The 230,686-nt window shown below is 56.3% G+C and carries 213 protein-coding genes, 5 tRNA genes and 1 other RNA gene (2 of these 219 only partly in view); 135 read left to right on the top strand and 84 right to left on the bottom strand.

Going from position 1 to position 230,686, the window contains the following annotated elements; translation table 11 throughout:
- Nucleotides 1–2,427, bottom strand: the 5' portion of a protein-coding gene (gene pgaA, locus L463_RS00590; RefSeq protein ID WP_032673322.1) for a poly-beta-1,6 N-acetyl-D-glucosamine export porin PgaA. 12 nt of this gene lie to the left of the window's left edge; 2,427 of the gene's 2,439 nt are visible here — the first part of the coding sequence; its start codon is at nt 2,425–2,427; its stop codon lies off the left edge, out of view.
- Nucleotides 2,428–3,095: 668 nt separating this feature from the next.
- Between pgaA and L463_RS0123025 the strand changes: the two genes are divergently transcribed.
- On the top strand, nt 3,096–3,623 hold the full coding sequence (locus L463_RS0123025) for a helix-turn-helix transcriptional regulator (RefSeq protein WP_045324834.1): 528 nt from the start codon (nt 3,096–3,098) through the stop codon (nt 3,621–3,623).
- Nucleotides 3,624–3,684: 61 nt separating this feature from the next.
- Here the strand turns inward: L463_RS0123025 and L463_RS00595 are convergent, their stop codons facing one another.
- Together L463_RS00595 and L463_RS00600 are read right to left on the bottom strand one after the other, a co-directional pair.
- Entirely contained in the window at nt 3,685–6,732 is a 3,048-nt protein-coding gene (locus L463_RS00595; protein ID WP_032673321.1) for an autotransporter family protein, read from the bottom strand.
- Nucleotides 6,733–6,848: 116 nt separating this feature from the next.
- A complete protein-coding gene (locus L463_RS00600) occupies nt 6,849–7,163 on the bottom strand; it encodes a lipoprotein (protein WP_017382737.1) in 315 nt (104 codons plus the stop codon).
- 175 nt (nt 7,164–7,338) lie between these two features.
- Here L463_RS00600 and L463_RS00605 point away from each other — a divergent pair, with 175 nt between their 5' ends.
- On the top strand, nt 7,339–7,971 hold the full coding sequence (locus L463_RS00605; RefSeq protein WP_017692678.1) for a response regulator transcription factor: 633 nt from the start codon (nt 7,339–7,341) through the stop codon (nt 7,969–7,971).
- Complete coding sequence (locus L463_RS00610; RefSeq protein WP_023304413.1) at nt 7,968–9,752, top strand: hybrid sensor histidine kinase/response regulator; 1,785 nt, start codon at nt 7,968–7,970, stop codon at nt 9,750–9,752. Before L463_RS00605 ends, L463_RS00610 begins: the two co-directional genes overlap by 4 nt.
- Nucleotides 9,753–9,828: 76 nt before the next feature.
- Here L463_RS00610 and L463_RS00615 read toward each other — a convergent pair.
- Both L463_RS00615 and L463_RS00620 read right to left on the bottom strand, forming a co-directional pair.
- Nucleotides 9,829–9,904 (bottom strand) — tRNA-Phe (locus L463_RS00615).
- Nucleotides 9,905–9,999: 95 nt separating this feature from the next.
- Nucleotides 10,000–10,713, bottom strand: coding sequence for a DUF554 domain-containing protein (locus L463_RS00620; protein WP_017692680.1), 714 nt, complete (start codon nt 10,711–10,713; stop codon nt 10,000–10,002).
- Nucleotides 10,714–10,894: 181 nt separating this feature from the next.
- Here L463_RS00620 and L463_RS00625 point away from each other — a divergent pair, with 181 nt between their 5' ends.
- A complete protein-coding gene (locus tag L463_RS00625) occupies nt 10,895–13,033 on the top strand; it encodes an ornithine decarboxylase (protein ID WP_032103880.1) in 2,139 nt (712 codons plus the stop codon).
- A 76-nt stretch (nt 13,034–13,109) separates the two neighbouring features.
- On the opposite strand, the gene L463_RS00630 is transcribed toward L463_RS00625, so the two are convergent.
- Together L463_RS00630 and L463_RS00635 are read right to left on the bottom strand one after the other, a co-directional pair.
- Nucleotides 13,110–13,802, bottom strand: a complete 693-nt coding sequence (locus L463_RS00630; protein ID WP_015571854.1) for a response regulator — start codon at nt 13,800–13,802, stop codon at nt 13,110–13,112.
- Nucleotides 13,792–15,429, bottom strand: coding sequence for an ATP-binding protein (locus tag L463_RS00635; RefSeq protein ID WP_017382937.1), 1,638 nt, complete (start codon nt 15,427–15,429; stop codon nt 13,792–13,794). Before L463_RS00635 ends, L463_RS00630 begins: the two co-directional genes overlap by 11 nt.
- 345 nt (nt 15,430–15,774) lie before the next feature.
- Between L463_RS00635 and L463_RS00640 the strand changes: the two genes are divergently transcribed.
- From L463_RS00640 to citG, 8 genes are read left to right on the top strand one after another with little or no spacing between them, the layout of a single operon-like run.
- Entirely contained in the window at nt 15,775–17,136 is a 1,362-nt protein-coding gene (locus tag L463_RS00640; protein WP_015571852.1) for a 2-hydroxycarboxylate transporter family protein, read from the top strand.
- Nucleotides 17,137–17,153: 17 nt separating this feature from the next.
- Entirely contained in the window at nt 17,154–18,017 is an 864-nt protein-coding gene (locus tag L463_RS00645; RefSeq protein ID WP_015571851.1) for a fumarylacetoacetate hydrolase family protein, read from the top strand.
- 13 nt (nt 18,018–18,030) lie between these two features.
- Complete coding sequence (gene citC / locus L463_RS00650) at nt 18,031–19,053, top strand: [citrate (pro-3S)-lyase] ligase (RefSeq protein WP_023295419.1); 1,023 nt, start codon at nt 18,031–18,033, stop codon at nt 19,051–19,053.
- A 16-nt stretch (nt 19,054–19,069) separates the two neighbouring features.
- Nucleotides 19,070–19,363, top strand: coding sequence for a citrate lyase acyl carrier protein (gene citD / locus L463_RS00655; RefSeq protein ID WP_023295418.1), 294 nt, complete (start codon nt 19,070–19,072; stop codon nt 19,361–19,363).
- A complete protein-coding gene (gene citE / locus L463_RS00660) occupies nt 19,360–20,235 on the top strand; it encodes a citrate (pro-3S)-lyase subunit beta (protein WP_023295417.1) in 876 nt (291 codons plus the stop codon). Before citD ends, citE begins: the two co-directional genes overlap by 4 nt.
- A 10-nt stretch (nt 20,236–20,245) precedes the next feature.
- Nucleotides 20,246–21,769 (top strand): citrate lyase subunit alpha, encoded by a 1,524-nt coding sequence (gene citF / locus L463_RS00665; RefSeq protein WP_023295416.1) that lies wholly within the window; start codon nt 20,246–20,248, stop codon nt 21,767–21,769.
- The gene (gene citX, locus L463_RS00670) at nt 21,766–22,305 is read left to right on the top strand and encodes a citrate lyase holo-[acyl-carrier protein] synthase (protein ID WP_022651835.1); all 540 of its coding nucleotides are present in this window, start codon (nt 21,766–21,768) and stop codon (nt 22,303–22,305) included. Before citF ends, citX begins: the two co-directional genes overlap by 4 nt.
- A complete protein-coding gene (citG, locus tag L463_RS00675) occupies nt 22,283–23,086 on the top strand; it encodes a triphosphoribosyl-dephospho-CoA synthase CitG (protein ID WP_017382931.1) in 804 nt (267 codons plus the stop codon). The genes citX and citG overlap by 23 nt, the downstream gene beginning before the upstream one ends.
- 79 nt (nt 23,087–23,165) lie before the next feature.
- Here citG and L463_RS00680 read toward each other — a convergent pair whose 3' ends face one another.
- From L463_RS00680 to mutY, 4 genes are all read right to left on the bottom strand, one after another.
- Nucleotides 23,166–24,422 carry a nucleoside permease gene (locus tag L463_RS00680; RefSeq protein ID WP_015571846.1) on the bottom strand — a complete coding sequence of 419 codons (1,257 nt, stop codon included), beginning with the start codon at nt 24,420–24,422 and terminating at the stop codon, nt 23,166–23,168.
- Nucleotides 24,423–24,705: 283 nt separating this feature from the next.
- Nucleotides 24,706–25,782 (bottom strand): membrane-bound lytic murein transglycosylase MltC, encoded by a 1,077-nt coding sequence (mltC, locus tag L463_RS00685; protein WP_017382930.1) that lies wholly within the window; start codon nt 25,780–25,782, stop codon nt 24,706–24,708.
- 124 nt (nt 25,783–25,906) lie between these two features.
- Nucleotides 25,907–26,179, bottom strand: a complete 273-nt coding sequence (locus L463_RS00690; protein ID WP_003862425.1) for an oxidative damage protection protein — start codon at nt 26,177–26,179, stop codon at nt 25,907–25,909.
- A gap of 26 nt (nt 26,180–26,205) precedes the next feature.
- Complete coding sequence (mutY, locus tag L463_RS00695) at nt 26,206–27,258, bottom strand: A/G-specific adenine glycosylase (protein WP_169802915.1); 1,053 nt, start codon at nt 27,256–27,258, stop codon at nt 26,206–26,208.
- Between the two features lie 144 nt (nt 27,259–27,402).
- Here mutY and trmB point away from each other — a divergent pair, with 144 nt between their 5' ends.
- From trmB to L463_RS00710, 3 genes are read left to right on the top strand one after another with little or no spacing between them, the layout of a single operon-like run.
- Nucleotides 27,403–28,122: a tRNA (guanosine(46)-N7)-methyltransferase TrmB gene (trmB, locus tag L463_RS00700; protein WP_015571843.1), complete on the top strand. Its 720-nt coding sequence runs from the start codon at nt 27,403–27,405 to the stop codon at nt 28,120–28,122.
- Nucleotides 28,122–28,448, top strand: coding sequence for a YggL family protein (locus L463_RS00705; RefSeq protein WP_003862421.1), 327 nt, complete (start codon nt 28,122–28,124; stop codon nt 28,446–28,448). Before trmB ends, L463_RS00705 begins: the two co-directional genes overlap by 1 nt.
- Nucleotides 28,449–28,505: 57 nt before the next feature.
- Entirely contained in the window at nt 28,506–29,222 is a 717-nt protein-coding gene (locus L463_RS00710) for a YggN family protein (protein WP_015571842.1), read from the top strand.
- 159 nt (nt 29,223–29,381) lie between these two features.
- Here the strand turns inward: L463_RS00710 and L463_RS00715 are convergent, their stop codons facing one another.
- The 6 genes from L463_RS00715 to L463_RS00740 are packed head-to-tail and all read right to left on the bottom strand — an operon-like array spanning nt 29,382 to nt 33,121.
- On the bottom strand, nt 29,382–29,744 hold the full coding sequence (locus L463_RS00715; protein WP_023295414.1) for an endonuclease domain-containing protein: 363 nt from the start codon (nt 29,742–29,744) through the stop codon (nt 29,382–29,384).
- Between the two features lie 56 nt (nt 29,745–29,800).
- A complete protein-coding gene (gene hemW / locus L463_RS00720; protein WP_017382926.1) occupies nt 29,801–30,949 on the bottom strand; it encodes a radical SAM family heme chaperone HemW in 1,149 nt (382 codons plus the stop codon).
- Nucleotides 30,942–31,535 carry an XTP/dITP diphosphatase gene (locus L463_RS00725; RefSeq protein ID WP_023295413.1) on the bottom strand — a complete coding sequence of 198 codons (594 nt, stop codon included), beginning with the start codon at nt 31,533–31,535 and terminating at the stop codon, nt 30,942–30,944. Before L463_RS00725 ends, hemW begins: the two co-directional genes overlap by 8 nt.
- Before the next feature lie 3 nt (nt 31,536–31,538).
- Nucleotides 31,539–31,835 carry a DUF167 family protein YggU gene (yggU, locus tag L463_RS00730; RefSeq protein WP_003860023.1) on the bottom strand — a complete coding sequence of 99 codons (297 nt, stop codon included), beginning with the start codon at nt 31,833–31,835 and terminating at the stop codon, nt 31,539–31,541.
- Complete coding sequence (locus L463_RS00735; protein WP_015571838.1) at nt 31,832–32,398, bottom strand: YggT family protein; 567 nt, start codon at nt 32,396–32,398, stop codon at nt 31,832–31,834. The genes yggU and L463_RS00735 overlap by 4 nt, the downstream gene beginning before the upstream one ends.
- A gap of 21 nt (nt 32,399–32,419) precedes the next feature.
- Nucleotides 32,420–33,121, bottom strand: a complete 702-nt coding sequence (locus L463_RS00740) for a YggS family pyridoxal phosphate-dependent enzyme (protein WP_015571837.1) — start codon at nt 33,119–33,121, stop codon at nt 32,420–32,422.
- 17 nt (nt 33,122–33,138) lie between these two features.
- Here L463_RS00740 and L463_RS00745 point away from each other — a divergent pair, with 17 nt between their 5' ends.
- Nucleotides 33,139–34,119: a type IV pilus twitching motility protein PilT gene (locus L463_RS00745; RefSeq protein WP_023295411.1), complete on the top strand. Its 981-nt coding sequence runs from the start codon at nt 33,139–33,141 to the stop codon at nt 34,117–34,119.
- Between the two features lie 9 nt (nt 34,120–34,128).
- On the opposite strand, the gene ruvX is transcribed toward L463_RS00745, so the two are convergent.
- The 8 genes from ruvX to metK form a co-directional block, all read right to left on the bottom strand.
- Nucleotides 34,129–34,545, bottom strand: coding sequence for a Holliday junction resolvase RuvX (gene ruvX, locus L463_RS00750; protein WP_006811925.1), 417 nt, complete (start codon nt 34,543–34,545; stop codon nt 34,129–34,131).
- Nucleotides 34,545–35,105, bottom strand: coding sequence for a YqgE/AlgH family protein (locus tag L463_RS00755; RefSeq protein ID WP_006811924.1), 561 nt, complete (start codon nt 35,103–35,105; stop codon nt 34,545–34,547). Before L463_RS00755 ends, ruvX begins: the two co-directional genes overlap by 1 nt.
- A 74-nt stretch (nt 35,106–35,179) precedes the next feature.
- Complete coding sequence (gshB, locus tag L463_RS00760) at nt 35,180–36,127, bottom strand: glutathione synthase (protein WP_023295410.1); 948 nt, start codon at nt 36,125–36,127, stop codon at nt 35,180–35,182.
- Nucleotides 36,128–36,158: 31 nt separating this feature from the next.
- A complete protein-coding gene (rsmE, locus tag L463_RS00765; protein ID WP_017382923.1) occupies nt 36,159–36,890 on the bottom strand; it encodes a 16S rRNA (uracil(1498)-N(3))-methyltransferase in 732 nt (243 codons plus the stop codon).
- Nucleotides 36,891–36,941: 51 nt separating this feature from the next.
- Complete coding sequence (gene endA / locus L463_RS00770; protein WP_003860034.1) at nt 36,942–37,649, bottom strand: deoxyribonuclease I; 708 nt, start codon at nt 37,647–37,649, stop codon at nt 36,942–36,944.
- A 94-nt stretch (nt 37,650–37,743) separates the two neighbouring features.
- A complete protein-coding gene (locus L463_RS00775; protein ID WP_015571833.1) occupies nt 37,744–38,241 on the bottom strand; it encodes a SprT family zinc-dependent metalloprotease in 498 nt (165 codons plus the stop codon).
- Nucleotides 38,242–38,299: 58 nt separating this feature from the next.
- Complete coding sequence (galP, locus tag L463_RS00780) at nt 38,300–39,697, bottom strand: galactose/proton symporter (RefSeq protein WP_015571832.1); 1,398 nt, start codon at nt 39,695–39,697, stop codon at nt 38,300–38,302.
- Nucleotides 39,698–40,113: 416 nt separating this feature from the next.
- Complete coding sequence (gene metK / locus L463_RS00785; RefSeq protein WP_003860037.1) at nt 40,114–41,268, bottom strand: methionine adenosyltransferase; 1,155 nt, start codon at nt 41,266–41,268, stop codon at nt 40,114–40,116.
- 660 nt (nt 41,269–41,928) lie between these two features.
- Here metK and yqgB point away from each other — a divergent pair.
- From yqgB to speB, 3 genes are all read left to right on the top strand, one after another.
- Entirely contained in the window at nt 41,929–42,060 is a 132-nt protein-coding gene (yqgB, locus tag L463_RS23875) for an acid stress response protein YqgB (RefSeq protein ID WP_057979949.1), read from the top strand.
- An 8-nt stretch (nt 42,061–42,068) separates the two neighbouring features.
- Nucleotides 42,069–44,045, top strand: coding sequence for a biosynthetic arginine decarboxylase (gene speA / locus L463_RS00790; protein WP_017382922.1), 1,977 nt, complete (start codon nt 42,069–42,071; stop codon nt 44,043–44,045).
- Between the two features lie 286 nt (nt 44,046–44,331).
- Entirely contained in the window at nt 44,332–45,252 is a 921-nt protein-coding gene (gene speB, locus L463_RS00795; protein WP_017382921.1) for an agmatinase, read from the top strand.
- Between the two features lie 3 nt (nt 45,253–45,255).
- Here speB and L463_RS00800 read toward each other — a convergent pair whose 3' ends face one another.
- Nucleotides 45,256–46,467, bottom strand: coding sequence for an MFS transporter (locus tag L463_RS00800; RefSeq protein WP_023295408.1), 1,212 nt, complete (start codon nt 46,465–46,467; stop codon nt 45,256–45,258).
- A gap of 415 nt (nt 46,468–46,882) precedes the next feature.
- Between L463_RS00800 and L463_RS00805 the strand changes: the two genes are divergently transcribed.
- The 14 genes from L463_RS00805 (at nt 46,883) to L463_RS00870 (ending at nt 59,577) form a co-directional block, all read left to right on the top strand.
- Nucleotides 46,883–47,206 carry a Rieske (2Fe-2S) protein gene (locus L463_RS00805; RefSeq protein ID WP_003860044.1) on the top strand — a complete coding sequence of 108 codons (324 nt, stop codon included), beginning with the start codon at nt 46,883–46,885 and terminating at the stop codon, nt 47,204–47,206.
- Nucleotides 47,203–47,511 (top strand): recombinase-like helix-turn-helix domain-containing protein, encoded by a 309-nt coding sequence (locus L463_RS00810; RefSeq protein ID WP_017382919.1) that lies wholly within the window; start codon nt 47,203–47,205, stop codon nt 47,509–47,511. Before L463_RS00805 ends, L463_RS00810 begins: the two co-directional genes overlap by 4 nt.
- A gap of 10 nt (nt 47,512–47,521) precedes the next feature.
- Entirely contained in the window at nt 47,522–48,544 is a 1,023-nt protein-coding gene (locus tag L463_RS00815) for an aromatic ring-hydroxylating oxygenase subunit alpha (RefSeq protein WP_017692695.1), read from the top strand.
- Nucleotides 48,544–49,293 carry an SDR family oxidoreductase gene (locus L463_RS00820; protein WP_017382918.1) on the top strand — a complete coding sequence of 250 codons (750 nt, stop codon included), beginning with the start codon at nt 48,544–48,546 and terminating at the stop codon, nt 49,291–49,293. Before L463_RS00815 ends, L463_RS00820 begins: the two co-directional genes overlap by 1 nt.
- Before the next feature lie 12 nt (nt 49,294–49,305).
- Entirely contained in the window at nt 49,306–50,094 is a 789-nt protein-coding gene (locus L463_RS00825) for an IclR family transcriptional regulator (protein ID WP_032103879.1), read from the top strand.
- Between the two features lie 78 nt (nt 50,095–50,172).
- Nucleotides 50,173–51,099: a VOC family protein gene (locus tag L463_RS00830; RefSeq protein ID WP_015571827.1), complete on the top strand. Its 927-nt coding sequence runs from the start codon at nt 50,173–50,175 to the stop codon at nt 51,097–51,099.
- The gene (locus L463_RS00835) at nt 51,096–52,283 is read left to right on the top strand and encodes an NAD(P)/FAD-dependent oxidoreductase (protein WP_023295406.1); all 1,188 of its coding nucleotides are present in this window, start codon (nt 51,096–51,098) and stop codon (nt 52,281–52,283) included. The genes L463_RS00830 and L463_RS00835 overlap by 4 nt, the downstream gene beginning before the upstream one ends.
- A 25-nt stretch (nt 52,284–52,308) precedes the next feature.
- The gene (locus L463_RS00840; RefSeq protein WP_015571825.1) at nt 52,309–53,565 is read left to right on the top strand and encodes an MFS transporter; all 1,257 of its coding nucleotides are present in this window, start codon (nt 52,309–52,311) and stop codon (nt 53,563–53,565) included.
- 10 nt (nt 53,566–53,575) lie between these two features.
- A complete protein-coding gene (locus L463_RS00845; protein WP_015571824.1) occupies nt 53,576–54,106 on the top strand; it encodes a cupin domain-containing protein in 531 nt (176 codons plus the stop codon).
- Between the two features lie 9 nt (nt 54,107–54,115).
- A complete protein-coding gene (locus L463_RS00850) occupies nt 54,116–54,886 on the top strand; it encodes an alpha/beta fold hydrolase (RefSeq protein ID WP_032103877.1) in 771 nt (256 codons plus the stop codon).
- The gene (locus tag L463_RS00855) at nt 54,870–55,664 is read left to right on the top strand and encodes an SDR family oxidoreductase (protein ID WP_015571822.1); all 795 of its coding nucleotides are present in this window, start codon (nt 54,870–54,872) and stop codon (nt 55,662–55,664) included. The genes L463_RS00850 and L463_RS00855 overlap by 17 nt, the downstream gene beginning before the upstream one ends.
- A 9-nt stretch (nt 55,665–55,673) precedes the next feature.
- Entirely contained in the window at nt 55,674–56,444 is a 771-nt protein-coding gene (locus L463_RS00860) for an aspartate dehydrogenase (protein ID WP_032673320.1), read from the top strand.
- Between the two features lie 9 nt (nt 56,445–56,453).
- A complete protein-coding gene (locus tag L463_RS00865) occupies nt 56,454–57,923 on the top strand; it encodes an aldehyde dehydrogenase (protein ID WP_032673318.1) in 1,470 nt (489 codons plus the stop codon).
- Nucleotides 57,924–57,936: 13 nt separating this feature from the next.
- Complete coding sequence (locus L463_RS00870) at nt 57,937–59,577, top strand: thiamine pyrophosphate-binding protein (RefSeq protein WP_032102952.1); 1,641 nt, start codon at nt 57,937–57,939, stop codon at nt 59,575–59,577.
- 139 nt (nt 59,578–59,716) lie between these two features.
- On the opposite strand, the gene L463_RS00875 is transcribed toward L463_RS00870, so the two are convergent.
- Together L463_RS00875 and L463_RS00880 are read right to left on the bottom strand one after the other, a co-directional pair.
- Nucleotides 59,717–60,985, bottom strand: a complete 1,269-nt coding sequence (locus L463_RS00875) for an OprD family porin (RefSeq protein WP_032102951.1) — start codon at nt 60,983–60,985, stop codon at nt 59,717–59,719.
- Nucleotides 60,986–61,195: 210 nt separating this feature from the next.
- Nucleotides 61,196–61,954, bottom strand: coding sequence for a metalloprotease LoiP (locus L463_RS00880; protein WP_017382909.1), 759 nt, complete (start codon nt 61,952–61,954; stop codon nt 61,196–61,198).
- A gap of 272 nt (nt 61,955–62,226) precedes the next feature.
- Here L463_RS00880 and tkt point away from each other — a divergent pair, with 272 nt between their 5' ends.
- The 7 genes from tkt to L463_RS00915 all read left to right on the top strand — a co-directional run bounded on the left by tkt (nt 62,227) and on the right by L463_RS00915 (nt 70,617).
- Complete coding sequence (gene tkt / locus L463_RS00885) at nt 62,227–64,218, top strand: transketolase (protein ID WP_017382908.1); 1,992 nt, start codon at nt 62,227–62,229, stop codon at nt 64,216–64,218.
- Between the two features lie 356 nt (nt 64,219–64,574).
- Nucleotides 64,575–65,594: an erythrose-4-phosphate dehydrogenase gene (gene epd / locus L463_RS00890; protein WP_015571810.1), complete on the top strand. Its 1,020-nt coding sequence runs from the start codon at nt 64,575–64,577 to the stop codon at nt 65,592–65,594.
- Between the two features lie 49 nt (nt 65,595–65,643).
- A complete protein-coding gene (pgk, locus tag L463_RS00895; RefSeq protein ID WP_032102947.1) occupies nt 65,644–66,807 on the top strand; it encodes a phosphoglycerate kinase in 1,164 nt (387 codons plus the stop codon).
- 92 nt (nt 66,808–66,899) lie between these two features.
- A complete protein-coding gene (gene fbaA, locus L463_RS00900) occupies nt 66,900–67,979 on the top strand; it encodes a class II fructose-bisphosphate aldolase (protein WP_017692704.1) in 1,080 nt (359 codons plus the stop codon).
- A 187-nt stretch (nt 67,980–68,166) separates the two neighbouring features.
- A complete protein-coding gene (gene mscS, locus L463_RS00905; RefSeq protein ID WP_032102946.1) occupies nt 68,167–69,021 on the top strand; it encodes a small-conductance mechanosensitive channel MscS in 855 nt (284 codons plus the stop codon).
- 145 nt (nt 69,022–69,166) lie between these two features.
- On the top strand, nt 69,167–69,802 hold the full coding sequence (gene argO / locus L463_RS00910) for an arginine exporter ArgO (protein WP_003860085.1): 636 nt from the start codon (nt 69,167–69,169) through the stop codon (nt 69,800–69,802).
- Nucleotides 69,803–69,894: 92 nt separating this feature from the next.
- Nucleotides 69,895–70,617, top strand: a complete 723-nt coding sequence (locus L463_RS00915; RefSeq protein ID WP_017382904.1) for an oxidative stress defense protein — start codon at nt 69,895–69,897, stop codon at nt 70,615–70,617.
- Between the two features lie 42 nt (nt 70,618–70,659).
- Here the strand turns inward: L463_RS00915 and argP are convergent, their stop codons facing one another.
- Nucleotides 70,660–71,553 carry a DNA-binding transcriptional regulator ArgP gene (gene argP, locus L463_RS00920; protein ID WP_003860089.1) on the bottom strand — a complete coding sequence of 298 codons (894 nt, stop codon included), beginning with the start codon at nt 71,551–71,553 and terminating at the stop codon, nt 70,660–70,662.
- A gap of 127 nt (nt 71,554–71,680) precedes the next feature.
- Here argP and rpiA point away from each other — a divergent pair, with 127 nt between their 5' ends.
- Entirely contained in the window at nt 71,681–72,340 is a 660-nt protein-coding gene (rpiA, locus tag L463_RS00925) for a ribose-5-phosphate isomerase RpiA (protein WP_032102945.1), read from the top strand.
- Between the two features lie 266 nt (nt 72,341–72,606).
- Nucleotides 72,607–73,839: a phosphoglycerate dehydrogenase gene (gene serA, locus L463_RS00930; protein WP_015571805.1), complete on the top strand. Its 1,233-nt coding sequence runs from the start codon at nt 72,607–72,609 to the stop codon at nt 73,837–73,839.
- A gap of 107 nt (nt 73,840–73,946) precedes the next feature.
- On the opposite strand, the gene L463_RS00935 is transcribed toward serA, so the two are convergent.
- The 3 genes from L463_RS00935 to zapA all read right to left on the bottom strand — a co-directional run bounded on the left by L463_RS00935 (nt 73,947) and on the right by zapA (nt 75,122).
- Nucleotides 73,947–74,543 carry a 5-formyltetrahydrofolate cyclo-ligase gene (locus L463_RS00935; RefSeq protein ID WP_032102944.1) on the bottom strand — a complete coding sequence of 199 codons (597 nt, stop codon included), beginning with the start codon at nt 74,541–74,543 and terminating at the stop codon, nt 73,947–73,949.
- Nucleotides 74,544–74,567: 24 nt separating this feature from the next.
- A non-coding RNA gene (ssrS, locus tag L463_RS23865) (6S RNA) lies at nt 74,568–74,751 on the bottom strand.
- Between the two features lie 41 nt (nt 74,752–74,792).
- Nucleotides 74,793–75,122 carry a cell division protein ZapA gene (zapA, locus tag L463_RS00940; protein WP_003860096.1) on the bottom strand — a complete coding sequence of 110 codons (330 nt, stop codon included), beginning with the start codon at nt 75,120–75,122 and terminating at the stop codon, nt 74,793–74,795.
- A gap of 167 nt (nt 75,123–75,289) precedes the next feature.
- Here zapA and L463_RS00945 point away from each other — a divergent pair, with 167 nt between their 5' ends.
- The 8 genes from L463_RS00945 (at nt 75,290) to L463_RS00980 (ending at nt 85,320) form a co-directional block, all read left to right on the top strand.
- Nucleotides 75,290–75,868 carry a YecA/YgfB family protein gene (locus tag L463_RS00945; RefSeq protein ID WP_003860099.1) on the top strand — a complete coding sequence of 193 codons (579 nt, stop codon included), beginning with the start codon at nt 75,290–75,292 and terminating at the stop codon, nt 75,866–75,868.
- A 31-nt stretch (nt 75,869–75,899) separates the two neighbouring features.
- Nucleotides 75,900–77,213, top strand: a complete 1,314-nt coding sequence (gene pepP, locus L463_RS00950) for a Xaa-Pro aminopeptidase (protein ID WP_086626100.1) — start codon at nt 75,900–75,902, stop codon at nt 77,211–77,213.
- Nucleotides 77,210–78,388: a 2-octaprenyl-6-methoxyphenyl hydroxylase gene (gene ubiH, locus L463_RS00955; RefSeq protein WP_017382900.1), complete on the top strand. Its 1,179-nt coding sequence runs from the start codon at nt 77,210–77,212 to the stop codon at nt 78,386–78,388. The genes pepP and ubiH overlap by 4 nt, the downstream gene beginning before the upstream one ends.
- Nucleotides 78,389–78,400: 12 nt before the next feature.
- Complete coding sequence (ubiI, locus tag L463_RS00960) at nt 78,401–79,603, top strand: FAD-dependent 2-octaprenylphenol hydroxylase (protein ID WP_023304392.1); 1,203 nt, start codon at nt 78,401–78,403, stop codon at nt 79,601–79,603.
- Between the two features lie 397 nt (nt 79,604–80,000).
- Nucleotides 80,001–81,095, top strand: a complete 1,095-nt coding sequence (gene gcvT / locus L463_RS00965; protein ID WP_003860107.1) for a glycine cleavage system aminomethyltransferase GcvT — start codon at nt 80,001–80,003, stop codon at nt 81,093–81,095.
- A 23-nt stretch (nt 81,096–81,118) separates the two neighbouring features.
- Nucleotides 81,119–81,508 (top strand): glycine cleavage system protein GcvH, encoded by a 390-nt coding sequence (gene gcvH / locus L463_RS00970; protein WP_006811885.1) that lies wholly within the window; start codon nt 81,119–81,121, stop codon nt 81,506–81,508.
- 124 nt (nt 81,509–81,632) lie between these two features.
- Nucleotides 81,633–84,506, top strand: coding sequence for an aminomethyl-transferring glycine dehydrogenase (gene gcvP / locus L463_RS00975; RefSeq protein WP_032102940.1), 2,874 nt, complete (start codon nt 81,633–81,635; stop codon nt 84,504–84,506).
- A gap of 70 nt (nt 84,507–84,576) precedes the next feature.
- Complete coding sequence (locus L463_RS00980; RefSeq protein ID WP_017382896.1) at nt 84,577–85,320, top strand: SDR family oxidoreductase; 744 nt, start codon at nt 84,577–84,579, stop codon at nt 85,318–85,320.
- Between the two features lie 2 nt (nt 85,321–85,322).
- On the opposite strand, the gene L463_RS00985 is transcribed toward L463_RS00980, so the two are convergent.
- The 6 genes from L463_RS00985 to L463_RS01010 form a co-directional block, all read right to left on the bottom strand.
- Nucleotides 85,323–85,823, bottom strand: a complete 501-nt coding sequence (locus L463_RS00985; RefSeq protein ID WP_017382895.1) for a protein disulfide oxidoreductase — start codon at nt 85,821–85,823, stop codon at nt 85,323–85,325.
- Nucleotides 85,813–86,415, bottom strand: coding sequence for a DsbA family protein (locus L463_RS00990; RefSeq protein WP_032102939.1), 603 nt, complete (start codon nt 86,413–86,415; stop codon nt 85,813–85,815). Before L463_RS00990 ends, L463_RS00985 begins: the two co-directional genes overlap by 11 nt.
- Before the next feature lies 1 nt (nt 86,416).
- Entirely contained in the window at nt 86,417–88,426 is a 2,010-nt protein-coding gene (locus tag L463_RS00995; RefSeq protein ID WP_032102938.1) for a protein-disulfide reductase DsbD family protein, read from the bottom strand.
- A gap of 48 nt (nt 88,427–88,474) precedes the next feature.
- Nucleotides 88,475–88,834 carry a hypothetical protein gene (locus tag L463_RS01000; RefSeq protein WP_003863427.1) on the bottom strand — a complete coding sequence of 120 codons (360 nt, stop codon included), beginning with the start codon at nt 88,832–88,834 and terminating at the stop codon, nt 88,475–88,477.
- 124 nt (nt 88,835–88,958) lie between these two features.
- The gene (gene bglA, locus L463_RS01005) at nt 88,959–90,392 is read right to left on the bottom strand and encodes a 6-phospho-beta-glucosidase BglA (protein ID WP_017382891.1); all 1,434 of its coding nucleotides are present in this window, start codon (nt 90,390–90,392) and stop codon (nt 88,959–88,961) included.
- Between the two features lie 116 nt (nt 90,393–90,508).
- Nucleotides 90,509–91,240, bottom strand: coding sequence for a MurR/RpiR family transcriptional regulator (locus tag L463_RS01010; protein ID WP_032673317.1), 732 nt, complete (start codon nt 91,238–91,240; stop codon nt 90,509–90,511).
- Nucleotides 91,241–91,506: 266 nt separating this feature from the next.
- Between L463_RS01010 and L463_RS01015 the strand changes: the two genes are divergently transcribed.
- A complete protein-coding gene (locus tag L463_RS01015) occupies nt 91,507–92,166 on the top strand; it encodes a PAQR family membrane homeostasis protein TrhA (RefSeq protein WP_003863433.1) in 660 nt (219 codons plus the stop codon).
- A gap of 111 nt (nt 92,167–92,277) precedes the next feature.
- Here L463_RS01015 and ygfZ read toward each other — a convergent pair whose 3' ends face one another.
- On the bottom strand, nt 92,278–93,258 hold the full coding sequence (ygfZ, locus tag L463_RS01020; RefSeq protein WP_022649306.1) for a tRNA-modifying protein YgfZ: 981 nt from the start codon (nt 93,256–93,258) through the stop codon (nt 92,278–92,280).
- Nucleotides 93,259–93,552: 294 nt separating this feature from the next.
- On the opposite strand from ygfZ, the gene sdhE reads away from it, so the two are divergent.
- On the top strand, nt 93,553–93,819 hold the full coding sequence (sdhE, locus tag L463_RS01025; RefSeq protein ID WP_003863437.1) for an FAD assembly factor SdhE: 267 nt from the start codon (nt 93,553–93,555) through the stop codon (nt 93,817–93,819).
- The gene (locus tag L463_RS01030) at nt 93,800–94,210 is read left to right on the top strand and encodes a protein YgfX (RefSeq protein WP_017382887.1); all 411 of its coding nucleotides are present in this window, start codon (nt 93,800–93,802) and stop codon (nt 94,208–94,210) included. Before sdhE ends, L463_RS01030 begins: the two co-directional genes overlap by 20 nt.
- 1 nt (nt 94,211) lies before the next feature.
- On the opposite strand, the gene fldB is transcribed toward L463_RS01030, so the two are convergent.
- Nucleotides 94,212–94,733 carry a flavodoxin FldB gene (gene fldB, locus L463_RS01035; RefSeq protein ID WP_015571793.1) on the bottom strand — a complete coding sequence of 174 codons (522 nt, stop codon included), beginning with the start codon at nt 94,731–94,733 and terminating at the stop codon, nt 94,212–94,214.
- A gap of 101 nt (nt 94,734–94,834) precedes the next feature.
- On the opposite strand from fldB, the gene xerD reads away from it, so the two are divergent.
- The 5 genes from xerD (at nt 94,835) to lysS (ending at nt 100,928) form a co-directional block, all read left to right on the top strand.
- Nucleotides 94,835–95,731 carry a site-specific tyrosine recombinase XerD gene (gene xerD / locus L463_RS01040; RefSeq protein WP_003863442.1) on the top strand — a complete coding sequence of 299 codons (897 nt, stop codon included), beginning with the start codon at nt 94,835–94,837 and terminating at the stop codon, nt 95,729–95,731.
- A gap of 28 nt (nt 95,732–95,759) precedes the next feature.
- The gene (gene dsbC, locus L463_RS01045; protein ID WP_003863443.1) at nt 95,760–96,473 is read left to right on the top strand and encodes a bifunctional protein-disulfide isomerase/oxidoreductase DsbC; all 714 of its coding nucleotides are present in this window, start codon (nt 95,760–95,762) and stop codon (nt 96,471–96,473) included.
- 5 nt (nt 96,474–96,478) lie between these two features.
- Nucleotides 96,479–98,212: a single-stranded-DNA-specific exonuclease RecJ gene (gene recJ, locus L463_RS01050; RefSeq protein ID WP_017382886.1), complete on the top strand. Its 1,734-nt coding sequence runs from the start codon at nt 96,479–96,481 to the stop codon at nt 98,210–98,212.
- 90 nt (nt 98,213–98,302) lie between these two features.
- Nucleotides 98,303–99,401 (top strand): peptide chain release factor 2 gene (prfB, locus tag L463_RS01055; protein WP_096147815.1). Its coding sequence is split into 2 segments (ribosomal slippage): nt 98,303–98,377 and nt 98,379–99,401, totalling 1,098 coding nucleotides; the frame shifts between segments, so codons are not numbered across the junction.
- A 9-nt stretch (nt 99,402–99,410) separates the two neighbouring features.
- Nucleotides 99,411–100,928, top strand: a complete 1,518-nt coding sequence (gene lysS / locus L463_RS01060) for a lysine--tRNA ligase (protein WP_003863452.1) — start codon at nt 99,411–99,413, stop codon at nt 100,926–100,928.
- Between the two features lie 48 nt (nt 100,929–100,976).
- Here the strand turns inward: lysS and idi are convergent, their stop codons facing one another.
- Nucleotides 100,977–101,519: an isopentenyl-diphosphate Delta-isomerase gene (idi, locus tag L463_RS01065; protein WP_003863454.1), complete on the bottom strand. Its 543-nt coding sequence runs from the start codon at nt 101,517–101,519 to the stop codon at nt 100,977–100,979.
- Between the two features lie 163 nt (nt 101,520–101,682).
- Here idi and actS point away from each other — a divergent pair, with 163 nt between their 5' ends.
- Nucleotides 101,683–102,423, top strand: a complete 741-nt coding sequence (gene actS / locus L463_RS01070) for an amidase activator ActS (protein ID WP_022651807.1) — start codon at nt 101,683–101,685, stop codon at nt 102,421–102,423.
- Between the two features lie 80 nt (nt 102,424–102,503).
- Nucleotides 102,504–102,577, top strand: a tRNA-Gly gene (locus tag L463_RS01075).
- Between the two features lie 251 nt (nt 102,578–102,828).
- Here the strand turns inward: L463_RS01075 and L463_RS01080 are convergent.
- A complete protein-coding gene (locus L463_RS01080) occupies nt 102,829–103,254 on the bottom strand; it encodes a hypothetical protein (RefSeq protein ID WP_032102932.1) in 426 nt (141 codons plus the stop codon).
- Nucleotides 103,232–103,414, bottom strand: a complete 183-nt coding sequence (locus L463_RS24390; RefSeq protein WP_072134569.1) for a hypothetical protein — start codon at nt 103,412–103,414, stop codon at nt 103,232–103,234. The genes L463_RS01080 and L463_RS24390 overlap by 23 nt, the downstream gene beginning before the upstream one ends.
- A 374-nt stretch (nt 103,415–103,788) precedes the next feature.
- Here L463_RS24390 and L463_RS24440 point away from each other — a divergent pair, with 374 nt between their 5' ends.
- The 5 genes from L463_RS24440 to L463_RS01105 all read left to right on the top strand — a co-directional run bounded on the left by L463_RS24440 (nt 103,789) and on the right by L463_RS01105 (nt 107,662).
- The gene (locus tag L463_RS24440) at nt 103,789–103,932 is read left to right on the top strand and encodes a hypothetical protein (protein ID WP_017382882.1); all 144 of its coding nucleotides are present in this window, start codon (nt 103,789–103,791) and stop codon (nt 103,930–103,932) included.
- A 258-nt stretch (nt 103,933–104,190) separates the two neighbouring features.
- Complete coding sequence (locus L463_RS01090; RefSeq protein ID WP_023295377.1) at nt 104,191–104,859, top strand: isochorismatase family protein; 669 nt, start codon at nt 104,191–104,193, stop codon at nt 104,857–104,859.
- 222 nt (nt 104,860–105,081) lie between these two features.
- Nucleotides 105,082–106,257 (top strand): OmpP1/FadL family transporter, encoded by a 1,176-nt coding sequence (locus L463_RS01095; protein ID WP_032102930.1) that lies wholly within the window; start codon nt 105,082–105,084, stop codon nt 106,255–106,257.
- Between the two features lie 63 nt (nt 106,258–106,320).
- On the top strand, nt 106,321–106,950 hold the full coding sequence (locus L463_RS01100) for a winged helix-turn-helix transcriptional regulator (RefSeq protein WP_017692717.1): 630 nt from the start codon (nt 106,321–106,323) through the stop codon (nt 106,948–106,950).
- Nucleotides 106,951–107,050: 100 nt separating this feature from the next.
- On the top strand, nt 107,051–107,662 hold the full coding sequence (locus L463_RS01105; RefSeq protein ID WP_023295375.1) for an outer membrane beta-barrel protein: 612 nt from the start codon (nt 107,051–107,053) through the stop codon (nt 107,660–107,662).
- Nucleotides 107,663–107,721: 59 nt separating this feature from the next.
- On the opposite strand, the gene L463_RS01110 is transcribed toward L463_RS01105, so the two are convergent.
- Nucleotides 107,722–108,120 (bottom strand): hypothetical protein, encoded by a 399-nt coding sequence (locus tag L463_RS01110; protein WP_032102929.1) that lies wholly within the window; start codon nt 108,118–108,120, stop codon nt 107,722–107,724.
- Between the two features lie 171 nt (nt 108,121–108,291).
- On the opposite strand from L463_RS01110, the gene L463_RS01115 reads away from it, so the two are divergent.
- On the top strand, nt 108,292–110,274 hold the full coding sequence (locus tag L463_RS01115; protein WP_032102928.1) for an alkyl/aryl-sulfatase: 1,983 nt from the start codon (nt 108,292–108,294) through the stop codon (nt 110,272–110,274).
- A 102-nt stretch (nt 110,275–110,376) separates the two neighbouring features.
- Here the strand turns inward: L463_RS01115 and L463_RS01120 are convergent, their stop codons facing one another.
- The gene (locus tag L463_RS01120) at nt 110,377–111,261 is read right to left on the bottom strand and encodes an SDR family oxidoreductase (protein WP_017382876.1); all 885 of its coding nucleotides are present in this window, start codon (nt 111,259–111,261) and stop codon (nt 110,377–110,379) included.
- 61 nt (nt 111,262–111,322) lie between these two features.
- Nucleotides 111,323–111,712, bottom strand: coding sequence for a YdeI family stress tolerance OB fold protein (locus L463_RS01125; RefSeq protein WP_003862868.1), 390 nt, complete (start codon nt 111,710–111,712; stop codon nt 111,323–111,325).
- A 139-nt stretch (nt 111,713–111,851) separates the two neighbouring features.
- Between L463_RS01125 and L463_RS01130 the strand changes: the two genes are divergently transcribed.
- Genes L463_RS01130 through L463_RS01145 form a run of 4 tightly spaced genes read left to right on the top strand, consistent with a single transcriptional unit; the run spans nt 111,852 to nt 114,344 of the window.
- Nucleotides 111,852–112,355 carry a hypothetical protein gene (locus L463_RS01130; RefSeq protein WP_015571782.1) on the top strand — a complete coding sequence of 168 codons (504 nt, stop codon included), beginning with the start codon at nt 111,852–111,854 and terminating at the stop codon, nt 112,353–112,355.
- Nucleotides 112,356–112,364: 9 nt separating this feature from the next.
- A complete protein-coding gene (locus L463_RS01135) occupies nt 112,365–112,811 on the top strand; it encodes a DUF421 domain-containing protein (RefSeq protein ID WP_006811854.1) in 447 nt (148 codons plus the stop codon).
- 11 nt (nt 112,812–112,822) lie between these two features.
- On the top strand, nt 112,823–113,341 hold the full coding sequence (locus L463_RS01140) for a 2-oxo-tetronate isomerase (protein WP_017382875.1): 519 nt from the start codon (nt 112,823–112,825) through the stop codon (nt 113,339–113,341).
- 16 nt (nt 113,342–113,357) lie between these two features.
- A complete protein-coding gene (locus L463_RS01145) occupies nt 113,358–114,344 on the top strand; it encodes an SDR family oxidoreductase (RefSeq protein ID WP_017382874.1) in 987 nt (328 codons plus the stop codon).
- Here L463_RS01145 and L463_RS01150 read toward each other — a convergent pair whose 3' ends face one another.
- The 7 genes from L463_RS01150 to L463_RS01180 form a co-directional block, all read right to left on the bottom strand.
- The gene (locus L463_RS01150; RefSeq protein ID WP_032102927.1) at nt 114,345–115,970 is read right to left on the bottom strand and encodes an alpha-amylase family protein; all 1,626 of its coding nucleotides are present in this window, start codon (nt 115,968–115,970) and stop codon (nt 114,345–114,347) included.
- 8 nt (nt 115,971–115,978) lie between these two features.
- The gene (gene cydB / locus L463_RS01155) at nt 115,979–116,989 is read right to left on the bottom strand and encodes a cytochrome d ubiquinol oxidase subunit II (RefSeq protein ID WP_015571779.1); all 1,011 of its coding nucleotides are present in this window, start codon (nt 116,987–116,989) and stop codon (nt 115,979–115,981) included.
- Nucleotides 116,989–118,392: a cytochrome ubiquinol oxidase subunit I gene (locus L463_RS01160; RefSeq protein WP_032102926.1), complete on the bottom strand. Its 1,404-nt coding sequence runs from the start codon at nt 118,390–118,392 to the stop codon at nt 116,989–116,991. The genes cydB and L463_RS01160 overlap by 1 nt, the downstream gene beginning before the upstream one ends.
- A gap of 70 nt (nt 118,393–118,462) precedes the next feature.
- Nucleotides 118,463–119,335: a manganese catalase family protein gene (locus L463_RS01165; RefSeq protein WP_015571777.1), complete on the bottom strand. Its 873-nt coding sequence runs from the start codon at nt 119,333–119,335 to the stop codon at nt 118,463–118,465.
- Nucleotides 119,336–119,352: 17 nt separating this feature from the next.
- Complete coding sequence (locus L463_RS01170) at nt 119,353–119,859, bottom strand: ferritin-like domain-containing protein (RefSeq protein WP_017382870.1); 507 nt, start codon at nt 119,857–119,859, stop codon at nt 119,353–119,355.
- 61 nt (nt 119,860–119,920) lie between these two features.
- Nucleotides 119,921–120,418, bottom strand: coding sequence for a YciE/YciF ferroxidase family protein (locus tag L463_RS01175; RefSeq protein WP_003862851.1), 498 nt, complete (start codon nt 120,416–120,418; stop codon nt 119,921–119,923).
- Nucleotides 120,419–120,508: 90 nt separating this feature from the next.
- The gene (locus L463_RS01180; protein ID WP_015571775.1) at nt 120,509–120,697 is read right to left on the bottom strand and encodes a con-10 family general stress protein; all 189 of its coding nucleotides are present in this window, start codon (nt 120,695–120,697) and stop codon (nt 120,509–120,511) included.
- A 453-nt stretch (nt 120,698–121,150) separates the two neighbouring features.
- Here L463_RS01180 and yjdI point away from each other — a divergent pair, with 453 nt between their 5' ends.
- Together yjdI and L463_RS01190 are read left to right on the top strand one after the other, a co-directional pair.
- Nucleotides 121,151–121,381 carry a 4Fe-4S mono-cluster protein YjdI gene (yjdI, locus tag L463_RS01185; RefSeq protein WP_015571774.1) on the top strand — a complete coding sequence of 77 codons (231 nt, stop codon included), beginning with the start codon at nt 121,151–121,153 and terminating at the stop codon, nt 121,379–121,381.
- A 10-nt stretch (nt 121,382–121,391) separates the two neighbouring features.
- Nucleotides 121,392–121,664, top strand: a complete 273-nt coding sequence (locus L463_RS01190; protein WP_003862848.1) for a GNAT family N-acetyltransferase — start codon at nt 121,392–121,394, stop codon at nt 121,662–121,664.
- A 33-nt stretch (nt 121,665–121,697) separates the two neighbouring features.
- Here L463_RS01190 and L463_RS01195 read toward each other — a convergent pair whose 3' ends face one another.
- Nucleotides 121,698–122,927, bottom strand: a complete 1,230-nt coding sequence (locus L463_RS01195) for an amino acid permease (RefSeq protein WP_003862847.1) — start codon at nt 122,925–122,927, stop codon at nt 121,698–121,700.
- 116 nt (nt 122,928–123,043) lie between these two features.
- Nucleotides 123,044–123,508 (bottom strand): multidrug/biocide efflux PACE transporter, encoded by a 465-nt coding sequence (locus tag L463_RS01200; RefSeq protein ID WP_017382868.1) that lies wholly within the window; start codon nt 123,506–123,508, stop codon nt 123,044–123,046.
- A 101-nt stretch (nt 123,509–123,609) separates the two neighbouring features.
- On the opposite strand from L463_RS01200, the gene L463_RS01205 reads away from it, so the two are divergent.
- The 3 genes from L463_RS01205 to L463_RS01215 all read left to right on the top strand — a co-directional run bounded on the left by L463_RS01205 (nt 123,610) and on the right by L463_RS01215 (nt 126,748).
- Nucleotides 123,610–124,476 carry a LysR family transcriptional regulator gene (locus tag L463_RS01205; protein WP_015571771.1) on the top strand — a complete coding sequence of 289 codons (867 nt, stop codon included), beginning with the start codon at nt 123,610–123,612 and terminating at the stop codon, nt 124,474–124,476.
- 92 nt (nt 124,477–124,568) lie between these two features.
- Nucleotides 124,569–125,747 carry an acetyl-CoA C-acetyltransferase gene (locus L463_RS01210; protein WP_017692722.1) on the top strand — a complete coding sequence of 393 codons (1,179 nt, stop codon included), beginning with the start codon at nt 124,569–124,571 and terminating at the stop codon, nt 125,745–125,747.
- 317 nt (nt 125,748–126,064) lie between these two features.
- Nucleotides 126,065–126,748, top strand: coding sequence for an oligogalacturonate-specific porin KdgM family protein (locus L463_RS01215; protein ID WP_003862842.1), 684 nt, complete (start codon nt 126,065–126,067; stop codon nt 126,746–126,748).
- Between the two features lie 112 nt (nt 126,749–126,860).
- On the opposite strand, the gene L463_RS01220 is transcribed toward L463_RS01215, so the two are convergent.
- Entirely contained in the window at nt 126,861–128,036 is a 1,176-nt protein-coding gene (locus tag L463_RS01220) for an oligogalacturonate lyase family protein (RefSeq protein ID WP_032102925.1), read from the bottom strand.
- A gap of 300 nt (nt 128,037–128,336) precedes the next feature.
- On the opposite strand from L463_RS01220, the gene kduI reads away from it, so the two are divergent.
- From kduI to L463_RS01235, 3 genes are all read left to right on the top strand, one after another.
- Nucleotides 128,337–129,173: a 5-dehydro-4-deoxy-D-glucuronate isomerase gene (kduI, locus tag L463_RS01225; protein WP_023304358.1), complete on the top strand. Its 837-nt coding sequence runs from the start codon at nt 128,337–128,339 to the stop codon at nt 129,171–129,173.
- A 63-nt stretch (nt 129,174–129,236) separates the two neighbouring features.
- A complete protein-coding gene (gene kduD / locus L463_RS01230; protein ID WP_003862835.1) occupies nt 129,237–129,998 on the top strand; it encodes a 2-dehydro-3-deoxy-D-gluconate 5-dehydrogenase KduD in 762 nt (253 codons plus the stop codon).
- Between the two features lie 312 nt (nt 129,999–130,310).
- Nucleotides 130,311–131,726 carry an arabinose-proton symporter AraE gene (locus L463_RS01235; RefSeq protein ID WP_023295370.1) on the top strand — a complete coding sequence of 472 codons (1,416 nt, stop codon included), beginning with the start codon at nt 130,311–130,313 and terminating at the stop codon, nt 131,724–131,726.
- Nucleotides 131,727–131,812: 86 nt separating this feature from the next.
- Here L463_RS01235 and L463_RS01240 read toward each other — a convergent pair whose 3' ends face one another.
- Genes L463_RS01240 through L463_RS01255 form a run of 4 tightly spaced genes read right to left on the bottom strand, consistent with a single transcriptional unit; the run spans nt 131,813 to nt 136,038 of the window.
- Nucleotides 131,813–133,099 (bottom strand): ABC transporter substrate-binding protein, encoded by a 1,287-nt coding sequence (locus tag L463_RS01240; protein WP_017382862.1) that lies wholly within the window; start codon nt 133,097–133,099, stop codon nt 131,813–131,815.
- A gap of 13 nt (nt 133,100–133,112) precedes the next feature.
- Nucleotides 133,113–134,240, bottom strand: coding sequence for an ABC transporter ATP-binding protein (locus L463_RS01245; RefSeq protein WP_023295369.1), 1,128 nt, complete (start codon nt 134,238–134,240; stop codon nt 133,113–133,115).
- A 12-nt stretch (nt 134,241–134,252) separates the two neighbouring features.
- Entirely contained in the window at nt 134,253–135,155 is a 903-nt protein-coding gene (locus L463_RS01250; RefSeq protein ID WP_017692724.1) for a carbohydrate ABC transporter permease, read from the bottom strand.
- Nucleotides 135,148–136,038, bottom strand: coding sequence for a carbohydrate ABC transporter permease (locus L463_RS01255; RefSeq protein WP_023304356.1), 891 nt, complete (start codon nt 136,036–136,038; stop codon nt 135,148–135,150). The genes L463_RS01250 and L463_RS01255 overlap by 8 nt, the downstream gene beginning before the upstream one ends.
- A gap of 544 nt (nt 136,039–136,582) precedes the next feature.
- Here L463_RS01255 and wzz(fepE) point away from each other — a divergent pair.
- Nucleotides 136,583–137,719 carry an LPS O-antigen length regulator Wzz(fepE) gene (wzz(fepE), locus tag L463_RS01260; protein ID WP_017382859.1) on the top strand — a complete coding sequence of 379 codons (1,137 nt, stop codon included), beginning with the start codon at nt 136,583–136,585 and terminating at the stop codon, nt 137,717–137,719.
- A gap of 33 nt (nt 137,720–137,752) precedes the next feature.
- Here wzz(fepE) and L463_RS01265 read toward each other — a convergent pair whose 3' ends face one another.
- Nucleotides 137,753–138,076 carry a cupin domain-containing protein gene (locus L463_RS01265; RefSeq protein WP_015571763.1) on the bottom strand — a complete coding sequence of 108 codons (324 nt, stop codon included), beginning with the start codon at nt 138,074–138,076 and terminating at the stop codon, nt 137,753–137,755.
- A gap of 135 nt (nt 138,077–138,211) precedes the next feature.
- On the opposite strand from L463_RS01265, the gene L463_RS01270 reads away from it, so the two are divergent.
- Nucleotides 138,212–138,904, top strand: coding sequence for an aspartate/glutamate racemase (locus L463_RS01270; RefSeq protein ID WP_017382858.1), 693 nt, complete (start codon nt 138,212–138,214; stop codon nt 138,902–138,904).
- On the opposite strand, the gene L463_RS01275 is transcribed toward L463_RS01270, so the two are convergent.
- On the bottom strand, nt 138,899–139,825 hold the full coding sequence (locus tag L463_RS01275; RefSeq protein ID WP_017692726.1) for a LysR family transcriptional regulator: 927 nt from the start codon (nt 139,823–139,825) through the stop codon (nt 138,899–138,901). The two genes, L463_RS01270 and L463_RS01275, sit on opposite strands and share 6 nt — an antisense overlap.
- A 120-nt stretch (nt 139,826–139,945) precedes the next feature.
- Here L463_RS01275 and lysA point away from each other — a divergent pair, with 120 nt between their 5' ends.
- Nucleotides 139,946–141,208 carry a diaminopimelate decarboxylase gene (gene lysA / locus L463_RS01280; protein ID WP_032673316.1) on the top strand — a complete coding sequence of 421 codons (1,263 nt, stop codon included), beginning with the start codon at nt 139,946–139,948 and terminating at the stop codon, nt 141,206–141,208.
- On the opposite strand, the gene L463_RS01285 is transcribed toward lysA, so the two are convergent.
- Nucleotides 141,178–142,215 (bottom strand): LacI family DNA-binding transcriptional regulator, encoded by a 1,038-nt coding sequence (locus L463_RS01285; RefSeq protein ID WP_003862814.1) that lies wholly within the window; start codon nt 142,213–142,215, stop codon nt 141,178–141,180. The genes lysA and L463_RS01285 overlap by 31 nt on opposite strands.
- 299 nt (nt 142,216–142,514) lie before the next feature.
- Here L463_RS01285 and L463_RS01290 point away from each other — a divergent pair, with 299 nt between their 5' ends.
- From L463_RS01290 to L463_RS01305, 4 genes are all read left to right on the top strand, one after another.
- A complete protein-coding gene (locus L463_RS01290; RefSeq protein ID WP_032102923.1) occupies nt 142,515–143,840 on the top strand; it encodes a PTS sugar transporter subunit IIC in 1,326 nt (441 codons plus the stop codon).
- 7 nt (nt 143,841–143,847) lie between these two features.
- Complete coding sequence (locus L463_RS01295; RefSeq protein ID WP_032102922.1) at nt 143,848–145,275, top strand: glycoside hydrolase family 1 protein; 1,428 nt, start codon at nt 143,848–143,850, stop codon at nt 145,273–145,275.
- 78 nt (nt 145,276–145,353) lie between these two features.
- The gene (locus L463_RS01300) at nt 145,354–146,127 is read left to right on the top strand and encodes a GntR family transcriptional regulator (RefSeq protein WP_003862809.1); all 774 of its coding nucleotides are present in this window, start codon (nt 145,354–145,356) and stop codon (nt 146,125–146,127) included.
- On the top strand, nt 146,124–146,600 hold the full coding sequence (locus L463_RS01305; protein WP_023314773.1) for a GNAT family N-acetyltransferase: 477 nt from the start codon (nt 146,124–146,126) through the stop codon (nt 146,598–146,600). Before L463_RS01300 ends, L463_RS01305 begins: the two co-directional genes overlap by 4 nt.
- Here the strand turns inward: L463_RS01305 and galR are convergent.
- Complete coding sequence (gene galR / locus L463_RS01310; protein WP_003862806.1) at nt 146,555–147,577, bottom strand: HTH-type transcriptional regulator GalR; 1,023 nt, start codon at nt 147,575–147,577, stop codon at nt 146,555–146,557. The genes L463_RS01305 and galR overlap by 46 nt on opposite strands.
- Before the next feature lie 617 nt (nt 147,578–148,194).
- On the opposite strand from galR, the gene aas reads away from it, so the two are divergent.
- Nucleotides 148,195–150,354, top strand: a complete 2,160-nt coding sequence (aas, locus tag L463_RS01315; protein WP_032102920.1) for a bifunctional acyl-ACP--phospholipid O-acyltransferase/long-chain-fatty-acid--ACP ligase — start codon at nt 148,195–148,197, stop codon at nt 150,352–150,354.
- Nucleotides 150,347–151,540 (top strand): lysophospholipid transporter LplT, encoded by a 1,194-nt coding sequence (gene lplT / locus L463_RS01320; RefSeq protein WP_032102918.1) that lies wholly within the window; start codon nt 150,347–150,349, stop codon nt 151,538–151,540. Before aas ends, lplT begins: the two co-directional genes overlap by 8 nt.
- A gap of 93 nt (nt 151,541–151,633) precedes the next feature.
- On the opposite strand, the gene L463_RS01325 is transcribed toward lplT, so the two are convergent.
- The 3 genes from L463_RS01325 to mutH form a co-directional block, all read right to left on the bottom strand.
- Nucleotides 151,634–152,674 carry an NADP(H)-dependent aldo-keto reductase gene (locus L463_RS01325; protein WP_032102917.1) on the bottom strand — a complete coding sequence of 347 codons (1,041 nt, stop codon included), beginning with the start codon at nt 152,672–152,674 and terminating at the stop codon, nt 151,634–151,636.
- A 132-nt stretch (nt 152,675–152,806) separates the two neighbouring features.
- Entirely contained in the window at nt 152,807–153,025 is a 219-nt protein-coding gene (locus L463_RS01330) for a YgdI/YgdR family lipoprotein (RefSeq protein ID WP_003862794.1), read from the bottom strand.
- Between the two features lie 128 nt (nt 153,026–153,153).
- Nucleotides 153,154–153,846 (bottom strand): DNA mismatch repair endonuclease MutH, encoded by a 693-nt coding sequence (mutH, locus tag L463_RS01335; RefSeq protein WP_032102915.1) that lies wholly within the window; start codon nt 153,844–153,846, stop codon nt 153,154–153,156.
- A gap of 683 nt (nt 153,847–154,529) precedes the next feature.
- On the opposite strand from mutH, the gene rppH reads away from it, so the two are divergent.
- The 12 genes from rppH to recD all read left to right on the top strand — a co-directional run bounded on the left by rppH (nt 154,530) and on the right by recD (nt 172,895).
- Nucleotides 154,530–155,060, top strand: coding sequence for an RNA pyrophosphohydrolase (rppH, locus tag L463_RS01340; protein ID WP_003862791.1), 531 nt, complete (start codon nt 154,530–154,532; stop codon nt 155,058–155,060).
- A gap of 12 nt (nt 155,061–155,072) precedes the next feature.
- A complete protein-coding gene (gene ptsP, locus L463_RS01345) occupies nt 155,073–157,319 on the top strand; it encodes a phosphoenolpyruvate--protein phosphotransferase (RefSeq protein ID WP_015571752.1) in 2,247 nt (748 codons plus the stop codon).
- 228 nt (nt 157,320–157,547) lie between these two features.
- The gene (gene lgt / locus L463_RS01350; protein ID WP_003862787.1) at nt 157,548–158,423 is read left to right on the top strand and encodes a prolipoprotein diacylglyceryl transferase; all 876 of its coding nucleotides are present in this window, start codon (nt 157,548–157,550) and stop codon (nt 158,421–158,423) included.
- A 6-nt stretch (nt 158,424–158,429) separates the two neighbouring features.
- Nucleotides 158,430–159,224 carry a thymidylate synthase gene (gene thyA / locus L463_RS01355; protein WP_015571751.1) on the top strand — a complete coding sequence of 265 codons (795 nt, stop codon included), beginning with the start codon at nt 158,430–158,432 and terminating at the stop codon, nt 159,222–159,224.
- 184 nt (nt 159,225–159,408) lie between these two features.
- Nucleotides 159,409–159,873 carry a prepilin peptidase-dependent protein gene (locus tag L463_RS01360; RefSeq protein WP_017692737.1) on the top strand — a complete coding sequence of 155 codons (465 nt, stop codon included), beginning with the start codon at nt 159,409–159,411 and terminating at the stop codon, nt 159,871–159,873.
- Nucleotides 159,864–160,424 carry a prepilin peptidase-dependent protein gene (locus tag L463_RS01365; RefSeq protein WP_015571748.1) on the top strand — a complete coding sequence of 187 codons (561 nt, stop codon included), beginning with the start codon at nt 159,864–159,866 and terminating at the stop codon, nt 160,422–160,424. Before L463_RS01360 ends, L463_RS01365 begins: the two co-directional genes overlap by 10 nt.
- Nucleotides 160,421–160,819: a DUF2509 family protein gene (locus L463_RS01370; RefSeq protein ID WP_023295357.1), complete on the top strand. Its 399-nt coding sequence runs from the start codon at nt 160,421–160,423 to the stop codon at nt 160,817–160,819. The genes L463_RS01365 and L463_RS01370 overlap by 4 nt, the downstream gene beginning before the upstream one ends.
- Nucleotides 160,804–161,127 carry a prepilin-type N-terminal cleavage/methylation domain-containing protein gene (locus tag L463_RS01375; RefSeq protein ID WP_023295356.1) on the top strand — a complete coding sequence of 108 codons (324 nt, stop codon included), beginning with the start codon at nt 160,804–160,806 and terminating at the stop codon, nt 161,125–161,127. The genes L463_RS01370 and L463_RS01375 overlap by 16 nt, the downstream gene beginning before the upstream one ends.
- 12 nt (nt 161,128–161,139) lie before the next feature.
- Entirely contained in the window at nt 161,140–164,514 is a 3,375-nt protein-coding gene (gene recC / locus L463_RS01380) for an exodeoxyribonuclease V subunit gamma (protein WP_023295355.1), read from the top strand.
- Between the two features lie 139 nt (nt 164,515–164,653).
- Entirely contained in the window at nt 164,654–167,536 is a 2,883-nt protein-coding gene (ptrA, locus tag L463_RS01385) for a pitrilysin (RefSeq protein ID WP_032673314.1), read from the top strand.
- A complete protein-coding gene (recB, locus tag L463_RS01390; RefSeq protein ID WP_032102912.1) occupies nt 167,533–171,075 on the top strand; it encodes an exodeoxyribonuclease V subunit beta in 3,543 nt (1,180 codons plus the stop codon). The genes ptrA and recB overlap by 4 nt, the downstream gene beginning before the upstream one ends.
- Complete coding sequence (gene recD / locus L463_RS01395; protein ID WP_023295352.1) at nt 171,072–172,895, top strand: exodeoxyribonuclease V subunit alpha; 1,824 nt, start codon at nt 171,072–171,074, stop codon at nt 172,893–172,895. The genes recB and recD overlap by 4 nt, the downstream gene beginning before the upstream one ends.
- Before the next feature lie 29 nt (nt 172,896–172,924).
- Here recD and argA read toward each other — a convergent pair whose 3' ends face one another.
- Entirely contained in the window at nt 172,925–174,256 is a 1,332-nt protein-coding gene (argA, locus tag L463_RS01400) for an amino-acid N-acetyltransferase (RefSeq protein WP_015571744.1), read from the bottom strand.
- A gap of 227 nt (nt 174,257–174,483) precedes the next feature.
- On the opposite strand from argA, the gene amiC reads away from it, so the two are divergent.
- Entirely contained in the window at nt 174,484–175,737 is a 1,254-nt protein-coding gene (gene amiC, locus L463_RS01405) for an N-acetylmuramoyl-L-alanine amidase AmiC (protein WP_017382840.1), read from the top strand.
- An 89-nt stretch (nt 175,738–175,826) separates the two neighbouring features.
- Here amiC and L463_RS01410 read toward each other — a convergent pair.
- From L463_RS01410 to L463_RS01420, 3 genes are all read right to left on the bottom strand, one after another.
- Nucleotides 175,827–175,903: transfer RNA gene (locus L463_RS01410), tRNA-Met, on the bottom strand.
- 44 nt (nt 175,904–175,947) lie between these two features.
- A tRNA-Met gene (locus L463_RS01415) sits at nt 175,948–176,024 on the bottom strand.
- Between the two features lie 44 nt (nt 176,025–176,068).
- A tRNA-Met gene (locus L463_RS01420) sits at nt 176,069–176,145 on the bottom strand.
- Between the two features lie 208 nt (nt 176,146–176,353).
- Here L463_RS01420 and mltA point away from each other — a divergent pair.
- Both mltA and tcdA read left to right on the top strand, forming a co-directional pair.
- Nucleotides 176,354–177,451 (top strand): murein transglycosylase A, encoded by a 1,098-nt coding sequence (gene mltA, locus L463_RS01425; protein WP_015571742.1) that lies wholly within the window; start codon nt 176,354–176,356, stop codon nt 177,449–177,451.
- 75 nt (nt 177,452–177,526) lie between these two features.
- Nucleotides 177,527–178,333 carry a tRNA cyclic N6-threonylcarbamoyladenosine(37) synthase TcdA gene (gene tcdA, locus L463_RS01430; RefSeq protein ID WP_015571741.1) on the top strand — a complete coding sequence of 269 codons (807 nt, stop codon included), beginning with the start codon at nt 177,527–177,529 and terminating at the stop codon, nt 178,331–178,333.
- Here the strand turns inward: tcdA and csdE are convergent.
- Nucleotides 178,324–178,770 carry a cysteine desulfurase sulfur acceptor subunit CsdE gene (gene csdE, locus L463_RS01435; RefSeq protein WP_015571740.1) on the bottom strand — a complete coding sequence of 149 codons (447 nt, stop codon included), beginning with the start codon at nt 178,768–178,770 and terminating at the stop codon, nt 178,324–178,326. The genes tcdA and csdE overlap by 10 nt on opposite strands.
- On the bottom strand, nt 178,770–179,975 hold the full coding sequence (gene csdA / locus L463_RS01440) for a cysteine desulfurase CsdA (RefSeq protein ID WP_023295350.1): 1,206 nt from the start codon (nt 179,973–179,975) through the stop codon (nt 178,770–178,772). Before csdA ends, csdE begins: the two co-directional genes overlap by 1 nt.
- Before the next feature lie 191 nt (nt 179,976–180,166).
- On the opposite strand from csdA, the gene L463_RS01445 reads away from it, so the two are divergent.
- The 4 genes from L463_RS01445 (at nt 180,167) to rlmM (ending at nt 183,190) form a co-directional block, all read left to right on the top strand.
- Nucleotides 180,167–180,394 (top strand): YgdI/YgdR family lipoprotein, encoded by a 228-nt coding sequence (locus L463_RS01445; RefSeq protein ID WP_015571738.1) that lies wholly within the window; start codon nt 180,167–180,169, stop codon nt 180,392–180,394.
- A gap of 350 nt (nt 180,395–180,744) precedes the next feature.
- The gene (gene gcvA / locus L463_RS01450; RefSeq protein ID WP_003862758.1) at nt 180,745–181,662 is read left to right on the top strand and encodes a glycine cleavage system transcriptional regulator GcvA; all 918 of its coding nucleotides are present in this window, start codon (nt 180,745–180,747) and stop codon (nt 181,660–181,662) included.
- A gap of 39 nt (nt 181,663–181,701) precedes the next feature.
- Nucleotides 181,702–182,097: a DUF423 domain-containing protein gene (locus L463_RS01455; RefSeq protein ID WP_003862756.1), complete on the top strand. Its 396-nt coding sequence runs from the start codon at nt 181,702–181,704 to the stop codon at nt 182,095–182,097.
- Nucleotides 182,090–183,190 (top strand): 23S rRNA (cytidine(2498)-2'-O)-methyltransferase RlmM, encoded by a 1,101-nt coding sequence (gene rlmM, locus L463_RS01460; protein ID WP_003862754.1) that lies wholly within the window; start codon nt 182,090–182,092, stop codon nt 183,188–183,190. The genes L463_RS01455 and rlmM overlap by 8 nt, the downstream gene beginning before the upstream one ends.
- A 57-nt stretch (nt 183,191–183,247) precedes the next feature.
- Here rlmM and xni read toward each other — a convergent pair whose 3' ends face one another.
- The 5 genes from xni to queF all read right to left on the bottom strand — a co-directional run bounded on the left by xni (nt 183,248) and on the right by queF (nt 189,663).
- Nucleotides 183,248–184,003 carry a flap endonuclease Xni gene (xni, locus tag L463_RS01465; protein ID WP_032673312.1) on the bottom strand — a complete coding sequence of 252 codons (756 nt, stop codon included), beginning with the start codon at nt 184,001–184,003 and terminating at the stop codon, nt 183,248–183,250.
- Between the two features lie 112 nt (nt 184,004–184,115).
- Nucleotides 184,116–185,483 (bottom strand): L-serine ammonia-lyase, encoded by a 1,368-nt coding sequence (locus L463_RS01470; RefSeq protein ID WP_015571736.1) that lies wholly within the window; start codon nt 185,481–185,483, stop codon nt 184,116–184,118.
- Between the two features lie 62 nt (nt 185,484–185,545).
- A complete protein-coding gene (locus L463_RS01475; RefSeq protein ID WP_003862749.1) occupies nt 185,546–186,835 on the bottom strand; it encodes an HAAAP family serine/threonine permease in 1,290 nt (429 codons plus the stop codon).
- Between the two features lie 504 nt (nt 186,836–187,339).
- Nucleotides 187,340–188,704 carry a nucleotide 5'-monophosphate nucleosidase PpnN gene (ppnN, locus tag L463_RS01480; RefSeq protein WP_003862748.1) on the bottom strand — a complete coding sequence of 455 codons (1,365 nt, stop codon included), beginning with the start codon at nt 188,702–188,704 and terminating at the stop codon, nt 187,340–187,342.
- Nucleotides 188,705–188,820: 116 nt separating this feature from the next.
- A complete protein-coding gene (gene queF / locus L463_RS01485; protein WP_032102910.1) occupies nt 188,821–189,663 on the bottom strand; it encodes an NADPH-dependent 7-cyano-7-deazaguanine reductase QueF in 843 nt (280 codons plus the stop codon).
- A 69-nt stretch (nt 189,664–189,732) separates the two neighbouring features.
- Between queF and syd the strand changes: the two genes are divergently transcribed.
- The 8 genes from syd (at nt 189,733) to L463_RS01525 (ending at nt 198,067) form a co-directional block, all read left to right on the top strand.
- On the top strand, nt 189,733–190,278 hold the full coding sequence (syd, locus tag L463_RS01490) for a SecY-interacting protein (RefSeq protein ID WP_032102909.1): 546 nt from the start codon (nt 189,733–189,735) through the stop codon (nt 190,276–190,278).
- A gap of 632 nt (nt 190,279–190,910) precedes the next feature.
- Nucleotides 190,911–191,240, top strand: coding sequence for a YqcC family protein (locus L463_RS01495; protein ID WP_032673309.1), 330 nt, complete (start codon nt 190,911–190,913; stop codon nt 191,238–191,240).
- Nucleotides 191,237–192,022, top strand: coding sequence for a tRNA pseudouridine(65) synthase TruC (gene truC / locus L463_RS01500; RefSeq protein ID WP_023295347.1), 786 nt, complete (start codon nt 191,237–191,239; stop codon nt 192,020–192,022). Before L463_RS01495 ends, truC begins: the two co-directional genes overlap by 4 nt.
- Nucleotides 192,023–192,037: 15 nt before the next feature.
- The gene (locus L463_RS01505; RefSeq protein WP_023295346.1) at nt 192,038–192,487 is read left to right on the top strand and encodes a flavodoxin; all 450 of its coding nucleotides are present in this window, start codon (nt 192,038–192,040) and stop codon (nt 192,485–192,487) included.
- 308 nt (nt 192,488–192,795) lie between these two features.
- Complete coding sequence (gene gudP, locus L463_RS01510; protein WP_003862734.1) at nt 192,796–194,151, top strand: galactarate/glucarate/glycerate transporter GudP; 1,356 nt, start codon at nt 192,796–192,798, stop codon at nt 194,149–194,151.
- Nucleotides 194,151–195,491: an enolase C-terminal domain-like protein gene (locus tag L463_RS01515; RefSeq protein ID WP_032102955.1), complete on the top strand. Its 1,341-nt coding sequence runs from the start codon at nt 194,151–194,153 to the stop codon at nt 195,489–195,491. Before gudP ends, L463_RS01515 begins: the two co-directional genes overlap by 1 nt.
- A gap of 15 nt (nt 195,492–195,506) precedes the next feature.
- A complete protein-coding gene (gudD, locus tag L463_RS01520) occupies nt 195,507–196,844 on the top strand; it encodes a glucarate dehydratase (RefSeq protein WP_032102906.1) in 1,338 nt (445 codons plus the stop codon).
- A gap of 77 nt (nt 196,845–196,921) precedes the next feature.
- Nucleotides 196,922–198,067 carry a glycerate kinase gene (locus L463_RS01525; RefSeq protein ID WP_032102905.1) on the top strand — a complete coding sequence of 382 codons (1,146 nt, stop codon included), beginning with the start codon at nt 196,922–196,924 and terminating at the stop codon, nt 198,065–198,067.
- Between the two features lie 50 nt (nt 198,068–198,117).
- Here the strand turns inward: L463_RS01525 and barA are convergent, their stop codons facing one another.
- Nucleotides 198,118–200,877, bottom strand: a complete 2,760-nt coding sequence (barA, locus tag L463_RS01530; RefSeq protein ID WP_003862726.1) for a two-component sensor histidine kinase BarA — start codon at nt 200,875–200,877, stop codon at nt 198,118–198,120.
- 57 nt (nt 200,878–200,934) lie between these two features.
- On the opposite strand from barA, the gene rlmD reads away from it, so the two are divergent.
- From rlmD to eno, 5 genes are all read left to right on the top strand, one after another.
- A complete protein-coding gene (gene rlmD, locus L463_RS01535; RefSeq protein ID WP_032102903.1) occupies nt 200,935–202,233 on the top strand; it encodes a 23S rRNA (uracil(1939)-C(5))-methyltransferase RlmD in 1,299 nt (432 codons plus the stop codon).
- 51 nt (nt 202,234–202,284) lie between these two features.
- Complete coding sequence (relA, locus tag L463_RS01540; protein ID WP_003862722.1) at nt 202,285–204,516, top strand: GTP diphosphokinase; 2,232 nt, start codon at nt 202,285–202,287, stop codon at nt 204,514–204,516.
- A 67-nt stretch (nt 204,517–204,583) separates the two neighbouring features.
- Nucleotides 204,584–205,375, top strand: coding sequence for a nucleoside triphosphate pyrophosphohydrolase (mazG, locus tag L463_RS01545; protein WP_017382826.1), 792 nt, complete (start codon nt 204,584–204,586; stop codon nt 205,373–205,375).
- A 223-nt stretch (nt 205,376–205,598) separates the two neighbouring features.
- Complete coding sequence (gene pyrG, locus L463_RS01550) at nt 205,599–207,236, top strand: glutamine hydrolyzing CTP synthase (RefSeq protein WP_003862718.1); 1,638 nt, start codon at nt 205,599–205,601, stop codon at nt 207,234–207,236.
- Between the two features lie 82 nt (nt 207,237–207,318).
- Nucleotides 207,319–208,617 (top strand): phosphopyruvate hydratase, encoded by a 1,299-nt coding sequence (gene eno, locus L463_RS01555; protein WP_006811784.1) that lies wholly within the window; start codon nt 207,319–207,321, stop codon nt 208,615–208,617.
- A gap of 52 nt (nt 208,618–208,669) precedes the next feature.
- Here eno and L463_RS01560 read toward each other — a convergent pair whose 3' ends face one another.
- Nucleotides 208,670–209,494: a MurR/RpiR family transcriptional regulator gene (locus L463_RS01560; RefSeq protein ID WP_015571725.1), complete on the bottom strand. Its 825-nt coding sequence runs from the start codon at nt 209,492–209,494 to the stop codon at nt 208,670–208,672.
- A 166-nt stretch (nt 209,495–209,660) separates the two neighbouring features.
- On the opposite strand from L463_RS01560, the gene L463_RS01565 reads away from it, so the two are divergent.
- The 3 genes from L463_RS01565 to queE are packed head-to-tail and all read left to right on the top strand — an operon-like array spanning nt 209,661 to nt 212,653.
- Nucleotides 209,661–211,220 carry a maltose/glucose-specific PTS transporter subunit IIC gene (locus L463_RS01565; protein ID WP_017382825.1) on the top strand — a complete coding sequence of 520 codons (1,560 nt, stop codon included), beginning with the start codon at nt 209,661–209,663 and terminating at the stop codon, nt 211,218–211,220.
- Nucleotides 211,220–211,927 (top strand): N-acetylmannosamine-6-phosphate 2-epimerase, encoded by a 708-nt coding sequence (locus L463_RS01570; protein WP_017692753.1) that lies wholly within the window; start codon nt 211,220–211,222, stop codon nt 211,925–211,927. The genes L463_RS01565 and L463_RS01570 overlap by 1 nt, the downstream gene beginning before the upstream one ends.
- Nucleotides 211,928–211,981: 54 nt before the next feature.
- Nucleotides 211,982–212,653, top strand: a complete 672-nt coding sequence (gene queE, locus L463_RS01575; protein WP_006811780.1) for a 7-carboxy-7-deazaguanine synthase QueE — start codon at nt 211,982–211,984, stop codon at nt 212,651–212,653.
- 17 nt (nt 212,654–212,670) lie between these two features.
- Here the strand turns inward: queE and L463_RS01580 are convergent, their stop codons facing one another.
- Together L463_RS01580 and L463_RS01585 are read right to left on the bottom strand one after the other, a co-directional pair.
- On the bottom strand, nt 212,671–214,068 hold the full coding sequence (locus L463_RS01580) for an MFS transporter (RefSeq protein ID WP_032102901.1): 1,398 nt from the start codon (nt 214,066–214,068) through the stop codon (nt 212,671–212,673).
- A gap of 27 nt (nt 214,069–214,095) precedes the next feature.
- Nucleotides 214,096–215,265 carry a M20 aminoacylase family protein gene (locus tag L463_RS01585; RefSeq protein WP_023304334.1) on the bottom strand — a complete coding sequence of 390 codons (1,170 nt, stop codon included), beginning with the start codon at nt 215,263–215,265 and terminating at the stop codon, nt 214,096–214,098.
- A gap of 171 nt (nt 215,266–215,436) precedes the next feature.
- Here L463_RS01585 and L463_RS01590 point away from each other — a divergent pair, with 171 nt between their 5' ends.
- Nucleotides 215,437–217,791 carry a helix-turn-helix domain-containing protein gene (locus tag L463_RS01590; RefSeq protein WP_032102900.1) on the top strand — a complete coding sequence of 785 codons (2,355 nt, stop codon included), beginning with the start codon at nt 215,437–215,439 and terminating at the stop codon, nt 217,789–217,791.
- Here the strand turns inward: L463_RS01590 and queD are convergent.
- A complete protein-coding gene (gene queD / locus L463_RS01595; RefSeq protein WP_006811776.1) occupies nt 217,776–218,141 on the bottom strand; it encodes a 6-carboxytetrahydropterin synthase QueD in 366 nt (121 codons plus the stop codon). The two genes, L463_RS01590 and queD, sit on opposite strands and share 16 nt — an antisense overlap.
- A 303-nt stretch (nt 218,142–218,444) precedes the next feature.
- Here queD and cysJ point away from each other — a divergent pair, with 303 nt between their 5' ends.
- From cysJ to cysH, 3 genes are all read left to right on the top strand, one after another.
- A complete protein-coding gene (gene cysJ, locus L463_RS01600; protein ID WP_032102899.1) occupies nt 218,445–220,250 on the top strand; it encodes an NADPH-dependent assimilatory sulfite reductase flavoprotein subunit in 1,806 nt (601 codons plus the stop codon).
- The gene (gene cysI / locus L463_RS01605) at nt 220,250–221,962 is read left to right on the top strand and encodes an assimilatory sulfite reductase (NADPH) hemoprotein subunit (RefSeq protein ID WP_015571717.1); all 1,713 of its coding nucleotides are present in this window, start codon (nt 220,250–220,252) and stop codon (nt 221,960–221,962) included. The genes cysJ and cysI overlap by 1 nt, the downstream gene beginning before the upstream one ends.
- Before the next feature lie 99 nt (nt 221,963–222,061).
- On the top strand, nt 222,062–222,796 hold the full coding sequence (gene cysH, locus L463_RS01610; protein WP_015571716.1) for a phosphoadenosine phosphosulfate reductase: 735 nt from the start codon (nt 222,062–222,064) through the stop codon (nt 222,794–222,796).
- Nucleotides 222,797–222,889: 93 nt separating this feature from the next.
- Here the strand turns inward: cysH and L463_RS01615 are convergent, their stop codons facing one another.
- Nucleotides 222,890–223,933, bottom strand: coding sequence for an aminopeptidase (locus L463_RS01615; RefSeq protein WP_015571715.1), 1,044 nt, complete (start codon nt 223,931–223,933; stop codon nt 222,890–222,892).
- A gap of 237 nt (nt 223,934–224,170) precedes the next feature.
- Here L463_RS01615 and cysG point away from each other — a divergent pair, with 237 nt between their 5' ends.
- The 9 genes from cysG to truD all read left to right on the top strand — a co-directional run.
- Nucleotides 224,171–225,529 carry a siroheme synthase CysG gene (cysG, locus tag L463_RS01620; protein ID WP_032102898.1) on the top strand — a complete coding sequence of 453 codons (1,359 nt, stop codon included), beginning with the start codon at nt 224,171–224,173 and terminating at the stop codon, nt 225,527–225,529.
- A 9-nt stretch (nt 225,530–225,538) separates the two neighbouring features.
- Nucleotides 225,539–226,447 (top strand): sulfate adenylyltransferase subunit CysD, encoded by a 909-nt coding sequence (gene cysD / locus L463_RS01625; RefSeq protein WP_006811770.1) that lies wholly within the window; start codon nt 225,539–225,541, stop codon nt 226,445–226,447.
- A 9-nt stretch (nt 226,448–226,456) separates the two neighbouring features.
- Nucleotides 226,457–227,881: a sulfate adenylyltransferase subunit CysN gene (gene cysN, locus L463_RS01630; RefSeq protein WP_015571714.1), complete on the top strand. Its 1,425-nt coding sequence runs from the start codon at nt 226,457–226,459 to the stop codon at nt 227,879–227,881.
- Entirely contained in the window at nt 227,881–228,486 is a 606-nt protein-coding gene (cysC, locus tag L463_RS01635; RefSeq protein ID WP_023304329.1) for an adenylyl-sulfate kinase, read from the top strand. The genes cysN and cysC overlap by 1 nt, the downstream gene beginning before the upstream one ends.
- Before the next feature lie 58 nt (nt 228,487–228,544).
- A complete protein-coding gene (locus tag L463_RS01640; RefSeq protein WP_023304328.1) occupies nt 228,545–228,871 on the top strand; it encodes a DUF3561 family protein in 327 nt (108 codons plus the stop codon).
- A gap of 79 nt (nt 228,872–228,950) precedes the next feature.
- Nucleotides 228,951–229,262, top strand: a complete 312-nt coding sequence (ftsB, locus tag L463_RS01645; RefSeq protein ID WP_003862095.1) for a cell division protein FtsB — start codon at nt 228,951–228,953, stop codon at nt 229,260–229,262.
- Nucleotides 229,263–229,281: 19 nt separating this feature from the next.
- Entirely contained in the window at nt 229,282–229,992 is a 711-nt protein-coding gene (ispD, locus tag L463_RS01650) for a 2-C-methyl-D-erythritol 4-phosphate cytidylyltransferase (protein WP_017382818.1), read from the top strand.
- The gene (ispF, locus tag L463_RS01655; protein WP_015571711.1) at nt 229,992–230,471 is read left to right on the top strand and encodes a 2-C-methyl-D-erythritol 2,4-cyclodiphosphate synthase; all 480 of its coding nucleotides are present in this window, start codon (nt 229,992–229,994) and stop codon (nt 230,469–230,471) included. Before ispD ends, ispF begins: the two co-directional genes overlap by 1 nt.
- Nucleotides 230,468–230,686, top strand: partial view of a tRNA pseudouridine(13) synthase TruD gene (truD, locus tag L463_RS01660; RefSeq protein ID WP_032102897.1) — the start only. The gene runs 831 nt beyond the window's last position; the window shows 219 of its 1,050 coding nt (coding positions 1–219); the start codon lies at nt 230,468–230,470; its stop codon lies off the right edge, out of view. Before ispF ends, truD begins: the two co-directional genes overlap by 4 nt.

The following is a 230,686-nucleotide window of genomic DNA, read 5'->3' as shown; positions in this document are numbered from 1 at the left end:
AGTCGCATCTAACGTGACGGAGAGATTGCTCTCGCGTTTGCCGTCGTAAGGGCGCTTATCCCAGTTCAGCATCACGCCAGTATCGACAACGTTGTTCCACTGGATGCGTTGCCCGTAACCCAGCAGGGTAACGGCACCCGCGGACTGATTTTTCTGCCAGTAGCTGCCCCCTCCTGCCACGAACTGCTGGCTCCAGAGGGTGTCGTAGTGGCGGTACATCTCATGGTCAACGGACAGGGCAGCCGTCACGGACAGATCCCGTGCCGGGTTGTAATAGAGCGTATTCCGCAGGCTGTTTTTACTGGCGGCGATCCCCGGTTCGAGATCCAGCGTCAGGGTCGGGGTCTGCCAGAGACGCTCTTTCCCGGAGAGGGTGTATTCCTGACGGCGGTTGTGGTCTGAGAAGCGGCTGACGGCAGCGTTGAACTGGTATTCACGTCGCTCGTTTTGATACCAGCGAACCCCACCTTCACCCCGGTTGGCGCTGATCCCATTGCGTAATGCCCGTAAGGGTGTGGCGCGTGACAAGCGTTCGAGGTTACCGCTGACCTGCCAGTTATCACTCAGGCTGTAGGTTGTTGAGAGCCGTGCGCCCGGCCTGTTTGTACCGTGATAGCGGTTGCTGGAGAGCTCGGCTTCGAGCGTGAGGTCACGGGGGCGCCACTCAACGCCGCCCAACAGGTGGCGGCTGATGCCTTTACCTTCGTCGAAATTCCCCTGGGCATAGCGGGCGCCGGCAAACAGCCGCCAGTTATCCGCCACGGGCGGGCCATAGAGCGTGGCGTCCCAGTTCATGTCGTGGCTACCGCTAACGGGGTTATCTGAGTGCAATCCTTTACCCGCGTTCAGACGCAGCTCAGACATATGGTGGACCGCTCTGAGTCTGTCCAGGCGACGGGCGCTGCGATCGGCGGGGGCGCGAGCAATTACGTCATCAGCCAGTAAATCCATCTGGCGCCACTCCTGAAGGTCCATTGCGACGTAAGCCTGCTGTTTTTCAAGCTCCAGATTCGCAGGTTCAAGCGCCTCTGCTCGTTTAAGCTTTTGCTCGGCCGCGCGCGGCAGGCCTCTGGCCTGAAGCAGGGCGGCATAATCAATCTGTAACCCCTGATTTCCCGGCGCCGTTGATGCCAGACGATACGACAGCTTTTCGGCCTCCGGCAGGGCGTTGGTCGCCAGCAAATAGTTAAGTTTGAGAGACTGTCCGGTGAGCCACCGATCGTTCGGCTGAGCGGTCGGGGATCCGAAATCGTAGCGGGTCCAGGGAACGCTGCGGGTCTCGCGCTCAACGTAGCGGCGGGCGGTCTGATACTGCCCCGTATCCAGCCAGGCGTAGAAAAGCGCATGCTCCTCATCCTGCGGATCGGAGGCGTAGTGTGGATAGCGTTGCACAAGCGAGAAGGCGGCGACGGTGTTTTTCTCCTGCAAATATGCCGAGATCACCCAGCCGATGGCCCAGTCCGGTATCGGATGCTGTGCGGCCGTCAGCGCCTCATATTCGCTAATGACCTGCCGGTAATTACCCTGCGCATACAGGGCGCCAAGCCGATCGATACGGGCAAGGATGACGTCTTCAGCCGCCTGCGGGTCGTTTTGCCAGCGAGAAAGCAGGGCCTGGTAACGATCTAATGCGTTTTGTGCCAGCCGCAGGCGCTCTTTCTCCGTTCTGCCAGGCACATCCGCCAGGCGTACCCTTTCAGCCGCGGCGTTACGCTCAAGGCGGCGGCGCTCCGCGGGAGACATCGCCACACTTTGCGACAGCCAGAGTGCGGGCGTGCTTACCCGGTTTTCCGTTAACGCATCGATCGTCTCGCGAAGAAGGGCATTATTCCCGGGTGCGGCGTTCAGCGCGCGCATGTCCGCCAGCAGCCGGTCCCCGTTTTTTCCCTGGCGCATCCAGACATAGGAGAGCGTCTCAAGGTGCGCGGGAGAAGGAGCGTCCTTAACCAGCTGCCGGGCTTCCGAAAGCGCGAGGCGATCTCTGCGGGCATCGGCCAGGGTCTTAACATAGCCGATGCGGTAATCGTCGTTATCCGGCGCAAGGCTGAGCGCCTCTTTCCACAGCGATAAGGCGGATGGCCAGGCTTTTTGGTTTCTTCTGGACTGGGCGACGGCAGCGATGGCGCGAGCGGGCAGCGGCATATAAATACCATAACGCTGCCAGACCCGGATAACCTCATCATCGCGTCCTGCCCAGGAGGCTACCTGTAACCAGTCCGCAACCTGTCCGGGTGTTAAAGCATGCTGTTGCTCATAGCGCTGTAGGTAATCAAGAAACAGAGCGTAATTACCGTTACGTGCCTGTTGTATCTGATGCTCATAAACGGATTCATCAGCCTGAACCAGAACAGGAAAGAGTAAAAGCAGGAGCAATAATATTGTGGTGCGATAAAAGAATAACGTAGTGAAGCTAAGCGATCTTTCCATATCTATTTGCCATTTGTTTATCGTGAATCCATTGCATAACACGGCCGCCTTTTAACTCTGTGTTAAAGGGCATAAAGGAGAACATTAAATCTGAATGATGCTACGTTATGGGGTACTTACTTAAAGGTAATTATGAGCCCTCATCTCAGTGGTCTGATTGGGCTTAATGTACACCCGATATGTTGGGGGATAAATAAGTTGAAAAGCGGCTGAGAGGTTTTGGGATAATTCTGGAAGAAGTAAGTTTTTTAGATAATTCAGTGCAGGATTGTTCTTTTTAACTGATTGATGTTAAATGATTTTTCTTTCTCTGCTTCCTGTTTTGTTATATTCGAAATGAAGTTCTGCTGAGTTAATTAAAGTACTTTCTGGTACATGTTTGGGAAGTTTCATGACAAAAATTCTTAATGTTCAGAGAAGTGACTTTTCTGAAATTCTTTTTTATTTATAATTAACGACAGACATTGAGTGATAGTCTGCAAAAAGTCTAGCTCACCAATGTCATATTGAGGGATGATCAAAGCCAGAAAACATTTGCCGTAAATGTAAAGCGCTATAAACGAAAGCGTTCTTGTTTCTTAAGAGGCGGGCTTGCTTTAATCTAAAAGGGATGGTTAGTGGCGACTTCAATAGTGTTAGTGACTCAGGATTGTTTCCTTGTCAGGGGGATGCGGCTATTTTTCCCGGATATAATTTGCCTCAGTTCGATAGACAGAAACATATTTGATACCGACGCAAATGAATATACTGTACTGATTGATAGCCGTACGCCGCTCCGTTTATATGATTACCTGATACGCCATCCGGCCAGAACGAGAAAAACGATCTGCTGCGTTATGCTGGATATGCGTCCTCGAGAGGAGGATCTTCTCAGTATGAAGCTGTTTATGAACACGTCGCTTACGGCTCCGGATATGGCGTCGTTATTCAATCTGGTGCTTGATATGAAAGGCAGGCGTCTGACAACCAAATGGCTGCTTAACTTACGGCTGAGTCGACACGAAGCGATAATGATCAGGTTGCTGAAGGCAGGGAGGTCAATGGAAGAGATTGCAGATAAGCTGAATATGTCGGTTAAAAGCCTCTATCGCAAGCGAACGGTGCTGTCGGAGCGGTTAGGAGCAGGTAACTTCAACGAGGCGTGTTTGTTTATCTTTAAAAACAAACTGCTGGACGTGGTTGGGAACGATCCCTAGCTTCGTCAGAAGCCAAAAGCAGAAACCCGCCACGAGGGCGGGTTCTTTTAATGGAAATAATTCAGAACGACCAGCGCAGATTGGCGTTAACAGAGTTGACGCGGGTATCCGCACCATATTGTCCCTGGTAACCCACATCCAGCGTCGCAGCACGCGACAGCTGTACGCTCACGCCGATATCACCGACCATCACATCCTCATCCACGGCCTGTCCCTGAGTAATGAACGCGTCGCTGCCCGCAAACGCCATGCGCGAAGAGGTATTCTTATCGCCATAGGCGTGCTGCCAGCCCAACGAACCGTAGAGGTTAACGTGCTTCGGCAACTCGGTCACACCGCGCAACCCGAGTGTCGTATAGAAGGTGTTCATCGTTTCGTTACGGACGCTCAGCGCAGCGGCACCGCCGTCTTCCCTGAAGCTGTCGGTATGCAGCCGGATGTACGATAAATTGACGAACGGCTCAATATTCCTGTCTGGCTGGCCGAAACGGTAGCCCGCTTCGGTGAACGCCAGCAGGGAGTTCGCGTCGTAATCTGACTTCAGCCGATCCGAGAAGCCGCTGAAATCAACATTGCGCTCGCCTTCGATCTTGTGCCAGGTGTAACCCAGCGCGCCGCGAAGGGAGAACGCATCCTGTTGACCCGCCGCATACAGACCAAGGTGATAGTTGTCGGTATCCGTTGAGGAGCGACGGCTGTCGACGTCATAATCACCCCGGCTGTAGCCGAAGTAGCCGCCGACACGCACGTTATGGTCCGCCAGTTTGCGATCTGCCCCCAGCAGGAAGCCGGTGGTGTTGCCGTCCAGCTTGCCCACGTTACCGTCGCCGCTGTTTCGGCTCCAGGCGCTGAAGGTCTGGCCCCAGACGCCATTGTTTTGCGGCTCCGGCTGCTGCACCAGCGACATGGCTAACGGTGGTATCGGCAGGCTGTCGTTATCAAACGCGCGCTGCATCCGCTGGTTTAACACGTTAAACACCTGCGTGCTGCCAGCGATCAGGTTGGACTGCATTGACGGATAAACTTCACCAGAAAGCTGGTTGAACGCCTCGCGCGCTTCCGGTGCGCTTAGCAGAAGCAGCGAGTTATACAGCGCCAGCGACGGGCCGCTTTGCGTCAGCGTGGAGAGCGCGCCAGCGGTATTCCACTGGTTGCTGCTTTGGGCCACGGTCTGGAAAATGCCCGGCTTGCCGCTTCCCGGGTTTTCACCGCCAGGATTCTCACCGCCCGGGTTTTCACCTCCGGGGTTTTCACCGCCAGGATTTTCGCCTCCGGGGTTTTCACCGCCAGGATTCTCACCACCAGGATTTTCGCCTCCGGGGTTTTCTCCTCCAGGATTCTCGCCACCGGTTTCTTTCTGCGCGATGGTCAGATCGACGGCGTTGGTGCTTTGCTTAAGCGCCACGTCGAGGAATGCGGATTTGGAGATCGCTCCGGCGAACTCACCGTCGATTCCCCCGTCGGAGGTCAAAATGCGGTAGCTTTGGCCCGTTTTATAGCTGGTTTGCGGATCCAGCGCGGTGACCTGTACCTTAGCCTGATTGCTGATGGTGGTTTTACCCGATACCAGTAGCTGGTCGCTGCGGCCATCTCCTGCGATATCCACGTCATAGAAGGATTCGCCGATAAAGTTCAGATAGCGTTTCAGCGTCAACGTACCGATATTGCCGTCGCCGGGCGAGATATGTCCGCCGGACAGGATCTCGGTCTGGCCCAGCGTCCCGTTGCCGCCCAGCGTGCCGCCGGACTTGATTGACGCGGCGCTGCTATAACCCACCCCGTTGCTGACGTCTGAACCCGCCGTCGCGTTGAGGATCAACGTGCCGCCGTTCTCCGCGCTAAGGGTCTGGACGTCAAAGATATCGTCTTCTGGCTGGGTATTAATATTGCTGGCAATGATGACTTTACCGCCCCGCGCGGTTACGTTCGCCTTGAGTGCGGAAAGATCGCCGTTCAGCGTCGTCTGCCCGGAGGTGTTGATCACATCACCTTCACCGCTCATCGTGTTGCTGAAGAGGTAATTTCCGTCGGTATGGTTGAAGTAGACATAGCTGCCGAACAGTCCGCCACGAAGGCTGATTGCCGTCTTCGCATCGAGGGTACCTGCGCCGCCCGCCGTGCCAAGCGTTGGCTCAGTTAAACCCGTGCCGGTGTCCATATTGCCGCGGCTGCCGATGATGAGCGCACCCCGGTTCGAGCCGGAACCCGATGTCCCCACGATCAGCGCATTGCTGCCAGCGGAAAATGAACCGCCGTCAATCACAGACAGCACGCCATTGCCGTAATCGCCCACGCTCACGCTGCTGCCGCTGGTAAAGCGCGAGTCCTTGCCTGCAATAACCAGTTCGGCAGTTTTCCCTGCGCCGGAGACGCCCGCCACCTGCACGCCGCCAACGTTAACCGTTCCGCCGTTCACCACATCCAGGTCGCCATATAGCGTCAACGTACGGCCAACGTTCCACTGTGACCCGCTCCCCGTGACGGTGGCTTTCGGGCTCAGCGTGTCGGTTTCACCCGGCCCGGTACCGTTGCCGATGCGCGCATCGTAAGCGGTGCTGAGCGACGCGCCGTCTTCAATCGCAAGCGTGGAGCGTGCGCCCAGATCGGTGCCTACACTGAGAAAATTACTGGTCACACGAGAGCCGGCACCCGTGGCGATTAGGTGGCTGTCGTAGCCGCGGGTGGTGCCGACAACGATCTCCTTTGCGCTCGCCAGCGCGCCCTCTTCGACTCGCAGGGTGCCGAGGCCAAGATTCAGGTCGCCGCGAAGGACGTACCGATCGTTCACCGCGTTAAGCTCAGCGTCTGGCCCACGGACCGTGACCACGCTTTCATAAATTTTGCCGTCGAACAGCCGACCGATATTGATGTTATAGGCGGTGATTTTGCCATTATCGATCAGCAGGTTTCCGCGTTGGTTACGTCCAACATAAACATCTCCGGTGTAACCCAGCGTTTCGGTAATACGCGACTCGCCATCAAAAAAGGCATCGGCTGCACGCGCGACATCGGCAGGTAAAAAAAGTAACAGCGGCGCGGAAAATAGAGCGAGGTAAAGTCTGGAAAGCGGTGTCTTAACCGCTAAAGAATGTGATGTAGAGTTATTCACGGGCTATCTCCGTACTCATTAGCATGATGTCAGGAACATCGTTTTTATATGAAAACTCAGATACGTCAGATAACGTAAAAGGCGTTATTTCAGTACGCCTTTTAATGCGGTGCTAATTATTTATGTGTGACAACTGGTGTACAGGTTGGCGCGCTCAGCGTCGGTGCAGATCCTAAAATTCCCGGCATCATCATCGATGAACAATCGAAAATACGCCCTTTTTCTGTCGTGGCGCGATAAGAGAGTTTTTGTCCTCCCAGTGCGTCCGGCTGGGCGCCATTAACGTTGGATACGGTTATTTCATCCGATGAGCCCAGTCCCAGCATTTTAGCGGTCTCCGCCTGTAGGAGTGGAATAGCCTGATCGGTTTTCAACGTGGAACAACCGGCTAGCATCAACGTAACGGTTAAAACGATGAGTGGTTTTTTCATAAATTATCCTTGATATCCAACCAGTTAATTTCACTGATTGTATTTATGTTTTCTTTTACCCAAATCAGCGAATAATATATTTCTCTTTCCTAATCGAAAAAACCCTCCTAAAGTAGGGTGGGTAGATAATAATTCATCTGTACTCTAAGATATGCGAAGGTAAAAGGAGGCTCCTTTGGGACAGAATTATGCGTTAGTCGTTGATGACCATCCATTGGTAGCAAGCGGCATCGCCAATTTTCTGATTACACATTGCCAGTTTAAGCAGGCGTGTGTGGTGACGAATGAAGATGATTGCTACCGCCAAATTAGGGATCATGGCCCGCCACGTTTGCTGGTAATCGATTTTTGGCTCTCTTCCGGAACGGCCCTGAAATTACTCAAAGAAGTAAAGCAACTTTACCCACAGGTACGACTCCTGGTGGTCAGCGGGGATGACAATAATGATATCTGGCGCAAAGTTAATGCCGCCGGGGGACACGGTTTTGTATTGAAAAGCGAGCCACCTGAGATGTTCTCGCGGGCCGTTTTCGCACTCACTGATAATCAGACCTGGTTTCCTGAGGGAAACGAAATTTCCGTTAAGACGAATAATGAGAAGTTAAGTAAATTTAACTTAACACCGCGACAAATAGACGTGTTAAATATGATTATGCGCGGCCTGCCAAATAAACGCATCGCCGCCCAGCTTTCAATTTCTGAGCCCACGGTCAAAGAACACATCAGCAATATATTGAAAAAGATAGGCGTTAACAGCCGGGTCGAAGCCATCACGCTTCTGCATGGCAAGCAGGAACCGTCGGAATGAGGTTTTTCCAGAGCTTACAAAATGATGGTATCTCTGCTCCGGCGCAGATCCGTTTGCTAAACAACACCTTTCTGCGGCTGGTATTTAGCTTTAGTGCGGTGCCCTTTGTTGGTATTCCTTTCGCCATCTGGATTTATATGCTTGGGGATGAACTCGGCCCAACGATTATCTGGATAATTATTTATCTGCTATGTGCCGTGGCGATACGAATATTGCACCGACGCTATCAGCGTGAAGCGAAAGAAAACGGTGAAAGGGACGTTCTGCGACGCTGGCTTCCGCGTATTAATAATATTGCCTTTATTCACGGGCTGGGAATTTCATCACTCTATTTAATTACGCCACAGACGCAGAATTTTGACTTTTTCCTGTTACTTAATATCAGCATTGCCGCCATCGTCGCCGCCAATGCGACGCATCTGACGCCTGTCATCAGTACCTTTACGCGTTTTTTCTTCGCCTCCTGGGGGGTGCTGAACCTCGGTATTATCTGGCGGCTGGATGAGTTGATGTTCATCGTGCTCATGCTGAATCTGCTTTACGGCTTCGCGATTTACCGCCATGCGTTAACTTCCCATGCGTTCTTTATTCAGCAAGCGCTGCTTGAGGAAAAAAGCTCACGCCTTGCGGAACAGTTTCGTCAGGCCAAAGAGGACGCGGAGCAGGCACTGCTGGATAAAAATCAGTTTCTGACCACCGCCAGTCACGATCTGCGCCAGCCCGTACACGCAATGGGCTTTCTGATCGAAGCCATCCTCCACCGAAACCGGGACGACAGCCTGACGCCGCAACTCCTTGACCTTCAGCAGAGCGTTCGCTCGGTGCATTTAATGCTCAATTCTCTGCTCGATCTGAGCAAAATAGAATCCGGGAATGCCCTCTCTGCCCCGACCAAAGTGGATATCGGTGCTCTGCTCGACTCGGTCATCACGCTGTTTCGTGAAGAGGCCAACAGCCGCGCGCTTAGGCTGTGTATCCGGCGGCCTAAACGCCGTATCGACGTGATGGGCGATCCGCTGCTGGTGCGACAGTCCCTGATTAACCTGATTCAAAACGCCCTTCGCTACACGCTCCAGGGCGGGGTGCTGGTCGCCATCCGACCGCGCGGTGACGAGTGTATGGTGGAGGTGTGGGACACGGGAGTCGGTATCGCCGATGAAGAGAAGGGCAAAATCTTCTCACCTTACTACCGCCCCGAGCTGGCATGGAAGATCGACAGCGCCGGACACGGGCTGGGACTGGCCGTCGTTGCCCGTTGTGCCAAGCTGATGAAGGTGAAATACGGAATGCAATCCATTGAAGGGAAAGGCTCCCGCTTCTGGATGCGCTTTACCCAATATGCTGGCGAAGACATCGCGCCGGACATCCCGCCCGCCGCTGACAACACCGCCACGCCGGTACGCTATGCGCCGCTGCACGGTTCCTGCCTGGTCGTCGATGACGACCCGCTGGTGACGTCTGCCTGGGAGAGCCTGATGAGCGTCTGGGGAATCGACGTACGCTGTGCGGCCTCGGCTGAAGAAGCGTTTGCCATCATCGACGACGGCTTTACGCCGTTCGCCGTGCTGTGCGACCAGCGCCTGCGATCCGGCGAAAGCGGCTTCGATATCCTGAAGGCGCTTTTTGAACGTCTGCCGGATATGAGCGGCGCGATAGTCAGCGGCGAATTTAATTCACCGGTTCTGCTGGAGGCGGAGCAGGAGGGGTACCTGGTGCTCCGCAAGCCTCTTGAGCCAGCTAAACTGCATGCGCTGCTGACGCAGTGGTCGGGATGTCATTAAGGGAATGCAGAAGTGTCGATTCTGGCGGGTTCAGAATGCAAAAACGGACCTCCGTGGAGGTCCGTTAATATAAATTTGGTGCCCGGACTCGGAATCGAACCAAGGACACGGGGATTTTCAATCCCCTGCTCTACCGACTGAGCTATCCGGGCAACGGGGCGCATTAAACCCGATCCTCCCTCCGGCGTCAACGAAATTTGTTGCTTTCGGTGCAGACTGCACACTCTCTCACCATTTCGTCGCAAACTTAAGCGAAAAAGCGCGTCCAGAGCGCGGAAAGCGGCATCGCGAGCAGCAGGGCAGGGAGCATGTTCACCACTGCAAACATCTTAATGCCACAGATGCGCAGCCCTGTCGCCAGCAGCAACAGGCCGCCGACGGCGGTAAAGTCTGCCATCATCGCTGGCGTTGTCAGCGGTAGGATCAGCGTGGCGCAGGTGGCCAGCGCCAGCTGAATAAGCAACATCGGCACACAAATCGCGGCGACGGCGATGCCTAGGGTGGTGGCAAAAATGGTGGCAGTAAAGAAATCCAGAAACGCTTTCGCAATCAATATGCTGGGATCGCCGGTCATCCCTTCCTGCATCGAACCGAATATCCCCGTGCCGCTGGCGCAGAACAGAATAATGATCGCAACGTAGTTCTGAATAAACGACTCGTGCGTGCCGTGCTTTGCCTTGCCTGGTCGGGCAATCAGATTTTTGGCTTTGCCTACTGCGTGATTAATACCTTTTTCCAGATAGCAAAACTCGCCGATGAGCGCGCCGAGCAGCGTCGCCAGTACCATCACCGGCAGGTTGGCGCATTTCACCACTAAAAGGATACCAATCCCTAACGACGCCAGGCCAAAAATAGAAGGCATGGAGACGCGAATACGCTCCGGCAGGCGCTGACTTAATACTGCCCCAAGTACACCGCCCAGCAATACGGCTCCCGCATTGATAAAGGGTCCAATTACCACGTTTAACTCCTGTTATTTAAGCACTGGCATTGCATGATTATGACACGTCCGTCCCTGATTACGCTTAGCTTTGGGAGGCGTAACGCATACTGATTCCTTCTTGCACCTGAAAATAAAAGGTGACATGATTGCGCGAATTTTCTCCTTCCTGTCTCGCCGTTCGGTGAGGGTATTTGCGCCTATGAAAACCATGAAAATTGCCGTCAGCCGTGAGCTGGTATCCAAAGTTTCTACGCATCGCGAAAAAGTTATGCTGGATAACACTGATTTCACCGATGTGGCGGCAGTCGTCATTACGGTTGTTGAAAGCTACAGCGGCATTCTCGCATTGCTGAAGCGTACGGGCTTTCAGTTACCGGTATTTTTGTTCTCAACAGAGCCAGGAGAGGTGCCAGAGGGTGTCACGGCGATCATCTCGGGTAAAGCACAGGAATTGCTGGAACTGGAATCTGCCGCCTGCCGGTATGAAGAGAACCTGCTGCCACCCTTTTTTGACACCCTGAGCCAGTATGTGGCGATGGGAAACAGCACCTTTGCCTGTCCGGGTCACCAGCACGGTGCCTTTTTCAAAAAACACCCGGCGGGGCGGCAGTTCTATGATTTCTTCGGTGAGAACGTTTTTCGCGCCGACATGTGCAACGCCGACGTTAAGCTGGGCGATCTGCTGATCCACGAAGGCTCCGCCAAGCACGCGCAAAAGTTCGCGGCGAAAGTATTCAACGCGGACAAAACCTACTTTGTGCTGAACGGCACGTCGGCGGCCAACAAGGTGGTGACCAACGCGCTGCTGACCCGCGGCGACCTGGTACTGTTCGACCGCAACAACCACAAGTCCAACCATCATGGGGCGCTGATCCAGGCCGGGGCAACGCCTGTCTATCTTGAGGCAGCCCGTAATCCGTTTGGTTTTATCGGCGGGATTGATGAGCACTGCTTTGATGAGGCCTGGCTGCGGGAACTGATCCGTGACGTCGCGCCGCAGAAAGCCGCCGAGGCGCGCCCGTTCCGTCTGGCGATCATTCAGCTCGGCACCTACGATGGCACGATCTACAACGCCCGTCAGGTGATCGACAAGATCGGTCACCTTTGCGACTACATCCTCTTTGACTCCGCCTGGGTCGGCTACGAGCAGTTTATCCCGATGATGGCGGAAACGTCTCCGCTTCTGCTGGAACTGAACGAGAACGATCCGGGAATTTTCGTGACCCAGTCGGTGCACAAGCAGCAGGCCGGGTTCTCGCAAACGTCGCAGATCCATAAAAAGGATAACCATATTCGCGGTCAGTCGCGCTTCTGCCCGCACAAGCGGCTGAACAACGCGTTCATGCTGCATGCCTCCACCAGCCCGTTTTACCCGCTGTTTGCTGCGCTGGACGTGAACGCCAAGATCCACGAGGGCGAGAGCGGACGCAGGCTGTGGGCGGAGTGCGTCGAGCTGGGCATTGAAGCGCGCAAGGCCATCATCGCCAACTGTCATATGATCAAACCGTTTATCCCACCGGTGGTGGCGGGGCGGCCATGGCAGGATCACCCCACGCAGGCCATCGCCAGCGAGCGTCGCTTCTTTAGTTTTGAACCGGGTGCAAAATGGCACGGTTTTGAAGGCTATGCCCACGAACAGTATTTCGTCGATCCGTGCAAGCTGCTGCTGACCACGCCGGGCATTGATGCTGAAACAGGTCACTATACCGATTTCGGCATTCCGGCGACCATTCTCGCCCACTACCTGCGCGAAAACGGCATTGTGCCGGAGAAGTGCGATCTCAACTCCATCCTGTTCCTGCTGACGCCAGCCGAGAGCGCGGAGAAGCTGATGCAGCTGGTGGCGATGCTGGGGCAGTTTGAACAGCATATTGAAGACGACACACCGCTCGCGGATGTGCTTCCGACTATCTATCAGAAATACCCGGTGCGTTACCGCGACTACACGATCCGTCAGCTGTGCCAGGAGATGCACGATCTCTACGTCAGCTTTAACGTGAAGGATTTACAGAAGGCGATGTTCCGTCAGGAGAGCCTGCCGGCCGTGGTGATGAACCCGCAGGATGCCAACCAGGAGTATATTCGCGGGAACGTCGAACTGGTGCGTATTCGTGACGCCGAAGGACGCATTGCCGCCGAAGGTGCGCTGCCATACCCGCCGGGCGTGCTGTGTGTGGTGCCCGGGGAAGTCTGGGGTGGAGCAGTACAGCGCTATTTCCTGGCGCTGGAAGAGGGCATTAATATGCTGCCGGGTTTCTCGCCAGAGTTGCAGGGCGTTTACAGCGAGAAAGATGCGGACGGGATTAAGCGGCTGTATGGATACGTATTGAATGTCTGAACGTAGGCCGGGTAAGCGTTAGCGCCACCCGGCGAGTTGCCCGGTGGCGCAAGCTTACCGGGCCTACAATACTGCGTCAGGCTTCTGCGCGGCGGTACATCCTTCTCGGATGCCCAATCTTCCCGTACAGCATCTCCACTGTCAGAAAACCCACCTCCACGCAGTGTTCCAGATAGCGCCGGGTGGTGGTTTTACTCAGGCCCGTCTCGCTCACCACCTCATCCACCGTAAAACAGTGCGCCGCCTTGTTGTTAAACAGCATTTGCACCCGCGCCAGCGTGTTCTCCTCTATCCCTTTGCTGCCGTTGTCCAGGCGATAGTTTTTCGCCTGCAATTGATAGAGTGAATCTACGTTCTGCTGGTCGACAATCTTCCAGACGCGCTGCTGTTCGGCAAACTGCACAAAACGTTCCAGCGACTGGCTCAGGCGCTTCCAGGAAACCGGCTTGAGGATGTAGTCGAACGCGCCGTTACGAATTGCCTGGCTACAGGTGTCCATATCGCTGGCGGCGGTGATGAAAATCACCGAGCAGTTGGCGCGGGTGAGCATCGGGTTGCTGATAAGGGTGATGCCTTTGCCGTCCGGCAGGTAGTTATCCAGCAGCATCAGCTTCGGCTGTTTGCTCTCCAGTTGTACCTGCGCGTCGGCCAGCGACGCGGCAATCCCCACCAGCCTCAGGCGCGGATGTTTACCGATAAGCTCCGCGTGCAGTTGCGCCAGTTCGTTCTCGTCTTCAACAATCAGTACGTCGATAAGTTCATGTTGCATAGTCGGTATCTTCCAGTTCCTGTACGGGGTGCCGGGCCGTTCCCGTGGCGGGAATAAACAGTGAGAAAATGGCACCGCGTGGGGTGTTATCGGCAACTTCAATTGCACCGCCAGCCTGTGTGACATAGCTTTCAATCAGATACAGGCCAATACCATGATCGCCGCGCGTTTTGGTGGTGATGCCGCGCTCAAAGATCCGGTCGCGGATCTCCGGTGTGATGCCGACGCCCTGGTCGGCGACTTCAATAATCAGTTCCTGCTCGTTCAGCTTTATCAGCACGTCCACCGGGGCATGCGGGAGCGGTGCACGCTGGGTCGCTTCAATGGCGTTATCCAGCAAGTTCCCGATGATCGAGATAAGTTCCGATTCGAGCAGCGGCAGGAACGGTTTATCCACCCGGCAGGCCGGGTCGAAACTCAGCTCAACGCCTTTTTCACGCGCGCGGGCGGCCTTTCCAAGCAGCAAACCACACAGCGTCGGAGAGCTAAAGCGGGACGAGATAAAGTCCAGCAGCTCCTGAGCGTGTTCCGACTGCGCCTGTATGTAGCGAATCGCTTCGTCATAACGGCCCATATGCAGCAGGCCGGACAGCGTAGTCATGCGGTTCAGCTGTTCATGGCGCATGATGCGCAGGTTATCAACGTAGCGCTTCACCTGGCTGAGCTGGGCGCTGAGCGAGTCGATCTCGTTGCGATCGCGAAAGGTGATCACCCAGCCCTGCAACGCATCTTCCAGCATGATCCGCACCCGGCTGGCAATAACTGTGAGATCGTTAAAGCGACAGATCTCATCGTGGGTGTCTTTCGCAAGCATGGTTTGCGCGTTGAAGAACGGGACGGGCGCGATCACCTGGCTGATGAGCTGACCCCGCAGTTCGCGGGCGGGCTGGCGTAAGCCTAATAATTTACGCGCCGCCTGGTTGATCACCTCAATGCGGAGATCGTCGTCGATGGCAATCACCCCTTCATAAATGGATTCCATCATCGCCTTTTGCTGGCGCACCAGCAGGCCGATTTCGCGCGGCTCCAGAGAGAATATCTGCTTCTTGATGCTGCGGGTGAAGAACCAGGAGAAAATAAACAGGGCGATAAGCAGCAGCACGGCGGCAATCAGGATATTAACCACCTTGTTGACGGTGATGGTGTCCAGATAGCTCGTGAGATAGCCTACCGAAACAATCCCCACCACCTGCCCGGCATCATTAAAAATGGGCGCTTTGCTGCGCAGCGAAATGCCTAACCCGCCCTTGCGGATGGTGATGGTGCTTTTGCCGTGTAATACCTCGTCGTTATCTCCGCCAACCAGCGTTTTGCCTACCCGGTCGGCAAACACGGAGTGGAAAAGATGCAGCCCCTTATTGTCACCAATCACAATAAAACTGGCGTCGCTGCGGGCGGCTATTTTCTGCATAAAGTCATGGATACCCAGGATATCCTTTTGTTCGACTTCTTTTCGCAGGGTAGGAATAAGCGCAATTTCTTCGGCCTGTATTTTTGCGCGCGCGCTCATTTCCTGATAAAGCTGCCTGCCGACATCGACATAATAATATCCGCCCAGTAATGCGAACAGCACTGAGAAAAAGGCGACCAGCGAAATAAACAGCTTGATCTGAAACGATACTTTCATAACTATCACGCGAGATATCAACAGGTCGGCTGAATATATCATCTTTTAAAGCCAGGATGCCCGCTTTGCCGAAAACTTGTGATCCCTTGCACAGCGCAGCCTGTAAAAGATTTTTCCGAAAGTCTCATCCTCTTAAGGTTAAATGAATAAATGTTATTTCTTTGTTCAGTTAAGAAAAGAAACCATAAAAACCACGGCAATAAATAAGGCGTAAATCACATTAAATAAAAGAAACCATTAAAACCATAGCGTCCATTAAAACTTCGCTTTTAATATGCCATCCCTCACATAAAGTAAGCCTTTGTGACTCTAAGCTGAACGCACAAAATAACTAAGGGGCTTATTATGAGCACAACTGACGATTCATTCTCTGTTACCCACGACCCGATTGATATTCAGCGGCCATCGCTCAAAGAGCGCTGGTGGCATATTATGGATACCTGGAAAATCGGCATTATTCCTCTGCCGCTGTTCGTTCTGGCGGGCGCGCTGATTGCGATTGATTGCCTGGGCGGAAAACTGCCGAGCGACATTGTGGTCATGGTGGCCACGCTGGCCTTCTTCGGCTTTGCCTGCGGTGAGTTCGGCAAACGCCTGCCGATTGTCGGCAAGCTCGGTGCGGCGGCAATTTGCGCCACCTTTATCCCTTCCGCGCTGGTCTATTACGGCCTGCTGCCGGACGTGGTGGTTGAGTCCACGACCAAATTCTATAAATCCACCAATATTCTCTACCTCTATATCTGCTGCATTATCGTCGGCAGCATCATGAGTATGAACCGCACCGTGCTGATCCAGGGCTTCCTGCGCATCTTCTTCCCGATGCTGTGCGGTGAAATCGTCGGCATGATTGTCGGCATGGGTGTTGGGCTGGCGCTGGGCCTCGAGCCGTTCCAGATCTTCTTCTTTATCATTCTGCCGATCATGGCGGGCGGCGTCGGGGAAGGGGCGATCCCGCTCTCTATCGGCTATGCCACCCTGCTGCATATGGATCAGGGCGTGGCGCTCGGCCGCGTGCTGCCGATGGTGATGCTCGGCGGCCTGACGGCGATCATTATCTCCGGCTGCCTCAACCAGCTCGGGAAACGCTACCCGCACCTGACCGGTGAAGGCCAGCTGATGCCGAATCGCGCCAACGCTGATGCCACTGTTTCCCAACCTGCGTTCTCCGGCAAAGCGGACGTGACGACCATCGCCTCGGGCGCGCTGCTGGCGGTGCTGCTGTACATGCTGGGCATGCTCGGTCACAAGCTGATTGGTCTGCCAGCGCCGGTGGGCATGTTGTTTATGGCGGTGCTGGTGAAGCTCTGCAACGGCGCCTCTCCGCGTCTGCTGGAGGGTTCCCAGGTGGTGTACAAATTCTTCCAGACCTCCGTGACCTACCCAATCCTCTTCGCTGTCGGCGTGGCGATTACCCCATGGCATGAACTGGTGGCGGCGTTCACCGTCAGCAACCTGCTGGTGATTGTCAGCACCGTTTCCGCGCTGGTGGCGACCGGATTCTTCGTTGGCAAAAAGATTGGTATGCACCCGATTGATGTCGCCATCGTCTCCTGCTGTCAGAGCGGGCAGGGCGGCACCGGTGACGTGGCGATCCTGACCGCAGGCAACCGCATGAGCCTGATGCCATTCGCCCAGATTGCTACCCGTATCGGCGGCGCGATTAACGTCTCTGTCTCACTGCTGATTCTGGGCAACTTCCTCGTTTAAGTTTTCAGGAAAGAACAATGAAACTCGCAAGCTTTTTATACCAGGGAAAACGCAGCTACGGCATCGTACAGGCCGAAGGCGTGATTGATTTGGGCCGCCGCCTGGGCGACCGCTATGGCGACCTTAAAGCGCTGTTGCAGGGGAACGGGCTGGCGCAGGCCACCCGTTTTCTGAACGACGCGGTGGATGTACCGCTGAACGCCATCACCTTCTTACCGGTGATTGTCCAGCCGGAAAAAATCCTCTGCGTGGGCATGAACTATGCCGACAAGCGCAAGGAGTTTGACCAGCACAACCCGGCCCCGACGCTGTTTGTCCGCTTCCCGGACTCACAGACCGGCCACAACGAGCCGGTGCTGAAACCGCGCCACTCCAGCGAGTTCGACTACGAAGGCGAGCTGGCTGTGATCATCGGCAAAGGCGGGGAGAACATCAGCCGCGACGACGCCCTGCGCCACGTGGCGGGCTACAGCTGTTACATGGACGGCTCCGCCCGCGACTGGCAGCACACCTGGTTCACCGCCGGGAAAAACTGGCGGCAGACCGGGGCGTTCGGCCCGTGGATGGCGACGGCGGATGAGATCCCGGACCCGCACAGCCTGGCGATCCGCACCTGGCTGAACGGCCGCATGGTGCAGGAGGACAACACCAGCAGCATGATCCACAAGGTGGCGGAACTGATCGAGTATATCAGCACCTTCACCCGTCTCAGCCCGGGCGACGTGATCATCACCGGCTCGCCTGGTGGCGTGGGTAAAAAGCGCAACCCGCCGCTGTTTATGAAGGAGGGGGATCGCATTGAGGTGGAGATCGAGCATATCGGTCATCTGAGCAACGTGATCGTGGAAGCGCCAGCCGTCGGGCTCGCGGCAGCGCACTGAGTAAGGCGGCAGCATGCAATCGCAACCCATTGATTTTCGGCACACCGTTGTGGCGAAACACCCGGAACGCTTAAGCCAGATCCGCTACCTGCTGGCAGACAGCGGCCTTGGCCTGGACAACGACATCACGCTGTTTGTCGAAGCCTGGTCCGGCGCGCAGCTGGTGGGTTGCGCCGGGCTGGCTGCCAACGTCATCAAATGCGTGGCGGTCAACGAGCAGCTTCGTGGGGAAAACCTCAGCGCGCGTCTGCTGGCAGAGGTGGAAAACGCGGCGCTGGAGCGCGGCCATTTTCACCTCTTCCTCTGCACCCGTCCGTGCAATAAGGAGCGCTTTGGCCGCAGCGGTTTCTGGCCGATTGCCCAGAGCGGGAACAACGCGGTGCTAATGGAGAACACTCCGCAGGGGATCGCGCGCTACTGCCGATCCCTGCGCGCGAAGCGCCGGTGTGGGGAAAAAACGGGCGCGATCGTGATGAACGCCAATCCCTTCACCCTCGGCCATCGTCATCTGGTGGAGCAGGCGGCGACGCAGTGCGATGCCCTGCATCTGTTTGTGGTGCGTGAAGACGCCTCGTTCTTCCCGTTCAGCGCGCGCATTGAGATGGTGCGTGCGGGCGTGGCGCATCTGCCGAACGTGGTGGTGCATGAAGGCTCGCAGTACATCATCTCCCGCGCCACCTTCCCGGCCTACTTCCTGAAGGAGACCGGCAAAGTGCAGCAGGCGTGGAGCGAGATCGACGTGCTGATCTTCCGGGACTATATCGCCCCGGCGCTGGGCATCACGCACCGCTTCATCGGCTCGGAGCCGTTCTGCGACATCACGCGGCAATACAACCAGACGCTGCACGACCTGCTGGCCTCGCACATCGACGTGGTGGAGATGCCGCGCATCAAAGCCACCGGCAACGCCATTTCGGCCTCGGAAGTGCGCCGTTTACTCAAGACACAGCAGTTTTCCCGGATCCGGGAGATTGTCCCGGACTCCACCTTCGCGCACCTCGAAGCACATTATCGTGCGAGTGCGGAAGTCGCATAACTATCAGGAATTTATCATGAATATTGTAAGGGAGGCGCTGGCCGGAACGCAGGAGTCCAGCGACCTGATGGTGAAAATCGCCCCCGCTCACGGTGAGCTGGAGATTGTCATCCACAGTGAAGTGATTAAGCAGTTTGGCGAGCAAATACGCCAGGTGGTCAACGACACATTGCGCGCCATGAACGTGCACCAGGGATTAATCATTATTGAAGACAAAGGGGCGCTGGACTGTGTGATCCGCGCTCGCCTGCAAAGCGCGCTTCTGCGTGCCGCCGATGAACAGGTCATCAACTGGGGGGCGCTGAAATGAGCAAACTCCGCCGCAGTATGCTGTTCCTGCCAGGCGCCAATGCCGCCATGCTCTCTACCGCCTTTATCTACCGCCCCGACTCCATCATGTTTGACCTTGAGGACGCCGTGGCCCTGCGCGAGAAAGACACCGCACGCATGCTGGTGTTCCACGCGTTGCAGCATCCGATGTATCAGGATATCGAAACCGTGGTGCGCATTAACCCGCTGAACACGCCGTTTGGCCTGCTGGATCTGGAGGCCGCCGTGCGCGCGGGCGTGGACGTTATTCGTCTGCCGAAAACCGACACGCCGGACGACATCTACGAGCTGGAAGGCCACCTCGATCGCATTGAGCAGGAGTGCGGGCGCGAAGTGGGTTCCACCCGCGTGATGGCGGCGATTGAATCGGCCATTGGCGTTATCAACGCCGTGGCGATTGCCCGCAGCTCCCCGCGCCTGATCGGCATTGCGCTGGCCGCCTTTGACTACGTGATGGACATGCAGACCGAGCGCGGCGACGGCACCGAGCTGTTCTATGCCCGCTGCGCCGTGCTGCACGCCGCACGCGCCGCCGGTATCGACGCCTTCGACGTGGTGTGGTCCGACGTTAACGACGAAGCCGGGTTCCTGCGCGAGGTCGACCTGATCCGCAAGATGGGCTTCAACGGCAAATCGCTGATTAACCCGCGCCAGATAGACCTGCTGCACAACGCCTACGCCCCGACTCAGGAAGAGGTGGATCATGCCAAAAGGGTGATTGAGGCGGCAGAAGAGGGAGAGCGTAACGGCCTGGGCGTGGTGTCGCTCAACGGCAAAATGGTGGATGCACCGATTATTAACCACGCGCAGGTGGTGCTGGAGCGCGCGGCGGCCTCTGGCGTGCGTCGGTAAGGATGACATAATGAATCAGACAGAACTTCTCCATGTAAATTTCCCCCATCTGCGGGATCTGAAACCCTTTGATACCGCCCACAGCGCGACGCCGTGGCTGGCGGACAGCGAGGCGAAGCACAGCCGCAAGCTCTGCGCCTCTATTGAAGAGGCGGTTAAGCGCAGCGGCTTGCAGGACGGGATGACCATCTCCTTCCACCATGCCTTTCGCGAAGGCGACCGGGTGATCAACACCGTCGTGGCGCTGCTGGCGCGGATGGGCTTCAAAAATCTGACCCTGGCTTCCAGCTCGCTGATGACCTGCAATGACGCGCTGATCGAGCATATCGAGAGTGGCGTCATCACCCGGATTTACACCTCCGGCATGCGCGGCAGGCTGGCGGATGCCATCTCCCACGGGCTAATGGACGAGCCGGTACAAATTCACTCCCACGGCGGGCGCGTGAAGCTGCTCCAGGACGGCGAACTGAGCATCGACGTGGCATTTCTTGGCGTGCCGTGCAGCGATGAGTTTGGCAACGCCAACGGCACGCACGGAAAATCGTGCTGCGGTTCGCTGGGCTACGCCATGGTGGATGCGCACTTTGCCCGTAAGGTGGTGCTGCTGACCGAAGCGCTGGTGCCATTCCCCAATATGCCCGCCAGCCTGGTGCAGGATCAGGTGGACTACATCGTGCAGGTGGAGAGCGTGGGCGACCCGGCGAAAATCAGCGTCGGCGCGGCGCGCGTCACCAGCAACCCGCGCGAGCTGATGATCGCCCGCTATGCGGCGGACGTGATTGAACACTCTGGCTATTTCAAACCAGGCTTCTCGATGCAGACCGGCTCCGGTGCAGCGGCCACCGCCTGCACCCGTTTTATGGAAGAGAAGATGGAGCGCGGCGGCGTGAAGGCGCGCTTCGCCCTTGGCGGCATCACCGGCAGCCTGGTGGATCTGCACGAGAAGGGGCTCATCGAAAAGCTGCTCGACACCCAGTGCTTTGACGGCCAGGCAGCGGCCTCGCTGGCGCGCAACCCGAACCACGTGGAGATCTCCACCAACGTCTACGCCAACCCCGGCAGCAAGGCGGCAAGCTGCGACCAGCTCGACGTGGTGATCCTCAGCGCCCTGGAAATCGACGTCGACTTTAACGTCAATGTCATCACCGGCTCCGATGGCGTGATGCGTGGCGCATCCGGCGGACACTGCGACGTGGCGGCGGCAGCCAACCTGACCATTGTGGTCGCGCCGCTGCTGCGAAGCCGCATCCCGACCGTCGTGAAGCGCGTTACCACCCGCCTCACGCCGGGGGAGAGCATTGACGTGCTGGTCACCGACCACGGTATTGCGGTCAACCCGGCGCGCCCGGAGATCCGCGAACGACTTATGGAAGCAGGGCTGAAGGTTGTAGATATCAACGCGCTGTATGAGCGAGCGATTTCGTTGACAGGCGTACCGAAACCGATTGAGTTCACCGACAAAATCGTCGGGGTGATCCGCTACCGCGACGGCAGCGTGATCGACACCGTTCGACAGGTAAAGGAGGAAGTGTGACTATTGCGACACCCGTGCGGACGGGTGTCAGCCTGGACGAACTGCTGGCGGCGAAAGAGCGCCGCGCAGCGCGCCAGGCTGACATGCTTGCGCACTATCAACAACCGGTGATCTCCCTCACGCTGGTTACGCCCGGGGAAATCAAAGACAGCCTTCGCTATCGCAACACCATGGGCGTGGCGCTGCAAATGTGCGACCAGCTGCTGTGGGAAAACCGCTGGCAGGTGCTGGACCGTAAGGTGCTGTGGCTACCCACCGGACCTGAAGCCTTGTGGTGCATCGCGCATCCGGCGGCGGAAATTAAGGCGCACTGTGCAGAACTGGAGCAGACGCACCCACTCGGCAGGCTGTGGGATCTGGATGTGATCTGCCCTGAAAACGGCCACGTCGGGCGTCAGTCGCTGGGGGCGAATCTCAGACGCTGCCTGATCTGTGACGAGCCCGCTCATGCCTGTTCCCGTTCGCGCAATCACCCCGCTGAGCAGGTGGTTTCCCGCGTGGAGAAGATGATCGATGACTGGTTTGCTCGCGACTGAACCGCGCCCGGTTGATCTCCCTGCGCTTGCCGCAGATGCGCTGTGGCAGGAGCTGGAGCTGACGCCAAAACCGGGGCTGGTGGACAGGCTCAATAACGGCTCCCATCGCGATATGGACCATGCCTTGTTTGTCCGCAGCATTATGGCGATTACGCCGTGGTTTGCCCGGTTTGCGGAACTGGGTGAAGCACATGCGGCCAAACCTGCCGATCGGCAGTTGCGGATTCTTCGCCCAATGGGAATGGCCTGCGAGCAGGCAATGTACGCCGCCACGGGCGGGGTAAATACCCACAAGGGCGGTATTTTTGCCCTCGGTTTGCTCTGCTTCGCCGCCGGGCGTGTGAAAAATATCTCTGCGGATAGCCTCTGTTGTGAGGTAAGTAACATCTGTCGTGGGCTGGTGGCGAGGGAGCTGGCCGGGCGCAGCGGGCAGGCAACGGCGGGGGAGCGGCAGTTTCAGCTGTACGGTTTAACCGGCGCGCGTGGCGAGGCAGAAAGCGGCTTTGCCACGGTGCGTAAGGCTTTGGATGCGTGGAACGGTCAGTCGCTTCACGGCCTGCTGTTGCGCCTGATGGCGGTAAATCAGGACAGCAATCTCGTTTCGCGCGGCGGCATTGAGGGGCTGCGCTACGTTCAGGGCTATGCGCGGGAACTGCTGGCTAACGGCTGGGACTGCGAGGCGTTGCTGAAGATGGATAAGGCATTGATTGAACGCAACCTGAGCCCGGGCGGCAGCGCGGATTTGCTGTCGGTGGGGTGGGTGCTTTCTGGAATAAAATAGCCGGGTGGCGGCTACGCCTTACCCGGCCTACGGTCTGGTTTTCCAGGCCCGGTAAGCGCAGCGCCACCGGGCACAACAATCAATGCGCGATCGGCTGTGCACCGTGCGGCTCGCGCACGTGCTTGTACTTGAACAGCGCGATGAACGCGAAGAACAGCACCAGCGAGTACCCGGCGAAGATCAGCCACACTGGTTGCCAGTTGGTGATGCCGTTAGTGGTATACATCTCAACCACTTTGCCGCTCACCACGCCGCCCAGAATACAGCCGAAGCCGTTGGTCATCATCAGGAACATGCCCTGCGCACTGGCGCGGATTTCAGGTTTCACCTCTTTTTCCACAAACACCGAGCCGGAGATGTTGAAGAAGTCGAAGGCACAGCCGTAAACAATCATCGACAGAACCAGCAGCACGGTGCCGAACGCGCTTGGGTCGCCATAGGCGAACAGACCGAAGCGCAACATCCAGGCGGCGATACTGATCAGCATGACGTTCTTGATACCGTAGCGGCTCAGGAAGAACGGGATAGTCAGGATGAACAGCGTCTCGGAGATCTGCGAGATGGACATCATCACCGACGCGTGTTCGACGATAAAGCTCCCGGCAAACAGCGGATCGTTATCGAAGCTGTGCAGGAAGGTATTACCGAACATGTTGGTGATTTGCAGTTCCGCGCCCAGCAGCATGGAGAAGATAAAGAAGATCGCCATGCGCTTGTTTTTAAACAGTGCGAAGGCGTCCAGGCCAAGCATGGTGCTCCAGCTCTGGTTTTTCTGCTGATTAGATACCGGAATGGTGGGCAGTGTCAGGGTGAACAGCGCCAGCAGTACGGAGAGCGCCGCGCCGATGTAGAGCTGCATATGGCTCAGCTCGAAGCCCGCGAAGCTCACGCCCCACATCGCCATGATAAAGCCGATGGTGCCCCAGATACGGATTGGCGGGAAGTCGGTGACGATATCCAGACCGGCAGATTTCAGGCGATAGTAGGAGATGGTGTTGATCAGGCCAAGCGTTGGCATATAGGCCAGCGAGTTAAGCAGGATCACCATGAACATCGCCCCCGGCGTGGTCACTTCGGCCGCCATAAACAGCGTCCCCGCACCCACCAGGTGGCAAAGCATATACAGCCATTTCGCGCTTAGCCATTTATCCGCCACGATACCGAGCAGCGTTGGCATGAAGACAGCCGCAATACCCAGCGAGCTGTAAACGGCACCGATCGACGCACCATCGAACTTGAGCGTCACAAACATATAGGAGCCGAGTGTAGTCAGCCAGCTACCCCACAGGCAGAACTGCAGAAACGACAAGATTTTAAGCTGCAGCTTAAGGTTCATGTTACTTTCCTCACAAGTGAGCGGGAGATATGTTGTTTTGGGAACATTCAGGGTTGTTATTTGATGCAATTCTATCAGTTGGCAACGATATGTTTTGTTACCTCCCGCAAAAAAATGCAATCCACATTAATTTGCAGTCTGGATTGTGATGCAAATAGCATTTTCGTATGGGTGGGATGAGATGGGTGCGGTCTGATGTCCCCTCACCCTAACCCTCTCCCAGAGGGAGAGGGAACTTGAATACCCTCTCCCTCTGGGAGAGGGCAGGGTGAGGGGTAGTTTTCTAGCGGCGACGGTAGTTCTTCTGCGCCGTATTCACCTTATACAGATAGCGGCGTGATTCCGCAGACGGGTGGCGGGTGGTGAGGGTTGAGTAGACATCCCCCGGCGCCATGCTGTTGATGATGTTCGCGGCCTGCACTTTGTCATTTGAGAAGACGCGCAGCACGCTGCCCGCGCCACCGTTATAGGCGGTGATCACCGCATAGCGGCGTGAGGTTGGGTTATCAATCCCGCCCAGGTAGACATTGTTCAGCATCGCCAGATAGGCCGTACCGGTATCAATGTTGCTTTGCGGATCGAACAGGTAGCTGCGGCTCGGTGTGCCGGATTTCCCCTGTGCGCGGAACACGTCTTTACCGGCGCTGTGCTGTACAACCTGCATCAGCCCCAGCGCGTCGGAACGGCTTACCGCGTAGGGGTTGAACGAGGACTCGGTCTGCATAATCGCCAGGATCAGCGACTCATCCACGCCATACTTACGCGACGCCTGACGCACCATGCCCAGATACTTATGCGCACGCTTGTCGAGGTGGTTCGGCACCAGGTTGATCGTGACGCTGTAGATCACTTTCAGGCCGTTGGTGCGGCTTTTCAGGCGCGTTTGCAGCAGGTAGTCGGCAAATTTCGTGGCGCGGCCTTCCCAGCGGATCGGCTGACCGGTCTGGTCAACGACCTGGCCATACAGAAACGGCTCTTTGGAGATGGTGATGTCATCGGCATCAGAGTAGAGGTCGATAGACCCCGGATCGTCGCCCATCAGCAGGGTTTTGATGATGGCCTGACGTAAATGCGCCGCAGGTTCAGTCCCTGCGATGGTTTCAACCGTAATCGTACCGTCATCGAAGTTGATGTGGCTACGGGTCTGATAGGCGTCAGTGTACTTAACGTAGTCCTTCGGTCCGGCAATAAGAACTTCGTTAAATCCCCATATGTTCTCGATGTTGTGGGCAAACTGCCCCATCAAAATGTCAAAACCGTTGGTGTCCTTTACCCAGGCTTCGTTGTATTCATCGCCTTTTTTGGAAGAACAAGACACAAGCAACGGCGCAACAAGGGCTAGCGCTAAAAGTTTTTTCATCATTCCGGGAGTGCGTGTTGTGTTTGCTTTGGGGTTGCTGTTGCCGGGTGGCGCTGCGCTTACCCGGCCTACAAAACCGTAGGCCCGTGCAAGCGCAGCGCCGCCGGGCAGCAGCCGCAGAGTATTATTTTTCCGGTGGCGTATAGCCTTCGATATGGACGTCTTTACCCTCGAACAGGAAGTTCACCATCTCCTGCTCCAGCAGTTTGCGGTGTTCCGGGTTCATCATGCTGAGCTTTTTCTCGTTGATCAGCATGGTCTGCTTCTTCTGCCACTGTCCCCAGGCTTCTTTGGAGATCTCGTTGTAAATGCGCTTACCCAGGTCGCCCGGGTAGAGCTGGAAATCCTGGCCTTCAGCGTCGCGCTGTAGGAAAGTACAAAAAATGGTTCTGGCCATACTCATTCCTCTTTGTCTTGCCGATGCTAAACCATTGCACCGACACGTAATTGCTGTAACAGGCGCTCCACGGGAGCCGCCAGCCCGACTGATGGCGGTTGCGCTAAGTTATACCAGAGAGCGTTGCCTTCATCCATGCACGACGTGAATGAGGACACGGGAAGCCACATCGGCACAATATCCAGATGGAAATGGCTGAAGGTATGACGGAACGCGTTGAGTTGCGTCAGGGTATCGGCCGCAATGCCGCGCTGTTCAAGCCATGCCCGAAGCGAGGCTTCATCCTCAAACTGTGGGAAGCAGTATAGACCACCCCACAGGCCACTCGGCGGGCGCTGAGCGAGAAACACCTCGTCGCCATGCTGCATCAGCAGCATGTACCCGGTGCGTTCAGGCAGCGTCTGCTTCGGTTTTTTCCCCGGATACTGCGCCCAGGTGTGGTTCGCATACGCCACGCAGAGGTTGTTTACCGGGCAAAGTTCGCACTTCGGTTTTGAACGGGTGCAGACCATCGCGCCCAGATCCATCATCGCCTGGTTAAAACGCTCCACCCCTTTCGCCGGAGTGACCGCTTCACTGATCTCCCACAGGCGTTTCTCAACCTCTTTCTTGCCCGGCCAGCCATCTATGGCGTAGCAGCGTGCGAGCACGCGCTTGACGTTGCCGTCGAGAATAGGGAAATGTTTGCCTAAAGAGAGGGAGAGGATTGCGCCTGCGGTTGAACGCCCGACGCCGGGCAAATCCGCCACCTCGTCAAAGGTCTCCGGGAATTTACCGTTGTGGCGGGTGGCGACCTGCTGTGCGGCTTTGTGCAGGTTGCGCGCGCGGGCGTAATAGCCGAGGCCTGTCCACAGGTGCAGTACCTCGTCCAGCGGCGCGTTGGCCAGATCGGTGATTGTCGGGAAGCGCGCCATAAAACGCTCGAAGTAAGGAATGACCGTCGCGACCTGCGTTTGTTGCAACATCACCTCGGAGAGCCATACTTTGTACGGCGTTTTTTCAATTTGCCAGGGCAGGGTTTTACGCCCGTATTTGTCGTACCAGTCCAGCACCTGGGCTGAAAATTGAGAGGCTTGCATGGTCATCGATTCGCTTAATCAGGGACGCAGATTGCAGCACAGCGTCAATCTGCTGTAAACCGGATCTTTCCCATGCTTGCATAGAAGCCTTAACTTTGGATAATGCCCGTTTCCCGAACATTCTCACAAGCAGACAACTCTTTTATGAAAAACGACGTCATTTCACCGGAATTTGATGAAAACGGTCGCCCGCTGCGCCGTATTCGCAGCTTTGTCCGCCGTCAGGGGCGCCTGACAAAAGGGCAGCAACACGCGCTGGACAACTACTGGCCGGTGATGGGCGTTGAGTTCAGCGAGCAACCGCTCGACTTCACCGACCTGTTTGGCCGCGACGCGCCAGTGACGCTGGAGATTGGTTTTGGCATGGGCACCTCGCTGGTGACCATGGCAAAAGCGCGCCCGGAGCAGAACTTCCTCGGTATCGAAGTACACTCGCCGGGCGTCGGCGCGTGCCTGGCAACGGCCCACGAAGAGGGCGTTGAGAACCTGCGCGTCATGTGTCACGACGCGGTGGAAGTGCTGCACAAAATGATTCCTGACAATTCTTTGAACATGGTTCAGCTCTTTTTCCCTGACCCATGGCACAAAGCGCGTCATAATAAACGCCGTATCGTTCAGGCACCGTTTGCCGAGCTGGTGAAAAGCAAGCTTAAGCTGGGCGGCGTCTTCCACATGGCGACCGACTGGGAACCTTATGCGGAACATATGCTGGAAGTGATGTCGTCCCTGGACGGGTATAAAAATCAGTCTGAAAGCAACGACTACGTACCGCGTCCGGATTCACGTCCGGTGACAAAATTTGAACAACGTGGCCATCGTCTTGGTCACGGCGTATGGGACTTAATGTTCGAGAGGGTGAAATAATGGCAAAGAATCGTAGCCGTCGTCTGCGTAAAAAGATGCACATCGAAGAATTCCAGGAAGTGGGCTTCTCCGTTGCCTGGCGCTTCCCGGAAGGCACCAGCGTTGAGCAGATCGATCAGGACGTTGATGCGTTCATCAACGAGGTGATCGAGCCAAACAAGCTGGCCTTCGACGGTAGCGGCTATCTGGCGTGGGAAGGTCTGATTTGCACCCAGGAAGTGGGGAAATGCACCGAAGAGCATCAGGCGCTGGTACGCAAATGGCTTGAAGACCACAAACTGGAAGATGTCCGCGTTAGCGAACTTTTCGACGTTTGGTGGGACTAATAAAGCAAGAACGGGGCCAGCATTAGCTGGCCCATTTTGTCTGAGGGAGTGTTAAAGATGCGCAAAACGTTGCTGGCTGTTGCTTTACTGGCAATCGGAACCACCGCCCATGCGGAGTATAAATGTAGCGTCACCCCGCGTGATGACGTGGTGCTGAGTCCGCAAACCGTGCAGGTTAAGGGCGAGAATGGCAATCTGGTGATTACGCCGGATGGCAACGTGACCTTTAACGGCAAACCGCAAAACCTGACGGCCGCCCAGCGCGAGCAGGCGATGGACTACCAGGCCGAGTTGCGTACCGCGCTGCCCTGGATCAACGATGGCGCGCTGACCCGCGTTGAAAAGAGCCGCGTGGCGCTGGATAAAATCATCACCAAAGAGGTGGGGGAGAGCAGCAATATGCGCACCCGCCTGACGAAGCTGGATAAACAGCTGAAAGAGCAGATGAACCGTATTATCGAGACGCGCTCTGATGGCCTGACGTTCCACTATAAGGCGATCGATCAGGTGCGTGCCGACGGTCAGCAGCTGGTGAACCAGGCGATGGGCGGCATTCTCCAGGACAGCATCAACGAGATGGGCGCCAAAGCGGTGCTGAAGGGTGGCGGTAATCCGTTGCAGGGTGTACTGGGTAGCCTGGGCGGACTGCAAACCTCGATTCAGAACGAGTGGAAGAATCAGGAAGCCGATTTCCAGCAGTTCGGCAAAGACGTGTGTAAACGCGTGGTGTCGCTGGAAGACAGCCGGAAGGCGCTGGTGGGGACGCTGAAGTAATTCACTTAGCCCCTCACCCTAACCCTCTCCCCAAAGGGGCGAGGGAATAGTTTGCTCCCTCACTTTAACCCTTTCCCTAAAGGGGCGAGGGAATAGTTTGCGCCCTCACATTAACCCTTTTCCTAAAGGGGCGAGGGGATGGTTTGCCCCCTCTCCCTTTCAGGGAGAGGGCCGGGGTGAGGGTTGCAGCGCTTGCAGCGTTTCAAGGATCCTTTCTAACACCGCCTCTTCGTTATTCCAGAGTTCGTTGTTCCAGAATCGAATAACGTGCCAGCCCTTATGGTTTAACCACAATGTCCTTTGTCGATCGTATTCCAGCTTTTCATCATGTTGTCCGCCATCTAGCTCAACGGCCAGCCGAGCCGCGCAACAGGCGAAATCCAGAATGTAGTGACCTACCGGGTGCTGTCGGCGAAATTTATAATTTTCGAAACGGCGGCTGCGCAGTAAATACCAAAGCCGCCTTTCTTCCTGTGTCAGCTCGCGTCTGAGCTGTTTTGCATAAGAACGAGTAATTTCCATCCCCACACTCTGCCAGCCTTTCCCTCAGCCAGCAGAACGGGATGTAAAATTCTGAATCAGCCTTCAGGATTTTCAGCGAGGAACAGCTCAAGAAGGGAGTTTAAGAACAGCTTGCCGTGCTCGGTGATCTGCCAGGACTCATCACACTCGGTCAGATACCCCTGCGCCAGCGCCTCGTCAATCTGCGGACGAATCACTGACTCCGGCAGCCCGGTATAACGCGTAAATTCCGCGCGCGGTGCGGCTTCCAGCAGACGGAAGCGGTTCATAAAGAACTCAAACGGCTTATCCGCCGCCTCGACGTCGTGCTGACGCTCCAGGTAGCGGCCTTCCATATACCCGCGCGGGTGACGCGTTTTGGCGGTACGCAGAATGCGTCCGTCCGGGAAGGTCACTTTGCCATGTGCGCCGCAGCCAATTCCCAGATAATCACCAAAACGCCAGTAGTTCAGATTGTGCTGACACTGATAGCCCGGCTTCGCATACGCCGACGTTTCGTATTGCTGATACCCCGCCGCGGTCAAAAGCTGGTGGCCCTGCTCGAAGATATCCCACAGCGCGTCATCGTCCGGCAGCACCGGAGGACGGGAACCAAACAGGGTGTTAGGCTCAATGGTCAGCTGATACCACGACAGATGCGGCGGATTCAGTTCAATCGCCTGACGCAAATCGTCCAGCGCTTCTTCGAGCGACTGATCCGGCAGGCCATGCATCAGGTCGAGGTTAAAGCTGCGCAGCCCAAGCCCCGTTGCCAGGTTTGCCGCGCGCTTTGCCTCTTCCGGGCCGTGGATACGCCCCAGACGCTTCAGCTTTGGCTCGCTAAAGCTCTGCACGCCGATAGAGATACGGTTCACGCCCGCACGCTGATACTCGACAAAACGGTCGGCCTCAACGGTACCGGGGTTGGCTTCCATCGTAATTTCAGCATCCACTGCCAGGTTCAGGCGTGCGCGCACGCCATCCAGCAGCGTCTGCATCGCCGGGCCTGAAAGCAGGCTCGGTGTACCGCCACCAATAAAAATGGTCTTCACTTCACGTCCCTGTGCGTACGATACATCGGCATCCAGATCGGCCAGCAGATGCGCGACGTAATCATCGTGCGGCACTTCGCCCTTCAGCGCGTGCGAGTTGAAATCGCAGTACGGGCATTTCTGCACGCACCATGGGATGTGAATATAAAGACTCAGAGGCGGCAAATTAGCCATTACGCAGTGCTTCCAGTAACAGTTTCAGGGCGCGTCCACGGTGGGAGATCGCGCTTTTCTCTTCGCGGGTGAGTTCCGCAGCGGTTTTTCCCTCGGTCGGGACAAAGAAAATTGGGTCGTAACCAAAGCCGCCGTTGCCCGCCGCTTCAAGGGTGATCACGCCCGGCCAGCTGCCGTGACAGACAATCGGCGTGGGATCTTCCGCGTGACGCATGTAGACCAGCACGCAGTGGAACTGCGCGGTACGCTGTTCGTCAGGGACGTCTTTCAGGGCCACAAGCAGCTTTTCCAGATTCTGCTGGTCGGTGGCGTCCACCCCGGAATAGCGGGCGGAGTAAATCCCCGGCGCACCGCCCAGAAAATCCACGGCCAGACCGGAGTCATCAGCAATCGCGGGCAGGCCGGTGATCTGCGCCGCATGGCGCGCTTTCAGAATGGCGTTTTCGATAAACGTCAGGCCGGTCTCTTCGGCGGAGTCCACGCCCAGCTCGGTCTGAGCGACCACGTCCAGCCCAAAATCATTTAATAGCGAGGCCAGCTCGCGCACTTTACCGGCGTTACCGGTGGCGAGAACAACTTTCTGCATGGTTTAGTCCTGTTCTGTCAGAGCCGCGACTTCCGTCGGGATAGATTGCGGGTTAAGGATTTTTACCTGTTTATGCCGGCCAAGTTCACCTTTCTCAATGATGACCTGGCTTTTAGCGACGCGAAACTGTTTAGCCAGATATTTGGTCAGATGCGCATTCGCCTGGCCGTCAACCGGCGGGGCAGTGATGGCGACTTTTAGCTCGTCGCCATGCAGCCCAACAATACTGTCGCGGCTGGCTTTCGGCTGAATGTACAGCCGTAAAACCAGCCCGTCGGCGCAGGGGCTAACTGCACTCATAACGCCATCCACAGCCCCGGCAGCAGCATATTACCCGTCGCCTGTAACAGTTCCGCGATACCCATATTCAGCACGTACAGCAGCAGAACGAGAAGCATCGGGGAGAAGTCGATTCCGCCCATTGCAGGCAGCAGGCTACGAATCGGACGCAGCAACGGTTCAGTCAGCTGAATCAACGCGTACTCCACCGGGCTACGGCCCCGGCTTACCCAGCTCATGATCGCCATCACCAGCAGGACCCAGAAGATCAGCGAGCCGACGGTTTTAACCAGGATCAGAACGGCTGAAATCCAGATAATCGGCTGGAAAGTGATGACCATAAACAGCACGATCGCTTTGATAACGCTCAGAATAAACGCCATCAGCAGAGATGAACTGTCAATTGGCCCCATTGCCGGAATGACGCGGCGAAGCGGCCCCACAACGGGCTGCGTGATTTTCACGATAAATTGTGAGAATGGATTGTAAAAATCACAACGGGCCCACTGCATCCAGACGCGCAACAGCAGCGCCATCGTATACAGTTCAATGACCGTTGAAAGCAGGAAAGTCAACGTCTTCATGGCGTTCCTCAGGTTTCCTTATTATTGGGGGTAATCGCGCGCACCGAAAATTGCCGTGCCGATGCGCACCATGGTGCTGCCTGCCGCGATGGCGGCTTCCATATCGTCCGACATGCCCAGAGAAAGCGTGTCTACCGTGTCATAGCGCGCCTTAAGCGCCTCAAATGCTACAGCCATTTGCTGTGCCACGGCAAACTGCCTTTCATAACTTGACTCTGGCGCCGGGATAGCCATCAGCCCGCGCAGGGTTAAGCGCGGCAGCGCCGCCACGTCCGCCGCCAGCGCATCCAGTTCGCCCAGCGTAATGCCGGACTTGCTGTTTTCATCGCTGATGTTGATTTGAATCAGCACGTTAAGCGCTGGCATCTCCGCCGGGCGCTGGTCGCTAAGACGGGTAGCGATGCGCAGACGATCGATGGTGTGGCACCAGTCAAAGTGCTCTGCTACCAGACGGCTTTTGTTCGACTGTAGCGGACCGATAAAGTGCCATTGCAGGTCTGTATTTCCCCGTTCCCGGAAAGCACGAATTTTATCCACGCCTTCCTGCACATAGTTTTCACCAAAGGCACGATGACCGGCGGCTATCGCTTCTGCGATGGCGCTCGCAGGCTTAGTTTTGCTGACTGCAAGCAACGTAATTTCTTCTGGAGCACGGCCGCAACGCGTTGCCGCGGCTGAGATTTTGTCCCGGACCTGTGCCAGGTTATGCGCAATGTCGTTCATTTTCCGAGGAGTAGTCTATGGATGTGGAAGAAATTGTGGCCCTTAGTGTAAAGCATAACGTCTCCGATCTACACCTGTGCAGTGATTCGCCACCGCGCTGGCGCAGGTCAGGCCGTCTTGAACCTGCGCCGTTTCCGCCCCCGGATGTGGAGGCGTTATTAAAAGCGTGGCTCAACGACGAACAGCAGGGCGCATGGTGGGCAAACGGGCAGGTGGATTTTGCCGTTACCCTCGCAGGCCGTCAGCGGCTGCGCGGCAGTGCGTTTAACCATATGCACGGCGTTTCGATTGCGCTGCGGCTGTTGCCGCTGACGTGCCCGCAGCTCTCTGCGTTAGGTGTGCCGCGAGCGATCCCGGAGCTGCTGTCCAATGACAATGGCCTGATTCTGGTCACCGGCGCCACCGGCAGCGGGAAATCGACCACCCTGGCCGCGATGGTCGATTTCCTCAATCACCAGACGGACGGGCATATTCTGACCCTGGAAGATCCGGTGGAGTTTATGTTCCAGAGCGAACGTTGCCTGATCCAGCAGCGGGAGATAGGCCAGCACAGCCCGTCCTTTGCCGAGGCGCTGCGCAGCGCGCTGCGTGAAGATCCGGATGTGATTCTGCTTGGTGAGCTGCGCGACAGCGAGACGATACGCCTGGCGCTGACGGCGGCGGAAACCGGCCATCTGGTGTTAGCCACGCTGCATACGCGCGGCGCGGCGCAGGCGATCGAGCGCCTGGTCGACACCTTTCCAGCGCAGGAGAAAGATCCGGTGCGTAATCAGCTGGCGGGAAGCCTGCGTGCGGTCCTGGCGCAGAAGCTACGTCAGGATGTCCAGGGCGGGCGCGTGGCGCTGTATGAGCTACTGGTGAATACCTCGGCGGCGGCAAACCTGATCCGCGAAGGCAAAACCTGGCAACTGCCGGGCATTATTCAAACGGGGCAGCAGGCGGGAATGCAGAACTTTGAGCAGAGTCTGGCGGAGCGACGGGCGCAGGGGCGGCTGTAGCCCCGGCGCTCAGTAACCCTGTTCGAAATAGCTTTCGAGAATAATGACGGCTGAAGCTGAATCCACGCTGCCTTTGTTCAACGCCCGGAAGCCACCGTGCTCGAACAGGCCAGCGCGTGCCTCGACGGTGCTCAAACGTTCATCGTGCAGCTTAACGGAGACGCCAAAGCGGCCATGGATTTTGTTCGCGAACTTGCGCGCGCGGGCGGTAAGCGGTTGCTCGGTGCCGTCCATGTTTAGCGGCAGGCCGACAATCACGTCGTCCGGCTGCCACTCTTTGAGCAAGCGCTCAATAAGGTTCCAGTCCGGCGTGCCGTCGTTAGCTTTCAGCGCCGTGAGCGGGCGGGCGGTGCCGGTGATCCGTTGACCCACAGCGACGCCGATGCTTTTGGTGCCGAAGTCGAAGGCGAGAAGGGTGCCGCTCATTACGCGTGCCCCGCAACGCCAGGCATGGTCAGAATATCAATGCCAATCAGTTTTGCCGCGTCACGCCAGCGATCGGCGATAGGGGTTTTAAACAGGATATTCATATCCGCAGGGGCTGTCAGCCAGGCGTTGTCCAGAATTTCTTGTTCCAGCTGCCCTTTTTCCCAGGAGGCGTAGCCGAGCGCAACCAGCACCTCAGAAGGCTGACTGGCAGTGCCCAACGTTTCAAGCACGTCGCGAGAGGTGGTGACGACGGTGTTATCGGAGATACGAATGCTGGACGAGAAAACCGGCGGGGTATGCAGGATAAAGCCACGATCTTCTGCAAGCGGGCCGCCGAGCATCACCGGTTTATCGAGACGGATTTCCGGCAGCCGCGCTTCAGCAGGGATTTTCAACTTGTCCAGAATGCCTTCCACCTGGAGGTTTTCCAGCGGCTTATTGATGATAATCCCCATCGCGCCGTCTTCGTTGTATTCGCAAATATAGACCACGGAGCGGCGGAAAATCGGATCCTGGAGAGCAGGCATGGCAATAAGAAAGTGATGCTGTAAATTCATTGTCAGAGGTACTGTTTCCTGGTTTAAAAAGCGACAGCGCCCAGTATGGGGATAAACACAGGCGCTGTCACAGGTTATTTCTGTAAACGTTTTTCGATAGCGTCCATCAGCATTCCGGTGATCGAGATCGGGAATTCCGCTTCGATTTCACGAATGCAGGTCGGGCTGGTGACGTTCACTTCGGTCAGGCGATCGCCGATGATATCGAGGCCGACGAAGATCAGGCCTTTGGCTTTCAGCGTAGGGCCGACGCGGCGGGCAATTTCCCAGTCGCTTTCGCTTAACGGACGCGGTTCGCCACGGCCGCCAGCCGCCAGGTTGCCACGGGTTTCCCCTCCCTGCGGGATACGCGCCAGGCAGTAAGGCACCGGCTCGCCGTCTACGACCAGCACACGCTTGTCGCCGTCTTTAATGGCCGGCAGATAGTTCTGCGCCATGCAGTAGCGGGTTCCCAGCTCGGTCAGCGTTTCGGCAATCACGCCAATGTTCGGATCGCCCTCTTTCACGCGGAAGATCGACGCGCCACCCATGCCGTCCAGCGGCTTCATGATGATGTCGCCGTGCTTCTGCCAGAATGCTTTCAGCTGCGTTTTGCTGCGGGTGACGAGCGTTTCCGGCGTCAGGTCAGAGAACCATGCGGTATAGAGCTTCTCGTTGCAGTCGCGCAGGCTCTGCGGCTTGTTGACGATTAGCGTTCCTTTCTCTTCGGCACGCTCAAGGATATAGGTGGCGTAAATGTATTCGGTGTCGAACGGCGGATCTTTACGCATCAGGATCACGTTAAGGTCGGCCAGGGCAATATCCTGCTCGGTACCGAATTCGTACCATTTTTCGTAGTTCTGCTCGACGTTAACGATGCGGGTGCGTGCGCGGGCTTCACCGTTGATCAGGTAAAGATCGTTCATCTCCATATAGTGGAGTTCATAGCCGCGACGCTGCGCTTCCAGCAGCATAGCGAAGCTGGAGTCTTTCTTGATGTTAATGTTTGCGATGGGGTCCATCACGATGCCGAGCTTAATCATCTTCTTCTCCGGTTATGGGTCAGGCTTTGCTTCAACCCAGATCGCCAAATCGCACCTGTAGCGCGGTAATGGCGGTGAGTGCCGTTGTCTCAGTGCGCAGAACGCGAGGTCCCAACAGAATATCAGTAAACTGGTAACGCGCCGTCATGGCAATTTCGTCAGCCGACAGGCCGCCTTCCGGGCCAATCAGCAGGCGTACACGCTCAACGGGCAGCGGCAGCGTATTGATGCTGGCGCTGGCGCGCGGATGAAGATTGAGCTTAAGCCCGCTTTCCTCTTCTGCACACCAGTCCTCCAGATCCATCGCCGGGCGGATCTCAGGGATACGGTTGCGGCCGCTCTGTTCGCAGGCCGCAATGGCAATTTTTTGCCACTGCTGGATCTTTTTGTTCAGACGTTCCGCATCCAGTTTAACGCCGCAGCGCTCAGAAAAAAGTGGCGTAATGAGGCTTACACCCAGTTCAATGGATTTCTGAATGGTGAACTCCATCTTTTCCCCACGCGACATCACCTGGCCCAGGTGAATGTGCAGCGGGGATTCCCGGTCGTCCACGTCGCCACGCAGCACCTTCACGTGCACGCTTTTTTTATCGGCGCGCGTAATTTCAGCGTCGAAAACCTGATTAGAGCCGTCAAAGAGCTGAATCGCCTGGCCTGCCCCCATGCGCAGCACGCGACCTACATGGTTTGCGGCATCATCAGACAGGGCGATTTCGCCGCCTGGGGTAATCAGTTCAGGGTGATAGATGCGAGGGATGCGCATAGTCAGAAATTCCATGTGTCATGCGATATAAGCGAATTGCCGTAGTGTAGGTTAGCTCTTTTGCGCCTGGCAAGCCCGCTGGACGTAAGGGTTATGATTCCCCTGGACTTTGGCGATACGTTCGTCGCGCTGGCATTCCCAGTCCGTTACCGGGTAGAGCTTGTCCCAGGCATTGAAGAGCTGCGTCTGCTGGCGGGAAAGATTGAGATCGTAGCGGTCGCGCATATAGAAATAAGTGCGGGCGATGCTGCCGCGCGCGCGGGCAGGCGGTTCGGCGACTTTCTCTTTGAAATCGACCTTCATGGCGCACTGACCGTACTGGCCTTCGCCACCGTTCCACTGGCTGTACATGAAGTTTCCGCGGTCGCCATTGACCTCACCCACGGCGGGTTGCAGGTTGTGCATATCGCTTTCCATCTGGCGGTAGACCGGATCTTTGGCGCAATTTTTACGTCCACCGTCCTGCCAGCACTGGCGCTGGTGGCCAAACTGCCAGGCCGGAACAACGTGTTCCCATTCGATTCGGCTGGCGCGATTCTCGTTCTTGCGCACCTTATAGCCGCAGGATCCCAGATCCACGACCCCTTTCTTACCCTGCCAGTTAATTTTACAGCCGCAGTAGAAATCACCCGGTACGTCGGCGTTAATCTTTACGCCCGCGGTTTTTGCCTGAGAGAAACTGTGAATACCGTCGGCCAGAGCATGGCCGGAGAGCGCTGTCGCCAGAAAAGCGACCGCGAGAGAAACATTACGGGACATCTTACACTCCGTGTCAAAACGAGCCCGCAACGTAACGAATGTTGTTCCCGTATGCAATCAGTCAGATCAGGAAAGTTCCTGAAAGTTCAGTTGATTATTCCGCAACCAGCGGTTCGCCGCATTTAACGCAGCGATAGGTCGCCTCGCCGCGCACCACGCGGTTATGGCGGCGGACGGTAAGCTGGTGCTGCTGACACTGGCAGCGGTAGGGGAAGGTATTGCGGCGTACCGATTCCAGCTCGAACTGATGGGTGCGGCGAGCCGGAACCCCGAGCACCGCCTCCATCATCCATTTCCACTCTTTGCCGTGCGGCGCGACGCGGCCAAAGTGTTTCCACACCAGCAGGTGCGCCAGTTCGTGCGGGACGACTTCGTCGATAAACGCCTGCTGGTTTTCCATCATCAGCACCGGATTCAGGCGGATCTCATACGATTCCAGCCAGGCGGTGCCTGCCGCGGTACCACGCTGCTGATAGACCAGCTTCGGTTCAGGATAATTGCGGCCGAGCTTCAGGTTGGCCTGGGCGAGTTTTTCCCGCAGGCTGCGCATGACGGCTTGCTGAATGGCGATGGGGAGACGGGGAGCTTTCATAGGGGCAGAGCATAAAGCGGGAAGCGGGGAGGCGCAAGAGGCGCCTCCCGCAGGAGGATCAGTCGTGTGCGCCGATTTCGCGCAGAGGACGACCTTTCATCAGGTTACGTTCAATGTGTTCCAGTGAAACATGTTTGGTTTCAGGAACCAGCCAGATAGTGAGAACGATAAAGAACAGGTTCAGACCGGCGTAGACCCAGAAGGTATTGGCGTTACCCAGGGTATTGAGCATGGTCAGGAACGTTGCGCCGACGATCATGTTGGCAATCCAGTTGGTTGCGGTAGAACAGGTGATACCAAAATCACGCCCTTTCAGCGGCTGGATCTCAGAGCACAGCACCCAAATCAGCGGACCGGCGCTCATCGCAAACCCAATGATAAACATCAGCAGCATCGCCACGGCGAAGTACTGTGCCGTTGGGGAATGAATGCCCATGTGCATCATGGTACCCAGCACGCCCATCCCGACGGCCATCACCAGGAAGCCCAGCGTCAGGGTTGGCTTACGTCCCCAGCGGTCCACCAGACCGATAGCGATAAAGGTCGCCAGCACGTTGGTCAGGCCGACGATCACGGTGCCCCACATCTGCTCGGTGGTGTTGGTGTAGCCCGCCAGTTCGAAGATTTTCGGCGCGTAATACATGATGACGTTCATCCCGGTGAACTGTTGCATGATCTGTAACAGCACACCGAGGAACACCGCGCGGCGGAAGTTGCTGTTCTCTTTGAACAGCGCCCAGCCGGACTGTTTGACCTTCAGGCTTTCGCGGATCTCTTCCAGCTCGTTTTTGGCTTCGGCGCTGGTATCACGCAGGCGTAAGAGCACGCGTTCGGCATCATGGAAGCGGCGTTTGGCGGCAAACCAGCGCGGGCTGTCTGGCAGGAAGAAAACGCCAATCAGCAGCAGGATGGCAGGAATGATGATTACGCCCAGCATCCAGCGCCATGCGCCGCTGTAGCTGAATGCGGTATCCGAGAGATAAGCCCCCAGAATACCGATGGTGATCATCAGCTGATACATGGAAATCATGCTGCCGCGGATTTTTTCCGGCGCGATTTCAGACAGGTACAGCGGGGCAGTATAAGACGCCACGCCCACTGCCAGACCGAGCAGCACGCGGGAGATGATCAGCACTTCAACGTTAGGCGCAGCGGCAGAGAACAGTGAGCCGGCAACGAACAGGATCGCGCCGATCATCAGGCTTTTTTTACGCCCGAGCTTAAAGGAGAGCCAGCCGCTGCCGACCGCGCCGACGGCGGCACCGAACATCATGGAGCTAACCACCCATTCCTGAGTGTGTGCGCTAATCTGGAACTCATCGGTGATGAAAGGTAATGCACCGGCAATTACGCCAATATCCAGGCCAAAGAGTAATCCTGCCAGAGCGGCGAGGAAGCAGACGAAGAACGTCATTGCCTTATTGGACGTACGCCCCTGTTTATTATTGTCAGGCATTATGCCCTCCAGTTGGGTTATCAGTTTTTACGATATTAAGAGTAGGTGAGCGGCTCATAAAAATATGTGAGTCAAATCACAACGGTGTAATCGGTTACACTGGCTTGTAACCGTAAAAATAATTAAAGCTTTGAAAATATAGAGGTAAATTAATTGATGTGCATCGCGTTTGCACAAATTTCAGACTTAACTGAAAGGGAATGTAACAGCAGAAGAAATGCGATCATGCAAAGAGAATATTCTGAAAGCGGGGTATAGAGAGTGAGGTGTAAACGGTTCCAAACATTGCCGGGTGGCGGCTGCGCCTTACCCGGCCTACAAAAACTCACTACTCGTTAGTCGGGTAAGGCATAGCCGCCACCCGACATAAAAAAGGCCAGCACAACGGCTGGCCTGTTTAAGCTACTGGCAGTCGATTACTTCAGACCGGCAGCATCACGCAGCAGGGCGGCTTTGTCGGTTTTTTCCCATGGGAAATGTTCGCGGCCAAAGTGACCGTACGCTGCGGTTTCCTGGTAGATTGGGTGCAGCAGATCCAGCATCTGAATCAGACCGTATGGACGCAGGTCGAAGAACTCACGCACCAGCAGGGTCAGCTGTTCAGAAGGCACTTTTTCAGTACCGAAGGTTTCCACCATGATGGAGGTTGGCTCAGCCACGCCGATGGCGTAGGAAACCTGGATCTCACAGCGGTCAGCCAGACCGGCAGCAACGATGTTTTTCGCCACATAACGTGCAGCGTACGCCGCAGAACGGTCAACTTTAGACGGATCTTTACCGGAGAATGCGCCGCCGCCGTGACGTGCCATGCCGCCGTAGGTATCTACGATGATTTTACGACCGGTCAGACCGCAGTCACCCATTGGGCCGCCGATAACAAAGCGTCCGGTTGGGTTGATGAAGAATTTGGTCGCAGAGCTCAGCCATTCAGTTGGCAGAACCGGCTTGATGATCTCTTCCATCACCGCTTCTTGCAGGGATTTCTGGTCAATCTCTTCCGCATGCTGCGTGGAAAGAACCACTGCATCGATACCGACGATTTTCCCGTCGTCATACTGGAAGGTCACCTGGCTTTTCGCATCCGGACGCAGCCACGGCAGGGTGCCGTTTTTACGCACTTCAGCCTGACGCTGCACCAGACGATGGGCGTAGGTTACCGGCGCTGGCATCAGCACGTCGGTTTCGTTGGTTGCGTAGCCGAACATCAGGCCCTGGTCACCCGCGCCCTGTTCCAGCGGATCGGCACGGTCAACGCCCTGGTTGATATCCGGAGACTGTTTGCCAATCGCGCTCAGTACGGCGCAGGAGTTGGCATCAAAGCCCATATCAGAATGTACATAGCCAATCTCACGCACCGTGTTACGGGTGATCTCTTCGATATCAACCCATGCGCTGGTGGTGATCTCACCGCCAACCAGAACCATGCCGGTTTTGACATAGGTTTCACACGCTACGCGCGCCTTTGGATCCTGCGCGAGGATCGCATCCAGCACCGCATCGGAGATTTGGTCAGCAATTTTATCAGGATGTCCTTCTGATACGGACTCGGACGTAAACAGGTGTTTTGCCATGTTTTATTTCACCTAAGAGGAATTTGGTTAGCTCAAGCTGCTGTGTGGAATAGCCATAGGAGATAATTCTACCAAGGCCTACAGGATTTTGACACTGGCAGTCTGAGTGTTAATCGGTATGGATGGATTAACATCTGGACGTCTATTTTAGGTCACTTCTTCACCTGATTTCCAGTTTTTTTTGACTCACCTCTCACTGTGTTGAAAACGCTGCTGGAAATTTTTCCTGACGACGCTGGCAACATGCGCATTTTTGTTTTGCTTTTTAGCGACCTTCTCGGTATAAAACGCGGCGCGCGGCTCATATAAAATAAGCGCTCGATGAACACATCGTGTCGCCACTTCCAGCCGGGTTAAGCAGTGAACTTTTAGCTTTGGCTTGTGGTCCGTTTCAGCAGAGGCGGCCGTGGAGGTGATACGAGATAATGAACCATCGTTTTCCGCTCATTCAGCGCAGCCGTTCTGGCGCGCATTTGATTCCCACCCGCACTTCTGGTCTAAACACCTGCCGATGTTATACCCATCTCGGTGCTTCTCAGGATTCCAGAGCCGGTCACGCTTTGTGAAAACTGAACAAGGGCGCTCTTGTTAATACAGGAGTTTTCTCGTGGTTTCGCCGAACCTTGTCATACAGAGTTCGGATACGTGTTTTACAATGATATGAATAAGAAACCGGTCGCACGGTCTGGATTTCAGCATACTCTGCTGGGAAATGGAGCCGTTAATGGGTTGTTATCGCCGTATAACGCTGCGATAGTAGTCAACTGTTTTACACTTAATACAAAGAGTTGAGGTTCGCTATGTCTGACGACATGTCTTCGCTTTCGCCTTCGTCAGCAGGCGAACAGGGTGTACTACGTTCTATGCAGGAGGTTGCGATGAGCTCCCAGGAAGCCAGCAAGATGCTGCGCACTTACAATATTGCCTGGTGGGGCAATAACTACTACGACGTTAACGAGCTGGGCCACATCAGTGTCTGCCCGGATCCGGACGTCCCGGAAGCGCGCGTGGATCTCGCTAAACTGGTGAAAACCCGTGAAGCGCAGGGTCAGCGCTTGCCTGCACTGTTCTGCTTCCCGCAGATCCTGCAACATCGCCTGCGTTCTATTAATGCCGCGTTCAAACGCGCGCGGGAATCGTATGGTTATAACGGCGACTATTTCCTCGTTTACCCGATCAAGGTCAATCAGCACCGTCGCGTGATTGAGTCCCTGATCCACTCCGGCGAGCCGCTGGGCCTGGAAGCAGGCTCTAAAGCGGAGCTGATGGCGGTTCTGGCGCACGCGGGCATGACCCGGTCGGTGATCGTCTGTAACGGCTATAAAGACCGCGAATACATTCGTCTGGCGCTGATTGGCGAGAAGATGGGCCACAAGGTCTATCTGGTGATCGAGAAGATGACCGAAATCGCGATCGTGCTGGAAGAGGCCGAGCGTCTGAACGTGATCCCACGCCTTGGCGTGCGTGCGCGACTGGCGTCGCAGGGTTCCGGTAAATGGCAGTCTTCCGGCGGTGAAAAATCCAAGTTTGGCCTCGCGGCGAACCAGGTGCTTCAGCTGGTGGAAATTCTGCGCGAGCGCGGTCGTCTGGACAGCATTCAGTTGCTGCACTTCCACCTCGGCTCGCAGATGGCCAATATTCGCGACATCGCCACTGGTGTGCGTGAATCCGCGCGTTTCTACGTTGAGCTGCATAAGCTCGGCGTGAATATTCAGTGCTTTGACGTGGGCGGCGGCCTGGGCGTGGACTACGAAGGGACCCGCTCGCAGTCTGACTGCTCGGTAAACTATGGCCTGAACGAATATGCCAACAACATCATCTGGGCGATTGGCGATGCCTGCGAAGAGCACGGCCTGCCGCACCCGACGGTAATCACCGAATCCGGCCGCGCGGTCACTGCACACCATACGGTGCTGGTCTCTAACATCATCGGCGTTGAGCGTAGCGAAATCACCGAAGCCACGCCTCCGGCAGACGATGCTCCACGTTCCCTGCAAAGCATGTGGGAAACCTGGCAGGAGATGCACGAGCCGGGCACGCGTCGTTCCCTGCGCGAATGGCTGCACGACAGCCAGATGGACCTGCACGATATTCACGTCGGCTACTCGTCAGGCACCTTCAGCCTGCAAGAGCGCGCGTGGGCGGAGCAGCTCTATCTGAATATGTGCCACGAAGTGCAGAAACAGCTCGATCCGAGCAACCGCGCGCACCGTCCAATTATCGACGAGTTGCAGGAGCGTATGGCGGACAAAATGTACGTCAACTTCTCCCTGTTCCAGTCGATGCCGGATGCCTGGGGTATCGACCAGCTGTTCCCGGTTCTGCCGCTGGAAGGGCTGAACCACGCCCCGGAACGCCGCGCCGTGCTGCTGGACATCACCTGTGACTCCGACGGCGCAATTGACCACTACGTCGATGGCGACGGTATCGCAACGACGATGCCAATGCCGGAGTACGATCCGGAGAACCCGCCAATGCTGGGCTTCTTTATGGTGGGGGCGTATCAGGAGATCCTCGGCAACATGCACAACCTGTTCGGTGATACCGAAGCGGTTGACGTGTTTGTCTTCCCTGACGGCAGCGTGGAGGTTGAGCTGTCCGACGAAGGGGACACCGTGGCGGACATGCTCGAATACGTTCAACTGGATCCGAAAAAACTGCTCACCCAGTTCCGCGATCAGGTGAAAAACACCGGTCTGGACGATGCCTTGCAGCAGCAGTTCCTGGAAGAGTTTGAAGCGGGTCTGTACGGGTATACGTATCTGGAAGACGAGTAAGAAAACCCCCCTCTCCCTGTGGGAGAGGGGCGGGGTGAGGGCATCAGGCCGCTGTGCCGCCGATGCCCGGTGGCGCTGCGCTTACCGGGCCTACGAATGTACGCCGGAGAAGGCGAAGCCGCCATCCGGCAGAATGCTATACTCACTTGAACCCGTATGAATTAACGGCGATAATTCGCCCCAATATGCGATTTACGAATCAATCCCTTCCTCGTCGGGTTTAACGACGCGGAGGGGATTTTTTTTCATCTGTTTTTAATGTATCGACTTTATAAGAGGTCAGGACATGAGCACTTTAGGTCATCAGTACGATAACTCTCTGGTATCTAACGCGTTTGGTTTTTTACGCCTTCCGATGAACTTCCAGCCGTACGACAGCGATGCGGACTGGGTGATCACCGGCGTACCGTTCGACATGGCAACGTCCGGTCGCGCGGGGGGACGTCATGGCCCGGCGGCGATCCGTCAGGTTTCCACCAACCTGGCCTGGGAGCACAACCGCTTCCCGTGGAACTTCGACATGCGCGAGCGCCTGAACGTGGTGGACTGCGGCGATCTGGTGTACGCCTTCGGCGACGCGCGTGAGATGAGCGAAAAATTGCAGGCGCACGCCGAGAAGCTGCTGGCGGCCGGTAAACGCATGCTCTCCTTCGGCGGTGACCACTTCGTGACCCTGCCGCTGCTGCGCGCCCACGCGAAGCACTTCGGCAAAATGGCGCTGGTGCACTTCGATGCGCACACCGACACCTACGCGAACGGCTGTGAATTCGACCACGGCACCATGTTCTATACCGCGCCGAAAGAAGGCCTGATCGATCCAAACCACTCCGTGCAGATCGGCATCCGCACCGAGTTCGACAAAGACAACGGCTTCACCGTACTCGACGCGGGCCAGGTGAACGATCGCGGCGTGGACGATATTCTGGCTCAGGTTAAGCAGATCGTCGGCGACATGCCTGTCTATCTGACCTTCGATATCGACTGCCTGGATCCGGCATTCGCACCGGGTACCGGTACGCCGGTGATCGGCGGCCTGACATCAGACCGCGCCATCAAGCTGGTGCGCGGCCTGAAGGATCTGAACATCGTCGGGATGGACGTGGTGGAAGTGGCTCCGGCCTATGACCAGTCCGAGATCACCGCGCTGGCCGCGGCGACCCTGGCGCTGGAAATGCTCTACATCCAGGCGGCGAAAAAAGGCGAATAAGCCTTACGCGCTGATTGCTGCTGCGCGCCGCATGCGCAGCAGCAACATTCCCCCGGCAAGCAGGGTGACAACCTGCGAGACGACCAGCACCGAAAAGCCTGAACTGACCGACCCCACCGATCTCATCACCATCCCCATCAGCAGCGGAATAAACGCCGCGCAGATATTGCCGATCCCATTGATTATGCCGTAAGCGCTGCCCACGGCGTCCCGGGCGGCGTGATGCTGGATTACCGCAGGAATAGCCGCTCCCTGAAGCCCCCAGAACACGTTGGCAGACAGCATAAAGAGCGCCAGCCATGCGGGCTGATGGCTGAGCATCAGTGCGATCACGGAGAGTGCCGTCAACGTACCGCCCACCACAAACAGTACCGGTGCCTGTTCCGGACGCATTTTATCGAGCAGCACGCCACCCAGAAACTTTGACCCCAGACTGAGCAGGAAGGGGATCGCCGCAAGCCAGCCCGTGGCATGCAGCGAGAAGTGGTGCTCGTCACGCAGCCACGCGGGTAACCAGGCGCTGCTCCCCCAGAGATAGCTCAGGGTGGCGATTTCAACCACCATGATCCAGCCCAGCAGCGGCGTCTGCCAGGCCAACGTGAAGGTGTGAACAAACCCCGGCTTTTTCGCGGTCGGGAGCTTGCGCGGCGCGGGCAGAAAACGCCAGATTAAGCCGCCGCCGAGGAGAAGGTTGATTGCCGCCAGTGCATAAAACGATCCGGCCCAGCCCAGATGCGACATCAGCCAGGTCACCAGCGGAAAGCCCACGGCCAGCCCGAGCGAGACGCCCAGCGCGGTCACGGCGTTGGGTTTGCCGATCTCTTGCGCGCTAAAGTTATCGCTGATAAAGCGCGTTTTCAGTGAAAAAAGCGGTCCCTCCGCGATCCCCAGAATCACGCGGGCGAAGAGCATTCCCGTCAGCGAGCCGAGCAAAGGTGAAGCCGCGCAGACCGCGGCCCAAATCGCAATGCTGCTTAATAATCCCTGCCGATAATGAAGTTTGCTTTCAATAACCGGCGTTAATAATAAAGCGGAAAATCCATAACCCAGAAGAAAGCAGGTCATGAGCAGGCCCTGTAACATTCTGTTTTCATTTAACTGAAAATGTTCGGCAAATTCCGGGTTTAAAATCATTACCGAGATATTTACCCGATCGACGTAGGAAATAATAATGAGTAATAAAAGCGCAATCGTGCCTTGCCATCTTGCCGTCATCATGTCCGCCTTACGTTTTTTGTAACTTATATTTTTCATCAATGTGATTGTCACGGGGCTAAAATGATTCACCTGTGAAACTCTTTGTTTATTAAAGATAAATTAAAAATTCGTTTCACAGGTGAAACGCGAAAGAGGTGACGTTCATTTATTTTTAGAGAGTAAAAAGAAAAGAAGTCAATATCTTTTATTGAAAATAAGAGACCATTAAAAAAACGTATTTCTCACGCTGCAATAATGAAAATTTCATATCGCTGCATTTTTTCGTGATCCCTTGCACACTTAGTTAATTAATTGCCGATCGATTAACAAATTCGTCACATTGTCGCTTGACGAAACATTCATCGCTTTTATATTGACCGTATTAAATAAGAAACAGAGTTTCATATATGAAACAAAAGCCTGGAGGATCGTGATGAGCTGGATAGGCGTATGTGACGCAGAGCAAGTACAGGAAGATTTCCCTTTTAGCGGCAACGTCGACGGTAAAGAGATCGGCGTTTACCTGATCGACGGTGAATATTACGCGCTGGAGGACGTATGCCCGCACGCCTATGCCCTGCTGAGTCAGGGCTTCGTGGAAGACGGCAAGGTGGAATGCCCGCTGCACGAGGCGGTGTTCGACGTCAAAACCGGCCAGTGTCTGCACGGCCCCGGTGGTCGCAACCTCAATCGTTACCCGGTTCGGGTTTTTGAAAACCAGATTCAGATTACCTTCGTTGAGGAGACCGTGGCATGAGCGACACGCTGAACTACAACCCGGCGCTGCCGGAAAGCCGCCAGTTTACCCCGCCGGCAGAGGGCGGTAATGGCGCCATTCATAAGCCGGGTGATTACACCAACCTGATCTGGCAGACCCGCAGCCGCGAGCCGGAAAGCTGGGAAGTGAAGCTGATTGCGACGCTGGAAGATCTCTTCGAGCAGGGCGTTGAAACTTTGCCGGAGCTGGTAAGCGGGCTGAACGCGGTGCGTATGCACGACCAGCAGGGCGAGCCGTGGAGCGACGCCAGCTTCCAGGCATTCTTACAGGTTAACGGCTACTGAGGGCAACGCGATGACGACGACCGTACAACATTATCTGGATAAAGGCCTGCGCGGCCTCTGGTATCCGGTGCTGGCGAGCTGGGAAGTGCAGTCTGCGCCGGTGGGCATCACCCGCCTGGGCGAGCAGATTGTGGTCTGGCGCAATAAAGATGGCCAGGTTCAGGCGCTGGAGGACCGCTGTCCGCATCGCGGTGCGCGCCTGTCGATGGGCTGGAACCTCGGGGACCGCATTGCCTGCTGGTATCACGGCGTTGAGGTGGCGGGCAACGGCGAGGTGAAAGACGTGCCCGCCGTGGACAAATGCCCGCTGGTCGGCCAGCAGTGCGTGCGCAGCTATAACGTGCAGGAGGCGCACGGCGCCATCTTCCTCTGGTTTGGCGTCACCGCGGACCAGCAGCCGGACGAACTGACCTTCCCGGATGAACTCGCCGACACGGAAAACTTCAGCAACTTCCTCTGCACCGCCGCGTGGAAATGCAATTACCAGTACGCGCTGGAAAACGTGATGGACCCGATGCACGGCACCTATCTGCACTCCTCGTCGCACTCGATGGCGGAAGGGGATCGCAAGGCCGACATGGTGCTCCAGCCGACCAAAACCGGTTTTATTTTCGAGAAGAAAGGGCAGAGCGGCGTCAATTTTGACTGGGTGGAGCTGGGCAACAGCGGCACCTGCTGGATGCGCCTCTCTATTCCTTACAAGAAGCGCTTCGGACCGGGCGGCCACTTCTTTATCGTCGGCATGGTGGTGCCGGAAGATAACGACAACTGCCGCGTCTTCTTCTGGCGCATCCGCCGCGTGCAGGGCTGGCAGCGCGATATGTGGCGCTTCATGTACCGCAACCGTCTGGAAAAACTGCACTGGGAAGTGCTGGAGCAGGACCGTGTGGTGCTGGAAAGCCTGGCGCCAAACGCGCGCGATCATGAATACCTGTATCAGCACGACGTTGGCCTCTCGCGCCTGCGCCGCATGATGCAAAAGGCCGCCAAAGAGCAGCTGGCGATGCGTGAAGCACAGCAGGGAGCCGCCTGATGAATGGGCTGCTAAGCGGCAAGCGCATCGTGGTGACCGGCGCCGCGCGCGGGCTGGGCTACCACTTTGCCCAGGCCTGCGCGGAGCAGGGCGCGGCGGTGGTGATGTGCGACATCCTCAAAGGCGAGCTGGCCGAGAGTGCCCACCGGCTGCGCGAGCAGGGCTATGCGATCGAATCGCACGTTATCGATCTGGCCGATCAGCACTCTATCGACCAGGTGTTCAGCGCCATTGGCGAGCAAGGGCAGATTGACGGCCTGGTCAACAACGCGGCGATGGCAACGGGCGTGGGCGGCAAAAACATGCTTGATTACGATCCGGATCTCTGGGATCGGGTGATGAGCGTCAATGTCAAAGGCACCTGGCTGGTGACGCGCGCCGCCGTGCCGCTGCTGCGCGAAGGGGCAGGCATTGTGAACGTCGCGTCCGACACCGCGCTGTGGGGCGCGCCGCGCCTGATGGCCTACGTCGCCAGCAAGGGGGCCGTGATTGCCATGACCCGTTCAATGGCGCGCGAACTGGGGGAAAAACGTATCCGGATCAACGCCATCGCACCGGGGCTAACCCGCGTCGAGGCGACGGAATATGTCCCCGCCGAACGGCATCAGCTCTACGAAAACGGACGCGCGTTAACCGGCGCGCAGCAGCCGGAAGATGTCACCGGCAGCGTGGTCTGGCTGTTAAGCGATCTGTCGAGGTTTATCACCGGACAGCTGATCCCGGTCAACGGCGGTTTTGTCTTTAACTAAGGTAGGGCGATGATGGCAAACGATCAGGAAGTGAAGTATCTGGTGCCGGGGCTGGAGCGCGGTTTACAGCTGCTGTTGGCCTTTGGCGAGCAGCATCGCGATCTGACCTTTGCCGAACTGCACCGGCTGGTGGATATGCCGAAGGCTACCGCCTATCGCGTGGTCCAGACGCTGGAGTACATGGGATTTCTGGAGCGCAACACGCGCACCAATACCTTTTCGCTGGGCATGAACGTGCTGCGTCTTGGCTTTGAGTACATCGCCTCGCTGGACGTGGCGCAGGTCGGCCAGCCGGTGATCGAGCAATTGCGCGACGTGAGCCAGTGCAGCAGCCATCTGGCGATCCGCGACGGGCGCGACATTATCTACATCGCCCGCGTCAGCGCCGCCGGGTCGCGCATCAACCAGGTCAGCATTGGTACCCGCCTGCCGGTGCACTGCACCTCGCTCGGCCGCATGCTGTTGACCGATATTTCCCGCGCTGATTTCGAACAGCTGTTCCCGCATGAGCGTCTGCCGGGCAACACGCCGGGGCAGCTTTACGACCGTGAAGCCCTGTGGCAGATGGTGCAGCAGGACAAAGCCTGCGGGTATGTCATCGGCGAATCCTTCTTCCGCCACGGCATCTCCTCCATCGTCTACCCGGTGTATGACCGAAGCGGCCGCGTGGCGGCGGTGGTCAGCATTCTGGTGCCGTCGGAGGAGATCCCGCAGAGCGACCGCGAGCGCCTGCAAAACGAGGTTCGCCTCGCGGCGGATAAAATTTCTGGCTTCTTAGGGTATTTGTCACAGGCCAGTTAAATCAGTGAGTTAACGTCAGGCGCTTGACTGCGTCGGGCATGTTTTACGCCCAATCTGGGCCAGATGAGGCAACGAACGATGAGTGTAACCGGAATTGAAAAGCTGGAATTTGGTGTGGAAGACCTGACGCACTGCGCCAAATTTATGCGTGATTTTGGCCTGACGGGCGATGCCAGCGGCCAGCGTTTCACCACCCTGAGCGGCGCGCGCGTGGAGCTTAACCCGATCGACAGCCCCGACCTGCCGCCCGCGTTTGAAGCGGGTAACACCCTGCGCCGCATGACCTGGGCGGTTGCCAGCCAGTCAGATCTGGATGCGCTGCGCCCGAAGCTGGCGCAACAGCCAGGTTTTCGTGAAGTGGGCGACGCGCTGGAGTGCCTGGACCCGAACGGCATGACGCTGCGCGTGCAGGTGACCCAGCAAACTGACGTGGAACTGAACGTCGAGCCGATTAACCAGTGGGGCGATGCCCGCCGTATCGACACCCCCAGCCCGGTTTACGATCGCGCCCAGCCGATCAACGTGGGGCATGTGGTGTTCTTCGTGGAAGAGCTGGCGGCAGTGGAGAAATTCTACCGCGAGGTGCTCGGCTTCCAGGTCTCGGACCGCTATATCAACCGCGCCGTGTTCCTGCGCTGCGGCGTGCGCGGCGGCCATCACAACCTGTTCCTGCTGCAACTGCCGAACCGCAAGCGCGGCCTCAACCACGTGGCCTTCACCGTGCGCGACATCCACGAGGTGATCGGCGGCGGTATCGCGATGAATAAACATGACTGGAGCACCTTTATCGGGCCGGGCCGTCATCCGGTGTCGTCGGCGTACTTCTGGTACGTCAACAGCCCGACCGGCGGGGCGTTTGAGTATTACACCAACGATGATTACCTGACGGAAAACTGGCAGCCGCGTGAGCTGGAGCATTCCCTGGTCTCCTTTACCGAGTGGGCGGTGGAAGGCGGGATTGACCATGACACACGCCGCCAGCAGAAAAAGCCGGAGGCGGTATGACATCGCGCATTGTCATTATCGGCGGCGGTCAGGCGGGCGGCTGGGCGGCGAAAACCCTGCGCGATGAGGGTTTCGACGGCGAGATTTGCGTGGTAGCGGAAGAAGAGTGGGATTTCTACGAGCGCCCGCCGCTGTCAAAAGCGTCTTTGCTGGAGCCGGACGCGGCGCTCCCAAGGCTGTTTAGCGACGAGGTGCAGCAGGCGCTGAACCTGGCCTGGTACCGGCCGCTGCGCGCTGAATCTGTCGATCGCGATGAGAAAAAAGTTGTTCTTAGCAATGGCGAGCATCTTAGTTACAACATCCTTTTAATCGCTACCGGCGGTCGGGCGCGCCTGCCTTCGCAGGCGTGGGCCAGCCATCCGCAGGTCTACACCCTGCGCCACTGGCAGGACGCGCAGCGTCTGAAAGGGCGGCTGGCGGAAAGCCAAACCCTGGCGATTGTCGGCGGCGGCTGGATCGGCCTGGAAATTGCCGCGTCCGCGCGCAAAAGCGGCGTGGCGGTCACCCTGTTCGAGCAGCAGCCCGCGCTGTGCATGCGCTCGGTGAGCGGCGAGGTGTCGCAGCGCTTAGAGGCCCTTCACCGCGAGCAGGGCGTGGATATCCGTACCGGCTGCGGCGCGCTGGAGCTGGAGGACGATAACGGCCTGCCGGTTATCCACTGCGACGGCCAGCGTGAAACCTTTGATGCGGTCGTGGTTGGGATCGGCGTCGATCTCAATCTGGAGCTGGCGCGCGATGCGGGGCTGAAAACCGGGCGCGGGATCGTGGTGGATGCCCAGGGACGCACGTCGGATCCGTTCATCTTTGCCGCAGGAGATGTCGCCCAGCACCATCACTACGGGCTGTGCATCCAGTCCTGGGCCTTCGCCCAGAATCAGGCTGCGGCGACGGCGAAAGCGATGCTCAACCCCGATGCGCCAGGCTACGACGACGCGCCGTGGCTGTGGTCGGATCAATACCAGCACAACATTCAGATCCTCGGCATTCCGCAGCCAGGCAGCAGAACGGTAGTGCGTGAAGAGACGCTGTACTTCTCGCTGGACGACAACGGGAGGCTGACGCAGCTGGTGGCGTTCGACGATGCGCGTACCGTCAAGCTGGCGAAGCGCTGGATGGCGGCGGGGCGGGATCTGTCCGACGTGCCGCTCGCCGACCCGACCTTTTCACTGATGTCACTGCGATAGCTAACCCGCACCCGTAGGGGGAGAGATGACCACACTCGAGACTAACACCGCACCGGTTGAGGCGAGCGGTGAGGGGACCCGCACGCCCGAAAAAGCGGTGCGCTGGGCCATCCCGCTGTCGCTGCTGGCCTGCGTGCTGCTGGCGTTTTTCGACAAAATCAGCATCGCGGCGCTCTTTTCGGATACCCATTTCCAGCAGGCGATGGGCATTGATTTCGACACCACGCGTCTCGGCATTTTGATGAGCGCTTTCCTGCTGAGCTATGGCTTCTCATCGGTGTTTTTAAGCGGTTTAGGCGACAAAATCGCGCCGCTGCGCCTGCTCACCGGGATGATGGCGGTGTGGTGCGTGCTGATGGTGGCGATGGGCTTTACCCATAACTACACGCTGATGATCGTCCTGCGTATTCTGCTGGGCGTGGCGGAAGGACCGCTGTTCCCGCTGGCCTTTGCCATCGTACGTCACAACTTCCCGCAGCATTTACAGGCACGCGCCACCATGCTGTGGCTGCTGGGTACCCCGGTGGGCGCGGCGATTGGTTTCCCGCTCTCCCTCTGGCTGCTGAACACCTTTGGCTGGCAGAGCACTTTCTTTGTGATGGCTATGCTTACCGTGCCGGTGCTTATCTTTGTGCGCATTGGTCTGCGCGGGATCCGCCTGGAGGCAAAACCCGGCACCTCGCAGGCGTCCCGGGACGAGCGGCGCGCGGCGCGGCGTGAGCTGTTCGTCAGCCCGCACTTCTGGATCATCTGCATCTTTAACATCGCTTTCCTGACCTATCTGTGGGGCATCAACGGCTGGCTGCCGGGCTACCTGATCAAAGGCAAAGGCATTCATCTGGAGCACGCGGGCTGGCTGTCGTCGATGCCGTTCATCGCCATGCTGGCAGGGGAAGTGATTGGCGCGTGGCTCTCGGACAGGGTCGATAAGCGCGCGGCGGCATGCTTTATCTCCATGGCGGGGGCGGCCGTCGGGCTGGCGGCGGTGATGCACCTTGATACCCCGCTGGCCGTCATCGCGGCGATGAGCTTCAGCACCTTTATGTGGGGCACCGGCGCACCCAACATTTTCGCCCTGCTGGCGAAGGCCACCCATCCCCGGGTGAGCGCCACGGCGGGCGGTATCTTCAACGGGCTGGGAAACTTTGCGGGCGCGCTGTCGCCGGCGGTGATGGGCGCGCTTATCGCCTTCACCCACAGCATGGATTCCGGGCTGATTTTTCTGGCGGTGATGGCGGCGGTGGGCTGCGTCCTGTTACTGCCGCTGCTGAGACGTTACTGAGGAGAGTGTCATGACTGATTCAACCGTAACCAACACAACAGGCATCAAACCTGACCATCTGACGATGGAAGAGTGGGTCGAGTCGCGCATCGCGCGCTTCGAAGGCCGTAAATACGACTGGAACGCGCTGAAGTTCCAGGCCGATTTTGACCCGAAATACCGCCGGGCGCAGATGCGCTACATCGGCACCGGCGCAACGGGCGTCGCGAACGACACCAACACCGTGCAGGCGGACCATTTTACCTTCTCCACCATGGTGCTGCCGTCGAAGTGCGAAGGACCGCTGCACCTGCACGACGACGTGGAAGAGGTGTTCTTCATGCTCAAGGGGCAGATCACGCTGATGATCCAGGACGGCGACAACTACACAGAAACCGTGCTGCGTGAGCGTGACCTGATCTCCGTTCCGCCGGGCATCTATCGCGGCCTGTTTAACCACGGCGAAGAAGAAGCGCTGATGTGCGTGATGCTGGGGACCAACAAGCCGGAAATCCCGACCTATCCGTCCGACCATCCGCTTTCAAAAGTGAAGCGGAACTAAGGGGGCACCATGACGGGTTTTCGTGAACAGGGAAGCGGCATTCCGCTGATGCTGCTGCACGGGATCAGCTCCGGCGCCGCTTCCTGGCACAAGCAGATGGCGCTGAACGGTTTTCGCGTGCTGGCGTGGGACATGCCCGGTTACGGCGAAAGCCCGATGCTGGCCGTAGCGCGGGCAGACGCGGGGGATTACGCCGACGCGCTGGCGGCGATGCTGGATCGCGCCGGTGTCTGGCAGGCAGTGCTGGTCGGCCATTCCCTGGGGGCGCTGGTGGCCAGCGCCTTTGCGGCAAAGTTCCCGGATCGCGTCATTCATCTGGTGCTGGCCGACGCCGCGCAGGGGTACGGCAATGCCGCGCCGGAGCAGCGGGAGCAGGTCTGGCGCAACCGCGAGCAGCAGATGGCGCTGGGGGGCGACATCCTCGCCCAGACCCGCGCCGCGAAGCTGCTGCGCCCCGGCGCGCGCGCGGAAGATATCGCCACCGTCGCGGCGGGCATGCGGGCGCTGCGCCCGGAAGGCTACCTTGCCGCCGCGTGGATGCTGGCGCATGACGATATCCACGGCTGGCTTAAACGCTACTCCGGCACGTTTGAAGTCTGGTGCGGCGAGCAGGATGCCATCACCCAGCCGGAACTGGTTCAGGGTCTGGCGCTGCGCTACGGCATGCCGTTTATCGCCATTCCGCAGGCCGGGCACGCCAGCTATCTCGATAACGACGCGTTTTTCAACCAACAGCTTTTACGCATTAACGAAGAGGTGCGCGATGAATGCACAAATTGACGGGCGCGTAGCGGTCGTTACCGGCGGTTCTTCCGGCATTGGCTTTGAAACGCTGCGCCTGCTGCTGGGTGAAGGGGCGAAAGTCGCCTTCTGCGGCCGTGACCCGGATCGGCTCGCCAGCGCCCATGCGACGCTGCAAAACGAATTTCCCCACGGGGAGATTTTCGCTTACCGCTGCGACGTGCTGAACGCCGACGAAGTTCAGGCCTTCGCGGATGCGGTGCAGGCGCGTTTTGGCGCGGCGGATATGCTGATCAACAACGCCGGGCAGGGCTACGTGGCGCACTTCCATGACACCCCGCGCGAGGCGTGGCTGCACGAAGCCGAACTCAAACTGTTCGGGGTGATTAACCCGGTGCAGGCGTTTCAGCCTCTGCTGGAGCAGTCCGACATTGCCTCTGTTACCTGCGTCAACTCCCTGCTGGCGCTACAGCCGGAGGAGCACATGATCGCCACCTCTGCCGCTCGTGCCGCGCTGCTGAACATGACGCTGACGCTGTCGAAAGAGCTGGTGGGCAAAGGTATTCGCGTCAATTCCATTCTGCTCGGCATGGTGGAATCCGGCCAGTGGCAGCGCCGCTTTGAAAACCGGGCGGACAAAAGCCAGAGCTGGCCGGAGTGGACGGCGGATATCGCGCGCAAGCGCGGCATTCCGATGGCGCGCCTCGGCAAGCCGCAGGAGCCCGCGCAGGCGCTGCTGTTCCTCGCTTCGCCGCTGGCCTCGTTTACCACCGGCGCGGCGCTGGACGTTTCCGGCGGCTTCTGCCGCCATTTGTAAGGACACATCATGAAAAAGGTAATGTTGATTGGTTTTGGCGCCATGGCGCAGGCGGTGATTGAGCGCCTGCCCGCCGGCGTGGCTATCGGCTGGATCGTGGCGCGCGCGTCTCACCATGCCGCCATTCACGACCAGTTTGGCGATGCGGTTGAGGCGCTGACGTCGCCGATGGCGTGCGCACAAACGCCGGATCTGGTGCTGGAATGCGCCAGCCAGCAGGCGGTGGCCCAGTACGGGGAAGAGATCCTGCGTCGCGGCTGGCATCTGGCCGTCATTTCCACCGGCGCGCTGGCGGACAGCTCGCTGGAGCAGCGTCTGCTCGCTGCGGGCGGAAAAATGACCCTGCTTTCCGGTGCGGTGGCCGGTATCGACGGGCTGGCGGCGGCGAAAGAGGGCGGCCTTGAGCGCGTTACCTATCAGTCGCGCAAAAGCCCGGCCAGCTGGCGCGGCAGCTATGCCGAGCAGCTTATCGATCTGAATGCGGTGTCAGAGGCAAAGGTCTTTTTTGAAGGCAGCGCCCGCGAGGCGGCGCGCCTGTTCCCGGCGAACGCCAACGTGGCGGCGACCGTGGCGCTCGGCGGCGTCGGGATGGACGACACCCGCGTGCAGCTGATGGTTGACCCGGCAACGAAACGCAACACCCACACGCTGCACGTCGAAGGATTATTCGGCGAGTTTCATCTGGAGCTGAGCGGACTGCCGCTGGCATCGAATCCTAAAACCTCCACCCTGGCGGCACTGAGCGCGGTGCGCGCCTGCCGCGAGCTGGCCCTGAGCTGAGGAGTGACGATGGACGATCTGAAGATTTTTATCGGCGGCCAGTGGCGACACGGCGGCGGCAACCCGATGCAGAGCCACTTCCCGGCAGACGGGTCGATCAACGCGACGCTGAATGCCGCCAGTCTGGATGACCTGGAGGAGGCGGTAGACGCCGGAGAGCGCGCCTGGTGCGATCCCGCCTGGCGTAACAGCCTGCCGCATATGCGCGCGAAGATCCTGCATAAGGTTGCCGATCTCATTGAATCCCGCGTCGACGCGCTGGCGCAGATGCAGAGCCGTGATAACGGCAAGCCGCTGGCGGAAGCGCGCGGACTGGTGATGAGCGCGGCGGGAACGGCGCGCTACTTTGCCGCTGCCTGCGAGCTGCTGGAAGGGGAACTTCCGACGCCGCGCCAGCCGGATCTGCTGACGCTGAGCCGCTATGAGCCGCTCGGCGTGGTGGCGGCCATCACGCCGTGGAACTCGCCGATTGCCAGCGAAATGCAGAAGGTCGCACCGGCGATTGCCGCCGGGAACGCGGTGATCCTCAAGCCCGCCGAAGCCACGCCGCTGATGGCGCTGGAGCTGGCGCGGATTTTTGAACAGGCCGGGCTGCCCGCCGGGCTGCTGAGCGTGCTGCCGGGCAAAGGCTCGGTGATTGGCGATGCGCTGGCGCGTCATCCTCGCGTGCGCAAAATTTCCTTTACCGGCGGTACCACCACGGGCCGTCATCTGGCGCACGTGGCGGCGGAAAAACTGATCCCGGCCTCGCTGGAGCTGGGCGGCAAATCGCCGACCATTGTGCTGGAGGATGCTGATATCGAACAGGCCGCGCGCGGGATCTGCTATGGCATTTTCAGCTCGGCGGGGCAGGCGTGTATCGCCGGATCGCGGCTGTTTATCCACGAGAGCATTTACGCCCCGCTGATGGCGAGGCTGCTGGAATTAACTCGCGGGCTGCGCGTCGGACACCCGTTTACCGAAGGCGTGCATGTCGGACCGTTGATCGGCGAAAAACATCGCCAGAGCGTGATCGAGTACGTCGAACTGGCGAAGCGTGAAGGGGGCCGCGTGCTGTGCGGCGGCGAGATCCCCGCCGATCCCGCTCTGGCAAACGGCAGCTTTTTCCTGCCCACGATTATCGAAGGGTTGAGCAACAGCGCCCGCGCCTGTCAGGAAGAGATCTTCGGCCCGGTGCTGGTGGCGATGCCGTTTGCCGATGAAGCCACGCTTATCCGCGAGGCGAACGACTCGGTTTACGGCCTGGCAGCGGGGATCTGGACACGCGATACCGGTCGCGCCCTGCGTCTCAGCGAGCAGCTGGAGGCAGGCACGGTGTGGATCAACACCTACAAAGTCTTTGCGATTTCGACCCCGTTCGGGGGCTTTAAAGAGAGCGGTCTGGGCCGCGAGAAGGGTATCCAGGGGCTGAAAGCCTGGATGCAACAAAAGAGCATTTATCTGGCGACGGGTAACAGCGTCAACCACTGGTGCGACTGAGAAAGGGTGAGCAATGAGCGAAATGATAACCGTCGGCGACGCCATCGCCAGAACGCTGGAGCAGTATCAGGTTGAGGCCATCTATGGCGTCATCTCCATTCACAACCTGCCGATCGCGGATGCGGTTGGGCAGCGGGGCAATATCCGCTTTGTGCCCGCGCGCGGTGAAGCCGGTTCCGTCACCATGGCCGACGCCCACGGGCGCTTTTCCGGCCTCGGCGTGGCGCTGACCAGCACCGGCGCGGGGGCGGGCAATGCGGTAGGCGCGCTGGTGGAAGCCATGAATGCCTGCACGCCGCTGCTGCATTTAACCGGGCAGGTAGAGAAAGCCTGGCTGGACGCCGACACCGGGTTTATCCATGAAACCCGTGACCAGCTGACCTTCCTGAAGGCCAGCTCAAAACGGGCGTACCGCATCAGCAATGCGAATCAGGCGATAGCGATTCTGCATAAAGCTTTCCAGGACGCGCAGACCCCGCCGTGCGGACCGGTCTCGGTGGAAATCCCGATTGATATTCAGGGCGCCAAGATTCCGCTATCGCTGGTGACTAAACCGGTTAAACCGGCATCGGTTCCAGCCGTGGATACCGGAATGGTTGACGCGCTGTGGGCGCAGCTAAAACAGGCGAAACAGCCGCTGCTGTGGCTGGGGGGCGGGGCGCTGGGCAGCGCAGACGCGGTTAAAACGCTGGCGGATGCGGGCATCACCGTGATTTCCAGCACCCACGCGCGCGGCGTGCTGCCGGACAGCCACCGCGCCAGCCTTCGCGCGTTCCACAACTCGCCGTCGGTTGAGGCCCTGATTGCGCAGTGTGATTTTACGCTGGTGGCCGGTTCTCGCCTGCGCAGCAACGAAACCCGATCCTGGACGCTTGAGCTGCCTTCCCCGCGGGTGCAGATCGATATCGACCCGGCGGCGGCAAGCCGTAACTACCTGATGGATAGCACGTTGATAGCCGATTGTTCAGCGGTGCTTGGCGCGCTGGCTGAAAAAGTACAGGGCCGCGAGTGGGGCAGTCCCCAGTGGGATATGCAGGTGCAGCAGGCGGTCGGGCAAGCTGAGCAGGGGCTGCGCGAGCAGTGCGGCGCCTATGCGAAGCTTAACGACGCCATAGCAAAAGCCCTGCCGAAAGACGGCCTGCTTGTGCGCGATATCACCGTGTCCGGCAGCCTGTGGGGTAGCCGCCTGTTCAGGGCTAACGGTCCGCTGATGAACATTCACTCCCTCGCCGGGGCGATTGGTATGGGGCTGCCGATGGCCATCGGCACCGCGATTGCCAACCCGCAGCGCAAGGTGGTGGGGCTGGTGGGCGACGGCGGCCTGAGCCTCAATTTAGGCGAGCTGGCGACGCTGGCGCAGGAGAAAGCCAACGTGACGCTGCTGGTCATGAACGACGGCGGCTACGGGGTGATGCGCGGTATTCAGGATAAGTATTTCGGCGGGCGTCAGTATTATAACGCGCTGCATACGCCGGACTTTACCCTGCTGGCGCAGGCGATTGGCCTACAGGCGTGGAGCGTTGAGCGGGCAGAGGATTTTGATGCGGTGATGACGGAGGCGCTGGCGATGCCGGGGCCGTCGGTTGTGGAAGTGCGGATGGGGCAGATTGGCGCCCTTAAGTTTGCGGGGCCGCCGCAGAAGACGCTTTACTAGAAGTGCAGTGCGGTCTGAAGCCCTCACCCCAGCCCTCTCCCAAAGGGAGAGGGTGACAGCGTTCCCTCTCCCTTTGGGAGAGGGTTAGGGTGACAGCGTTCCCTCTCCCTTTGGGAGAGGGTTAGGGTGAGGGGGTAAATCAGAACACGTTAAACGGGTATTCCACGTAAGCGCGGATCTCGTCCCCGCCCACGTTGTACTCGCTGGCGTTGCTGGAGACGCGCAGTACGGAGTAGCGCAGCTTCAGCTTCAGATCTTTCGCCGGGCCATCCTGCACCTGGTACTGGATCTGGTTAAACCACTCGTGCTCTTTGCCATTGCTGGTTTCAGAGGTTTTGATGTTATCGCCGCGCACGTAGGCGGTGGTCCAGCTCAGGCCCGGTAAACCAAGGCCGCCAAAGTCCAGACCGTAGGATGCCTGCCAGGAACGTTCATCTTCGCCATTGAAATCAGACCAGTAGGAGTTCGCCAGCCAGATGGTGTTACCGCCGTCACCCACTCCGCCTTTGTCGCGATAGCCGCCGTAGTTGTAGCCGGTACTGCCGCTGCTCTGCTGGTACGCCACTTTGAACGTGTGAATGTCCCAGATATAGCTCGCCGCCAGGCTCCAGATGGTGTTGCTGCGGCCCGTGTCGAGGCTGTCCGCGTAATGCTGGTCGAGACGGGAGTTATAGCCGTTGAAGTCGAGCACCAGCTGCTGCCCGGTACTGAACGGCTGTTTGAAGTTCATGCCCAGGTACTGCTTGTTCATCACCTCTTCGTTATGAGAGGCGTACAGCGCGCCGCTGAACTGGTCGTTAAACTGATAGCTCGCACCGCCGAAGGAGAGGCTCTTCAGTCCGCTGTCGTGGCGGTCATCGCTTTTACGCTGCTCGTCGGTGAAGTAACCGGCGTTGACTTCCAGACCGTCGATCTCTTTCGAGGTCAGCAGGGTGCCGGTGTAGCTTTCAAACAGCAGGCGGGAGCTGTCGGATGTAATGATTGGCAGTTCAGGACGCTGGTTCCCGTAGCTCAGCACGGTATTGGAGATGCGCATTTTGGCCGTCGCGCCAAACTTTGCCAGATCGGATTTTGCCCGGCCGTCGTCTTCCTGCTTAAAGAAGTCGATGCCGTCCGCGCCGCTCTTGCCGCGGCCACCGTCCAGACGCACGCCATACTGCGCGATACCGTCCACGCCGAAGCCCACCAGCCCTTCGGTATAGCCGGATGCAAACGTGGCGATGATCCCCTGACCCCATTCGGCTTTGTCCTGCTGGCCCTGATGGTAGTCGCGGCTGATATACGCATTGCGTAAAAACAGATCCAGATGGCTGTCGTCAATAAAACCCTTGCTGTCGGATTGCTGGCTTGCGGCGGCAGGTAATGCGGCAAATAAACTTAAAGCAATTAATGATAATTCTTTTTTCACGGAGGGAACGTCTCTGTCTGGATATATTAATTTGAATAACTGCGGAAGAGATAATTACCGGAAAAAGTAACCTTTGCAATAATTATGTGACCAGACATTTCAGAGTGGCAGGGTAGATTTGGCGGGGCTTTCAGGGGGGTTATCGATACGTGCTTTTAAGTTAACAATTCATGCGAAATAAAAAGGAGGCAAAACTGCCTCCTTCTGAAATTATTTAATTCCGTCTGCCGCCATACGGTCGCGAATATGCTGTGCACGCTCTTCCGAAGCCGGGTGATCGTCAAACATGGAGCTTTGACGGCCCTCCTCCAGTTTCGCCAGTTTTTCGAAGCTGGTAGCTAAACCCGATGGATTGATGCCGCGTTTGCGCAACAGATCGTAAGAGTAGTCATCCGCTTCCGACTCCTGACGCTGGGAGAACTGCGAGTTCACCAGTTTTTCGCCCACGTCGCCCAGCTGCGACTGGGACAGGCTGCCGACGATGCCGCCCGCAGAGGCCGCCGCTGCACGCACGGCATTGGTGCCCAGCGCAACCTGCATCCCTTTCTTCACGTGACCCAGTGCAACGTGACCCATTTCATGGCCGATCACCGCTTCCACTTCGTTGTCGGTCATCATGTCCATCAGGCCGCTGTAAACGCGAATACAGCCGTTCGCCATCGCAAAGGCGTTGACGTCTTTCGCCATATACACCTTGTAGTTCACCGGCTGACCGTTAATGTTGTCGCCCAGCGCGGAAGCAATCTTGTTCAGACGCTGCGTGTAGGTGCTGTTTGCCGGGGCAAGCGTAGCTTTTCCATCCATATCCTTACAGGCCTCGTCGCTCAACGCTTTCACCTGCGCATCGCTCAATGAGTAGGCCTGAAAAGCTTCTGCGCCTGAGGTCATCAGGCCGTTAGAATCCATATTCTGACAGCCGCTTAGCAGGAGCGTTGTTCCCACAGCCAGCCCGATTGCACGCATTTTCATGATGTTGCTTCCGTACTCGTTAATCTGAATTAATTCCGAAAAATGCACCGTCAACGAAGCCGGTGTCGGGCTAAGTATAAGGAATATCGACAGAGGCGGGCGAGCAGATTGCGCAACATGCGAGCATGATCCAGAGATTTCTTAAGCTGCAAAAGAATGGTCCATGTACATGCCCTGCGGCTTGGGTTACATTGTTGGCACTTTTTTCCGGCGTAGCCCAAAACGCGCTGTCGTCAAGGGCATGGCCTTTAACAGTCCGATCTGGAGTTAAAATGTCCTCACGTAAAGAGCTTGCTAATGCTATTCGTGCGCTGAGCATGGACGCAGTACAGAAAGCCAAATCCGGCCACCCGGGCGCCCCTATGGGCATGGCTGACATCGCCGAAGTCCTGTGGCGTGATTTCCTTAACCACAACCCGCAGAACCCGGCATGGGCAGACCGCGACCGTTTCGTGCTGTCTAACGGCCACGGCTCTATGCTGATCTACAGCCTGCTGCACCTCACTGGCTACGATCTGCCAATCGAAGAGCTGAAAAACTTCCGTCAGCTGCACTCCAAAACTCCAGGTCACCCGGAAGTGGGCTACACCGCTGGCGTTGAAACCACTACCGGTCCGCTGGGTCAGGGCATCGCTAACGCCGTAGGGATGGCGATTGCAGAGAAGACCCTGGCGGCGCAGTTTAACCGTCCTGGCCACGACATCGTTGACCACTTCACCTACGCCTTCCTGGGCGACGGCTGCATGATGGAGGGCATTTCTCACGAAGTGTGCTCCCTGGCAGGCACCCTGAAGCTGGGTAAACTGGTTGCGTTCTACGACGACAACGGCATCTCCATCGACGGTCATGTTGAAGGCTGGTTCACTGACGACACCGCCGCACGTTTCGAAGCCTACGGCTGGCACGTTGTGCGCGGCGTTGATGGCCACGATGCTGACTCGATTAAACGTGCAGTAGAAGAAGCGCGCGCTGTGACGGACAAACCGTCTCTGCTGATGTGCAAAACCATCATCGGCTTCGGTTCGCCGAACAAAGCGGGTACGCACGACTCCCACGGCGCGCCGCTGGGCGACGCGGAAATCGCACTGACCCGTGAAGCTCTGGGCTGGAAACACCCTGCATTCGAAATCCCATCTGAGATCTACGCTCAGTGGGATGCAAAAGAAGTGGGCCAGGCGAAAGAAGCGGCCTGGAACGAGAAGTTCGCGGCATACGCGAAAGCCTTCCCTCAGGAAGCGGCTGAATTCACCCGTCGTATGAAAGGCGACATGCCGTCTGACTTCGACGCGAAAGCGAACGAGTTCATCGCGAAGTTGCAGGCGAACCCAGCCAAGATCGCCAGCCGTAAAGCATCTCAGAATGCGATCGAAGCGTTTGGCCCTCTGCTTCCAGAATTCCTCGGCGGCTCCGCTGACCTGGCGCCATCAAACCTGACCCTGTGGTCCGGATCTAAGCCAATCAACGAAGACACTGCCGGTAACTACATCCATTACGGTGTACGTGAATTCGGGATGACCGCGATTGCCAACGGTATCGCTCTGCACGGTGGCTTCCTGCCGTACACCTCTACCTTCCTGATGTTTGTGGAATATGCACGTAACGCCGTGCGTATGGCTGCGCTGATGAAACAGCGTCAGGTGATGGTCTACACCCACGACTCCATCGGTCTGGGCGAAGACGGTCCTACCCACCAGCCAGTAGAGCAGGTGGCTTCCCTGCGCGTGACCCCGAACATGAGCACATGGCGTCCATGTGACCAGGTTGAATCTGCGGTGGCGTGGAAATACGGCGTTGAGCGTCATGATGGCCCGACCGCACTGATCCTCTCCCGTCAGAACCTGGCGCAGCAGGAGCGTACCCCAGAGCAGCTGGCAAACATCGCGCGCGGTGGTTACGTGCTGAAAGATTGCGCAGGCCAGCCTGAGCTGATCTTCATCGCGACCGGTTCTGAAGTTGAACTGGCCGTTGCCGCATGGGAAAAACTGACTGCTGAAGGCGTGAAAGCGCGTGTGGTTTCTATGCCATCTACCGATGCGTTCGACAAGCAGGATGCCGCGTACCGCGAATCCGTACTGCCTAAAGCGGTCTCCGCTCGCGTGGCAGTGGAAGCGGGTATCGCTGACTACTGGTTCAAATACGTTGGCCTGAACGGCGCTATCGTCGGTATGACCACGTTTGGTGAGTCTGCGCCAGCTGAACAGCTGTTTGAAGAGTTTGGCTTCACCGTTGAGAACGTTGTCGCTAAGGCGAAAGAACTGCTGTAATTGCCGTTTTGCCCGGTGGCGCTAACGCTTACCGGGCCTACAAATGGCATAAAATGTAGGCCGGGTAAGCGTTAGCGCCACCCGGCTTTTTTGTATGCACGATTCCTCAGACATGTAACTGCTCTGTAAATTATTCCACCGAAAATGTGATGCAAGTCATATAGCTCGCTTATTCATCTGGACAGAGATTCCTTTTATTCCCCGATTCGCTTATTCTTGCTGAAGCGTTTCAGTCGATTAAATGTGCGACAATTGACCAATCAATCGCAGTTTGTGACAGCAAGGATTCCCCTTCGGGCGTCGCTGGATTACTCTTTCAGCCACCTCAAACTCAGGGATAGCTTTGCAGGAGATCTATGACCGTACGCGTAGCGATTAATGGCTTCGGTCGCATCGGACGCAACGTGGTTCGTGCTTTATATGAATCCGGGCGTCGTGCGGAAATCACCGTGGTGGCAATCAATGAACTGGCGGATGCTGCGGGCATGGCGCATTTGTTGAAATATGACACCAGCCACGGTCGCTTTGCCTGGGACGTTCGCCAGGAAAGGGAACAGCTGTTCGTCGGTGACGATGCCATCCGCGTGCTGCATGAGAACAGTATTGAAGGGCTGCCCTGGCGCGAACTGGGTGTGGATGTGGTGCTGGACTGTACCGGCGTGTACGGTAACCGTGAACATGGCGAAGCGCATCTGAATGCTGGCGCGAAAAAAGTGCTGTTCTCCCATCCCGGCAGTAACGACCTCGACGCCACCGTCGTGTTTGGCGTCAACCAGCACGAGCTGCAAGCTGAACACCGCATTGTCTCCAACGCCTCCTGCACCACCAACTGCATTATTCCGGTCATTAAACTGTTAGACGATGCGTATGGCATTGAATCCGGCACCGTGACCACGATTCACTCCGCCATGCACGATCAGCAGGTCATCGACGCCTACCATCCGGATTTACGGCGCACTCGCGCGGCGAGCCAGTCCATCATTCCGGTGGATACGAAACTGGCTGCCGGGATCACCCGTATTTTCCCGCAGTTTAACGACCGTTTCGAAGCGATTGCCGTGCGCGTGCCGACGATAAACGTCACCGCAATCGATCTTAGCGTGACGGTGAAAAAACCGGTAAAAGCCTGTGAAGTCAACCTGTTGCTGCAAAAAGCGGCACAGGGAGCATTTCATGGTATAGTTGACTATACGGAATTACCGTTGGTCTCAGTAGATTTTAACCACGACCCGCACAGCGCCATCGTGGATGGCACGCAGACGCGAGTCAGTGGTGCGCACCTTATCAAGACGCTGGTCTGGTGTGATAACGAATGGGGCTTTGCTAACCGAATGCTCGACACCACGTTAGCCATGGCCGCAAAAGGTTTCAGGTAGAGCGCACCTTGCGCTTGCAAAACTTTAAGAATCAACGAGAGGATTCACCATGTCTGTAATTAAGATGACCGATCTGGATCTGGCAGGTAAACGCGTTTTCATCCGTGCCGATCTGAACGTACCGGTTAAAGATGGCAAAGTGACCAGCGACGCGCGTATCCGTGCATCTCTGCCAACCATTGAACTGGCTCTGAAGCAGGGCGCTAAAGTGATGGTCACCTCCCACCTGGGCCGTCCAACTGAAGGCGAGTACAACGAAGAGTTCTCTCTGCTGCCGGTTGTTAATTACCTGAAAGACAAACTGTCCAGCCCGGTTCGCCTGGTGAAAGATTACCTGGACGGCGTAGACGTTGCCGAAGGTGAGCTGGTTGTTCTGGAAAACGTTCGCTTCAACAAAGGCGAAAAGAAAGACGACGAAACCCTGTCCAAAAAATACGCTGCGCTGTGCGACGTATTCGTGATGGATGCATTCGGTACGGCTCACCGTGCGCAGGCATCTACCCACGGTATCGGTAAATTCGCAGACGTCGCCTGTGCAGGTCCGCTGCTGGCTGACGAACTGGAAGCGCTGGGTAAAGCACTGAAAGAACCTGCTCGTCCAATGGTCGCTATCGTTGGTGGTTCTAAAGTTTCTACCAAACTGACCGTACTGGATTCCCTGTCCAAAATCGCTGACCAGCTGATCGTTGGCGGTGGTATCGCGAACACCTTCGTTGCTGCGCAAGGCCACAACGTGGGTAAATCCCTGTACGAAGCGGATCTGGTTGACGAAGCCAAACGTCTGCTGAGCACCTGTGATATCCCGGTTCCAACTGACGTTCGTGTAGCTACCGAGTTCTCCGAAACCGCTACCGCAACCCTGAAATCTGTTAACGACATCAAAGATGAAGAGCAGATTCTGGACCTGGGCGACGTTTCTGCACAGAAACTGGCTGAAATCCTGAAAAACGCAAAAACTATCCTGTGGAACGGTCCTGTCGGCGTGTTCGAATTCCCGAACTTCCGCAAAGGGACTGAGATCGTGGCTAATGCTATCGCAGACAGCGAAGCGTTCTCTATCGCAGGCGGTGGTGACACCCTGGCAGCTATCGATCTGTTCGGTATCGCTGACAAGATCTCCTACATCTCCACTGGTGGCGGCGCATTCCTCGAATTCGTGGAAGGTAAAGTCCTGCCAGCAGTAGCAATGCTCGAAGAGCGCGCTAAGAAGTAAGCCATTCAGGGGCAGGGAAACCTGCCCAATTTTCAGCGCGCTTATCAGAGCTCGCACCTTTTCTAACGGCCGAAGATACAGGACTAAGCAACATGTCTAAAATTTTTGATTTCGTAAAACCTGGCGTTATCACTGGTGATGACGTACAGAAAGTGTTCCAGGTAGCTAAAGAAAACAACTTCGCTCTGCCAGCAGTTAACTGCGTAGGTACCGACTCCATCAACGCCGTACTGGAAACCGCTGCAAAAGTTAAAGCACCGGTTATCGTTCAGTTCTCTAACGGCGGCGCTGCGTTCATCGCAGGTAAAGGCGTGAAAACTGACGTTCCTCAGGGCGCTGCTATCTTGGGTGCTATCTCTGGCGCACATCACGTTCACCAGATGGCTGAGCACTACGGTGTTCCGGTTATCCTGCACACTGACCACTGCGCGAAAAAACTGCTGCCGTGGATCGACGGTCTGCTGGACGCAGGTGAAAAACACTTCGCAGCAACCGGTAAGCCACTGTTCTCTTCTCACATGATCGACCTGTCCGAAGAGTCTCTGGAAGAAAACATCGAGATCTGCTCTAAGTACCTGGCGCGTATGTCCAAAATGGGCATGACCCTGGAAATCGAACTGGGTTGCACCGGCGGTGAAGAAGACGGTGTGGACAACAGCCACATGGACGCTTCTGCTCTGTACACTCAGCCAGAAGACGTTGATTACGCTTACACCGAGCTGAGCAAAATCAGCCCACGCTTCACCATCGCAGCGTCCTTCGGTAACGTACACGGCGTATACAAACCAGGTAACGTGGTTCTGACCCCGACCATCCTGCGTGATTCTCAGGAATACGTGTCTAAGAAACACAACCTGCCGCACAACAGCCTGAACTTCGTCTTCCACGGCGGTTCCGGTTCTTCTGCTCAGGAAATCAAAGACTCCGTAAGCTACGGCGTAGTGAAAATGAACATCGATACCGACACCCAGTGGGCAACCTGGGACGGTATCCTGCAATACTACAAAACCAACGAAGCTTACCTGCAAGGTCAGCTGGGCAACCCGAAAGGCGAAGACCAGCCGAACAAGAAATACTACGATCCACGCGTATGGCTGCGCGCTGCCCAGACTTCTATGATTACTCGTCTGGAGCAGGCATTCAAAGAACTGAACGCGGTTGACGTTCTGTAATTTGAGCTGTTCATAGCCTCAAGAAGGTCCGCATATGCGGGCCTTTTTTTATGCCTTTTCAATAGCCTGATGCCTCTGTTTTTGTGATCTGTTTGGCAATATCATGGCTTTTTGTTTACCCTTTACTGACCTGCCTGTCTCCGTGTGGGATAGATTTTGTGGTTTTTATGAGCATAAGGAAAGATAAATGGAAGATCTCGGTGTTGTAGATAGCATCAATAACGCTGGCTCCTGGCTGGTGCGCAACCAGGCGCTCCTGATTAGTTACGCTGTGAATATTGCGGCGGCAATCGCCATTATTATTGTGGGGATGATCGTTGCCCGCACGGTTTCCCGGGGCGTTAATCGCGTAATGCTATCCCGTCATATCGATGCAACCGTTGCTGATTTCCTTTCTGCGCTGGTGCGTTACGGGATTATTGCGTTTACCCTCATTGCGGCAATGGGGCGGGTCGGTGTACAGACCGCTTCGGTCATTGCCGTACTTGGTGCCGCTGGTCTGGCCGTAGGTCTCGCTCTTCAGGGCTCGCTGGCTAACCTTGCAGCTGGCGTACTGTTAGTGACGTTCCGTCCTTTCCGTGCCGGAGAGTATGTTGATCTCGGTGGCACTGCGGGCACCGTGCTGAACGTGCAGATTTTTTCTACCACGCTGCGTTCGGCAGACGGCAAAATCGTCATTGTGCCAAACAAGAAAGTGATTGATGGCAACATTACTAACTTCTCTCGTGAGCCGGTTCGCCGTAATGAACTCATTATCGGGGTTGGCTATGATTCAGATACTGAGTTGGTGAAAAAGCTGATTACCGATATCATCGAATCAGATGACCGCATTCTTAAAGATCGCGAAATGACCGTTCGCCTGAACGAGTTGGGCGCGTCATCCATTAATTTTGTGGTGCGCATCTGGAGTAAAAGCGGCGATCTGCAAAACGTTTACTGGGACGTGCTGGAGCGCATTAAGCGTGATTTCGATGCCAACGGCATCAGCTTCCCGTACCCGCAGATGGACGTAAACGTCAAAAAAATCAAAGAAGCAGAGTAACGTCTCTCGTAGGCCCGGTAAGCGTCAGCGACACCGGGCTTTTCTTTTATTAGCCCGGCTAATCCCCAATTAATATTATCAATTTCCTCTAATGCCGTTCCCGCAGTATAGTCTGCCTCCAGGACAACTCTGCGAGAATTACGTCATGTTATCTTATTATTTTCAAGGGCTTGCATTAGGTGCGGCCATGATCCTTCCCCTTGGTCCACAAAATGCGTTTGTGATGAACCAGGGCATTCGCCGTCAGTATCATCTGATGATTGCCCTGCTGTGCGCGGTGAGCGATTTGCTACTGATTTGCGCCGGGATTTTTGGCGGCAGCGCCTTGCTGATGCAGTCGCCGTGGCTGCTGGCGCTGGTTACCTGGGGCGGCGTAGCGTTTCTGCTGTGGTACGGGTTTGGCGCCCTGAAAACGGCCATGAGCAGCAATCTTGAGCTGGCGAGCGCCGAAGTGATGAAGCAGGGGCGCTGGAAGATTATCGTCACCATGCTCGCCGTGACGTGGCTTAACCCGCACGTTTATCTTGATACGTTCGTGGTGCTCGGCAGCCTGGGTGGACAGCTGGACGTTGAGCCCAAGCGCTGGTTTGCGCTCGGTACGGTCAGCGCCTCCTTCCTCTGGTTCTTTGGTCTTGCGATCCTGGCGGCATGGCTGGCGCCCCGTCTGCGCACCGCTAAAGCGCAGCGCATTATCAATACCCTGGTTGGGCTGGTGATGTGGTTTATTGCCTTCCAGCTGGCGAAAGAGGGCATTCATCACGTACAGGGATTGTTCAACTAAGCGTTGTCTTATGGACATCTGAACAAGACCCGCTAAGCTTGCTGGCATGAGCCCTGTTGATGGGGCACTCTTCGCAACATGGAGGAATGACAGTGAAGTTTAAGGTGATGGCCCTGGCGGCATTAGTAAGTTTAGGTGCGGTGTCGGTGCAGGCGAATGAACTGCCAAACGGCCCGCACATTGTCACTTCAGGCACGGCAAGCGTGGATGCGGTACCGGATGTTGCAACCCTGGCAATTGAAGTGAACGTGGCGGCGAAAGATGCTGCTTCCGCCAAGAAACAGGCAGACGATCGTGTTGCGCAATACCTCTCTTTCCTGGAACAGAACGGTGTCGCGAAAAAAGACATCAGCTCTGCGAACCTGCGTACCCAACCGGATTACGACTACCAGAACGGCAAAAGCATCCTGAAAGGCTATCGCGCCGTGCGTACTGTGGAAGTGACTGTACGCCAGCTTGATAAGCTCAACGGATTGCTGGATGGTGCGCTGAAGGCTGGGCTGAACGAAATTCGTTCCGTCTCGCTGGGCGTTGCGCAACCGGAGAAATATAAAGACGAAGCGCGTAAAGCGGCGATTGATGATGCCATTCATCAGGCGCAGCAGCTGGCATCCGGCTTCAAGACCAAGCTCGGTCCGGTTTACAGCGTGCGCTACCACGTTTCAAACTACCAGCCAAGCCCGATGGTTCGGATGATGAAGGCGGACGCCGCGCCGGTTTCTGCTCAGGAAACCTATGAGCAGCCAACCATTCAGTTCGACGATCAGGTTGATGTGGTGTTCCAGCTGGAGCCGACTGAAAAGCCCGCTCAGTAACCCGTAGGCCGGGTAAGGCGTAGCGGCCACCCGGCTTTTCTTTTAATCCTGCCTCAAAACCTTATGCCCAAACGCCAGCAGTGCGTCAGTGACGTTGCGCATCATGCGGCTTTCCGGCGCAAAACGGTGCCAGTACAGCATCCGGCGCTGATACAGCCCCGGGGTTAAATCAATCAGCTCACCGCTTTTCAACTCTTTCTCAATCTGCAAATGCGGGATCATGCAGCAGGTGGTTCCCTGACGCGCGAGCTGTACGAAGGCTTCGGACGAGTTAACGATATGACACGGCACGCTGCCCGGCGGCAGATCGAAGTTTTGTTGCAGGAAGGCCTGATGCATATCGTCCAGATGGTCGAACGCGACGGCAGGCGCTTTCAGCAGCGCGGCGCGGGTCACACCGTTCGGGAAGTAGCGCTCGGCAAAGGCTTTTGAACCGACAAACAGGTAATCCAGCGCGCCCAGCTGATCCACCAGACAGCTTGGCAACGCCTGAGGCTGAATACTGACCGCACCAACCACTTCGCCACGGCGCAGGCGCTCCTGGGTGCGGGTCTCGTCTTCAACCTGGAGATTCAGGCGGATAGGGGAGTCGGCCAGCACCGGCGCAAGGGCCGGCAGCAGCCAGGTTGCCAGACTGTCGGCGTTCACCGCCAGCGACAGCAGCAGCGGCGTGGAGCCGGTCTGTTCATCGCCCAGCCACTCATCTTCCAGCAGTTCAACCTGCCGCAGCAGGGCGAGGAGCTTTTGTCCTTGCTCCGTCGGACGCGGCGGTACGGTACGCACCAGCAGCGGCTGCCCGAACATGTTTTCAAGCTGTTTGATACGCTGTGATACGGCGGACTGGGTGATGCACAGCTTTTGCGCCGCGCGCTCAAAACCGCGTTCACGAATAACTGCATCAAGTGCCTGTAGTGTTCTGTAGTCCGGACGTTTCATTGCTCTGGCTGACTCCTTAATTTTGCTTAATCTGCACTATGACACAATTTTCCCTTCGTGGCAGACGAAATCCATTCGACGTGTTCTATAATGCGCCCTGAGTTTTCACACCACAGGCAAAACGATCATGACGCAGGATGAACTGAAAAAAGCAGTAGGATTGGCCGCTCTCCAGTACGTACAGCCGGGTACCATTGTCGGTGTTGGTACGGGGTCGACGGCGGCGCACTTTATCGATGCGCTGGGCACGATGAAGGGGCAGATCGAGGGCGCGGTTTCCAGCTCCGATGCTTCCACGGAAAAGCTGAAAAGCCTCGGCATTACCGTTTTCGACCTCAACGAAGTGGACCGTCTGGGCATTTACGTTGATGGCGCGGATGAAATCAACGGCCACATGCAGATGATCAAAGGCGGTGGCGCGGCGCTGACCCGCGAAAAAATCATCGCTTCCGTGGCGGATAAGTTCATCTGCATCGCGGACGCCTCCAAGCAGGTCGACATTCTGGGGAATTTCCCGCTGCCGGTCGAAGTGATCCCGATGGCGCGCAGCGCCGTGGCACGTCAACTGGTGAAGCTGGGTGGTCGTCCGGAATACCGTCAGGGTGTGGTGACCGACAACGGCAACGTGATCCTCGACGTTCATGGCCTTGAGATCCTCGATGCCATTGCGCTGGAAAATGCGATCAACGGCATTCCAGGCGTCGTTACCGTAGGGTTATTTGCCAACCGTGGCGCGGACGTGGCGCTGATCGGCACGGCTGACGGTGTAAAAACCATCGTAAAATGATCTGACGGGGGGAGCGCTCCCCCCGCTAAAAAAATTTTGAAAAGCTAAATTCGGTGACTTGTGTCACGTTTTTCCGCCTCTTTTGCCGATCCTGCCACGTTCGTAATTATCCGCAGCATTTTCCTCTGCCATTTTGCTCTGTATGACTTTTCTTCAGAGTGCCGACGCAAACGTTCATATTGCTGCAATAGTTTTTTTTGATATGTTGGCTGCACGGGATTTATATCCAGCACAACATCAGTTCAGATAAAAACAGGGTCGGGTAAATGGCAAAGGTATCACTGGAGAAAGACAAGATTAAATTCCTGCTGGTTGAAGGCGTGCACCAGAAAGCGCTCGATAGCCTTCGCGCAGCAGGCTACACCAACATCGAATTTCACAAAGGCGCGCTGGACACTGAAGAGCTGAAAGCGTCCATCCGTGATGCCCATTTCATTGGCCTGCGATCCCGTACCCAACTGACTGAAGACGTTATTGCTGCGGCGGAAAAGCTGGTGGCGATTGGCTGTTTCTGCATCGGCACCAACCAGGTTGATCTGAATGCCGCCGCAAAACGCGGTATCCCGGTCTTTAACGCGCCGTTCTCTAACACCCGTTCCGTGGCGGAGCTGGTGATTGGCGAGCTGCTGCTGCTCCTTCGCGGCATTCCGGAAGCTAACGCCAAAGCGCACCGTGGCGTATGGAATAAGCTGGCCGCGGGCTCCTACGAAGCGCGTGGTAAAAAGCTCGGGATTATCGGTTACGGCCACATCGGTACGCAGCTCGGTATTCTGGCGGAATCCCTCGGCATGCACGTGTTTTTCTACGATATCGAAAGCAAGCTGCCGCTGGGTAACGCGACGCAGGTGCAGCATCTCTCTGATCTGCTGAATATGAGCGACGTGGTCAGCCTGCACGTGCCGGAAAATGCGTCCACCAAAAACATGATGGGGGCGGAAGAGCTGGCGCTGATGAAGCCGGGCGCTCTGCTGATCAACGCCGCGCGTGGTACGGTGGTTGACATTCCTGCGCTGTGCGACGCGCTGAAGCGTAAGCATCTGGCGGGTGCGGCGATTGACGTGTTCCCGACGGAACCAGCCACCAACAGCGATCCGTTCACCTCTCCGCTGTGCGAGTTCGACAACGTGATCCTGACGCCGCACATCGGCGGTTCTACTCAGGAAGCGCAGGAGAATATCGGCCTGGAAGTGGCGGGTAAACTGAGCAAATATTCCGACAACGGTTCAACGCTCTCTGCGGTGAACTTCCCGGAGGTGTCTCTGCCGCTGCACGGTGGGCGTCGTCTGCTGCACATCCACGAAAACCGTCCTGGCGTGCTGACCGCCATCAACCAGATTTTTGCCGAGCAGGGCGTTAACATTGCCGCGCAGTATCTGCAAACTAACTCGCAGATGGGTTATGTGGTGATTGATATTGAAGCGGATGAAGATATCGCCGAGAAAGCATTGCAGAGCATGAAGGCCATTCCGGGGACGATTCGCGCGCGCCTGTTGTACTGATGGTGCGAGGTAAATGCAAAACGGTAACGATAGTTACCGTTTTTTATGTTTTCACCCTCTCCCTGTGGGAGAGGGCTGGGGTGAGGGCATCTGGCCGCACGCTTGGTTCACCACTCCCACAACTTCGATGGCGTCACCACCGCCGGCAACGGCACATCCCATTTCTCTACGGGTAATGCCTCCACGCCCTGGCAATCATGCGCATACCCCACCGGCTGCAATCCGTACTGCTGCCAGTTTTGTAGCGTCCTGTCATAGAATCCCCCGCCCATGCCCAATCGCTGGCCCTGCTCGTCAAACGCCACCAGCGGCGTAATCAGCACATCCAGCCCGGAAAGCGGGAGCACGTCGCGCACGTCGAGTTTGGGTTCGGTGATTTTCAGACGATTCACCACCAGCTCGCTGTGCGGATGGTAGTGCAGAAACAGCAGATTGCCCGGGCTAAAGGGATGCAGAACCGGCAGGTAAACTTTTTTCCCGGCGCGCCAGAGCTGGTCGATAAGCGGTTGGGTATCCAGCTCACCATCAAACGAGAGAAACAGCGCGACGGTGTTTGCCATCACCACAGGCGGATAGGCCATCATGCGGGCGGCGGCCTGCTGGGCAAACTGTGCCTGTTGCTCGGCGCTTAGGGCGCGACGACGCTGGCGAATAAGCTGACGGATGTCCTGGCGTGAAGCAGAAACTTCAGGGAGTTGAGTCATGGTAGTCGGTAGAAGAAAAGAGAGGGAATCTCCGAGATGCCGCCGCAGGCTGTAACCCTTGAACCCTTGGTTCAAGGTGAATGTGTCGTCATAGTTTTAAGGCTTCTCGGACGAACCGAGCATGCTCACCAACCATGGAGCGCCACATTCTTGTGGTATGAAATATCGGCTCAGGGGACTGGCCCGCTTGCGAACATCTCAGAGAAATTTTGTCTTCACAGTTACTCTACCATAGTCAACTGAGAAGTGTTATTCAAACTTTGGTCCCGGTCTTTCGGGACTGCGACCTTGATCAAGCAATGCCTGTTCTATGGTCTGCTGGAGCATTTTAATGCGCTGCTCCATGCTTGCCGCGTAATCGCGGGTCTTCGCTTTTTCCTGAGTCAGTTCATAGCTGATGTTCAACGCGGCGATGAAAACCAGCTGCTCAGTATTTGTGACTCTAGTGCGTTCTTTTAGATCTTGCAACCGCTGATTCAAATCGTCCGCAGCCTGATTCAAGGCATCCCTTTGTTCAGGCGGACAATTCACTCGCAGTGAACGGCCAAAAATCTGGAGATCGACGGGTTGTGCAGACATGCCACCTTCCTGCTGATTGACTGCGCTGCCTTCGCATACTGCCCCGGGGGCTGCGAAGGGGCGACACTATAGCTACCCTGATGTGAAGATACAAGCCCTTTTCTGGTATCACCAGGGTCCAAAGTGGTAGCATATCATGAATATCCTCCCTTTGATGACGAATGCGTATGTCTATACAGAACGAAATGCCTGGTTACAAGGATTTAAACCAGTTACTGAACCAGCAGGGAGTCGGTCTGACCCCTGCCGAAATGCACGGTCTGATCAGCGGCATACTGTGCGGCGGAAACAGCGACAGCTCATGGCAGCCGCTGATCCACGACCTCACCAACGAAGGGCTGGCGTTTGGCCACGAACTGGCGGAAGCGCTGCGTAAAATGCACGCCGCAACCAGCGATTCCCTGGAAGACGATGGCTTTCTTTTTCAGCTTTATCTGCCTGAAGGCGACGATGTCAGCGTCTTCGATCGCGCTGATGCGCTCGCGGGTTGGGTAAACCACTATCTTCTTGGCCTGGGCGTAACCCAGCCTAAACTGGATAAAGTGACCGGCGAAGCGGGTGAAGCGATCGACGATCTGCGCAACATCGCCCAGCTCGGCTACGATGAAGACGAAGACCAGGAAGAGCTGGAGATGTCTCTCGAAGAGATTATCGAGTACGTACGCGTGGCGTCTCTGCTGTGCCACGACAACTTTACGCGCTCGCAGCCGACCGCGCCGGAAGTTCGCAAGCCAACATTACACTAAGAAAAATAACGCACAGGAGGGTGTCATGGTTATCTCCAGTCAAGAGTATTCTCGCCGTCGTCAGGCGCTGCTGGCAAAAATGCAGCCGGGAAGCGCTGCCCTGATTTTCGCCGCGCCGGAAGTGACGCGCAGCGCCGACAGCGAATACCCCTATCGCCAGAGCAGTGATTTCTGGTACTTCACCGGGTTTAACGAGCCGGAAGCGGTACTGGTGCTGATTAAAAGCAATGACACCCACAACCACAGCGTGATTTTTAACCGCGTGCGCGATCTGACCGCGGAAATCTGGTTTGGCCGCCGCTTAGGGCAGGAGGCGGCGCCAGAAAAACTGGGCGTGGACCGCGCGCTGGCCTACAGCGAAATCAACCAGCAGCTCTACCAACTGCTGAACGGTCTGGACGTGCTCTATCACGCGCAGGGCGAATACGCGTATGCGGATGACATTGTTTTCACCGCGCTGGATAAGCTGCGTAAAGGCTCACGTCAGAATTTGTCTGCACCTGCCACCCTGACGGACTGGCGACCGATGGTGCATGAGATGCGCCTGTTCAAGTCTGAAGAAGAGCTGAACGTGATGCGCCGCGCGGGCGAAATCAGCGCCCTGGCGCATACCCGCGCCATGGAAAAGTGCCGTCCCGGTATGTTCGAGTACCAGCTTGAAGGGGAAATTCACCATGAATTTAACCGTCACGGCGCGCGCTTCCCGTCCTATAACACCATCGTAGGCGGCGGGGAAAATGGCTGCATTCTGCACTACACCGAAAACGAAAGTGAACTGCGCGACGGCGATCTGGTGCTGATTGACGCTGGCTGTGAATATCAGGGTTACGCGGGCGACATCACCCGTACCTTCCCGGTGAACGGTAAATTCACCACCGCGCAGCGTGAAATCTATGACATCGTGCTTGAGTCTCTGGAGACCGCGCTGACGCTGTTCCGCCCTGGCACCTCCATCCAGGAGGTTACGGGCGAGGTGGTGCGCATCATGATTACCGGGCTGGTGAAGCTCGGCATTCTGAAAGGCGATGTGGACACCCTTATAACCGAAAACGCCCATCGTCCGTACTTTATGCACGGCCTGAGCCACTGGCTGGGGCTGGATGTGCATGACGTCGGGGCATACGGTCCGGAACGTTCGCGCGTGCTGGAGCCTGGCATGGTGCTGACCGTTGAGCCGGGGCTGTACATCGCGCCGGATGCCGACGTGCCGGAACAGTACCGCGGGATCGGCATTCGTATTGAAGATGATATCGTCATCACGGAAACCGGTAACGAAAACCTGACCGCGACCGTGGTGAAAAAAGCCGACGACATCGAGGCGCTGATGGCGGCGGCACGCGGATGAGCGTAATCATTGTTGGCGGAGGCATGACCGGCGCTACTCTGGCGCTGGCTATTTCGCAGTTAACCCAGGGCCAGCTTCCGGTGCATCTCGTTGAGGCGGTCGCGCCGCAGGCTGCCGATCATCCCGGTTTCGACGCCCGCGCTATCGCGCTGGCGCAGGGGACCTGTCAGCAGCTTGCGCGTATTGGGATCTGGCAGGCGATAGCGGATTGCGCAACGGCGATCGGCACCGTTCACGTCAGCGATCGCGGGCATGCCGGGTTTGTGACGCTGGATGCCCACGATTACCGGATCGAGGCGCTGGGGCAGGTTGTCGAGCTGCATGATGTAGGGCTGCGGCTGTTCCGTCTGTTACAGGACGCGCCTGGCGTCACGCTGCACTGTCCGGCGCGCGTCGCCAGCTTTAGCCGTCGTGACGAGGCCGTCAGCGTGACGCTGGACAACGGCACCACGCTGGAGGGGCAACTGCTGGTGGCGGCAGATGGTTCACGCTCCGCGATCGCCACGCAGTGCGGCGTCGAATGGCGCTCTGAACCCTATGGGCAGGCGGCGGTCATCGCTAACGTCTCTACGGCTGGCGCGCATAACGGCAGGGCATTTGAGCGCTTCACGGAGCACGGCCCGCTGGCCATGCTGCCGATGTCGAACGGGCGCTGCTCGCTGGTATGGTGCCATGCGCAGGATCGGGCCGATGAGGTTCTCTCCTGGTCCGACGAACGTTTTTGTTCCGAGCTGCAAAAAGCCTTCGGCTGGCGGCTTGGGCGCATCACCCATGCCGGAAAACGCGTGGCCTATCCGCTCGCGCTGACGACCGCATCGCAGACTGTCTCCCATCGCGTCGCCCTGCTCGGCAACGCCGCGCAGACGCTGCACCCCATCGCCGGGCAAGGCTTCAACCTTGGCCTCCGTGACGTGATAAGCCTGGCAGAGCTACTGGCCCGGACGTGGAGCGAACAACAGGATTGTGGCGCATACTCGGTGCTAAGCCATTACCAGAAACGACGCCAGGCGGACAAAGCGGCGACCATTGGCGTCACCGACGGTTTAGTCCACCTGTTTGCCAATCGCTGGGCACCGCTGGTTGCGGGTCGCAACCTTGGGCTGATGGCGATGGAACTGTTCATTCCGGCACGTGACGTGCTGGCGCAGCGGACCCTGGGTTGGGTCGCGCGTTAAGGAGTATTGACCGTGCAAAATGTTGATGTCGCCATTGTGGGTGGCGGAATGGTAGGACTGGCGCTGGCCTGTGGTTTACAGGGCAGCGGCCTGCGCGTGGCCGTGCTTGAGCAAAAAGCGCCGCAGCCTGTGGCGCAGGATGCACCGCCGGAGCTGCGCGTCTCGGCGATCAATGCCGCCAGCGAAAAGCTACTGACGCACCTTGGCGTCTGGTCTGAAATCGTGGCGCTGCGTGCCAGCTGTTACCATGGCATGGAAGTGTGGGACAAAGACAGCTTCGGCCATATCGCGTTTGACGATGAAAGCATGGGCTATAGCCACCTTGGACACATCGTTGAAAACGCGGTGATCCACCACGCGCTGTGGCAGAAAGCACAGCAGTGCAGCGACGTCACGCTGATCGCACCGGCGAAACTCCAGCAGGTGGCGTGGGGCGAAAACGACGCGTTTATCACTCTTGAAAGTGGCGACATGCTGACCGCGCGTCTGGTGGTGGGTGCCGACGGCGCCAATTCCTGGCTGCGTAACAAAGCGGATATTCCGCTGACCTTCTGGGATTACCGCCATCACGCGTTGGTGGCCACAATCCGCACCGAAGAGCCGCACGGCGGCGTGGCGCGCCAGATTTTCCATAATGACGGCATTCTGGCCTTCCTGCCGCTTGCCGATCCGCATCTCTGCTCCATCGTCTGGTCCTTAGAGCCGGAGAAAGCGCAGCAGATGCAGGAGGCGACGCCGGATGCCTTCAGTCAGGCGCTATGCGTGGCGTTTGATAACCGTCTGGGCCTGTGCATGCTTGAAAGCGAACGCCAGACGTTTCCGTTAACCGGTCGCTACGCGCGTCAGTTTGCCGCGCACCGTCTGGCGCTGGTGGGGGATGCGGCGCATACCATTCATCCGCTGGCCGGGCAGGGGGTGAACCTCGGCTTTATGGACGCGGCTGAGCTGGTTGAAGAGCTGCGTCGCCTGCATCGGGAAGGCAAAGATATTGGCCAGCATCTGTATCTGCGTCGCTACGAGCGCAGCCGCAAACACAGTGCGGCGATGATACTGGCGGGGATGCAGGGTTTCCGCGAGCTGTTTGCCGGAGCGAATCCGGCGAAAAAACTGCTGCGCGATATTGGCCTCAAGCTGGCCGACACTCTTCCCGGCGTAAAACCGCAGCTTCTTCGTCAGGCAATGGGCCTCAACGATCTTCCCGACTGGTTACGTTAATCTCGATCCCCGTCACACTTTATTTTCCCGGCCTCCGCGCCGGGGAAATTTCCTCGTTTGAAATAATCTAATTTCACGTCATTTTTCGCATTAGAAAATCTAAACTTACTATTTTTATGTTACGGAAATTCGGCCCGTTTTTCCGCACGAAATATCACCATCTGCTAAATTCTGTTAGATCATTGTTAATTTTATGCGGGTTTAATCGCATTTTCCCAGTGAATAACTCTGTAGGCTTTTCAGCGATTTTTGGTCATAAGCTAATGTGATGACCCGTTTTACCTTATGGTTAACCGCCGGTTTCGGTGGTAAGTTCAGGTAAAAGAGAACGTTTGCGTCGGCCCCCGATCGCGAGGCCGACACCGGGTTTCACGGTGAATTTTTCAACGAGGAAAAGATGGCTCAACAGACTCCTTTGTACGAACAGCACGTGTTGTGCGGCGCCCGCATGGTGGACTTCCACGGCTGGATGATGCCGCTGCACTACGGCTCGCAGATTGATGAGCACCACGCGGTGCGCACCGATGCCGGTATGTTCGACGTGTCTCATATGACGATTGTCGACCTGCGCGGTAGCCGCACCCGGGAGTTTTTGCGTTATCTGCTGGCAAATGACGTCGCCAAACTGAAGACGCCGGGCAAAGCGCTCTATACCGGCATGCTGAATGCCTCGGGCGGCGTGATTGATGACCTTATCGTCTATTACTTCACTGAAGATTTCTTCCGCCTCGTTGTAAACTCCGCCACCCGCGAAAAAGACCTCTCCTGGATTTCCCAACACGCTGAACCTTACGCCATCGACATCACCGTCCGTGACGATCTGTCACTGATCGCCGTGCAGGGGCCGAACGCGCAGGCGAAAGCCGCCTCTCTGTTCAGCGACGAGCAGCGCAAAGCCACCGAAGGCATGAAGCCGTTCTTCGGCGTGCAGGCGGGCGATCTGTTTATCGCCACCACCGGCTACACCGGTGAAGCGGGCTACGAAATTGCCATGCCAAACGAGAAGGCCGCTGATTTCTGGCGTGCGCTGGTGGAGGCGGGCGTGAAGCCTGCGGGCCTGGGCGCGCGCGATACGCTGCGTCTGGAAGCGGGGATGAACCTCTACGGTCAGGAGATGGACGAAGGCGTCTCTCCGCTGGCGGCCAACATGGGCTGGACCATTGCGTGGGAACCGGCTGACCGTGATTTTATTGGCCGTGAAGCGCTGGAGATGCAGCGCGAGAAGGGCACTGAACAGCTGGTAGGCCTGGTGATGAAAGAAAAAGGCGTTCTGCGCGGCGAGCTGCCTGTACGCTTCACCGATGCCGATGGCAATCATCGCGAAGGCGTGATCACCAGCGGAACGTTCTCCCCGACGCTCGGCTACAGTATTGCCCTGGCACGCGTGCCGGCGGGGATTGGCGAAACGGCGGTGGTGCAGATCCGCAACCGCGAAATGCCGGTCAACGTGACCAAACCGATTTTTGTTCGCGCCGGTAAGCCGGTCGCCTAACTATTTTTATCAGGAGAACTTCAATGAGCAATGTGCCAGCAGAACTGAAATACAGCAAAGAACACGAGTGGCTGCGCAAAGAGGCGGACGGCACTTACACCGTTGGGATCACCGAGCACGCGCAGGAGCTGCTGGGCGACATGGTGTTTGTTGACCTGCCGGAAGTGGGCGCAACCGTGAGCGCAGGCGACGACTGCGCGGTGGCGGAATCCGTTAAAGCGGCCTCTGACATCTACGCCCCGGTAAGCGGTGAAATTGTTGCCGTGAACGACGCGCTGAGCGACTCCCCGGAGCTGGTCAACAGCGAACCGTATGAAGGCGGCTGGATCTTCAAGATCAAAGCCAGCGACGAAGCGCAGGTTGCCGCGCTGCTGGATGCGACCGCGTACGAAGCACTGTTAGAAGACGAGTAATCAGTAATCCCCCTCTCCCTTTGGGAGAGGGCAGGGGTGAGGGTGCCAATCTTCCCCTCACCCTAACCCTCTCCCAAAGGGAGAGGGAACTTAAATTCACTGCACGTTTCAGGAACCATCGCTCATGACACAGACTTTAAGCCAGCTTGAAAACCGTGGCGCTTTCATTGAACGTCACATTGGGCCGGATGCTCAGCAACAGCAGGAGATGCTGAAGACAGTTGGCGCGGATTCATTAAACGCACTGATCGGCCAGATCGTGCCAAAAGACATCCAGCTTGCCACGCCGCCACAGGTAGGCGAGTCCACGACGGAATTCGCCGCGCTGGCGGAGCTGAAGGCCATCGCCGGCCTTAACAAGCGCTATAAGTCTTATATCGGCATGGGCTACACCAACGTGCAGTTACCGCCGGTGATCCTGCGTAATATGCTGGAAAACCCGGGCTGGTACACCGCTTACACCCCATATCAGCCAGAAGTCTCCCAGGGCCGTCTGGAAGCGCTGCTGAACTTCCAGCAGGTGACGCTGGATCTGACCGGTATGGATATCGCCTCTGCCTCGCTGTTGGATGAAGCCACTGCCGCCGCCGAAGCGATGGCGATGGCGAAGCGCGTGAGCAAGCTGAAAAACGCCAACCGCTTCTTCGTCGCGGCGGACGTGCATCCCCAGACGCTGGACGTGGTGCGCACCCGTGCGGAAACCTTTGGCTTTGAGGTGATTGTCGACGACGCGGAAAAAGTTCTGGATCACCAGGACGTCTTCGGCGTGCTGTTGCAGCAGGTGGGCACCACCGGGGAAGTGCACGACTACGGCGCACTGATCGCCGAGCTGAAATCCCGTAAGGTTATTGTTAGCGTCGCCGCTGATTTTATGGCGCTGGTGCTGCTGACGGCGCCAGGCAAACAGGGCGCGGATATTGTCTTCGGCTCAGCCCAGCGTTTCGGCGTGCCGATGGGCTACGGCGGCCCGCACGCGGCGTTCTTTGGCGCGAAAGATGAATTTAAACGTTCCATGCCAGGCCGTATTATCGGCGTATCGAAAGATGCCGCCGGTAACACCGCGCTGCGCATGGCGATGCAGACCCGCGAGCAGCATATCCGCCGCGAGAAAGCGAACTCCAACATCTGTACCTCGCAGGTGCTGCTGGCTAACATTGCCAGCCTGTACGCGGTGTTCCACGGTCCGGCTGGCCTGAAACGTATTGCCAGCCGCATCCACCGTCTGGCCGATATCCTGGCCTGCGGTCTGCAACAGAAAGGTCTCAGGCTGCGTCATGAACACTATTTCGATACCCTGTGCGTCGAGGTGGCAGACAAAGCGGCCGTGCTGGCGCGCGCCGAGGCAGCGCAAATCAACCTGCGCAGCGACATTCACAATGCGGTCGGCATTACGCTGGACGAAAGCACCACCCGTGACGATATCCTGACCCTGTTCAACGTATTGCTGGGTGACGCACACGGTCTGAACGTTGATACGCTCGACAAAGAGGTTGCGCTCGACAGCCGCTCCATTCAGGAAAGCATGCTGCGCGACGACGCGATCCTGACTCACCCGGTGTTCAACCGCTATCACAGCGAAACCGAGATGATGCGTTACATGCACTCTCTGGAACGTAAAGATCTGGCGCTAAACCAGGCGATGATCCCGCTGGGCTCCTGCACCATGAAGCTGAACGCCGCGGCTGAGATGATCCCAATTACCTGGCCTGAATTCTCTGAGCTACACCCGTTCTGCCCGGCTGAGCAGGCGGAAGGTTATCACATGATGATCAACCAGCTCTCCGACTGGCTGGTGAAGCTGACCGGGTACGACGCGCTCTGCATGCAGCCGAACTCCGGTGCGCAGGGTGAATACGCTGGTCTGCTGGCGATCCGTCACTATCACGAAAGCCGCAATGAAGGCCACCGTGATATCTGCCTGATCCCAAGCTCTGCCCACGGTACCAACCCGGCTTCTGCCCAGATGGCAGGAATGGAAGTGGTGGTTGTGGCGTGCGACAAAAACGGCAACATCGATCTGGCCGACCTGCGCGCCAAAGCCGAGCAGGCGGGCGACAAACTCTCCTGCATCATGGTGACCTACCCATCCACCCACGGCGTGTACGAAGAAACTATCCGTGAAGTGTGTGATGTGGTGCATCAGTTCGGCGGCCAGGTTTACCTCGACGGCGCAAACATGAACGCCCAGGTGGGCATCACCTCTCCGGGCTTTATTGGCGCGGATGTGTCGCACCTGAACCTGCATAAAACGTTCTGCATTCCGCACGGCGGTGGCGGCCCGGGCATGGGTCCTATCGGCGTGAAGGCGCACCTGGCACCGTTTGTGCCGGGCCACAGCGTGGTGCAGATTGAAGGCATGCTGACCCGTCAGGGCGCAGTCTCCGCGGCACCGTTCGGCAGCGCCTCTATCCTGCCAATCAGCTGGATGTACATCCGCATGATGGGCGCGGAAGGGCTGAAGCAGGCCAGCCAGGTGGCGATCCTCAACGCCAACTACATCGCAACGCGTCTGAAGGACGCCTATCCGGTGCTCTATACCGGCCGCGACGGTCGCGTGGCGCACGAATGCATCCTCGATATTCGTCCTCTGAAAGAAGAGACGGGCATCAGCGAGCTGGATATTGCCAAGCGCCTGATCGACTACGGCTTCCACGCGCCAACCATGTCCTTCCCGGTAGCGGGTACGCTGATGGTTGAGCCGACCGAATCTGAAAGCAAGGTGGAGCTTGATCGCTTTATCGACGCCATGCTGGCGATCCGCAGCGAAATCGACCGCGTGAAAGGCGGGGAGTGGACGCTGGAAGATAACCCGCTGGTGAACGCGCCGCATACACAGAACGAACTGGTGGCAGAGTGGAACCACGGTTATACCCGCGAGCTGGCTGTCTTCCCGGCAGGTGTGGCAAACAAATACTGGCCAACCGTGAAACGTCTTGATGATGTTTACGGCGACCGTAACCTGTTCTGCTCCTGCGTACCGATGAGCGAATACCAGTAACGTTGTTCCTGTAGTAACGTAGGCCGGGTAAGGCGAAGCCGCTACCCGGCTTTTTTATTGGGAGAAAAGAATGGCAATTGCACTGGTCACCGGCGCCAGCCGGGGTATTGGTAAAGCCACCGCGCTACAGCTGGCAAGCGAAGGCTACACCGTTGCGGTGAATTTTCATCACAACATCAAAGCCGCGACGGACGTCATTAATCAGATCGTGGACGCGGGCGGTAAAGCCTTTGCCGTACGCGCGGACATCAGCGATGAAGCGCAGGTGATGGCGATGTTCGACAGCATCGATCGCGAAGGTGAGCCGCTCGCCGCGCTGGTGAACAACGCCGGGATTTTGTTTGAACAATCCACCATCGAAAACCTCTCCGCTGAACGTATTAACCGCGTGCTGGCTACCAACGTCACCGGCTATTTTCTCTGCTGCCGTGAAGCGGTTAAGCGCATGTCGCATAAACACGGCGGCAAGGGCGGCGCGATTGTGAATGTCTCCTCGGCGGCATCACGGCTGGGCGCGCCGGGGGAATATGTGGATTATGCCGCCTCAAAAGGGGCGGTGGATTCCCTGACCACCGGCCTCGCGCTGGAGGTGGCGGCGCAGGGCATTCGCGTTAACTGCGTGCGGCCAGGCCTGATTTATACCGATATTCACGCCTCCGGCGGCGAGCCGGGGCGTGTGGATCGGGTGAAGTCGATGTTACCGATGCAGCGTGGCGGTCAGCCGGAGGAGGTCGCCCAGGCCATTGTCTGGCTGCTGAGCGACAAAGCCTCCTATGTCACCGGTAGCTTCCTGGAGCTGGCTGGCGGGAAGTAACGCTACGACGCCAGCCACAGCCGCAGGCGCATTCCCCAGCCGCTGGTCCAGCCGGTGGTGATCGACTTCACCTCACCGTGAGAGATCACCACCAGCGTTGGCGTAACCTTAACGTCCCACTCACGCGCCAGTTCTCCGCTGGCGTCGTTGACCGTGGGCATCGTCGCCTTCTTCTTCCTCATCCAGGTTTCGAGCGTCGCGTTATCGCCCGAGCGCAGCGCAACCGACATCACGTTACCCCCGTCCGCGGCAAGCGCCGCCACCGACGGCGTGGTGTAGCGGCAGACGCCGCACCATGTCGCCCAGACGTAGACCAGCAGCGGTCGCTCCTTACTCATGGCGATAAGATCGACGGGCTGGCCGTCGAGGGTGTGCAGTGCCGTCGCGGAGAAATTCTGCGGCAGCGCGGGCTGGCGGAAATAGTCCACCGCCAGGCTCACGGCTACGCCAATCAGCAGCCATACGCCCAGCTCGCGCAGCAGGCGCGGAAGCTTACTTGCCACGGGCGTTTGCCAGCTGTTCTTTGACCAGCCCCTCCAGGTCGTCATACGGAATTGCGCCCGCCACCATCTGGTCGCCGATAATGGTCGCCGGGGTACCCTGAATATTCAGCACCTGCGCCAGGATGAGGTTCATCTTTAGGCTGTCCATGGTTTTATCATCCGTTTTAATGCTGTCCGTTCCGGTCTTGACCTGCGCGGCGGCGATGCTGGCGTCATCGTGATAGCCCTTTTTCATCATCAGCCGCTGGTGCAGCGCCCAGAATTTATCCGGCGCCTGCTGCCACGTTGAGAGTGCCGCTTTCGCGGCATTTATCGAGCTTTGTCCCTTGAACGGCAGCAGTTTGACGATGAGCTGCACGTCGGGATTTTCCTGCACGATTTTCTCAAGCATTGGGTCGAACTGCTTGCAATACGGGCAGTTGTAGTCAGTGAAGGAGACGATGGTCAGCTTCGGCGATGTCGCGCCGGTTCGCGGGCTGTTGGGGTCGTTAAACAGCAGTTTTGCCAGCTGGTCGCTGGAAGCGTCATCAGAAGGTGCGGCGAAACCGAACGTTGATAACGACAGCAGAAGTAAGGCAACGAAGGCTCTCATGTTATTTTCCTTTTGCATCGGACAGGTTGCTCAGCACCGCTTCGCGGCTTAACAACGCAGGCAGCACGTGGCCCTGCGGTAATCCCGGTCCGTAGATCTGGTTAAACGGCACGGCGGCGCTGCCGCGCGTGGTTAAGAACTGGCTGATGGTATCTGAGGGGCGGCTCCAGTCGCCGCGCAGGGCGACAACGTCCGGGGCGGAGAGCGCATCCTGCACGTCGTCGCGCAGCAGCACGTTGTATTTATTGGCTTTACAGGTCACGCACCAGTCGGCGGTCACGTCGACGAACACCCGTTTGTTCTCCGCCAGCGCGCGGGCAATGGCCTGCTCGCTGAGCGGCTGCCAGTGAATACGATCGCGGCGGGAACCCTCGCCGCCGGAACCGGATACAAACGCGACCGCCCCGGCCACCACTACAGCTAATACCCCGGCGCGCAGTGCCGTTTGCCAGCGGTAGCGCCAGGCGGTGACCAGCAGCAGCGTAAGGATCAGGAGCACGCCCAGCGTGATGACGGGCAGGCTGCCAATGTGCACCGTCAGCAGGCTCAGCAGCCACAGCGATGAGCCGAGCATCATCATCCCCAGCGCTACGCGTACGACGTTCATCCAGCGTCCCGGACGCGGCAACCGCTGGGCCAGCCCCGGCCAGGCCGCCACCAGCAGCCACGGCAGGCTCATGCCGATACCCATCGCCAGGAAGATCCCCCACAGCAGGGGAAGCGGCGCCGCCAGCGCGACCGAGACCGCCGTACCCAGGAACGGCGCGGTGCAGGGTGTCGCCAGCAGCGTGGCAAACGCGCCTTGCCAGAAATGACCCGCAAGCCCGTTGCCGCCGCGCGTGGCGAGGAAGGTGCTGGCGCCGGAAGGGAGACGGATTTCAAACAACCCCAGCAGGCTGGCGCTGAAAAGCACCATCACCAGCGCCATCGCGCCAATAAACCACGGATTCTGGAACTGGATCCCCCAGCCAAGCGCCTGATTGCCTAAGCGTAAAACCGTCATCATCAGCGCCAGCGCGAGGAACGACATCACGATCCCGGCTACCGACGCAAGAAACTGCCTGCGCACCTGACCGCGCGCCTGCCGTTCGGTTTGCATCAGCGTGCCCAGCTTCATGGCCAGCACCGGCAGCACGCAGGGCATAACGTTGAGGATCAGGCCGCCAGCCAGCGCCATCAGCAGCACCCAGCCTAGCGAGAACGCGGGGGCGGCGCTGCCCGGCTGGATCTCCACGCGGGACTCCTGCGCCTGGCCGCTGTCGGCGAGCACCAGCGACAGCGTTTTCCCGCTGAGGCTGGGCGCGGCCTCGCCCCAGCTGTCCGTCACGGGCACGGTGGCGACCAGCGAGTCACCGCGCACGGTGAGGGCCGGTTTGCCGAAATCAACATCATCCATACCGTCGATAAACAGGGACGGCGCCTGCCAGCCTGCGTCACGCTGCGCCGTTACGGTCAGCTTGCCGGGGGCATAGGTGGCGTTAAGTGTTGAGGTCAACCCGCCGCTGAGCGGAAGGGTGCCCATGGCCCGACTGAAATCGTAATCAAAACCGGCACCTGCGGATGCGGTCATGTTCAGCGAAAACGGGTAGTCGGTAAGAATACAGACGTTGCTACAGGTGGAGAGCGTCAGTACGCCGCTCAGGATCTTCGGGACGTCGCCCCGCAGAGTGATGGGAAAGCTGACATCGCCGTGGTAGCCCTGCGTGGTGATGCCCGCGACGTCGAAACGCTGCGGCACAGGCCAGCGCCAGATCGCCTCGACGGGCTGATGCCATTTAATCGCGGGTGCGACGCCGCCTTCGCCCGGCGAGCGCCAGTAGGTTTTCCAGCCTTTTTGCAGGGCGACGTCCAGCAGCAGGCGGGTTTCGCCAGTGCTTTCGGGTTGCGCACGCAGCCTGACGCTGGCGTGCTGATTATCGGCGGCGCGCAGCCAGCCGCTGTCGGCAGCCTGGCTGAGGGGCAGCCATAGCCAAAGCAGGCAGACCAGCAGTCGCCTGAATACAGTAAACATAAATTTTCTCCGTAAATAATGAATTAACCTGAAGTAACAGGCGAAGGCTCATTCACGGAAGACGCATAATCGCAGATGCACCCTTAACCGGGGCGGGGAGATAACGCGGGGAGGCCACTGCCGTTCGCGGCGCGGTGGACTGGCTGCCAGCAACGCCAGCAGCAGGGTGACGGCAATCAGGGCGCCTTCAAACAAAACAGGCGGGACCGACATCAGCGACTTAGCGCTAAGCTCACACGGGGTTACCGGTGCGTCGGTACTCTCCTGCCCCTGCTGGACAGACTGGCTCGTGGCGGTGACGTTCATGACAAGCGCGTGCATCCCGGCCATCCGCTGGGCGGTGCATATCAGCACCACCAGGCAAGCCAGGGCTACAAGCAGGATAGCGTTGCGTTGTCGCTTGATCATGTTCGCCTCAAATATTCAGGACGCCTATATTATCGGGCGAACATATTTTGGCAACGCAAAAGCTGTAAAGAAGTGTCTGGAAGATAAGCGGTTTGCCCTCTCCGCTTGCAGAGAGGGCGAGCCATTACAGCGTTTCGCCGTTGCTGGCAATGACGGTTTTATACCACTCAAAGCTCTTCTTACGGGAGCGGGACATGTCACCGGTACCGTCGTCGTGCTTGTTGACGTAGATAAAGCCGTAGCGCTTACTGTACTGGCCGGTGGTGAAGGAGACGCAGTCGATGCAGCCCCACGGCGTGTAGCCCATCAGATCCACGCCATCCCAGGTCACCGCCTTCATCATCTCTTCCACGTGGGCGCGCAGGTAGTCGATGCGATAGTCATCGTTGATGCTGCCGTCCTCTTCCACGGTGTCGTAGGCGCCGAAACCATTTTCCACGATAAACAGCGGCTTCTGATAACGTTCGTACAGTTCACACAGCGAATAGCGCAGGCCTACCGGATCAATCTGCCAGCCCCAGTCGGACGCCTTGACGTGTGGGTTCGGCACGCTGCCCTCGAAGCCGGAAATGGCGTCACCGGTACCGCCTTCCGCTTTGACCGCGTTGGTCATGTAGTAGCTGAAACCTAAGTAATCGCAGGTGCCTTCACGCAGGATCTGCTCGTCGCCCGCTTCCATTTTGATGGAGAAGCCACGGCGCTCCCACTCGTTCAGCACGTAAGACGGGTAGTAGCCGCGCAGCTGTACGTCGGTAAAGACGTAGCGCTCGCGCATGGATTCCTGAGCGAACATGACATCTTCTGGCTTGCAGGAGTACGGATAGAGCGCCACCATCGCCAGCATGCAGCCGACTTTCATTTCCGGGTTAATGCGGCGTGCGGCTTTCACCGCCAGCGCGCTGGCCACGAACTGGTGGTGCAGCACCTGGTACATGGTCTCTTCCGGGTTGTCGTGCTCGGTATAGACCACGCCAGAGCAGCAGTAGCCGAACAGCGGCGCACGCCAGTTGCGCTGGTTGTTGATTTCGTTGAAGGTCATCCAGTATTTGACCTTATTTTTGTAGCGCTCAAATACCACTTCCGAGAAGCGCACAAAGAAATCGACCACTTTACGGTTGGTCCATCCGCCATATTCCTGAACGAGGTGCAGCGGCATTTCAAAGTGGGAGAGGGTGATCACCGGCTCGATGTTGTACTTCAGCAGTTCATCGAACATGTCGTCGTAAAACTTCAGCCCCTCTTCGTTTGGCTGAGTTTCGTCGCCTTTCGGGAAGATGCGCGTCCAGGCGATGGAGGTACGGAAACATTTGAAGCCCATCTCGGCAAACAGCCTGATGTCTTCTTTGTAATGGCCGTAGAAGTCGACGGCTTCGTGGTTCGGGTAATATTTGCCTTCAATCACTTCCTGCGTGATTTCTCGCGGAACGCCGTGTGCGCCGCCGGTGAGCACGTCGCAGATGCTTGGCCCTTTGCCGCCTTTGTTCCAGCCGCCTTCAACCTGGTGCGCCGCTACCGCGCCGCCCCATAAAAAATCTTTCGGTAAGGTGAGTTTTTTCATCTTTGCTATTCTCAATTCAGGACTTATTGATTTCGAGTCTAGCAAAGCGGAATTAAATGTCACGATATAACATTTTGCGGAAATTGTAATTTGTCACATCAAAAAAACAGGATGTTTTATTCTGTTAATTTCTTCGCCAGTTTCCGGCCTAATGATTCCAGAATATAGATGACGGGAATTTGCGTGGTGATATCGTAAACGCCGCCAATGCGCGTTTGCGGTACGTGCCAGGAGAGGTTAAAGTCCGCCAGCTTTGCGAGACGTGAATGTTCGTGGCTGGTGACTGAGAGCACCTTGCAGTGGTGCAGGCTGAACTGGCTGGCGAAGCGCAGGATCTCCTCGGTTTCGCCGGAGACGGAGAGTACAATAGCCAGCGCATTTTTAGCCATATCGTTAGTGACCGGGAAATAAGGATCGTCGATATGGTTGCTGAATTTCCCGATATTTGAAAAGAAACGTGCGCCATATTTTGCCAGCGATCCGGAGGTGCCCGCACCGACAAAAATAATTCGTTCAGATGATAAAATAATATCGACGGCGTTATCTAATAGCGCATCAAACTCTTCGTTATTTACGCTTTTAAAGAAGCTGATGATTTCACTGGCACCAAAATTCGCCTGCTGCGGCTCGTTCTGCTCCAGATAGAGTTTAAAGCGCACCCGAAATTCCGTGTAGCCATCGCAGTTAAGCTTGCGGCAGAAGCGCAGGATGGTAGTAGTGGAAACGCCCGCCGCATCCGCCAGCTCGCGGATGGTCATGTACATCACTTTATCGCGGTTCTTAATGACATAGTTGTAGACCATCATTTCCAGATTGTTGAGGCTGGCAATGGCGGAATGGCTGAACATACTCACAATGGCTAAACTCGCTGTCGGACACTATTCCTGAAGCATACCATGATGACGAAGGGCGGGAGACGGATTTATCTCCTTGATTACTCGGGTGTTAATGAAATCATTTACACCTGTGCGGTGGATTGTTTTTACATTATACTGATTTATAAGGATAAATCTTGAATGTGGATTTATTTTAGCTAACAGGTGTTCACTGGAATCATTCTCAGTTAGCATAGACTGGCGATGAATAATCATCTTTTGTTTTCCCGGAGTTAAGTATGGTGAGCAGACCATTAATCGCACAGGGATATTCGCTGGCTGAGGAAGTAGCCAACAGTATAAGCCACGGCATTGGCCTGGTTTTTGGGATTGTCGGCTTAGTGTTATTGCTGGTACAGGCAGTGGATACCAACGCCAGCGCGATGGCCATTACCAGCTACAGTCTGTATGGCGGGAGTATGATCCTGCTTTTCCTGGCCTCAACGCTGTATCACGCTATTCCGCATCAACGGGCGAAGATATGGCTCAAGAAATTTGACCACTGCGCTATCTATCTTCTTATTGCGGGTACCTATACGCCGTTTTTGCTGGTGGGGCTCAACTCACCGCTGTCGCGTGGCCTGATGATTGTGATCTGGAGCCTGGCGCTGCTGGGGATCCTGTTTAAGCTGACTATTGCGCACCGGTTTAAAGTGTTGTCGCTGGTTACCTATCTGACAATGGGCTGGCTGTCGCTGATTGTGGTGTATCAGTTAGCCATTAAGCTGGCGGTGGGGGGCGTGACGCTTCTGGCGGTGGGCGGGGTGGTCTACTCGCTGGGCGTGATTTTCTACGTCTGCAAGCGTATCCCGTATAACCATGCCATCTGGCACGGCTTTGTGCTGGGCGGCAGCGTGTGCCACTTCCTGGCAATTTATCTGTATGTTGGGCAGGTGTAGTTTTTTTGTAAGGTGCGGTCTGATGCCCTCACCCCGACCCTCTCCCACAGGGAGAGGGAGAATATCAACACCGTAGGCCCGGTAAGCGCAGCGCCACCGGGCGATACAGCATCAATCTTCCAGAGAATACGGTAGCGGCTCAATGCTGAGCGTGTTTGCATCATCCCGCACGCGGAACACGCTGTCGGGCTCCATATCATTATTCATGACAACCTGCACCAGCAGGCGGCCATCATCGAGCTGGACGGCGGCTAACACGGTGCCGGTACGGCGCCAGTTTTCGCCCATCTTCATCTCAAGATCTTCACCCGCTTCCGGCACACGGCTGGCGTGACCAGCCAGTGTCCACAGGGCGCGTTTGTTCGCGCCGCGGAATTTCGCACGCGCCACCATTTCCTGACCGGTGTAGCAGCCCTTCTTAAAGCTGATACCACCCAGCGCCTGGATGTTTGTCGCCTGCGGGATAAACTGCGCGCTGTTTGCCGCGTCAATCACCGGCAGGCCCGCTTCGATGTTCAGCGCCAGCCACTGCTGGCTGTTGTTGAGCTGTGCTTCACCGCGCAGGGCGTCAGTGACGCGTTCCGCCGTTGCTTCGTCGGTTACCAGCAGGAAGCGCTCCGCCGGGTGTTCGAACCACAGAATGGAGGTCGCTCCCTCGCTGACCAGCTGTTTTTCAGCATCCGGCAGCTCGGCAAACAGGTTTTTCAGCGCTGCACGCGCCTGGAAACCCGCGACCCCCAGCAGAACGTGTTCATCGTCCGGGGCGATGGTGACTTTAGAAAAGACCGCGTATTTTTTCAGCTCTTTAAGCTGGGCGTCACGCAGGCTGCGGCGCTCAATAAAGGCGAATCCGTCCTGACGGCGGAACAGACGCAGGTTGCTCCACATTTTGCCTTTTGGATCGCAATGCGCGGCCAGCAGATGCTGGTGCTCAGTCAACTGCGCCACGTCCGCCGTGACCTGGCCTTGCAGGTATTTTTCACTGTCCGCACCGGTCAGTGTCGCCAGTGCCCAGTCATCAAGAGTAATCAGCGTCAGCGGCAGACGCGCAGAGGCGGCGGGCTGGCGAGGAGAAAATGGTGTAAATGCCATAGTGATGTCCTGAATTGCTTAACGCTTTGATAATACCTAATGGTAAAAGAGACTGTATTCAATGCAAGCGCTTTCAGCAGGCCATTCGTGCCATTACGCGGTTATGCGTGGCGCTACGCAAAATAGAGTAATCCGCTGTCTTTATAAGGATTATTCAGGGAGCCTGCTCGAGGTTCGCAATATTCCAGTAAAGAAACGGTCAAAAACACGTTACACTAGCAGGTGTTCCCGGAGAGCAATAATGAATACCAAGCGGGATACCGACTGTGCCAAACGTAATGCAGGAAACAGAACATGGATATTAACAACAAGGCCCGTATTCACTGGGCGTGCCGTCGCGGCATGCGTGAACTTGATATCTCCATCATGCCTTTCTTCGAGTATGAGTACGACAGCTTAAGCGATGACGATAAGCGCCTGTTTGTCCGTCTGCTTGAGTCTGACGATCCGGATTTATTCAACTGGCTGATGAATCACGGCAAGCCCGCCGACACCGAGTTGCAACGGATGGTGCAATTAATTCAAACACGGAATCAGGAACGTGGTCCTGTGGCAATCTGATCTTCGCGTCTCGTGGCGCTCACAGTGGATGTCCTTACTGCTCCACGGGCTGGTGGCGGCACTGGTGTTATTGGTGCCGTGGCCGCTTAGCTATACCCCTCTGTGGTTGCTATTGCTGTCGTTTGTGGTGTTTGACAGCGTGCGCAGCCAGCGTCGAATCAACGCCCGTCAGGGTGAAATTAAGTTGCTGATGGATTCTCGCCTGCGCTGGCAGGGAAAAGAGTGGGAGATGATGGGGACGCCGTGGATGCTTAATACCGGGATGATGCTACGGCTGCGTCGGGTCGAGGATAACCGTCGCCAGCACCTGTGGCTGGCCGCAGACAGTATGGATCCCGCGGAGTGGCGAGATCTGCGCCGGTTGATCGTGCAACAGCCGACGCAGGAGTAAATCAGCTGAACTGCTCGGCCATCTCACCCAGAATCTGCTCGCACCAGCTCTGGAGGCGCTCGTCGCTAAGATCGTACTGGTTGGTTTCATCCAGCGCGAGCCCGACAAACAGCTGACCGTCGGCAATAATCGGTTTTTGACTGGTGAACTCATAGCCTTCCGTAGGCCAGTAGCCGATAAAGGTCGCGCCCTTTGGCGCCAGTTTGTCGTGCAGCATGCCGAGTGCGTCAAGGAACCACTCCCCGTAGCCCAACTGGTCGCCCATGCCGTACATCGCAATGATTTTGCCTTCAAAATTGACTGAATCGAGCTGATCCCAGATGGCTTCCCAGTCTTCCTGAATCTCACCAAAGTCCCAGGTAGGGATACCCAGAATGAGCACATCGTACTGCTCCATCAAGGCAACCGCGTCATCTTTCAGGTTATGCAGCGTCACCAGTTCCGGGCCAATGATGTCACGAATTTTCTCCGCCGCCATTTCGGTGTAGCAGGTGCTGGAACCATAGAACAGACCAATATTCATCGCGTAACTATCTCAATTCTTGCTATGACTTTGCGCGTAGTGTACCAGAAACCGATGGCAATCAGGCATAATGGCCAGATTGCAGAACCAAAGGGGCTGATGTGGAAAAGGATCTCGCACTCATCGAACAGTTTCTCGACGCGCTGTGGCTGGAGAAAAACCTCGCTGAAAATACGCTCAGCGCCTATCGTCGGGATCTCACGCTGCTGGTCGAGTGGCTGGCACATCGTGGGCTGACGCTTGAAAGCGCGCAAAGCGATGACCTGCAAGGGTTACTGGCTGAGCGGATGGAAGGGGGGTACAAAGCCACCAGCTCTGCACGTCTGCTGAGCGCCATGCGCCGCCTGTTCCAGCACCTGTACCGCGAGAAGATCCGCGCGGATGACCCCAGCGCACTGCTGGCATCGCCTAAACTGCCTCAGCGGCTGCCAAAAGATCTCAGCGAAGCACAAGTTGAGAGATTATTACAGTCGCCCGCAGTTGACCTTCCGCTGGAGTTACGCGATAAAGCCATGCTTGAACTATTGTATGCCACGGGCTTGCGCGTTTCCGAGCTGGTGGGCCTGACGATGAGCGATATCAGCCTGCGTCAGGGCGTGGTGCGCGTTATCGGTAAAGGGAACAAAGAACGGCTGGTGCCGCTGGGTGAAGAGGCGGTCTACTGGCTGGAGACGTATCTGGAACACGGGCGTCCGTGGCTGCTGAACGGCGTCTCCATAGATGTATTGTTCCCGAGCCAGCGCGCGCAGCAGATGACGCGACAAACGTTCTGGCATCGCATTAAACATTACGCCACACTGGCGGGTATTGACAGTGAGAAGCTGTCGCCGCACGTTTTGCGTCACGCCTTCGCGACGCATCTGTTAAACCACGGCGCTGATTTACGCGTGGTGCAGATGTTGCTTGGACACAGCGATCTTTCAACGACGCAAATATACACCCATGTCGCGACGGAACGCCTGCGGCAGCTACACCAACAGCACCACCCTCGCGCGTGAGTGCCGACGAATTGTTACAGGAACAAATATGAAAAAGTCTTTAGCGCTGTTCACCCTGCTGGCAGCTTCGGTTTCCGGTTTTGCCCATGCGGACGATGCCGCCATTAAACAGTCTCTGACGAAACTCGGCGTCGCCAGCAGCGAGATCCAGCCAGCGCCGGTGGCTGGCATGAAAACGGTGCTGACCAACAGCGGCGTGCTGTACGTGACCGAAGACGGCAAGCACATCATTCAGGGGCCTATGTACGACGTGAGCGGCGCGCAGCCGGTGAACGTCACCAACCAGCTGCTGATGAAAAACCTGAACGCGCTCGAAAAAGAGATGATTGTCTACAAGGCGGCGCAGGAAAAGCACGTTATTACCGTCTTCACCGACATCACCTGCGGCTACTGCCACAAGCTGCATGAAGAGATGAAAGACTACAACGCGCTGGGCATTACCGTGCGTTACCTGGCTTTCCCACGCGCCGGCGTGCAGAGCCAGCCTGAGCAGGATATGAAAGCGATCTGGTGTGCGAAAGACCGCAACAAGGCCTTTGATGACGCGATGAACGGCAAAGGCGTGAAGCCCGCGTCCTGCGATATCGACATCGCTAACCACTACGCGCTGGGCGTGCAGTTTGGCGTGAGCGGTACGCCAGCCATTGTGCTGAGTAACGGCTACGTGGTGCCGGGCTACCAGGGTCCAAAAGAGATGAAAGCGTTCCTCGACGAGCACCAGAAACAGATGGGTGGTAAATAATTCGCGTGAAAGCCCCGATAAAACTGCGCCGCCGCGATGCGGGTGAAACCGCGGATTTACCAGACACGCTTCCGCTGCTGCTAAAGCGGCTGTATGCCAGCCGTGGCGTGCGTACGGCAAGCGATCTTGAGCGCAGCGTCAAAGGCATGCTGCCCTGGCAAGCGCTGAGTGGCATCGAAAAAGCGACTGAAATGCTCTACGACGCGTTCCGTGAAGGCACGCGGATTGTCGTGGTGGGCGATTTCGATGCCGACGGCGCAACCAGTACCGCGCTGAGCGTGCTCAGCCTGCGTGCGCTGGGCTGCGATAACGTGACTTACCTGGTGCCGAACCGGTTTGAAGACGGCTACGGCCTCAGCCCGGAAGTGGTCGATCAGGCCCATGCCCGTGGCGCACAGATGATCATGACCGTGGATAACGGGATCTCCTCTCATGCGGGGGTCGATCATGCCCATGCGCTGGGGATCCCCGTACTGGTCACCGATCACCACCTGCCAGGCGAAACTCTGCCTGCCGCCGAAGCCATCATTAACCCGAACCTGCGCGACTGCGATTTCCCGTCGAAATCGCTGGCCGGGGTAGGGGTGGCGTTTTATCTGATGCTGGCGTTACGCACGTTGCTGCGAGATAAGGGCTGGTTCGAATCGCGCGGGATTGCCGTGCCGAACCTCGCGGAGTATCTCGATCTGGTGGCGCTGGGAACCGTGGCGGACGTGGTGCCGCTCGATACCAATAACCGTATTCTCACCTGGCAGGGCTTAAGCCGCATTCGGGCAGGTAAATGCCGTCCGGGGATTAAGGCGCTGCTGGAAATTGCCAACCGCGATCCGCTGAAGCTTGCGGCAAGCGATTTAGGCTTTGCCCTCGGCCCGCGCCTGAACGCGGCGGGGCGGCTGGATGATATGTCGGTTGGCGTTGCGCTGCTGCTGTGCGACAACATCGGCGAAGCGCGCGTGCTGGCCAGTGAGCTGGACGCACTCAACCAGACCCGTAAAGAGATTGAGCAGGGCATGCAGGCCGAAGCGCTGACCCTGTGCGAAAAGCTGGAGCGCAGCGGCGATACCCTGCCGGGCGGGCTGGCGATGTATCACCCCGAATGGCACCAGGGCGTGGTGGGCATTCTGGCGTCGCGCATTAAAGAGCGTTTCCACCGCCCGGTGATCGCGTTCGCCCCCGCCGGGGACGGCACGCTGAAAGGCTCCGGTCGTTCCATTCAGGGTCTGCATATGCGCGATGCGCTGGAGCGTCTGGATACGCTGCATCCGAACCTGATGATTAAGTTCGGCGGTCACGCGATGGCGGCAGGCCTGTCGCTGGAAGAGGCGAAGTTCGACGAATTCCAGCGTCTGTTTGGCGAACTGGTCACCGAGTGGATCGATCCGGCTCTGTTGCAGGGTGAAGTGGTTTCTGACGGTGAGCTTTCACCGGCTGAAATGACCATGGAGGTGGCGCAGATGCTGCGCGATGCCGGCCCGTGGGGGCAGATGTTCCCGGAACCGCTTTTCGACGGACGTTTTCGTTTGCTGCAACAGCGCATCGTGGGCGAACGCCATCTCAAAGTGATGGTGGAACCGGTCGGCGGCGGACCGCTGCTCGACGGCATCGCCTTTAACGTTGATACCTCCATCTGGCCGGACAACGGCGTGCGCGAGGTTGAGCTGGCCTATAAGCTGGATATTAACGAGTTCCGCGGTAACCGCTCCCTTCAGATCATCATCGACAATATCTGGCCAATTTAGCGTCAGTAATCTCTATAAAAAAGGGCGTGGATTCGGTACAATCCCGCTCTTATCACCGCATTTTGACAAGCTCATAAAAGAAAACAGACCATGTTTGAAATTAATCCGGTAAAAAACCGCATTCAGGACCTCACGGAGCGCTCTGACGTTCTTAGGGGGTATCTTTGACTACGATGCCAAGAAAGAGCGTCTCGAAGAAGTAAACGCCGAGCTGGAACAGCCGGACGTCTGGAACGAACCTGAGCGCGCTCAGGCGCTGGGTAAAGAGCGTTCCTCCCTCGAAGCCATCGTAGATACGCTGGATCAAATGGCGCAGGGTCTGGAAGATGTTTCTGGGCTGCTGGAGCTGGCTGTCGAAGCCGACGACGAAGAAACCTTTAACGAAGCCGTGGCAGAGCTCGACGTGCTGGAAGAGAAGCTGGCGCAGCTGGAATTCCGTCGCATGTTCTCCGGCGAATACGATAGCGCTGACTGCTATCTCGATATTCAGGCAGGTTCTGGCGGTACTGAAGCGCAGGACTGGGCGAGCATGCTGATGCGCATGTACCTGCGCTGGGCGGAAGCGCGCGGTTTCAAAACCGAGATTATCGAAGAGTCCGAAGGTGAAGTGGCGGGTATCAAATCCGTCACCATCAAGATTATTGGCGATTACGCCTACGGCTGGCTGCGTACCGAGACCGGGGTTCACCGCCTGGTGCGTAAGAGCCCGTTCGATTCCGGCGGCCGCCGTCACACCTCCTTCAGCTCCGCGTTTGTCTACCCGGAAGTGGATGAAGATATTGATATCGACATCAACCCGGCGGACCTGCGTATCGACGTTTACCGCGCATCCGGCGCGGGTGGTCAGCACGTTAACCGTACGGAATCTGCGGTGCGTATTACCCACATTCCAACCGGGCTGGTAACACAGTGCCAGAACGACCGTTCCCAGCATAAGAACAAAGACCAGGCCATGAAGCAGATGAAAGCGAAGCTTTATGAGCTGGAGATGCAGAAGAAAAATGCTGAGAAGCAGGCGATGGAAGACAACAAGTCCGATATCGGCTGGGGCAGCCAGATCCGTTCTTACGTCCTTGATGACTCCCGCATCAAAGACCTGCGTACCGGGGTTGAAACCCGCAACACGCAGGCGGTGCTGGACGGCAGCCTGGACCAATTTATCGAAGCAAGTTTGAAAGCAGGGTTATGAGGAACCAACATGTCTGAACAACAAGCACAGGGCGCTGACGCGGTAGTCGATCTTAACAACGAACTGAAAACCCGCCGCGAGAAGCTGGCAGCGCTGCGCGAGCAGGGCGTGCCGTTCCCGAACGATTTTCGTCGTGACCACACCTCAGACCAACTGCACGCAGACTTCGACGGTAAAGAGAACGAAGAGCTGGAAGCGCTGAACGTTGAAGTGTCCGTGGCGGGCCGCATGATGACCCGTCGTATCATGGGTAAAGCGTCCTTCGTGACCTTACAGGACGTTGGCGGCCGCATTCAGCTGTACGTCTCTCGTGACGACCTGCCGGAAGGCATCTACAACGAGCAGTTCAAAAAGTGGGACCTCGGCGATATCCTGGGCGCTAAAGGTAAACTGTTCAAAACCAAGACCGGTGAACTGTCTATCCACTGCACCGAACTGCGTCTGCTGACCAAAGCCCTGCGCCCGCTGCCGGACAAGTTCCACGGTTTGCAGGATCAGGAAGCGCGCTATCGTCAGCGTTACCTGGATCTCATCTCTAACGATGAATCCCGTAAGACCTTCAAAATTCGCTCCCAGATCATGGCCGGTATTCGCCAGTTCATGGTTAACCGCGACTTTATGGAAGTAGAAACCCCGATGATGCAGGTGATCCCAGGCGGTGCCTCAGCCCGTCCGTTCATCACCCATCACAACGCCCTGGACCTGGACATGTACCTGCGTATCGCGCCGGAACTGTATCTGAAGCGTCTGGTGGTCGGCGGTTTCGACCGTGTGTTTGAGATCAACCGTAACTTCCGTAACGAAGGTATCTCCGTACGTCATAACCCAGAGTTCACCATGATGGAACTCTATATGGCGTATGCGGATTACAAAGATCTGATCGAGCTGACTGAATCCCTGTTCCGCACCCTGGCGCAGGACATTCTGGGCACCACCCAGGTGCCTTACGGTGAAGAGGTGTTCGACTTCGGCAAGCCGTTCGAAAAACTGACCATGCGCGAAGCGATCAAGAAATACCGTCCGGAAACCAACATGGCGGATCTGGATAACTTCGACTCTGCGAAAGCGATCGCTGAAAGCATCGGTATCAAGGTTGAGAAGAGCTGGGGCCTGGGTCGTATCGTGACCGAGATCTTCGAAGAAGTGGCCGAAGCGCACCTGATTCAGCCGACCTTCATCACCGAATACCCGGCGGAGGTGTCTCCTCTGGCGCGTCGTAATGACGAGAACCCGGAAATCACTGACCGCTTCGAATTCTTCATCGGTGGCCGCGAAATCGGTAACGGCTTTAGCGAGCTGAACGATGCAGAAGATCAGGCGCAGCGCTTCCAGGATCAGGTTAACGCGAAAGCGGCAGGCGACGACGAAGCGATGTTCTTCGACGAAGACTACGTGACCGCGCTGGAGCACGGCCTGCCGCCGACGGCTGGCCTGGGTATTGGTATCGACCGTATGGTGATGCTGTTCACTAACAGCCACACCATCCGCGACGTGATCCTGTTCCCGGCGATGCGTCCGGTGAAATAAGCCGTTAAGACGTAAAAAAAGCCCCGTGCGTTTATCGCCGGGGCTTTTTTATTGCGCCGCGAAGGCGCTGAGTTTTTCACGCGCGGTGTTCGCTTCCTGCACCATCCACGGGCTAAATGCCCACGGTGTGGCGTCCAGCGCGCGGAATAGCGCGTCCAGCTCCACCCACTGATACTCCATCACTTCATCGTCATTGATTGCGAGGGTATTCGTTACGCGGGCGGCATAGACCGGGCAGATTTCGTTTTCAACGATCCCTGACGGGTCGGCTTCACGGTAGCGGAACTCCGGGGCAATGGGGGTGATGTCTGTGATTTCGGCGCCGACTTCAAAGCGACAGCGGCGGATAATCGCCTGCTCTGTCGCTTCGTCGGCCTGTGGATGACCGCAAACGGAGTTGGTCCATACGCCGGGCCAGGCTTTTTTACTTAATGCGCGCCGGGTGATCAGACATTCTCCATTAGCGTTAAACAGCCATGAAGAGAAGGCCAGGTGTAGCGGGGTGTGTGACGTGTGCGCGGCGTACTTCTCCTGAGTGCCAATCACCTTTCCCTGGTCATTTACCAAAATAACGTGTTCTTGAATACTCATTGATGCTCCAGTGCCAAAATGCTTAATGGTTCAGCACCATCAGCGGAATTATTATACTGCATTCTTATGCGAACGGTTTGGCCCACAGAGCGGAAAAGGGCATGACCCGCATCAGTTTGGGCTGCTATCATAGTGCGCCATTCACGCTGACCGAGGAGCTGTTTTGTTTGCAGGAAGCCTGACGAGAAACCCGATCATTGCCGTTTTCTGCCTGACGCTGACGCTACTTGTAGCAGGATGCTCGGGGAGTAAATCTTCGGATATGGGCAGTTATTCCGGTGCAGTCTATACCGTTAAGCGCGGGGACACGCTCTACCGCATCTCACGCGCCACGGGAACCAGCGTGAAGGAGCTGGCGCGCCTGAATAATATCTCTCCACCGTATACTATTGAGGTAGGGCAGAAGCTCAAGGTTAACGGCGGTTCCTCCTCAGGGAAAAAGTCCTCAACGCGTAAAACAGCCAAAGTCACGCCATCCTATCAGGTGCCTAAATCATCCTGGCCGCCGGTCGGTCAGCGCTGCTGGATCTGGCCTGCAAGCGGAAAAGTGGTTGCGCCGTACTCGCTCTCGGAAGGTGGCAATAAAGGTATTGATATCGCTGCCGCACGCGGCACACCGGTTTACGCTTCAGGGGCCGGGAAGGTGGTCTATGTCGGTAACCAGCTTCGTGGATACGGTAACCTGATCATGATTAAGCATGGTGAGGACTACATTACGGCGTATGCGCATAACGACACGATGCTGGTCAATAACGGCCAGAACGTGAAGGCGGGGCAGAAGATTGCGACCATGGGCAGTACCGGGACGGATACGGTTAAGCTGCACTTCCAGATCCGCTATAAGGCCACGGCCATCGATCCGCAGCGTTATCTTCCGGCGCAGGGCAGTAAGCCGAAGTGCTAAGTGATTATTTAATCGCCACTTAGTGGAGTAAAGGCTTGTATGAAGAGGCGTAAGGTCTATAATGCCTTACGCACCTCAAAGCGGGCGTAGTTCAATGGTAGAACGAGAGCTTCCCAAGCTCTATACGAGGGTTCGATTCCCTTCGCCCGCTCCAGAATTTCTCCAAGTAGAACCGTTCAAAAACTTTCTTTATTTCAGTAGGTTGCTCAGTAGCGCTGACTAACTTGTTTAGGCGTTATGTCCTGTAGAGCATTGACGTCCTCCCTGCACACGAAATGCAGGTAACCCTCTGACAGTCTTATGAAATCGCTGTGCTTCGCTTGTCTTCTAACCTCTAAGGGGCTTAATGGTTTCTGTTGTCTAAAACCAGAAGAGAAAGAGCCAGCGTGGCAGCTGGCTATGTTTTTAGTATGGTGATGCGGTTAAATAGACAGGGACGGAGTAGATCGAGCCACCTGCCAGATAATCCGCAGGGCTGTGAAAGGTGTAAATGGTTCCCTTCACGGAAAGGTAGATCGCATTATTCTCGACCTTCTTCAATGCATCTTTGTCCGTGGTGATCATGAAAGGCTGGTGATCGTTCTCCAGACTCGCCATAAACGCTTTATCATCTTTGGTTACATCATAGAGATAGAAACGGTAGGAAAAGCCTGTGGTGGCTCCTGCACTCGCTTCTGTGATGTAAAGATTAGCCAGATTGTTAACTTTCACCTTCTTAATAATCACTTGCTCAAGTGGTGAGAAGTGCAGCAAGTTGTATATCCTATAGGCGACAACAGCCAACAGGATCAGAAGTAGATACCGCTTCTTAAAAACCTGTGCGTTTTGCATAGTCGATACCCGCTCTTATCCAGTACTGGTCGTTAGGATCATCACCGTAAGGCGTTGAGCCAAACCAATCACCAAAAGCCGGATCCGTTGTTCCTGCGCGGCTTTGCGCCCATCCTGCGCCACCGTCATCTTTAAGCCATAGGTAAGCTGGAATAGCCATTTTCACTTTTTCCTCATGCTGTTATAAAAAAAACCATAGAGAAAGTGTACCTATATGTGAGAGAGCAATAAACGATTAAATCTAACAAAATCATTAATTTAAATGTGATTAAATTTGAGTTAAGTTAAATTAAAGGGAAGGTAGGCATTGCACCCTCTCGATTATTGCAAAGCCCGTATGTAATCTGGCAAGGCTTTCAATTGGCTATCTTTCATCGCCGGAACAGGAATACCCCTATCAGTCTTTCCTGTACTGGCGTACCTGCTTCCCCCTTTCGTTCATTGTTATGATCGGTTGTCGGCATAACACGCTAAGTTGCACATTTCCTGTACCCTGGATACCCTGAGATTAATCCTAATAACTCAAGGGTGAGTATGGCTACCGGGAAGAGAAAGAACCAAAAGGAATCACCTGAAGAAGAGTTAGATCGCTTGCTGGATGAGCTTGAACTCACAGAGGAGCAACGGGAGTTTATCGAATCCATGCGGGAGGATAAGGGCGATCCCAGTAATGAATAACGCTTGCCTTCAGCCGAACGAATACGAATGGCCGCGTAACGGCATTGTAAAGATTTCTTCTCCTCACGAGGGCTTCCGTCAGCGTCGATGGCTCAGCGTACCGTGCCAGAAATTGTCCTGAAATGATGCGGTATTCAGACCGGATCGGACTACTATTCATTAGGATTTATCAATGCATTATACCCTGACCATGTGCATGTAAAATCGCGGAGCCGGGAGAGTTGACGGCAATGTAAAAGAAATCATGAGGAAAGAAATATGGCTGCTACAAACGGTATGATTGATACTGATGACGCTGTAATTTTACTCATCGACCATCAGAGTGGCTTATTCAACACGGTACGTGATGTGCCTGTACCAGACCTTCGTAATTATGTGACAGCGATAGCCAAAGTTGCCACGCTTTTAAATATCCCGGTGATCACCACGGCCTCTGTTCCTGACGGTCCCAATGGCCCGCTCATCCCGGAAATTCACAAATATGCACCCCATGCCGTGTATGTTCCACGCACCGGGCAGATTAATACCTGGGATAATCCGGCGTTTGTGAAGGAAGTGGAAAAGACGGGCAGAAAGACCCTGATTATTGCCGGCACGCTCACCAGCGTCTGCATGGCGTTCCCTGCGGTTAGCGCTGTCCAGGAGGGGTATAAGGTTTACTGTGTTGTGGATGCCTCGGGGAACTGGTCCAAAATCGCGACCGATACCACCATCGCGCGCGTGGCTCAGGCGGGGGCGATCCCTACCGATACGTTTGCCATTGTCGCTGAATTAATGAGAACCTGGAACCGCGCGGAAGGTTCTCGCTTTGCTGAGATCCTGGCAGAGCATGTCTGTCCGGAATATAAGTGCCTGATTGAAAGTTTCGGCAAAGCTCAGGAAATTGCCAGAACGGGCCCGGAAACCAATCTGGAGCATTATAAGTAAGGCCGGATAAACCTGAACAAAATTCCTGGATTTTATCGTCCTGTACCTGAACGTATTACAGGTGCAGGACGTAGCGGCGCCTTATTCCGGACGTCGCTGAATTGTCAGAGATATTAAGAGGGGCTGAACCGCGCATAATTTAAAATTAAACCCTCTTCCTTTTTACGTCATCAGGCGCCCCTGTTATATCTGTCGGCCAATTTTTTATTTCCCGGATCGCAGATGAAAACACGACTCCTCCTGTGCGCGGGCTTATTTGCCGCCTCCAGTGCCCATGCCAGCGCCCTCTATTTTTATGAAGCCGGCACCGAAGATACCGCGCTTGCCGGAGCAGGGCAGGCGGCTCGTGCGCAGGATGCCTCGACAATCATGACCAACCCTGCTGGCATGACGCGCCTGCCGGATCATATGGTCACTGGCGGGTTACAGGTTATGGATGGCTCCATCGACAACCAGCTGGATAACCATGCCCATCAAAGCCCCGGCGACGTGATGAAAACCATCCCGAATGCCAGCGCCTTTTATAGCCAGAAGATAAACGATGATCTTTATGCCGGGATCGGGCTTTACGGTAATTACGGTCTGGGGATCGATTACGGTAGCTGGGCGGGCGACAGGCTGATTAAAAAGAGTACCCTGGTTGCAATGACGCTCAGTCCGTCACTGGCATACAAGCTCAACGACCACCTCTCAATAGGGGCGTCCGCCAACGTTAATTACGGTTATTTCTCGCTGACCCGCAACGTTAATGATAATGACTATCGGCAGCATGATGAGGACTGGGCCATGAGCTATCGGCTTGGGCTACTCATGCAACTGACCGACCAGACGCGAGCCGGTATTACATGGAACAGCGAGACGAACTATCGCTACTCTGTTAACGGCAAAGCTCGAGTACAGAATGGTGCCTACGACCTCCCGGTGTCGGCACAAATCAGCGCGCCGCAGCAAATCATGCTCAGTCTTGTGCATGATATTAACCCTCGGTGGTCGGTTATGGGCGATCTCGGCTGGCAGGACTGGAGCCAGTTCGGTGCCCCGCAAATCGTCGTTGGGGATCGGCAACTGAACAACGTCAGCCGCCTGAAGGATACGTGGCACGGCGCGGTGGGCGTGCAGTATCGTCCAACACCTCAGTGGCGACTGAATACCGGTGTGGCGTTCGACAGCTCGCCGTATGAGAGTCAGAGTGATGTGGCCTTAACTTTACCCACCGGGGATGAGTGGCGATTTGGCACGGGAGCCCAGTATCAGATCACCCCGGCCAGCAATATTGGTATTGCCGTGTCGTATCTTCATATGCAGTCGTCGCATGTGAAATCCCCGACGGCGTTTGCCGGAAGTTACGATCATCCTTATCTTTGGTTTGCCAGCGTCAACTACAGCTATCAGTTTTGATCGGCTAACCGCTTAAAATATATGGTCTATAATGGCAGATATTGAATGTCAGAAGGTTGTACCATGCATATTTTACCGCCTGTTCGACCCGAAAGATCCATCGAACGACTGACCGCCATCCTTGAGCCGATAGCGGAGAAAGTGCACGTTGTTCCGCGTAAGCGACTCACCTGGTTACGGAAGGGGAAACAGCAGATGTACCTCTTTCTGGAAGGAGAGCTGTCCCTGCTGCGGGCTTCGGATGGACTGGTGGTAGTGACCGTTTACGAGCCGCATTTGTTTGGTATTGCAGAGATGATCCAGCCTACGCAGGGGCACCTTCTCCGTGCTGAAAGAGAGTCGACTATTTTACGTCTCGATGCGGACAAGGCGGCTGAGTTGTTTCGTGCCGAGGGCGTCTGGGAGGATGTCGCCGCGCTGCTCTCATACCATACGGCCTATTTAATATTCCGTGATGCCCAGGTACTCCAGCAGCGTACCTATTCCGTTATTCGTAACCACCTTCAGGAAATGATTTTGCTCCCGGAAGAGACGCGTTTGCGTACCACGATTCTGGAATATATCCAGGATCGTACGCTGCTCTCTCGCAGCAGTATACTCAATGTATTATCTGCCCTTAAGCAGGGGGAATATATCGCCTTTAAGCGCGGTGGATATCTGCTTGAGGTCAGACATTTACCCGAGTCATTCTAGCGGAAGTTTAAAATTAAACAGAAATGCAATTAACGCTACCGTTAATTTTCTATATCGTTTGCTTTCTCAGATTTAACATTATCAAGTAAACGGTATATTTATGAAAAAGACAGTTATCGCATTGATTATGGCTAATGCATTTACCGCCACTTCCGCGTTCGCCGCCGCTGATGCGGGCACCTGGTATAGCGGGGCGAAATTCGGCTGGTCTCACTATTTTGATACCAATATGGGTTCAAAAGCGTTTGAGAACACGCATTCCGATCACTTCGATTTTAACCATGATAATGTCGGCGGGGGTGTTTATACGGGTTATCAGATTACCCCATGGCTTGCGGTAGAAGGTGGTTATGATTATTTAGGTAACATGCAGATTAAAGGTCAGCATGGCGCCGGGGCGCAAATGAAGACGCAGGGGCTGCAAATGTCTCTGAAGGCCAGTTATGCCCTGACCAGTGACTGGGATATTTACGGCCGTGCCGGCGCAATGGGCTATCGCGCTGAATCCGATGTAAGTGGTCACAATCGTTTTGAAACCGGTGTGCGCCCGCTTGCAGCCGTGGGTACTGAATACGCTTTCAATAAAAACTGGGCGGGCCGCCTGGAATATCAGTGGGTAAGCAACGTGGGAAATGTTAACCAGATCGGCGTGAGCAGCGACCTGAGTTCCGTCACCGCAGGGCTTAGCTATCGCTTTGGTCAGTACGACTGATGCCCGTGATATGCCCATTAATAAAAACCCGGCTGCTTATGTTGCCGGGTTTTTTATTTTCAGCTGGTGAATAACGGTTCAAGAATGATATGAATATTTTGCAGGCCCGTGACATTATTATCTTTCAGGTATTGCTGATTAACCATATCTAACTGTTCCAGTTTGGTCAGCGAGGCATAGACGCGTTGAACGTCACTGTCCGCAACAAAAATTTCTTTTGCGGTGGTGTCTTGTAGATACTGTGATTTTACGCTGCGCGTTAAGGTCTCGATCTGCTGTTTATTTTCCTGATAAAGAGACGCGATATGCGATATCTGTGCCTGCGGCGGTTTTTCCCCCGGCAACACCAGTGGAATTTGCAGATGATTAATTTTTTCAACATTGTCTGGTTGGGGAGAACTACAGGCTGTTAATGTGCTGAGGGTTAATACAGTGAAAAAGAACGGCAGGCTCTTCATCGAATTACTCCGGGGAAATAACTGGACTCAGCATTATCCCTTAAGGACGCAGCGACGAAAGAATAAACTTATTTATTTATAAACGTTATTTTCATAGGTTAAAGATAAGCCTGGTGATAGCCTCCTTTCCCCCCATGTACCGCCAGCGTGAATATAACTCCTCGAGGAAGTATGAAATTTAAAACGCTCGTTAGTGCGATGGCCGTTGCTGGTCTGCTATTAGTCTCGTTGACCTCATTGCCTGTCCTGGCACAAAAGGAAGGGAAGGGAGCCACTGCCCATACGAAAGAGATGAATGATGCACTTTATGGTCAACTGCCCTTCTTTGATAAGACCGATTTCCGAAATGCGCACAAAGGCTTTATTGCCCCGCTGCCACCCACGGTGATTAAAGGCGAAAAAGGCGCCGTTATCTGGAACCCCCGGAAATACGCTTTTATCAAAGAAGGGCAAAAAGCGCCGGATACCGTCAACCCGAGCCTGTGGCGTCAGGCGCAGCTGAATACTATTGGCGGTCTGTTTGAGGTCACGGAAGGCGTCTACCAGATCCGCAACCTCGATCTGTCGAATATGACGATTATAGAGGGCAAAGAGGGGATCACGGTTATCGATCCGCTGGTGTCTGCGGAAACGGCCAAAGCGGGCATGGATCTTTACGTTAAACATCGTGGCAAACGCCCGGTTGTTGCCGTTATTTATACCCATAGTCATGTCGATCATTATGGCGGCGTGCGTGGCGTAGTCGATGAAGCGGGAGTGATGACCGGCAAAGTGAAAGTCTATGCTCCAGCAGGTTTTATGGAAGAGGCGGTATCGGAAAATATCATGGCCGGAAATGCCATGAGCCGCCGTGCCAGTTATATCTACGGAAACCTGTTAAAGGCCAATGTAAAAGGTCAGGTAGGGGCGGGTCTGGGCACGACCACCTCAGCCGGGACGGTCACCCTTATCGCGCCCACTCATGCCATTACCAAAGACGGGCAGAAAGAGATCATCGACGGTCTCACCTATGATTTTATGCTGGCGCCGGGGTCGGAAGCGCCGTCTGAAATGCTCTGGTATGTGGAAGAGAAAAAGCTGATTGAAGCAGCAGAGAACGTCACTCACACCCTGCACAATACTTACTCGCTGCGCGGGGCGAAAATACACGATCCGCTGGCATGGTCAAAATACATCAATAACGCTCTCGATCGTTGGGGGGATAAAGCGGAAATTATTATCGCGCAGCACCACTGGCCCACATGGGGTAATAAGAAAGTGGTGAAGCTGATGAAAAGCCAGCGTGATATCTACCGCTATATCAACGACCAGACGCTGAGGCTGGCGAATAAAGGGCTGACGAGGGATGAGATAGCCGCTAATTTTGCCCTCCCTTACGGGCTGGCAAAATCCTGGGCAGGCCGTGGCTATTACGGCTCGGTAAGCAACAATGTCAAAGCCACCTATGTCTACTATCTTGGCTGGTTCGACGGCAATCCGGCGACGCTCAATGAACTGCCTCCGGTCGAGGCGGCGAAAAAATATGTCGATTACATGGGCGGAGCCCGCGCGATCCTTGAAAAAGCCCGGGTTGATTATGCCCGGGGAAATTACCGCTGGGTGGCGCAGGTGATGAATAAAGTCGTTTTTGCCGATCCCAATAATAAGGCGGCGCGCGAACTGGAAGCGGACGCGTTTGAACAGCTGGGATACCAGGCTGAGTCAGGACCCTGGCGTAACGCCTACCTCACCGGTGCGCAGGCGTTGCGTAACGGCGTGAAGAGGATGCCGACGCCCAATACCGCCAGCCCGGATGCGGTCCGTGCCATGTCGACTGAGATGATTTTTGACTACTTCGGCGTTCACCTTAACGGCGTCAGAGCCGCGAATGCCAGAGGGATTTTTAACGTTGATCTGGGCCGCGAGGGCGGCAGGTACAAGCTGGAGCTGGAGAATGGCGTGCTGAACCATAGCGCCAACGCTCAGGCACAAGATCCGGATGCAACCATCACGCTCAGCCGCGAAACGCTGAATAAAATCATCCTCAAAGAGACCACGTTGAAAAAGGCGCAACAGGCAGGAGAGGTGACGATCGTCGGCAATGCCGCGAAGGTGAACGAAATGCTGCGCTGCATGGAGAGCTTCAGCTTCTGGTTTCCTGTCGTCACCCCTTAAACGTAAAAAAGGCTGCTTTCGCAGCCCTTTAGCTTTCGCCTGCAACAATTTGCCGGGTGGCAGCTTCGCCTTACCCGGCCTACACTCTGCGCGCCTTGAGCGCTAGATGACGCCATCCCCGCCGTCTGAACACCACACCTGCCCGGAGGTGTATGAACACTCATCCGAGGCCAGGGTGACATACAGCGGTGCGATCTCCACGGGCTGTCCCGGGCGTCCCAGAGGGGTACTCTCGCCAAAATGTTTCACTTTTTCCTGTGGTTGCCCACCGCTGGGCTGAAGCACGGTCCAGTAAGGTCCCGGCGCTACCGCGTTCACGCGTATCCCTTTCGGTCCCAGCTGTTTCGCCAGCGCTTTGGTAAACACCGCGAGACAGGCTTTGGTCTGCGCATAGTCAAGCAGTACGGCGCTCGGTTTCACCGCCTGTACAGATGAGGTGTTAATGATGGAGGCGGGGGCTTTCATGTGGCGCAACGCCGCCTTGGTGATCCAGAAAGGCGCATAGACGTTGGTCTTAAAGGTCGCGTCAAAATCTTCCGTGGTCAGTTCTTCCAGCGACTCACGGTACTGCTGGCGGCCTGCGTTATTCACCAGGATATCCAGCCCGCCCAGTTTTGAGACGGCCTGCTCCACAAGGCGCTGACAAAAAGTTTCGTCCCGCACATCGCCCGGAAGCGCGACGGCATTCCGTCCTTCCGCTTTAATCAGGGCGATGACTTCCGCTGCGTCTTCTTCCTCTTCCGGCAAATAGTTAATCGCGACATCTGCCCCTTCGCGGGCATAGGCAATGGCTACCGCGCGTCCTATGCCGGAATCGCCCCCGGTAATTAGCGCCTTCTTACCGGCAAGACGACCATGCCCTTTGTAGCTCTTCTCGCCGTGGTCGGGTACGGGTTCCATCTCAGAGGCCAGGCCCGGTGGCGTCTGAGGCTGCTCCGGGAAAGGTGGCGTTGGGTAAGCGTTCGTACGTTGTTCATTATCACTCATAGCTAACTCCTTGTTAGGGGTGAGATTTGATGGATAGTTACAGCGTTAACGCTTCGCTGAATTATTTTTGCAAGTGGCTGACCCGCACTACGGGTGGGGATGATTTTTTATCGAGCGAGCCGCTAATACTGATCATGTTGTCAGGTTCCACGGTTCTGTCGTCAAATACGGCTTTCGGGATAATAACGTCGATTTTCCCGGTTTTATCCTGGAATACGTATTTATCGCCATTGCCGTCAATAAGATTGCCGCGCAGTGAAATAGAGGCGCCATCATGCATCTCTTTCGCCTGAGTAATGGTCATAATGCGCGCATCATCGGTACCACGATAACCGCTGTCCAGCGCATGCGGCGGTGGCGGCGCGTCACCCTTTTGTAACCCGCCGTTATTATCTGCCCATGCAGTAGGGATAATTAATATTAACAAGGCTGAAATCACTGATAATTTCATCTGATATCCTTCATTTTGGATGTCTTGACTTATTAAGTATTGTTGCTATTCCTTTATGTGGCAAATGTGATAAGTCTTAAAAGCGTTTGCACAGAAAAATCATAAATTTCGGCAATTAAGCGAAACGGTGACCACAGCCATGGAACCAAAAAATGAAAAAGTGCCTGGGATAAAAGAGAGTAGCCGTTTACTGACGTTTGAGTATGCATTTCGCCAGGTGGGTTTTATTGTGCTGTTAGCTATTATCGTGGCCGCGATAGCCGGCCTGTTTTCCAGCGGCGCGGTCAGCGACGTGGAGAAAACAAACGAAGCAAAATCCCTGACCCTGAGCTATGAGCGCTTCGGTCGCCGCCAGACCGAATCGCGGATGGCACTGACGTTTCCGGTGACGTCTGAGGGGAAATATACCCTCAGCATGACCAGCGAAAGCAGCGACGCGTATGAGCCAGGCAGCGTCTGGCCACAGCCGGACAGCATGTACAGCCGGGGGAATACCCTGTTTCTCGTCTACGATCGTTTACAACAGACCGATAAATTTACCGTTTTGTTATTTATCACGCCGTCAAAAGCAGGGAAGTGGACAAACAGTATCCGCGTAAACAACGAGCCAGATATCCATTTCTGGCAGTTTATTTACCCCTAGGAGTCAAATATGGACATGGTTTTTCGTGCCCTGGCAATTTACCTGTTTCTGGTCATTGTGTTTAAAGTTGCCGGGCGACGCGCTCTGCTACAAATGACCAGTTTTGACCTTATTTTGCTCTTAATTATCAGTGAGGCGACACAACAGGCGCTGCTTGGCGAAGATTTCTCCGTCACCGGAGCAATGATTACAATAACGACGCTGGTGGTTGTGGATATTATTTTTGGCCTGCTGAAAAAATATTTTTCCACTGTTGAGAATATTCTTGATGGCACGCCGGTGATATTGGTGGAGAACGGTGTTCCCCTTGCCGATAAACTGAAAAAGGTCGATGTGTCCTGTGATGATATATTGGTATCAGCCCGCCAGAATCACGGTATTACAGAATTGAAGGAGATTAAATACGCTATTCTTGAGCGTAATGGTCATATTTCTATTATTCCTGACGAAAATTAAGGGGCAATGCGATGAGCAACCTTATTCACGACAGCAACAGCACCATCAGCGAGCTGACGAAAAAGCTCGCCACTCAGCTTACGGACAGAGGTTTGCGGTTAACCACCGCAGAGTCCTGTACCGGCGGCAATCTCGCGGTTGCGCTTTGTGCCGAAGAGAACACGGCGGAATTTTATGACGTTGGCATGGTGGTGTTCAGCGATGCGGCGAAGGAGAGGATCCTCGGCGTGCGGCACGAAACCATTGAGCGCTTCACCGCCGTCAGTGAACAAACGGTGACCGAGATGGCCGCTAAAATTCGCGAAATTGCCGAGGCGGATATCGGCCTTGCCATCAGCGGCTATGCGGGACCGGAAGGCGGCGACGATGGCACCGCAGCCGGTACGGTCTGCTTCGGCTGGAATATTCGCGGAAAGACGGAAACCCGCACCGTGCTGTTTTCCGGTGAATGTCAGGATGTGGTGGATAAAGCGGTGCGTTATTCCCTGTCTGAACTGATCGAAATACTCTCCGGCTGGGATAACGTCTGAAACAAGGGGAAAGGCTATGGCTGTGATCGTTATTACCGGCGGTACGGCGGGCGTGGGGAAAGCCACGGCGCTGCACTTTGCCAAAGCGGGCTACGATGTGGGCATCATTGCCCGCGACGAGCAGAGCCTGCGCTCCACAGAAGAGGAGTTGCGCCGTTTTGGGATCAACGCCCGTGCCGTTCAGGCCGACGTGGCCGACAGCAAGGCGGTGACCGATGCTGCTAACGAGATTGAATACCGGCTTGGGGCCATCGATGTGTGGGTGAATAACGCTATGGGCGGGATGCTGGCGCCGTTTCGCACCATGTCCCCGGAGGAGTTTCGCCGCGTCACCGAGGTGACCTATCTGGGCTATGTTAACGGCACCCGCGCCGCGCTGGAGTTAATGACCCCACGCGATCGCGGAACGATTATTCAGGTTGGCTCCGCGCTGGCCTACCGTTCCATTCCCTTGCAGTCAGCCTACTGCGGGGCGAAAGCCGCAATCCGCGGATTTACCGATGCTGTGCGCACCGAACTGATGCATGAAAACAGCCGGGTGCAGATCGCAATGGTACAGATGCCGGGCCTCAATACGCCGCAGTTCGAGTGGGCGAGGAATAAATTTGCCTGGGCGATGCGCCCGGTTCCTCCCGTTTTTCAGCCGGAAGTAGCTGCCAGCGCTATTTTTAAGGCGGCGCAGAAACCGGTGCGGGAACTGTGGGTGGGCAGCAGCACCGTCCAGTCGATTGTCGGGCAATTTCTTTTCCCCGGCTTTCTGGATCGGCTGATGGTTAAAAAGGCCTGGGAAGGGCAGATGACCGATACGTTAAATGCGGATGACCGTCAGGACTATCTGGATCAGCCGGTTAACGACCTGCATAAAATCCACGGGCACTTCACCGACGAAGCAAAAGAGCGCGCTATCAGCGTCACCTCCGGCATGCCGGGGAAAGTGCTGCTCGGCTCCCTTGCCGTCACGGGCGCGATCGTGGCCCGTCTGCTGCTCTCGCGGAGACGATAATCAGCGCAGTGCGGTACGATCGGTCCAGAACCAGCGGTAGCCATAGCCGCTGAGGTTAAGCGCGACGGTTTTGCCGCACACCAGCGCGTCGTCGTAGCGTTTGTCCGCCAGGCAGGCGGTCCAGGTCGCATGCCGGATCCCTCTGGCGGTAAAATTAACGGGCTTATCGCTGAAGTTTACGAAGGTCAGAATGCTGCGCGTGTCGGTTTCGTAATAGATCCCCAGTACCGCATCGCTGTCGATATTAATAAGACGAAACGGCGCGACGCCGATCTCAGGGAACTCCGAGCGCGTATTGGCGATATCGATAATGCAGTGCAGGAGTGAGTTGCGGTGCAACAGCGAATCCGCCACGTTGATTTTTTGATAGCGGTACGGGCCGTGGTCAATCATCGGGGCGACAAAAGTTTCCGGGTCGGCATCTGAGAAACCGCCGCCTTGCGATCCGGCCCACTGCATCGGGGTGCGTACGGCGTAACGCTCCTCCAGATCCAAATCATCCCCCATGCCAATCTCATCCCCGTAGCGCATGACCGGTACGCCCGGCAGCGAAAACAAGACCGCATGGCAAAAGGCCAGCCGCTTTCGATCGCCATTAAGCATCGGCGCCAGACGGCGGCGGATACCTCGCTGATACACACTCATCTCTTTATCAGGGGCAAAGGTATCGATGACGGTCTGCTTCGCTTTTTTTCCTATCCCTTCCAGATCCAGCTCATCATGATTGCGCAGCCAGTTGGCGAAGCAGCAGGAGTCCGGCGGCACAATCATCTTCTTCACCGCGTTGCGCAGCGGTCGTGCGCTCTTCTCTGCCAGGCTGACGTAAAAGTACTTATTGAGCCAGAAATTCAGCACCAGGTTGAGCCGGTCGTTCTGACCAAAATAATCTTTGTAGGCCTCGACCTCCACGTCGACTTCGCCGAGCAGGATCGCGTCCGGGTTACGCTGCCCGATAAGACGGCGCAGATGCTCCAGGATCCACAGGCCGCGTTTTTCATCCCCACGTCCGGCCTGTTTTGTCAGGTGCGATGCCGCATCCAGGCGAAAGCCCGACACCCCGAGCTTTAGCCAGAAGATGATGATGTTCTCAATCTCCTTTAGCACCGCAGGGGAGGCGAGATTGAGATCCGGCTCGTGGTGATAAAACATATGCCGGTAGTATTGCCCCGCCTCGTCGTCCCATGTCCAGATGCTCTTCTCCACGCCGGGGAACATCGGTGGCGTATCGTCGTCGTCCGTGTCGGACCACAGGTAATAGTCACGGTAGGGTGACTGGGGGTTGCGGCGGGCCTGTTGAAACCAGGGATGCGCATCCGAGGTATGCTGGATCAGCAGCTCAATAATGACCTGCATCCCCAGCTCCCGCGCCTGTTCAATAAAGGCGATGATATCGTTGAGCTTGCCGAAGCGGGGATCGACCTGCAAATGGTCGCTCACGTCATAGCCTTCATCGAGAAAAGGCGTGAGGTAAAACGGGGTGATCCAGATAACCGTCGCGCCCATCCGGCGGATGTAGCGCAGCTTCGCGGTGATTCCGGCGATGTCGCCACAGCCATCGCCGTTAAGATCGTAAAACAGGGCGGTATCAATCTGGTAAATAATGGCGCGTGTATGCCAGCCTGCCATAGCAATCCTTAATGATAACCTTCGGTATCAGACACTTTGCCCCGGAAGACGTAGTAGCTCCAGGCGGTATAAACCAGGATCACCGGGATGATTAACAGCGTACCAATCAGCATAAACAGCTGGCTGGCAGGCGGCGCGGCGGCTTCCCACAGGGTGATGTGCGGCGGAATAATGTGTGGCCACAGGCTGATGCCCAGGCCGCTAAAGCCGAGGAAGATCAGGCCCAGCGTTAACAGGAACGGACGGGCATGGCTGTCGGGATTGCGCGTCAGCCGCCAGATCCACAGGCTGAATACCGCCACCAGAACCGGAACTGGCAGGAACCAGAAGAAGTTAGGCAGAGTAAACCAGCGCTCGGCGACAAACTGCCAGCCGAGCGGGGTCCAGATACTTACCACCGCAATAACGGCGATCAGCGCCAGCAGCACATGGCGGGTCAGCTCGCGCATCCGGTTTTGCAGCGCGCCTTCGCTTTTCATGATCAGCCACGTGGTAGCCAGCAGGGTATAGGCGACAATTAAGCCCAGCCCGCAGAACAGATTAAACGGGGTGAACCAGTCCAGCGAGGAGCCCACAAAGCGACGCCCTTCCACGTCAAAGCCGTTGATCATCGCGCCAACCACGATCCCCTGGCTGAAGGTTGCCAGCAGGGAACCGCCGGCAAAGGAGTAGTCCCAGAATTTGCGGTGTGAAGGGGTCGCCTTAAAGCGAAACTCAAACGCCACCCCGCGGAAAATAAGCCCGATCAGCATGGCCGTCAGCGGGATGGTCAGGGCATCGATAATCACTGCGTAGGCCAGCGGAAACGCGCCGAACAACCCTGCACCGCCGAGAACCAGCCAGGTTTCATTTCCGTCCCAGACCGGGGCGACGCTGTTCACCATCACGTCGCGCTCTTTGGCATCGCCCACAAAGCTGAACAGCATGCCGATACCGAGATCGAAACCGTCCATGATGATGTACATCAGCGTGGCGAAGACAATAATGGCAAACCAGATGACCGGGATATCGACGCCCATCAGATCTTCTCCTCTTCCGGAACGGACTCGGCGGCGGACAGCGGACGGGCAGGAGTGCCCGACGTATTAGACGTTAGCGTGCCCACAGGCTGCGGACCTTTTTTAATCAACCGGGCGAGATACACATAACCCACGCCAAACACCGAACAGTAGACCACGATAAAGGCCAGCAGGCTGATGCTCATCTGCAACGTGCTGTGCAGAGACACCGCATCTATCGTGCGCAGATAGCCGTAAACGACCCACGGCTGGCGGCCCACTTCGGTGGTGACCCACCCGGCGAGCAGCGCGAGCAGTCCGGCAGGCCCCATACAGAGGGCAAACCAGTGGAATAGCCGCGAGTGATAGAGTCGACGGCGATAGCGCAGCCAGACACTCAGCACGCCAAGGGTAATCATCAGCAGCCCCATGCCGACCATAATGCGGAAGGACCAGAAGACGATGAGCGAGTTAGGGCGGTCCTCTTTCGGGAAATCCTTCAGCGCCGGGACCTGTTTATCCAGGCTGTGCGTCAGGATCAGGCTGCCGAGCGCGGGAATTTCAAGCCCGTATTTGGTGCGCTCCTCTTCCATATCCGGTACGCCAAACAGCAGCAGCGGGGTGGCCTCGCCGGGCGGGTTTTCCCAGTGGCCTTCAATCGCGGCGATTTTGGCAGGCTGGTGCTCAAGCGTATTCAGGCCGTGCATATCCCCAACCACGGCCTGAATGGGCGCGACCAGCAGCGCCATCCACATGGCCATGGAGAACATTGTGCGAATAGCGGGCGTATCGTTACCGCGCAGCAGATGCCATGCCCCGGATGCGCCCACAAACAAGGCGCTGCACAGGAAGGCGGCGATGGACATATGGATCAGGCGGTAAGGGAATGAGGGGTTAAAGATAATGGCCAGCCAGTCTTCGGGAATGACCTGACCGTTCTGAATACTGAAGCCCTGCGGGGTGTGCATCCAGCTGTTGGAGGCGAGGATCCAGAAAGTGGACATCAGCGTGCCCAGCGCCACCATGCAGGTGGCAAAGAAGTGCAGGCCGGGGCCGACCTTGTTCCAGCCGAACAGCATCACGCCTAAGAAACCAGCTTCCAGGAAGAAGGCGGTTAGTACTTCATAGGTGAGCAGAGGGCCGGTTATGCTGCCTGCGAACTGGGAAAAGCCGCTCCAGTTAGTCCCAAACTGGTAAGCCATGACCAGCCCGGAAACCACGCCCATACCAAAATTGACGGCGAAAATTTTCAGCCAGAAATGGTATAGCGAGCGCCAGACATCATTTTTGGTGCGAAGCCACATGCCTTCGAGAACCACCAGATAGCTCGCAAGCCCGATGGTGATCGCCGGGAAGAGAATATGAAAAGAGACGGTAAAGGCGAACTGTATCCTGGCCAGATGAAACGCATCAAGCTCGAACATGCTCCGTACCTCTGGAACTGATAGCGCACAAGGCATTGCCAGACAGCCTCAGGCTGCCTGGCAAAACCGGTTACGGTTTTTTCTTACCTGCGCCAAGCTCGGCACCGGTAAGCGGATCGGCATTAGGGTCGGATTTCGTGCGTGCGCACATCGCTTTGACCAGCGTTTCCTGCTCTGTAGTGAGCGTTACGCTTGCGCCGCCGTCACCGCCATCGACCGCTGGCTGAGGAGATTCCACGTAGTCGAAGTGCTTATCGCTGTTCCAGCTGCCGCGAACTTCTCCCCCCTCAGACATATTGTAGTACTTGTTGGTGTACTCTTCGATTGGCGGCAATTTACCCGGTGGGAAATTGTTACGGATCGACTGGAGTGCCTTCTCAAACGAGAGCTGGTGTGCTGCCTCACGCGTCATTAAAAACGCCAGCGCATCTTTAACACCCGGATCGTCCGTTACGTTAATAAGCCGTTCGTAGATAATTTTGGCGCGCGCCTCGGCCGCTATGTTAGAGCGCAGATCCGCGGTCGGTTCGCCAATGGTATCCACGTACGCCGCCGTCCACGGTACGCCTGCGGAGTTAGTAAGCGGAGTACCGCCGCCGTAGAGCAGGGAGGTGATATGACTGTCGTTGCCGTTCTCGGTCATGGAGCGGTACAGTTCCGCTTCATTTTCAACGCCTTCCGCCAGTTCGCCTTTCGCACCCTTATTGAGCATACCCACCAGGGTGCCGATAATTTCCAGGTGACTTAACTCCTCGGTCGCGATATCCATCAGCATATCTTTACGACCGGGATCGTCGTCGCTCAATCCTTGCGTAAAGTAACGACATGCCGCGGCAAGTTCGCCTTGTGGCCCGCCAAACTGCTCAAGCAGAAGATTGGCCAGGCCCGGATTCGGTTCGGCTACGCGTACCGTGTATTGCAGCTGTTTTACGTGTCGAAACATACATTCTCCCTATTTCGTTATTTTTTAGCTTCAACGCCATCCGCGTCGGAGCGCAGCAGGAACTGTTCCGTCGTCTGTGGAATATGCTGGAGCAGCCAGTCTGCCATCTGGCGCTCTTCTTCCAGAATGGATTCAAGGGCTGGAATGGAGGCGGTATCGCCTGCTTGTTTGGCCGCAGCCAGCAGAGAGGTGTAGCAGGCAATTTCAAACTGCTCAAAAACGTAGCCGCTGATAGAGCCTTTAACAATTTCGTCGGAAGGGAACATGCCGCCAATGGACTGGCCGAGTGCCGCCATTTTGCTCATGGAATCTTTTATGACCGAACGGGAAATATCATTGCGGTCGAGAATTTCTTCCAGCACGGTAATTTGGTGTTTAGTTTCATTAACGTGTTGTTCAATTCGTGCACGTAAGTCGGGATAATTATCAATACGGCTGGCCATTGATTCCAGCATGGATTCGGCTTGCTTTTCCATCGCATGGGCATCGCGTAGCCAATCATGGTAGTGTTCTACATGATTCATAATTAACTCCTGTGATTTATTTTCTGGTTAATTTTTGGTGCTGATGCTCATCAGATATTAATTATCCTTTCTGGGCTTTTTGATTAATATTACCGACAGCCAGATCGGTTAATTTGAGATCGGTTTCTTTTTCTTCTTCCAGCGTTTCGGCAAGAAGTTTAACGGCTTTTTTATAGCCTAATTGTTCAGCCAGGGTGGCCAGGGTGCCGTAGCTGGCAATTTCGTAATGTTCAACTTTCTGAGCTGCGGCAATTAATGCAGCGTCACGCACTTCATTTTTCTCAGTGCTCTCAATAACTTCGTTGGCTTCTTCAATTAAGCCTTCCATCGCAACGCATTTCATGCGCTTCAGTTTGAGGCCGGATTCCTGCTCAATAATCTGATCGATACGTTCGATCTGTCCCTGCGTCTCTTCGAGGTGAGCCGTGAACGCGGCACTCAGCTTCTCGCTGGATGCGGCGCGAGCTAATTTGCTTAGCGCGCGGGTCAGCTGCTTCTCAGCGCTGTAGGTGTCGGATAACAGGTGAATAAATACATCTTCAACAGTTTTCATATTCATATTTTCGCTCCAGTGAAATAAAGGGAAGGTACTGCGAGCCGACGGGCCCGCAGCATGCTCTCGGTATATTTATAAGAGCTTTAAATAAGATCAGGAGTTATCAGATTTACGGCCTCCGCCGTGACTACTCTGTCCCCCTTTCTTACCCGCTTCAGATGCGCGTTGCGGATCGTTTTTGAAATTACCGCCGCTGTGCTGGCCGCCTTTACGTCCAGCTTCTGATGCCTTTTCACGGTCTTCAGCGAAATTACCGGAACCACCACGATGTTGCTCTGCCATATATCAACCCTCATGTTGCGTTTATGTCAGGAGATACGATAAGTAATTCGTATCAGTTGTCGTTCAGAAATTAACATTAGTCGTTATGTGAGAAGAGTCAAATTTCTTGTCTGGGTTGTTTTGCGGTAATTTTGCAGGGAGTGAAGAAATACCGCTTCGTTACGAGTTTTAAAAACGGATGGGAAATCCATCAGTTAGATGAAAATAAATCCGGAGGTTAAGATTGCGCTTAGCTAATAATCCTAATGTGAACGTGGCGTGAATTATTACAAGAATTGACACAGCGCAAAAATATATCTTCGCAACGGGTGTTCTTGTATTCGGAATAATCCTATGAACGTGAAGAAGTCATGCGCTGAAAAGAGTGTGGCTAAACCTCGTTTTTGACGTGGTCAGGCGGATCGGGTGAGGGTATGCTTCTTTTGTCACCACAATAATTACAGAGGCAATGTCATGGATCAGGAGCTACTGGATGCGGGGTACCGGGCCTATACCGGTGAGAAAATCGATGTCTACTTCAACACCGGGATCTGCAAACACTCGGGCAACTGCGTGCGCGGCAGCGCGAAGCTGTTCGATCTGAAGCGTAAACCATGGATCGCGCCGGATGAAGTAGATGCAGAAACGGTTATGCGCGTAATTGATACCTGCCCGAGCGGTGCGCTGAAGTACCGCCAAAAATAAGCGAGGAACCATGGAAATTCTTGAAGGCCATAACAAGTTTTACGTCAACGACGCCGAAGGCAATCAGGTAGCGGAGATCGTCTTTGTCCCGACCGGCGAGCATCTGAGCATCATTGAGCACACCGATGTGGATCCGAGCCTGAAAGGGCAGGGTGTGGGTAAACAGCTGGTGGCGAAGGTGGTAGAGAAGATGCGCGGTGAGAACCGTAAAATTATCCCGCTGTGTCCGTTTGCGAAGCATGAGTTTGATAATACGCGGGAGTATGACGATATTCGGGCGTAAAACAGATGCCCGGCATTGCGCCGGGCAGCATACTCAACCCACAAACATCACCGACACACACAGCACACCCACAATCAGCGTCAGCAGGTTACCGATGGAGCGGTACGGTTTTAATGACGGGATCAGGTACGTCGACAGCGTCGGCATGATGAACAGGATCATGGCGATAAGCGGACCGCTGATGGCGTAAATCATCGAGATGGCATTCGGGTTAATGCAGCAGACCGCAAAGGTAATCAGCGACACGCCGAGAATCGAAACCGCGCGGTTAAAGGCGCGACTTTTCTTCACACCCACCTGATTCAGCGACGATTTCACAATTTCCGTTGCCCCTTCAATCACGCCAAAATAGGTGCCGAGGAACGATTTCGACATCGCAATAATCGCCACGATAATGCCGGAGATGCCCAGCCATGCCGGGGACGATGGCATCATCGACAGCGCGGACAGGATCGTCACCCCTTCCTCTTTTGCCGCCACGATATACGACGGTGGAATCGAAAGCAGGCAACTGAACACAAAGAACAGCACGCTGAGGCAGATGATCAGGTACGCCACTTTCATGATTTTTTTGCATTTACCCATCGCCTCTTCACCGTATTTCTCGCGACGGTCTACGGCGAAGGTCGAGATGATCGGAGTATGGCTAAAAGCGAAAACCATCACCGGGATCGAAATCCACACCTGGTGCAGCGTATGCTGGTCGAAGGCCATCTGGCTGGTCAGCAGCGACGGCTGCCAGCTGCCCGTCAGATACAGCGAGACAAACAGGAAATAGGCGATCAGCGGAAAGACAAGGAAACCCATCACCTTAATGGTGATGTGCCGCCCCATCAGGAAGATCAGATTCAAAATCAGCACTACGCCAAAGCTCACCAGCATCCGCATGCCGGTATCCACCGTCATCCGTTTCGCCAGCTGTTCAGTGAGTGAGTTGGTTATCGCCACCGCGTAAATCAGAACTACCACAAAGAAGGCCACAAAATAGAGTGTGGTGATCAGGTTGCCGATCTTTTTGCCGTAGTAATGCGAAACGGCACCGGTGATCCCTTCGTTGCCTTTCGTCTTCGACGACAGAATAAATTGCGCCAGCGCTTTATGCGGCCAGTAGGTTAAGGGATACGCCACAAGGGCGGTAATCAGCAGGACAATCGCGCCAGCAGAGCCGAGCTGAATGGGCAAGAACAGGGTTCCTGCGCCCACGGCAGTGCCGTAGAGGGCGAAACTCCAGAGAGTCTCTTCTTTTGACCAAATTTTCGACATTAGAGCAACGTATCAACTATAAAACGAACAAAAAGGAGTGCAATTTACCATAATTATGCGTTGAGGTCGCCGTTGCTTCGCAGGGGGTGGGCCGGAGCAGGTCTCCGGCCGGAAGGTTATTCGCTTGCCAGGGCGCGTCGTTGCTGGCGGCGCTTGATGATTTTCTCCCGCAGGGTGTCGTACGCCCAGTTGTAGAGCATGGTGTACGGCAGGAAGAACAGGAAGAAACCAATTTCCAGGGTAAAAGCCTGTAGCAGCGTCACGCCCAGCACGGCGGCAACGATGGTTACGCCAATCACAATAAAGCCGCATTCAAAACCCAGGGCATGCAGGGCGCGCACTTTCGCCGTGCGCTTCACCCGCTGGACGGGCCAGAAACGGTCGAAGCCAAAGTTATAGATAATGTTCCAGAGCATTGCCGTGGTCGCCAGAATAATGGTGAGCCCCCCCATTTCAACCACCGAGCGCTGCATTAGCCACGCGGCCGTCGGGGCGAGGATCGCCGTAGCAATGCCTTCAAAACAGACGGCATGGAAGATCCGCTCCGGCAATTTACGTTGGAGTGCATCCTGATATTGCATATTTACCTCATATAGACGCCAGTATGGGCGTTGATGCCGCCTATTCTTATCGTTTAAGGTGATATATAAAAGATGGTATCCATCGATAAAGTAGATACATCATGCGTTACTCTCCCGAAGCACTGACCGCGTTTGTTGAAACTGTCGCCGCAGGTTCGTTTTCTGCTGCGGCACGGCGGCTGCGTAAAAGCCAGTCCACCATCAGCACCTCCATTGCCAACCTTGAAGCTGACCTTGGCTTTGAGCTGTTCGATCGCTCGGCGCGTCACCCGGTATTAACCGCCCAGGGTGAACAGGTGCTGGGCTATGTCCAGTCGATACTCGCCGCCAGCGCGCGCCTGGATGAGCTGGCCGTATCGTTAACCGCGCAAACGGAGGCGCGTTTTACCTTTGTTCTCTCCGATACGCTTAACCCGGCCGTGCTGGAAGAGATGATGAGCCAGTTCGACCAGCGTTTTCCGCACACGGAATTTGAGTGCCTGATTGGAGAAGAGGAGGACGTGATCGATCTGCTGCAAAAGGAGCGGGCGCAAATTGGCCTGACGGAAGCGCGCGACAGCTACCCGACCGATATTGGCGCGACCCGTCTGCCTATGCAGACGCGGATGGCCATCTACGTTTCTGCCGGACATCCTCTGGCAGGGCAACATGAGACGCAGGCGGACGAGCTGCATGGCTGGCGCGAGCTGCGGCTGAGCACCTATCTTGAACGGGAAGCGCCCCTTTCGCGCGGGCCGGTCTGGTCTGCGCCGAATTACCTGTTACTGCTGAGCATGGCGGTACAGGGCTTTGGCTGGTGCGCGTTACCCTGCGCGCTGGTCGACGAATTTGCCGCGTCGAAATCGCTGGTGCAGCTGAACGTGCCGGGCTGGCCGAGGTCGATTGCCATCGATCTGGTATGGAACAAACGAACCCCGCCCGGCGTCGCCGGAAGCTGGCTGCGCCAGTACTTACAGGACGCACGATAATCCTGTGACTAAACTCACTAATTTTAAACATTTGCGTCAATTGTTGATAACAATCCTCTACTATCGTCATGTCATTTTGCACAGAGGTCGTGATGAAAGATGTCGTTATAGTGGGTGCGTTACGTACGGCTATCGGCTGTTTTCAGGGAGCGCTTGCGCGTCACTCTGCGGTTGATCTTGGCAGCGTGGTGGTAAGAGCGCTGGTGGAACGCAGCGGGGTTGCCGCACATGAAATTGATGAGGTGATCCTGGGCCAGGTGCTGACCGCTGGCGCGGGACAAAACCCCGCGCGCCAGGCGGCGCTGAAGGGCGGCCTGCCTAATACCGTTTCGGCAATTACCATCAACGACGTCTGTGGTTCAGGTTTGAAAGCGCTCCATCTTGCAACGCAGGCCATCCAGTGTGGTGAAGCGGATGTGGTCATTGCCGGCGGGCAGGAGAATATGAGCCGCGCCCCGCATGTCCTGACCGACAGCCGGACCGGCGCGCAGCTCGGAAACAGCCAGCTGCTTGACAGCCTGGTTCACGACGGGCTGTGGGATGCCTTCAACGACTACCATATGGGCGTAACGGCGGAAAACCTGGCGCGGGAATACGGTATCAGCCGCGAGCTTCAGGATGCATATGCCCTCAGCTCACAGCAAAAAGCGCGTGCAGCGATCGACTCCGGGCGTTTTCGCGATGAAATTGTCCCGGTCAGTACCCAGCGCCAGAACGGTGAAGCGCTCATCGTCGATACCGACGAGCAGCCGCGCACCGATGCCAGCGCAGAAGGGCTGGCAAAACTCGATCCGGCCTTTGAAACGCTCGGTTCCGTAACGGCAGGCAACGCCTCATCCATTAACGACGGTGCGGCGGCGGTGATGATGATGAGTGAAAGCAAAGCCCAGGAGCTGGCGCTGCCGGTGCTGGCGCGGATTAAAGCGTTTGCCAGCGTGGGCGTTGATCCCGCGTTAATGGGGATCGCCCCGGTCTATGCCACGCGCCGCTGCCTGGAGCGGGCGGGCTGGGAGTTGAACGATGTGGATCTGATTGAGGTCAACGAAGCTTTTGCTGCACAGGCGATCTCGGTCGGGAAAATGCTGGAATGGGATCCGCTGCGGGTCAACGTCAACGGCGGAGCCATCGCGCTGGGCCATCCCATTGGCGCCTCCGGCTGCCGCATTCTGGTGTCGCTGGTCCACGAAATGAAAAAGCGTAACGCCCGAAAAGGGATCGCAACGCTCTGTATTGGCGGGGGGCAGGGGGTGGCCCTGGCTATCGAACGGTAATTTCTCCCTCTGCGCACAGAAAACCTCCCACGGGAGGTTTTTTTGTGTCCGCAGAATCCTTTTTTAACACTTATGCGTTCTTTCTGAAGCCCGCAATAATTATTGCGCGGTTAATTATTTGCTTTGTGAAGTGCTTAATGTGATCTCACGCCTGAAATTTACGGTTAATACCCTTTTTTTGTTGATGGGGTTCACGTCAATCTTTGCCAAAAAAAATGAAACAAATAATTTCGATCCTTGTCACTAAAATAACGGTGCATAAAAAATAAACTCAAGTTTCATAAAAACGAAACGTTATTTTAATTGAGGGTTTTTTCATGTTTAAGAAATCTCTGCTCCTTGCTTCCCTTATTAGTGCCTCTTTTGCGGCTAGCGCCGTTACCGTCGATCTGCGTCACGAATATATTGACAGCGGCTCGAATGCCGACCGTGTTGCCGTCTCGCACCGCTTTGATAATGGCTTCGGTTTTTCAGTCGAGGCGAAGTGGAAATCAGGCGGGGACAAGGCAGATCAGCCATTCGCGGATGTAGTGGGGAACGGTCACGAAGATCAGATTAGCTGGCGCTGGAAAGCGACAGACAATATCGCCCTGACCCCTGCGTTTACGATTGAAAGCACAGACAGTCGCACCATTTATAAACCGAATCTGCATGTGCAATATAGCTTCGATAATGGCTTCTACGTGGCTGCGCGTTACCGTTACGAATATACCCGCTACCCGTCAAGCTCAAATAAGGACGACGATAAAGTTAACCGTGGCGATGCGTGGGTCGGTTGGGTATTAGGTGACTGGCGTACCGAGCTGAACTATGTTTACGCGAAAAGTTCTGAAGGCGTGGCCCGAAATAACAATAAAGATTATTCCAACGAATATAATGCCAAGCTGGCCTACAAATGGGATAAAAACTGGGCGCCGTATGTGGAGGTGGGCAACGTGGGGGTTAAAGACACGGACGAACGCCAGACCCGGTTCCGTTTAGGCGTGGCGTACTCCTTCTGATAATTTATCTTCTTCGCTAAAAGCGCCACCCGGCAAAAAGCGCCGCGTAATCACTCAAAAAAAAGCCCTCCGAATCGGAGGGCAAGGCCAGTTACAGAAACACTAACTCAAGTCAGGCATGCAACATTTCAGGTTGCTCAGGGAGTTTCGCGATATAGAGGGCCGGTTTGCCGTCTTTATCGGAACTGTACAGCACCGCTTTTTCGTCCGGCGTGAAGGACGGATGCGGGTGGGTTACCTGGCGGCTGTTCGCCACCGTAGCCCATGAGGTGTCATGACGGGCGATGCGGTAACAGGCTTTCTTCGCCACGTCAAAGGCATACAGATAAGGATCGTTATCAATGGTGTAGCCGCCGGTGTCTTTCACATCGACAGGCGTACCGGAGCCGTCGCCAACCAGCAGGGTGCCGTCGACGTTGCTCATCAGGTGCGAACAGGCGGGCATATTCATTACCGCTTCATTCACGCCGGTGTCCGGGTTGAAGCGGGAGATGGTGCGCCCTTGCTGACCTTTCAGGTAAGAAACGTAGATCAGCGCGGACCCGTCCGGCACCCAAAATTCATGTGTACAGCTTTCACCTTCCGCGTGCGTTTTCACTTTCCGCACGTTGCTGCCATCTTCGTTGACCAGCCACATGCGGGCGTCGACCAGGTCGTGCGGCCCTTCATGACAGAAGGCCACGGTATTGTCATCGAACGGGCGATATATCGGATGTCCCAGCCAGATCTTCTCGTCATGAATGGTGGTGCTTTCACCCGTTTTCAGATCAACGCGCAGCAGGCGGCAGTGCGGCCCTTTGTGGAAGAAGTCGTGGAAAATTTTCCAGTCGTTGAGTGGCGTCCAGTCACGTCTGGCAATCTCAATACCCACCAGTTTGGTGCAGTCGCTGTTCGCGACCCAGGTGCCGTAGCCGACCCACTCTTCCGGGACGCGGTACACTTCGCGCTCTGCCAGCGTCTGTAAATCCACCTCCAGCAGGGTGCGATCGTTCTTCACATAGTAGAGGGATTTATCGTCCGGAGAGAGGAACCCGCCAAAGGTGTTATCGCCCGCGCCTTCGGTCAACTGTACCGCTTCGGCTTTTTTCAGATCCAACAGGTAATAGTTCCAGTGACCGTCGAACTCCCCGGCGAACAGCAGGTGGCTGCCATCGTTAAAGAAGCACTTCTGGTAAAAGTAGTTGCGATGACAGGTTACTTCCGGTGGGGTCAGGCGGGTGACTTCCACGCCTGTATCCGGATCGCGGCTGACCTCATAGTTCAGCTTGACCCGCATACCTTTAGCCATAATGCACTCCTTTGAACGCGTAATGTAGGTTGAAAACTAGGTGATAAATTATCAAAACGTTGTTTCATTATGTGTGACTGACAGCGCACTTTCTCAGTTTCATTAACCAGATTGAGGGTCTTAAAGATTTATCGTGATCGAAACACCATTTCTGGCATAAACAAGCAGAAAAAATGAAACGTTGTTTTAAATGCAATTGAAAACCCCGTGATCAGGGGATAATATGTGTTCATCACGAAAACGGAACGTTGTTTCGTTAATTATCTTTGCCTTCGGGCACGATCAATTCTGGAGGTTTACGTGGACGTCAGACAAAGCATCCACAGTGCGCACGCTAAAACGCTGGATACTCAGGGGCTGCGCAGTGAGTTTTTAGTTGAGCAAGTGTTCGAAGCCGACAAGTACACCATGCTCTACAGCCATATTGACCGCATTATTGTGGGCGGGATTATGCCGGTGGCGAAAACCGTCTCCGTGGGCGGTGAAGTGGGCAAACAGCTGGGCGTGAGCTACTTCCTCGAACGCCGTGAACTGGGCGTGATTAACATCGGCGGGCCGGGCACCATTACCGTTGATGGCCAGTGCTACGAAATTGGTCACCGCGACGCGCTGTACGTCGGCAAAGGGGCGAAAGAAGTGGTGTTCGCCAGCATTGATGGCAGCAAACCGGCGAAGTTTTACTACAACTGCGCCCCGGCTCATACGACTTACCCTACCAAAAAAGTCACGCCAGCGGATGTTGCCCCGGTGACCCTTGGCGATAACCTCACCAGCAACCGTCGCACCATCAACAAATACTTTGTTCCGGATGTGCTGGAAACCTGTCAGCTCAGCATGGGGCTGACCGAACTTGCGCCGGGCAACCTGTGGAACACCATGCCGTGCCATACCCACGAGCGCCGCATGGAGGTCTACTTCTATTTCAACATGGATGAAGACGCCTGCGTGTTCCACATGATGGGACAGCCGCAGGAGACGCGCCATATCGTTATGCACAACGAGCAGGCGGTCATTTCGCCGAGCTGGTCCATCCACTCTGGCGTGGGAACGAAAGCCTATACCTTTATCTGGGGTATGGTCGGTGAAAACCAGGTCTTCGATGACATGGACCACGTCGCTGTTAAGGATCTGCGCTAGTCGCAGGCAGTTAAGTATATATCTGCCTGTTGCTGACAGGCGCTGAACGATTAAGGAATAAACATGATTCTGGATGCATTTTCTCTGCAAGGTAAAGTGGCTGTGGTTTCCGGTTGTGACACCGGGCTGGGGCAGGGTATGGCGTTAGGTCTGGCTGAAGCGGGCTGCGATATCGTCGGGATTAACATCGTTGAGCCAACGGAAACCATCGAGCGCGTTACCGCACTGGGCCGCCGTTTCCTGAGCCTGACCGCGGACCTGCGCAAAATCGATGCGATCCCTGAGCTGCTGGATCGCGCGGTGGCGGAGTTTGGGCATATCGATATTCTGGTCAACAACGCCGGCCTGATCCGTCGTGAAGACGCGATTAACTTCAGCGAAACGGACTGGGACGACGTGATGAATCTGAACATCAAGAGCGTGTTCTTTATGTCCCAGGCGGCTGCGAAGCACTTCATCGCCCAGGGGAAAGGGGGCAAGATCATCAATATTGCCTCCATGCTCTCTTTCCAGGGCGGCATCCGCGTGCCGTCTTACACCGCATCGAAGAGTGCCGTGATGGGCGTGACCCGTCTGCTGGCGAACGAGTGGGCGCAGCACAACATCAACGTCAACGCGATTGCGCCGGGCTACATGGCCACCAACAATACCCAGCAGCTGCGTGCGGATGAAGAGCGCAGCGCGGCAATCCTGGAGCGTATTCCAGCGGGTCGCTGGGGTCTGCCGAGCGATCTGATGGGCCCGGTTGTGTTCCTGGCGTCCCCGGCTTCGGATTATATTAACGGCTACACCGTTGCCGTTGACGGCGGCTGGCTGGCACGATAATTCAGCCCGAATAAAGAACCTCTGCCCTCGGGTGGAGGTTTTTTTTGCGCCAAAATTGGCTTTATCCATATCCTTAAAGATGAAAAATCCATACTGAAAAGGAATGAATGACAGGTATCACACATTTATTGCTTAAATATTAACTAATTAATAAAAAATAAGGTTAAACCACCCTGATTTGAAATTGTAATGTCCATCACAGATCGGTATGTCGTAGCGAAATAATCCATATCTTCACCAGTTCCGGCCTGACACTTTCTTCCGGTATCTCGTAATTTCACTTAACGAATTTCGCTGTTGAGGCAGGAAACTATGACATCTGTAAATGACTCTACCCTTATGCCCGCTGCGCTGCGCGATACCCGACGCATGAACCAGTTTGTTTCTGTTGCGGCCGCCGTAGCCGGTTTACTGTTTGGTCTGGATATCGGCGTTATCGCTGGCGCACTGCCCTTTATTACCGACCACTTTACGTTAAGCAACCGCCTGCAAGAGTGGGTGGTGAGCAGCATGATGCTGGGTGCGGCCATCGGCGCACTGTTTAACGGCTGGCTGTCGTTCCGTCTCGGGCGCAAATACAGCCTGATGGTTGGGGCGATCCTGTTTGTTGCCGGTTCCATTGGCTCGGCGTTTGCCATCAACGTTGAGGTGCTGCTGCTCTCCCGCGTGCTGCTGGGCGTGGCGGTGGGTATCGCGTCCTACACCGCGCCGCTTTACCTCTCCGAAATGGCGAGCGAAAACGTGCGCGGGAAGATGATCAGCATGTACCAGCTGATGGTGACGCTCGGTATCGTGCTGGCGTTCCTGTCGGATACATACTTCAGCTACAGCGGCAACTGGCGGGCAATGCTTGGCGTGCTGGCGCTGCCTGCGGTGCTGCTGATTGTGTTAGTCATTTTCCTGCCGAACAGCCCGCGCTGGCTGGCGCAAAAAGGGCGTCACGTGGAGGCGGAAGAGGTGCTGCGCATGCTGCGCGACACGTCTGAAAAAGCGCGTGAAGAGCTGAACGAAATCCGCGAGAGCCTGAAGCTGAAGCAGGGCGGCTGGTCGCTGTTTAAGGCAAACCGCAACGTGCGCCGCGCGGTGTTCCTCGGCATGCTGTTACAGGCGATGCAGCAGTTCACGGGGATGAACATCATCATGTATTACGCCCCACGCATCTTTAAAATGGCCGGTTTTACCACCACCGAACAGCAGATGATCGCCACGCTGGTGGTAGGGCTGACCTTTATGTTCGCCACCTTTATCGCGGTGTTCACCGTTGATAAGGCCGGACGTAAACCGGCCCTGAAAATTGGCTTTAGCGTGATGGCGCTCGGCACCTTAATACTCGGCTACTGCCTGATGCAGTTCGATAACGGCACGGCGTCAAGCGGCCTCTCCTGGCTCTCCGTCGGCATGACCATGATGTGCATCGCCGGTTACGCGATGAGCGCCGCGCCGGTGGTGTGGATCCTGTGCTCTGAAATTCAGCCGCTGAAATGCCGTGACTTTGGTATCACCTGTTCCACCACCACCAACTGGGTGTCGAACATGATCATTGGCGCGACCTTCCTGACGCTGCTGGATGCGATTGGCGCGGCAGGCACCTTCTGGCTCTATACGGTGCTGAACGTGGCATTTATCGGCGTGACCTTCTGGCTGATTCCGGAAACCAAAGGCGTGACCCTGGAGCATATTGAACGCAAGCTGATGAGAGGGGAGAAACTACGTAATATCGGCGTGTAATGTCATTGCCGGGTGGCGGCTACGCCTTACCTGGCCTACGATAGCCTGTAGGCCGGGTAAGGCGTAGCCGCCACCCGGCTTTGTGTTTACCGCATCGCACGTCTCAAAATACGCTCCGCCTGACGCTGGAAGTCAGCGGCCGTCTCTTCCACGGTTTTCTGCCCGTAGTCGATATACTGCAAAGAGGTACCGAACTGCGCCACAATCTGTGGGTCGTCAAAGTATGGCGAGACGGTGAGTTTCGCCGGCAGCGACTGCGCCAGGCGCAGGCCCGCCACGGATGGATCGTCCTCTTTAATGGTGCCGTCTTCGGTCAGATACTGCACCGCCACTTTGCTCAACGGCACGCCGCGCTCAAGACCCAGCGTATCAACCCCTTCTTTGCTGTTGAGCAGGAAGTTAATCAGCTTCGCTGCCGCTTCCGGGTTTTTGGTCGTCTTACCAATCGACAGCATCTGCGCCGGTTTGAAGAACAGACCCGCGTCGGTGGCGCCCGGCAGCATTGGGTAGCTGCCCAGCTCCAGTTTCGCCGGTGGCTTCAGGTTGTCGGAATATTTGTTGATGGTGGAGTTCCACATGTAGGTGCCGCCCCATTCACCCTGGATCCACGGCTTCATCTCATACATGTTGCTCTTACCGAACGAGGCATAGTATTTGGTGTCCGGCATGACGTGGCTGTCGATCAGCTTTTTGTAGGTCTGGAAAAACTCCACCCACTGTTCCTTTGTGTAGCTGAACTTTTTGGTTTTCTCATCCACCGCAGGAATGTTGTACTTCTGGATCATGTACGAATTCAGCAGCGCCAGCGTATCCTGGTGCTCCAGGATCACCGGGTAGTATTGCTTGCCGAGCTTGCTCTCGAAGGTTTTACCGGCCGCCATCAGCTCGTCCCAGGTTTTCGGGTACGCAATACCCGCTTTTTTCCAGGTTTCGTCATTGAAGTAGAACACGCGCGCCGTCACCGAGATCGGAATGCCGTTCAGCTTGCCGTCCACGGTGGTGGTTTGCAGCTCTTTGGGATCGAACTGCGACAGGTCGATCACGTCCTTCATCTTGTTCAGATCGTAGAAGCCGTCACCGGTTTTGGAGAAGATCGGCAGCCAGTTCCAGTTGGTCTGCATCACGTCCGGCTCGGTGCCGCCCGCAATCTGGGTGGTCAGACGGGAGAGGTGACCGTCCCAGCCGGTGTATTCCGCTTTTACGTTGATGTCCGGGTTCTGCTTATGGAACTCTTCCAGCGCTTTCAGAGTGACCTGGTGACGGCCATTGCCGCCCCACCAGGACATCCGTAAATCCACATTCTGCGCCATCGATGGCAAAGCGGTAAGGCCCAGGGTCGCGGAGATTGCTGCGCTTAAAAGCACTTTTTTCATTTTTATCACTCCATCAGAGAGAGAGGTTCTGTTCAGTTTTTGCGTCAAAAATATGACACTTGTTCATCTCAAACGTGAAATACACCTTACGATGAAGCCCTTTATCAATCATTGGCTTAGCTTCATCGGACGGGATTCGGGCGGTCAGTTCGTAGTCCGCGACCTTCAGGTACACAAAGAATTCGTGGCCCATGTTCTCCACGCGCACCATCTCCCCGCTACAGCCGCCATTCGGGAAGGGCTCATCAGAGAGCGACACAAATTCCGGGCGCACGCCGTAGAAGATCTCCTGACCCGCGTAAGCCGCGACTTTCTCCTGCTTCTCCGCGTTCAGCGGCATGGTTTCATCGCCAATGGCGATGTGCAGCTGGCCCGCTTTTTCGACCAGCACGCTTTTGCGTATATTCATCTCCGGCGCGCCGATAAAGCCCGCCACGAACATGTTCTTCGGCTTGTGGTAGAGGTTGTCCGGCGTGTCCACCTGCATGATATGGCCGAGCTTCATCACGCAGATGCGGTCGCCCATGGTCATCGCTTCGGTCTGGTCGTGGGTCACGTAAACGGTGGTCGCCGGTTTTCCTGACTTCTTCAACTGCTTGTGCAGGTCAGAAATACGGATACGCATCGAAGCGCGCAGTTTGGCGTCGAGGTTTGAAAGCGGCTCATCGAACAGGAACACATCCGGCTTTTTCACAATCGCACGGCCTACCGCCACGCGCTGCGCCTGGCCGCCGGAAAGCTGGCGCGGCAGGCGGTCGAGCAGCTCTTCCAGCTCAAGAATTTTGGCGGCTTCATTCACCTGAGACTCAATCTGATCTTTCGGCAGTTTGCTCAGCTTGAGACCAAAGGCCAGATTCTCGCGCACCGTCATGTGCGGATAGAGGGCGTAGTTCTGGAACACCATTGCAATACCGCGCTCTTTCGGCGCGAGGTTGTTCACGATCTTGTCGCCGATGCGCACCTCGCCGCCACTGATGGTTTCCAGCCCCGCCAGCATGCGCAGGGTCGTGGATTTGGCGCAGCCGGATGGGCCGACGATCACCATGAATTCCCCTTCAGCAATTTTAAGATCGATAGCGTGTACCGCTTTAAAGCCGTTGGAGTAGACCTTTTCCAGCTTGTTGAAAATAACTTCAGCCATGGTATTTCCCTCTTAACCTTTAATTCCGCTGCTGGTGACGCCCTGTACGAAGTAGCGCTGTGCCAGGAAGAAGACAATGATGGATGGCAGAATGGAGATGCTCGCCATTGCCAGAATTTCGTTCCACGGCGCGCCTTCGGTGACGTCGATGGACATTTTCAGCGCCAGTGCGATGGGGTATTTATCCACGCTGTAGACGTAAATCAGCGGCCCGATAAAGTCGTTCATGGACCACATGAACTGGAACAGGGCGACGGAGATAATGGCCGGTTTCAGGATCGGTACCACCACGTACCACAGCACCTGGAAGGAGTTACAGCCGTCAATCTGCGCCGCCTCTTCCATGTCACGCGGGACGCCGCGCAGGAACTGGATCAGCATGAAGACGAAGAACCCCTGAGTGGCGAAGGCCAGCGGCAGGTACAGCGGCATATAGCTGTTGAGCATGCCCATTTCACGGAACATGAGGTACTGCGGGATCAGCAGCACGGTGCTGGGCAGCAGCATGGTGGTGATGAGCGTGGCGAACCAGAACTTCTTCCACGGGATCTCGAAGCGGGCAAAGCCGTACGCCACGATGGTGGAGGAGATAATGGTCAGGATCACTTTCGGGATCACATACTTAAAGGTATTCAGCATGTAATGGCCGAAGTTGTACTCGGTGCCGGTTTTCCAGCCGTTCACGAAACCATCCCAGGTGGCGTGGGCTGGCCACAGGCTCAGTGTGGTGAAGATCTCGTGGTTCGGTTTGAACGACGCGGAGAACATCCACACCAGCGGGTAAAGCATCAGCAGGCCGACAACCAGCAGGATCACATAGCGAACGGAGGCGTTGATTTTCTCTCTGCGCAGCGTGCGGGCCACTTCGCGTTCGGCGACGCTTCTTGCCGTGGAGAGTTGTTGAATATCAGCCATTTTTGCCTCCTTTATCGGCGGAGTAGAACACCCAGTATTTCGACGACTTAAAGGCGATACCGGCGAAGACGGCCACCACCAGGAACAGGATCCACGCCAGCGCCGCGCCATAGCCCATATCGAAATACTTGAACGCGGTGTCGTAGATGTAGAGCGAGAACAGATAGGTCGAATAGGTTGGCCCGCCGCCGGTAATGACGTACGGCCCGGTAAATTCCTGGAACGCCTGCGTGGTCTGCATGATGAAGTTGAAGAAGATCACCGGCGTAATCAGCGGCACGGTCACCTTCATGAACATCTGCCATTTCGATGCGCCATCGATCATTGCCGCTTCATACTGGGACTGCGGTACGTTTTGCAGCGCGGCCAGGAAGATGACCATCGCGGAACCGAACTGCCAGACGCGCAGCAGGGTAACGGACATCAGCGCCAGCGACGGCTCGCCCAGCCAGTTCACCGGATCAAAGCCAAATACACCGATAAAGCTGTTCAGCAGACCATCAATGGCAAATAAGGCGCGCCACAGTACGGCAATGGCGACGGAGCTGCCGAGGATCGACGGAATATAGTAGGCCGTTCGGAAAAAGCCGATGCCGCGTAATTTAAAGTTCAGGACAAAGGCAATTCCTAATGCAAAGGCGAGCTTTAACGGGATGGTTAAAAATACATAGGCAAAGGTCACGCCCATGGATTTCCAGAAGAGCGTGTCTTCGGTAAACATGTAGCGATAGTTTTCGATGCCGTTAAACACCGGCGGACTCATCAAATCGTAATCCGTAAAGCTGAGGAAAAACGATGAGACGAAGGGGAATGCCGTAAAGATTATCAGCCCGATGATATAGGGTGATATCCATGCGAGCCCCAGCAGCTTGTTTTCATTCATACATACCTACCTGGCAATCAATGGTTTAATACGAAATCTGCTTTGTTACATTTTCCCGGGCCTGCGATGCGCGGCATGGGAGCTGAAATTCAGGGTGCAACGTCTGGCAACGGCAAAACCTACGTTTGTTTTTTAACGCTTTTTTGTCTTTCTTCATGCTGTAAGCGCTTCTGGTTTCAAAAGAGCTGAACCGGTGTTCTTGGATACTAAAACATCGTTTTATTTTATATTATTGCGATTTATTTCTGCGTCATTCGCTTAATGGTGGAAATGTGATCGGCGTCGAAACGCTGTTTCAATATAGTGAGGGAGGTGGCATTTTTGACTTTCCATGGACGTTCGCCGCGGCCCATGAGGAAGAGATAATGAAGCAAAAGGGGAGCAGGAATAACAATAGTCACGCAGCGTGGCTAACTACCAGATCTGATAGCAGGTCTACAGATGTACCAATTCGTCATTCAGATAATTCTTACATTCTTGTATGATTTGTTACACCGGAACCAGTCAGGCAGAATTTCACTGCATCCTTAAAAGAAGAACAGTTATGTCAGCGATGGATTTCAAAAAACATACGGATCTCAATTTTCCTCACTATGCTCCCCCGGCGGTCAGCGCTAAAGAAATAGATCTTCTGGGTCTGCTGGACGTCCTGCTGGCAGCAAAAAAACGCATCATCACCATTGTCTTTGCATTTGCACTGGTCGGCCTGGCAATCGCTTTTCTGATACCGCAAAAATGGACCAGTAAAGCGGTCATTACGCCCGCGGAACAGACGCAGTGGAGTTCGCTGCGCCAGATGATGGTGGCGCTCCAGGTGCTTGATGTCGACGTGAAAATTACCCGTGCGGATGTGTTTAATCTGTTTATCAAAAAGTTTCAGTCCCAGTCTCTGCTTGAAGAGTACATGAAGAGCTCACCTTACGTGATGGCTCAGCTCGATGGCGCTCAGGTTGACCCGCTGGAGCTGCACCGCGCGGTGGTCAATATTGCCGAAAAGATGAAGGCTGTTGATAACACGCAGGAAAAAAATGCCGATAAAGCACCGTACCTCTCCTGGACGTTAAGCTTCACTGCCCCAACGGCAGAGGACGCGCAGAAAGTGTTGAATGGTTACATTCAGTACATCTCCCGCATCGTCGAGCAGGAGACCATGCAAAACATTCGCGATCAGCTGATCCTGAGAACCAAAACGGTTCAGCAGCAGCTGGAGCTGGATCGGGTCCGTCTGACAAATATCCATAATACCAACCTGCAACGCCTGAACTACTCGCTGGAAGTGGCGAACGCGGCAGGGATCAAAAAGCCGGTCTACAGCAATGGACAGGCGGTGAAAGACGATCCGGATTATTCCGTCGCCCTCGGTGCGGACGGGATTGCGCAGAAATTGCAGATTGAAAAAAATCTGAAGGATGTTTCTGAGCTGAACGCCGATTTCCAGAACCGCGAATACTATCTGGCACAGCTGCAAAAACTTTCCTTCGAAGATGTGAGCCTGGAGCCGTTCAAATACCAGCTTTCACCTTCTATGCCGGTGAAAAAAGATGGCCCGGGCAAAGCCCTGATCGTGCTGCTGGCGTGTATTCTGGGTGGACTGTTCGCCTGTGGCAGCGTGCTGCTGCGCGAGGCAATGAGCACCCGCAACCCGCTGCCGGAACAACTTCCTGAGCCGGTTACGGAATAACTTCAAAAAAGGCGCTCAACTGAGCGCCTTTTTTTATTTCAGGAAATCTTCGCGAACCGGCGTAAAGGTATCCAGCAGGGTGCCGGGTTTCAGGCAAACGCAGCCGTGCATCACGTGCGGCGCTTTATAAAGGGTGTCGCCCGCCATCACCACATGCTTCTCCTCGCCGATGGTGAACTCAAACTCCCCCGAGAGAACGTAGGTGAGCTGCTCATGCGGGTGGTTATGCATCGGGCCAATCGCGCCTTGCTCGAAATTCACTTCCACCGCCATCATCCTGCCGTCGTGCGCCAGAATACGACGCGTCACGCCGTTGCCCAGATCCTCAAGCGTGGTCTCTTTATGGAAAATAAACATATTTTCGCCCTGTTATGTAATGAAACATTGTTTCAATTAATTTATCTCACCCGCGGCGAAAAGGAAACGTTTAGCCAAATAACTGGAAAGGCGATCACAAGTTTGCTTCACTGGGTGAAACGCACAGGAGGAAAGATGAAAACGATCGGTCTGTTAGGGGGCATGAGCTGGGAATCAACGATCCCGTACTACCGCCTGATTAATGAAGGTGTCAAACAGCGTCTGGGCGGTCTGCATTCGGCCAGCCTGCTGCTGCACAGCGTGGATTTCCATGAAATAGAAGCCTGCCAGTCGAGCGGGGAGTGGGACAAAGCCGGGCAGATGCTGGCGGACGCCGCGCTCGGGCTGGAGCGTGCGGGCGCGCAGGGTATTCTGCTGTGTACCAACACCATGCATAAGGTGGCGTCGCACATTGAAGACCGCTGTTCGCTGCCGTTCTTACATATCGCGGATGCCACCGGGCGTGCCATACGTGCCGCCGGCATGACGCGCGTGGCGCTGCTGGGGACGCGCTACACCATGGAGCAGGATTTTTACCGCGGGCGGCTGAACAGCCAGTTCGGGATTGAAAGCCTGATCCCCGAAGAGGCCGACCGGGCGCGCATTAACCAGATTATTTTTGATGAGCTGTGTCTGGGCACCTTCAGCGAAACGTCGCGCGCATGGTATGTCAGCGTGATTGAGAAACTGGCGCAGCAGGGGGCGGAAGGGGTCATCTTCGGCTGTACCGAAATTGGCCTGCTGGTGCCGGCAGACCAAAGCCCGATACCGGTCTTCGATACCGCCGCCATCCATGCCGCCGATGCGGTGGAGTTTATGCTGTCATAGTGGTTTTTGCAGGTCAGGTAAGCGAAGCGCCACCTGACGCGCGTGCGCAATCAGGTGTTCACTAAACGCATCAACCAGCGCTGAGGCGGGCCGGTGCAGCGGGCGGATCAGGCTCACGGTAAAGGGAACGGAAACGCTAAAACGGCGCAGAACCACGCCGCTGCTGGCGTAGTCCATGGCCGTGAGCGGGTTCACCACCGAAATACCCACGCCCGCGCGCACCATCGCGCAAATAGACGCCGCACTGTGCGTTTCCATCACCATCCGCCGCTTCACCTGATGTTCGGCAAACAGGCCATCCAGAAGCTGCCGGTAGCTGTCGGTCTGCGACAGGCTGATATAGTTCTCACCGTGAAAATCCGCCGGCGTCAGCTCCGCTTTGTGGGCAAGCGGGTGGCTGGCAGGTAGCACGCAGACCTCATCCAGCGACAGCAGCTCCGTGCGTTCCGTTCCCGCTGGCGTGACGAGGGTTTCGGTCAGACCCAGATCGTGGCGCTGGGCCGAAAGCCACTCCTCCAGCAGCGGCGACTCCTGCGGCACGATGGTCAGGCTGACCTCCGGATAGCGGGCCAGAAACGGCTGTAACAGTACCGGCAGGAATGACTGGGAAAAGACTGGCAGGCAGACGATGGACAGCTCGCCCTGGCGGAACTCCCTCAGGCTCTCTGCCGCGCTCACGATCCTGTCCAGCCCGTACCAGGAGCGCTGAACCTCCTCAAACAGGCGTAAACCCTGCACCGTTGGATGTAGCCGGCCGCGGGTGCGTTCAAACAGCTTCAGCCCCAGCACTTTCTCAAAACGCGCCAGCTCGCGGCTGACCGTCGGCTGCGAGGTGTGCAGCATGTGCGCGGCTTCAGTGAGATTGCCGGTGGTCATTACCGCATGAAAAATCTCGATATGGCGTAGGTTAACGGCGGGCATAGGGCACCTGATGGCTGAGCGTAGTCCATATCATTTTTGCATAGACTCACGATAAAACGATATTTTTTATTCTCTTCAGGCTATGGCGTAATGATAAAAAACAGATTTCCGGAGACGACCATGCCACGCCCACTCAACCAGACTGAGACCGATTTAAACGCCGATAACCTGCTGCGCCTGCCTGCCGAATTCGGCTGCCCGGTGTGGGTCTACGATGCGCAGATTGTGCGCGAGAAGATCGCCGCGCTGCATCAGTTTGATGTGGTGCGTTTTGCGCAGAAGGCCTGCTCCAATATTCATATTCTGCGCCTGATGCGCGAGCAGGGCGTGAAGGTTGACTCCGTATCGCTGGGTGAAATCGAACGTGCGCTGGCGGCCGGGTTTGATCCGAAAGCCGACAGCGACGCGATCGTCTTCACCGCTGACCTGATTGACGACGCCACGCTGGCGCGCGTGCACGAGCTGCAAATCCCGGTCAATGCCGGTTCGGTGGATATGCTGGAACAGCTTGGGCAGGTCTCTCCTGGCCATCGCGTCTGGCTGCGCATCAACCCGGGCTTTGGTCACGGTCACAGTCAGAAAACCAACACCGGGGGCGAAAACAGCAAGCACGGGATCTGGTATGCCGATATGCCTGCGGCGCTGGAGGTTTTACAACGCTACAACCTCAAGCTGGTGGGCATTCACATGCATATCGGGTCCGGCGTGGATTACGGCCATCTTGAGCAGGTCTGTGGCGCTATGGTGCGTCAGGTTATCGATTTTGGTCAGGATCTGGAGGCGATCTCCGCCGGGGGAGGGCTTTCGATTCCTTACCGCGAAGGGGAAGAGGCGATCGACACGGATCACTATTACGGCCTGTGGAGCGCCGCGCGTGACAGCATCGCCGCCCATCTGGGCCATGCGGTGAAGCTGGAGATTGAGCCGGGTCGTTTCCTGGTTGCCGAGGCCGGCGTGCTGGTGGCGCAGGTGCGGAGCGTGAAGGAGATGGGAAGCTGTCACTTTGTGCTGATTGATGCTGGCTTCAACGACCTGATGCGCCCGTCCATGTACGGCAGTTATCATCACATCACCGCGCTTGCCGCCGATGGCCGCGATCTGGTCAACGCCCCGCGCATCGAGACCGTTGTTGCCGGCCCGCTGTGTGAATCCGGTGACGTCTTTACTCAGCAGGAAGGCGGGAAAGTCGAAACCCGTTCGCTGCCAGAGGTAAAACCGGGAGATTATCTGGTGCTGCATGATACCGGTGCGTACGGGGCGTCTATGTCTTCCAACTACAATAGCCGCCCGCTGCTGCCGGAAGTATTGTTTGATAACGGCGTGGCGCGGCTGATTCGCCGTCGCCAGACCATTCAGGAGCTGCTGGCGTTAGAGCTGGTCTGATTAAACCAGGGCCCCGTCGTCACCGAATCGCGTAACACCAGCGTGCCGGTGAACGGCGGGATCGCTTCAACCGGCTGGTTTTTTGCCAGCCGGATCGCCTGGTCGATCGCCGTGACGATCATGTTGTCGATCGGCAGATACACCGACGACAGGGCAGGCTCCAGCCACTTTGCGCTGGGGGCATCGTCAAAACCAAACAGCGAAATATCCTGCGGGATCTTCAGCCCGGCCTGGTGTAATGCTTTGGAGGCGCCCAGGGCCATATCATCGTTACAGGCAAACAGGGCGCTGAACGATGTCTTTTCCGCAATCAGCTCCTTGCACAGCTCGTAACCCCGCGTCATGCCTGCATCGCCGTATTTAATCCGCCGCTCGTCGAGACGAATACCGTGCTTCTCCAGCGCCTTACGGTAGCCCATCAGTCGCGCTTTACCCGTTGGCGTGTGGATCGGGACGGTGATACAGGCGATCTCCCGGTGGCCCTGGCTTATCAGGTAATCCACCGCTTTGAAGGCTGCGTCCTGCTGTTCAAAGAAGACGCAGCGATCCGCCGCCTGGCTCACTTCACGGTTAATGATCACCAGCGGCGTCTGCACGCTGTTGATCAGCTTCAGGATCGTCTTTTCGCTCATGTAACGCGTATACAGCACGATGGCGTCGCACTTGCGATCGGCGAGCATCTGGACCGCCTGTTCTTCCTGCTCAGGGGCGTCGTGACCGTCGGTAACAATCAGCTGTTTTCCGTGCTTTTCGGTCTGCCGTGACGCCTGCTGTAGCAAACGACCAAAGTAAAAACCGTCGAACGTCGAGACGACCAGACCAATGCTGTTGCTGGTCTGGTTAGCCAGCGAACGCGCGAGAAAGTTCGGACGATAGCCCAGCTCCTCCATCGCGCGAAATACCTGCTGACGCGTGCTCTCTTTAACCTGACCTGTGCCGTTCAGCACGCGCGAAACGGTGGCCTTCGACACGCCCGCACGCAGTGAGACATCCAGCATTGTTGCCATTCGAAATTCCTGTTTCCACGTAATGGTTTGCAGTTTAACACAGACCATCCGGCGCATAAGCGACGTGGGAAGGGCAAAACCCCATAACGATCACGCTTTTCGGTAACGATCCTCGCCCGCGGGATAAATGCCTGTCATTGGCATGCCAAAATGGTGATAAATCGCAATCTGGAATACCTCTTACCTCATTGAGAGCTTAATCACAGAACAAAGCGCCTGTGGACGCTATTTTTGGCATACCAATAGTATCCGGCTGTCCATCTTATTCAATAAAAGCCCTTTTACTGAGGTATTACCCTATGGCATTTCAGGAAAAACTGATCGACGCTCTGGGCAGTTTTGCCACCACCTTCAACAGCTATCGCTATATCCAGGCGATTAAGTCTGCGTTTATTACCTTAATGCCGGTCATCATTGTGGGGGCGTTCTCGGTACTGATCTCCAATATGGTGCTGGATCCGAAAAACGGCCTGGCGAGCTTTCAGTCGCTGTCGTTTCTGGCGGCGTTAAAGCCGATCACCAGTGCGCTGAACTATGCCACGCTCAACTTTCTCAACATCGGCGCGGTGTTTTTAATCGGCATTGAGCTGGGGCGTATTAACGGCATTAAGTCCCTGTTCCCCGGCCTGCTGGCGGTGATCTGCTTTATCTGCGTGACGCCGACCACGGTGGAAATGCTGGTGGACGGCGAGATGCACGTGGTGAAAGACGTGCTGCTGCGCCAGTTCTCGGATACCCGCAGCCTGTTCCTCGGCATGTTTATCGCCATCCTGTCAGTGGAGATTTACTGCTGGCTGGAAAACCGCAAGGGGCTGAAAATCAGGATGCCGGACACGGTGCCGCCGAATGTCGCCGCGTCGTTCTCTGCGCTGATCCCGGCCATTATCACCACCACCGCCATCGCCACCTTTGGCTTCGTGTTTCATCGGGTTACCGGAATGTATCTCTACGACGCGGTTTACCAGGTGGTGCAACAGCCGCTGGAGCGCGTGGTGCAAAGCCTGCCGGGGATCCTGCTGCTGATGTTTGTCGCCCAGCTGTTCTGGGTGATTGGTATTCACGGCAACCAGATGATCAAGCCGATCCGCGAGCCGCTGCTGCTGGGGGCAATCACTGTCAACATGAGCGCGTTCGAGCAGGGCAAAGAGGTGCCAAACATCATCACCATGCCGTTCTGGGATGTGTATATGAGCATTGGCGGCTCAGGGCTCACTATCGGTCTGCTGATCGCGGTGATGATTGCCACCAAACGCAAAGAGATGAAGGAGATCGCCAAGCTCTCCATCGGTCCTGGCCTGTTTAACATCAACGAGCCGGTGATCTTCGGGATGCCAGTCATGCTCAACCCGATCCTGGCTATCCCGTTCATCATCACGCCGCTGGTGACGGGCTCGATTGGCTACTTTGCCACCGTGACCGGATTTGCCGGGAAAGCCGTGGTGATGGTGCCCTGGACCACGCCGCCGCTGATCAACGCCTGGCTGTCAACCGCGGGCTCCATGGGGGCGGTGATCACCCAGTTTATCTGCATCGTGACTGCGGTGATCATCTATCTGCCGTTTGTGAAAATTGCCTCACGCCGCGCAGATCAGGCCGCACTGCAACAAGCCACCGATAACGCATGAGGACAGGATGAGCATAAAACAGATAACCATACCGCCAGATTTTATGCTGGGCGCGGCGGCATCGGCCTGGCAGACCGAGGGCTGGAGCGGCAAAAAGCCGGGGCAGGATTCGTGGATCGATCTCTGGTACAAGAACGATCGTCACGTCTGGCACAACGGCTACGGCCCGGCGGTGGCAACCGACTTTATCAATCGCTTTCGCGAAGACGTGGCGCTGATGAAGCAGGCGGGACTGACGCACTATCGCACCTCGATCAACTGGTCGCGCTTTTTGACCGACTATGAAAACGCCACCGTAGATGAAGAGTACGCCGCCTATTACGACGCGCTGTTCGATGAAATGCACCGTCAGGGCATTGAGCCGATGATCTGCCTGGAACACTACGAATTGCCGGGCGTGCTGCTGGAGACCTACGGCGGCTGGGCGTCGAAGCACGTCGTCGAGCTGTTCGTTCGCTATGCGGAAAAGGTGTTTGAGCGCTTTCACGGCAAAGTCACCCGCTGGTTTACCTTCAACGAGCCGATTGTGGTCCAGACGCGCGTCTACCTCGACGCGCTGCGCTGGCCCTATGAGCAGAACACCAGCACCTGGATGCAGTGGAACCACCATAAGGTGCTGGCGACGGCGAAAGTGGTGAAGCTGTTTCGCGAGAAAGGGTATGACGGCTCGGTGGGCTGTATTCTTAACCCGGAAGTGACCTATCCGCGCTCGCGCGCGCCGCATGACGTGCGGGCGGCAGAGATGTACGATCTGTTCTATAACCGCGTCTTTCTTGACCCGCTGGTGCACGGGCGCTATCCGCAGGCGCTTTTTACCCTGCTGGCGCAGCATCAGGTGCAGTGGGAATACACGGCTGACGAGCTGGCGCTGATTGCCGACAACACCGTCGACGAGCTGGGCATTAACCTCTATTACCCGCATCGCGTCAAAGCCCCGTCCCGCGCCTGGCACCCGGAGACGCCGTTCCACCCGGCGTACTACTACGAGCCGTTCGAACTGCCGGGGCGGAGGATGAACACCTCCCGCGGCTGGGAGATCTTCCCGCGCATTATTTACGACATGGCGATGCGGATTAAAAATGACTATCGCAACATTGACTGGTTTGTAGCGGAAAGCGGGATGGGCGTGGAGAACGAAGCGCAATTTCGCAATCGCGACGGCATTATCGATGACGCGTACCGCATTGCGTTTCTCAGCGAACATCTTTATTACACGCTGCTGGCGCGGGAGGCGGGGGCTAACTGCCACGGCTATATGCTGTGGGCCTTCACCGACAACGTCTCCCCGATGAACGCGTTTAAAAACCGCTACGGGCTTATTGAGATCGACCTTGAAAACCATCGCGCACGGCGGGCAAAGAAATCGGCATCCTGGTTTCGCCAGCTGCGCGATGAGCGTGTGCTGACGCTCAGGGTTGACGATGAATGGAAGTAAGCCTTCTGGTAAAATAGCGCACAAACTGGCCGGGAGGACGTCCGGCCCGCGCATTAACTGAAAAACACAGGTGAAAACGTGGATAAGGCTGTCATCCTGCCGGAAAAAAAACAGTACCAGGAGATTGGCGAGGATTTACGGGCGCAGATTATCCAGGGGCATTATCCCGTGGGATCGCGTCTGCCGCCGGAGCGCAACATCGCCGAGACGTATGGCGTGAGCCGCACTATCGTGCGCGAGGCGCTGCTGATGCTTGAGCTACAGGGGACGGTGGATATTCGCCAGGGGTCTGGCGTGTACGTGATGCGCATTCCGGAGGAGCATGAAAACGAGGAAGAGCGTTTTCTGAACAGTGACGTGGGTCCGTTTGAAATTCTCCAGGCGCGTCAGCTGCTTGAAAGCAACATTGCCGCCTTTGCCGCAAAAATGGCGACGCGGGCGGATATCGACAACCTGCGCCGCATCATCGAGCAGGAGCAACGGGCGATTGCCGCCGACGATCGCAGCCAGGACAACAACAAAATGTTCCACCTGGTGCTGGCGGGGGCCACACAAAACCAGATGCTGCTGGCGACCGTTGAAAGCGTCTGGCATCACATGGACAGCAGCCCGCTGTGGCAGCAGTTCAACGGCCACATCGCCAGCCGCGCCTGGCGGCTGAAATGGCTCGGCGACAGGCAAACCATTCTCGCTGCGCTCCGCCGCCGCGACGTGATGGGGGCGTGGCAGGCGATGTTCCAGCATCTTGAAAACGTCAAAAAGAGCCTGCTTGAGCTGTCAGACGAAGACGCGCCCGATTTTGACGGCTATCTCTTTGAATCGGTCCCCCTTTTCCAGGGGAAGCTGGTGTGAATATACTGCCGCTTCACGCTGCGCCGCAGTTTACACAGCAGGTGATCGACTGGATCTGGAACGCGTTTGGTGAAGGTATGCCGCGTGCCTTTTTCCAGAGCATTGTCGAGCACAGCCTCATGCCGGGCGAGTTACCGCTCACCTTTATTGCCGTTGAGGATGACCAGCTGCTGGGCACCGTTGGGTTATGGCGTTGCGATTTAATTTCCCGGCAGGATCTCCACCCCTGGCTGGCTGCGCTGTATGTCGATGAAGCCGCCCGGGGAAACGGGCTGGCGGGAAAACTTCAGCAGCATGTTATCGGCTACGCGCGACGCGCCGGGTATCACGAGCTGCATCTCTGGTCTGCCTGCCGCGACTTCTACGAACGTTACGGCTGGCACTACATCGGCGATGCGCTGGAATACCCGGATAAAACCGTCCATCTCTATCGCTGTTCGCTCACGGCTTCCGCGGGCGATACCACCGAGTGACGGCGCACTAAGGTTGGGCTGAACAGGTGGGTAATTTCCGGTGGCGGGCGATGCTCGGCCAGCGCTAATGCCAGTTCTGCCGCCTGCGTTGCCATGGTCACAATCGGGTAGCGCACGGTGGTCAGGCGAGGGCGCACGTAGCGCGATACCAGCACATCATCAAAGCCAATCAGCGAAATTTCTGCCGGGACGTCAATCCCGTTATCATTCAGCACGCCCATTGCGCCGGCGGCCATGGAGTCGTTATAGCTGGCCACGGCGGTGAAATTCCGCCCGCGGCCCAGCAGCTCCGTCATCGCCTGCTCGCCGCCACTCTCATCCGGTTCTCCGTACGCCACAAGACGATCGTTGCACGGCAGACCGGCTTCGCGCAGCGCGTCGTAATAGCCCTGAAGGCGATCTTCCGCATCGGAAATTGGGTGGTTGGAGCACAGATAACCAATGCGGGTATGGCCCTGCTGGATCAGGTGACGGGTTGCGAGCCATGCGCCGTAACGGTCGTCGAGCGCCACGCAGCGGGTTTCAAAACCGGGAATAATACGGTTGATAATCACCATCCCCGGCATCTGTTTCATCAGATGGATCAGTTCGGCGTCGGGGATCATTTTTGCATGGACCACCAGCGCCGCACAGCGATGACGGATCAGCTGCTCAATGGCCTGGCGCTCTTTCTGTTCATTGTGGTAGCCATTACCAATCAGCAGGAAATTTCCGGTGTGATAAGAGACTTGTTCTACGGCTTTGACCATTGCACCGAAAAACGGATCGGATACATCTCCGACCACCAGCCCGATGGTTTCTGTCGACTGCTGGGCAAGGGCGCGCGCGTTGGCGTTAGGGTGATAATTCAGGTTTTCCATGGCGTCCTGCACGGCCTGGCGCGATGCATCACTCGCTTTAGGGGAGTTGTTGATCACGCGGGAGACGGTCGCGACGGAAACACCGGCCAGACGAGCCACATCCTTAATTGTCGCCATTCAATACCTTCTTATAGGGGTAAGCGTTTACACACTAACTAGTGTTGCGGAAAAGCGGCGCGCATTCAAGGGGAGCGGGTAAGCGTCCTCTGCAAACGTGAAGCAGAACATCCCTCGCGGTGTAATCGTTACACGGCCAGTCATGTCTGAATAATGTCAATCTGAACCTTTAGTTACACTTTGCCTCAGGCTGTTGCGATTGTCCGTTAGCAACGATGCGTAGTGAATTGCTAGAGTCGAGATCCCAGAGGTATTGATAGGTGGAATCAACTTCGGTTGATTAACACGATTTACACCAACCTGCGTTTTACGCAGGTTTTTTTTTGCCTGTAAGTTCAACCTGTAACAGCAAAAGAGAATATTCACACCTGGTTGCACTTCGGCTCATTCCCTTGCGTTTTCCCGCTGGCGAAGCCTGTCGCCGGAGGCCACAATCAAGATCCCAGAGGTATTGATTGGTGAGAATTCCTGGTACGTTTTCGTACTCTTCTCTTGCACCAGCCTGCGCGGATGCGCAGGTTTTTTTTCGCCTCTGTTTTTGCTATCGCTCCCTCACTACTTCTCGTGTAATCTGCCACCATTTATACCTTTCACACTGGCTGGCAAAGGGAGTTGAAATGCTTTTTGGGTTCTTCCGCACACTGTTTCGTGTCCTGTTTCGCATCCGCGTGACTGGCGATACGCAGGCACTCTATGGCGAGCGTGTGCTTATCACACCGAATCACGTCTCTTTTCTTGATGGCGTATTGCTGGCGCTGTTTTTGCCCGTGCGCCCCGTCTTCGCGGTTTACAGCTCCATCAGTGAAAAATGGTACATGCGCTGGCTCAAACCGCTGATTGATTTTGTCCCGCTCGACCCAACCAAACCGATGATGATTAAACATCTGGTGCGTCTGGTTGGGCAGGGGCGCCCGGTGGTTATCTTCCCGGAAGGGCGTATTTCAGTGACGGGCTCCCTGATGAAAATTTACGACGGGGCCGGTTTTGTCGCGGCGAAGTCTCAGGCCACCGTCGTGCCGCTACGCATCGACGGGGCTGAGCTGACCTTTTTCAGCCGTCTGAAAGGGCTGGTGAAGCAGCGTCTGTTCCCGAAAATTACGCTGCATATATTACCGCCGACGTCACTGCCGATGCCCGAGGCGCCGCGCGCGCGCGACCGCCGTAAAATCGCCGGGGAAATGCTGCACCAGATTATGATGGAAGCGCGCATGGCCGTTCGCCCGCGCGAAACGCTGTATGAATCGTTGCTGTCGGCGCAGTATCGCTACGGTGCGAAGAAAAACTGCATCGAAGACATCAATTTTACGCCGGATACCTACCGTAAGCTGTTGACCAAAACGCTGTTTGTCGGGCGTATCCTGGAAAAGTACAGTAAACAGGGCGAAAAGATCGGCCTGATGCTGCCAAACGCGGGTATCAGCGCGGCGGTAATCTTTGGTGCCGTGTCCCGGGGCCGCATTCCGGCGATGATGAACTACACGGCGGGCGTGAAAGGGCTCTCCAGCGCGATTACCGCAGCACAAATCAACACAATCTTTACCTCCCGCCAGTTCCTGGATAAAGGCAAGCTGTGGCACCTGCCGGAACAGCTGACGCAGGTGCGCTGGGTGTTCCTGGAAGATCTGAAAGCAGACGTCACGACCGCTGACAAGCTGTGGATTTTCGCGCACCTGCTGATGCCGCGTCTGGCGCAGGTTAAGCAGCAGCCGGAAGATGATGCCATTATCCTCTTTACCTCTGGCTCTGAAGGTAACCCGAAAGGTGTGGTTCACAGCCACAAAAGCATTCTGGCGAACGTCGAACAGATTAAAACTATTGCTGACTTTACCGCCAACGATCGCTTTATGTCAGCGCTGCCGCTGTTCCACTCATTTGGTCTGACCGTGGGTCTCTTTACGCCGCTGCTGACCGGTGCCGAGGTGTTCCTCTACCCAAGCCCGCTGCACTACCGCATTGTGCCGGAACTGGTTTATGACCGTAACTGCACGGTGCTGTTCGGGACGTCCACCTTCCTCGGTAACTACGCGCGCTTCGCCAACCCGTATGATTTCTTCCGCGTACGCTATGTGGTGGCGGGCGCGGAAAAACTCCAGGACAGCACGCGCCAGATCTGGCAGGACAAGTTTGGCCTGCGCATTCTGGAAGGCTATGGCGTGACGGAGTGCGCGCCGGTGGTCTCCATCAACGTTCCGATGGCGGCTAAACCGGGAACGGTTGGCCGCATTCTGCCGGGGCTGGACGCACGTCTGCTGGCGGTGCCGGGTATTGAAGATGGCGGACGTCTTCAGCTGAAAGGGCCGAACGTCATGAACGGCTATCTGCGTGTGGAAAACCCGGGCGTGCTTGAGGCGCCGACGGCCGAGAACGTCAATGGCGAGGTTGAAACGGGCTGGTACGACACGGGCGATATCGTGCGCTTCGACGATCAGGGCTTCGTGCAGATCCAGGGACGTGCAAAACGCTTCGCCAAAATCGCCGGGGAGATGGTCTCTCTTGAAATGGTCGAAACGCTGGCGACCGCCGTCTCGGCGGAGAAAATGCATGCGACCGTGGTGAAAAGTGATGCCAGTAAAGGCGAGGCGCTGGTGCTCTTCACGACAGACGGTGAACTGAAGCGTGACGCGCTGCTCAGGTATGCGCGCGAACACGGTATCCCCGAGCTGGCGGTCCCCCGCGATATTCGTTACCTCAAACAGTTACCGGTGTTGGGCAGCGGTAAACCCGATTTCGTGACCCTGAAGGGCATGGTTGAAGAGGCGGAACAGCAAAATGCGTGAGTCAGTGCACACTAACACTTCAATCTGGTCGAAAGGCATGATGGCGGTTATCGCCGCCCAGTTTCTTTCCGCGTTCGGCGATAACGCGTTGCTGTTTGCCACGCTGGCATTGCTGAAAGCTGAGTTTTATCCCGACTGGAGCCAGCCGATCCTACAGATGGTGTTTGTGGGTGCTTACATCGTATTTGCGCCGTTTGTCGGCCAGTTGGCGGACAGCTTCCCGAAAGGTCGTGTCATGATGTTTGCCAACAGCCTTAAGCTTCTGGGCGCGGCAAGTATCTGCTTTGGTATCAACCCGTTTGTCGGCTACACGCTGGTGGGCATTGGTGCGGCAGCCTACTCCCCGGCGAAGTACGGTATTCTGGGTGAGCTCACCACCGGTGATAAGCTGGTGAAGGCCAACGGCCTGATGGAGTCCTCCACCATTGCGGCTATTCTGCTGGGCTCGGTGGCGGGAGGCGTACTGGCAGACTGGCATGTGCTCGCCGCACTTGGCATCTGCGCCCTGATGTACGGTGGCGCGGTGATCGCCAACCTGTTTATCCCCAAACTGGCCGTGGCGCGTCCGGGGCAATCCTGGCGCTTCGGGCCAATGACCGGCAGCTTCTTCAACGCCTGCCGCGTACTGTGGCGTAACGGTGAAACACGCTTCTCGCTGATGGGCACCAGCATGTTCTGGGGGGCCGGCGTTACGCTGCGTTTCCTGCTGGTGCTGTGGGTGCCGGTGGCGCTGGGCATTACTGACAACGCCACGCCGACTTACCTGAATGCCATGGTCGCCGTCGGGATTGTTGTCGGGGCCGGGGCTGCGGCAAAACTGGTGACGCTGGAAACCGTCGCCCGCTGCATGCCTGCGGGGATCCTGATTGGCGTCGGCGTTCTGTTCTTCTCCCTGCAACATGCCCTATTGCCGGCCTATGTCCTGCTGTTGCTGATCGGCATGTTAGGCGGTTTCTTTGTGGTGCCGCTAAACGCGCTGTTGCAGGAGCGCGGCAAGCAGACCGTTGGGGCGGGTAACGCCATTGCGGTGCAAAACTTTGGTGAAAACATGGCGATGTTACTGATGCTGGGAATTTACTCGCTGGCGGTAAAAGCAGGTGCGCCGGTCGTGGCAATCGGGGTAGGATTCGGCGCGCTGTTCGCGCTGGCGATTAGCGGGCTGTGGGTCTGGCAGCGTCGTCGTTGAATTGTGCGGCCTGATGCCCTCACCCCGGCCCTCTCCCACGGGGAGAGGGTGAAAACCCTAAAAACGGCAACGCACGTTGCCGTTTTGCTTTTATTACGGTGCCGGGTAGGTATAAACCTGATGCACCGCTTCAATCTCCGCTAATACCTCTTCACTCAGGTTCAGATGGAAACTCTCAATATTGGTTTTCAACTGATCCATCGTCGTTGCGCCGAGCAGGGTACTCGCCACAAACGGCTGACGACGCACGAAGGCCAGCGCCATCTGCGCCGGATCGAGTCCGTAGCGTTTCGCGATATCCACGTAGGCCGCAACGGCTTTTTGCGTCTGCTCGCCGCTATAGCGGGTGAAGCGGCTGAAAAGGGTGTTACGCGCGCCAGCCGGTTTCGCGCCGTTCAGGTATTTGCCCGTCAGGGTACCGAAGCCCAGGCAAGAGTAGGCGAGCAGCTCCACCTCTTCGTACTGCGTCACCTCCGCCAGACCTACTTCATAACTGCGGTTCAGCAGGCTGTACGGGTTCTGAATGGTCACGATGCGCGGCAAGTCGTGTTTATCAGCCAGATGCAGATAGCGCATCACGCCAAACGCCGTCTCGTTGGAAACGCCGATGTAGCGGATCTTACCCGCCCGCTGGCACTCCGTGAGCGCTTCCAGCGTTTCCAGCAGGGTAACGGCCGGAGCACTTTCTTTCCAGGTGTAGCCAAGCTTACCGAAGCAGTTCGTCGGACGCTGCGGCCAGTGCACCTGATAAAGATCGAGATAGTCGGTTTGCAGGCGCTTAAGGCTGGCATCCAGCGCGGCACGGATATTCTTGCGATCGAGGATCTGGTTAGGGCGGATCCCGGCATCGTTATTACGGGAAGGGCCGCTGACTTTGGAGGCGATGACCAGCTTTTCGCGATTGCCGCGTTTCGCCAGCCAGTTGCCGACATACGTTTCAGTAAGACCTTGTGTTTCCGGGCGGGGAGGAACGGGGTACATCTCCGCCACGTCAATCAGGTTAATGCCCTGGCTGACGGCGTAATCGAGTTGTGCATGGGCATCGGCTTCGCTGTTTTGTTCACCAAATGTCATGGTGCCCAACCCCAGTTGGCTGATCTCCAGAGCGCTGTGGGGGATACGGTGATAATGCATAGCCGGCTTCCTTTTTTAGACATACAGACTGCGTCAGGAACCTCCCGACAAAGGAATATAAACATGGCAGAGGGAAGGCAAAAGGGGAAGGAAAAAATCAAAAAGGCCAGCAAGCTACTGACCTTTATCTGTTTAACGCTCGATGATCTGGGAGACTTCGTCGCGATTAATCTGCATTTGATTGCCTTCGCGATCGCGGTAACTCACCAGACCGGTATCGTCGTCGACTTCGGGTTTGCCATCGGTCAGGATCATACGACCATCTTTCGTTGACATGACATAGTCGCTGCTGCAACCCGATACCGCAAACGCTAAACCGACTGCTGAGATAATTACTGCCCATTTTTTCATCGTTCTCATCCTCACCTGGCTCGTATCAAATCATAGTGTAGTAATAACCTGATATTACGACAGGTGAAAGGGGGGAAATCTTAAAAAGGAGGAGATTATGTTAGCCGGAGCGCAAAATTGGTAAAAAACTATGTTTTCAACAGGAAGTGGCGTGCCAGCAGCGCCCCGGTGAAATTCTTTTTAAGATAGAAACCGCGCGGCAGCGTCAGGATCGGTTCGCCCTGTGCGCCTACCGCTTCAGTGAGCGCTTTGCTGTTGGCGGCTTTGGGACGAAGTTGCAGCACTTCGCCATGCCGGGCGGTGATACGCTCAACCTGTCCCAGCACAATCATGTCCATCAGCTCTTCCCAGTCCTGGGAAAGCTGTCTCTCCTCTTCTTCATTCGGGCTCCAGAGTAGCGGAGCGCCAACGCGACGTTCTGCCAGCGGGATCTGCCTGTCGCCCTCAACGGGTACCCACAACACCCGCTTCAGCTTATGCCTGACGTGGCTGGTTTCCCATGTCACTCCGCTGTTACCTGTGAGCGGCGCAACGCAGACAAAGGTGGTTTCCAGCGGCCGTCCCTGGCTATCGATGGGGATCGTCTTCAGTTCCACCCCCAGCGCCGCAAAATCTTGCTCGGGTTTACTGCCCGCGCTTGCGCCCAGCCAGCGTTCCAGCAACACGCCGATCCAGCCCTTATCACGCTTTAGATCGTTGGGTATCGTCAACCCCGCCATCACGGCCAGCTCGCCCAGTGAATAGCCTGCCAGACGTTGCGCCTGCTGGAGCAACTGGGCTTCACTGACGGGAGGAGAGAGCTGTGGGGCGAGAGATTGCATGCTAACGACCTTTTGATTAAAAAATGAGCTGATATTTTATCCCTTGTGGACAGAGTTTACCTTTTTCTGCGTACCTATTCCATCTAGATGATTTATATCATCTTTTTTAGAATGTAATCCGTTCCGCGGCGGCTAAAAAACAGGTTGTGCAATTCTGGTCACTGACAATAAACAGGATCTTACACCATGTTATCCACAGAAAAATGGGATAACTGGGAATAACTGCCACTACTGTTTCAATTTACAGCCTTGACGTGCGATTAAAATCGAATTTTCACACAAATTGTGCCTAACTTATTGGCACAAACTGTGGATAAAACCGACGCTGTTCGATCTTTCATCAGCAGGAGGATCTTTGATGTGATGATTGTCACGTTTATCGCCCTGGATACCCTTAATTTCAATGTAATAATATGAATTTAAATGATTTATTATAGGTGGGGTAAATTGGCGGCTCGTCGGGCTACAAGGTTGTTCATCGGTAATTCCGCACTTCTTCACAACTATATCCACAGAAAAGGTGAATAAAAATGGTCTCTGTCGCCCGCATCTGTTTATAACTCCGCACTAAATTGTGAGTTATTCAAATGTTATTAGGTTGCAGGCCTGTAAGAGAGTGGTTTACCGCCTCCCTGTAGTGTGAAACAATCATTCATATATCAGATTTAGTTTGGGGTAGTCCGGTGATTGATGACGATGGCTACCGCCCAAACGTAGGAATAGTAATTTGTAATCGTCAGGGCCAGGTGATGTGGGCCCGGCGATATGGTCAGCACTCCTGGCAGTTCCCGCAAGGCGGGATCAATCCCGGAGAGTCCCCAGAACAAGCGATGTACCGGGAGCTGTTTGAAGAGGTTGGTTTAAGCCGAAAAGATGTTCGCATCCTGGCTTCGACCCGCAACTGGTTGCGTTACAAGTTACCGAAACGTTTGGTGCGTTGGGACACAAAGCCGGTTTGTATCGGCCAGAAACAGAAGTGGTTTCTTTTGCAGTTGGTGGGCAACGATTCAGATATCAATATGCAAACCAGCAGCACGCCAGAGTTTGATGGCTGGCGCTGGGTAAGCTACTGGTATCCGGTTCGTCAGGTCGTGTCATTTAAGCGCGATGTATATCGTAGGGTGATGAAAGAGTTCGCAAGTGTCGTGATGCAGCTTCAGGAGACGCCTCCGAAGCCACAGAGCGCACCTGCCTGGCGACGTAAAAGAGGTTAAGCTACGCAAATCATGCTCACCCGCTTGCGAGAAATAGTTGAAAAGGTTGCCAGTGCGCCTCGCCTCAACGAGGCGCTGAATATTCTGGTGACGGACATCTGTCTTGCGATGGAAACCGAGGTCTGTTCGGTCTACCTGGCCGACCATGACCGACGTTGCTACTACCTGATGGCAACCCGCGGTTTAAAAAAACCACGGGGACGCACCGTCACGCTCGCGTTTGATGAAGGTATTGTTGGCCTGGTCGGGCGACTGGCGGAGCCAATCAACCTTGCCGATGCGCAAAAACATCCCAGCTTCAAATATATCCCTTCCGTCAAAGAGGAGCGGTTCCGCGCTTTCCTTGGCGTGCCGATTATTCAGCGCCGTCAACTGCTTGGCGTGCTTGTTGTCCAGCAACGAGAGTTGCGGCAGTACGACGAAAGCGAGGAGTCTTTCCTCGTCACGCTGGCAACGCAGATGGCTGCGATCCTCTCCCAGTCTCAGCTGGCAGCCCTTTTTGGGCAGTATCGTCATACCCGCATCCGCGCGCTTCCGGCCTCGCCGGGCGTCGCGATTGCCGAAGGCTGGATGGATGCCACGCTCCCCCTGATGGAGCAGGTCTATGAAGCCTCGACGCTAGATGAAGCGCTTGAGCGCGAACGGCTTACCGCTGCGCTGGAAGAGGCGGCGAATGAGTTTCGTCGCTACAGCAAACGCTTTGCCGCTGGCGCGCAAAAAGAGACGGCGGCCATTTTCGACCTCTACTCACACCTGCTTTCCGATGCGCGTTTGCGTCGTGAGTTATTTGCCGAGGTCGATAAAGGTTCGGTGGCAGAGTGGGCGGTTAAAAAGGTCATTGAAAAATTTGCCGAGCAGTTTGCGGTGCTGACTGACGGTTATCTGAAAGAGCGCGCCGGCGATTTACGCGCGCTTGGGCAACGTCTGCTGTTCCACCTTGATGATACTATTCAGGGGGCGAATGCCTGGCCGAGCCGGTTTGTACTGGTGGCCGATGAACTCTCGGCGACGACGCTGGCGGAATTACCGCAGGACAGGCTGGCGGGCGTGGTGGTGCGCGATGGCGCAGCTAACTCCCATGCCGCCATTATGGTGCGCGCGCTCGGTATTCCGACCGTGATGGGGGCGGATATTCAGCCCTCCGTACTGCACCGCCGTACGCTGGTGGTGGACGGATACCGCGGTGAGTTGCTGGTGGATCCTGAGCCGGTTCTCCTTCAGGAGTACCAGCGTCTTATCAGCGAAGAGAATGAATTAAGCAAGCTGGCGGAGGATGACGTCAACCTGCCCGCGCAGCTCAAGAGCGGTGAGCGGGTGAAGGTGATGCTCAATGCTGGCTTAAGCCCTGAGCATGAAGAGAAGCTCGGCAGCCGCATCGATGGCATCGGCCTCTACCGCACCGAAATACCGTTTATGCTGCAAAGCGGCTTCCCGTCAGAAGAGGAGCAGGTGGCGCAGTATCAGGGCATGTTGCAGATGTTTAACGATAAACCCGTCACGTTGCGCACCCTGGACGTCGGCGCGGATAAGCAACTGCCCTATATGCCCATCAGTGAAGAGAATCCCTGCCTCGGCTGGCGTGGGATCCGCATAACCCTCGATCAGCCGGAAATCTTCCTTATCCAGGTTCGTGCGATGCTGCGTGCCAACGCGGCCACGGGGAATCTCAGCATTTTGCTGCCGATGGTCACCAGTATTGACGAGATCGACGAAGCGCGGCGGTTGATAGAACGTGCAGGGCGCGAAGTGGAAGAGATGATCGGCTATGCGATCCCTAAACCCCGTATTGGCGTGATGCTTGAAGTGCCTTCGATGGTCTTTATGTTGCCGCAGCTGGCGACCCGCGTTGATTTTATCTCCGTTGGCACCAACGACTTAACGCAATACATTCTGGCGGTCGATCGCAACAATACGCGCGTTGCCAGCATCTACGACAGCCTGCATCCGGCGATGCTTCGTGCCCTGGCGATGATCGCCCGCGAAGCCGAGCAGCATAATATCGACCTGCGCCTGTGCGGTGAAATGGCCGGCGATCCGATGTGCGTGGCGATCCTGATTGGTCTCGGTTTCCGTCACCTGTCAATGAACGGACGTTCCGTTGCGCGTGTGAAATACCTGTTACGTCACATCGAACAAGATGAGGCGCGCGAACTGGCCGCGCGTAGCCTGGAAGCACAGCTGGCAGCCGAAGTGCGCCATCAGGTGGCTGCGTTTATGGAGCGACGCGGCATGGGCGGTTTGATCCGCGGCGGCCGCTGATCCCCACAAAATAATGACGGCTCGGACGCCCCCCTCTCCCTTGAGGGAGAGGGATGGGGTGAGGGGGAACAGCGCGCATGAAACCCTATACACATCTTTTACATCTCAGGCGCATCCTCCACGCCTGCCTTATGCTATGATTCGCAACTTTGGAGCACCTGCCAACGGCGGGAATGCAATTCACCCGCTGTCCACTTTCAGCGGAATAACAACATCTTGTGGTGACAGATGAACAGTGGTTATCTGCATTTTCCGGAATTCGATCCGGTTATTTTCTCAATAGGACCTGTAGCGCTGCACTGGTACGGTCTGATGTACCTGGTGGGCTTCGTCTTTGCCATGTGGCTTGCTGGCCGTCGCGCCAGTCGTCCAGGCAGCGGCTGGACGAAGAACGAAGTGGAAAACCTGCTTTATGCCGGCTTCCTCGGCGTGTTCCTGGGCGGTCGCATCGGTTATGTCCTGTTCTATAATTTCCCGGTATTCCTGAACGACCCGCTCTATCTGTTCCGCGTCTGGGACGGTGGCATGTCTTTCCACGGCGGGCTGATTGGTGTGATCCTGGTCATGGTGATCTTCGCCAGACGCACCAAACGCAACTTCTTCCAGGTGGCTGATTTTATTGCGCCGTTAATCCCGTTTGGGCTGGGCGCAGGGCGTTTGGGCAACTTCATCAACGGTGAACTGTGGGGACGTGTCGATCCGAGCGTGCCGTTTACCATGCTGTTCCCGGGTTCCCGCGCGGAGGACATCGCGCTGCTGCCTTCGCATCCTGAGTGGCAGTCTATTTTCGATACCTACGGCGTTCTGCCGCGCCATATGTCACAGCTCTATGAGCTGGCGCTGGAAGGCGTGGTGCTGTTCATCATCCTGAATCTGTATATCCGCAAACCGCGCCCAATGGGGGCTGTCTCTGGTCTGTTCCTGATTGGCTACGGCGCGTTTCGTATCATCGTCGAGTTCTTCCGCCAGCCGGATGCGCAGTTTACCGGTGAATGGGTACAGTACATCAGCATGGGGCAGATCCTCTCCATCCCGATGATTGTCGCGGGTGCCATTATGATGATTTGGGCGTATCGTCGTCGTCCACAGCAACAACTTTCCTGAGGAATCATGAAACAGTATCTTGAATTGATGAAAAAAGTGCTCGACGAGGGCACGCCGAAAAACGATCGTACCGGCACCGGTACGCTCTCCATTTTTGGCCACCAGATGCGCTTCAATCTGCAAGAAGGCTTTCCTCTGGTGACAACGAAGCGCTGCCATCTGCGCTCGATCATTCATGAACTGCTCTGGTTCCTGCAAGGCGATACCAACGTTGCTTATCTGCATGAAAACAATGTCTCCATCTGGGACGAGTGGGCAGATGAGAACGGCGACCTGGGGCCGGTCTACGGCAAGCAATGGCGCGCCTGGCCTACCCCGGACGGCCGCCATATTGACCAGATCACGACCGTCATGAACCAGCTGAAAAATGACCCGGACTCGCGCCGTATCATTGTCTCTGCCTGGAACGTGGGGGAACTGGATAAAATGGCGCTGGCGCCTTGCCACGCGTTTTTCCAGTTCTATGTGGCGGACGGCAAGCTCTCCTGCCAGCTCTATCAACGCTCCTGCGACGTGTTCCTCGGCTTGCCGTTTAACATCGCCAGCTACGCGCTGTTGGTGCACATGATGGCGCAGCAGTGCGATCTTGAAGTGGGCGATTTTGTCTGGACGGGCGGTGATACCCACCTCTACAGCAATCATATGGAACAGACGCATCTCCAGCTGACGCGCGAACCGCGTGCATTGCCGAAGCTGGTGATCAAACGTAAACCGGAATCGATCTTCGATTACCGTTTTGATGATTTCGAGATTGAGGGTTACGACCCGCATCCCGGCATTAAAGCTCCTGTCGCCATCTGATACGGCAAATCCTGACACAACCGGTGCTCTTTAGCGCCGGTTTTTTTTCACGCCCGTTTTGTTTTTCGAGCCTGTTTCCAGAGATGATGCAACGCGTTGCAACGGGTGAAAATCTCCGGAAAGCGGCTCGTAAAGTTCTGGTTTGACGCTCGTACCGTTTCTGCTATTCCGCCACACTCCCGCCATGAAAAACGAACAAGGCTTTACGCTTATCGAAACCCTTATCGCCGTTTCGCTGACAGTGATCCTCAGCGCCACAGGGCTCTATGGCTGGGACAGCTGGCAGCAGCGGCAGCGGCTTTGGCAAACTGCCTGCCAGGTGCGGGATTACCTGGTGTTTTTGCGCAATGACGCCAACCGTCACAACAGCGAGCACAGGATCGCGCTGTATAACGACGGTGAAAAGAACTGTCTGGCCAGTTCAGCGGTGACCGGTTGTGACAGCGGCGGACCGTTCGTGATGAAGCCGATGTGGCCCGAGGTCACGATAAGCGACATAACCCCTGCGCTGGGATTTTACGGTTTAAGGGATACCGCATGGGCCGGACATATCCGCGTGCAGAGCCGCGCTGGTGGGTGGTGGGTTATTGTCTCAAATGGCGGACGTATCAGGCTGTGTAATGCCGCAGGAGAAGGTGCATGCCAGTAAATCGAAAAGGGTTTTCCCTGCTGGAAGTGCTTATTGCGATGACGATAAGCAGCATTCTGTTACTCAGCACGTCACGTTTTTTACCGGGGCTACAGCGGGGTGTTTTACTGCAATCTGGACAGCAGGAGCTGGAGGATGAGGTCTGGCAACGTCTGTTCGCGATCGGTAAACAGTTTCAGAGGGCAGGATATTGTGCAGGGCATTGCCAGGGGCAGGGGATGATCATCGGCAGGCAAGGACGATGTGCGATTGTGCTATGGGATGCGAACAGCAACGGCCAGTGGGATAGCACCGCATCAGAAAACGACAGTACGGGATTCCGGCTTGAGTCCGGATCGCTTGAAACGCTGCGGGGCGCCACATCCTGTGACGGTAAGGGATGGGATAAGCTCACCGACCCGGATCGGGTCCTGATAGAGCAATTTATGGTCACTAAAACCGATCATGATGGCTTTGCGCCGGTCATCAGTATCGAGCTGCGTGCCCGCCGCAAAGGTGAACTGGCCGCACCCTTTTCGGCTCGCCATACCGTAACGGGGTTTAATCTGTGAATCGTCAGCGGGGCATGTCATCGCTGGCGCTGGTCCTGCTATTACTGGTGCTCGGCACGCTGATCCTCACCGGATTAAATCAGCAGCTGCAAACCTTTAGCACGCTGGTAAGTGGCGAGAGTTTGTCTGTTCGCCAGCAGGCTACCGTGCAATCTGCACTGGAGTGGGGGCGCGTTCAGGAATGGGCTTTACAGCCAGAGGTTCAGTGCAAACAGACACAACGTTTGCGGGTCTGTATAAGGCTGTTTGGGGCGCGTGTGTTGCTTATTGCCGGCAATGACAATCTATTGCTATGGCGAGGCGGGGACATCTCGGAGGGGCAGATACGCTTTTCCGCCCACGGCTGGAGTGATTTCTGCCCCCTTAAGGAAAGTACGCTATGTCAGTTACCCTGAGCAGACAAAAAGGATTTAGCATGGTTGAGGTTTTGCTGGCAATGATGTTGCTGGTTGTGGTTGTGATGGCGTTATCCGGCTATCATCGCGCGCTGGCAGCCCGGTATGCGGCGCTTAGCCAGTATCGTCAGCTATGGCATCATGCGTGGAATCAGTCGCAGATCTCAACATTAACGCTCCCGCCGGGCTGGCAGGTCAGTCGGGGGCAGACAACACAGTCCGGATGTGTCAGCATCACGGTCACACTTATTTCTCCTATGGGGCGGCAGGGCGCGTTGACGCGTCTGCATTGCCCGGTTAGCCGCTAGTCGGGAGCGTTTATGCTAAGGGTTTACCACTCAAATAGTCTGGATGTGCTGGAAGCACTGATGGAGTATATCGTTGAGCAAGAGCGTCTTGACGATCCGTTTGAGCCAGAAATGGTGCTGGTGCAGAGCACCGGTATGGCGCAGTGGCTGCAAATGTCCCTTTCGCAGAAATTTGGCATTGCGGCGAACATCGATTTTCCGCTGCCCGCGAGCTTTATCTGGGAGATGTTTGTTCGCGTCCTGCCGGATATTCCTGAGCAGAGCGCCTTCAACAAACAAAGTATGGCCTGGAAACTGATGACGCTGCTGCCGGACATGCTGGCGCATGATGAGTTTGCCATGCTGCGCCACTACCTGAATGACGACACCGACAAGCGTAAACTTTTCCAGCTTGCCTCACGTACTGCCGACCTTTATGACCAGTATCTGGTTTACCGTGCAGAATGGCTGATTCGCTGGGAAGCGGGAGAATTAGTCGATGGGTTACCGGAAGCGCAAATCTGGCAGGCGCCGCTCTGGAAAGCGCTGGTCGAGCATACCGGGAAACTCGGTCAGCCTAAGTGGCACCGTGCTAACCTGTACGATCGCTTTATCTCAATACTTGAGAACAGCGCAGAACGGCCAGCCCGTTTGCCGTCACGCGTGTTCATTTGCGGTATCTCCGCGCTGCCGCCTGTCTACCTGAACGCGCTAAAAGCGCTCGGTAAGCACGCTGATATCCATATCCTCTTTACCAACCCGTGTCGACACTATTGGGGGGATATTCAGGATCCGCGCTGGCTTTCACGGCTGGTCACCCGCCAGAGAAAGCGCCTCTTTGAAGAGCGCGCCGTGCCGCTGTTTAAAGACAGTGAAAACGCGGCGCAGCTTTTTGATGAAGAAGGGATTCAGAACCTGCCGAACCCGCTGCTTGCCTCGTGGGGCAAGCTCGGACGCGACTATATTTATCTGCTTTCAGATATCACCTCTTCGGGAGAAGGGGATGTGGATGCGTTTGCGGATATTACGCCGGACAGCCTGCTGCACAATATTCAGCTTGATATTCTGGATTTGGAAAACCGTGCCGTTGCCGGGATCACTGCCGAAGAGTTTGCGCGAAGCGACAAGAAGCGAAAACTGGATCCTGACGATCGCAGTATCGCGATCCACGTTTGCCACAGCCCACAGCGTGAAGTTGAAATTCTTCATGACCGCCTGCTGGCCATGTTACAGGACGATCCAACCCTGACACCGCGCGATATCGTGGTGATGGTGGCGGATATCGACAGCTACAGCCCGTTTATTCAGGCGGTATTTGGCAGCGCAACGGGCGACCGCTATCTGCCCTACGCAATCTCTGACCGTCGCGCTCGTCAGTCACACCCGGCGCTACAGGCCTTTCTCAGCCTGCTTTTGCTGCCTGATAGCCGGTTTATCTCTGAGGATGTGCTGGCACTGCTGGATGTGCCAGTTCTGGCCGCACGTTTCAACATTAACGAAGAGGGGTTGCGCTATCTGCGCCAGTGGGTCAACGAATCTGGTGTCCGCTGGGGTATCGACGATGATAACGTCCAGGAGTTCGAACTGCCTGCGACCGGCCAGCATACCTGGCAGTTTGGCCTGACGCGCATGCTGCTGGGGTATGCGATGGAGAGCATCCACGGCGAATGGAATGACGTGCTGCCGTACGATGAATCCAGTGGGTTGATCGCGGAACTGGTTGGTCACTTAGCCTCGCTGCTTATGCAGCTCAACCGCTGGCGCCGTGCGTTGATGCAGCCCCGCCCGCTCGAAGAGTGGCTGCCGATTTGCCGCGAAATGCTGAATGATTTCTTTCTGCCGGACAGCGAAACTGAAGCCGCCATGGCGCTTATCGAGAAGCAGTGGCAGGCCATCGTTGATGAGGGGGTTAATTCGCACTATCACGAGGCGGTTCCTCTTTCGCTTCTGCGTGATGAGCTGACGCAACGTCTCGATCAGGAGCGCATCAGCCAGCGCTTCCTTGCGGGGCCGGTGAATATTTGTACCCTGATGCCAATGCGTTCAATCCCGTTCAAAGTGGTCTGTCTGCTTGGCATGAACGACGGTATTTATCCGCGTGCGCTTCCACCTCTGGGTTTTGATCTCATGAGCGCACAACCGAAGCGGGGCGACCGCAGCCGCCGCGATGATGACCGTTATCTCTTTCTTGAGGCGCTGATGTCTGCGCAAAGCAGGCTGTATATCAGCTATATCGGTCGTTCAATTCAGGACAACAGCGAGCGTTTCCCGTCTGTGCTGGTGCAGGAGCTGGTGGATTACATCGGACAGAGCCACTATCTGCCGGGGGATGAAGCCTGCAACTGCGACGAAAGCGAACGTCGGGTGATAGCGCATATCACCTGTCACCATAGCCGTATGCCGTTTGATCCTGTCAATTACGTTCCTGATGAACTGCAAAGCTACGCCCGCGAGTGGCTTCCCGCAGCGAAGAAAGCGGGGACGCCGCAAACCGATTTTATTCAGACGCTCGAACCGCGCGTCATAGATACCCTCTCGTTTGAGCAGCTACAGCGTTTTTGGGCGCACCCGGTCCGGGCTTTTTTCCAGCAACGCTTGCAGGTGAATTTCCGCTCTGAAGAGAGCGAAATCCCCGATGCGGAACCGTTTATTCTTGATGGGCTGGAGCGTTTTAAGCTTAATTCCCAGCTTCTGAATGCGCTGGTTGACGAAGAAGACGCCAGTAAACTGTTCCGACGTTACAGGGCGTCGGGATTACTTCCGTATGGTGCATTCGGCGAAATCGTCTGGGATGCCCAGTGCGAGGAGATGCGAGCGCTTGCTGACCGCGTTATCGCGTGTCGGCAGCCGGCGAGCAGCATTGAAATCGATCTCGATTGTAACGGTATGCACCTCAGCGGCTGGCTCACGCACGTGCAGTCTGACGGGCTGCTGCGCTGGCGGCCATCCAGGCTCAGCGTTTCACATGGCCTGCAACTCTGGCTCGAACATCTTGTCTACAGTGCGAGTGGTCACGAAGGTGAAAGCCGGTTGTTTGTACGTAAGGACGGCGAATGGCGTTTCCCGCCGATGGAGCCTGAGCAGGCGTTGACGTATCTGTCGCTTTATATTGAAGGTTACCGTCAGGGCATGAACAAACCTCTGCTTTTGCTGCCTGAAAGTGGGGGGGCGTGGATAAAAGCCTGTTACGACGCGCAGAATGATGCCATGTTAACGGATGAGGCTTCGCTCCAGAAAGCGCGCAGCAAGTTTTTGCAGGCCTACGAAGGGAACATGATGGTACGTGGCGAAGGTGACGATGTCTGGTATCAACGTTTATGGCGAACGCTGGAGCCAGAATATTTCGACATTATCACCCAGGAGGCGCAACGCTACCTGTTACCGTTGTTCAAATTTAATCAGTCCTGAGCGCTGTATAAAAATTGCGCAGTATGAGGTGTTCATTTATGATGCACCTCTTATCACGGACTGATGTACCCAAAGAAAGAGATGCTGGCGTGTCCAGCACGCACGTTGTTAATGATGTAGCCGTGATAAAGAGGTCGTAATGCCAGGCAGCACCTTGTTCAAAGCGTTTGTTTTGTTTATCGCCCTTTGGGCTCCCGTCACTCAGGCCGATTCCGGTTGGCAACCTGTCAAGGAAACAATCCGTAAGAGCGATAAGGACACCCGTGAGTATCAGGCGATTCGTCTTGATAACGGGATGACCGTGCTGCTGGTTTCCGATCCTCAGGCGGTGAAATCGCTCTCCGCGCTGGTTGTGCCGGTGGGTTCGCTGGAAGATCCTGACGCCCATCCTGGACTGGCGCACTACCTTGAGCACATGACGCTGATGGGCTCTAAAAAATACCCACAGCCTGACAGCCTGTCCGAATTTCTGAAAATGCATGGCGGCAGCCACAACGCCAGTACCGCGCCGTATCGCACCGCGTTTTACCTGGAAGTGGAAAATGATGCGCTTGATGGGGCGGTGGACCGTCTGGCGGATGCCATCGCCGCACCGCTGCTGGATAAAAAATACGCTGACCGTGAACGTAATGCCGTGAACGACGAACTGACGATGGCGCGCACGCGAGACGGTATGCGCATGGCGCAGGTTAGCGCTGAAACCATCAATCCGGCGCACCCGGGTTCGCGCTTCTCAGGCGGCAACCTTGAAACACTGAGCGACAAGCCCGGTAGCCCGGTGCTCGATGCGCTGCATGCGTTTCGTGAAAAATACTATTCCGCCAATCTGATGAAAGCGGTTATCTACAGCAATAAACCGTTGCCGACGCTGGCAAACATGGCCGCGCAGACCTACGGCAGGGTGCCAAATAAAAATATCGATCTGCCGCAGATTAACGTGCCGGTTGTCACGGACGCGCAAAAAGGCATTGTTATTCACTATGTGCCGGCCTTGCCGCGCAAGGTGTTACGCGTTGAATTCCGTATTGATAACAACACGGCGCAGTTCCGCAGCAAAACCGACGAGCTGGTGACGTATCTTATCGGCAACCGCAGCCCGGGTACGCTCTCCGACTGGCTGCAAAAGCAGGGGCTGGTGGAAGGTATTCGCGCTGACTCCGATCCCGTTGTAAATGGGAATAGCGGCGTGCTGGCCATCTCCGCGACGCTGACCGATAAAGGGCTGGCTCACCGGGACGACGTCGTTGCGGCCATTTTCAGTTACCTCTCTCTGCTGCGCGACAAAGGGGTCGATAAACGCTACTTTGACGAGCTGGCGCACGTGCTGGATCTCGATTTCCGCTATCCCTCTATCACGCGTGATATGGACTACGTTGAGTGGCTGGCAGATACCATGATCCGCGTGCCGGTGGAACATACGCTGGATGCGGTAAATATTGCCGACCAGTATGACGCCGGAGCGCTCAAAGCGCGTCTGGCGATGATGACTCCGCAGAATGCTCGGGTCTGGTATATCAGCCCGAACGAACCGCATAACAAAATGGCCTACTTCGTTGATGCCCCGTATCAGGTTGAAAAAATCAGCGAACAGACCTTCGCGGGCTGGCAGGAAAAGGCGGGGGAAATTGCGCTGACGTTACCGGAACTTAACCCCTACATCCCGGACGATTTCTCGCTGATCAAACCCGCAAAGGCGTATCCGCACCCGGAGCTGATTGTTGATGAGCCGACGCTGCGCGTGGTCTACACCCCAAGCCGCTATTTCGCCGACGAGCCAAAAGCGGATGTTAGCGTGGTGCTGCGTAACCCCAAAGCAATGGACAGCGCCAGAAACCAGGTGCTGTTTGCGCTTAACGATTATCTGGCCGGTATTGCTCTCGATCAGCTCAGCAACCAGGCTGCCGTTGGTGGTATCAGTTTCTCCACCAACGCCAATAACGGCCTGATGGTGAATGCCAACGGCTATACCCAGCGTTTGCCGCAGCTGTTCCAGGCGCTGCTGGACGGTTATTTCAGCTATACGCCTACGGAAGAACAGCTCGAGCAGGCTAAGTCCTGGTATGCCCAGATGATGGATTCTGCCGAGAAGGGTAAAGCCTACGATCAGGCGATTATGCCAGCACAGATGCTGTCGCAAATTCCGTACTTCCAGCGCGAAGATCGCCGCGCGTTATTGCCCTCAGTCACCTTAAAAGAGGTGCTGGCTTACCGTGATGCGCTGAAAACCAATACCCGTCCGGAGTTCCTGGTTGTAGGGAATATGAGCGAACATCAGGCTAAAACGCTGGCGCAAAACGTCCGTGCGCAACTGGGTTCAAAAGGCGATGAGTGGTGCCGTAACCAGGATGTGCTGGTAGAGAAAAAGCAGAACGTGATCTTCGAAAAAGCGGGAAGCAGCACGGATTCCGCGCTGGCCGCGGTGTTTGTCCCTGTCGGTTATGACGAATTTACCAGCTCTGCCCAGAGTGCGGTGCTCGGTCAAATTATTCAGCCGTGGTTTTACAACCAGCTGCGCACCGAAGAGCAGCTGGGCTATGCGGTATTCGCTTTCTCTATGAATGTGGGCCGTCAGTGGGGGCTGGGCTTCCTTCTGCAAAGCAGCGACAAGCAACCCGCTTACCTGTGGCAGCGTTATCAGGCGTTCTTCCCGCAGGCGGAAGCAAAACTGCGCGCCATGAAGCCGGAAGAGTTTGCCCAGATCCAGCAGGCGGTTATCGCCCAGGTGATGCAGCCGCCGCAGACGCTGGGTGAAGAGGCCTCGCAGCTGAGCAAAGATTTTGATCGCGGTAATATGAAATTTGATTCGCGTGATAAAATAGTGGCCGAAATAAAACAGCTGACGCCACAAAAGGTTGCCGATTTCTTCCATCAGGCGGTAGTAAAACCGCAGGGTATGGCCATCCTGTCTCAGGTTTCTGGCAGCCAGAACGGGAAAACGGACTACGTAAAATCAAAAGAGTGGACCGTCTGGAAGAGCGTCAGCGCGCTGCAACAAACTATGCCCTGGAGTAAGAAAGAATGACCCATACCGCTGAGCCGCTTGATCCCCTAAGTTTACCTCTACAGGGTGAGCGACTGATTGAAGCCTCAGCGGGAACGGGAAAAACCTATACCATCGCCGCGCTCTATCTGCGTCTGCTGTTGGGGCTCGGCGGCAATGCCGCTTTTTCGCGCCCGTTAAGCGTGGAAGAGCTGCTGGTGGTAACCTTCACCGAAGCGGCCACTGCCGAGCTGCGTGGCCGTATTCGCAGCAACATTCATGAGCTGCGCATCGCCTGTCTGCGTCAGACGACGGATAACCCCCTCTACGCGAGCCTGCTGGACGAGATTGCGGATAAACAACAGGCTGCGCAATGGCTGCTGCTTGCCGAGCGGCAAATGGATGAAGCGTCCGTCTTCACCATTCACGGTTTTTGTCAGCGCATGTTAAGCCTGAATGCGTTTGAATCCGGCATGCTCTTTGAGCAGCAGCTTATTGAAGATGAATCCGAGCTTCGCTATCAGGCCTGTGCGGATTTCTGGCGTCGTCACTGTTATCCATTGCAGCGCGACATTGCCGAAGCGGTTCACGCCCTGTGGAAAGGTCCGGAAGAGCTTCTTCGCGCCATCGACCGTTACCTGCAAGGCGAAGCGCCGGTCATTAAATCTCCGCCGCCTGCCGATGAAACGCTGGCCTCGCGCCATGAAAAGATCGTCGCCAAAATTGCGGCGCTTAAGCAGAAGTGGAATGAGTCGGTTGGTGAAATTGATGCAATCATCGAAAACTCAGGCATCGACAGACGCAAGTTCAACCGTGGGAACCAGGGGAAGTGGATCGAAAAGATCAGCGTCTGGGCCCAGGAGGAGACGCGGGGCTACCAGCTTCCGGACGCACTGGAAAAATTTTCGCAGCGCTTTTTGACCGAGCGAACCAAAGCCGACGGCATTGTGCCTGAGCATTCCCTGTTTGTGGCGATTGATGCGCTGCTTGCGGAGCCATTAACGCTCAATGACCTGATGATCACACGCGCCATGACGGAGATCCGCCAGGCCGTCGCGCGCGAAAAACGTCGCCGGGGCGAGCTGGGGTTTGATGACATGCTGAGCCGCCTGGACGAGGCGCTGTCCAGCGAGAATGGTGAAGCGCTCGCCAGCGCGATCCGTACACGTTTTCCGGTGGCGATGATTGACGAATTTCAGGACACCGACCCTCAGCAGTACCGCATTTTTCGCCGCATCTGGCGACAGCAGCCCGACACTGCCCTGTTGTTGATAGGCGACCCTAAACAGGCGATTTACGCCTTCCGTGGGGCAGATATCTTCACCTATATGAAAGCCCGTAGTGAAGTTGTCGCGCATTACACGTTAGACACTAACTGGCGTTCCGCTCCGGGGATGGTTGAGAGCGTCAATGCGCTGTTCAGCCGTATGGAGACGGCGTTCATGTTCAATGAAATCCCTTTCCTGCCGGTGAAATCCGCCCCAAAAAACGCATCCCTGCGCTTCGAAGTCAGTAGCGCGGTGCAACCCGCCATGACCTTCTGGCTGCTGGAAGGGGAAGGCTATGGGGTTGCCGACTATCAGGCGGCGATGGCCCAGCACTGCGCCGCGCAAATCCGTGACTGGCTGAGCGCAGGCGCGCGCGGCGAGGCGCTGCTTTGGCAGGGGGAACAGGCAAATCCTGTTAAAGCCTCTGATATTACCGTGCTGGTGCGCAGTCGTCAGGAAGCGGCGCTAATCCGCGATGCGCTAACGTTGCTGGATATTCCGTCAGTGTATCTCTCTAACCGCGACAGCGTGTTCGACACGCTGGAAGCCCAGGAAATGCTCTGGCTGCTTCAGGCGGTGCTGGCCCCGGAGCGCGAAAATACGCTTCGAAGCGCGCTGGCCAGCTCTATGCTGGGGTTGAACGCGCGCGATATTGATGAGCTCAACCATGACGAAAACGCATGGGATACGGTGGTGGAAGAGTTTGTCCATTACCGTGAACGCTGGCAAAAACGCGGCGTCATGGCGATGCTGCGCGAATTGATGACGCGGCGTCAGATTGCCGAAAATATGCTGGCGTCATCCGGCGGTGAAAGGCGTCTTACCGATATTTTACACATCAGCGAACTGTTGCAGGAAGCCGGCACCCAGCTTGAAAGTGAACATGCCCTCGTGCGCTGGCTGGCGCAGCAAATCGCGGATCCAAACAGTAACGCCTCAAGCCAGCAGATGCGTCTTGAGAGCGATAAGCATCTGGTGCAAATCGTCACCATTCACAAATCGAAAGGTCTCGAGTATCCGCTGGTCTGGCTGCCCTTTATCGCTAACTACCGCGTTCAGGATCAGGCCTATTATCATGATCGCGAGACTTTCGATGCGGTGCTCGATCTCAGCAAGGCGGAAACCAGCGTTGAGCTGGCGGAAGCGGAGCGTCTGGCGGAGGATTTGCGCCTGCTTTACGTGGCGCTGACCCGTTCTGTCTGGCATTGCAGCCTGGGCGTCGCGCCGGTTTTCCGCCGTCGCGGGGAGAAAACAGGGGAGAGCGATTTCCATTTAAGCGCCTTAGGGCGGCTTATTCAGCGTGGTGAGCCGAAAGATGCGGCGGGGTTGCGCCTCTGTATTGAGTCGCTTTGCGGAGACGATATCGCCCTCCATATCCCTTCTCTGCCAGACAACAGCCGCTGGGAAATGGCGCAAGAGCCCGCGACCGATCTTAACGCGCGCCAGATCACACGGGTGCTTGCCGACGACTGGCGCGTCACCAGCTATTCTGGCCTGCAACAGCACGGGCAAAGTATTGCGCAGGATCTCATGCCGAAGCTGGACGTGGATGCCGCAGGGGTGGGCGATGTTCCGGTTGAACCGACGTTAACTCCACATCAGTTCCCACGCGGCGCGTCGCCGGGCACCTTTTTGCACAGCCTCTTTGAAGAGCTTGATTTCACCCAGCCTGTCAGTGAGGAGTGGGTGCTGAAGATGTTGCAGAGCGGAGGCTATGACGCGCACTGGCAGCCCGTTCTCACTGACTGGATCAACGCCATTTTGCAGGCGCCGCTGACGACGCAGGGCTTCTCTCTTCGCCAGTTAACGGCTAAAAATAAGCAGGTTGAGATGGAGTTTTATCTGCCCGTCGCAGGCCCGCTTAAGGCCGACGCGCTCGATGCGCTCATCCGTCAGTACGATCCGCTGTCAGCCGGTTGCCCGCCGCTGAACTTCCGTCAGGTGCAGGGCATGCTGAAAGGGTTTATCGACCTGGTCTTCCGTCACGAAGGACGGTACTACCTGCTGGATTACAAATCGAACTGGCTGGGCGAGAACAGCGAAGCCTATACCCAGCAGGCGATGGCGGCAGCCATGCAAATGCATCGCTACGATCTGCAATATCAGCTCTATACCCTGGCGCTGCACCGCTATTTGCGCCACCGTATTGCGGATTATCGCTACGACGATCATTTTGGCGGTGTCATCTATCTGTTCCTGCGCGGGGTTGATGCTGCCGATCCGCGCTCCGGGATCTTCAGCACTCGTCCGGATGCGGAATTGATTAATAAAATGGATAACCTGTTTGCAGCAAACACGGAGGAGATGGCATGACGATGCAGGACTTATTGCTGGATGCGGTAGAGCAACGCGTGCTGCGTCAGCTGGACGTGCAGTTTGCCATGATGATTGCCGCTGACCAGCCCGCCGTGATGCTTGCCGCTGCCCTGTTGAGTAAAGATGCCGGAGAGGGGCATGTGTGTCTGCCGCTCTCGCGTCTGGTGGTTGACGAGAAAATGCCGCCTGTCCTCCAGTCCTGCTTTGCGCTGCTGGGAGATAAGGTGGACTGGCAGAAAATCTTGCGTGAATCGTCAGCCGTCGGGCCGGGAGACAACCAGGCACCGCTGATCCTGACGGGGGAGCGCTTATACCTGAACCGCCTGTGGCGAAACGAACTGACGGTAGCGCGTTTCTTTAGTGAGACCAATGCGCCGCTTCCCTGCGACGAAGCACAGCTTCGCCAGACGCTGGACAGGCTGTTTGACTCCGGTGAGGCCACAGACTGGCAGAAAGTGGCGGCAGCCGTCGCCCTGACGCGGCGGATCTCGGTGATATCCGGCGGCCCGGGAACCGGGAAAACAACGACCGTCGCAAAGCTGCTGGCAGCCCTGATACAGCTTTCAGGCGAGCAGCGATGCCGTATTCGTCTGGCGGCGCCCACCGGGAAGGCCGCGGCGCGTCTGACCGAATCACTGGGCGGTGCGATGCAACGGCTGCCGCTCACCCAGGAGCAGCTTGCGCTTTTCCCGGGTGAAGCAAGTACTCTGCACCGTCTGCTCGGCGCGCAGCCGGGTAGCCAGCGGCTGCGCTACCATGCGGGCAATCCGCTGCATCTGGACGTGCTGGTGGTGGATGAAGCCTCCATGATCGACCTGACCATGATGTCGCGCCTGATCGATGCGCTACCACCCCATGCGCGCGTGGTTTTCCTGGGCGATCGCGACCAGCTCGCCTCTGTAGAAGCCGGGGCGGTGCTGGGAGATATCTGTACCTACGCCAGTTACGGTTATACCGCCGCGCGGGCGCAGGAGCTCGCCCGTCTGACCGGTTGCTCGCTTGAACCCGATCACACGCCGATCGCGGGCGCACTGCGTGACAGCCTGTGCCTGCTGCAAAAAAGCTACCGTTTCGGTAGCGACTCCGGCATCGGCCAACTGGCTGCGGCGGTCAACCGTGGCGACAGGCACGCCACGCGCACGGTGTTTGACGGTTCCTTCACTGACATTGAAAAGAAATCGCTGCAAAGCGGGGAAGAGTATCAGGCTATGCTTGAGGAGGCTCTCCAGGGATACCAGCATTTTCTGAGCTGCGTGCAGCAGCGCAGTCAGCCCGGGCAGGTCATCGCCGCATTTGGCGAATACCAGCTTCTGTGCGCATTGCGGGAAGGGCCGTTTGGCGTCGCGGGCCTGAACGACAGGCTGGAGCAGCTGCTGGTGCAGAAACGCAAAATTAACCGTCAGCTGCATTCGCGATGGTATGAGGGCCGGCCAGTGATGATCTCCCGCAACGACAGTGCGCTGGGGCTGTTCAACGGGGATATCGGCATTGCGCTCGATCGCGGTAACGGTCTGCGCGTCTGGTTCCAGCTACCGGACGGTAGCGTGAAGTCCGTCCAGCCCAGCCGCCTGCCAGAGCATGAAACGGCATGGGCGATGACGGTACATAAATCTCAGGGCTCCGAGTTCAACCATGCGGCGCTGATCCTGCCGACACAGCTGTCGCCGGTTGTGACCCGCGAGCTGGTCTACACCGCCATTACCCGTGCGCGCCAGCGTCTTTCACTGTATGCGGATGAGCGCGTGTTGAGTCAGGCGATTGCCACCCGTACTGAGCGCAGAAGCGGATTAAGCGCGATATTTGAATCTGTTGAGTGAACGCCCTCTCCAGCAGGAGAGGGTGACTGTTATCCCAGGTCCGCCATTAACACCTTCGAGCGGCGCTGGTAGTTGTACATCTCTTTCTTACTTTCCGGCAGGGAATCAATATCCACCGGCGTGAAGCCGCGCTCCTGGAACCAGTGAATGCTGCGCGTGGTAAGCACGAACAGCTTGCTCAGACCCATCTGGCGCGCCTGTGCCGCCACGCGTTCAAGCAGCAGCTCCCCCCGTGAGGAGCTACGGTAATCAGGATGCACGGCGACGCACGCCATTTCGCCAATCTGCTCTTCCGGGAACGGATAAAGCGCCGCACAGGCAATGGTCAGGTTATCCCGCTGAATGATGGTGAACTTGTCGATCTCCATCTCCAGCTGCTCACGGGATCGGCGAACCAGAATGCCCTGTTGTTCCAGCGGACGGATCAGCTCCAGAATGCCGCCGATATCGTTGATGGTGGCACGGCGGATCTGCTCGGCGCTCTCCATGACGATCTGCGTACCGATCCCGTCACGGGAGAACAGCTCCTGCAACAGCGCGCCGTCTTCCTGATAGCTGATCAGGTGGCTGCGGCGCACCCCGCTACGGCACGCTTTAACGGCGCCGCGCAGAAAACGCACGGTACCGGAATAGTAATCGCCTTCTGCTTCCAGCGCTTCGACGCGCGCCTGGGCTTCATTCGGAAAAAGTTCTGGCACAATCACGCCCTCATCGTTCACAACACCCTGTGAGGAGCAAAAGCCGATCATTTTTTCCGCTTTCAGCTTGATGGCCAGCTGGGTGGCAATCTCTTCTGAGGTCAGATTAAAACTTTCACCCGTTACGGAGACGGCAACGGGTCCCATCAGGACGATCGCGCCATTATCTAACTGGCGGTGAATGGCTTCTTCATCAATACGGCGGATGCGGCCGCTGTGGCAGTAATCCACGCCATCGTCCACGCCGAGCGGCTGAGCGATGATAAAGTTGCCGCTCACCACGTTGATGTGCGCGCCCTGCAACGGCGTATTATTCAGGCTCATCGACAGGCGGGCGGTGATATCGAGCTGCAACAGACCCGCCGCCTGTTTGACCAGCTCGAGGGTTTTCGCATCCGTCACGCGCGTGTGTTTGTGGTAGATCGGCTCATGGTGATGGGCGGCCAGGTTGGCTTCGATTTGCGGACGTGCGCCATACACCACCACCAGACGGATGCCGAGGCTGTGCAGCAGGCCGATATCATTGACGATGCTGGAAAAGTTTTCATGCTCAATGGCTTCGCCGCCAAGCATGATGACAAACGTTTTTCCCCGATGGGTGTTGATATAGGGAACAGAATGGCGGAATCCCTGGACCAGTTCGGTTCTGCGTTCCTTAACCATGACACAACCCTTAGTGAATGTTTATTCGTAATTTCTGTATTTTTATTCGATTGTGGCCGCGTGTGCAAGCCTAAATTTTCTGCGACCCACAGAAAATAATAAGTAATCCGTGCGTTAACGTATGATTGTTTACCCTTTTATAGATGACAGTTTATGCGTCATTCGTTAAAGTTTTCGGTCAATTTGGGCGTTTTGTTCATTAATCAGATTTCTTGCTCGGGAGAAGCATGTCGGGATCCAATTCAGCAATAAGCCGCCGCCGCCTGTTAAAAGGGGCCGGGGCGATGTGGTTGCTTAGCGTCAGCCAGGTGGGTCTTGCCGCCACAAGCCAGGTAGTCGCGGTGCGCGTCTGGCCGTCGTCGACCTATACGCGCGTGACGGTCGAGTCCAATCGCGTGCTGAAATACAAGCAATTTGCCCTCAGCAATCCTGAACGTGTGGTGGTTGATCTCGAAGGTGTGAATCTCAACTCCGTGCTTAAAGGCATGGCAGCTCAGATCCGTGGCGACGATCCGTTTATTAAATCGGCGCGCGTCGGGCAGTTCGATCCGCAAACCGTGCGCATGGTGTTTGAGCTGAAGCAGAACGTGAAACCTCAGCTCTTTGCCCTTGCGCCTGTAGCCGCCTTTAAGGAGCGTCTGGTGATGGATCTCTATCCGGCGAATGCGACGGATATTCAGGATCCGCTCCTGGCATTACTTGAGGATTACAACAAAGGCGATCTCGACAGCCAGGTTCCGCCAGCGCAAAGTGGCCCACAGCCGGGTAAGGCGGGGCGCGATCGCCCGATTGTGATCATGCTCGATCCTGGCCACGGCGGAGAAGATTCCGGCGCCGTCGGGAAATATCGCACCCGCGAAAAAGATGTGGTGCTGCAAATTGCCCGTCGTCTGAAGGCGTTGATCGACAAAGAGGGCAATATGCGCGCCTACATGACGCGCAACGAAGATGTCTTTATCCCGCTGAAGGTCCGCGTGGCAAAAGCGCAAAAGCAGCGCGCGGATCTGTTTGTCTCTATTCACGCGGATGCCTTCACCAGCCGCCAGCCGAGTGGATCTTCAGTGTTTGCCCTGTCAACGAAAGGGGCGACCAGTACCGCCGCGAGATACCTGGCGGACACGCAGAACGCCTCGGATTTAATTGGTGGCGTGAGCAAAAGTGGCGACCGTTACGTCGACCATACGATGTTTGATATGGTGCAGTCGCTGACCATTACCGACAGCCTGAAGTTTGGTAAAGCGGTGCTGGGCAAGCTGGGCCGGGTCAACAAGCTGCACAAAAACAGCGTCGAGCAGGCCGGATTTGCGGTACTGAAAGCGCCAGATATTCCATCCATTCTGGTCGAAACCGCGTTTATCAGTAACGTGGAAGAGGAACGTAAGCTCAAGACGGCTAAATTCCAGCAGGAAGTGGCGGAGTCGATTCTGGCGGGGATCCGGGCCTACTTCTCAGACGGGGAAACGCTGGCGCGGCGGGGGTAGGGCATTAAGCCGGGTATCACGCCCGGCATTTTCACAAACGCCAGATACAAAAAAACACCCTTCAGGGTGTTTATTGTTTTAAGAAGTGTTGGTTGCGGGGGCCGGATTTGAACCGACGACCTTCGGGTTATGAGCCCGACGAGCTACCAGGCTGCTCCACCCCGCGTCCGTCTTTCTACACTTGTAGAAACTTACTTCTTCAAATTTGATTGGTTGCGGGGGCCGGATTTGAACCGACGACCTTCGGGTTATGAGCCCGACGAGCTACCAGGCTGCTCCACCCCGCGTCCGTCTTTCTACAGTCGTAGAAGATACTTCATCAAATTTTAATTGGTTGCGGGGGCCGGATTTGAACCGACGACCTTCGGGTTATGAGCCCGACGAGCTACCAGGCTGCTCCACCCCGCGTCCGTGGAAGCGCACTATACTCGGATAGGTTTGTGATGCAACCCCTTTTTCACATAATTCATTATTTTGTATGCAAAATGAACGGCAAAAGCCACTTTGGACTATTTTTTGTGCAGAATTTGCCAAAGGGAAGGCGATTGCATTTCATTAACACGGTGGGTTTGTTATCTTCATCTCGCGGAATTGGGCAACTAAAAGACGAGATATAATGAAAGGACGTTGGGCGAAGTATCTGATGACAGGCGCAATGGTGGCGATTCTTGCGGCCTGCTCTTCCAAACCGACCGATCGCGGTCAACAGTATAAAGACGGGAAGTTATCCCAGCCTTTCTCTTTAGTTAACCAGCCAGACGCCGTGGGCGCTCCGATCAATGCCGGAGACTTCTCCGAGCAGGTCTACCAGATCCGCACTGCTTCTCCGCGTTTATACGGTTCGCAGAACAACGTCTATAGCGCCGTCCAGGACTGGCTGCGTGCAGGCGGTGATACGCGCAATATGCGCCAGTTTGGTATCGATGCCTGGCAGATGGAGGGGGCGGATAACTACGGTAACGTCCAGTTCACCGGTTACTACACCCCGGTTGTCCAGGCGCGACACACACGCCAGGGCGAGTTCCAGTATCCCATTTACCGTATGCCGCCGAAACGCGGTCGTCTGCCGTCCCGCGCCGAGATCTACGCTGGCGCGCTGAGCGAAAATTACGTGCTGGCCTACAGCAACTCCCTGATGGACAACTTCATTATGGACGTGCAGGGCAGCGGCTATATTGATTTTGGCGACGGCTCACCGCTGAACTTCTTTAGCTACGCCGGGAAAAACGGCCATGCCTATCGCAGCATCGGTAAGGTGCTCATCGACCGTGGCGAAGTGAAACGAGAAGACATGTCGATGCAGGCGATCCGCGAGTGGGGTGAAAAACACAGCGAAGCGGAAGTGCGTGAGCTGCTTGAGCAGAACCCATCGTTTGTCTTCTTCAAACCGCAGAACTTTGCGCCGGTGAAAGGGGCGAGCGCCGTCCCGCTGATTGGCCGCGCTTCTGTGGCATCGGATCGTTCGATTATCCCGGCAGGTACTACGCTGCTGGCGGAAGTTCCACTCCTCGACAACAACGGCAAATTCAACGGCAAGTATGAATTACGCCTGATGGTGGCGCTGGACGTGGGTGGGGCGATCAAAGGCCAGCACTTCGACATTTATCAGGGCATCGGCCCGGATGCCGGCCATCGTGCAGGCTGGTATAACCACTACGGACGCGTGTGGGTGCTGAAGGCAGCGCCGGGTACCGGAAACGTATTCAGCGGCTGATTGTGGTATTCTGAGGGCAAGACGGATTACGGTTCAGGGTGAGGAATACCTCACCCTTTTTACATCTGAGGTTTTATGTCTGTGGTAATCAGCGATGCCTGGCGCCAGCGTTTCGGCGGCACGGCACGGTTATATGGTGAAAAAGCCCTGCAACTGTTCGCGGATGCGCATGTCTGCGTGGTGGGCATTGGTGGTGTGGGTTCGTGGGCGGCAGAAGCGCTGGCGAGAACCGGCATTGGCGCAATTACGTTGATTGATATGGATGACGTCTGCGTCACTAACACTAACCGTCAGATCCACGCCCTGCGTGATAACGTCGGTCTGGCGAAGTCCGAGGTGATGGCGGAGCGTATTCGTCTCATCAACCCGGAGTGTAGTGTGACGGTGATCGACGACTTTGTGACGGCAGATAACGTCGCGGAGTACATGAGCAAAGGCTACAGCTATGTGATTGATGCCATCGACAGCGTGCGGCCAAAAGCGGCGCTGATCGCTTACTGTCGTCGTTACAAGGTGCCGCTGGTGACAACGGGCGGCGCGGGTGGACAAATTGATCCGACGCAGATCCAGGTGGCGGATCTGGCGAAGACCATTCAGGATCCGCTGGCCGCTAAGCTACGCGAGCGCTTAAAAAGCGACTTCAACGTGGTGAAAAATAGCAAAGGCAAGCTGGGCGTGGACTGTGTGTTCTCGACAGAAGCGCTGGTTTATCCGCAGGCGGATGGTTCGGTCTGTGCAATGAAAAGCACGGCGGAAGGGCCAAAGCGGATGGATTGTGCCTCAGGGTTTGGAGCGGCCACCATGGTGACCGCCTCCTTCGGCTTTGTGGCGGTCTCTCACGCCCTGAAGAAGATGATGGCGAAGGCGGAACGTCAGGCCTGAGCCTGATGGGCGGCATCCAGTACCGCGTCGTTTAGCGCAATCAGTCCCTGACCGCGCGAGGCGCTAAGCTGCGCGCGAAGTCCCAGCTCATCAAACAGCGCCAGCGGAGAATGCGCCAGCAGCTCTGCGGCGCTTTTCCCTTCGATTGCGGTCAACAGCACCGCCAGCAGACCGCGAACAATGCGTCCCTCGCTGTCGCCGAAGAAATGCAGTTTCTCTCCGGATACGCTAAACCCAAGCCAGACGCGGTTCTCGCAGCCTGCGATCTCCTTCGCCTGTGATTTCAGCTCGTCTGACAGCGTGGGCAACTGTTTACCCAGCAGGATCAGCTGACGATATTTATCTTCCCACTGCGTGAGCGGGACGAAGGTCTGTTTTAACGTCTCTTCAGTAATAACGGTGCCGAACGGGTGCCCGGCTAAAGCTGAACTTGTCATTAATCCACCAGTAATTCCAGGGCGCGGTCGACGGCGGAAACCAGCGCATCGACGTCGCTTTTTGTATTGTACGGTGCAAACGAGGCGCGCAGGGTACCGCTCACGCCAATGGCCGCCAGCAGCGGCTGGGCGCAGTGCTGTCCGGCACGCAGGGCAATGCCGTATCCGGCAAGCAACGTCACCATGTCGCTATGGTGCACGCCCGCGAAATCAAAGGCGAGCAGGCTGGAGTCCTGGACGCGGAACGAACGAAAACCCGGACGTTTTTTCAGTTCTTCTTCCGCCAGCGTCGCCAGACCCCGGCTCCAGCTTTCAGCCTGAACCACGTCCGTTTCTGCCAGCCATTCGAGCGCTGCGCTCAGACCGATAACCCCGGCCACGTTTGGGGTACCGGCTTCCAGGCGGTAGGGTACATCCTGCGTTTTAAAACCGTCGAAGGTGACTTCGGTAATCATCTTGCCGCCGCCGAGCCACGGCGTCATCCGGGCCAGCAGTTCAGCTTTGCCGTACAGCGCGCCGATACCGGTTGGCCCGTACAATTTGTGTCCTGAGAAGGCATAGAAGTCGATATCCAGCGCCTGAACGTCAGCCGGAAAATGCACCACACCCTGCGCACCGTCGACCATCACCACCACGCCGCTGGCATGGGCAATCTCAATGGCACGCGCCAGATCCGGGCAGCCGCCGGTGACGTTGGACATCTGCCCCAGCGCCAGAATACGGCTGCGCGGAGTAATCAGCTCAGGCAGACGCGCCACGTCAGGCAGGAAGTCCGCACCCAACGGGAGCTTTACAACCCGTGCCCCGGTTTGTTCGGCCACCATCAGCCAGGGTACCAGGTTGGCGTGGTGTTCCGCCTCGCTGACGATGATCTCATCCCCGGGCTGCAACAGCGGACGCGCGTAACATTGCGCCACCATGTTAATGGCCTCTGTGGTGCCCCGCGTCCAGACGATGTTCTTACCGCTGTCAGCATTGATCAGGCGCGCGACCTGATCCCGTGCGGCTTCGTATTGCGCCGTTAAGCGCTGCGCGTCGGCATACTGGCTGCGGTGCACGTTCCCGGCGCTCAGGCTGTAAAACTGGCGGGTTGCCTCAATCACCGCCTGCGGTTTAAGGGCCGTGGCGGCGCTATCAAGATAAATGCCGGCATCGGCCAGCGCAGGAAACTGTGCGCGAAACTGCGCAGGACTGAAAGCGTTCATGGAATTCCTCATATCGATTCTACGATCGTCGCGCAAATTCATCGGCAGGGCAAGGAAGTTGATATCTATCAGATTTGTCTGCTTATCCTGGCGAGTCTGAAAAAGCAGGTTATGCTAAATAGTGTTAGGCGGATGTTTTAGCCTGTTATAAATCGAGGTTTGAATAGCATTAATTGCTAAAGGAGATAATCATGAAAAAGACAGCTGCAATCATTTCTGCCTGTGCGTTGACCTTTGCCCTGAGCGCCTGTTCTGGTAATAACTACGTAATGCATACCAACGATGGTCGATCTATCGTCTCTGAAGGGAAACCGACAACCGATAATGATACCGGGATGATTTCTTACAAAGATGCTAACGGGAACAAACAGCAGATCAACCGCAGTGACGTGAAAGAGATGAAGGAAATCGAGCATTAACAGTTAGATAAGCGAAAAAAAAGCACCGCAAGTTGGCGGTGCTACATTAATCACTATGGACAGACAGGGTAAATGTACAGGAAGTGAAAAATTGGTAGCGTTGCTACCGTGGTCTGAATCGCAGACCAATTGCAAACACAACAACACAACATCACAACCGTAAGCCAAAAGCCCTTCAGAACACGCATTCCAAAAAAAGCTTTTCGTTCCGGCTCAGGAAGTGCCGCCACTATAGGTATTTGCTGGTAGTTCCTCAACGGACAAATTATAATGGCTCAGATAAAAAAAACTAATAGGTTAAACGTTGTTTCCTATATGTTAAATCTCGTTAACATCTAAGCCAGATAACCATGTCCAAGCGATTGCCACCCCTAAATGCATTACGTGTTTTTGATGCAGCAGCACGCCACCTCAGCTTCACCCGCGCAGCCGATGAGCTTTTTGTGACACAGGCCGCAGTAAGTCATCAAATCAAGTCTCTGGAGGATTTTCTGGGGCTTAAGCTGTTCCGTCGACGCAACCGTTCGTTGCTGTTGACCGAAGAGGGGCAGAGCTATTTTCAGGATATTAAAGAGATTTTTTCCCAGCTGACGGAAGCCACTCGCAAGCTTCAGGCCCGGAGCGCAAAAGGCGCTCTGACTGTGAGTTTATTGCCCAGTTTTGCCATTCAGTGGCTGGTGCCGCGACTCTCAAGCTTTAACTCAACTTATCCGGGAATCGATGTCCGAATCCAGGCGGTGGACCGTCAGGAAGACAAGCTGGCAGATGATGTGGACGTGGCGATTTTTTACGGTCGCGGTAACTGGCCGGGCTTGCGTGTGGAAAAATTATACGCAGAATATCTGTTGCCGGTCTGTTCACCGCTGCTGCTGACGGGGGATAAAGCGCTCAAAACGCCCGCCGATCTGGCGCAACATACGCTTTTGCACGATGCTTCGCGTCGCGACTGGCAAACTTATACCCGCCAGTTAGGTCTTAATCATATAAACGTGCAGCAGGGGCCCATTTTTAGCCACAGCGCGATGGTGCTACAGGCTGCCATTCACGGGCAGGGCGTGGCGTTGGCAAACAACGTTATGGCGCAGTCCGAAATTGAGGCAGGCCGTCTGGTTTGCCCATTTAACGATGTACTGGTCAGCAAGAATGCATTTTATCTGGTTTGTCATGACAGTCAGGCAGAACTGGGTAAAATAGCCGCTTTCCGGCAGTGGATACTGGCGAAAGCGGCAAGCGAGCAAGAAAAATTCCGCTTCAGGTATGAACAATAACGTTTGTGTGCCGGGCACGCATCAATTCAGGACTTAAACATGACCAGCCGATTCATGCTGATTTTCGCCGCGGTGAGTGGCTTTATTTTTGTAGCTCTGGGCGCGTTTGGCGCGCATGTCTTAAGCAAATCTCTGGGCGTTGTGGAGATGGGTTGGATCCAGACCGGCCTTGAATATCAGGCGTTCCACACGCTGGCAATTTTTGGGCTGGCGGTGGCGATGCAGCGCCGCATCAGCATCTGGTTTTACTGGAGCAGCGTCTTTCTGGCGCTGGGTACCGTACTGTTCAGCGGCAGTCTTTACTGTCTGGCGCTGTCGCATTTACGCCTGTGGGCGTTTGTTACACCTGTCGGCGGCGTCAGCTTCCTGGCGGGTTGGGTGTTAATGTTTATCGGAGCTATCCGTCTGAAACGCAAGGGCGTTGTTCATGAATAAGGTTGTTTTATATTGTCGCCCGGGGTTTGAGAAAGAGTGCGCCGCGGAAATCACCGATAAAGCGGCGAAGCGTGAAGTCTTTGGATTCGCTCGCGTCAAAGAGAACGCGGGCTATGTGGTATTTGAATGCTATCAGCCTGATGATGCCGACAAGCTGGCGCGCGAACTGCCGTTCAGCTCATTGATTTTCGCCCGTCAGATGTTTGTCGCGGGCGAACTGCTGAAAGATCTTCCGCCGGAAGATCGCATCACGCCGATTGTTGGCCTGTTGCAGGGTGTGGTGGAGAAGGGCGGCGATTTGCGCGTGGAAGTGGCCGACACCAACGAAAGCAAAGAGCTGATGAAGTTCTGCCGTAAGTTCACCGTGCCGCTGCGCGCGGCGCTGCGTGATGCGGGTGTGCTGACAAACTACGAAACGCCAAAGCGCCCGGTCGTGCATATCTTCTTTATTGCGCCAGGATGTTGCTACGCCGGCTACTCGTATACCACCAATAATTCGCCGTTCTTTATGGGGATCCCGCGTCTGCGCTTCCCGGCAGATGCGCCGAGCCGTTCAACCCTGAAGCTGGAAGAGGCGTTTCACGTCTTTATCCCGGCGGACGAGTGGGACGAACGTCTGGCAAACGGCATGTATGCCGTCGACCTTGGCGCGTGCCCGGGCGGCTGGACCTATCAGCTGGTGAAACGCAATATGTGGGTTTCGTCTGTGGATAACGGCCCGATGGCGCAAAGCCTGATGGATACCGGGCAGGTCACCTGGCTGCGTGAGGACGGCTTCCGCTATCGCCCGAACCGCAACAACATCTCCTGGATGGTGTGCGACATGGTAGAAAAACCGGCGAAAGTCGCGGCGCTGATGGCCTCCTGGCTGGTGAACGGCTGGTGTCGTGAGACGATTTTCAACCTCAAGCTGCCGATGAAAAAGCGCTACGAAGAGGTGTCGCAGAACCTGGCCTATATTCAGCAGCAGCTGGACGAACACGGGATTAACGCGGAAATCCAGGCGCGTCAGCTTTATCACGACCGCGAAGAAGTGACGGTCCATATCCGTCGCTGGTGGGCGGCAGTGGGTGGGCGTCGCGACGAGCGATAACGTTTGTAACGCCCGGTGGCGCTGCGCTTACCGGGCCTACAAAATCGTGTAGTTGTTTTAACGTTCTAACCTTAACTGCTGTAAATTCCCGTCCAGCTGTAAATCCGTCTGTAGCGTCGCCACCTCCCGGCAGATAAACGCCATCTCTTTATGCGCCTCCAGCTTTTTGCGCCATTTTTCCGGCACTTCATCAAGCCTGGCGTAAATTCCTTCCAGACTCTGAAACTCCGTCAGCAGCTGTGCGGCGCTTTTGGGTCCAATACCGGCGACACCCGGCACTTTAGAGCTGTTGATCCCCGCCAGCCCCCAGTAATCCGGCAGTTGCTCAGGCGATACGCCAAACTCGCTGGCAATGAATGGCGCGTCCAGCCAGCGTTTTTGAAAGTAGTCCCGGATGCGGATCGTTGGAGAGAGCAGCTGGCAGTAGCCTTTGTCGGTTGAAACGATAGTCGCCTGATGCCCGGCGCTCGCGACTTTAACCGCCAGCGTTGCGGCTAAATCGTCAGCCTCATTACCGTGGGCGCCCCAGCGCGGAACGCCGCGCTGCTCAAAGGCCGCGCGGATAGCGGGCATTTCTGCGTGCAGATCGTCCGGCATCGGCGCACGTCCGGCTTTGTAGTCCGGCAGGCGCTGGTGCCGCCAGCCGGTATTGCGTGCTTCATCGTCGAATACGGCAACAGCGTGGGTGGGTTCGCTATGGCGAATGAGCTGCTCCAGCGCGTGTAAACAGGTGTCCTTGCAGGGGGTGCCCTGTACCGCATGAATACGGCGAATCAGGTTAAGTGCATCGACGATAAGCAAATGAACGGCCACAGATAATCTCCCTTCTGTCTGATAGGTGAAGGGTAACACTGAGCGCAGCATGAAACTATGAATGGTGGGGAAAACAGGAAGAAGCCTCGCAAAACGAGGCTTCCTGAGAGGCTTAATCGCAGGTGACGATCTTCATCGCCAGGCCACCGCGGGAAGTTTCGCGGTATTTGGCGTTCATATCTTTACCGGTTTCGTACATGGTTTCGATAACCTTGTCGAGGCAGACGCGCGGTTCGCTGGTACGACGCAGCGCCATACGGGCCGCGTTCACCGCTTTCACAGAGGCGATGGCGTTACGCTCGATGCATGGCACCTGGACCTGTCCGCCGACCGGATCGCAGGTCAGCCCCAGGTTATGTTCCATGCCGATTTCCGCCGCAATACAAACCTGCGCAGGACTTGCGCCCAGTAATTCGGCCAGACCCGCCGCCGCCATAGAGCAGGCGACGCCCACTTCACCCTGACAGCCCACTTCCGCGCCGGAAATCGAGGCGTTCATCTTGTACAGTGAGCCAATCGCACTGGCGACCAGCATATACCGCGCGAGTGAGTTTGCATTCACTTCACGGATAAACTTGTCGTAATACGCCAGAACCGCCGGAACAATTCCGCACGCCCCGTTGGTTGGCGCGGTGACGACGCGGCCACCCGCGGCGTTCTCTTCGTTCACCGCCAGCGCGAACATGTTGATCCAGTCGACGACGGCCATCGGGTCGGTGGTGGTTTTGTCGGTGCTGACCAGCATGCGGCGCAGCGCAGCCGCACGACGCGGAACACGCAGTTTACCCGGCAGCACGCCTTCGGTGGTGATCCCGCGCTCAATGCCGCTGCGCATCACTTCCCAGACGTTAGCGAAGTGCTGTTCCAGCTCCTCTTTGCTGTGCAGGGCCAGCTCGTTTTTCATCATCAGGCCGGAGAGAGAAAGCCCTGTCTCCTGGCAGTGACGCTGTAAGTCGGCCGCGTTTTTGTAAGGGTACGGCACATCAACGGCAGAATTGGTGCTTTGACCAAAATGGTCCTCGTCGACGATAAACCCGCCGCCGATGGAGTAATACGTCTGGCTGTAAACCGCTTTGTCGCCGGCCAGCGCGGTAATGCGCATGCCATTCTCGTGCAGCGACAGGTTATCCGCATGGAAATTCATGCAGTGATCAACCGGGAATTCAACCTCATGCTCGCCGTTCGCCAGCAGCAAACGACCGTGGGTGTTCACGTCCTGGATAAAGCCAGGTATTGCATCAATATCAACGGTATCCGGCAGATTACCCGCCAGCCCCATGATAATGGCAATATCGGTATGGTGGCCTTTACCGGTCAGGGAAAGGGAACCATATACATCGACAACCACGCGGGTGATGTCGTGCAAAATGCCGCGTGCAATCAAGTCATCCGTGAATTGTTTACCGGCTTTCATTGGTCCGACGGTGTGAGAGCTAGAAGGACCAATACCGATTTTGAAGATATCGAATACGCTAATCATGATGCGTCCATTGCTTCAGTCAGAGGGGAGAAGTGCGCCGTCCGCAGACGGCGCAGGAGGTATTAGCTGAACAGCGAGTAGAAAATAGCGGAGATGGCAATCAGGCCCATCACAACAACGAACACGTTGCTGATATGGCCGCTGTATTTACGCATCGCAGGCACTTTCTGAATCGCGTACATCGGCATCAGGAACAGGATCATCGCGATAATTGGGCCGCCCAGGGTTTCAATCATGCCCAGAATGCTTGGGTTCAGGGTGGCTACCGCCCAGGTGGTCACCAGCATGAACAGCGCAGTGATTTTGTTCAGACGGTTGATTTCAATGGTCTTGCCTTTACCACGCAGAGATTTAATCACCATGCCGTTGAAGCCTTCACGTGCGCCCAGGTAGTGGCCCAGGAAGGATTTGGTGATGGCTATAATTGCGATGATCGGCGCCATCCACGCAATCAGCGGTGCGTTAAAGTGGTTTGCCAGGTAAGACAGAATAGAGATGTTCTGCTCTTTCGCCGCCGCCAGATCCGCCGGGGAGAGGCTCAGCACGCAGCTGAACACGAAGAACATTACGGTCAGTACCATCATGATGTGCGCGCGAGCCAGGATGCTGGAGCACTTCTTCTCTGCGCCATTGCCGTACTCTTCACGCTTCGCTACTGCGAAGGAAGAGATGATTGGCGAGTGGTTGAAGGAGAACACCATAACCGGGATCGCCAGCCACAGGGTCAGCAGCAGACCGTTGCCGGTCGTGGATGCGCTGCTCAGAGACAGGGTTTCCAGCGCAGCGCCGTTCCACTGTGGGATCAGGTACAGAGCCAGCACCATCAGAGCCGCAACAAACGGGAACACCAGCACGCTCATCGCTTTCACAATCATCTGCTCGCCGAAGCGCACGATGGTCATCATACCAACGATCAGGATCAGGGACAGAATCGCACGCGGCGGCGGGGTCATCTGAAGCTGGTGCATCATAAAGCTTTCTACGGTGTTGGTGATAGCAACGCTGTACACCAGCAGAATCGGGTAAATCGCGAAGAAGTAGAGCAGGGTAATCAGCTTACCTGCGCCGACGCCGAAGTGTTCTTCGACGACTTCAGTGATGTCTTCGCCCGGGTTTTTACCGGACAGCACGAAGCGGGTCAGGCCTCGGTGCGCAAAGAAGGTCATCGGGAAGGCGATGAGGGCCATGATGATCAGCGGGATCATACCGCCGACACCTGCGTTGATAGGAAGGAACAGTACACCAGCGCCGATTGCTGTGCCGTACAGGCCAAGCATCCACATGGTATCCGTTTTGCGCCAACCGCTTCGGGATTCAATCGAAGCAACGGTGCTGGTTTGAGTGGTTTCCATCTGTATCTCCTGGAGGAAGCAAATTGTCAGGTTTTTAGTCAAATCCGATGAAAAAGCGCCTGACGGTAATATGAAATTCGTTCAGTGACGGTTTTTTAATAATTTTTGCCCGTAACTATTGGCGGGCGGAAAGATACATTCTAGTTATGAATCTATCAGTGATCGCGATCCCAAATGCAATAATCCACTTGTGATGTGGGTATCTTTAGACCATTTATCTGTTAAAAAAACATCAAAGAGAATTTACGGGCGCGAAGGCTACCATTAACGACATGTTTTCGAAAAGGTCGACCCGCGAGATAGGTGTCTTTCGCTGTAAAGAAATGGGATTTTAGGATTTTCTGGCGGGTAATTTCGATTAAGACTGATTATTTACGGTTTCAAAAACGAGGTAATCGTTTGCGCAGGCGTCAGATTTGTTAATAACATTGAAGATCGCTATGAATTGCAACACGAATAAAAAAGCCGGATGACGATCCGGCTTGAGAGGAGAGGAATGTCGCTTTACTTGATGATTTCGTAACACGGAATATAGGCAGAGCCTGGAAGCTTCATGCGGTGCTGAGCGACAAAGCCCTGCAACATATCATCCATGCGGCGCATCATCTCCGGATCACCGTGGATCTTATACGGGCCAAACTCTTCAATTGCGCGTATCCCCACCTCTTTCACGTTCCCCGCCACGATGCCAGAGAAGGCGCGACGCAGGTCGGCAGCCAGCACTTCCACCGGCTGATCCGGATAGAGTTTGAGGTTCGCCATGTTCTCATGCGACGGCTCGAAGGGGATCTGAAGATCCGGTGCGATACGGATGGACCAGTTAAAGCTGTAGGCATCCCCGGTATCACGACGATTCTCTTTCACCAGCGGCATTGCTTTTTTCATCTGACGGGCCACTTCTGCGGCATCGTCAATAATAATGCGGTAGTGACGGCGCGCGTCTTCGCCCAGCGTATGCACGATAAACTCGTCCAGCACGCGGAAGTAGTCGGCGCTCTCTTTCGGGCCGGTCAGGATCAGCGGCAGAACCTGATCTTTGTTGGCCGGGTTCATCAGGATCCCGAGCAGATAAAGCAGCTCTTCCGCCGTACCTACGCCGCCCGGGAAGATAATAATGCCGTGCGCGATACGGACAAACGCCTCAAGACGTTTTTCGATATCCGGCATAATAATCAGTTCGTTAACCAGCGGGTTAGGCGGCTCAGCGGCGATGATCGACGGCTCGGTCATGCCGATAAAACGGCCTTCTTTATAGCGTTGCTGCGCGTGACCTACTGCCGCGCCTTTCATTGGTGCTTCCATCGCGCCAGGACCGCAACCGGTACAGATATTCAGTTCGCGCAGGCCGAGCTGCGTCCCCACGCGGCGGGCATACAGGTATTCGGTTTCGTTAATAGAGTGACCACCCCAGCAGACGACCATGTTCGGCGCTTCGCCCACGTGCAGGGCGCGGGCGTTACGCAGAATGGAGAAGACCAGGTTGGTGATATGAACGGAACTTTCCAGGTCAAGATGCTGGAAACGTCCGGCGTTGCTGATCTGTCCGTTAACAAACAGAATGTCGCGCAGCACGGCAAACAGGTTGGCCTGAAGTGAGCGAATAATACGCCCGTCGACAAAAGCGTCTTCCGGCGGGTTGATCACTTCCAGCTTCACCCCGCGCTCGCGGCGCAGCACGTTGATATCAAAACTTTCGAAGCGGGACAGCAGCTCTTTACTGTTGTCGGTCAGGCTTCCGGAGTTCAGTACGGCAAGTGAACAGTTACGAAACAGTTGATAAAGGTCGCTACTGGCGGTGCGTTTAAGCATGTCCACTTCCAGCTGCGACAACATATCCATAGAGCCAAGCGGGCTAATATGTGTAATCAAGTGAGCTCCTTATGGGACGATTATCGTCTTTCCCTGTTGATTACAATAGCCCTGGCTTATGACGTTTCACAACACTTCGGGCGGAATACCGCCCGCATATTGTGAAAATATTTATCTTACTGGCGCACCAGCCGTCCGGTGGCAGGCACAAAATCGGTATTGGTGCGCCACGGATTGATATCCAGACCGCCGCGACGGGTGTAGCGGGCGTAAACGCTCAGCTTTTCGGGCTGGCAGAAACGCTGGATGTCGTTGAAGATGCGCTCCACGCACTGCTCGTGGAATTCGTTGTGATGACGGAATGACACCAGGTAACGCAGCAGCTTTTCACGATCAATCTGCGGGCCGCGGTACTGGATCTGTACCGAGCCCCAGTCCGGCTGATGGGTGATAAGGCAGTTGGATTTCAGCAGATGGCTGACCAGCGTCTCGTTGACCACTTTTCCGCCCGCCGCGTTTTCCAGGTAGTCGGTGCTAAATTCATAGCTTTCCACCTCAATCTCCTGATCGTCGATGCAGGTGCCGTGGAAATGGGCGACAGGCTGTCCTTCCAGCTCATGCAGACGGTATAACGAGACGGTTACGTTCCCCTGCGCGCACGCGCTTAAATCACGTTCAAGCGTCTGTTGTACCTCGTCCCAGCTGTTGAATTTGGTCTGGTTAAAGCTGTTGAGATAGAGCTTAAAGCTCTTGGATTCGACCAGGTTTACGCTGGCGTAATCCAGCTCGACGTGGCCCACGGCCACCTGCGGCAGACCGCGCGCATTCAGCCAGGAGAGTTCGTACAGCGTCCAGATGTCGCCGCCGACAAACGGCAGCGCGTCAGCGTGCAGCCCGAGCGGATCGCGGTTCAGACTGCGCGGCACGCCCTGCAACAGGCTTGCATCGTAGGTGTCGCGGTAATCGGTCGATTTACCCAGCGTTAAGCCCGTTAACGCCTGATGATTTTCGTAAGACATGTTTCATAGCCACTTTACAGGTACACTTATGGGCTGAGTTTATCCTGTCTTACAAGAAGAGAGAAATCGGTGGATATCGAAACTGCAAATGCCCTGACGTCCTTCACGTCCCGCTATTGCGATGCCTGGCATGAAAAGCGGGGGACGTGGCCGCAAAGTACTGACTTATATGGCGTGCCGTCACCGTGCATTATCGCTTCGCAGGATGATTACGTTATCTGGCAACCGAAACCGTTCACGGGCGAGCAGAATGTAAATGCGGTTGAACGCGCGATGGACATTGTGATACAACCTGCGCTTCATGCATTTTATACCACGCAGTTTGCCGGGGATATGACTGCATGTTTTGCAGGACAGCCGTTGACGCTGCTGCAAACCTGGAGCGAAGACGATCTGCAACGCGTTCAGGAAAACCTCATTGGTCACCTGGTCACGCAAAAACGCCTTAAGCTCTCTCCGACTCTCTTTATTGCGACGCTCGACAGTGAACTGGACGTCATTTCAGTCTGCAATCTGTCTGGCGAGGTCATCAAAGAGACGCTCGGCACCCGCAATCGCGACGTTCTCGCGCCTTCACTTGCGGATTTTCTTACCCGAATTGAGCCGCTTCTGTAATCCATGATGCTACTGGGCGTGTGAGAGATCTCTTACACGCTCTGTGAGACATCGCCGAAACAATTAGCATTGTCTTAGGAATTTCAGATTAATATTAACTTCTCTTTCAACAAGTTAGTGGTTTTCTGAAAGGAAATCCCCCGTTTCGCCTGGCTTACATTGCTCACAAGGTGGGTTGTAAGACGAAGCAGAATAGCGGATTCTATCTGTGTCGACAGGATGCCGACACGAGAAACGAACATCAGGATGATGGCGTTTCTTACCAGGAACACGTCAGGATGACGCCGCAGGAAGGCTTCAGGATGAAGCAAAGTGGATCACGCAGGACGCGTAAGGGACACCTCCAGGAAGGAGAACGAGAGCCGGTCAGGATGGTCGGTGGGTCAGGATGGCCAGGACGTTTCAGGATGAAACCTACACATCAGGACGATGTGAGCAGGAAGCAAAAGGTAAAGGGATGACCAGGCCTTCGGGCATCAGGAAAAGTTGTCACGGATGAGCAGGGAGCACGTATTGTAGCTGGAATGCTGCGAAACGAACCGGGAGCACTGTTTTTACAGTGCTCCCTTTTTTTATTTCTGTCGTCCGCAATGCTATGCTTCGCGCCATTCCGTTTTTCAGTTGAGGTATATATGTCGCATCATGACAACGTTCGTGCGCAGTTGCACGCCATCGAAGCCCTTATGCGCCAGCATCAGCTGTGGCAGGATAACGCGCCGCAGCCAGACGCGTTCGCCAGCACCCAACCGTTTTGTCTGGATACGCTGGCCCCGTTCGAGTGGCTCCAGTGGGTCTTAATTCCGCGTATGCACGCGCTGCTGGAAGGTGGTCACGCGTTGCCCGCGTCTTTTGCCGTCTCTCCCTATTACGAAATGGCGCTGGAAGCGACCCACCCGGTGCGTGCCATGATGCAGGTGGAGCTGGAAAAGCTCGATGCGCTTTTCGCCGGTGACGATGCATGACGCTTGAGATCCTTTATCAGGATGAGTGGTTAGTGGCGGTGAATAAACCGTCCGGCTGGCTGGTGCACCGTAGCTGGCTCGATCGCGATGAGAAAGTCGTGGTCATGCAAACCGTGCGCGATCAGATCGGTCAGCACGTCTTTACTGCCCATCGTCTGGATCGGCCAACCTCTGGCGTTCTGCTGATGGGGCTTTCCAGTGAGGCGGGTCGACTGCTTTCGCAGCAGTTTGAGCACCACCAGATGCAAAAGCGCTACCACGCCATCGTGCGTGGCTGGCTGACGGATTCCGCCACGCTTGATTATCCGCTGGTGGAGGAACTGGATAAAATCGCCGATAAATTTGCCCGCGAAGATAAAGGCCCGCAGCCTGCGGTGACCGACTATCGCGGTATGGCGACCACAGAACTGCCGGTGGCGACCAGCAAATTTCCGACCACGCGATACAGTCTGGTTGAGCTTTTGCCCAAAACCGGGCGCAAGCACCAGCTTCGCCGTCACCTTGCGCACCTGCGCCACCCGATTATCGGCGACAGCAAGCACGGCGATCTGCGCCAGAACCGCAGCGCGGCCGAGCACTTTGGCTGTAACCGGCTGATGCTGCACGCCAGCGAGCTACGCCTGACGCACCCGTTTACCGGCGAACCGCTGACTATTCGCGCGGGGCTGGACGAGGTCTGGATGCAGGCGCTGTCACAGTTTGGCTGGCTGGGACAACTCCCCGAAAATGAAAGGGTTGAGTTTGCCGCAGGCAACGTTCAGGATGAACAGCAAGCGCAATAATTACGGGAGCAAAGCATGGCTGAAGTAGGCATTTTTGTCGGCACGATGTACGGCAACTCGCTGCTGGTGGCGGAGGAAGCGGAAGCAATCCTCGTAAACCAGGGCCATAAAGCAACGGTCTATGAAGATCCGGAGCTGGCGGACTGGGAAAAGTATAAAGATAAATACATTCTGGTGGTGACCTCCACCACCGGGCAGGGCGATCTGCCGGACAGCATCGTCCCGCTTTTCCAGGGCATTAAAGACCAGCTTGGCTATCAGCCAGATGTTCACTATGGCATCATCGCCCTCGGCGATAGCTCTTACGCTAATTTCTGCGGCGGCGGTAAGCAGTTCGACGCGCTGTTGCAGGAACAGAGCGCTCAGCGCGTCGGAGAGATGTTGCTGATTGATGCGGGTGAACACCCTGAGCCAGAAAGCGAGTCAAATCCCTGGGTTGAACACTGGGCAACGCTCCTGAACTAACCCTGTACTATACAAACGCCAGGCCGGGTCAGGCGTAGCCGCCACCCGGCATTACACCCCGCCCCAAACGCCATTTCCGTGAACCACCTTCCACTCCTCTGGGCTTATGCCCTAAACAACCTCCCTCACGCCCTTCAATACTGTGTTTTTGCACGGTGAGGTGAAGAGGCACTCCTTCATATACTTTTCCCGTCACTATAAAACGGCTTCTGGCCGTACCAAAACCAAACACAAATCTCTCATTCTGATTACCCTACAGGTGCTGTACAGAATGAACCAGGCGAAAGCTATGTTTCAGGAGTGCAACAATGAGTACATTAAGCCACGCGGCGAGCAGCGCTGAGAAGCGCACCAACGCCCGCTACTGGATAGTGGTGATGCTGTTTATCGTCACCTCTTTCAACTACGGCGACCGTGCCACGTTATCCATTGCCGGCTCTGAGATGGCAAAGGACATCGGACTTGATCCGGTAGGTATGGGTTATGTTTTCTCCGCATTTTCATGGGCCTACGTAATCGGCCAAATCCCTGGCGGCTGGCTGCTGGACCGCTTTGGTTCAAAACGGGTCTATTTCTGGTCCATTTTCATCTGGTCGATGTTTACCCTGTTACAGGGCTTCGTGGATATCTTCAGCGGCTTCGGCATTATCATTGCGCTCTTTACCCTCCGCTTCCTGGTGGGCTTAGCGGAAGCGCCATCGTTCCCTGGCAACAGCCGTATTGTGGCCGCCTGGTTCCCGGCGCAGGAGAGGGGAACGGCGGTAGCCATCTTTAACTCGGCGCAATACTTTGCGACGGTTATTTTCGCGCCAATCATGGGCTGGCTGACGCACGAAGTGGGCTGGTCGCACGTCTTCTTCTTCATGGGCGGGCTGGGGATCGTCATCAGCTTCATCTGGCTGAAAGTGATCCACGAACCAAACCAGCATCCGGGCGTTAACAAGAAAGAGCTGGACTACATTGCTGAAGGTGGGGCGCTGATCAACATGGATCAGAAAACCCAGAAAGCTAAAGTTCCGTTCAGCCAGAAATGGGGGCAGATCAAACAGCTCGTCGGCTCACGAATGATGATCGGTATCTATCTCGGCCAGTACTGCATTAACGCCTTAACCTACTTCTTTATCACCTGGTTCCCGGTTTACCTGGTGCAGGCACGCGGGATGTCGATTCTGAAGGCGGGGTTTGTCGCCTCCGTGCCGGCCATCTGCGGCTTCGTGGGTGGGGTGCTTGGCGGGGTCATCTCCGACTGGCTGATGCGTCGTACCGGTTCGCTGAATATTGCGCGTAAAACGCCAATCGTGCTCGGCATGCTGCTCTCCATGACCATGGTGTTCTGTAACTATGTCAGCGCGGAGTGGATGATTATCGGCTTTATGGCGATGGCCTTCTTCGGTAAAGGCATTGGCGCACTGGGCTGGGCGGTGATGGCAGATACCGCGCCGAAAGAGATCAGCGGCCTGAGCGGCGGTCTGTTCAACATGTTTGGCAACATTTCCGGCATTGTCACCCCAATCGCTATCGGTTACATCGTCGGCACCACTGGCTCCTTCAACGGCGCGCTGATTTATGTAGGCGTCCATGCGCTGGTGGCGGTACTCAGTTATCTGGTGCTGGTGGGTGACATCAAACGAATCGAACTGAAACCTGTTGGGGAGCGCGGATGATGACAACGCAATCAAGCCCGATCGTGACGGAGATGAAGGTCATTCCGGTGGCGGGGCAGGACAGCATGCTGCTCAACATTGGTGGCGCGCATAACGCCTGGTTCACCCGCAACATTGTGGTGCTGACCGACAGCGCAGGGAATACTGGCGTCGGGGAAGCGCCTGGCGGAGAGGTGATTTACCAGACGCTGGTCGACGCCATCCCGCAGGTGGTTGGGCAGGAGGTCGCCCGCCTGAACAAGGTGGTTCAGCGGGTGCATAAGGGTAACCAGTCGGCGGATTTTGATACCTTCGGCAAAGGCGCCTGGACGTTTGAACTGCGCGTTAACGCGGTGGCGGCGCTGGAGGCGGCCCTCCTCGATTTACTGGGCAAGGCGCTGAACGTGCCGGTCTGCGAACTGCTGGGGCCAGGCAAACAGCGTAATGCGGTAACGGTGCTGGGCTATCTGTTCTACGTTGGCGACCGGACGAAAACCGATCTGCCGTATCTGGAACGCTCGCCGGGCAGCCACGAGTGGTATCACCTGCGTCATCAGGAGACGCTCTCTGGCGAGGCGGTGGTACGCCTTGCAGAGGCGGCGCAGGATCGCTACGGCTTCAAAGACTTCAAGCTGAAAGGCGGCGTTCTGCCCGGCGAGCAGGAGATTGACAGCGTGCGCGCGTTGAAAAAACGCTTCCCGGAGGCACGCATCACCGTCGATCCGAACGGCGCCTGGCTGCTGGATGAAGCTATCACGCTGTGCAAAGGGCTGGGCGACGTGCTGACCTACGCGGAAGATCCGTGCGGCGCCGAGCAGGGATTTTCTGGCCGCGAGGTGATGGCCGAATTCCGCCGCGCTACCGGGCTGCCGGTTGCGACCAACATGATCGCCACCAACTGGCGTGAAATGGGCCATGCGGTGATGCTGAATGCGGTGGACATACCGCTGGCGGACCCGCACTTCTGGACCCTTTCCGGCGCGGTGCGCGTGGCGCAGCTGTGCGATGACTGGGGGCTCACCTGGGGCTGCCACTCCAATAACCATTTCGACATTTCGCTGGCGATGTTTACCCACGTTGGCGCGGCGGCGCCGGGCAACCCGACCGCCATCGATACGCACTGGATCTGGCAGGAAGGCGAAGCGCGCCTGACCAAAAATCCACTTGAAATCAAAAACGGCACAATTGCCGTACCGGATGCGCCGGGGCTAGGCGTGGAGCTTGACTGGGATCAGATCCACAAGGCGCATGAAGCGTATAAAAAACTGCCGGGCGGCGCGCGCAACGACGCAGGCCCGATGCAGTACCTTATCCCCGGCTGGACATTTGACCGTAAGCGCCCTGTATTTGGACGTCACTGATAAAAGGATCGAACGATGAGCACATTTTCTACCCCTGTAGTCACCTCCATGCAGATCATTCCTGTCGCGGGACATGACAGCATGCTGATGAACCTGAGCGGCGCTCATGCGCCGTTCTTCACCCGTAATATTGTGGTGATCAAGGACAACTCAGGGCATACCGGTGTCGGTGAAATCCCGGGCGGGGAGAAGATCCGTAAAACGCTGGAGGACGCCATTCCGCTGGTGGTGGGTAAAACGCTGGGCGAGTACAAAAATGTGCTGACTCGCGTGCGTACGACCTTTGCCGATCGTGATGCGGGTGGCCGTGGTCTGCAAACGTTTGATCTGCGCACCACTATCCATGTGGTCACGGGCATTGAAGCCGCGATGCTGGATCTGCTGGGCCAGCATCTTGGCGTCAATGTCGCCTCCCTGCTGGGCGACGGCCAACAGCGCAGCGAAGTGGAAATGCTCGGCTACCTGTTCTTTATCGGCAACCGCAAACTCACCCCGCTGCCGTACCAGAGCCAGCCGGACGAAAAATGCGACTGGTATCGTGTGCGTCACGATGAAGCGATGACCCCGGATGCGGTAGTGCGCCTGGCGGAAGCCGCGTATGAAAAATATGGCTTTAATGACTTCAAGCTGAAAGGCGGTGTACTGGCGGGTGAAGAAGAAGCAGAGGCGATCGCCGCGCTGGCGAAGCGCTTCCCGCAGGCGCGCGTCACGCTGGATCCGAACGGTGCCTGGCCGCTTGATGAGGCGATAAAAATCGGTAAGCAGCTTAAAGGCGTGCTGGCCTATGCAGAAGATCCGTGCGGTGCAGAGCAGGGGTTCTCCGGACGTGAAGTGATGGCGGAGTTCCGTCGCGCCACCGGGCTGCCAACCGCCACCAACATGATCGCGACCGACTGGCGTCAGATGGGGCACACGCTCTCGCTGCAATCGGTGGACATTCCGCTGGCAGACCCGCACTTCTGGACGATGCAGGGCTCGGTTCGCGTGGCGCAGATGTGCCATGAGTTCGGCCTGACCTGGGGCTCGCACTCCAACAACCACTTCGACATCTCGCTGGCGATGTTCACCCACGTGGCGGCTGCCGCGCCGGGCAACATTACCGCCATCGACACCCACTGGATCTGGCAGGAGGGCAACCAGCGCCTGACCAAACAGCCGTTTGAAATCAAAGGCGGTATGGTACAGGTTCCTGCTACGCCGGGTCTGGGCGTAGAACTGGATATGGACCAGGTCATGAAAGCGCATGAGCTGTACCAGAAACACGGCCTGGGGGCGCGTGATGACGCGCTGGCGATGCAATACCTGATCCCAGAGTGGACATTCGACAATAAACGTCCGTGCATGGTACGATAAGCGCATTGGGACCGCTCCCATGAGTGGTCCCTTACGTGGTGTATGCTTAACGTAACTAACATGCGTAAGGATGGCTTATGAAAATTGTTATCGCTCCGGACTCGTATAAGGAAAGCTTGAGCGCGCTGGAGGTGGCGACAGCGATAGAGGTCGGTTTTCGCGACATTTTCCCGTCAGCGGACTATGTCAAATTACCGGTTGCCGATGGTGGCGAAGGGACGGTGGAAGCGATGGTGGCAGCCACGCATGGGCGTCTTGTCCATGTTCCCGTTACCGGGCCTTTGGGTGAACGCGTGGAAGGGTTTTTCGGGTTATCCGGAGACGGGAAAAGCGCCTTTATCGAGATGGCGGCAGCGAGCGGTCTGGAGCTTGTTGCTCCCGCAAAGCGTAACCCGTTAATCACCACCTCCTGGGGAACCGGGGAACTGATCCGTCATGCGCTGGATGCGGGCGTAAAGCATATCATTATTGGCATTGGAGGCAGCGCGACCAATGACGGTGGCGCAGGCATGGTGCAGGCGCTGGGCGTAAAACTGCTGGATGCGAAAGCGCAGCCCGTAGGGCCGGGCGGCGGCGAACTGGCAAGCCTTGCGCATATCGATCTTAGCGGGCTGGATAAGCGGCTGGCAGACTGTCGAATTGAAGTGGCCTGCGATGTAACCAACCCTCTGATCGGCGAGACAGGCGCTTCTGCGGTATTTGGTCCGCAGAAAGGGGCGACGCCGGAGATGATCAGGACGCTGGACAACGCGCTGGCGCATTACGCAAAAATTATCGCCCGGGATCTGGATATTGACGTCTTAAACCTGGCGGGGGGCGGTGCGGCTGGCGGAATGGGGGCGGCGCTGTATGCATTTTGCGGCGCACAGCTCCGTCAGGGGATTGAGATTGTCACCGATGCCCTGCATCTTGATGAACAGGTCGCGGACGCCGATCTGGTGATCACGGGCGAAGGGCGTATTGACAGCCAGACGATCCACGGCAAAGTGCCCGTTGGCGTGGCGAGAGTTGCGAAACGCTATAACAAGCCGGTTATCGGCATTGCCGGCAGCCTGACGGCGGATGTTGGCGTGGTGCATGAGCACGGACTGGATGCCGTATTCAGCGTGATTTACACCATCTGCTCGCTGGAGGATGCGCTGGAAAATGCGCAACAGAATGTACAGATGGCCGCAAGGAATATTGCAGCGGTGATAAAGATGGGGCGGGGGATGTCGCGTTAACGTTCGTGCTCCTGTAAGCCCGGTAAGCGAAGCGCCACCGGGCTTTTGTCTTAGCTCCCCAACACCTTCATTGCTTCCCGCGTCACGTTGTCCATCTCGTCCAGCAGCTCCAGGAACTCCGGTTCGAGATCGGATTCTGGCGTACCCGCGCGGAGCTGCTGTTCAAGCAACTGGCAGAGATTTTTCAACCGCGGTACGCCGCTGTAGCCGCAGCTGCCATGCAGTTTATGAATGGCTTCCAGCAGTCCTTCGGGGTTTTCACCCACCAGCTGTTCTTCAACCTTGTTACGGATCTCAGGCAGGAAGTCCACCAGCATTTGCAGCATATCGCGGGCCAGATCGGGTTTGCCTGCCGCCTGGCGCAGCGCCAGTTGCCAGTCAAACGTGGCATTCTGGTTAACGCTGATCTCCGGCGATTCAGCTGTAATGGTGTATGTCCCGCCAATGTGCCCCGGCTTGTAGCGCAGCAGCAGGCTGTGCAGCTTCTCTTCGTCGATCGGTTTCGCCAGATAATCGTTCATGCCCGCACCCAGCAGTTTCTCCTTTTGCCCCGCCATCGCGTGCGCCGTCACGGCAATCACCGGCGTCTGCTGCTGGTGCGGAAGCTGGCGAATCAACTCGCAGGCGCGGATGCCGTCCATGCCCGGCATCTGAATATCCATCAGGATCAGGTCGAACTGCATCTGTTTGGCTTGTTCCACGGCTTCGGCGCCGCTGGTACACAGCTCAACATGCTGAACCTGATCCTCAAGCAGCACGCCAATCAGCTTCAGGTTCGCCGGGTTATCGTCCACGGCCATCACCGTCATCGGCAGCTTATGTTCGTCGTTTTCCAGCGGCAGGGACTGATGCGTCAGACGGCAATATTCGGTCAACGCAGGTAACAGCCGTGTGGCGGTGAGGGGTTTCAGCAGACACGCCGCCGCTCCGTCGTTTTTCAGCTCTTCGGCGTTGATTTGGGCGTGGCACGGCAGCGCCAGCAGCAGGTAGTCCGTCATTGAGGCCGCCTTCGCCAGGCGTTCCTGCTGCATGGTCAGTTCTCCGGTAAACGTCACCGGAATCCCCAACAACAGGATATCGTAATGATCGTTCGCCAGCGCGGAGAAGGTCGGACTGTAGATGACCTCCAGCGGCGTGCTGCTTAATACATCAAGCGTACACTGCGCCGCCGCGGCGTTCGGTTCCACATAGGCCAGACGCATCCCCTTCAGGCAGCCGGTGACCGGGCCGTCGGTCTGCACGTTCGGGTTAAGATCAAGGTTGATATGGAACCAGAAGGTTGAGCCCCGGTTAGGCTGGCTATGGAAGGAGATATCGCCTCCCATCTCTTTCACCAGCTTTTGGGTGATCACCAGCCCCAGGCCCGTTCCGCCGTGACGACGGGAAATGCTCGCATCGGCCTGGCGGAAAGCCTGGAACAGACGCGTCTGATCGCGCTCCGGAATACCGATGCCGGTATCCCGGATCTGCACTTCAATCTGGACTTTGTTATTACTGAGCGCCCTTTTTTCGACCAGAATATCGATGTTGCCGCTCTCGGTGAACTTAATCGCGTTGCCCACCAGATTGGTAATGACCTGTTGCAGGCGCAGCGGGTCGCCAATGACGTTATCCGGCACGTCATTTTTAATATTGAGCGTCAGTTCCAGACCCTTATCATGCGATGAGTGGGCAAGAAGCGTGACCACGTCATCCAGCGTGCTGCGCAGCGGGAAGGGAATACTCTCCAGAATCAGCTTGCCCGCTTCCAGCTTCGAGAAGTCCAGTACGTCGTTAATAATGGTCAGCAGGTTGTTGGCTGAGCGTTCAATGGTATGCAGATGGTCACGCTGGGTCGGGTTCAGCTCGCTTTTGAGCGTCAGACGGGTGAAGCCAATCACCCCGTTCAGCGGCGTGCGCAGCTCGTGCGACATGTTCGCCAGGAACTCAGACTTAATACGTGCCGCCTCCTGCGCACGTTTTTTCGCCAGATCCAGCTCCACGTTCTGGATCTCCATCTGCTCCAGCGTTTCGCGCAGGTCAGAGGTGGCCTGGTCAACGTTGTGCTGCATCTCTTCGTGATAAGCCGCCAGCGACATCGCCATTGAGTTGATGCCATTTTTCAGCATATCCAGCTCGCCGAGCATAAAGCCTTCCACGCGGCTGTCGAGCTGACCCCGGCGGATCCGGTCAACGGTATTCACCATGTTGCGGATAGGCCCCGTGACGTCGCGCATCAGTCGCCAGCCGAAGATCAGCGCGATGCCGATGCAGAACAGCATCATCACGCCGGAGATGAATATTTCTTTGTACTGCTGGAGCCGTACCGACTTAAGATCCAGCTCCAGCGCCACATATCCCAGCATATTATTGCTGGACTTCGCATCGGACTGGGCGGATTCATCGGGTGAATAGCTTTCGGAGATAATCGGCGTGCGCAGGATCATGATATCGCCGCGCCGCAACACCGTAAGATGACGCGGGAAGGGGGTACCATCCGGGATTTTCAGCGACGTGGGATCCAGATGGAAATTCGAGGTGACGAACAGACGGTTATGCTCATCGTAAACGGAAATAGCGCGCACAATCTCTGAATGACGGCGGTGCAGCACGCTGATTAACTGACCAATGGATTCACGGTTTTGCAGGTTCATACCGTACTCGCTGGAGACGGCCAGCGGTTCGATAATGCTGGCCCCGGCATCTTCAAGCTGTCTCTGCAAATCGTTATAGCGATGCACCACAAAGAAAATGCTCAGCAGCAAACCGATGAGAACGGTAGGAGCGAGGATCAAAATCATCATGCGCGCGCGCAGGCTGTAGTTGGTCATGGAGTTCCGTTATGGGACAATCAGGCTAATTATGTTTATTTGAGAACAATCTCGGCGATGGCGCAATTCTACTCTGCAAAACGACGCGTGACGACGCGTCAGATCATAACTGTTGAAGCCACGGACCTCGATCCTTTTGGACAGGGGGTGGCGCGTCACAAGGGTAAGACACTGTTTATCACAGGTTTGCTGCCAGGAGAACGCGCAGATATTACGCTGACGGAAGACAAACGTCAGTATGCGCGCGGTCAGGTCAAGCGCCGTCTTAATGATAGCCCGGAGCGTGTGACGCCTCGCTGCCCCCATTTTGGCGTCTGTGGTGGCTGCCAGCAACAGCATGCCAGCACAGAATTACAGCAAAAAAGTAAAAGCAGCGCGCTGGCTCGCCTGGTCGGACACGACGTGAATGACATCATTGCCGATCGGCCCTGGGGCTACCGTCGCCGCGCTCGCCTGAGCCTCAGCTACCAGCCCAAAACCGAGCGGCTGGAGATGGGTTTTCGCAAAGCCGGCTCCAGCGATATCGTCTCTGTCACGCAGTGCCCTGTTTTGGTGCCCCATCTTGAGGCGTTGCTTCCGGACGTGCACCACTGTCTTGCATCGCTGGATGGCGTGCGTTCGCTGGGCCATGTCGAACTGGTGCTGGCCAACAGTGGCCCGCTGATGGTGCTGCGCCACACCGCGCCGCTGTCAAAGGCAGATCGCGAAAAACTGGAACGCTTTTCGCATTCTCATGAGCTTGCGCTTTTCCTCGCGCCGCAAAGCGAGATACTTGAGCAGGTCAGCGGAGAAGCGCCCTGGTATGCGTCAGACGGGCTACGCTTAACGTTCAGCCCGCGGGATTTTATCCAGGTTAACGACGGCGTGAACCAGCAGATGATAGCGAACGCGCTGGCGTGGCTGGACGTACAGCCCACCGATCGGGTGCTCGATCTGTTCTGCGGTATGGGGAACTTTACCCTGCCGCTGGCCCGCAAAGCAGCAAGCGTGGTCGGGGTGGAAGGCGTTGAGGCGCTGGTGGTGAAAGGCCAGGAAAACGCCCAACAGAACGGCTTGCAAAATGTGACATTCTTTCATCAAAATCTTGAGGATGATGTTACTCAGCAACCGTGGGCTAAGCAGGGCTTTGATAAGATCCTGCTCGACCCGGCGCGCGCAGGTGCGCCGGGCGTGATGCAGCATATAATTAAACTCGCGCCTGAACGCGTGGTCTATGTTTCCTGTAACCCGGCGACGCTTGCCCGTGACAGCGAAGCATTATTGAGCGGGGGTTACCAGATTCGACGTCTGGCAATGCTGGACATGTTCCCGCACACTGGTCATCTGGAATCGATGGTGTTGTTCGAGCACATCTAATGAGTTTGGCTTGTCGACTTCGACAGGCCCTTGTCCCTAAAGGAGAGGACGATGGTTGCGGTAAGAAGTGCACATTTAAATAAAGCTGGTGAGTTTGACCCTCAAAAATGGATCGCAAGTCTGGGGATTTCCAGCCAGCAGTCGTGTGAACGCTTAACCGAAACCTGGGCCTATTGTTTACGCACAACGCAGGGGCATCCGGACGCTGAATTGCTGTTGTGGCGCGGCGTGGAGATGGTTGAAATTCTCTCCATGCTGAACATGGATATCGAAACGCTACAGGCCGCACTGCTGTTCCCCCTGGCGGACGCCGACGTGGTGACGGAAGACGTCCTGCGTGAAAGCGTCGGCCAGTCCGTCGTGGCGCTTATCCACGGCGTGCGTGACATGGCAGCCATTCGTCAGCTTAAAGCCGCGCAAACGGACTCTGTCTCTTCCGAGCAGGTGGATAACGTCCGTCGCATGCTGCTGGCGATGGTAGATGATTTCCGCTGCGTGGTTATCAAGCTGGCCGAACGGGTTGCCCATCTGCGTGAAGTGAAGGATGCGCCGGAAGACGAGCGCGTCCTGGCCGCTAAAGAGTGTACGAATATCTATGCGCCGCTGGCGAACCGTCTCGGTATCGGGCAACTGAAGTGGGAGCTGGAAGATTACTGCTTCCGCTATCTGCATCCGGCGGAATACAAACGCATTGCAAAATTGCTGCACGAACGCCGCATTGACCGCGAGCACTATATCGAGGAATTTGTCAGCGGGCTGCGCCAGTCGATGAAAGAGGAGAATGTGCGCGCCGAGGTCTACGGGCGTCCAAAGCACATCTACAGCATCTGGCGCAAAATGCAGAAGAAACATCTCGCCTTTGACGAGCTGTTTGACGTGCGCGCCGTACGTATCGTGGCGGAGCGTCTCCAGGACTGCTATGCCGCGCTGGGGATAGTGCATACTCACTTCCGCCATCTGCCGGATGAGTTCGATGACTACGTCGCCAACCCCAAACCAAACGGCTATCAGTCTATTCATACCGTGGTGCTCGGCCCTGGCGGCAAAACGGTGGAAATTCAGATCCGTACCAAACAGATGCACGAAGACGCCGAGCTGGGCGTGGCGGCGCACTGGAAATACAAAGAGGGTACCTCCGGTGGCGGTCGCTCCGGTCACGAGGACCGTATCGCCTGGCTGCGTAAGCTGATTGCGTGGCAGGAAGAGATGGCCGACTCCGGCGAAATGCTCGACGAAGTGCGCAGTCAGGTCTTCGATGATCGCGTCTACGTCTTTACCCCGAAAGGGGACGTGGTTGATTTGCCGGCAGGCTCCACGCCGCTCGATTTTGCCTACCACATCCACAGCGATGTGGGACACCGTTGCATCGGGGCGAAGATCGGCGGACGTATCGTACCGTTTACCTACCAGCTCCAGATGGGCGATCAGATTGAAATCATCACCCAGAAGCAGCCAAACCCAAGCCGCGACTGGCTGAATCCGAACCTCGGTTACGTTACCACCAGCCGTGGGCGCTCTAAAATCCACGCCTGGTTCCGCAAGCAGGATCGTGACAAGAACATCCTTGCCGGTCGTCAGATCCTGGACGACGAGCTGGAACATATCGGGATAAGCCTGAAAGAGGCGGAGAAATTCCTGCTGCCGCGCTACAACTTCAACGAGCTCGACGAACTGTTAGCGGCGATTGGTGGCGGCGATATCCGCCTGAACCAGATGGTGAACTTCCTGCAAGCGCAGTTCAACAAGCCAAGCGCAGCGGAGCAGGATGCGGCAGCGCTGAAACAACTCCAGCAGAAAACCTACGCTCCGCAGCAGCGCAGTAAGGACAATGGCCGCGTGGTGGTTGAAGGGGTGGGTAACCTCATGCACCATATTGCCCGCTGCTGCCAGCCGATCCCGGGAGACGATATTGTCGGCTTTATCACCCAGGGGCGTGGGATCTCGATTCACCGCTCCGACTGCGATCAGCTTGCAGAGCTGCAATCGCATGCGCCGGAACGTATCGTGGAAGCCGTCTGGGGGGAGAGCTACTCGGCGGGTTACTCGCTGGTGGTGCGCGTCACTGCCAACGACCGCAGCGGCCTGCTGCGCGACATCACCACCATTCTCGCCAACGAGAAGGTCAACGTGCTGGGCGTTGCCAGCCGCAGCGATACCCGCGAGCAGCTTGCCACCATCGATATGACTATCGAAATCTATAACCTTCAGGTGCTGGGCCGCGTACTCGGCAAACTGAATCAGGTGCCGGATGTGATTGACGCGCGTCGTCTGCACGGCGGCTAAACATCCTCTTCTGTAGGCCGGGTAAGGCAACGCCGCCACCCGGCTCAGGCATTTAATGGAATCTGTTATGACTCAAATCGACCGCCTGCTTGGCATCATGAAACGCCTGCGCGATCCGGAAAACGGCTGCCCGTGGGATAAAGAGCAGACTTTCGCCACCATTGCGCCTTACACGCTGGAAGAGACCTACGAAGTGCTGGACGCGATTTCGCGCGAAGATTTCGACGACCTGCGCGGTGAGCTGGGCGACCTGCTGTTCCAGGTGGTGTTCTACGCGCAGATGGCGCAGGAAGAGGGGCGCTTTAACTTTGACGATATCTGCGCCGCTATCAGCGACAAGCTGGAGCGTCGTCATCCGCATATTTTTGGCGATGCCTCCGCAGGCAACAGTGCGGAAGTGCTGGCGCGCTGGGAGCAGATAAAAAGCGCCGAACGCGCTGAAAAATCCCAGCACTCGGCGCTGGACGACATTCCCCTGAACCTTCCCGCGCTGATGCGCGCGCACAAAATTCAAAAGCGCTGCTCGGCGGTAGGGTTTGACTGGAACTCTCTCGGCCCGGTGCTGGAAAAAGTGCACGAAGAGATCGACGAAGTGATGCATGAAGCGCAGCAGGCCGTTGTGGATGAAGCAAAGCTGGAAGAGGAGATGGGCGATCTGCTGTTTGCGACCGTCAACCTTTCGCGCCACCTCGGTGTAAAAGCGGAAACCGCCCTGCAAAAAGCGAACATTAAATTCGAGCGACGCTTTCGCGAAGTTGAGCGGATTGTGGCCTCGCGCGGCCTGGAAATGAGCGGGATTGACCTCGACGCGATGGAAGAAGTCTGGCAGGAAGTAAAACGCCAGGAACATGATCTCTAACGAGATTTTGCGATCAAGCGCAATTTGTGTGATTTTTTAAATGACAAGCGCTTGATTTGCGTCAAAAACATTTACCCAAAAGGGGCTATTTTCTCACTCCTTATGTTTGTCATGGCCTGGAGTGGAGACGGAGAATGAAAGTTTGTGGCGCTCGTCGTGTTCGGGTATACTACTTTCCCGTCCTGGTTATTCCATCGTTTCACCCTAACTTCTCAGGTTCAGCATGACAACGAACTATATTTTTGTGACCGGCGGGGTCGTATCCTCTCTGGGTAAAGGCATTGCCGCAGCCTCCCTCGCAGCCATTCTTGAAGCCCGTGGCCTCAATGTGACCATGATGAAACTGGATCCGTACATCAACGTCGATCCTGGCACCATGAGCCCAACCCAACACGGGGAAGTGTTCGTTACTGAAGACGGCGCTGAAACCGATCTGGATCTTGGCCACTACGAGCGTTTCATCCGTACCAAAATGACCCGTCGTAACAACTTTACGACTGGCCGTATCTACTCTGACGTTCTGCGTAAAGAGCGCCGTGGTGACTACCTGGGCGCGACCGTGCAGGTCATCCCACACATCACTAACGCCATCAAAGAACGTGTCCTTGCCGGTGGCGAAGGGCATGACGTTGTGCTGGTTGAAATCGGCGGTACCGTAGGGGATATCGAATCCCTGCCGTTCCTCGAAGCGATTCGTCAGCTGGCGGTAGATATTGGTCGTGAGCACGCGCTGTTCATGCACCTGACGCTGGTGCCTTACATGGCAGCAGCAGGTGAAGTGAAAACCAAACCGACTCAGCACTCTGTTAAAGAGTTGCTCTCCATCGGTATTCAGCCTGACATCCTGGTTTGCCGTTCCGATCGCGCGATTCCGGCGAACGAACGCGCGAAAATTGCATTGTTCTGTAACGTGCCTGAAAAAGCCGTTATTTCAATGAAAGATGTCGATTCCATTTATAAAATCCCGGGCCTGTTGAAATCACAGGGTCTGGACGATTATATTTGTAAACGATTCAGCTTGAACTGTCCGGAAGCTAACCTGTCTGAATGGGAGCAGGTGATTTACGAAGAAGCCAATCCGGGCGGCGAAGTGACTATCGGTATGGTCGGCAAGTACATCGAACTGCCGGATGCCTACAAGTCAGTTATCGAAGCGCTGAAACACGGTGGTCTGAAGAATCGCGTCTCTGTGAACATCAAGCTGATTGATTCACAGGATGTAGAGACGCGCGGCGTTGAAATTCTTAAAGATCTGGATGCTATCCTCATCCCTGGCGGCTTCGGCTACCGTGGTGTTGAAGGCAAGATCGCCACTGCACGCTATGCGCGTGAAAACAATATTCCATACCTCGGTATCTGCCTGGGTATGCAGGTTGCGCTGATTGAATTTGCGCGCAACGTAGCGGGAATGGAAAACGCGAACTCTACGGAATTTGTGCCAGACTGTAAGTACCCTGTTGTGGCGCTGATTACGGAATGGCGCGACGAAGACGGTAACGTCGAAGTCCGTACCGAGAAGAGCGATCTGGGTGGCACCATGCGTCTTGGCGCACAGGCCTGCCAGCTGTCCGACGATAGCGTGGTACGCAAGCTGTACGGCGAGCCGGTCATCACCGAGCGCCATCGTCACCGCTATGAAGTCAACAACATGTTGTTGAAACAAATTGAAGCTGCGGGTCTGCGTGTTGCGGGCCGTTCCGGGGATGATCAGTTAGTCGAGATCATCGAAGTGCCTAACCATCCGTGGTTCGTGGCCTGCCAATTCCACCCGGAATTTACTTCAACGCCGCGTGACGGGCATCCGCTGTTTGCAGGCTTCGTGAAAGCCGCCAGCGAGTACCAGAAGCGTCAGGCGAAGTAAAAAAAGTTAGAACGGCAACGCGTACCTTTGGTACGCGTTGTTTGTCTGGAGTTTTAGTTTAACTTGTACTGAGGAAAATCTAATGTCCAAAATCGTTAAAGTCATCGGTCGTGAAATCATCGACTCCCGTGGTAACCCGACCGTTGAAGCTGAAGTTCATCTGGAAGGTGGTTTCGTCGGTATGGCAGCGGCTCCATCAGGTGCTTCTACAGGTTCCCGCGAAGCGCTGGAACTGCGTGATGGCGACAAATCCCGTTTCATGGGCAAAGGCGTACTGAAAGCGGTTGGCGCTGTTAACGGTCCTATTGCTCAGGCTATCGTTGGCAAAGATGCTAAAGATCAGGCTGGCATCGACAAGATCATGATCGATCTGGACGGTACTGAAAACAAATCTAACTTCGGTGCGAACGCAATCCTGGCCGTTTCCCTGGCGAACGCCAAAGCGGCAGCGGCAGCTAAAGGCATGCCACTGTTCGAGCACATCGCTGAACTGAACGGCACCCCAGGCAAATACTCCATGCCTGTACCAATGATGAACATCATCAACGGTGGTGAGCACGCAGACAACAACGTTGATATTCAGGAATTCATGATTCAGCCAGTTGGCGCGAAAACCCTGAAAGAAGCGGTACGTATGGGTTCTGAAGTGTTCCACAACCTGGCTAAAGTTCTGAAAGCTAAAGGCATGAACACGGCTGTTGGTGACGAAGGCGGCTACGCGCCAAACCTGGGTTCTAACGCAGAAGCACTGGCTGTTATCGCTGAAGCAGTTAAAGCAGCAGGCTACGAGCTGGGCAAAGACATCACCCTGGCGATGGACTGCGCAGCATCTGAATTCTACAAAGACGGTAAATACGTTCTGGCCGGCGAAGGCAACAAAGCGTTCACCTCTGAAGAATTCACCCACTTCCTGGAAGACCTGACCAAACAGTACCCAATCGTTTCTATCGAAGACGGTCTGGACGAGTCTGACTGGGATGGTTTCGCATACCAGACCAAAGTACTGGGCGACAAAATCCAGCTGGTTGGTGACGATCTGTTCGTAACCAACACCAAGATCCTGAAAGAAGGCATCGAGAAAGGCATCGTTAACTCCATCCTGATCAAATTCAACCAGATCGGTTCTCTGACCGAAACGCTGGCTGCGATCAAAATGGCGAAAGACGCTGGCTACACCGCGGTTATCTCTCACCGTTCTGGCGAAACTGAAGATGCTACCATCGCTGACCTGGCTGTTGGTACCGCTGCTGGCCAGATCAAAACCGGTTCTATGAGCCGTTCTGACCGTGTTGCTAAATACAACCAGCTGATTCGTATCGAAGAAGCGCTGGGCGAAAAAGCACCTTACAACGGTCGTAAAGAGATCAAAGGCCAGGCATAAGCCTGAACCTTCGTTCTTATGAAAAAACCCGCTTCGGCGGGTTTTTTGTTTACTATAGCAGAAGCGGCAACGTGGCGCTTGCCGTTTGCTGGCTAACGTCACCGTAATGGCTGTCTACTGCAATAAGGGACGTGGTTAGCAGTTCAACCAGTAGCATCACGCCAACCTTGGCGTTGAGCGCACCCGCGCTCAGCGGTCCCTCGGGTTTGGCTGCAACCAGCTGTAAATCGCTCAGGGAGGCCAGCGGGCTGCGGGGCGTATTGCTGAGCGCCAGTACCTTAACGCCGCGCTTGCGGGCGAGTTTCACCACGTGAAGCAGATCCCGTGTAGAGCCGGAACTTGAGATGGCCACCACCAGCGTCTCTTTCGAGAGCGTCGTCGCGTTCATGGCGGCGCGATGCATATCGCTAAACAGCTGTGCAGGTTTGCCGAGTCGCAGCAGCTTGTAATGCAAATACTCCCCCAGAATCGCGCTGGCCGCCACTCCGTAAATTTGCACTGACTGCGCCTGATGCAGGGCCAGTGTCGCCTGTTCAAGCTGGGCCCGGTCAAGGAGTTTTGCGGTATCTTGCAGCGCCTGGACAGACTCATCCACCACGTTATCTATTGCATCTCCTGCCTGACGCTCCGGCAAACCCTGCTGAATATCCAGCGCAAGCGCCATTTTAAATTCGTTATATCCCTTACAGCCCAGCGTGCGGCAAAGGCGTGTGACGCTGGCCTCGCTGGTGCCGCTTTCACGCGCCAGCTCGGTGATCGTCAGGTAGAGCACCCTGGCAGGATCGTTGAGGACAAACTCCCCCAGTTTTTGTTGCGTTGGGCTGTACCCGGAAGCCTCCTGGCGTAGCTTCAGCAGCAGGTTTTCATGGTCCGACATGCTAGATCCTTAATGCGTTTCTCTGCCAACTAGTGTGGCGGAAAGCGGGGGAAAGATGCCAGTCATTTCGAAAAAGTATGATCGGTGTCCTGGTTTTTGGTGGTAATTTTCACAATTAAAAATATATGTGGTAAAAATTTTCATCAATAACCAGGGGGATAAAAAAATGATGCAAATGTTCAGCGGAGCGTCTTCCGGCGGATGGTTTGAAAAAGCGCAGCGCTTCGGCAAATCCTTTATGTTACCCATCGCCATACTGCCCGCAGCAGGTCTGTTGCTGGGGATCGGCGGGGCGCTATCGAATCCAAATACGCTTACTGCGTATCCATTTTTAGACGTTGGCTGGCTACAGGCCATCTTTACCATCATGAGCAGCGCAGGCTCGATTGTGTTTGCAAACCTGTCGGTACTGTTTGCTGTTGGGGTCGCCGTTGGGCTGGCGAAAAATGATAAAGGCACGGCAGGGCTGGCGGCGTTGCTCGCTTATCTGGTGATGAATGCCACTATCAATGCGCTGCTGATCCTGACCGGAAAACTGGCGCATGAGAACCCGGGCGCCGTAGGGCAGGGCATGACGCTGGGTATTCAGACGCTTGAAACGGGCGTGTTTGGTGGGGTAGTTATTGGGCTGGTGACCTGCGCACTGCATCATCGATTTAATAAAATCGCGCTTCCGCAATTCCTGGGCTTTTTTGGCGGCTCACGCTTCGTTCCCATTATCAGCTCACTGGCGGCGATACTCGTCGGCGCGCTGATGACCGTGGTCTGGCCGCATTTTCAGAAGCTGATCTTTGGCCTCGGCGGGCTGGTGGATGCCACCGGCTATCTGGGGACTTTGCTGTACGGCTTCATCCTGCGCATGCTTGGCCCGTTTGGTTTGCACCACATCTTCTATCTTCCGTTCTGGACCACCGCGCTTGGCGGCAGTGAAATTGTTAACGGTCACCTGGTTGAGGGCACGCAGCGGATCTTCTTCGCCCAGCTCGCCGACCCGAACACGCAGCATTTCTATGAGGGCACGTCGCGCTTCATGTCCGGGCGCTTTATTACCATGATGTTTGGTCTGCTCGGCGCCTGCCTTGCGATGTACCACACGGCCAGGCCGGAGAACAAAAAGCGGGTTGCCGGGCTGCTGCTCTCTGCGGCGTTAACCTCATTCCTGACGGGAATTACCGAGCCCATAGAGTTCTCATTCCTGTTTATTGCCCCGGTGCTGTACGTCATTCATGCGCTGTTTGACGGGCTGGCGTTCATGCTCGCGCACATGCTGCACATCACCATCGGACAAACATTCTCCGGCGGGTTTATTGATTTCGTGCTGTTCGGCATTTTGCAGGGGGAAGCGAAAACTAACTGGATGTTCGTCCCGCTGGTGGGCGTACCGTGGTTCTTCCTTTACTACTGTACCTTCCGCTATCTGATCAAACGTTTTGATTTTGCCACGCCGGGCCGTGAAAAGGAGGCGTTGGCTGACGAGGCTACCCTGCCGCAAAGCGAGCGCGCCGCGGCGGTGATCGCCGGGCTGGGAGGAAAAGACAATCTGGATGACGTTGACTGCTGCGCCACGCGCCTTCGCGTCACGGTGAAAGACGGTAGCAAAGTAAATGAATCTGCACTGAAAGCGACCGGCGCCCGCGGCGTAATCGTCCGCGGCAACGGTGTCCAGGTCATCTATGGCCCGCACGTCACCATTATCAAAAACGAAGTAGAAGAGATCTTATCGTAATGAAAACTGTACTGGATAACCTGAAAGGAAAACTGGTCGTCTCCTGCCAGGCGCTGGAAAACGAACCGCTGCACAGCCCGTTTATTATGTCGCGAATGGCGCTGGCGGCGGCCCAGGGCGGTGCCGCTGCGATCCGCGCCAATAGCGTGGTGGATATTGAGGCTATCAAAGGGCTGGTCTCACTGCCGGTAATCGGCATCATCAAACGAGACTATCCGGACAGCGAGGTGTTCATCACCGCAACGCTCAAAGAAGTGGATGAGTTGATGGCGGTCGGCCCGGAGATCGTTGCGCTGGATGCGACCGCCCGGAAACGGCCCGGTGGCGGATCGCTGGACATGCTGATCGCGCAGATCCGCACCCGTTACCCTTCGCTGCTGCTGATGGCGGATATTGCCACCGTGCAGGAGGCCGTGGCCGCGCAGGCGCTGGGGTTTGATTGCGTCGGAACCACCCTTTACGGTTATACGGCGGAGACTGCGGGCCATTCGCTACCGGAAAATGACTGCGCGTTTTTGAAAGAGGTGCTGTCTGCCGTCACGATCCCCGTGATTGCTGAAGGTAACGTGGATACGCCTGAACGCGCGGCCAGGTGTCTGGCGCTGGGGGCGCACACGGTTGTCGTCGGCGGGGCGATCACCCGACCACAGCAAATTACGGAACGGTTTATGGCGGCAATTGGCGCGCAAAGCACCGATGGAGCATGATCATCTGACGGGGATCTGCGATACTTATCGTTTATCCCCTTAACAGAGTTGACTATGCAGTACCCGATTAACGAGATGTTCCAGACCCTGCAAGGCGAGGGTTACTTTACCGGCGTTCCCGCTATCTTTATTCGTTTACAGGGATGCCCGGTTGGCTGCGCCTGGTGTGATACCAAACATACGTGGGATAAGCTCGCAGATCGGGAAGTGTCGCTGTTCAGCATTCTGGCGAAAACCAAAGAGAGCGATAAATGGGGCGCGGGCAGCGCGGAAGATCTGCTTGCCATTATTGGTCGTCAGGGCTGGACGGCGCGGCATGTGGTGATCACCGGCGGGGAACCCTGCATTCACGATCTGATGCCGCTCACCGAACTGCTCGAGAAGAACGGCTATAGCTGTCAGATCGAAACCAGCGGCACCCATGAAGTGCGCTGCTCCCATTCAACGTGGGTCACGGTTTCACCGAAAGTGAATATGCGCGGCGGGTATGACGTACTGTCGCAGGCGCTTGAGCGTGCTGATGAGATCAAACATCCGGTGGGGCGCGTGCGTGACATCGAAGCGCTGGATGAACTGCTGGCGACGCTGACGGACGAAAAGCAGCGCGTGATCGCGCTACAGCCTATCAGCCAGAAAGACGATGCGACCCGTCTGTGCATTGAAACCTGTATCGCCCGCAACTGGCGGCTGTCGATGCAGACGCACAAATATCTGAACATTGCCTGATACTTTTGTGGCCCCGCTTAACGCGGGGCTTTTGTTGTTGGCAGTAAAGCCCAGGTCACGACTGCCGACCCAAGGCAAATCGCACTGTTGAAAAGCAAGGCATACTGCGCGGCACTGGCCGTTCCCATCGGCAGCCATAGCGCGTACAGCGATGCGGTGACCGCGATCCCCATGGCGCCGCCCAGGGAACTGCCCATCTTATAGATCCCTGAAGCCACCCCCACTTTGTTTTCAGGGGCATTCATTACCGCCGTGTCCGTTGAGGGCGTGGCGTAACATCCGAGCCCCAGCCCGAATAAAATATTGCTTAGAAAAACGGTAACAATGTAGACCTCTTTGCTTAAGAAGGTGCATGAAATCAGCGAAATACCTGTTGCGGTCAGCAGCGGGCCGGTCATCATCGGCAGCCTGGCGCCATAGCGCTGAAGCAGTTTTTCACCCACCCGGATCATCGCCAGTACGGTAACCAGATATCCCAGCGTCATCATGCCGGTCTGTAGCGGTGACAGATGATGGCCTTGCTGCAACCAGATGCTGGCGATCATCATGGTGCCAATGCAGCCGTTGAGCAGGAAATTTGAGAATACCGAGGCGCTGTAGGCCCGGTTTTTAAACAGGGCGAAATCGATCAGCGCCGCATCGCCTTTCCGCCGCCCGGTAACGACAAAGCACATCAGTGCAATCACGGCTCCACACAGTACAAGAAGCGATAAACTGCTGCTCCAGCCCCAGCTGTGTCCTTTGCTGATAAACAGATTGAACAGCACCAGCATAAGGACAAAACTCACCAGGCCGCTGATATCCAGTTTGTGTCGACACGCATCAGGGCTGCGGCTTTCCGGCGTGGCGCGGATAAGCAATAGCGCGACCAGAGCCACCACCATCGACAGAATAAAAATCCAGCGCCAGCCCAGCGTGGTGGCGATGGCGCCTCCCACAAACGAGCTCAGGCCACTCCCGCCCCATGAACCGATAACCCAGAAACTGATTGCGCGCTGGCGTGCTTTACCTTCATACCAGGTTTTAATCAGCGCCAGCGTGGCGGGCATGATGCAGGCCGCTGATAGCCCCTGTATCGCTCTTCCCAACAGAAACAGGACGGGCTCCCATGAAATGAACAGCAGACCACTCCCGATCATGCTCAGGATCAGGCCAATCATGGTCAGGCGCATGCGCCCAAACTTATCGGCAAACCCACCGCAGGCGACGACAAAACAGCCGCTGAACAACGCGCTAAGGCTGACGGCCAGCGTAAGGGTTTCGAGGGCAATATCGAGGCTATTCTGCATGGCCGGAACCACGTTGATAACCGACTGGGCAAACAGCCAGAATGTCAGAACGCTCATGACGATACCCGCCAGCAGCCGATCGTTACCGGCGTAGGCGGATGCGCCTGTCAGGGAAACGGTACTCATAGTGCAGCCCTCCCGGGAAGGTGCGAATCAGCGCAGATAGTGTTCGGTCAGTGCGGCCCACAGCGCCGCGCCGGTGAGGAGAATGTTGTCGTTAAAGTCGTAGCCCGGGTTATGTACCATGCAGCGGTCAGGCTCATCCCCGGCGCCAAGCGTGAAATAGCATCCATTGGGATTTTTCTCGAGCATGAAAGCAAAGTCCTCGCTGCCCATAAACGCATTGACCTCCGCGACGGCATCCTGACCGAACAGATCGGTGGCGACGCTGCGCACCATCTCGTTGGCTTGCGGATTGTTTTTCAGCACCGGGCTGCCGTTAATGTGTCGAATGGTGGCCGTCGCATTGAAACTTTCCGCCTGTGCAACGGCGATATCATGGATACGCTGTAGCACGGTTTGCCGCACGCTTTCATCCAGCGTGCGCACGGTAAGTTTCATCAATACTTTGTCGTTGATAATGTTAGGGGCGTGCCCGGCCTGAATGCTGCCTACGGTAACGACGGCTGGCTGGAAGGGGGTAATGTTGCGCGAAACAATGGACTGCAACGCGATAGTGATATGACAGGCAACCAGGGTGGCGTCAACGGTATGTTCTGGCACCGCGCCGTGACCACCCACGCCGTTAACCTCAATATGAAGGGTGTCGGAAGAGGCCATCATGGCGCCATCGCGCAGACCAATTTTTCCGAGGGGCTGTGACGGCATATTGTGCAGGCCAAAGATGTGGTCGCAGGGGAACAGGTCAAACAAACCGTCCTCTACCATAACGCGTCCGCCATACAGAAGTTCTTCCGCGGGCTGAAAAATAAGGTGCAGCGTGCCGTTAAAATTGCGGGTGCGTGCCAGGTACTCCGCTGCATACAGGAGCGTTGTGGTGTGGCCGTCATGACCGCAGCCGTGGAATTTACCCTCAACGGTACTGCTCCACGCCTTGCCGTTGTTTTCCTGCATTGGCAGCGCATCCATATCGGCGCGCAGGCCCAGGCGTTTATGCCCGTTACCCACCTTCAGTGTGCCGACCACACCGGTTTTCGCCAGGCCGCGATGAACCTCATATCCCCATTCCTGAAGCAGCGCTGCAACGCGATCGCTCGTGTTGTGCTCCTCAAAACCAATTTCAGGATGCTGATGAAAATAGTGACGTAATTCAGTGAACCGGGCTTCGTTGCCACGCAGAGCTTCGATAATTGGATGTGTCATTTTTGTTATCCTTTTTCTGCCAAACGATGATAATTTCGAGTCTATGACGATCGTCCCGCCTGAAAATGCATTTTTTTGTTGTAAAGCGACGGCTTTATTTTGATTGTTTTTCATACAATTCAGTTATGACAAAAAAGATCAGGTCATTTTTTGTCTTTGGTGAGGGATAAGATGGCGCAACGGGGAGATGAGTTTTGGATAGAGATTCAGGACATTCGCCACTGCGTGGAGGATGAAGGCGATACGCTAACGTTGCTCTGGGTGCTGGAAGGGCGGGCAGAGCTGAACACCGATGTGGGACGTGACATCCTGGAGGCCAATACCCTTGCTATCATCAACCGTCATCGGCGCTGGCAGTTCACGAGCGAAACGGCAAATGTCACCCTGCGCGTAACCCTTTCCGGGCGCTGGGTCGTCCAGCTCTGCAATGATTTTTTTGCCCATGATTATGCTGTACCGGCAGAAGCCGGAGGCGTCTGGCCCCAATGCGATGCGCTTCGCGATCTGCTGCGCCAGCTTCTTGTGGTCACCCTCATCAACGACCCGCACCGCTACCGGCTGGAGGCGTACCGCTGGCTGAGCGAGATATTGCTGTTGCTGACCAGCCGCTTTCAACAGCCCGCCCGTATGCTGTCCCGGGAACTTTCATCAGCGCACAGCAAACGCATCGCCCGGGTGATAGAGCGGATCAATGCCAGTTATTCCCGCCGTATTACGCTTGCGGAAATCGCCGCGAGTGAATATGTCTCTGAAGCCTGGCTCTCTCGTCTCTTTCGCAAGGAGGTGGGGATCAGTTTCATGCAGTACATCACCCACCTGCGGCTGGAAAAGGCGGCCGACGCTCTCAGGCTGACGAACCGACCGCTGCACCAGATTGCGCTTGAGCAGGGTTTCGCCAGCACGCGTATGATGAGCGATCGGTTCAGGCGTGTTCACAATATGTCTCCGGGTGAGTTTCGTAAGGCCCGGCGCCAGCACCCGGAGGCGGCACGTATTCGGACGGACAGGCGTGAGCAGCGCTATCCGGTCGCCGTGGACAAGCTGTTTAGCCTGCTCAATGAACCGGTGGCGCGCGGTTGGGGAGCCTCGCCGCTCATCGTTCATCCGCAGCAGGAGCAGAGCCTGGATCTTGAGCAGCTCAATCCTCTTTCTGCCTCGCTGCGCCGTATGCGGGTGGTCATTACCCTGCGTGAGCTCGACGATTTGCTGCGTGAGGACGTTCGACAAAATCTGGAGGCGATAAATGAGGCCATTCCCATTGAGGGAATTGATATCGCCGAACCTTTTCTCAGCAGTCGTCTGTTTGCCACCGGGTGGGATGACCCCCAGATGGCGGGCTACGCCTGCTGGTACAATCTGCATCAGCTCTTCACCTGGCTGGCAAAAAAGCAGTGGACGGTGCTACTGCACACCGGCGTAACGACCCGTCGCGATCTTCTGACCCGTTTTTTACAACAGTCGGTTAATCATTTTTCGCCAGAGATCACCGCGGGCTGGCACTTCGTCATGCACTGGTCAACACAGGCAAGTGAGGAGACCCGGGAGCAGGTCTGGCTGGCCCAGCAAAAGGCAATACGAACTTATCTTCCGCAGGCAAAGTTTGGTTTATGGCACCGATTTGCCCCCGTCAGCGCGGGCGTAAGCGACGATACCCTGTTCAGTTCAGCCATCCTGATGCAGGCCGATTTTCTTGCCTGTTCGGCCGATGCTAATGAACTTCTCGATCCCGCGCAGCTGGAGGCAACCCCTCTCTCCTCAACGGAAAATTATCCGATACTGAAGGTCCGCCAGATCCTCGCCGCCCTTCGCCTGCGAAAAAGTTCGCTTCCCGTCTGGCTTCTCTCCTGGAATACCCTCACCGGCAACACGCGGGCGACAAACGGCTGGTTTTTTCGTGGGGCGCTGCTGATGCAGAACCTGCTCGGGCTTTCGGAGCAGGTCTGGCTGGCGGGATTCTGGCTCAATTCGGGCCTTCAGGGAGAAGCTCGTGCGAACAACACCATCGATACCTCAAGCCTGGCGCTACAGTATAACCATGGTCTGCCGCGTCCGGTTTATTGGGTACTCTGGCTCTGGCAACGTCTGCGGGGCGAGGTGCTGGTCAATGATAAGCGTGTCCTGCTTACGCGCCATCGCAATGGTTATCAGCTGTTGCTGCGTAATGTGGTGGTTTTTAATCCGCTCCTTTCCAGTGAAGAAGCATTCATCCAGCGTTTTCGCCAGCAGTATCATTTGCACCTGAAGGGAATGCGCGGTAAATGGCGAATTAAATGTCATCTGTTTGATCAGCACAACGGCGCGCTCTATCCGTTACTTGAAGGGGTTGGCAGCGAAAGCGGCCCTGATGAAGAGATGTGGCGCTGGATAGCGCATAAAGCGCGTCCAACGCTTTCCGTACGCGATGAACGCCTTTATGACGGCTGGCAACTGAGTGAATCACTGGAGAGTAATGCGCTGGTGCTCTACGAGTTTACGCCGCTCGTGCCTCGTGAGGCCGCAACGGAGGAGATTCACTCCCCGCGGTAGACGCAGCCTGCCGTGCAGGTCTCTTTGATCATCACCGCGCTCAGCAGCGGCACCAGCGGTTTCATCTGATCCCAAATCCATTTCGCCAGCACTTCGCTGGTCGGGTTTTCAAGGCCGGGAATATCATTCAGATAGTAGTGATCGAGACGATCGTAGGTCGGCTTAAACGCGGCCTTCAGTTCGGCAAAGTCCATGATCCAGCCCGTATGGGGATCGACTTCACCGGTGATTTCAAGACGCACCATAAACGAGTGTCCATGCAGGCGGCCACATTTGTGCCCGGCAGGAACGTGTGGAAGGTGGTGTGCGGCTTCGAAGGTGAAATCTTTAAACAGTGTGGTGGACATCATAGCTCTCAGGAATGCGGAAAAAACCGCCGCATAGTACCGGAAAGCACAATTTTTATCATTAACTAAAACGGCTCTGAACGGTCACCGCCTCGTATTCATGGTGTTTATCGGCTTTTATTGTTTTATTTCAGATAGTTATTTAATCGCTTTTATCGTTAAGAACGATAACTAAAACAGGTTAGTCCATTTGGTTATTTATTATTTCCATCCCTTCTTTAATTGTTATTATCCCCGCCGTTAACCTTATCTTCAGTTTGGATTTATTCGCTTAAAGTCCGCTTTGCTACTGGAACATAACGACGCATGACAACACAGGCCCCACCTTCAAATTTGCTTCCCCTTAACCCGGAGCAACTGGCGCGCCTCCAGGCCGCGACTTCCGATTTTTCACCCACCCAGCTCGCCTGGGTCTCCGGCTATTTCTGGGGAATGCTGAACCAGCAGCCGGGTGCTATGGCTGGCGTCCCGCCAACGGCCGTTGAAATTCCTGCCATCACGCTTATCTCCGCTTCGCAAACGGGTAATGCCCGTCGTGTGGCCGAAGCGCTGCGTGATGACCTGCTCGCCGCGAAGCTGAACGTTAACCTGGTCAACGCCGGGGATTATAAATTCAAACAGATCGCGTCAGAAAAACTGCTGGTGGTGGTGGCGTCAACGCAGGGGGAAGGCGAGCCTGCGGAAGAAGCCGTCGCGCTGCATAAGTTCCTGTTCTCGAAAAAAGCGCCCAGGCTGGAGGGCACCGCCTTTGCCGTCTTCGGCCTCGGTGATACGTCCTATGAATTTTTCTGCCAGTCCGGTAAAGACTTCGACAGCAAGCTGGCGGAGCTGGGTGCAGAGCGCCTGCTGGATCGCGTAGACGCTGATGTCGAATACCAGGCCGCCGCCGCCGAATGGCGGACGCGCATCGTTGAGGTGCTGAAGGCCCGCGTCCCGAAAGAGACGCCAGCGCAGGCCGCCGTTACCGCAGCGGGCACCGTCAACGAAATCCACACCAGCCCTTACACGAAAGAGGCGCCGCTGACGGCGAGCCTGTCGGTAAACCAGAAAATCACGGGCCGTGATTCGGAAAAAGACGTGCGCCATATCGAAATCGATCTCGGTGACTCCGGCCTGCGTTATCAGCCTGGCGATGCGCTGGGCGTCTGGTATCAGAACGATCCGGCGCTGGTGAAAGAGCTGGTCGAGCTGCTGTGGCTGAAAGGCACGGAGCCGGTCCAGGTGGAAGGTAAAACCTTACCGCTCTCTGAGGCGCTTCAGTGGCATTTCGAGCTGACGGTGAACACCGCCAATATCGTTGAAAACTACGCCACCTTAACGCGCAGCGAGTCCCTTCTGCCGCTGGTGGGGGACAAAGTGAAGTTACAGCATTACGCCGCGACGACGCCGATTGTCGACATGGTGCGTTTCTCCCCGGCACAGCTGGATGCCGACGCGCTGATCGGCCTGCTGCGTCCGCTGACGCCGCGTCTTTACTCCATCGCCTCTTCACAGGCGGAAGTGGAAAACGAAGTCCACATCACCGTTGGCGTGGTGCGTTACGACATCGAAGGCCGCGCGCGCGCGGGCGGGGCGTCGGGCTTCCTGGCCGACCGCGTGGAAGAAGAGGGCGAGGTGCGCGTCTTTATCGAACACAACGACAACTTCCGCCTGCCGGCAAACCCGGAAACGCCGGTGATCATGATTGGCCCGGGCACCGGCATCGCACCGTTCCGCGCCTTTATGCAGCAGCGTGCAGCGGACGAGGCGCCGGGTAAAAACTGGCTGTTCTTCGGCAACCCGCATTTTACTGAAGATTTCCTCTACCAGGTTGAATGGCAGCGCTACGTCAAAGAGGGCGTGCTGACCCGCATCGATCTGGCCTGGTCCCGCGATCAGAAAGAAAAAGTATACGTACAAGACAAACTGCGCGAACAGGGCGCAGAGCTGTGGCGCTGGATCAATGACGGCGCCCACATTTATGTCTGCGGCGACGCCAATCGCATGGCGAAAGACGTTGAGCAGGCACTGCTGGAAGTGATTGCCGAATTCGGCGGTATGGATGCCGAAACGGCGGATGAATTTTTAAGTGAGCTGCGCGTAGAGCGCCGTTATCAGCGAGATGTCTACTAATGAGCGAAAAACATCCTGGCCCACTGGTGGTCGAAGGCAAACTGTCTGATGCCGAGCGCATGAAGGTAGAGAGCAACTACCTGCGCGGTACCATTGCCGAAGATTTAAATGACGGCCTGACCGGCGGTTTCAAAGGCGACAACTTCCTGCTGATCCGTTTCCACGGTATGTACCAGCAGGACGACCGCGATATCCGCGCCGAACGTGCCGAACAGAAGCTGGAGCCGCGTCATGCGATGCTGCTGCGCTGCCGCCTGCCGGGTGGCATCATCACCACCAAACAGTGGCAGGCGATCGACAAGTTTGCCGGTGAAAACACGATTTACGGCAGCATCCGTCTGACTAACCGTCAGACCTTCCAGTTCCACGGCATTCTGAAGAAAAACGTCAAGCCGGTGCACCAGATGCTGCACTCCGTGGGGCTGGACGCGCTGGCGACCGCCAACGACATGAACCGTAACGTGCTTTGCACCTCGAACCCGTATGAGTCCGAGCTGCACGCCGAAGCGTACGAGTGGGCGAAGAAGATCTCCGAGCACCTGCTGCCACGCACGCGTGCCTATGCGGAGATCTGGCTCGATCAGGAGAAAGTCGCGACCACGGACGAAGAGCCGATCCTCGGTCAGACCTACCTGCCGCGCAAATTCAAGACCACGGTGGTTATCCCGCCGCAGAACGATATCGACCTGCACGCCAACGACATGAACTTCGTGGCGATTGCCGAAAATGGCAAGCTGGTCGGCTTTAACCTGCTGGTGGGCGGCGGTTTGTCCATCGAGCATGGGAACAAGAAAACCTACGCCCGCACCGCGAGCGAGTTCGGCTTCCTGCCGCTGGAGCACACGCTGGCCGTGGCTGAGGCGGTGGTTACTACCCAGCGCGACTGGGGCAACCGTACCGACCGTAAAAACGCGAAAACCAAATACACCCTGGAGCGCGTGGGCGTCGAGACGTTCAAAGAAGAAGTGGAGCGTCGCGCGGGGATCAAGTTTGAGCCGATCCGCCCTTACGAATTCACCGGTCGCGGCGATCGCATTGGCTGGGTGAAAGGTATCGATAATAAATGGCACCTGACGCTGTTTATTGAAAACGGTCGTATTCTGGATTATCCGGGCCGCCCGCTGAAAACCGGTCTGCTGGAAATTGCTAAGATCCATAAAGGCGAGTTCCGCATTACCGCCAACCAGAACCTGATTATTGCCGGCGTGCCGGAAAGCCAGAAGGCGAAGATCGAGAAGCTGGCGCGCGATCATGGATTGATGAATGCGGTTAAACCGCAGCGTGAAAACTCGATGGCCTGCGTGTCGTTCCCGACCTGCCCGCTGGCGATGGCCGAAGCGGAACGTTTCCTGCCGTCCTTCACTGATAAAGTGGAAGCGATTCTGGAAAAACACGGTATTCCGGACGAGCATATTGTTATGCGCGTCACCGGCTGCCCGAACGGCTGCGGTCGCGCGATGCTGGCCGAGCTGGGTCTGGTGGGCAAAGCGCCGGGTCGTTACAACGTGCACCTTGGCGGCAACCGTATGGGGACGCGCATTCCGCGTATGTACCGTGAAAATATTACGGAACCGGAAATTCTTGATTCCATCGACGAGCTTGTCGGGCGCTGGGCGAAAGAGCGTGAAGCGGGTGAAGGCTTCGGCGACTTTACGGTGCGTGCGGGCATCATTCGCCCGGTGCTCGATCCCGCCCGGGATTTCTGGGAGTAACGCATCCTTTGCCCGGTGGCGCTTCGCTTACCGGGCCTACGGGTTTTGTAGGCCGGGCAAACGCAGTGCAGCCCGGCAAAACAGGCAAACGAGGTTCTTATGTCCGTACTCGATCTAAACGCCCTTAATGACCTGCCAAAAGTCGAACGCATTCTGGCCCTGGCAGAAACCAACGCCCAGCTGGAAAAACTCGACGCCGAAGGGCGCGTGGCGTGGGCGCTGGAAAACCTGCCGGGTGACTATGTGCTGTCGTCAAGCTTTGGCATCCAGGCGGCGGTCAGCCTGCACCTGGTGAATCGGCTCCGCCCGGACATTCCGGTGATCCTCACCGATACCGGCTATCTGTTCCCGGAGACCTACCAGTTTATTGACGAGCTGACGGACAAGCTCAAGCTGAACCTCAAAGTTTACCGCGCGACGGAAAGCGCGGCCTGGCAGGAGGCGCGCTACGGCAAGCTGTGGGAACAGGGCGTTGAGGGCATTGAGAAATACAATGAGATCAACAAGGTCGAGCCGATGAACCGGGCGCTGAAAGAGTTGAACGCTCAGACCTGGTTCGCGGGCCTGCGCCGCGAGCAGTCCGGGAGCCGGGCAACGCTGCCGGTGCTGGCGGTGCAGCGCGGCGTGTTCAAAGTGCTGCCGATCATCGACTGGGATAACCGCACGGTGTACCAGTATCTGCAAAAGCACGGGCTGAAGTACCATCCGCTGTGGGATCAAGGCTACCTGTCGGTAGGCGACACCCACACCACGCGTAAATGGGAACCGGGAATGGCGGAAGAAGAGACGCGATTCTTTGGGCTGAAGCGCGAGTGCGGGCTGCACGAAGGGTAATGTTTTTTCGCCCGGTGGCGCTGCGCTTACCGGGCCTACAACGGCACAAAACGTAGGCCCGGTAAGGCGTAGCCGCCACCGGGCTTAACGACATCAGGCTTTCCCTGCTTTCGCCAGTTCCTTCACCAGCGGCAGCATCACTTTCACGACATCCCGGCTGCGGTGCTCAATCCGCTGCGGCAGCGCTTTATCAATGTGCTGCTGATTATCCAGCCGCACATCATGCCAGCTGGTCCCGTCCGGAAAGGCTTTCGATTTGCTGCGCTGCTGATAGCCATCTTTTTTGCCCAGCGCCCAGTTCGTCGCCTCGACGTACAGCACCGGAATGCCCGCTTTATCAAACACTTCACCGTCATTACAGCAGCCTGTGCCTTTAGGATACTGCGGGTTACCGCCCGGATTTGTCGCGGCATAGACGCCATGCGTGCGGGCAAGCGCCAGCGCGCGGTCGCGGGTGAGTTTACGTACGCTGCTCGGTGTGCTCTGTCCGCTATTAAAATAGAGCTTATCCCCCACGATCAGATTATCGAGGTTAATCACCAGCAACGTATTTTTCTTCTCCTCAGCGCTCATGCGCTTAAGGAGATTCTCAGCGCCGAGTTTTCCTTCTTCTTCGCCGCTGGTCGCAACAAAGCGAATGCTGTATTTCGTCGGAATATTCTTCAGGCGTTCGGCCAGCTCAAGCATCACGCCCAGACCCGCCGCATTGTCATCCAGTCCCTGAAGCGTCAGCCCGCCGAGGTTATTATCGACATCGGCGTCGCTCAACGGCGTGTAGGTATCAAGGTGCGCCATAATAATAATCTGCTCAGCCGCCTTTCCTTCGTGCGCCGCAATGACCGTGCTGCCGGTTACGTTATGCCAGTTCTGCGTTTTATTGCGTGTGGTATAGATGTAGCGGCTGTGGAAAGCGCGAATGTCGCTCTCATAGCCCATATCCGCAAATTGCTGACGGATATAGTCTGCTGAGAGCATCTCGGCTGGGGTTCCGGTCATACGGCCCGGAAAGACCGTCGCAATATGCCGCGCCTGCATACTGGCTATTTCACCGTAAGATTGATTTTTTGCCTGAGCCGGAAGGATAAAGCAAACGCCGAGCGCCAGGGCAACGAATCGGTGGCGCATTGCGGAAAACATAGTGAGTCCTTAAAAACAGAGCAAAATTTTAACCCGCATAGTATGAAACTGTGATCGGGTAGACACAATTTGAATTGCTCCTAAATGCCCGAAATTTCGCGTGTTAAGCACTTTTTGATATTTGCTTTTCCACGGCGTTATTCCATTGAGTAACTACTCATTCCAATTCGTAATTTCATTCGATCTAAGCCGCCCCCTATAGTCCCTTTATTCGTGGTTGTTAGTGAGTTGTTGCCTGTGGACTATCTCCCCCTTTTTGCTGCCTTAAAAGACCGACCGGTACTGGTTGTCGGGACGGGTGAAATTGCCGATCGCAAAATCGCCTTCCTGCAACGCGCCGGGGCGCAGGTGCAGATCGTTGCAGAGGCGGGTTTTGAAGAGTCTCAGATCGACAGCGTGGTGCTGGTGATTGCGGCAACCGAAGATCGGGCGCTCAACCGCCGCATCTCCGACGCAGCTCAGGCCCGTCACCGTCTGGTGAACGTGGTAGACGACCAGCCGTTATGTTCATTTATCTTCCCGTCGATTGTCGACCGCTCGCCGCTGCTGGTGGCGATCTCCTCCGGCGGCACCGCCCCGGTGCTGGCGCGCGTGCTGAGAGAAAAAATCGAAGCGCTGCTGCCGACCAGCCTCGGACGCATGGCGGAGAAGGCCAGCTACTGGCGCAACCATTTGAAAACGCGTCTGACCAGCGTGACGGAACGCCGTCGCTTCTGGGAGCGTGTGTTTCGCGGCCGCTTTGCCAGCCTGATGCAGGCCGGTAACGAGACGGCGGCGCAACAAATTCTCGAAGACGAACTGGATAACCCCGGCAGTACGGGCGGAGAGATCATTCTGGTGGGCGCCGGGCCGGGCGATGCCGGGCTGCTCACGCTGCGTGGCCTCCAGGTTCTTCAGGATGCGGATATCGTGTTCTATGACCACCTGGTCACCGACGGTATTCGCGAGCTGATCCGCCGTGACGCGGAGCAAATTTGCGTCGGCAAACGTGCCGGCGAGCACTCCGTGCCCCAGCACGACACCAACCAGATGCTGATTGCCGCTGCGAAAGCGGGCAAGACCGTGGTGCGCCTGAAAGGGGGCGACCCGTTTATCTTCGGTCGTGGTGGCGAGGAGTTGCAGGCGGCAGCCGAAGCGGGCGTCCCGTTCCAGGTGGTTCCCGGCATTACGGCGGCGTCTGCCGTCACGGCCTACGCCGGTATTCCGCTGACCCATCGCGATTACGCCCAGAGCGTGACCTTTGTGACCGGGCACTATAAAGCCGACAGCACGCCGTTTGACTGGTCGCATCTCGCCCAGAGCCGACAAACGCTGGCGATTTATATGGGCACGATGAAAGCGGCTGACATCAGCGAACAGCTTATTCAGCACGGTCGCGATGCGACGACGCCAGTAGCGGTGATCTCCCGCGGGACACGCGTCGATCAGCATGTCGCCATCGGCACCTTACAAGACCTTGCAACCCTGGCGAAAGACGCCCCAATGCCCGCCCTGATCGTGGTGGGAGAAGTGGTGCAGCTGCACAGCACGCTCGCCTGGTTCCAACACACAACCGACACAGAAGGCTTTGGCGCTTCTGTTATAAATTTGGCTTAAGGAACGGTTATGGACCAAAAACGACTTACTCACCTGCGGCAGCTCGAAGCGGAAAGTATCCACATTATCCGCGAAGTGGCCGCCGAGTTTTCTAACCCGGTGATGATGTACTCCATCGGTAAAGATTCCAGCGTCATGCTGCACCTGGCGCGTAAAGCGTTTTATCCGGGTACGCTGCCGTTCCCGCTGCTGCACGTGGATACCGGCTGGAAATTCCGCGAGATGTACGAGTTTCGTGACCGTACCGCCAAAGCCTACGGCTGCGAGCTGCTGGTGCACAAAAACCCGGAAGGGGTGGCGATGGGCATCAACCCGTTCGTGCACGGCAGCGCCAAGCATACCGACATCATGAAAACCGAAGGGCTGAAGCAGGCGCTGAATAAATACGGTTTTGATGCGGCCTTCGGCGGCGCGCGCCGTGACGAAGAGAAATCCCGCGCCAAAGAGCGTATCTACTCCTTCCGCGACCGCTTCCACCGCTGGGACCCGAAAAACCAGCGTCCGGAGCTGTGGCACAACTACAACGGCCAGATCAACAAGGGCGAAAGCATTCGCGTCTTCCCGCTCTCCAACTGGACCGAGCTGGATATCTGGCAGTACATCTATCTGGAAAATATTGAGATCGTTCCGCTGTATCTGGCGGCCGAGCGCCCGGTACTGGAGCGCGACGGCATGCTGATGATGATCGACGACGATCGCATTGATTTACAGCCGGGCGAAGTGATCAAAAAACAGATGGTCCGTTTCCGCACCCTCGGCTGCTGGCCGTTGACCGGCGCGGTGGAATCCAGTGCGCAGACGCTGCCCGAGATCATCGAAGAGATGCTGGTGTCGACCACCAGTGAGCGACAGGGCCGCGTGATTGACCGCGACCAGGCAGGCTCCATGGAGCTGAAGAAACGTCAGGGTTATTTCTAAGGAGCCGCCATGAATACGACTATTGCCCAACAAATTGCCGATGAAGGCGGCGTAGAAGCTTATCTGCACGCCCAACAGTACAAAAGTCTGCTGCGTTTCCTGACCTGCGGCAGCGTGGATGACGGGAAAAGTACCCTGATTGGTCGTCTGCTGCATGACACGCGCCAGATCTACGAAGATCAGCTCTCTTCCCTGCACAATGACAGTAAACGCCACGGCACCCAGGGCGAAAAACTCGACCTGGCGCTGCTGGTGGACGGCTTGCAGGCGGAGCGCGAGCAGGGCATTACCATTGATGTCGCCTATCGCTACTTCTCTACCGAAAAGCGCAAATTTATTATCGCCGACACCCCGGGGCACGAGCAGTACACCCGTAACATGGCGACCGGCGCGTCCACCTGTGACCTGGCGATCCTGCTGATCGACGCCCGTAAAGGTGTGCTGGATCAGACTCGTCGTCACAGCTTTATCTCTACGCTGCTGGGGATCAAACACCTGGTGGTGGCAGTAAACAAAATGGATCTGGTGGACTACAGCGAAGCGCGTTTCGACGAGATCCGCCAGAGCTACCTGACCTTTGCTGAACAACTGCCGGGCAACCTCGATATTCGCTTTGTGCCGCTGTCGGCGCTGGAAGGGGATAACGTCGCCTCTCAGAGCGCGAACATGCCGTGGTACAGCGGCCCGACGCTGCTGGAAGTGCTGGAAACCGTTGAAATTCAGCGCGTGGTCGATACCCAGCCGATGCGCTTCCCGGTGCAGTACGTGAACCGTCCGAACCTCGATTTCCGCGGCTTCTCCGGTACTCTCGCTTCAGGCTCCGTGAAGGTGGGTCAGCGCGTCAAGGTGCTGCCATCCGGCGTGGAATCGACCATCGCCCGTATCGTCACCTTTGATGGCGATCTGGACGAAGCCGGGGCAGGTGAAGCGGTAACCCTGGTACTGAAAGACGAAATTGATATCAGCCGCGGCGACCTGCTGGTCGACGCTCAGGAAACGCTGGCGGCGGTGCAGGGCGCATCCGTGGATGTAGTGTGGATGGCCGAACAGCCGCTGACCGCAGGCCAGAGCTATGACATTAAAATCGCCGGCAAGAAAACCCGCGCCCGCGTGGACGGCATTCAGTTCCAGGTGGACATCAACAACCTGACCCACCGTGACGTGAGCGAGCTGCCGCTGAACGGCATCGGTCTGGTGGATATGACCTTCGACGAGCCGCTGGTGCTGGATCCGTATCAGCAGAATCCGGTGACGGGCGGGCTGATCTTCATTGACCGCCTGACCAACGTCACCGTCGGTGCCGGCATGGTCCGCGAGCCTGACGCACAGGCGAGCGTGACGTCTGAGTTCAGCGCCTTCGAGCTGGAACTGAACGCGCTGGTGCGTAAGCACTTCCCGCACTGGGGCGCACGCGATCTGCTGGGAGGCAAGTGATGGCCGCCCATGATGAGAACGTCGTCTGGCATCCTCATCCGGTCACCGTCGCCCAGCGCGAACAGCTCCACGGTCACCGTGGGGTTGTGCTGTGGTTTACCGGGCTGTCTGGCTCCGGTAAATCCACGGTGGCAGGCGCACTGGAAGAGGCGCTGCATCAGCAGGGGGTGAGCACCTACCTGCTGGACGGCGACAACGTGCGTCACGGCCTGTGCAGCGATTTAGGGTTCAGCGATGAAGACCGTAAAGAGAACATTCGTCGGGTAGGGGAAGTCGCCAGCCTGATGGCGGATGCCGGGCTGGTGGTGCTAACGGCATTTATCTCACCGCACCGCGCCGAACGTCAGATGGTGCGTGAGCGCGTGGGGCAGAATCGCTTTATTGAAGTGTTTGTGGATACCCCGCTGGCAATCTGCGAAGCGCGCGATCCAAAAGGGCTGTACAAAAAAGCCCGCGCGGGAGAGCTGCGAAACTTCACCGGCATTGACTCGGTTTACGAAGCGCCTGAATCCCCTGAGATTCATCTGCAAGGTCAACAATTGGTAACAAATTTAGTAAGCCAATTATTAGACCTGCTCAGACGGGACGATATTATCAGATCCTGAGACGGTATCGTTCGGGAGCTGTCTTCCCGAGCGATGAGTCACGGTCACAGGATTAGCTATGCGCAACAGTGAAAACTACATGATTACCACCGGGTCGGAACCGTTAACGACCGACGACGAGACGACCTGGTCCTTCCCTGGGGCGATAGTCGGCTTCGTGTCGTGGTTACTGGCGCTGGGTATCCCGTTTTTGATCTACGGTGGTAACACCCTCTTTTTCTTCCTCTATACCTGGCCTTTCTTTCTGGCGCTGATGCCCGTTGCGGTGGTTGTGGGCGTGGCGCTGCACTCCCTTTTCAACGGCAAGCTCCTGTATAGTACTTTCATCACTATCGCCACCGTTGTGGTCATCTTTGGCCTGCTGTTTTTATGGCTGATGGGCTAACTTACGGCATAATTAAAACCCCGCAGTAGAGTCCAGCGGAAAGTTATGGGATGATGATGCCGTTTTTTCAGGGGGCAGGATGGGTAAACTAACGCTGCTGTTGCTGGCTTTGCTGGTCTGGCTGCAATATTCGCTGTGGTTCGGCAAAAACGGACTGCACGACTACAGCCGGGTGAGCGATGACGTCGCGGCACAGCAGGCGACAAACGCCAAACTTAAAGCGCGTAACGATCAACTTTTTGCTGAAATTGATGACCTCAATGGCGGCCAGGAGGCGATTGAGGAGCGCGCACGCAATGAACTCAGTATGACTAAGCCGGGCGAAACGTTTTATCGCCTGGTTCCGGATGCGTCTAAACGCAATCAGGGCTCCGCACAAAACAATCGATAATCAGGCCCAGGATTACGACATGGCAGCAACTTTTTCGGACGTCTGTGCCGTGGTGCCGGCCGCAGGTTTTGGCCGGCGCATGCAGACAGAGTGTCCCAAGCAGTACCTCTCAATTGGTGATAAAACGATCCTCGAGCACGCCGTGGCAGCGCTGCTGGCGCATGCCCGGGTGAAACGCGTGGTTATTGCCATCAGCCCCGGCGATGCGCGTTTTGCGCAACTCCCGCTGGCACATCATCCTCAGATTACCGTTGTTGACGGCGGCGCCGAGCGGGCCGACTCTGTTCTGGCGGGCATTCAGGCTGCCGGGAACGCGCAGTGGGTGCTGGTGCACGATGCCGCGCGTCCCTGTCTGCATCACGACGATCTGTCACGTCTGCTGGCCCTGAGTGAAACCAGTAACGTGGGCGGCATTCTGGCCGCCCCTGTGCGTGACACCATGAAGCGTGCCGAACCGGGTAAACCGGCGATTGCCCACACCGTCGAGCGCGTGGATTTATGGCACGCGCTGACGCCACAATTTTTTCCCCGCCAATTACTCCACGACTGCTTAACGCGTGCGCTCAAAGAAGGTGCGACCATTACGGACGAAGCCTCGGCGCTGGAGTATTGCGGTTTCCACCCAACGCTTGTTGAAGGGCGCGCTGATAATATTAAAGTGACGCGCCCGGAAGACTTACAGCTCGCGGAATTTTATCTTACCCGTACGACCCCTCAGGAGAAGGCATAATGCGTATTGGACACGGTTTTGATGTACACGCCTTTGGCGGCGTTGGCCCAATTATCATTGGCGGCGTGCGTATTCCATACGAAAAAGGTTTGCTGGCGCATTCTGATGGCGACGTGGCGCTGCATGCGCTGACCGACGCGCTGCTGGGTGCCGCCGCGTTGGGCGACATTGGCAAACTGTTCCCGGACACCGATCCTGCTTTTAAAGGCGCAGACAGCCGCGAACTGCTGCGCGAAGCCTGGCGTCGTATTCAGGCCAAAGGCTACACCCTCGGCAACGTTGATGTGACGATCATTGCTCAGGCACCGAAGATGCTGCCGCACATCCCTCAGATGCGCGTGTTTATCGCTGAAGATCTGGGCTGCCATATGGACGACGTCAACGTCAAAGCGACCACCACGGAGAAGCTGGGCTTTACCGGTCGTGGCGAAGGCATTGCCTGTGAAGCCGTGGCGCTGCTGGTGAAGGCGGTCAAATGACGGATTTCGACAACCTGACGTATCTGCACGGTAAACCGCAGGGCAAGGGTCTGCTGAAAGCCAACCCTGAAGATTTCGTGGTAGTGGAAGATCTGGGTTTTGAGCCGGATGGCGAAGGCGAGCACATCCTGGTGCGCATTCTGAAAAACGGCTGCAACACCCGCTTCGTGGCGGACGCGCTGGCAAAATTCCTCAAAATTCACGCCCGCGATGTG

It is taken from the genome of Enterobacter sp. BIDMC 27 (assembly GCF_000534415.1).
Taxonomy (GTDB): domain Bacteria; phylum Pseudomonadota; class Gammaproteobacteria; order Enterobacterales; family Enterobacteriaceae; genus Enterobacter; species Enterobacter hormaechei_C.
The sequence above is the reverse complement of the archived record's forward strand: the minus strand, read 5'-3'. Positions and strand labels throughout refer to the sequence as shown.

Bases quoted from the DNA above. Each gene is read 5' to 3' on its own strand.
- yqgB (WP_057979949.1), top strand. From the start codon at position 41,929: ATGAATAAGAAACCGGTCGCACGGTCTGGATTTCAGCATACTCTGCTG.
- mscS (WP_032102946.1), top strand. From the start codon at position 68,167: ATGGAAGATCTCGGTGTTGTAGATAGCATCAATAACGCTGGCTCCTGG.
- fldB (WP_015571793.1), bottom strand. From the start codon at position 94,733: ATGAATATTGGTCTGTTCTATGGTTCCAGCACCTGCTACACCGAAATG.
- L463_RS01170 (WP_017382870.1), bottom strand. From the start codon at position 119,859: ATGAATCATGTAGAACACTACCATGATTGGCTACGCGATGCCCATGCG.
- L463_RS01455 (WP_003862756.1), top strand. From the start codon at position 181,702: ATGACCAGCCGATTCATGCTGATTTTCGCCGCGGTGAGTGGCTTTATT.
- L463_RS01590 (WP_032102900.1), top strand. From the start codon at position 215,437: ATGGCGCAACGGGGAGATGAGTTTTGGATAGAGATTCAGGACATTCGC.
- eno (WP_006811784.1), top strand. From the start codon at position 207,319: ATGTCCAAAATCGTTAAAGTCATCGGTCGTGAAATCATCGACTCCCGT.
- L463_RS00705 (WP_003862421.1), top strand. From the start codon at position 28,122: ATGGCAAAGAATCGTAGCCGTCGTCTGCGTAAAAAGATGCACATCGAA.
- metK (WP_003860037.1), bottom strand. From the start codon at position 41,268: ATGGCAAAACACCTGTTTACGTCCGAGTCCGTATCAGAAGGACATCCT.
- recB (WP_032102912.1), top strand. From the start codon at position 167,533: ATGACCCATACCGCTGAGCCGCTTGATCCCCTAAGTTTACCTCTACAG.
- L463_RS01160 (WP_032102926.1), bottom strand. From the start codon at position 118,392: ATGTTCGAGCTTGATGCGTTTCATCTGGCCAGGATACAGTTCGCCTTT.
- lysS (WP_003863452.1), top strand. From the start codon at position 99,411: ATGTCTGAACAACAAGCACAGGGCGCTGACGCGGTAGTCGATCTTAAC.
- ispD (WP_017382818.1), top strand. From the start codon at position 229,282: ATGGCAGCAACTTTTTCGGACGTCTGTGCCGTGGTGCCGGCCGCAGGT.
- L463_RS00855 (WP_015571822.1), top strand. From the start codon at position 54,870: ATGAATGCACAAATTGACGGGCGCGTAGCGGTCGTTACCGGCGGTTCT.
- gshB (WP_023295410.1), bottom strand. From the start codon at position 36,127: ATGATTAAGCTCGGCATCGTGATGGACCCCATCGCAAACATTAACATC.
- L463_RS00800 (WP_023295408.1), bottom strand. From the start codon at position 46,467: ATGACGGCAAGATGGCAAGGCACGATTGCGCTTTTATTACTCATTATT.
- L463_RS00830 (WP_015571827.1), top strand. From the start codon at position 50,173: ATGAGTGTAACCGGAATTGAAAAGCTGGAATTTGGTGTGGAAGACCTG.
- L463_RS01195 (WP_003862847.1), bottom strand. From the start codon at position 122,927: ATGTCGAAAATTTGGTCAAAAGAAGAGACTCTCTGGAGTTTCGCCCTC.
- galP (WP_015571832.1), bottom strand. From the start codon at position 39,697: ATGCCTGACAATAATAAACAGGGGCGTACGTCCAATAAGGCAATGACG.
- tkt (WP_017382908.1), top strand. From the start codon at position 62,227: ATGTCCTCACGTAAAGAGCTTGCTAATGCTATTCGTGCGCTGAGCATG.
- queF (WP_032102910.1), bottom strand. From the start codon at position 189,663: ATGTCTTACGAAAATCATCAGGCGTTAACGGGCTTAACGCTGGGTAAA.
- L463_RS01330 (WP_003862794.1), bottom strand. From the start codon at position 153,025: ATGAAAAAATGGGCAGTAATTATCTCAGCAGTCGGTTTAGCGTTTGCG.
- yjdI (WP_015571774.1), top strand. From the start codon at position 121,151: ATGGATCAGGAGCTACTGGATGCGGGGTACCGGGCCTATACCGGTGAG.
- endA (WP_003860034.1), bottom strand. From the start codon at position 37,649: ATGTCCCGTAATGTTTCTCTCGCGGTCGCTTTTCTGGCGACAGCGCTC.
- gudP (WP_003862734.1), top strand. From the start codon at position 192,796: ATGAGTACATTAAGCCACGCGGCGAGCAGCGCTGAGAAGCGCACCAAC.
- L463_RS01000 (WP_003863427.1), bottom strand. From the start codon at position 88,834: ATGATCAAGCGACAACGCAACGCTATCCTGCTTGTAGCCCTGGCTTGC.
- L463_RS01090 (WP_023295377.1), top strand. From the start codon at position 104,191: ATGGCTGCTACAAACGGTATGATTGATACTGATGACGCTGTAATTTTA.
- L463_RS00740 (WP_015571837.1), bottom strand. From the start codon at position 33,121: ATGAACGACATTGCGCATAACCTGGCACAGGTCCGGGACAAAATCTCA.
- L463_RS01295 (WP_032102922.1), top strand. From the start codon at position 143,848: ATGAGCATAAAACAGATAACCATACCGCCAGATTTTATGCTGGGCGCG.
- L463_RS01265 (WP_015571763.1), bottom strand. From the start codon at position 138,076: ATGTTTATTTTCCATAAAGAGACCACGCTTGAGGATCTGGGCAACGGC.
- L463_RS01200 (WP_017382868.1), bottom strand. From the start codon at position 123,508: ATGCAATATCAGGATGCACTCCAACGTAAATTGCCGGAGCGGATCTTC.
- kduD (WP_003862835.1), top strand. From the start codon at position 129,237: ATGATTCTGGATGCATTTTCTCTGCAAGGTAAAGTGGCTGTGGTTTCC.
- L463_RS01210 (WP_017692722.1), top strand. From the start codon at position 124,569: ATGAAAGATGTCGTTATAGTGGGTGCGTTACGTACGGCTATCGGCTGT.
- mltC (WP_017382930.1), bottom strand. From the start codon at position 25,782: ATGAAAAAACTTTTAGCGCTAGCCCTTGTTGCGCCGTTGCTTGTGTCT.
- hemW (WP_017382926.1), bottom strand. From the start codon at position 30,949: ATGGCTAATTTGCCGCCTCTGAGTCTTTATATTCACATCCCATGGTGC.
- L463_RS00990 (WP_032102939.1), bottom strand. From the start codon at position 86,415: ATGAGAGCCTTCGTTGCCTTACTTCTGCTGTCGTTATCAACGTTCGGT.
- L463_RS00680 (WP_015571846.1), bottom strand. From the start codon at position 24,422: ATGAACCTTAAGCTGCAGCTTAAAATCTTGTCGTTTCTGCAGTTCTGC.
- L463_RS00715 (WP_023295414.1), bottom strand. From the start codon at position 29,744: ATGGAAATTACTCGTTCTTATGCAAAACAGCTCAGACGCGAGCTGACA.
- L463_RS01095 (WP_032102930.1), top strand. From the start codon at position 105,082: ATGAAAACACGACTCCTCCTGTGCGCGGGCTTATTTGCCGCCTCCAGT.
- L463_RS01205 (WP_015571771.1), top strand. From the start codon at position 123,610: ATGCGTTACTCTCCCGAAGCACTGACCGCGTTTGTTGAAACTGTCGCC.
- L463_RS24390 (WP_072134569.1), bottom strand. From the start codon at position 103,414: ATGGCTATTCCAGCTTACCTATGGCTTAAAGATGACGGTGGCGCAGGA.
- L463_RS00810 (WP_017382919.1), top strand. From the start codon at position 47,203: ATGAGCGACACGCTGAACTACAACCCGGCGCTGCCGGAAAGCCGCCAG.
- L463_RS00625 (WP_032103880.1), top strand. From the start codon at position 10,895: ATGAAAACCATGAAAATTGCCGTCAGCCGTGAGCTGGTATCCAAAGTT.
- speA (WP_017382922.1), top strand. From the start codon at position 42,069: ATGTCTGACGACATGTCTTCGCTTTCGCCTTCGTCAGCAGGCGAACAG.
- L463_RS01110 (WP_032102929.1), bottom strand. From the start codon at position 108,120: ATGAAGAGCCTGCCGTTCTTTTTCACTGTATTAACCCTCAGCACATTA.
- L463_RS00945 (WP_003860099.1), top strand. From the start codon at position 75,290: ATGTCTATACAGAACGAAATGCCTGGTTACAAGGATTTAAACCAGTTA.
- L463_RS00630 (WP_015571854.1), bottom strand. From the start codon at position 13,802: ATGCAACATGAACTTATCGACGTACTGATTGTTGAAGACGAGAACGAA.
- L463_RS00840 (WP_015571825.1), top strand. From the start codon at position 52,309: ATGACCACACTCGAGACTAACACCGCACCGGTTGAGGCGAGCGGTGAG.
- bglA (WP_017382891.1), bottom strand. From the start codon at position 90,392: ATGAAAAAACTCACCTTACCGAAAGATTTTTTATGGGGCGGCGCGGTA.
- L463_RS01145 (WP_017382874.1), top strand. From the start codon at position 113,358: ATGGCTGTGATCGTTATTACCGGCGGTACGGCGGGCGTGGGGAAAGCC.
- L463_RS00805 (WP_003860044.1), top strand. From the start codon at position 46,883: ATGAGCTGGATAGGCGTATGTGACGCAGAGCAAGTACAGGAAGATTTC.
- L463_RS01365 (WP_015571748.1), top strand. From the start codon at position 159,864: ATGCCAGTAAATCGAAAAGGGTTTTCCCTGCTGGAAGTGCTTATTGCG.
- L463_RS01470 (WP_015571736.1), bottom strand. From the start codon at position 185,483: ATGATTAGCGTATTCGATATCTTCAAAATCGGTATTGGTCCTTCTAGC.
- L463_RS01100 (WP_017692717.1), top strand. From the start codon at position 106,321: ATGCATATTTTACCGCCTGTTCGACCCGAAAGATCCATCGAACGACTG.
- queD (WP_006811776.1), bottom strand. From the start codon at position 218,141: ATGATGTCCACCACACTGTTTAAAGATTTCACCTTCGAAGCCGCACAC.
- recD (WP_023295352.1), top strand. From the start codon at position 171,072: ATGACGATGCAGGACTTATTGCTGGATGCGGTAGAGCAACGCGTGCTG.
- L463_RS01285 (WP_003862814.1), bottom strand. From the start codon at position 142,215: ATGGCAACAATGCTGGATGTCTCACTGCGTGCGGGCGTGTCGAAGGCC.
- L463_RS01615 (WP_015571715.1), bottom strand. From the start codon at position 223,933: ATGTTTTCCGCAATGCGCCACCGATTCGTTGCCCTGGCGCTCGGCGTT.
- argP (WP_003860089.1), bottom strand. From the start codon at position 71,553: ATGAAACGTCCGGACTACAGAACACTACAGGCACTTGATGCAGTTATT.
- L463_RS0123025 (WP_045324834.1), top strand. From the start codon at position 3,096: ATGCGGCTATTTTTCCCGGATATAATTTGCCTCAGTTCGATAGACAGA.
- L463_RS00820 (WP_017382918.1), top strand. From the start codon at position 48,544: ATGAATGGGCTGCTAAGCGGCAAGCGCATCGTGGTGACCGGCGCCGCG.
- L463_RS00775 (WP_015571833.1), bottom strand. From the start codon at position 38,241: ATGAAAGCTCCCCGTCTCCCCATCGCCATTCAGCAAGCCGTCATGCGC.
- relA (WP_003862722.1), top strand. From the start codon at position 202,285: ATGGTTGCGGTAAGAAGTGCACATTTAAATAAAGCTGGTGAGTTTGAC.
- rlmD (WP_032102903.1), top strand. From the start codon at position 200,935: ATGGCGCAATTCTACTCTGCAAAACGACGCGTGACGACGCGTCAGATC.
- L463_RS01130 (WP_015571782.1), top strand. From the start codon at position 111,852: ATGGAACCAAAAAATGAAAAAGTGCCTGGGATAAAAGAGAGTAGCCGT.
- L463_RS00845 (WP_015571824.1), top strand. From the start codon at position 53,576: ATGACTGATTCAACCGTAACCAACACAACAGGCATCAAACCTGACCAT.
- barA (WP_003862726.1), bottom strand. From the start codon at position 200,877: ATGACCAACTACAGCCTGCGCGCGCGCATGATGATTTTGATCCTCGCT.
- citF (WP_023295416.1), top strand. From the start codon at position 20,246: ATGAATCAGACAGAACTTCTCCATGTAAATTTCCCCCATCTGCGGGAT.
- L463_RS01580 (WP_032102901.1), bottom strand. From the start codon at position 214,068: ATGAGTACCGTTTCCCTGACAGGCGCATCCGCCTACGCCGGTAACGAT.
- argA (WP_015571744.1), bottom strand. From the start codon at position 174,256: ATGGTTAAGGAACGCAGAACCGAACTGGTCCAGGGATTCCGCCATTCT.
- L463_RS00880 (WP_017382909.1), bottom strand. From the start codon at position 61,954: ATGAAAATGCGTGCAATCGGGCTGGCTGTGGGAACAACGCTCCTGCTA.
- L463_RS00745 (WP_023295411.1), top strand. From the start codon at position 33,139: ATGGATGTGGAAGAAATTGTGGCCCTTAGTGTAAAGCATAACGTCTCC.
- L463_RS01115 (WP_032102928.1), top strand. From the start codon at position 108,292: ATGAAATTTAAAACGCTCGTTAGTGCGATGGCCGTTGCTGGTCTGCTA.
- csdA (WP_023295350.1), bottom strand. From the start codon at position 179,975: ATGAACGCTTTCAGTCCTGCGCAGTTTCGCGCACAGTTTCCTGCGCTG.
- L463_RS01565 (WP_017382825.1), top strand. From the start codon at position 209,661: ATGATGCAAATGTTCAGCGGAGCGTCTTCCGGCGGATGGTTTGAAAAA.
- cysN (WP_015571714.1), top strand. From the start codon at position 226,457: ATGAATACGACTATTGCCCAACAAATTGCCGATGAAGGCGGCGTAGAA.
- L463_RS00710 (WP_015571842.1), top strand. From the start codon at position 28,506: ATGCGCAAAACGTTGCTGGCTGTTGCTTTACTGGCAATCGGAACCACC.
- L463_RS01105 (WP_023295375.1), top strand. From the start codon at position 107,051: ATGAAAAAGACAGTTATCGCATTGATTATGGCTAATGCATTTACCGCC.
- sdhE (WP_003863437.1), top strand. From the start codon at position 93,553: ATGGATATTAACAACAAGGCCCGTATTCACTGGGCGTGCCGTCGCGGC.
- truC (WP_023295347.1), top strand. From the start codon at position 191,237: ATGACGCTTGAGATCCTTTATCAGGATGAGTGGTTAGTGGCGGTGAAT.
- ptrA (WP_032673314.1), top strand. From the start codon at position 164,654: ATGCCAGGCAGCACCTTGTTCAAAGCGTTTGTTTTGTTTATCGCCCTT.
- gcvA (WP_003862758.1), top strand. From the start codon at position 180,745: ATGTCCAAGCGATTGCCACCCCTAAATGCATTACGTGTTTTTGATGCA.
- L463_RS01560 (WP_015571725.1), bottom strand. From the start codon at position 209,494: ATGTCGGACCATGAAAACCTGCTGCTGAAGCTACGCCAGGAGGCTTCC.
- serA (WP_015571805.1), top strand. From the start codon at position 72,607: ATGGCAAAGGTATCACTGGAGAAAGACAAGATTAAATTCCTGCTGGTT.
- rsmE (WP_017382923.1), bottom strand. From the start codon at position 36,890: ATGCGCATCCCTCGCATCTATCACCCTGAACTGATTACCCCAGGCGGC.
- trmB (WP_015571843.1), top strand. From the start codon at position 27,403: ATGAAAAACGACGTCATTTCACCGGAATTTGATGAAAACGGTCGCCCG.
- L463_RS01140 (WP_017382875.1), top strand. From the start codon at position 112,823: ATGAGCAACCTTATTCACGACAGCAACAGCACCATCAGCGAGCTGACG.
- rpiA (WP_032102945.1), top strand. From the start codon at position 71,681: ATGACGCAGGATGAACTGAAAAAAGCAGTAGGATTGGCCGCTCTCCAG.
- L463_RS00995 (WP_032102938.1), bottom strand. From the start codon at position 88,426: ATGTTTACTGTATTCAGGCGACTGCTGGTCTGCCTGCTTTGGCTATGG.
- ruvX (WP_006811925.1), bottom strand. From the start codon at position 34,545: ATGAGCGGCACCCTTCTCGCCTTCGACTTCGGCACCAAAAGCATCGGC.
- L463_RS01240 (WP_017382862.1), bottom strand. From the start codon at position 133,099: ATGAAAAAAGTGCTTTTAAGCGCAGCAATCTCCGCGACCCTGGGCCTT.
- aas (WP_032102920.1), top strand. From the start codon at position 148,195: ATGCTTTTTGGGTTCTTCCGCACACTGTTTCGTGTCCTGTTTCGCATC.
- gcvP (WP_032102940.1), top strand. From the start codon at position 81,633: ATGACACAGACTTTAAGCCAGCTTGAAAACCGTGGCGCTTTCATTGAA.
- idi (WP_003863454.1), bottom strand. From the start codon at position 101,519: ATGAGTATTCAAGAACACGTTATTTTGGTAAATGACCAGGGAAAGGTG.
- csdE (WP_015571740.1), bottom strand. From the start codon at position 178,770: ATGACAAGTTCAGCTTTAGCCGGGCACCCGTTCGGCACCGTTATTACT.
- cysH (WP_015571716.1), top strand. From the start codon at position 222,062: ATGTCCGTACTCGATCTAAACGCCCTTAATGACCTGCCAAAAGTCGAA.
- L463_RS01080 (WP_032102932.1), bottom strand. From the start codon at position 103,254: ATGCAAAACGCACAGGTTTTTAAGAAGCGGTATCTACTTCTGATCCTG.
- rlmM (WP_003862754.1), top strand. From the start codon at position 182,090: ATGAATAAGGTTGTTTTATATTGTCGCCCGGGGTTTGAGAAAGAGTGC.
- cysD (WP_006811770.1), top strand. From the start codon at position 225,539: ATGGACCAAAAACGACTTACTCACCTGCGGCAGCTCGAAGCGGAAAGT.
- gcvH (WP_006811885.1), top strand. From the start codon at position 81,119: ATGAGCAATGTGCCAGCAGAACTGAAATACAGCAAAGAACACGAGTGG.
- L463_RS00935 (WP_032102944.1), bottom strand. From the start codon at position 74,543: ATGACTCAACTCCCTGAAGTTTCTGCTTCACGCCAGGACATCCGTCAG.
- citD (WP_023295418.1), top strand. From the start codon at position 19,070: ATGAATATTGTAAGGGAGGCGCTGGCCGGAACGCAGGAGTCCAGCGAC.
- gcvT (WP_003860107.1), top strand. From the start codon at position 80,001: ATGGCTCAACAGACTCCTTTGTACGAACAGCACGTGTTGTGCGGCGCC.
- citE (WP_023295417.1), top strand. From the start codon at position 19,360: ATGAGCAAACTCCGCCGCAGTATGCTGTTCCTGCCAGGCGCCAATGCC.
- fbaA (WP_017692704.1), top strand. From the start codon at position 66,900: ATGTCTAAAATTTTTGATTTCGTAAAACCTGGCGTTATCACTGGTGAT.
- L463_RS01125 (WP_003862868.1), bottom strand. From the start codon at position 111,712: ATGAAATTATCAGTGATTTCAGCCTTGTTAATATTAATTATCCCTACT.
- lgt (WP_003862787.1), top strand. From the start codon at position 157,548: ATGAACAGTGGTTATCTGCATTTTCCGGAATTCGATCCGGTTATTTTC.
- ubiH (WP_017382900.1), top strand. From the start codon at position 77,210: ATGAGCGTAATCATTGTTGGCGGAGGCATGACCGGCGCTACTCTGGCG.
- L463_RS00755 (WP_006811924.1), bottom strand. From the start codon at position 35,105: ATGAATTTACAGCATCACTTTCTTATTGCCATGCCTGCTCTCCAGGAT.
- L463_RS01640 (WP_023304328.1), top strand. From the start codon at position 228,545: ATGCGCAACAGTGAAAACTACATGATTACCACCGGGTCGGAACCGTTA.
- zapA (WP_003860096.1), bottom strand. From the start codon at position 75,122: ATGTCTGCACAACCCGTCGATCTCCAGATTTTTGGCCGTTCACTGCGA.
- L463_RS00835 (WP_023295406.1), top strand. From the start codon at position 51,096: ATGACATCGCGCATTGTCATTATCGGCGGCGGTCAGGCGGGCGGCTGG.
- L463_RS00980 (WP_017382896.1), top strand. From the start codon at position 84,577: ATGGCAATTGCACTGGTCACCGGCGCCAGCCGGGGTATTGGTAAAGCC.
- L463_RS01255 (WP_023304356.1), bottom strand. From the start codon at position 136,038: ATGAATGAAAACAAGCTGCTGGGGCTCGCATGGATATCACCCTATATC.
- dsbC (WP_003863443.1), top strand. From the start codon at position 95,760: ATGAAAAAGTCTTTAGCGCTGTTCACCCTGCTGGCAGCTTCGGTTTCC.
- L463_RS01515 (WP_032102955.1), top strand. From the start codon at position 194,151: ATGACAACGCAATCAAGCCCGATCGTGACGGAGATGAAGGTCATTCCG.
- L463_RS00865 (WP_032673318.1), top strand. From the start codon at position 56,454: ATGGACGATCTGAAGATTTTTATCGGCGGCCAGTGGCGACACGGCGGC.
- cysJ (WP_032102899.1), top strand. From the start codon at position 218,445: ATGACAACACAGGCCCCACCTTCAAATTTGCTTCCCCTTAACCCGGAG.
- tcdA (WP_015571741.1), top strand. From the start codon at position 177,527: ATGTCTGTGGTAATCAGCGATGCCTGGCGCCAGCGTTTCGGCGGCACG.
- L463_RS01445 (WP_015571738.1), top strand. From the start codon at position 180,167: ATGAAAAAGACAGCTGCAATCATTTCTGCCTGTGCGTTGACCTTTGCC.
- L463_RS00860 (WP_032673320.1), top strand. From the start codon at position 55,674: ATGAAAAAGGTAATGTTGATTGGTTTTGGCGCCATGGCGCAGGCGGTG.
- L463_RS01495 (WP_032673309.1), top strand. From the start codon at position 190,911: ATGTCGCATCATGACAACGTTCGTGCGCAGTTGCACGCCATCGAAGCC.
- galR (WP_003862806.1), bottom strand. From the start codon at position 147,577: ATGGCGACAATTAAGGATGTGGCTCGTCTGGCCGGTGTTTCCGTCGCG.
- mazG (WP_017382826.1), top strand. From the start codon at position 204,584: ATGACTCAAATCGACCGCCTGCTTGGCATCATGAAACGCCTGCGCGAT.
- L463_RS00690 (WP_003862425.1), bottom strand. From the start codon at position 26,179: ATGGCCAGAACCATTTTTTGTACTTTCCTACAGCGCGACGCTGAAGGC.
- lplT (WP_032102918.1), top strand. From the start codon at position 150,347: ATGCGTGAGTCAGTGCACACTAACACTTCAATCTGGTCGAAAGGCATG.
- cydB (WP_015571779.1), bottom strand. From the start codon at position 116,989: ATGGGCGTCGATATCCCGGTCATCTGGTTTGCCATTATTGTCTTCGCC.
- L463_RS01010 (WP_032673317.1), bottom strand. From the start codon at position 91,240: ATGTTCAGCCATTCCGCCATTGCCAGCCTCAACAATCTGGAAATGATG.
- citC (WP_023295419.1), top strand. From the start codon at position 18,031: ATGCAATCGCAACCCATTGATTTTCGGCACACCGTTGTGGCGAAACAC.
- L463_RS01475 (WP_003862749.1), bottom strand. From the start codon at position 186,835: ATGGAAACCACTCAAACCAGCACCGTTGCTTCGATTGAATCCCGAAGC.
- L463_RS01290 (WP_032102923.1), top strand. From the start codon at position 142,515: ATGGCATTTCAGGAAAAACTGATCGACGCTCTGGGCAGTTTTGCCACC.
- L463_RS00645 (WP_015571851.1), top strand. From the start codon at position 17,154: ATGAAACTCGCAAGCTTTTTATACCAGGGAAAACGCAGCTACGGCATC.
- L463_RS01525 (WP_032102905.1), top strand. From the start codon at position 196,922: ATGAAAATTGTTATCGCTCCGGACTCGTATAAGGAAAGCTTGAGCGCG.
- L463_RS01190 (WP_003862848.1), top strand. From the start codon at position 121,392: ATGGAAATTCTTGAAGGCCATAACAAGTTTTACGTCAACGACGCCGAA.
- L463_RS01175 (WP_003862851.1), bottom strand. From the start codon at position 120,418: ATGAATATGAAAACTGTTGAAGATGTATTTATTCACCTGTTATCCGAC.
- thyA (WP_015571751.1), top strand. From the start codon at position 158,430: ATGAAACAGTATCTTGAATTGATGAAAAAAGTGCTCGACGAGGGCACG.
- L463_RS01570 (WP_017692753.1), top strand. From the start codon at position 211,220: ATGAAAACTGTACTGGATAACCTGAAAGGAAAACTGGTCGTCTCCTGC.
- ftsB (WP_003862095.1), top strand. From the start codon at position 228,951: ATGGGTAAACTAACGCTGCTGTTGCTGGCTTTGCTGGTCTGGCTGCAA.
- L463_RS01585 (WP_023304334.1), bottom strand. From the start codon at position 215,265: ATGACACATCCAATTATCGAAGCTCTGCGTGGCAACGAAGCCCGGTTC.
- amiC (WP_017382840.1), top strand. From the start codon at position 174,484: ATGTCGGGATCCAATTCAGCAATAAGCCGCCGCCGCCTGTTAAAAGGG.
- L463_RS00725 (WP_023295413.1), bottom strand. From the start codon at position 31,535: ATGCAGAAAGTTGTTCTCGCCACCGGTAACGCCGGTAAAGTGCGCGAG.
- argO (WP_003860085.1), top strand. From the start codon at position 69,167: ATGTTATCTTATTATTTTCAAGGGCTTGCATTAGGTGCGGCCATGATC.
- ygfZ (WP_022649306.1), bottom strand. From the start codon at position 93,258: ATGGCATTTACACCATTTTCTCCTCGCCAGCCCGCCGCCTCTGCGCGT.
- recC (WP_023295355.1), top strand. From the start codon at position 161,140: ATGCTAAGGGTTTACCACTCAAATAGTCTGGATGTGCTGGAAGCACTG.
- mutH (WP_032102915.1), bottom strand. From the start codon at position 153,846: ATGCAATCTCTCGCCCCACAGCTCTCTCCTCCCGTCAGTGAAGCCCAG.
- L463_RS00870 (WP_032102952.1), top strand. From the start codon at position 57,937: ATGAGCGAAATGATAACCGTCGGCGACGCCATCGCCAGAACGCTGGAG.
- pyrG (WP_003862718.1), top strand. From the start codon at position 205,599: ATGACAACGAACTATATTTTTGTGACCGGCGGGGTCGTATCCTCTCTG.
- L463_RS00735 (WP_015571838.1), bottom strand. From the start codon at position 32,398: ATGAAGACGTTGACTTTCCTGCTTTCAACGGTCATTGAACTGTATACG.
- pgk (WP_032102947.1), top strand. From the start codon at position 65,644: ATGTCTGTAATTAAGATGACCGATCTGGATCTGGCAGGTAAACGCGTT.
- ptsP (WP_015571752.1), top strand. From the start codon at position 155,073: ATGCTCACCCGCTTGCGAGAAATAGTTGAAAAGGTTGCCAGTGCGCCT.
- L463_RS01250 (WP_017692724.1), bottom strand. From the start codon at position 135,155: ATGGCTGATATTCAACAACTCTCCACGGCAAGAAGCGTCGCCGAACGC.
- mltA (WP_015571742.1), top strand. From the start codon at position 176,354: ATGAAAGGACGTTGGGCGAAGTATCTGATGACAGGCGCAATGGTGGCG.
- cysC (WP_023304329.1), top strand. From the start codon at position 227,881: ATGGCCGCCCATGATGAGAACGTCGTCTGGCATCCTCATCCGGTCACC.
- lysA (WP_032673316.1), top strand. From the start codon at position 139,946: ATGCCACGCCCACTCAACCAGACTGAGACCGATTTAAACGCCGATAAC.
- cysI (WP_015571717.1), top strand. From the start codon at position 220,250: ATGAGCGAAAAACATCCTGGCCCACTGGTGGTCGAAGGCAAACTGTCT.
- L463_RS01270 (WP_017382858.1), top strand. From the start codon at position 138,212: ATGAAAACGATCGGTCTGTTAGGGGGCATGAGCTGGGAATCAACGATC.
- L463_RS01135 (WP_006811854.1), top strand. From the start codon at position 112,365: ATGGACATGGTTTTTCGTGCCCTGGCAATTTACCTGTTTCTGGTCATT.
- L463_RS01505 (WP_023295346.1), top strand. From the start codon at position 192,038: ATGGCTGAAGTAGGCATTTTTGTCGGCACGATGTACGGCAACTCGCTG.
- L463_RS01180 (WP_015571775.1), bottom strand. From the start codon at position 120,697: ATGGCAGAGCAACATCGTGGTGGTTCCGGTAATTTCGCTGAAGACCGT.
- L463_RS00640 (WP_015571852.1), top strand. From the start codon at position 15,775: ATGAGCACAACTGACGATTCATTCTCTGTTACCCACGACCCGATTGAT.
- L463_RS01275 (WP_017692726.1), bottom strand. From the start codon at position 139,825: ATGCCCGCCGTTAACCTACGCCATATCGAGATTTTTCATGCGGTAATG.
- L463_RS00600 (WP_017382737.1), bottom strand. From the start codon at position 7,163: ATGAAAAAACCACTCATCGTTTTAACCGTTACGTTGATGCTAGCCGGT.
- queE (WP_006811780.1), top strand. From the start codon at position 211,982: ATGCAGTACCCGATTAACGAGATGTTCCAGACCCTGCAAGGCGAGGGT.
- epd (WP_015571810.1), top strand. From the start codon at position 64,575: ATGACCGTACGCGTAGCGATTAATGGCTTCGGTCGCATCGGACGCAAC.
- L463_RS01215 (WP_003862842.1), top strand. From the start codon at position 126,065: ATGTTTAAGAAATCTCTGCTCCTTGCTTCCCTTATTAGTGCCTCTTTT.
- L463_RS01375 (WP_023295356.1), top strand. From the start codon at position 160,804: ATGTCAGTTACCCTGAGCAGACAAAAAGGATTTAGCATGGTTGAGGTT.
- L463_RS00815 (WP_017692695.1), top strand. From the start codon at position 47,522: ATGACGACGACCGTACAACATTATCTGGATAAAGGCCTGCGCGGCCTC.
- L463_RS01360 (WP_017692737.1), top strand. From the start codon at position 159,409: ATGAAAAACGAACAAGGCTTTACGCTTATCGAAACCCTTATCGCCGTT.
- mutY (WP_169802915.1), bottom strand. From the start codon at position 27,258: ATGCAAGCCTCTCAATTTTCAGCCCAGGTGCTGGACTGGTACGACAAA.
- L463_RS00635 (WP_017382937.1), bottom strand. From the start codon at position 15,429: ATGAAAGTATCGTTTCAGATCAAGCTGTTTATTTCGCTGGTCGCCTTT.
- L463_RS00610 (WP_023304413.1), top strand. From the start codon at position 7,968: ATGAGGTTTTTCCAGAGCTTACAAAATGATGGTATCTCTGCTCCGGCG.
- yggU (WP_003860023.1), bottom strand. From the start codon at position 31,835: ATGAGTGCAGTTAGCCCCTGCGCCGACGGGCTGGTTTTACGGCTGTAC.
- ispF (WP_015571711.1), top strand. From the start codon at position 229,992: ATGCGTATTGGACACGGTTTTGATGTACACGCCTTTGGCGGCGTTGGC.
- L463_RS01120 (WP_017382876.1), bottom strand. From the start codon at position 111,261: ATGAGTGATAATGAACAACGTACGAACGCTTACCCAACGCCACCTTTC.
- L463_RS01235 (WP_023295370.1), top strand. From the start codon at position 130,311: ATGACATCTGTAAATGACTCTACCCTTATGCCCGCTGCGCTGCGCGAT.
- L463_RS24440 (WP_017382882.1), top strand. From the start codon at position 103,789: ATGGCTACCGGGAAGAGAAAGAACCAAAAGGAATCACCTGAAGAAGAG.
- L463_RS01150 (WP_032102927.1), bottom strand. From the start codon at position 115,970: ATGGCAGGCTGGCATACACGCGCCATTATTTACCAGATTGATACCGCC.
- L463_RS01245 (WP_023295369.1), bottom strand. From the start codon at position 134,240: ATGGCTGAAGTTATTTTCAACAAGCTGGAAAAGGTCTACTCCAACGGC.
- L463_RS01220 (WP_032102925.1), bottom strand. From the start codon at position 128,036: ATGGCTAAAGGTATGCGGGTCAAGCTGAACTATGAGGTCAGCCGCGAT.
- gudD (WP_032102906.1), top strand. From the start codon at position 195,507: ATGAGCACATTTTCTACCCCTGTAGTCACCTCCATGCAGATCATTCCT.
- L463_RS00850 (WP_032103877.1), top strand. From the start codon at position 54,116: ATGACGGGTTTTCGTGAACAGGGAAGCGGCATTCCGCTGATGCTGCTG.
- L463_RS01165 (WP_015571777.1), bottom strand. From the start codon at position 119,335: ATGTTTCGACACGTAAAACAGCTGCAATACACGGTACGCGTAGCCGAA.
- L463_RS01015 (WP_003863433.1), top strand. From the start codon at position 91,507: ATGGTGAGCAGACCATTAATCGCACAGGGATATTCGCTGGCTGAGGAA.
- speB (WP_017382921.1), top strand. From the start codon at position 44,332: ATGAGCACTTTAGGTCATCAGTACGATAACTCTCTGGTATCTAACGCG.
- L463_RS01325 (WP_032102917.1), bottom strand. From the start codon at position 152,674: ATGCATTATCACCGTATCCCCCACAGCGCTCTGGAGATCAGCCAACTG.
- L463_RS00825 (WP_032103879.1), top strand. From the start codon at position 49,306: ATGGCAAACGATCAGGAAGTGAAGTATCTGGTGCCGGGGCTGGAGCGC.
- citG (WP_017382931.1), top strand. From the start codon at position 22,283: ATGACTGGTTTGCTCGCGACTGAACCGCGCCCGGTTGATCTCCCTGCG.